Source organism: Paenibacillus sp. OK076, from assembly GCF_900110055.1.
Lineage (GTDB): Bacteria > Bacillota > Bacilli > Paenibacillales > Paenibacillaceae > Paenibacillus.
In genome coordinates this window covers 1-230,686 of the sequence record NZ_FOCH01000003.1, presented here as the reverse complement: position 1 = coordinate 230,686, position 230,686 = coordinate 1, and the positions used below count along the sequence as shown (strand labels likewise).

The 230,686-nt window shown below is 46.8% G+C and carries 195 protein-coding genes and 2 pseudogenes; 148 read left to right on the top strand and 49 right to left on the bottom strand.

The window, feature by feature from the left end; genetic code table 11:
* The first annotated feature begins 251 nt into the window (after positions 1–251).
* The 6 genes from BMY78_RS23545 to BMY78_RS23520 all read left to right on the top strand — a co-directional run bounded on the left by BMY78_RS23545 (position 252) and on the right by BMY78_RS23520 (position 7,072).
* Positions 252–695 (top strand): GNAT family N-acetyltransferase, encoded by a 444-nt coding sequence (locus tag BMY78_RS23545; protein ID WP_090903806.1) that lies wholly within the window; start codon positions 252–254, stop codon positions 693–695.
* Between the two features lie 111 nt (positions 696–806).
* Entirely contained in the window at positions 807–1,685 is an 879-nt protein-coding gene (gene rarD / locus BMY78_RS23540) for an EamA family transporter RarD (RefSeq protein WP_090903805.1), read from the top strand.
* 420 nt (positions 1,686–2,105) lie between these two features.
* Entirely contained in the window at positions 2,106–2,408 is a 303-nt protein-coding gene (locus tag BMY78_RS23535) for an AbrB/MazE/SpoVT family DNA-binding domain-containing protein (RefSeq protein ID WP_017687001.1), read from the top strand.
* The gene (locus tag BMY78_RS23530) at positions 2,405–2,740 is read left to right on the top strand and encodes a type II toxin-antitoxin system PemK/MazF family toxin (protein ID WP_090903804.1); all 336 of its coding nucleotides are present in this window, start codon (positions 2,405–2,407) and stop codon (positions 2,738–2,740) included. Before BMY78_RS23535 ends, BMY78_RS23530 begins: the two co-directional genes overlap by 4 nt.
* Before the next feature lie 299 nt (positions 2,741–3,039).
* A complete protein-coding gene (locus tag BMY78_RS23525) occupies positions 3,040–6,192 on the top strand; it encodes a GNAT family N-acetyltransferase (RefSeq protein WP_090903803.1) in 3,153 nt (1,050 codons plus the stop codon).
* 1 nt (position 6,193) lies between these two features.
* Complete coding sequence (locus tag BMY78_RS23520) at positions 6,194–7,072, top strand: amidohydrolase family protein (RefSeq protein WP_090903802.1); 879 nt, start codon at positions 6,194–6,196, stop codon at positions 7,070–7,072.
* Between the two features lie 177 nt (positions 7,073–7,249).
* On the opposite strand, the gene BMY78_RS23515 is transcribed toward BMY78_RS23520, so the two are convergent.
* Together BMY78_RS23515 and BMY78_RS33505 are read right to left on the bottom strand one after the other, a co-directional pair.
* Complete coding sequence (locus tag BMY78_RS23515; RefSeq protein WP_090903801.1) at positions 7,250–8,206, bottom strand: phosphotransferase family protein; 957 nt, start codon at positions 8,204–8,206, stop codon at positions 7,250–7,252.
* Between the two features lie 175 nt (positions 8,207–8,381).
* Positions 8,382–9,398: a hypothetical protein gene (locus tag BMY78_RS33505; protein ID WP_256222342.1), complete on the bottom strand. Its 1,017-nt coding sequence runs from the start codon at positions 9,396–9,398 to the stop codon at positions 8,382–8,384.
* 245 nt (positions 9,399–9,643) lie between these two features.
* Here BMY78_RS33505 and BMY78_RS23505 point away from each other — a divergent pair, with 245 nt between their 5' ends.
* Both BMY78_RS23505 and BMY78_RS23500 read left to right on the top strand, forming a co-directional pair.
* Positions 9,644–11,701 carry a methyl-accepting chemotaxis protein gene (locus tag BMY78_RS23505; protein WP_090903800.1) on the top strand — a complete coding sequence of 686 codons (2,058 nt, stop codon included), beginning with the start codon at positions 9,644–9,646 and terminating at the stop codon, positions 11,699–11,701.
* A 263-nt stretch (positions 11,702–11,964) separates the two neighbouring features.
* Positions 11,965–12,438, top strand: a complete 474-nt coding sequence (locus tag BMY78_RS23500) for a hypothetical protein (protein ID WP_090903799.1) — start codon at positions 11,965–11,967, stop codon at positions 12,436–12,438.
* 61 nt (positions 12,439–12,499) lie between these two features.
* On the opposite strand, the gene BMY78_RS33805 is transcribed toward BMY78_RS23500, so the two are convergent.
* On the bottom strand, positions 12,500–12,766 hold the full coding sequence (locus BMY78_RS33805; protein ID WP_371129190.1) for a winged helix-turn-helix domain-containing protein: 267 nt from the start codon (positions 12,764–12,766) through the stop codon (positions 12,500–12,502).
* Between the two features lie 384 nt (positions 12,767–13,150).
* Between BMY78_RS33805 and BMY78_RS23490 the strand changes: the two genes are divergently transcribed.
* Positions 13,151–14,971 carry a S8 family serine peptidase gene (locus BMY78_RS23490; protein ID WP_090903797.1) on the top strand — a complete coding sequence of 607 codons (1,821 nt, stop codon included), beginning with the start codon at positions 13,151–13,153 and terminating at the stop codon, positions 14,969–14,971.
* Between the two features lie 91 nt (positions 14,972–15,062).
* On the opposite strand, the gene BMY78_RS23485 is transcribed toward BMY78_RS23490, so the two are convergent.
* Positions 15,063–15,437 (bottom strand): iron-sulfur cluster biosynthesis family protein, encoded by a 375-nt coding sequence (locus BMY78_RS23485; RefSeq protein WP_244192784.1) that lies wholly within the window; start codon positions 15,435–15,437, stop codon positions 15,063–15,065.
* A 247-nt stretch (positions 15,438–15,684) separates the two neighbouring features.
* On the opposite strand from BMY78_RS23485, the gene BMY78_RS23480 reads away from it, so the two are divergent.
* The 8 genes from BMY78_RS23480 to BMY78_RS23445 all read left to right on the top strand — a co-directional run bounded on the left by BMY78_RS23480 (position 15,685) and on the right by BMY78_RS23445 (position 28,402).
* Complete coding sequence (locus tag BMY78_RS23480; protein WP_090903795.1) at positions 15,685–16,713, top strand: LacI family DNA-binding transcriptional regulator; 1,029 nt, start codon at positions 15,685–15,687, stop codon at positions 16,711–16,713.
* A 182-nt stretch (positions 16,714–16,895) separates the two neighbouring features.
* Complete coding sequence (locus BMY78_RS23475; RefSeq protein ID WP_090903794.1) at positions 16,896–18,155, top strand: ABC transporter substrate-binding protein; 1,260 nt, start codon at positions 16,896–16,898, stop codon at positions 18,153–18,155.
* A 101-nt stretch (positions 18,156–18,256) separates the two neighbouring features.
* The gene (locus tag BMY78_RS23470; RefSeq protein ID WP_063565348.1) at positions 18,257–19,144 is read left to right on the top strand and encodes a carbohydrate ABC transporter permease; all 888 of its coding nucleotides are present in this window, start codon (positions 18,257–18,259) and stop codon (positions 19,142–19,144) included.
* Positions 19,137–19,982 (top strand): carbohydrate ABC transporter permease, encoded by an 846-nt coding sequence (locus tag BMY78_RS23465; protein WP_072734634.1) that lies wholly within the window; start codon positions 19,137–19,139, stop codon positions 19,980–19,982. Before BMY78_RS23470 ends, BMY78_RS23465 begins: the two co-directional genes overlap by 8 nt.
* 82 nt (positions 19,983–20,064) lie before the next feature.
* Positions 20,065–21,603: a glycoside hydrolase family 30 protein gene (locus tag BMY78_RS23460; protein WP_256222338.1), complete on the top strand. Its 1,539-nt coding sequence runs from the start codon at positions 20,065–20,067 to the stop codon at positions 21,601–21,603.
* A gap of 105 nt (positions 21,604–21,708) precedes the next feature.
* Positions 21,709–24,699 carry a beta-galactosidase gene (locus tag BMY78_RS23455; protein ID WP_090903793.1) on the top strand — a complete coding sequence of 997 codons (2,991 nt, stop codon included), beginning with the start codon at positions 21,709–21,711 and terminating at the stop codon, positions 24,697–24,699.
* Positions 24,700–24,988: 289 nt separating this feature from the next.
* The gene (locus BMY78_RS23450; RefSeq protein ID WP_090903792.1) at positions 24,989–26,323 is read left to right on the top strand and encodes a glycoside hydrolase family 43 protein; all 1,335 of its coding nucleotides are present in this window, start codon (positions 24,989–24,991) and stop codon (positions 26,321–26,323) included.
* A gap of 234 nt (positions 26,324–26,557) precedes the next feature.
* Positions 26,558–28,402, top strand: a complete 1,845-nt coding sequence (locus tag BMY78_RS23445) for an RICIN domain-containing protein (RefSeq protein ID WP_090903791.1) — start codon at positions 26,558–26,560, stop codon at positions 28,400–28,402.
* Between the two features lie 89 nt (positions 28,403–28,491).
* Here the strand turns inward: BMY78_RS23445 and solA are convergent, their stop codons facing one another.
* Entirely contained in the window at positions 28,492–29,658 is a 1,167-nt protein-coding gene (solA, locus tag BMY78_RS23440) for an N-methyl-L-tryptophan oxidase (RefSeq protein ID WP_090903790.1), read from the bottom strand.
* 231 nt (positions 29,659–29,889) lie between these two features.
* Between solA and argH the strand changes: the two genes are divergently transcribed.
* From argH to BMY78_RS23365, 15 genes and pseudogenes are all read left to right on the top strand, one after another.
* Positions 29,890–31,398, top strand: a complete 1,509-nt coding sequence (gene argH, locus BMY78_RS23435; protein ID WP_256222337.1) for an argininosuccinate lyase — start codon at positions 29,890–29,892, stop codon at positions 31,396–31,398.
* A gap of 17 nt (positions 31,399–31,415) precedes the next feature.
* Positions 31,416–32,360, top strand: a complete 945-nt coding sequence (locus BMY78_RS23430; RefSeq protein ID WP_090903789.1) for an amidohydrolase family protein — start codon at positions 31,416–31,418, stop codon at positions 32,358–32,360.
* A gap of 63 nt (positions 32,361–32,423) precedes the next feature.
* A complete protein-coding gene (locus BMY78_RS23425) occupies positions 32,424–33,779 on the top strand; it encodes an extracellular solute-binding protein (protein ID WP_090903788.1) in 1,356 nt (451 codons plus the stop codon).
* A 27-nt stretch (positions 33,780–33,806) separates the two neighbouring features.
* Positions 33,807–34,751: a carbohydrate ABC transporter permease gene (locus tag BMY78_RS23420; RefSeq protein ID WP_090903787.1), complete on the top strand. Its 945-nt coding sequence runs from the start codon at positions 33,807–33,809 to the stop codon at positions 34,749–34,751.
* Positions 34,752–34,776: 25 nt separating this feature from the next.
* Complete coding sequence (locus BMY78_RS23415; RefSeq protein WP_090903786.1) at positions 34,777–35,637, top strand: carbohydrate ABC transporter permease; 861 nt, start codon at positions 34,777–34,779, stop codon at positions 35,635–35,637.
* Positions 35,638–35,935: 298 nt separating this feature from the next.
* Positions 35,936–36,760 carry an alpha/beta hydrolase gene (locus BMY78_RS23410; protein WP_090904008.1) on the top strand — a complete coding sequence of 275 codons (825 nt, stop codon included), beginning with the start codon at positions 35,936–35,938 and terminating at the stop codon, positions 36,758–36,760.
* A gap of 109 nt (positions 36,761–36,869) precedes the next feature.
* The gene (locus BMY78_RS23405; protein WP_090903785.1) at positions 36,870–38,513 is read left to right on the top strand and encodes an AraC family transcriptional regulator; all 1,644 of its coding nucleotides are present in this window, start codon (positions 36,870–36,872) and stop codon (positions 38,511–38,513) included.
* Between the two features lie 117 nt (positions 38,514–38,630).
* The gene (locus tag BMY78_RS23400; protein ID WP_090903784.1) at positions 38,631–39,632 is read left to right on the top strand and encodes an ABC transporter substrate-binding protein; all 1,002 of its coding nucleotides are present in this window, start codon (positions 38,631–38,633) and stop codon (positions 39,630–39,632) included.
* 24 nt (positions 39,633–39,656) lie between these two features.
* A pseudogene (locus BMY78_RS23395) lies at positions 39,657–40,663 on the top strand (FecCD family ABC transporter permease).
* A gap of 28 nt (positions 40,664–40,691) precedes the next feature.
* On the top strand, positions 40,692–41,678 hold the full coding sequence (locus BMY78_RS23390; RefSeq protein WP_371129189.1) for a FecCD family ABC transporter permease: 987 nt from the start codon (positions 40,692–40,694) through the stop codon (positions 41,676–41,678).
* Between the two features lie 38 nt (positions 41,679–41,716).
* Positions 41,717–42,451, top strand: coding sequence for an alpha/beta hydrolase (locus tag BMY78_RS23385; protein ID WP_256222335.1), 735 nt, complete (start codon positions 41,717–41,719; stop codon positions 42,449–42,451).
* A 105-nt stretch (positions 42,452–42,556) separates the two neighbouring features.
* Positions 42,557–43,312: an exodeoxyribonuclease III gene (locus BMY78_RS23380; protein ID WP_090903781.1), complete on the top strand. Its 756-nt coding sequence runs from the start codon at positions 42,557–42,559 to the stop codon at positions 43,310–43,312.
* A 269-nt stretch (positions 43,313–43,581) separates the two neighbouring features.
* Complete coding sequence (locus tag BMY78_RS23375) at positions 43,582–44,565, top strand: alpha/beta fold hydrolase (protein ID WP_090903780.1); 984 nt, start codon at positions 43,582–43,584, stop codon at positions 44,563–44,565.
* A gap of 50 nt (positions 44,566–44,615) precedes the next feature.
* A complete protein-coding gene (locus BMY78_RS32945) occupies positions 44,616–44,762 on the top strand; it encodes a hypothetical protein (protein ID WP_177185850.1) in 147 nt (48 codons plus the stop codon).
* 144 nt (positions 44,763–44,906) lie between these two features.
* Complete coding sequence (locus BMY78_RS23365) at positions 44,907–45,884, top strand: diaminopimelate dehydrogenase (protein WP_371129188.1); 978 nt, start codon at positions 44,907–44,909, stop codon at positions 45,882–45,884.
* A gap of 181 nt (positions 45,885–46,065) precedes the next feature.
* On the opposite strand, the gene BMY78_RS23360 is transcribed toward BMY78_RS23365, so the two are convergent.
* Positions 46,066–46,920, bottom strand: coding sequence for a pentapeptide repeat-containing protein (locus BMY78_RS23360; RefSeq protein WP_090903777.1), 855 nt, complete (start codon positions 46,918–46,920; stop codon positions 46,066–46,068).
* Between the two features lie 305 nt (positions 46,921–47,225).
* Between BMY78_RS23360 and BMY78_RS23355 the strand changes: the two genes are divergently transcribed.
* Entirely contained in the window at positions 47,226–47,765 is a 540-nt protein-coding gene (locus BMY78_RS23355) for an NADPH-dependent FMN reductase (RefSeq protein ID WP_090904007.1), read from the top strand.
* Positions 47,766–47,947: 182 nt separating this feature from the next.
* Here BMY78_RS23355 and gdhA read toward each other — a convergent pair whose 3' ends face one another.
* Positions 47,948–49,324, bottom strand: coding sequence for an NADP-specific glutamate dehydrogenase (gdhA, locus tag BMY78_RS23350; protein WP_024628646.1), 1,377 nt, complete (start codon positions 49,322–49,324; stop codon positions 47,948–47,950).
* 389 nt (positions 49,325–49,713) lie between these two features.
* Here gdhA and BMY78_RS23345 point away from each other — a divergent pair, with 389 nt between their 5' ends.
* From BMY78_RS23345 to BMY78_RS23325, 5 genes are all read left to right on the top strand, one after another.
* Entirely contained in the window at positions 49,714–50,187 is a 474-nt protein-coding gene (locus BMY78_RS23345) for a GreA/GreB family elongation factor (RefSeq protein ID WP_090903776.1), read from the top strand.
* Positions 50,177–50,683, top strand: coding sequence for a cation:proton antiporter regulatory subunit (locus BMY78_RS23340; protein ID WP_090903775.1), 507 nt, complete (start codon positions 50,177–50,179; stop codon positions 50,681–50,683). The genes BMY78_RS23345 and BMY78_RS23340 overlap by 11 nt, the downstream gene beginning before the upstream one ends.
* A gap of 3 nt (positions 50,684–50,686) precedes the next feature.
* Positions 50,687–51,892 (top strand): cation:proton antiporter, encoded by a 1,206-nt coding sequence (locus BMY78_RS23335; RefSeq protein ID WP_090903774.1) that lies wholly within the window; start codon positions 50,687–50,689, stop codon positions 51,890–51,892.
* A gap of 365 nt (positions 51,893–52,257) precedes the next feature.
* The gene (locus BMY78_RS23330; protein WP_090903773.1) at positions 52,258–52,974 is read left to right on the top strand and encodes an expansin ExlX; all 717 of its coding nucleotides are present in this window, start codon (positions 52,258–52,260) and stop codon (positions 52,972–52,974) included.
* 147 nt (positions 52,975–53,121) lie between these two features.
* Positions 53,122–54,078 carry an alpha/beta hydrolase gene (locus BMY78_RS23325; protein ID WP_090903772.1) on the top strand — a complete coding sequence of 319 codons (957 nt, stop codon included), beginning with the start codon at positions 53,122–53,124 and terminating at the stop codon, positions 54,076–54,078.
* Here BMY78_RS23325 and BMY78_RS23320 read toward each other — a convergent pair.
* Positions 54,073–54,951: a PhzF family phenazine biosynthesis protein gene (locus BMY78_RS23320; protein ID WP_090903771.1), complete on the bottom strand. Its 879-nt coding sequence runs from the start codon at positions 54,949–54,951 to the stop codon at positions 54,073–54,075. The two genes, BMY78_RS23325 and BMY78_RS23320, sit on opposite strands and share 6 nt — an antisense overlap.
* Before the next feature lie 181 nt (positions 54,952–55,132).
* Here BMY78_RS23320 and BMY78_RS23315 point away from each other — a divergent pair, with 181 nt between their 5' ends.
* From BMY78_RS23315 to BMY78_RS23275, 9 genes are all read left to right on the top strand, one after another.
* Positions 55,133–56,059 (top strand): NADP-dependent oxidoreductase, encoded by a 927-nt coding sequence (locus BMY78_RS23315; RefSeq protein ID WP_177185849.1) that lies wholly within the window; start codon positions 55,133–55,135, stop codon positions 56,057–56,059.
* Between the two features lie 301 nt (positions 56,060–56,360).
* Positions 56,361–56,912 (top strand): GNAT family N-acetyltransferase, encoded by a 552-nt coding sequence (locus tag BMY78_RS23310; protein WP_090903769.1) that lies wholly within the window; start codon positions 56,361–56,363, stop codon positions 56,910–56,912.
* Between the two features lie 260 nt (positions 56,913–57,172).
* Entirely contained in the window at positions 57,173–58,288 is a 1,116-nt protein-coding gene (locus BMY78_RS23305) for a nucleotidyltransferase domain-containing protein (protein WP_090903768.1), read from the top strand.
* Positions 58,289–58,553: 265 nt separating this feature from the next.
* Entirely contained in the window at positions 58,554–59,183 is a 630-nt protein-coding gene (locus BMY78_RS23300) for a type 1 glutamine amidotransferase family protein (RefSeq protein ID WP_090903767.1), read from the top strand.
* An 81-nt stretch (positions 59,184–59,264) separates the two neighbouring features.
* On the top strand, positions 59,265–60,002 hold the full coding sequence (locus BMY78_RS23295) for a cyclase family protein (RefSeq protein WP_090903766.1): 738 nt from the start codon (positions 59,265–59,267) through the stop codon (positions 60,000–60,002).
* Positions 60,003–60,253: 251 nt separating this feature from the next.
* Positions 60,254–61,735: a sensor histidine kinase gene (locus tag BMY78_RS23290; RefSeq protein WP_090903765.1), complete on the top strand. Its 1,482-nt coding sequence runs from the start codon at positions 60,254–60,256 to the stop codon at positions 61,733–61,735.
* The gene (locus BMY78_RS23285; protein WP_090903764.1) at positions 61,732–62,424 is read left to right on the top strand and encodes a response regulator transcription factor; all 693 of its coding nucleotides are present in this window, start codon (positions 61,732–61,734) and stop codon (positions 62,422–62,424) included. Before BMY78_RS23290 ends, BMY78_RS23285 begins: the two co-directional genes overlap by 4 nt.
* Positions 62,425–62,543: 119 nt before the next feature.
* On the top strand, positions 62,544–64,049 hold the full coding sequence (locus BMY78_RS23280) for an S-layer homology domain-containing protein (protein WP_090903763.1): 1,506 nt from the start codon (positions 62,544–62,546) through the stop codon (positions 64,047–64,049).
* Positions 64,050–64,062: 13 nt separating this feature from the next.
* A complete protein-coding gene (locus BMY78_RS23275; protein ID WP_090903762.1) occupies positions 64,063–64,767 on the top strand; it encodes an ankyrin repeat domain-containing protein in 705 nt (234 codons plus the stop codon).
* An 84-nt stretch (positions 64,768–64,851) separates the two neighbouring features.
* On the opposite strand, the gene BMY78_RS23270 is transcribed toward BMY78_RS23275, so the two are convergent.
* Entirely contained in the window at positions 64,852–65,052 is a 201-nt protein-coding gene (locus BMY78_RS23270; protein WP_090904006.1) for a hypothetical protein, read from the bottom strand.
* 189 nt (positions 65,053–65,241) lie between these two features.
* Here BMY78_RS23270 and BMY78_RS23265 point away from each other — a divergent pair, with 189 nt between their 5' ends.
* Complete coding sequence (locus BMY78_RS23265) at positions 65,242–65,736, top strand: hypothetical protein (RefSeq protein ID WP_256222333.1); 495 nt, start codon at positions 65,242–65,244, stop codon at positions 65,734–65,736.
* A gap of 92 nt (positions 65,737–65,828) precedes the next feature.
* Here BMY78_RS23265 and BMY78_RS23260 read toward each other — a convergent pair whose 3' ends face one another.
* The 3 genes from BMY78_RS23260 to BMY78_RS23250 form a co-directional block, all read right to left on the bottom strand.
* The gene (locus tag BMY78_RS23260) at positions 65,829–67,655 is read right to left on the bottom strand and encodes an ABC transporter substrate-binding protein (protein ID WP_090903761.1); all 1,827 of its coding nucleotides are present in this window, start codon (positions 67,653–67,655) and stop codon (positions 65,829–65,831) included.
* A 65-nt stretch (positions 67,656–67,720) separates the two neighbouring features.
* Entirely contained in the window at positions 67,721–69,235 is a 1,515-nt protein-coding gene (locus tag BMY78_RS23255) for an ABC transporter permease (RefSeq protein ID WP_090903760.1), read from the bottom strand.
* Positions 69,236–69,247: 12 nt separating this feature from the next.
* Positions 69,248–70,690, bottom strand: coding sequence for an ABC transporter permease (locus tag BMY78_RS23250; RefSeq protein WP_090903759.1), 1,443 nt, complete (start codon positions 70,688–70,690; stop codon positions 69,248–69,250).
* Positions 70,691–70,836: 146 nt separating this feature from the next.
* On the opposite strand from BMY78_RS23250, the gene BMY78_RS23245 reads away from it, so the two are divergent.
* Positions 70,837–72,588 (top strand): ABC transporter ATP-binding protein, encoded by a 1,752-nt coding sequence (locus BMY78_RS23245; protein WP_090903758.1) that lies wholly within the window; start codon positions 70,837–70,839, stop codon positions 72,586–72,588.
* Between the two features lie 107 nt (positions 72,589–72,695).
* Here BMY78_RS23245 and BMY78_RS23240 read toward each other — a convergent pair whose 3' ends face one another.
* The 3 genes from BMY78_RS23240 to BMY78_RS23230 all read right to left on the bottom strand — a co-directional run bounded on the left by BMY78_RS23240 (position 72,696) and on the right by BMY78_RS23230 (position 75,443).
* A complete protein-coding gene (locus BMY78_RS23240; RefSeq protein ID WP_090903757.1) occupies positions 72,696–73,484 on the bottom strand; it encodes a hypothetical protein in 789 nt (262 codons plus the stop codon).
* Between the two features lie 114 nt (positions 73,485–73,598).
* A complete protein-coding gene (locus BMY78_RS23235; protein ID WP_090903756.1) occupies positions 73,599–74,360 on the bottom strand; it encodes a LuxR C-terminal-related transcriptional regulator in 762 nt (253 codons plus the stop codon).
* Between the two features lie 18 nt (positions 74,361–74,378).
* A complete protein-coding gene (locus tag BMY78_RS23230; protein WP_090903755.1) occupies positions 74,379–75,443 on the bottom strand; it encodes a suppressor of fused domain protein in 1,065 nt (354 codons plus the stop codon).
* A 148-nt stretch (positions 75,444–75,591) separates the two neighbouring features.
* On the opposite strand from BMY78_RS23230, the gene BMY78_RS23225 reads away from it, so the two are divergent.
* The 5 genes from BMY78_RS23225 (at position 75,592) to BMY78_RS23205 (ending at position 82,402) form a co-directional block, all read left to right on the top strand.
* A complete protein-coding gene (locus BMY78_RS23225) occupies positions 75,592–75,882 on the top strand; it encodes a hypothetical protein (RefSeq protein WP_090903754.1) in 291 nt (96 codons plus the stop codon).
* A gap of 278 nt (positions 75,883–76,160) precedes the next feature.
* Positions 76,161–77,618, top strand: coding sequence for a glycoside hydrolase family 1 protein (locus tag BMY78_RS23220; protein ID WP_090903753.1), 1,458 nt, complete (start codon positions 76,161–76,163; stop codon positions 77,616–77,618).
* Between the two features lie 247 nt (positions 77,619–77,865).
* Complete coding sequence (locus BMY78_RS23215; RefSeq protein WP_090903752.1) at positions 77,866–79,290, top strand: glycoside hydrolase family 1 protein; 1,425 nt, start codon at positions 77,866–77,868, stop codon at positions 79,288–79,290.
* A 234-nt stretch (positions 79,291–79,524) separates the two neighbouring features.
* Positions 79,525–80,376: a BglG family transcription antiterminator LicT gene (licT, locus tag BMY78_RS23210; protein WP_090903751.1), complete on the top strand. Its 852-nt coding sequence runs from the start codon at positions 79,525–79,527 to the stop codon at positions 80,374–80,376.
* 127 nt (positions 80,377–80,503) lie between these two features.
* Positions 80,504–82,402 carry a beta-glucoside-specific PTS transporter subunit IIABC gene (locus tag BMY78_RS23205; protein ID WP_090903750.1) on the top strand — a complete coding sequence of 633 codons (1,899 nt, stop codon included), beginning with the start codon at positions 80,504–80,506 and terminating at the stop codon, positions 82,400–82,402.
* 103 nt (positions 82,403–82,505) lie between these two features.
* On the opposite strand, the gene BMY78_RS23200 is transcribed toward BMY78_RS23205, so the two are convergent.
* Positions 82,506–83,399, bottom strand: coding sequence for a LysR family transcriptional regulator (locus tag BMY78_RS23200; protein ID WP_090903749.1), 894 nt, complete (start codon positions 83,397–83,399; stop codon positions 82,506–82,508).
* 184 nt (positions 83,400–83,583) lie between these two features.
* Here BMY78_RS23200 and BMY78_RS23195 point away from each other — a divergent pair, with 184 nt between their 5' ends.
* The gene (locus BMY78_RS23195; RefSeq protein WP_090904004.1) at positions 83,584–84,168 is read left to right on the top strand and encodes an ankyrin repeat domain-containing protein; all 585 of its coding nucleotides are present in this window, start codon (positions 83,584–83,586) and stop codon (positions 84,166–84,168) included.
* On the top strand, positions 84,165–85,520 hold the full coding sequence (locus tag BMY78_RS23190; RefSeq protein ID WP_090903748.1) for a uracil/xanthine transporter: 1,356 nt from the start codon (positions 84,165–84,167) through the stop codon (positions 85,518–85,520). Before BMY78_RS23195 ends, BMY78_RS23190 begins: the two co-directional genes overlap by 4 nt.
* Before the next feature lie 67 nt (positions 85,521–85,587).
* Here the strand turns inward: BMY78_RS23190 and BMY78_RS23185 are convergent, their stop codons facing one another.
* Positions 85,588–85,965 carry a PilZ domain-containing protein gene (locus BMY78_RS23185; RefSeq protein ID WP_090903747.1) on the bottom strand — a complete coding sequence of 126 codons (378 nt, stop codon included), beginning with the start codon at positions 85,963–85,965 and terminating at the stop codon, positions 85,588–85,590.
* Between the two features lie 222 nt (positions 85,966–86,187).
* On the opposite strand from BMY78_RS23185, the gene BMY78_RS23180 reads away from it, so the two are divergent.
* Positions 86,188–87,771, top strand: a complete 1,584-nt coding sequence (locus BMY78_RS23180; protein ID WP_090903746.1) for a HEAT repeat domain-containing protein — start codon at positions 86,188–86,190, stop codon at positions 87,769–87,771.
* Between the two features lie 12 nt (positions 87,772–87,783).
* On the opposite strand, the gene BMY78_RS23175 is transcribed toward BMY78_RS23180, so the two are convergent.
* The 3 genes from BMY78_RS23175 to BMY78_RS23165 are packed head-to-tail and all read right to left on the bottom strand — an operon-like array spanning position 87,784 to position 90,304.
* On the bottom strand, positions 87,784–88,833 hold the full coding sequence (locus BMY78_RS23175; RefSeq protein ID WP_256222331.1) for an alpha/beta hydrolase family protein: 1,050 nt from the start codon (positions 88,831–88,833) through the stop codon (positions 87,784–87,786).
* Positions 88,806–89,495, bottom strand: a complete 690-nt coding sequence (locus BMY78_RS23170; protein WP_090903744.1) for a GNAT family N-acetyltransferase — start codon at positions 89,493–89,495, stop codon at positions 88,806–88,808. The genes BMY78_RS23175 and BMY78_RS23170 overlap by 28 nt, the downstream gene beginning before the upstream one ends.
* On the bottom strand, positions 89,492–90,304 hold the full coding sequence (locus tag BMY78_RS23165; RefSeq protein ID WP_090903743.1) for a MerR family transcriptional regulator: 813 nt from the start codon (positions 90,302–90,304) through the stop codon (positions 89,492–89,494). The genes BMY78_RS23170 and BMY78_RS23165 overlap by 4 nt, the downstream gene beginning before the upstream one ends.
* Before the next feature lie 101 nt (positions 90,305–90,405).
* Here BMY78_RS23165 and BMY78_RS23160 point away from each other — a divergent pair, with 101 nt between their 5' ends.
* The 8 genes from BMY78_RS23160 to BMY78_RS23125 all read left to right on the top strand — a co-directional run bounded on the left by BMY78_RS23160 (position 90,406) and on the right by BMY78_RS23125 (position 98,338).
* Positions 90,406–90,855 carry a DUF6386 family protein gene (locus BMY78_RS23160; RefSeq protein ID WP_090903742.1) on the top strand — a complete coding sequence of 150 codons (450 nt, stop codon included), beginning with the start codon at positions 90,406–90,408 and terminating at the stop codon, positions 90,853–90,855.
* 35 nt (positions 90,856–90,890) lie between these two features.
* Entirely contained in the window at positions 90,891–91,520 is a 630-nt protein-coding gene (locus BMY78_RS23155) for an SMI1/KNR4 family protein (protein WP_256222330.1), read from the top strand.
* 39 nt (positions 91,521–91,559) lie between these two features.
* A complete protein-coding gene (locus tag BMY78_RS23150) occupies positions 91,560–91,886 on the top strand; it encodes a hypothetical protein (RefSeq protein WP_090903741.1) in 327 nt (108 codons plus the stop codon).
* A 138-nt stretch (positions 91,887–92,024) separates the two neighbouring features.
* The gene (locus BMY78_RS23145) at positions 92,025–92,573 is read left to right on the top strand and encodes an RNA polymerase sigma factor (protein ID WP_244192776.1); all 549 of its coding nucleotides are present in this window, start codon (positions 92,025–92,027) and stop codon (positions 92,571–92,573) included.
* Positions 92,563–93,705, top strand: coding sequence for a DUF4179 domain-containing protein (locus BMY78_RS23140; RefSeq protein ID WP_090903740.1), 1,143 nt, complete (start codon positions 92,563–92,565; stop codon positions 93,703–93,705). The genes BMY78_RS23145 and BMY78_RS23140 overlap by 11 nt, the downstream gene beginning before the upstream one ends.
* 198 nt (positions 93,706–93,903) lie before the next feature.
* Positions 93,904–94,956 (top strand): pectate lyase family protein, encoded by a 1,053-nt coding sequence (locus BMY78_RS23135; RefSeq protein ID WP_090903739.1) that lies wholly within the window; start codon positions 93,904–93,906, stop codon positions 94,954–94,956.
* Between the two features lie 367 nt (positions 94,957–95,323).
* Complete coding sequence (locus BMY78_RS23130) at positions 95,324–96,805, top strand: methyl-accepting chemotaxis protein (protein ID WP_177185848.1); 1,482 nt, start codon at positions 95,324–95,326, stop codon at positions 96,803–96,805.
* A 309-nt stretch (positions 96,806–97,114) separates the two neighbouring features.
* The gene (locus BMY78_RS23125) at positions 97,115–98,338 is read left to right on the top strand and encodes a GNAT family N-acetyltransferase (RefSeq protein ID WP_306459237.1); all 1,224 of its coding nucleotides are present in this window, start codon (positions 97,115–97,117) and stop codon (positions 98,336–98,338) included.
* A 129-nt stretch (positions 98,339–98,467) separates the two neighbouring features.
* Here BMY78_RS23125 and BMY78_RS23120 read toward each other — a convergent pair whose 3' ends face one another.
* A complete protein-coding gene (locus BMY78_RS23120) occupies positions 98,468–98,833 on the bottom strand; it encodes a VOC family protein (RefSeq protein ID WP_090903737.1) in 366 nt (121 codons plus the stop codon).
* A 192-nt stretch (positions 98,834–99,025) separates the two neighbouring features.
* Complete coding sequence (locus BMY78_RS23115; protein ID WP_256222329.1) at positions 99,026–100,678, bottom strand: alkaline phosphatase; 1,653 nt, start codon at positions 100,676–100,678, stop codon at positions 99,026–99,028.
* A gap of 284 nt (positions 100,679–100,962) precedes the next feature.
* Between BMY78_RS23115 and BMY78_RS23110 the strand changes: the two genes are divergently transcribed.
* The 3 genes from BMY78_RS23110 to BMY78_RS23105 all read left to right on the top strand — a co-directional run bounded on the left by BMY78_RS23110 (position 100,963) and on the right by BMY78_RS23105 (position 104,466).
* Positions 100,963–101,520 (top strand): hypothetical protein, encoded by a 558-nt coding sequence (locus tag BMY78_RS23110; RefSeq protein ID WP_090903736.1) that lies wholly within the window; start codon positions 100,963–100,965, stop codon positions 101,518–101,520.
* 20 nt (positions 101,521–101,540) lie between these two features.
* Positions 101,541–101,693, top strand: coding sequence for a hypothetical protein (locus BMY78_RS32940; RefSeq protein WP_177185847.1), 153 nt, complete (start codon positions 101,541–101,543; stop codon positions 101,691–101,693).
* Between the two features lie 529 nt (positions 101,694–102,222).
* Positions 102,223–104,466, top strand: coding sequence for a carboxylesterase/lipase family protein (locus BMY78_RS23105; RefSeq protein WP_090903735.1), 2,244 nt, complete (start codon positions 102,223–102,225; stop codon positions 104,464–104,466).
* Positions 104,467–104,574: 108 nt separating this feature from the next.
* Here the strand turns inward: BMY78_RS23105 and BMY78_RS23100 are convergent, their stop codons facing one another.
* On the bottom strand, positions 104,575–106,161 hold the full coding sequence (locus BMY78_RS23100) for a choice-of-anchor I domain-containing protein (RefSeq protein ID WP_090903734.1): 1,587 nt from the start codon (positions 106,159–106,161) through the stop codon (positions 104,575–104,577).
* A 258-nt stretch (positions 106,162–106,419) separates the two neighbouring features.
* On the opposite strand from BMY78_RS23100, the gene BMY78_RS23095 reads away from it, so the two are divergent.
* The 5 genes from BMY78_RS23095 (at position 106,420) to BMY78_RS23075 (ending at position 110,141) form a co-directional block, all read left to right on the top strand.
* Positions 106,420–106,638 (top strand): helix-turn-helix transcriptional regulator, encoded by a 219-nt coding sequence (locus tag BMY78_RS23095; RefSeq protein WP_062325685.1) that lies wholly within the window; start codon positions 106,420–106,422, stop codon positions 106,636–106,638.
* Positions 106,619–107,062 (top strand): hypothetical protein, encoded by a 444-nt coding sequence (locus tag BMY78_RS23090; RefSeq protein WP_143067075.1) that lies wholly within the window; start codon positions 106,619–106,621, stop codon positions 107,060–107,062. Before BMY78_RS23095 ends, BMY78_RS23090 begins: the two co-directional genes overlap by 20 nt.
* A 164-nt stretch (positions 107,063–107,226) precedes the next feature.
* Entirely contained in the window at positions 107,227–108,189 is a 963-nt protein-coding gene (locus BMY78_RS23085; RefSeq protein ID WP_090903732.1) for a helix-turn-helix transcriptional regulator, read from the top strand.
* A 107-nt stretch (positions 108,190–108,296) separates the two neighbouring features.
* On the top strand, positions 108,297–109,508 hold the full coding sequence (locus BMY78_RS23080) for an MFS transporter (protein WP_090903731.1): 1,212 nt from the start codon (positions 108,297–108,299) through the stop codon (positions 109,506–109,508).
* A 189-nt stretch (positions 109,509–109,697) separates the two neighbouring features.
* On the top strand, positions 109,698–110,141 hold the full coding sequence (locus BMY78_RS23075; RefSeq protein ID WP_090903730.1) for an Hsp20/alpha crystallin family protein: 444 nt from the start codon (positions 109,698–109,700) through the stop codon (positions 110,139–110,141).
* Between the two features lie 215 nt (positions 110,142–110,356).
* Here BMY78_RS23075 and BMY78_RS23070 read toward each other — a convergent pair whose 3' ends face one another.
* Together BMY78_RS23070 and BMY78_RS23065 are read right to left on the bottom strand one after the other, a co-directional pair.
* Positions 110,357–110,914, bottom strand: a complete 558-nt coding sequence (locus BMY78_RS23070; RefSeq protein ID WP_090903729.1) for a DUF1697 domain-containing protein — start codon at positions 110,912–110,914, stop codon at positions 110,357–110,359.
* 34 nt (positions 110,915–110,948) lie between these two features.
* Positions 110,949–111,599, bottom strand: coding sequence for a hypothetical protein (locus tag BMY78_RS23065; protein ID WP_090903728.1), 651 nt, complete (start codon positions 111,597–111,599; stop codon positions 110,949–110,951).
* A 572-nt stretch (positions 111,600–112,171) separates the two neighbouring features.
* Here BMY78_RS23065 and BMY78_RS23060 point away from each other — a divergent pair.
* From BMY78_RS23060 to BMY78_RS23050, 3 genes are all read left to right on the top strand, one after another.
* A complete protein-coding gene (locus tag BMY78_RS23060) occupies positions 112,172–113,806 on the top strand; it encodes a nucleoside hydrolase-like domain-containing protein (RefSeq protein ID WP_090903727.1) in 1,635 nt (544 codons plus the stop codon).
* 188 nt (positions 113,807–113,994) lie between these two features.
* Positions 113,995–114,801, top strand: a complete 807-nt coding sequence (locus BMY78_RS23055; protein ID WP_090903999.1) for an alpha/beta fold hydrolase — start codon at positions 113,995–113,997, stop codon at positions 114,799–114,801.
* A 25-nt stretch (positions 114,802–114,826) separates the two neighbouring features.
* Positions 114,827–115,810 carry a sensor domain-containing diguanylate cyclase gene (locus tag BMY78_RS23050; RefSeq protein ID WP_090903726.1) on the top strand — a complete coding sequence of 328 codons (984 nt, stop codon included), beginning with the start codon at positions 114,827–114,829 and terminating at the stop codon, positions 115,808–115,810.
* 128 nt (positions 115,811–115,938) lie between these two features.
* Here the strand turns inward: BMY78_RS23050 and BMY78_RS23045 are convergent, their stop codons facing one another.
* Both BMY78_RS23045 and BMY78_RS23040 read right to left on the bottom strand, forming a co-directional pair.
* Positions 115,939–117,429 (bottom strand): right-handed parallel beta-helix repeat-containing protein, encoded by a 1,491-nt coding sequence (locus BMY78_RS23045; RefSeq protein ID WP_090903725.1) that lies wholly within the window; start codon positions 117,427–117,429, stop codon positions 115,939–115,941.
* A gap of 174 nt (positions 117,430–117,603) precedes the next feature.
* Entirely contained in the window at positions 117,604–118,845 is a 1,242-nt protein-coding gene (locus BMY78_RS23040; RefSeq protein ID WP_090903724.1) for an MFS transporter, read from the bottom strand.
* A 111-nt stretch (positions 118,846–118,956) separates the two neighbouring features.
* Here BMY78_RS23040 and BMY78_RS23035 point away from each other — a divergent pair, with 111 nt between their 5' ends.
* The 3 genes from BMY78_RS23035 (at position 118,957) to BMY78_RS23025 (ending at position 121,977) form a co-directional block, all read left to right on the top strand.
* Positions 118,957–120,750 carry an SgrR family transcriptional regulator gene (locus BMY78_RS23035; RefSeq protein ID WP_090903723.1) on the top strand — a complete coding sequence of 598 codons (1,794 nt, stop codon included), beginning with the start codon at positions 118,957–118,959 and terminating at the stop codon, positions 120,748–120,750.
* Between the two features lie 72 nt (positions 120,751–120,822).
* Entirely contained in the window at positions 120,823–121,479 is a 657-nt protein-coding gene (locus BMY78_RS23030) for a DUF2625 family protein (RefSeq protein ID WP_090903722.1), read from the top strand.
* 42 nt (positions 121,480–121,521) lie between these two features.
* Complete coding sequence (locus BMY78_RS23025) at positions 121,522–121,977, top strand: SMI1/KNR4 family protein (protein WP_090903998.1); 456 nt, start codon at positions 121,522–121,524, stop codon at positions 121,975–121,977.
* A 120-nt stretch (positions 121,978–122,097) separates the two neighbouring features.
* Here the strand turns inward: BMY78_RS23025 and BMY78_RS23020 are convergent, their stop codons facing one another.
* The gene (locus tag BMY78_RS23020) at positions 122,098–123,441 is read right to left on the bottom strand and encodes an MFS transporter (RefSeq protein WP_090903721.1); all 1,344 of its coding nucleotides are present in this window, start codon (positions 123,439–123,441) and stop codon (positions 122,098–122,100) included.
* Between the two features lie 153 nt (positions 123,442–123,594).
* Complete coding sequence (locus BMY78_RS23015) at positions 123,595–126,246, bottom strand: cation-translocating P-type ATPase (protein WP_090903720.1); 2,652 nt, start codon at positions 126,244–126,246, stop codon at positions 123,595–123,597.
* A gap of 298 nt (positions 126,247–126,544) precedes the next feature.
* Between BMY78_RS23015 and BMY78_RS23010 the strand changes: the two genes are divergently transcribed.
* The 4 genes from BMY78_RS23010 to BMY78_RS22995 all read left to right on the top strand — a co-directional run bounded on the left by BMY78_RS23010 (position 126,545) and on the right by BMY78_RS22995 (position 131,744).
* Entirely contained in the window at positions 126,545–127,921 is a 1,377-nt protein-coding gene (locus BMY78_RS23010; protein ID WP_090903719.1) for a PTS sugar transporter subunit IIC, read from the top strand.
* Between the two features lie 84 nt (positions 127,922–128,005).
* The gene (locus BMY78_RS23005) at positions 128,006–129,616 is read left to right on the top strand and encodes a helix-turn-helix domain-containing protein (RefSeq protein WP_256222325.1); all 1,611 of its coding nucleotides are present in this window, start codon (positions 128,006–128,008) and stop codon (positions 129,614–129,616) included.
* A gap of 115 nt (positions 129,617–129,731) precedes the next feature.
* Positions 129,732–130,706, top strand: a complete 975-nt coding sequence (locus tag BMY78_RS23000; protein ID WP_090903718.1) for an ABC transporter substrate-binding protein — start codon at positions 129,732–129,734, stop codon at positions 130,704–130,706.
* A complete protein-coding gene (locus BMY78_RS22995) occupies positions 130,707–131,744 on the top strand; it encodes an NAD(P)/FAD-dependent oxidoreductase (RefSeq protein WP_090903717.1) in 1,038 nt (345 codons plus the stop codon).
* A 113-nt stretch (positions 131,745–131,857) separates the two neighbouring features.
* Here BMY78_RS22995 and BMY78_RS22990 read toward each other — a convergent pair whose 3' ends face one another.
* Entirely contained in the window at positions 131,858–132,571 is a 714-nt protein-coding gene (locus BMY78_RS22990) for a MerR family transcriptional regulator (protein WP_090903716.1), read from the bottom strand.
* A 111-nt stretch (positions 132,572–132,682) separates the two neighbouring features.
* On the opposite strand from BMY78_RS22990, the gene BMY78_RS22985 reads away from it, so the two are divergent.
* Positions 132,683–133,615, top strand: coding sequence for an alpha/beta fold hydrolase (locus BMY78_RS22985; protein WP_256222324.1), 933 nt, complete (start codon positions 132,683–132,685; stop codon positions 133,613–133,615).
* 23 nt (positions 133,616–133,638) lie between these two features.
* Here the strand turns inward: BMY78_RS22985 and BMY78_RS22980 are convergent, their stop codons facing one another.
* A complete protein-coding gene (locus BMY78_RS22980) occupies positions 133,639–134,409 on the bottom strand; it encodes an isoprenyl transferase (RefSeq protein ID WP_256222323.1) in 771 nt (256 codons plus the stop codon).
* Between the two features lie 361 nt (positions 134,410–134,770).
* On the opposite strand from BMY78_RS22980, the gene BMY78_RS22975 reads away from it, so the two are divergent.
* Positions 134,771–135,541, top strand: coding sequence for an SDR family NAD(P)-dependent oxidoreductase (locus BMY78_RS22975; RefSeq protein WP_090903715.1), 771 nt, complete (start codon positions 134,771–134,773; stop codon positions 135,539–135,541).
* A gap of 39 nt (positions 135,542–135,580) precedes the next feature.
* Here BMY78_RS22975 and BMY78_RS22970 read toward each other — a convergent pair whose 3' ends face one another.
* Positions 135,581–136,237, bottom strand: a complete 657-nt coding sequence (locus tag BMY78_RS22970) for a TetR/AcrR family transcriptional regulator (RefSeq protein ID WP_177185846.1) — start codon at positions 136,235–136,237, stop codon at positions 135,581–135,583.
* A gap of 156 nt (positions 136,238–136,393) precedes the next feature.
* Here BMY78_RS22970 and BMY78_RS22965 point away from each other — a divergent pair, with 156 nt between their 5' ends.
* The 3 genes from BMY78_RS22965 to BMY78_RS22955 all read left to right on the top strand — a co-directional run bounded on the left by BMY78_RS22965 (position 136,394) and on the right by BMY78_RS22955 (position 140,215).
* Positions 136,394–136,936, top strand: coding sequence for a CueP family metal-binding protein (locus tag BMY78_RS22965; RefSeq protein WP_090903713.1), 543 nt, complete (start codon positions 136,394–136,396; stop codon positions 136,934–136,936).
* Positions 136,937–137,168: 232 nt separating this feature from the next.
* On the top strand, positions 137,169–138,170 hold the full coding sequence (locus BMY78_RS22960; protein WP_090903712.1) for an ABC transporter substrate-binding protein: 1,002 nt from the start codon (positions 137,169–137,171) through the stop codon (positions 138,168–138,170).
* Positions 138,167–140,215, top strand: a complete 2,049-nt coding sequence (locus tag BMY78_RS22955) for an iron ABC transporter permease (protein WP_090903711.1) — start codon at positions 138,167–138,169, stop codon at positions 140,213–140,215. Before BMY78_RS22960 ends, BMY78_RS22955 begins: the two co-directional genes overlap by 4 nt.
* Positions 140,216–140,380: 165 nt before the next feature.
* On the opposite strand, the gene BMY78_RS22950 is transcribed toward BMY78_RS22955, so the two are convergent.
* Complete coding sequence (locus BMY78_RS22950; protein ID WP_090903710.1) at positions 140,381–141,568, bottom strand: aminotransferase class I/II-fold pyridoxal phosphate-dependent enzyme; 1,188 nt, start codon at positions 141,566–141,568, stop codon at positions 140,381–140,383.
* 514 nt (positions 141,569–142,082) lie between these two features.
* Here BMY78_RS22950 and BMY78_RS22945 point away from each other — a divergent pair.
* From BMY78_RS22945 to BMY78_RS22930, 4 genes are all read left to right on the top strand, one after another.
* On the top strand, positions 142,083–143,990 hold the full coding sequence (locus tag BMY78_RS22945; protein ID WP_090903709.1) for a carbohydrate-binding protein: 1,908 nt from the start codon (positions 142,083–142,085) through the stop codon (positions 143,988–143,990).
* 78 nt (positions 143,991–144,068) lie between these two features.
* Positions 144,069–146,138, top strand: a complete 2,070-nt coding sequence (locus BMY78_RS22940; protein WP_090903708.1) for a beta-xylosidase family glycoside hydrolase — start codon at positions 144,069–144,071, stop codon at positions 146,136–146,138.
* Between the two features lie 251 nt (positions 146,139–146,389).
* Entirely contained in the window at positions 146,390–147,064 is a 675-nt protein-coding gene (locus BMY78_RS22935) for a hypothetical protein (RefSeq protein WP_090903707.1), read from the top strand.
* Positions 147,065–147,082: 18 nt separating this feature from the next.
* Entirely contained in the window at positions 147,083–148,108 is a 1,026-nt protein-coding gene (locus BMY78_RS22930; RefSeq protein WP_090903706.1) for a leucine-rich repeat domain-containing protein, read from the top strand.
* Between the two features lie 79 nt (positions 148,109–148,187).
* Here the strand turns inward: BMY78_RS22930 and BMY78_RS22925 are convergent, their stop codons facing one another.
* Complete coding sequence (locus tag BMY78_RS22925) at positions 148,188–150,473, bottom strand: helix-turn-helix domain-containing protein (protein WP_090903705.1); 2,286 nt, start codon at positions 150,471–150,473, stop codon at positions 148,188–148,190.
* 265 nt (positions 150,474–150,738) lie between these two features.
* Between BMY78_RS22925 and BMY78_RS22920 the strand changes: the two genes are divergently transcribed.
* Genes BMY78_RS22920 through BMY78_RS32635 form a run of 7 tightly spaced genes read left to right on the top strand, consistent with a single transcriptional unit; the run spans position 150,739 to position 162,053 of the window.
* Positions 150,739–151,707, top strand: a complete 969-nt coding sequence (locus BMY78_RS22920) for an ABC transporter permease (RefSeq protein ID WP_090903704.1) — start codon at positions 150,739–150,741, stop codon at positions 151,705–151,707.
* A gap of 13 nt (positions 151,708–151,720) precedes the next feature.
* On the top strand, positions 151,721–152,590 hold the full coding sequence (locus tag BMY78_RS22915) for a carbohydrate ABC transporter permease (RefSeq protein WP_072734581.1): 870 nt from the start codon (positions 151,721–151,723) through the stop codon (positions 152,588–152,590).
* Positions 152,591–152,637: 47 nt separating this feature from the next.
* The gene (locus BMY78_RS22910) at positions 152,638–154,191 is read left to right on the top strand and encodes an extracellular solute-binding protein (RefSeq protein ID WP_090903703.1); all 1,554 of its coding nucleotides are present in this window, start codon (positions 152,638–152,640) and stop codon (positions 154,189–154,191) included.
* Between the two features lie 59 nt (positions 154,192–154,250).
* Positions 154,251–156,527 carry an Ig-like domain-containing protein gene (locus tag BMY78_RS22905; protein ID WP_090903702.1) on the top strand — a complete coding sequence of 759 codons (2,277 nt, stop codon included), beginning with the start codon at positions 154,251–154,253 and terminating at the stop codon, positions 156,525–156,527.
* A gap of 39 nt (positions 156,528–156,566) precedes the next feature.
* Positions 156,567–157,349 (top strand): glucosamine-6-phosphate deaminase, encoded by a 783-nt coding sequence (locus BMY78_RS22900; RefSeq protein WP_090903701.1) that lies wholly within the window; start codon positions 156,567–156,569, stop codon positions 157,347–157,349.
* Positions 157,346–158,503: an N-acetylglucosamine-6-phosphate deacetylase gene (locus BMY78_RS22895; RefSeq protein WP_256222319.1), complete on the top strand. Its 1,158-nt coding sequence runs from the start codon at positions 157,346–157,348 to the stop codon at positions 158,501–158,503. The genes BMY78_RS22900 and BMY78_RS22895 overlap by 4 nt, the downstream gene beginning before the upstream one ends.
* Positions 158,504–158,519: 16 nt before the next feature.
* Positions 158,520–162,053, top strand: a complete 3,534-nt coding sequence (locus tag BMY78_RS32635; protein ID WP_177185845.1) for a DUF4838 domain-containing protein — start codon at positions 158,520–158,522, stop codon at positions 162,051–162,053.
* 289 nt (positions 162,054–162,342) lie between these two features.
* Here BMY78_RS32635 and BMY78_RS22880 read toward each other — a convergent pair whose 3' ends face one another.
* The 3 genes from BMY78_RS22880 to BMY78_RS22870 form a co-directional block, all read right to left on the bottom strand.
* A complete protein-coding gene (locus BMY78_RS22880; protein ID WP_090903700.1) occupies positions 162,343–163,206 on the bottom strand; it encodes a type II CAAX endopeptidase family protein in 864 nt (287 codons plus the stop codon).
* 292 nt (positions 163,207–163,498) lie between these two features.
* Positions 163,499–164,218 (bottom strand): SDR family NAD(P)-dependent oxidoreductase, encoded by a 720-nt coding sequence (locus BMY78_RS22875; RefSeq protein WP_090903699.1) that lies wholly within the window; start codon positions 164,216–164,218, stop codon positions 163,499–163,501.
* 61 nt (positions 164,219–164,279) lie between these two features.
* Positions 164,280–164,627, bottom strand: a complete 348-nt coding sequence (locus BMY78_RS22870) for a winged helix-turn-helix transcriptional regulator (RefSeq protein ID WP_090903698.1) — start codon at positions 164,625–164,627, stop codon at positions 164,280–164,282.
* A 196-nt stretch (positions 164,628–164,823) separates the two neighbouring features.
* Here BMY78_RS22870 and BMY78_RS22865 point away from each other — a divergent pair, with 196 nt between their 5' ends.
* The 3 genes from BMY78_RS22865 (at position 164,824) to BMY78_RS22850 (ending at position 167,755) form a co-directional block, all read left to right on the top strand.
* A complete protein-coding gene (locus BMY78_RS22865) occupies positions 164,824–165,375 on the top strand; it encodes an NAD(P)H-dependent oxidoreductase (protein WP_090903697.1) in 552 nt (183 codons plus the stop codon).
* 483 nt (positions 165,376–165,858) lie between these two features.
* Positions 165,859–166,218 (top strand): hypothetical protein, encoded by a 360-nt coding sequence (locus BMY78_RS22855; RefSeq protein ID WP_090903695.1) that lies wholly within the window; start codon positions 165,859–165,861, stop codon positions 166,216–166,218.
* A 40-nt stretch (positions 166,219–166,258) separates the two neighbouring features.
* Positions 166,259–167,755, top strand: coding sequence for an exosporium glycoprotein BclB-related protein (locus BMY78_RS22850; protein WP_090903694.1), 1,497 nt, complete (start codon positions 166,259–166,261; stop codon positions 167,753–167,755).
* 230 nt (positions 167,756–167,985) lie between these two features.
* Here the strand turns inward: BMY78_RS22850 and BMY78_RS22845 are convergent, their stop codons facing one another.
* Positions 167,986–168,441 carry a DoxX family protein gene (locus BMY78_RS22845; protein ID WP_256222317.1) on the bottom strand — a complete coding sequence of 152 codons (456 nt, stop codon included), beginning with the start codon at positions 168,439–168,441 and terminating at the stop codon, positions 167,986–167,988.
* 38 nt (positions 168,442–168,479) lie between these two features.
* Here BMY78_RS22845 and BMY78_RS22840 point away from each other — a divergent pair, with 38 nt between their 5' ends.
* Positions 168,480–168,854 (top strand): winged helix-turn-helix transcriptional regulator, encoded by a 375-nt coding sequence (locus tag BMY78_RS22840; RefSeq protein ID WP_090903692.1) that lies wholly within the window; start codon positions 168,480–168,482, stop codon positions 168,852–168,854.
* Positions 168,855–169,065: 211 nt separating this feature from the next.
* Here BMY78_RS22840 and BMY78_RS22835 read toward each other — a convergent pair whose 3' ends face one another.
* Positions 169,066–169,872: an ankyrin repeat domain-containing protein gene (locus BMY78_RS22835; RefSeq protein WP_090903691.1), complete on the bottom strand. Its 807-nt coding sequence runs from the start codon at positions 169,870–169,872 to the stop codon at positions 169,066–169,068.
* A 38-nt stretch (positions 169,873–169,910) separates the two neighbouring features.
* Positions 169,911–170,885, bottom strand: coding sequence for a phosphotransferase (locus BMY78_RS22830; RefSeq protein ID WP_090903690.1), 975 nt, complete (start codon positions 170,883–170,885; stop codon positions 169,911–169,913).
* Between the two features lie 312 nt (positions 170,886–171,197).
* Between BMY78_RS22830 and BMY78_RS22825 the strand changes: the two genes are divergently transcribed.
* Entirely contained in the window at positions 171,198–171,770 is a 573-nt protein-coding gene (locus tag BMY78_RS22825; RefSeq protein WP_090903689.1) for an imm11 family protein, read from the top strand.
* Between the two features lie 203 nt (positions 171,771–171,973).
* Here BMY78_RS22825 and BMY78_RS22820 read toward each other — a convergent pair whose 3' ends face one another.
* A complete protein-coding gene (locus BMY78_RS22820) occupies positions 171,974–172,552 on the bottom strand; it encodes a TetR/AcrR family transcriptional regulator (RefSeq protein ID WP_090903688.1) in 579 nt (192 codons plus the stop codon).
* A gap of 394 nt (positions 172,553–172,946) precedes the next feature.
* Here BMY78_RS22820 and BMY78_RS22815 point away from each other — a divergent pair, with 394 nt between their 5' ends.
* A complete protein-coding gene (locus BMY78_RS22815; protein WP_256222315.1) occupies positions 172,947–173,594 on the top strand; it encodes a CPBP family intramembrane glutamic endopeptidase in 648 nt (215 codons plus the stop codon).
* A gap of 608 nt (positions 173,595–174,202) precedes the next feature.
* Positions 174,203–175,762, top strand: coding sequence for an acetamidase/formamidase family protein (locus BMY78_RS22810; RefSeq protein WP_090903686.1), 1,560 nt, complete (start codon positions 174,203–174,205; stop codon positions 175,760–175,762).
* A 209-nt stretch (positions 175,763–175,971) separates the two neighbouring features.
* Here the strand turns inward: BMY78_RS22810 and BMY78_RS22805 are convergent.
* Positions 175,972–176,820, bottom strand: a pseudogene (locus tag BMY78_RS22805) (sulfurtransferase).
* A gap of 321 nt (positions 176,821–177,141) precedes the next feature.
* Here BMY78_RS22805 and BMY78_RS33500 point away from each other — a divergent pair.
* Positions 177,142–177,273: a hypothetical protein gene (locus tag BMY78_RS33500; protein WP_256222314.1), complete on the top strand. Its 132-nt coding sequence runs from the start codon at positions 177,142–177,144 to the stop codon at positions 177,271–177,273.
* 1,086 nt (positions 177,274–178,359) lie between these two features.
* Here BMY78_RS33500 and BMY78_RS22800 read toward each other — a convergent pair.
* Both BMY78_RS22800 and BMY78_RS22795 read right to left on the bottom strand, forming a co-directional pair.
* The gene (locus tag BMY78_RS22800; protein ID WP_090903685.1) at positions 178,360–179,199 is read right to left on the bottom strand and encodes a sulfurtransferase; all 840 of its coding nucleotides are present in this window, start codon (positions 179,197–179,199) and stop codon (positions 178,360–178,362) included.
* 108 nt (positions 179,200–179,307) lie between these two features.
* Entirely contained in the window at positions 179,308–180,252 is a 945-nt protein-coding gene (locus tag BMY78_RS22795) for a DMT family transporter (RefSeq protein WP_090903684.1), read from the bottom strand.
* Positions 180,253–180,480: 228 nt separating this feature from the next.
* Here BMY78_RS22795 and BMY78_RS22790 point away from each other — a divergent pair, with 228 nt between their 5' ends.
* The 9 genes from BMY78_RS22790 to sigK all read left to right on the top strand — a co-directional run bounded on the left by BMY78_RS22790 (position 180,481) and on the right by sigK (position 188,883).
* The gene (locus tag BMY78_RS22790) at positions 180,481–181,383 is read left to right on the top strand and encodes a polysaccharide deacetylase family protein (protein ID WP_244192768.1); all 903 of its coding nucleotides are present in this window, start codon (positions 180,481–180,483) and stop codon (positions 181,381–181,383) included.
* A 41-nt stretch (positions 181,384–181,424) separates the two neighbouring features.
* Complete coding sequence (locus tag BMY78_RS22785; protein WP_177185844.1) at positions 181,425–182,078, top strand: YkyA family protein; 654 nt, start codon at positions 181,425–181,427, stop codon at positions 182,076–182,078.
* Positions 182,079–182,220: 142 nt separating this feature from the next.
* Positions 182,221–183,108: a hypothetical protein gene (locus tag BMY78_RS22780; RefSeq protein WP_090903682.1), complete on the top strand. Its 888-nt coding sequence runs from the start codon at positions 182,221–182,223 to the stop codon at positions 183,106–183,108.
* A gap of 89 nt (positions 183,109–183,197) precedes the next feature.
* Positions 183,198–183,644 (top strand): GNAT family N-acetyltransferase, encoded by a 447-nt coding sequence (locus BMY78_RS22775; protein ID WP_090903681.1) that lies wholly within the window; start codon positions 183,198–183,200, stop codon positions 183,642–183,644.
* Between the two features lie 193 nt (positions 183,645–183,837).
* On the top strand, positions 183,838–184,761 hold the full coding sequence (locus tag BMY78_RS22770; RefSeq protein WP_090903680.1) for an ADP-ribosylglycohydrolase family protein: 924 nt from the start codon (positions 183,838–183,840) through the stop codon (positions 184,759–184,761).
* Positions 184,762–184,786: 25 nt separating this feature from the next.
* Entirely contained in the window at positions 184,787–186,037 is a 1,251-nt protein-coding gene (locus BMY78_RS22765) for an MFS transporter (RefSeq protein ID WP_090903679.1), read from the top strand.
* Positions 186,038–186,448: 411 nt separating this feature from the next.
* On the top strand, positions 186,449–187,396 hold the full coding sequence (locus BMY78_RS22760) for an alpha/beta hydrolase (protein WP_090903678.1): 948 nt from the start codon (positions 186,449–186,451) through the stop codon (positions 187,394–187,396).
* A 476-nt stretch (positions 187,397–187,872) separates the two neighbouring features.
* A complete protein-coding gene (locus BMY78_RS22755; RefSeq protein ID WP_090903677.1) occupies positions 187,873–188,052 on the top strand; it encodes a hypothetical protein in 180 nt (59 codons plus the stop codon).
* Positions 188,053–188,181: 129 nt separating this feature from the next.
* Positions 188,182–188,883 (top strand): RNA polymerase sporulation sigma factor SigK, encoded by a 702-nt coding sequence (gene sigK / locus BMY78_RS22750; protein WP_064636235.1) that lies wholly within the window; start codon positions 188,182–188,184, stop codon positions 188,881–188,883.
* Between the two features lie 333 nt (positions 188,884–189,216).
* Here sigK and BMY78_RS22740 read toward each other — a convergent pair whose 3' ends face one another.
* The 3 genes from BMY78_RS22740 to BMY78_RS22730 all read right to left on the bottom strand — a co-directional run bounded on the left by BMY78_RS22740 (position 189,217) and on the right by BMY78_RS22730 (position 191,737).
* Positions 189,217–190,050 carry an alpha/beta hydrolase gene (locus BMY78_RS22740; protein WP_090903676.1) on the bottom strand — a complete coding sequence of 278 codons (834 nt, stop codon included), beginning with the start codon at positions 190,048–190,050 and terminating at the stop codon, positions 189,217–189,219.
* 53 nt (positions 190,051–190,103) lie between these two features.
* Positions 190,104–190,550: a MarR family winged helix-turn-helix transcriptional regulator gene (locus BMY78_RS22735; protein ID WP_256222311.1), complete on the bottom strand. Its 447-nt coding sequence runs from the start codon at positions 190,548–190,550 to the stop codon at positions 190,104–190,106.
* 122 nt (positions 190,551–190,672) lie between these two features.
* Positions 190,673–191,737 carry an ABC transporter substrate-binding protein gene (locus tag BMY78_RS22730; protein WP_090903675.1) on the bottom strand — a complete coding sequence of 355 codons (1,065 nt, stop codon included), beginning with the start codon at positions 191,735–191,737 and terminating at the stop codon, positions 190,673–190,675.
* 166 nt (positions 191,738–191,903) lie between these two features.
* On the opposite strand from BMY78_RS22730, the gene BMY78_RS22725 reads away from it, so the two are divergent.
* Positions 191,904–192,980: a FecCD family ABC transporter permease gene (locus tag BMY78_RS22725; protein WP_177031237.1), complete on the top strand. Its 1,077-nt coding sequence runs from the start codon at positions 191,904–191,906 to the stop codon at positions 192,978–192,980.
* A 2-nt stretch (positions 192,981–192,982) separates the two neighbouring features.
* A complete protein-coding gene (locus tag BMY78_RS22720; protein ID WP_090903674.1) occupies positions 192,983–193,750 on the top strand; it encodes an ABC transporter ATP-binding protein in 768 nt (255 codons plus the stop codon).
* Positions 193,751–193,972: 222 nt separating this feature from the next.
* Here the strand turns inward: BMY78_RS22720 and BMY78_RS22715 are convergent, their stop codons facing one another.
* Positions 193,973–194,575, bottom strand: coding sequence for a TetR/AcrR family transcriptional regulator (locus tag BMY78_RS22715; protein ID WP_090903673.1), 603 nt, complete (start codon positions 194,573–194,575; stop codon positions 193,973–193,975).
* 231 nt (positions 194,576–194,806) lie between these two features.
* Between BMY78_RS22715 and ssuD the strand changes: the two genes are divergently transcribed.
* From ssuD to BMY78_RS22650, 13 genes are all read left to right on the top strand, one after another.
* A complete protein-coding gene (gene ssuD / locus BMY78_RS22710) occupies positions 194,807–195,967 on the top strand; it encodes an FMNH2-dependent alkanesulfonate monooxygenase (RefSeq protein ID WP_090903672.1) in 1,161 nt (386 codons plus the stop codon).
* A 309-nt stretch (positions 195,968–196,276) separates the two neighbouring features.
* The gene (locus BMY78_RS22705) at positions 196,277–196,774 is read left to right on the top strand and encodes a HEAT repeat domain-containing protein (RefSeq protein WP_090903671.1); all 498 of its coding nucleotides are present in this window, start codon (positions 196,277–196,279) and stop codon (positions 196,772–196,774) included.
* A gap of 87 nt (positions 196,775–196,861) precedes the next feature.
* Positions 196,862–197,524 carry a ribonuclease H gene (rnhA, locus tag BMY78_RS22700; RefSeq protein ID WP_090903670.1) on the top strand — a complete coding sequence of 221 codons (663 nt, stop codon included), beginning with the start codon at positions 196,862–196,864 and terminating at the stop codon, positions 197,522–197,524.
* A 195-nt stretch (positions 197,525–197,719) separates the two neighbouring features.
* Positions 197,720–198,589, top strand: coding sequence for an alpha/beta fold hydrolase (locus tag BMY78_RS22695; protein WP_090903669.1), 870 nt, complete (start codon positions 197,720–197,722; stop codon positions 198,587–198,589).
* A gap of 154 nt (positions 198,590–198,743) precedes the next feature.
* Positions 198,744–199,733 (top strand): serine/threonine protein kinase, encoded by a 990-nt coding sequence (locus BMY78_RS22690; RefSeq protein ID WP_090903668.1) that lies wholly within the window; start codon positions 198,744–198,746, stop codon positions 199,731–199,733.
* 252 nt (positions 199,734–199,985) lie between these two features.
* On the top strand, positions 199,986–201,299 hold the full coding sequence (locus tag BMY78_RS22685; protein WP_256222310.1) for an ABC transporter substrate-binding protein: 1,314 nt from the start codon (positions 199,986–199,988) through the stop codon (positions 201,297–201,299).
* 68 nt (positions 201,300–201,367) lie between these two features.
* Complete coding sequence (locus BMY78_RS22680) at positions 201,368–202,249, top strand: carbohydrate ABC transporter permease (protein WP_090903667.1); 882 nt, start codon at positions 201,368–201,370, stop codon at positions 202,247–202,249.
* Positions 202,250–202,275: 26 nt separating this feature from the next.
* Positions 202,276–203,094 (top strand): carbohydrate ABC transporter permease, encoded by an 819-nt coding sequence (locus BMY78_RS22675; RefSeq protein WP_090903988.1) that lies wholly within the window; start codon positions 202,276–202,278, stop codon positions 203,092–203,094.
* A 26-nt stretch (positions 203,095–203,120) separates the two neighbouring features.
* Complete coding sequence (locus tag BMY78_RS22670; RefSeq protein WP_090903666.1) at positions 203,121–204,674, top strand: DUF4127 family protein; 1,554 nt, start codon at positions 203,121–203,123, stop codon at positions 204,672–204,674.
* A 17-nt stretch (positions 204,675–204,691) separates the two neighbouring features.
* Positions 204,692–205,399: an N-acetylmannosamine-6-phosphate 2-epimerase gene (locus BMY78_RS22665; RefSeq protein WP_256222385.1), complete on the top strand. Its 708-nt coding sequence runs from the start codon at positions 204,692–204,694 to the stop codon at positions 205,397–205,399.
* Complete coding sequence (locus BMY78_RS22660) at positions 205,386–206,213, top strand: MurR/RpiR family transcriptional regulator (RefSeq protein ID WP_090903665.1); 828 nt, start codon at positions 205,386–205,388, stop codon at positions 206,211–206,213. Before BMY78_RS22665 ends, BMY78_RS22660 begins: the two co-directional genes overlap by 14 nt.
* 28 nt (positions 206,214–206,241) lie before the next feature.
* Positions 206,242–207,198: an ROK family protein gene (locus BMY78_RS22655; RefSeq protein WP_090903664.1), complete on the top strand. Its 957-nt coding sequence runs from the start codon at positions 206,242–206,244 to the stop codon at positions 207,196–207,198.
* Positions 207,188–208,780 (top strand): FAD-dependent oxidoreductase, encoded by a 1,593-nt coding sequence (locus BMY78_RS22650; RefSeq protein WP_090903663.1) that lies wholly within the window; start codon positions 207,188–207,190, stop codon positions 208,778–208,780. The genes BMY78_RS22655 and BMY78_RS22650 overlap by 11 nt, the downstream gene beginning before the upstream one ends.
* Positions 208,781–208,962: 182 nt before the next feature.
* Here BMY78_RS22650 and BMY78_RS22645 read toward each other — a convergent pair whose 3' ends face one another.
* Positions 208,963–211,029, bottom strand: a complete 2,067-nt coding sequence (locus tag BMY78_RS22645) for a vWA domain-containing protein (RefSeq protein ID WP_256222309.1) — start codon at positions 211,027–211,029, stop codon at positions 208,963–208,965.
* Positions 211,030–211,608: 579 nt separating this feature from the next.
* Between BMY78_RS22645 and BMY78_RS22640 the strand changes: the two genes are divergently transcribed.
* The 17 genes from BMY78_RS22640 to BMY78_RS22560 form a co-directional block, all read left to right on the top strand.
* On the top strand, positions 211,609–213,777 hold the full coding sequence (locus BMY78_RS22640; RefSeq protein ID WP_090903662.1) for a transcriptional regulator: 2,169 nt from the start codon (positions 211,609–211,611) through the stop codon (positions 213,775–213,777).
* Positions 213,778–213,959: 182 nt separating this feature from the next.
* Positions 213,960–214,385: a hypothetical protein gene (locus BMY78_RS22635; RefSeq protein ID WP_053781361.1), complete on the top strand. Its 426-nt coding sequence runs from the start codon at positions 213,960–213,962 to the stop codon at positions 214,383–214,385.
* 126 nt (positions 214,386–214,511) lie between these two features.
* Complete coding sequence (locus BMY78_RS22630; RefSeq protein ID WP_090903661.1) at positions 214,512–214,973, top strand: J domain-containing protein; 462 nt, start codon at positions 214,512–214,514, stop codon at positions 214,971–214,973.
* A gap of 42 nt (positions 214,974–215,015) precedes the next feature.
* Positions 215,016–215,567 (top strand): FHA domain-containing protein, encoded by a 552-nt coding sequence (locus BMY78_RS22625; RefSeq protein WP_090903985.1) that lies wholly within the window; start codon positions 215,016–215,018, stop codon positions 215,565–215,567.
* A 42-nt stretch (positions 215,568–215,609) separates the two neighbouring features.
* Positions 215,610–216,143, top strand: coding sequence for an FHA domain-containing protein (locus tag BMY78_RS22620; protein WP_072734549.1), 534 nt, complete (start codon positions 215,610–215,612; stop codon positions 216,141–216,143).
* A complete protein-coding gene (locus BMY78_RS22615; protein WP_244192764.1) occupies positions 216,128–217,009 on the top strand; it encodes a PP2C family protein-serine/threonine phosphatase in 882 nt (293 codons plus the stop codon). The genes BMY78_RS22620 and BMY78_RS22615 overlap by 16 nt, the downstream gene beginning before the upstream one ends.
* Complete coding sequence (locus tag BMY78_RS22610) at positions 216,975–218,894, top strand: SpoIIE family protein phosphatase (RefSeq protein WP_256222308.1); 1,920 nt, start codon at positions 216,975–216,977, stop codon at positions 218,892–218,894. Before BMY78_RS22615 ends, BMY78_RS22610 begins: the two co-directional genes overlap by 35 nt.
* Positions 218,894–220,186 (top strand): normocyte-binding protein, encoded by a 1,293-nt coding sequence (locus BMY78_RS22605; protein WP_090903659.1) that lies wholly within the window; start codon positions 218,894–218,896, stop codon positions 220,184–220,186. Before BMY78_RS22610 ends, BMY78_RS22605 begins: the two co-directional genes overlap by 1 nt.
* 7 nt (positions 220,187–220,193) lie before the next feature.
* Complete coding sequence (locus BMY78_RS22600; protein ID WP_090903658.1) at positions 220,194–220,883, top strand: iron-dependent peroxidase; 690 nt, start codon at positions 220,194–220,196, stop codon at positions 220,881–220,883.
* Positions 220,884–220,915: 32 nt separating this feature from the next.
* On the top strand, positions 220,916–223,567 hold the full coding sequence (locus BMY78_RS22595) for an Hsp70 family protein (RefSeq protein WP_090903657.1): 2,652 nt from the start codon (positions 220,916–220,918) through the stop codon (positions 223,565–223,567).
* A 31-nt stretch (positions 223,568–223,598) separates the two neighbouring features.
* Positions 223,599–224,369 (top strand): DNA and RNA helicase, encoded by a 771-nt coding sequence (locus tag BMY78_RS22590; protein WP_090903656.1) that lies wholly within the window; start codon positions 223,599–223,601, stop codon positions 224,367–224,369.
* A 34-nt stretch (positions 224,370–224,403) separates the two neighbouring features.
* Positions 224,404–225,042 carry a hypothetical protein gene (locus BMY78_RS22585; RefSeq protein ID WP_090903655.1) on the top strand — a complete coding sequence of 213 codons (639 nt, stop codon included), beginning with the start codon at positions 224,404–224,406 and terminating at the stop codon, positions 225,040–225,042.
* Positions 225,043–225,057: 15 nt separating this feature from the next.
* Positions 225,058–226,473 carry a hypothetical protein gene (locus BMY78_RS22580; RefSeq protein WP_090903654.1) on the top strand — a complete coding sequence of 472 codons (1,416 nt, stop codon included), beginning with the start codon at positions 225,058–225,060 and terminating at the stop codon, positions 226,471–226,473.
* Positions 226,474–226,494: 21 nt separating this feature from the next.
* Entirely contained in the window at positions 226,495–227,601 is a 1,107-nt protein-coding gene (locus BMY78_RS22575; protein WP_090903653.1) for a pentapeptide repeat-containing protein, read from the top strand.
* Positions 227,583–228,113, top strand: coding sequence for a hypothetical protein (locus BMY78_RS22570; protein WP_090903652.1), 531 nt, complete (start codon positions 227,583–227,585; stop codon positions 228,111–228,113). Before BMY78_RS22575 ends, BMY78_RS22570 begins: the two co-directional genes overlap by 19 nt.
* Before the next feature lie 16 nt (positions 228,114–228,129).
* Positions 228,130–228,567, top strand: coding sequence for a DUF4280 domain-containing protein (locus BMY78_RS22565; protein ID WP_133385614.1), 438 nt, complete (start codon positions 228,130–228,132; stop codon positions 228,565–228,567).
* Positions 228,542–230,686 (top strand): contractile injection system protein, VgrG/Pvc8 family (locus BMY78_RS22560; protein WP_090903651.1); only part of this gene is annotated, 2,145 nt, incomplete at its 3' end. The genes BMY78_RS22565 and BMY78_RS22560, both read left to right, overlap by 26 nt.

Below are 230,686 nucleotides of genomic sequence, written 5' to 3'. Positions count from 1 at the left end.
GCCGGATTTCGATCTACCCAACGGAACGCAAATCAGATAATAAAGGCAAAACCTACCGTGCAAGGCGAAAGCCTTACGGTGGGTTTTAGTTTCTTAAATAACCCTGTATGATTTGTTATTACCACCCTTTCTTGGAATTGTTCTCGTACTTATATGGACGTTTTAGAAATTTTCATATTTGAGGTCGTTAAGCTAACGGGAAACGATAGTTCGATAAAAAAGTCGACTAATATTATTAAGGGAGATTAGGCATGGAAATTAAAATACGAGAAATTGTAGCGAATGATTATACTGAAGTTGTTTTTTTATGGAACGATGTCCTTGAGATTCGCAATGTTAATGATGAAAACTTTCGAGTTACTACAGAAAAAATGATTGAGGACGGGAATTACAAAACATTTGTTGCATTATTTGAAAATGATGTGGTTGGTTTTGTAACGATAGTTCAGGCATTATCTGTAGGGGTAACGATTGGTTATTTACATATACAAGCTCTGGCCGTAAAAAAGGAATTTCAGCATCATGGCGTAGGCACAAAACTATTAAGACATACTGAAAATTATGCTAAAGAACTCGGAATATCTAGTATTATTTTGTGCAGCGGATTCAAGCGAACCGACGCTCATGCTTTCTATGAGCATAATGGGTATGACAAAGATTCATACTGCTTTGATAAGATTATTAATCTTGACTAATAAGTATAAGTAATAATTAAATCAAACTAATCAATATTCCCTTTACTTGAGAGGGATCAAGACGTATAATCCGAGTTCAGACATCAGAGCAAGAAGAGGGGAAATTAGGTTATGAATAGTGGGTTGGTCAACGCTATTATTGCGTATATCATGTGGGGGGTTCTCCCGCTCTATTGGAAGTTGTTTAGCGAAGTGCCGGCAGGCGAGATTCTGTCGCATCGGGTTGTGTGGTCGTTCGTTTTCATGGGTATTCTGGTCGCCGCCCAGCGACGCTGGGGTGATATAAAGAAGATTGCGACTAGCCGTTCACTTTTGCTGTCGCTCGCTGCGAGCGGACTGCTAATCGCTTCCAATTGGCTCATCTTCATCTGGGCGGTCAACAACGGCCATGTCGTCGAGACAAGTCTCGGCTATTATTTGAATCCGTTGCTGAACGTCTTGTTAGCGGTCGTCTTCCTTCGGGAGAAGCCAAACCGCGGTCAATGGCTCGCGATTGCCATTGCTGGCGTAGCGGTGCTTATCATCGCGATTGACTATGGACGGTTTCCGTGGGTCGCAATCTCGCTGGCTGCGTCATTTGGCTTATACGGCCTGGCGAAGAAGAAGATCAAGCAGGACGCTTCTATAGGCTTATTCTCGGAGACGGCTGTAGTCCTGCCTGTCGCGCTCGGCTACTGGATCTATTTGGCAGTTGCGGGGAAAACGACGGCATGGACGCTGCCTGCGCCGACCTTCATCGAACTGCTTCTTTCCGGTGTAGTCACGGCGCTGCCGCTGCTCTTTTTTGCGCGAGCAGCCGCCCGGATGTCGCTTTCAACGCTCGGCTTCGTTCAATACATCGGGCCGACGATCATGCTGTTACTGAGCATATTCGTATTCAAGGAATCGGTCTCGCCGGTTCTGCTCGTTGGCTTTGCGCTCATCTGGACAGCGCTCGTCGTATACGCTACGGCATCGATTCGCGGCACGAAACTCGCGAAGGCGAGCTGATGGCAAAGTACCCCGGTATTATCAAAATGGCTCTTTCCGTCCGATATGGCGGAAAGAGCCGTTTTTGGTGTTTCTGACGTACCTGAGCACACTACATTGACTGTGACTAACCCTATATTGAATTCACATTATACAAGGGTAAGCTACCGAGGGACATAGCTCCATAAAACAGGGGCAGTCTGGACTTCATTTTTTTCGTCTAAGGCTTACAGCTGTTTTTCATTGTTGGGGATGATCTGACTGGGAACCCTCGTTTCGACCAAACGAGGGTTTGTATATGCTCATTTTGCTTTATAGCAATGGTATATCTATTCGTAATCATAGGCTGTACAATCATTATTTTATGGTTGAATACAATGTATCCTTTTATTGTTTTATGTATATCATATAGATATACAACTGTAGGGAGGTGAGGTATAATTGGAGCATCAATCAAACGAAAGGCGTGGGATTGCCATGACTACAGCCACACTTAGCAAATGGGGAAATAGCAGTGCAATTCGCATTCCTAACCAATTGCTTAAACGTCTTAATCTGGAAGAAGGCTCGGAAATTGAGATTTTGGTGACAGAAGATAATGAATTGTTGTTGCGTCCAAAAACCAAGCCTGTAGAGTCCAATGAGGAACTACGTAACCATCTAAAGACTTTGCTCTCTAAAGTGAAACAGGATACAAGACATGAAGAAATAGACTTTGGCACTGAAGGGAACGAGTTACTTTGATTATTCCCAAGCGAGGCGATCTGATATGGCTTGACTTTGATCCTCAAGCGGGTCATGAGCAAGCCGGGAGACGACCGGCTATTGTTCTATCAGAACTTGAATTCAATGAAATAACGGGTTTTGCCGTTGTATGTCCCATAACGAGCCAAGCCAAGGATTATCCTTTTGAAGTTACACTACCAGAAGACCTGCCATTTTCAGGTGTTGTTTTGACGGATCAGTTGAAGAGTCTTGATGTGCGGCAACGACGTATCCAAATTGCGGGGCATGCCGAATCAACCTCTGAATTTATGAAATCAGTTCTACGCAATGTCCGTTCTATATTGGCATAATTGAAAATTAGTAGCTGATCATATTCCTAAATCCACGTCTAACTAAAAGACGTGGATTTTTTCTTTCATACCTAAATAGATTCGTCCATTCTTGACGCTTCGAACAAGAGCTTCCAAAAGGCACTGATAAGTTGGAAAGAAAGATTTTTAATCCTCTGAAAATCTTTCCATTTATAGTATGATAAGACTATCGCCAGCTTCTTCAAACATGGCCTGTATTATCTCTGCGGCTATCGGGCAAAGGCCATATCGAATGACCACGAAGACCATCCTATAGATAAAGATAAGGAGATCCAAATATGACTATAACTTCGATTATCGAACAAATCCGCATTATCGAATACGATCCCTCCTACGCTGCCGCACTTGCTGATATGTGGAACCGCAGCAATGAAAGTTGGGGAGGTGGCACCAACCAGAGAACGGAGGATACCGTTCGCCGGGAGATGGAGACTTCGTCCAATCTTCATGTATTTCTGGCCGTTCATGAGAAAGAGGTTGTTGGCTTCTGCAGTTTTGCCCACTACCGCTATGACGAGAATGCCCTGTATGTACCGCTATTGAATGTGCGCCCCGATTATCACGGCTACAAGGTCGGACGCAATCTGATCCTTAACGCCGTTCGCAAGACCGTGGAAGCGGGATGGCCTCGCCTGGATCTGTTCACTTGGGCAGGTAACACCAAGGCTGTACCGATGTACAAGAAATGCGGGTTCTTCTGGGAGAAAAAAGATGATAATGTGCATTTGATGAACTTCATCCCGACCATTTTGCAGACGGAAGCGCTTGCTCCTTATTTGGAGGAGCTGGATTGGTACGCAGACAGCACCCGCGAACTCCTCATCGAGCCGGATGGCCGACGGGAGCGTGGTTTCGATTTCTTTGATTATTCCTGGCAAAAGGGAGATATCTCCTTGCGAGCCGAATTCGAAAAATCGGGTCGCGGGCTGACAGCTCTCGAAACACCGGATTACGAGATTTCCACAGAGATCGACGATCATGATCTCGTATTTGGTTCCGCATACAAGGTTCGCTACCGGATCACGAACCGTTCAGCATCCGAGCTGAAGTTCGAGATCAAGGGTCAGGACAACAAAAATATTCGTTTTGCGCTGGACGCTGCAAGAGCGGTTGCTCCGGGAGAAACGGTAATCGTGGAGGGCGAATTCCATCTTGATCCTGTTCAAGAGGAGCAAAGTCAGAATAAGACCCATCCCGTTGTCACAAGCACATGGCTGATCGGTGGCAGAAAAGCCGAGTTTCGTATGGGGGTTGCCCCGAAATTCCCGGCCAAGATCAACACGGTGTTGCCCGTAAGAGAGCTCTATACAGGCACTCCTGCTGAGTTATACCTGAACGTGGAGAATAATTTTGATGCCGAAGCAGAGTTCACTTTTGACCTGCCAGAAGAAGAATTCCTGGAGTGGGCAGAACGTTCGGTGCGCTTCACGGTTCCTGCAAAAGGGAAAGCCTCTGTACCGGTAGCCTTTACCTTGCGTTCGTATGGTCTCTATTCGCGAGAAGTAGAGGTAACGGCTGTTCCGACGGATAGACAAGCGGTATCTTTTACAACCAAGCTGTCTGTTCTAATGAAGGGAACACAAGGACGTTATGGTGGGGAAAACGGGGAACAGTGGGTGGCCGTGAACGGTGCATTCTCCCTCCATATGAGCAAGCAAGAGAACAACATGTGGATTGAATACCCTGGCTCGGTTCACACGTTCTGGTGGACCTATCCGAAGCTGGGTAAGCCATTTGCAGAAGAGTTTTCCAAGAAACAAGCCAAGGAAGTCAACATCTATCCGGAGGGAGAAAACCAGGTTCTCGAAGCACTGTATGAATCGGAAGACTTCCCTGGTATAGAGATCAAGACCGTCGTCAAGCTGTTTGCCAACGGAATTGCGGAATTCCACCATGAAATTGGGAATAAGCGCAGTGCGGAACTGGAAGAGAATATGTTCTTGATGACGAACTTTGGTTTCTTCGGCAATCGGCTTATTCTCCCTTACCAAGGCCGTTATGTAGATATGGGCGATGCGTACTCTGGCGATCCGAGCCACTGGGACAGCGCCCAAATTACAGAGAACTGGTTGTTCTGTAAGGAAGAGTACGGTGCTTGCGGTATCTATTGGGACCCTTCCCTGAAGCTGCTTCGTCCGGAACACACGCTGGGGTTACAGCATGAGCTAGGCCGTATTCCAGCAGGAGCCGTTGTGCAAACGAAGGCGACCGTATTTGCTCTGAATACCTTTGCCAAATGGCAGGATTTCCGATCTTTCGCCCAAAAACGGCATAGCCCGATTGTACCGAAGCTGGACAACCATCTTGAGCTGGCATTGGGTGGTGGCAATCCGTTCGCCCAGGATGTGCTGACAGCAGAACTGATTGAACGGAAAATGGTTCCGCTCGCTGGAAACCTGGAACTGTACGTGCAGAATGGTGGCACACCAGAGCACGTAGCTGCTGATATGGAATTAAATCGAGAGCAGGACCTGCGCTCCGCTAAATTGGAATTCTCCCCTGAGGAAAAGGATTCGACAGAAGAACGTGAATTTGGCTGGAAGGTTCGGGCCGTATATCGAGGAGAGGATCGGATTCATGAACGTACCGCCCTCTGGTATCCTCAGACAGGAACAGCCGTTGATTGCGTGATTGAAGAAGGTCCAGCAGGCCCTGTGTACACGGTGAGCAACGGAGTTCTTTCGATGGCAGCTGCCCCCGGCTTCGGAAGTGTCGTGCATTCCTTGAAGTACCAGGGTCAAGAATGGCTGGACAGCACGTATCCGGAAGCAGCCCCGCGTTCCTGGTGGAATCCGTGGTACGGCGGACTTGGTGTAGGTATCCCAGGTATGAACGGTTTCAGCCGTCAGTTGGAACAAAGAAGCGCGGTATGGACGGAGCGAAAGGATGAATTCGGTAACGTCTGGAAAGGAATTCAGCTCACGACCCGTATCGAGAAGCATGAAGCGAATCGGGGAATCACCTTACAGCAGCATTACCTTATGCTGCCCGGCGTTCCTGTTCTTTGTGAGCTGCACTCGGTTACGAACGAAAGTGGATTGGCGCTGGATTACTCGCTAGCCGAGGAACATTTCTTCAAACCCTCGCCTGTCTTTGCTGATGGTTGGCTGGAACACCCCGAGCAAGGGCGGTACCCTCTCGGAAAGGTAGACGGATATTTTCAGGCCAAGGGTTTCTTGCGAATGGGTGCAGTTTCGCGTAAAGACATGCTGCATGCAGTGAATCGTTACCCTAATCAGAACGCTGGGGGGTTTGTGAACAATGTGGTGCTTGGTCACAATGTGTATCACAATCTGCCACTGCTGAACGGGGAAACAGTCTGGACAGAGCCGACCTATCTAATCTTGGGGCAAATGCCTCTGAATCCAGAGGATGTACGCGGCCTTCTGCAGCTAGACTTTGCAACTTCAAAAGGTAAAAAGGAGGCTTAACATGTCGATTATTGATATTCACATTCATCTGTCGGATATCGACAGCTTTCATCGAACGGCAATAGATTTATCGAAAGTGGATTACTCTGCTGCTGGCCTCAAGGCGGAGTTTGATAAGAACGACGTGATTCTTGGCATTGGTATGGGGGTTACGGAGCAGACGAAGGGAGCATTCCCGGATTCCAGTTCTCCCAACCCGATGGGACTTGATTTGGAAGAAAAGGTTCCTTCATTCCTCATGGAATGCGTCGGCATTAATCCAAACCACCTTGGCGGTGAACACGCTCAGGACGAACTGGACCGGATTGAAGCACGATTACAAGCTCCTGAGGTAGCCGGAATTAAACTATATGCGGGGTACTATCATCACTACGTGTATGACAAAATCTACACACCAGTCTATGAACTCGCAGCCAAGTATAACGTGCCGGTGGTCATTCATACAGGGGATACGTATTCGATGAATGGATTGCTCAAGTATGCACATCCGCTGACCGTGGACGAATTAGCCTTTCAACAGCGCGGTGTGAATTTTATGATCTGTCATTTGGGTGATCCTTGGGTGATGGATGCCGCTGAAGTCGTAGCGAAGAATCCTAACGTTTACGCAGATTTGTCAGGCCTTGTTGTTGGTGATCGGCCCCATTTTGAACGATTTATGAACGAGCCCTTGTTCATGGATCATTTCCGCCGGGCGCTGGTGTATTCGGATCATTACGAGAAAATGCTGTTCGGAACCGACTGGCCGCTTGCGCCGATCGATCTGTATGCAGAATTCGTCCGCCGACTTGTGCCGGAACAGCATCATGAGAAGGTATTCTACGAGAATGCTTTTGGTTTATTTCCGCGCATTAAACAGCGAATTGCAAATCTGGGTTAAGCATCAGTTCATTATTATCTGTGAAAAATGTATGCCATGTAGGTCATGGAAACATAGATGTTCAATGTTAATGCTGAATCCCTATCCTGTAAGCTCCTGTCACTTCTGGTGGCAGGAGCTTTTTTGTCCAGCAAAACAGTGAATTCATCTTATGCTTAACCTGGAATGAGGAGGGGATCAGGAAAACAAAGGTTGAGTTACCATCTTCATATACTTTTTTAAGTCATCTTTTGCATATGAGTGTTGTTCCCATACCCCAAGGTTCCAACTCATATAGCGGATGCCGAGGTATCGGGATGCCAGGGAGAAATAGTTTTCGAATTTATATTGTGGAATATCGTATCCGTGGGAACTTAGGGCCTCCCGATAGATGTCTACTTGTCTCATATGGCTACAGCGTAGAGGAATATCGAAGAACAAGGAACCGTACCTTGCTTCCTCCCAATCAATAAAATAGACATCCTCATTGTTATGTACCAGTACGTTTCCTGGATTCAGATCATTATGGATCATCGTATGCATATGTTCATCTCTGATTAGAACTTCAAGATCATCTAAGATGCTACTGGCTACAGCTTCAATTTCCGATATGATCGGTAATCCAAATTCCTCGATGAACGCTGGGCTTTCTATGGCGGCGTTCCACGAAGGTCTCCAACGGTTTTCCATCATGTCGATGATATGATTCAGATCCACAGTGGGTATCCAGGGCATTTCTTTTTTTAACCCCATATTCGTTCCATGTATGTAAGCCAGCGCTCGTAATTCTTTATTCTGAAGCAGATCCATATCCAGATGGCTATAATCGGTTTGGTAATCCACATCCTGAATGCAGATCAAGCTGCGATCTTCAGTAGGAGGTTCGTTTGATAGGCTAAAGGGCACATTGGCGCCCTGTGAAAATAATCTGGACAATGCAGAGCGTTCAATGAACGTAGCCTTCTTCGTAATGAGAGAAATGTCCTTTTGTACTCCATTTACTAGGAATTCGATATGATGTCGAAGCAATTCCACGGCCTGGAGTCCCAATTGGATAGGGTTACTTTCCATGTTTAGGATGTGAGCATCCGAGGATACATACTGATTAATGGTCTGTTCTATTAATTGTTGTACTGTGATAGATTCCTTACTCATCTGTTATCTCCTTCACGCCTATTAGTTGATTAGTTTACCGAGCTTCGCTGCAATTACAATTGGAACATTCACTTTATTGGTGAATCTATTCAACGAGGGGGGCTTGTATTTTTCAGGAACGCCCCACGTCCCTATTTTGCTAGTGTTTTCTGGTAAAAACCTAATTACAGAATGGTTATGGCTTCGATAGAAGCATAAAATTATTAATGAATCCCTCTTTTTGAAGAAATATAGCTTCGACTTCTTGCGTTTTCAAATCATAGTAATAGATTCCTCGTTCATGTTTGACGTTTGCATCTACATATTGCCCAAGGAAATAAAAACCTCGCCCATCTTTGGACAAGTACAATTCACTGCTGACCTTGATAGGAAGGGGAATATTCGTTCTTTCCCCTGTTCTGATATTCACCATACTGTATTCAATGGGATATTTATTGATATGTTTTGCCGTGGCAATCATGATCTGATCTGCACGCGCGGACAGAGTTAAGATTTGTTCCTCATCCAGTTCAATGACCTTACGCGTCTGCATGGAAATAGGATCTATTTCAATGATGGTATGGTTTGGAGGAACCATCGGTGTTTGGGCCTTATTGGACTGCTCCATATGAATATATTGCTCTTCTTCGGAATATTGGATGGCATAGGTTTTATTCGTATCTGGGTTATAAGATATGTCCCATGTAGTTGTATCCGAATCATCATCGTTCAAGATGTTCATTTCTTGCGTTTTCTGATCAAAGAAAATGACTTTGACGGGACGTTCCCCCTTTTTAACAGCAGCCATAACCAAAGTATGATCGACGGTATTCGGAATCATTGAATTAATTGCAAATAAGCTTGAGCTTAATTGTTGAGTTGCTTGTGCCTGAATATCATAGGAAAACAACTCGTCACCCTTATCTTTTCCTGCTCCTGAATAATAGATGATGTCATCTGCTAAGGAAGCTACAGTTAAGGGATATTGAGAGTTATAAGGCAAATCAGTCATTTTAGCTAGAGCCTTCGTTTGGATGTCATATGTGTATGCACGCATGATCATACCCTCTTCGGGATCTGTTCCATTAACATATTCCGTGTTCGTTATTGAAAGATATTCATGGGCTTCTTTTCCTGAACTACATCCCGTAATGAAGAGAAGCAGAGTAATGAAGACTGGAATACATTTTTGAATCGGAAAACGTTCCTTCATAACTCATCATCCTTTTCACATGTTCACGATAAAGCTACGATAAGATGCTCTTTTTTTAAAATTTCACTTTGCCTAAATTGGGAGAGAATCAATATATAAACATAACATATACACCTTACCATTTACATGAATAATATTTTTTTGAAATCGCTTTCCTTGCTGATGGAATATTTGATATCTACCGATATAAAGTTAACCCAAACAATATTGGACATAATCAAGGATGAAATGGAAGGTGGATTCATTTGGTATTCGCGAAGGCGAGAGAACGCATGATCAACATGTCGTTCAGAGTCAAATTGCCGCTAATGATCAGTTTACTGGTAACCCTCGTATTGGCGGTAACTGCGGTATTATCTTACACTGTAGCAGCAGTGATTACCCTCGACAAAAGCAAGGATGAGATTAAAGCAACTTCTGACCGGATTGGTGCGGGCTTGTTCACCTCATTGACGTTAGAAGAACAGTCCACATTCCTAATTACAAAACATCGCACATTCCAGGACCTGCTGGAGATTCGAAATAGCGAAGGACAGAATGATGATGTTTTTTTCTCGGAAAATAGTGAACTCGCGGATAAAGCCAATGGGATATTGGCAGACAGCCTCGCAGGGATGGAAGGCAACAGCGTTCTAATTCTCTTGGACCGGAACGGCGTTGTTGTTGCAGCGAATAATCCCGAAGTGGTCGGTGGAGAACGCGCCGGCCGTGCGTATTTTCAACAGGCAATGCAAGGACAGAATGTCATCAGTGAGGGTATAGTCTCTGAATCTTTGGGGACGCTGGGAACGGTCTTTGCAATGCCAATCTACAATGATAACAAGGAAGTGGAAGGCGTGCTCGCGTCTACTGCCTCGACTTCATTTTTCGTTGACCAGCTTCAGAATATCAACATTAATGAAGAAGGGAAAGTCATTATTCTGGACCGCGTAGGTACAGTGATGTTCAATTCGGCGGATGAGAAGATGGCGGGGCAGAAGCTTGAGTCTAATGAATATCAGTCCCTGATTGATCTGCCCTCTAACAAGCAGTTGCAGCAAGGCGATGTTAGCACAGAGGACAAAGTCGTCTTTTATTCCAAAATTCCAAGATCGGATTGGACCATCATTGTTGAAGATAAACTAAGTGATGTGCAGAAGCCGTTAGGGGCAATGGCGAAACAGATGTATATCGTCCTGTTCAGCGCGATAGCGGTGTCTGTCATTGCAGGAATACTGATCTCTTTGCTAGTTACCAAACCCATTACAAGACTGACAGCATTGTTCAGACAACTTGCAGACGGGGATTTGACGGTGCAGGCTAAGGGCAAATATAGCGGAGAATTCAAACAACTGGTGGACAGCTTTAATACGATGGCGGCGGGCAACCAACAACTGATTTCCAGCATGAACCATTCCATCAGTGTGCTGAAAACAAGTACAACCGAACTGGATCACTCCACCCAGCAGACCTCGACTTCTATTGCCGAAACCACGACAACGGCGTTTGAAATTTCACGAGCCATGGAGTCGCAGGCCAATGATACGGAAGCGATCGTGGATAAGTTCATGAATGTGGGCAATAAAATTGAGAACGTCAATGAGATGTCACAGTCGGTGAAGGTCAAGGCAGATGAAATCACGGATGCATTCAGGAGCAACCATGAGGTCATTGATGCGTTGATTGCGGTAAACGGACAGAATGAGACCGAAGTAGCCAACATTTCCAAAATCACAGTACAGCTCGCTGAAAGTTCCTCCGGCATTCACCAAATTACAGGTACGATAACCGAGATTGCGAATCAGACGAAACTGCTTGCACTCAATGCCTCCATTGAAGCCGCTAGGGCGGGTGAGCATGGACGTGGCTTCGCCGTCGTTGCATCGGAGATCCGCAAACTGGCGGAGCAGACTACAGCCCAATCGGAGGATATCAAGCGGATTGTGATGCAGACGATTGATCATGTCGAGCAGAATAACCGGAGTGTACAAGCCATTGAGGCGATTGCTGAACAGCATAAGAGCAGTGTAGGCCAGACCAAGGAAACGTTCAATTTTGTTACCCAAAATATGAATGAAATGATGGACCAGGTTCAGGCCATTGCCTCCGAGATTGAATCCATTGAACGCGATAAGGATGACGTCATTGGAGCTGCGCAGAACTTGTCTGCTTCGGGTGAAGAAGTGTCCGCATCCGTGGAGGAAGTAACCGCGACGATGGAGGAACAGTCAGGCATGACCGAGCATCTGGCAGAGATGGTACAGACCATCGATGGGTTGACCAAACAGCTTGCTGAAGCATCCTCCCGGTTCAAAACAAAGTAAATAAGCGCATGATGTCATTTGACATGAAGGCATAATAAAAGCGTAACGATTTTGGTTCAGTTTGAACCAGAATACAACTCAACCTCCAAGCCTGTTTAGTTAAGGGCGAGGAGGTTTTATTTTTTTTATAAAATAGAGACCCAATGACATCAATTAGGAAAAATTATTATGGGAAAAGTGAGGTTAACAACGAAACATTTACTGTTATATCTACGTCTAAATAGGAAAGTATTGTAAATTTAGAGCGAAAAGGTGGGAACTTGATGCAAACACGAAGAAAAGTATTCATTGGCTTCATCGCTTGTCTCTTATTCATTCCTTCAGTAGCTTCAGCTCAAGAAGATCAACTGAGGGCACCCGTGGTCAAAGCGGTGAAAGTGAAAAAAAACTGCCCTTCAAATAAGGTGAAAAGTGAGAAACAAAAAGAAGATGGAGATAGAACCGTGAAAGACATAGTGATCCTTGAACCACTTCAAACGCTCATAGACGAATATAAACTGAATAAAACAGAAGAAAAGATTGAAGTGAGTATTATGCTTAGATATGATCTGAACATCTCCAAACAAAAATTTTTGAAAACGAAGTTCTCTGCGTTCAAGGACGCTGTCACTGACAGGGAGGGATTCGGAGGATACAGTTTTTTTGCCAAGTTGACGATCACCGAAATAGAGGAAGTGAGTAAATGGGATGCGATCTCTACCATTTCACTCCCATCAGACACGGTGTCCATCTATTAATTAGGTTGAGAAGCCCTTATTACGCTGATTCTAGGGGATTTGGCGGAGTTAAGGGCTTCTTTTATGATTTTTCAGAACTATAGGAGCGCAGCATATATCCAGTTCCTCTGACAGAGATAATAAATCGAGGTTTTCTTGGATGGTCCTCAATTTTTTTACGAACTCGGTTTATGTATACATAGAGCAGATGAAGATCTATATTTTCCTCTGAGAGCCACATGAACTTATAAATCGAAAGCAAGGGGACTGTTTCATCAAGGTTATAAGCGAGACGTTGGAGAAGACGGAGTTCTAGTCTGGAAAGGGAGAAAGGAAGACCGTTTTTCATGAGAATAGATTGATCGATATCAATATAACAGTGATTATCAAGGATTATGGGCTTGGTCGATAAAATATCCATTGTTCACCTCGTTATAATCTATAAACATTATTTTCCATAAGTGTATTATAGATGATAGAATTTAGATTGGAAAGACCTTGTTTGACGAATTTTAGGAAGGATATGTAGAATTGTTGATAACCTAAACAAATTGTGAGATTTAAAAGTAAAAATCTAATGTATGCTTGTTTTGTAAAAAATTAATTACACATCTAATCGAACGGAAATCATTACTGAACTCATTTACAAGAAAGGAGGGAACCCTGGTTTTCTAGTTTTTATTTCGAAATAGTACTTGAATTCCAAAATGTTTAGTAAGGAGGAGTCCAGTCCATGAATTCAAAGAAATTTGTTAAGCGTATTAGTCTTTGCGTCTTATCCTGTCTTCTTGTTTTGCCTGCAACTGTTAGTGCGAATGGGGTTCAAATTACTCCAGATCATTTTCCCTTTATCAAATCTCTGCCCACTCCTGAAGTACAAGTCAATCTAATGGATTCTGAATCCGATCTGACGGAGACTAGTCTGTCTATCAACCTTAATAGGATGGAATATAACACCTTGGCAGTTCCTTCAAAAATTCTGGACAAATTGAAAGAAAGACTTCAGTCTAAAGCATTATATGCACAAGAAAAAATTGAAGTAAGTATCATGCTCAAATATGATGCAGTTGTAACGAAGGAAGAATTCATAGAAAGAGAATGGGAAATATTCAATGGTAATATCACAGATTTGAATGGTTTTGGTGGTTATAGTTTTTTTGCCGCATTAACAACAGACGAAATTGAACAACTGGTTCACTTAGAGGAAATAGCATCCCTTTCAACCCCGGACGATGTAGTTTCTGTATATGGTGAGCCGGATGAACATCAATCAGAGGTCTATTTGAATGGTGCGACCGAGATGACTGGAATCAAAAAGGGAAGAAGTGACTATGGCGTAACAGGTAATCGTGATGGAAAGGCGTCATATTCCAAAAATGATTCAGTTATTGCAGTAATTGATACGGGTATTGATGGTGGTCATATTGATTTGAGTGGAGGAAAAATTTTAGGTTGGAAGGACTTTGTAAATACATCCTCAACTACAGCTTATGATGATCTGGGTCACGGAACACACGTTGCCAGTATCGCAGCTGGAACGGGAGCAGGAGATCCCGGAGTAGAAACCGGAGTGGCCCCAGGAGCAGCTCTAGTAGGAATCAAGGTATGCTCTAGTAATACGAATTGTTCTACCCAGAACATACTGAATGCGATGGATTGGGTTATTGCTAATAAGGACACATATGGAATTGATATCATTAATATGAGTATAGGCAGTTCAGGCTCGGCTAATGCAAGTTTCTGCAATAAGGTGTCTAGTGCAGCAAATAATGGAATACTTACAGTAGTTGCTGCCGGGAATACATCAGGAGGATCTGACTATGGCTCACTTAATCTTTTTGCCAAATGTTCAGACGTGTTGTCCGTTGCAAATGTGGCTGACCCTTACGAAGGAGGCTGGTATCTAAATCCTTCCTCCAACCGGGGAACAGGATCGGTAGGTCCTACACTTGCAGCACCTGGAACTTCTATCCGTGCGGCTAAGGCGAACTCTACTAGCGAATATATTACCTACTCTGGAACTTCAATGGCGTCTCCTATGATTGCCGGATTAGCAGCACTTATGCTTCAAGCTAGTAATGGGAGTCTTAATTATGATTTTAAGATAGAAGATTATGGGATGTCAGGATATGATAAAGTATATGGCAATGGACTCATCCTAGGACATCAAACTATTAAAGCTGCTTCTGGTTCTTCAACAGGTTCCTTTGATAACTATCGTAATCATATTAGAGCACAGACCAATATAGCAGCGAGCAACATTAATTTATATAATATTAAGGTTAACAGCACAGACGCTTATTTCGCCAACACGTTGATTATTAATAATGAAAATGGTGCAGATTTGGATTTGTTTATATGGAAACCGGGAGTTGAGCCTATTCAGAATGGTCAACTAAGACTAGATTTGGCTATCCAAAGTAGTGCAGGAGATCTTCCTCAGGAAACGATCAGTTTTAAGCCAACTGCAACGGGTAACTACACCATAGGAGTCTTAGCTTACGATTCTGCTACCTATGCCTTGGATTGGGCGGGGCAAATATCAATTCCATGAAAGATATTATAATGAGAAATCCACAACAAAAGCCGGTCAACCCTTATGGGTGCCGGCTTTTGTCCTATGTGTAGTTTCAAGATCAGTGAGGTTATCGTACGAACCAACTGAGCGGCTGCGGCGAAGTGTCTGCGGTATCCCGAAGATCATGGACCTTGACATGATTGCCGTAGATCATGGAATCACTGCTCAATCGGTAGGAAGGGAAACTGTTCTCTGATTGCAGGCGAAGGCAAGGCTCGAAATAGATCTGCTGCTGTTTGTTGATAAGGAAAGGAAGCGAATCGGATTCAATCCGAATGTCATCACTGTCCGGCTCGTTAACGATCAGAAGCACAGCAGTACCATCACATCCGCATCCATCGGTGTCATAAAACAGCTTGAAATAGCCCGGCCGATCTCCCAGCATCGCGTTAAGTCTTGATTCTGCCAGCGGACTGACCTGAATGATCATAACGTCGTTCACACTCCTCTAATCACCTTAAGAATTCGCTTACAATCTAATATATGGAACAAAGGTGTGAAATAGAAGGGAAAGCAGGCTGAATCCGATGAAAATTATAACTTTGGTGGACCATCCGACCGAACGGTTCAATTACCTGAATATCATCGCGGAGACGCTGTGATGGTGCCTCGGAATGAAACCCATTTCATCCCGATTCCTTATCTGGTATGATAAGCAGGAATATTAGAGAAAAAGGATGGTTCCACATATGACACCGATTACCATATATGACATCGCCAAAGAAGCGAACGTATCCGTATCCACGGTCTCCCGAGTGCTGAATGATACGGCACCTGTGCGTGCAAGCACAAGAGAGAAGATCATGTCCATCATTGAAAAACACCAGTTCCAACCCAACGCGCAGGCGCGCAGTCTGATCAAGAAAGAGACGGGAACCATTGCGATCATCCTGCCAGACATTACGAATCCGTTCTTCCCGGAAGTGTTCTGGGGGGCTGAGAACGAGGCACGTGGATTGGGATATACGTTCTTCCTGTGCAATACGGCCGGGGATTACAGCCGGGAGTCCGAGTATTTGTCCATTTTGCGCGAGAAGCGGGTAGATGGCATTATTTTTCTCGGTGGACGAATCAACATGCAGGTCTGTCCGGATGATATGGCTCAGGAATTGATTGATATGGGCAAACGTATGCCAATCGTGCTGGTCAATGGCAACATTGCCAAAGGCGGATTCCATCGGGTGTACACGGATGAAGGAGCAGGAGCCGTTTTGGCTGCTGAACATTTGCTCGAACTGGGACATCGGGATATTGCTTTTGTGGGCGGTTTGAAGGAGTTGTCCACCACGATGGTTAAGGTCAAGGCCATTCAGAAAAAACTGCGTGAGCATGGACTCGAAATTCCGAAAGAGCGTCAACTGCTTGGCAGCTTCTCCATTGAAGACGGCAAACGGGAGATGTCTAAGCTGCTGGACCGTGGAAATCCTCCAACTGCGGTGATCTGTGTGAACGACTACACGGCGATTGGTGCGATTAAGGCGACCATTGAGCATGGCTTATCGATTCCGAAGGACATTTCCATTGTCGGTTTTGATGATACGCCGCTCGCCAGTGCCGTTATACCGGAACTGACGACTGTGTCCCAGAATACGTATCAGCTGGGTAAGCTGGCTGTGGACAAGCTGCATGAATTGATTAATCAAGGTAACCCGAAGAAACAGACCATTTTGCAACCAGAGCTTGTTATCCGCCAGAGTACTGGACCCGCACCAAGATAAATGGGGAATGTTTGAAAAAGAAAGCGTTGACATTCCTTCGGAGGGTGAAATATAATGAGGTCGTAAATGAAACCCCTTTCATAAACTGGAGCGGGTTTTAATTTTAAACTTTATGAAACCCATTTCATGAAACGGGTTTCAGTTGTCTGATCTTCCATTCATATTTCAAGGGGGCGCACGGTATGAGAAAAAGTTTAAAGGTCATTTCGTTAATGATGCTGGTCATGGTAATGGGTCTGACAGCCTGCAGCAAGGGTGACAGCGGTGCAGCTGGCGGCAAGGTTGATCTGAGCATGACGATCTGGGGCTCGGAGGACGAGAAGAAGATTTATCAGGAGAGACTCGACATTGTGAAGCAGACTTATCCTGATATTAATGTGAAACTGAACGTCGTTGCCGGAGACTATGACCAAAAGGTTCAGACGATGATCGCCGGAGGAACCGCACCGGACATCATGATGATTGCCGAGAACTATCAGGCGTACGCCTCCAAAAACCAAATTGTTCCGCTGGATGATATGATCCAGGCCAACAATGTGAACATGTCAGAGCGTTATTCTGACGACATCGCCAACCTGATGAAATTCGATGGTAAACAGTTCGGAATGCCTGACCGCGCAGGCGCAATGGTGCTCTTCTATAACAAGGATCTGTTCGACAAGGCTGGGGTGGAATATCCGACCAAGGAATGGACTCAGGAAGACCTGCTCGCTGCAGCTCAGAAGCTGACGGTGAAGGAGAACGGCAAAACGGTTCAATGGGGGTACTACCCAGGCAGCTGGTGGCCGCAATGGATGCAGTTGATCTACCAAAACGGTGGTTCCCTGTTCGATGAGAGCGGCAAACCTACTTTTAATACCGAGCCAGTACGTAAAGCATTGCAATTCATGAATGATTTGACCTTCACCCATGGTGTGGGACCAACACCAACCGAGATTGCCGACATGGGAAATATCGGTGCTGACCCATTGTTTGCCCAAGGCAAGATTGCCATGGAGACGACGGGATTCTGGAATATCGGTTCACTTGCCAAGGTGGAAGGTATCAATTGGGACATTTCTCCGATATGGGGAGAGACCAACGCTTTCTTCAATGGCTTCACAATTACGAACGCGTCCAAACATAAGGAAGAGGCATTCAAAATCATAGAAGCGCTGACTACACCAGAAGCACAATTACCGATGATCAAGGCTGGTCAGGATGCTCCGGCAACGAAGGCAGGTCTGTCCAGTGATGAGTTCCTGAATGCGGAATATGGCGGTAAGAAAATCAACATGGCTGCTTTCAGCGAGTCCACCATCTACGCCGAGCCGTTCAATCCGCAATGGAATGAAATGATGAAGCTCATTAACGACAAGCTGGGTGTCTACTTCAACAATAAAGCCTCACTGGATGATACCGTGACTGAAATTCAGAGCGGACTGGAAAGAATCTACAAATAGAGGTTGTTCACATGCATAAATAGCATCGACAGGGGACAGACGGAATTCGGCATGAATGAATCCGGGTTTCGTCTGCTCGCTTCGTTATGGGAGGGCTTAACGTGAGAAAAAAGGACGGGAAATGGTTTTATATCTTCATCTCGCCTTGGCTGATTGGATTCCTTGGACTTACCCTGGGTCCGATCCTGTTTTCCATCTACATGAGCTTCACCAATTGGGATCTGTTCCAGTCTCCTGAATTCATCGGTATAGACAATTACAAAAACCTGTTGACCGATGACCCGATCTTCTGGAAATCCGTAGGCAATACCTTCTTCTACGCATTAATATCGATTCCGCTGGGCATGTCCATCTCGCTCTGGATTGCGTATTACCTCAACAAAAAAATCAAAGGTATCACCTTCTTCCGCATCCTGTTCTATCTGCCATCTGTGGTTCCGGTAGTTGCAAGCTCACTGCTCTTTATCCATCTGCTAGCTCCAACGGAAGGCTTGATCAACCAGGCACTTGCCATCTTCGGCATTCAAGGTCCTGCCTGGCTGCTTGATCCGAACTGGGTTAAACCAGCCTTGATCCTCATGTCGCTATGGGGCGTCGGGGGTGGCGTGGTACTACTGCTGGCGGGTATGAAAGGTATTCCTCAGGAGCTGTACGAGGCCGCCGCCATTGATGGGGCGAAGAGCTCGCAATCGTTCTTCCACATTACATTTCCAATGCTGACTCCCGTCATCTTCTTCAATCTCGTCACCGGGATGATCGGGGCGCTCCAGACGTTCGCACAGGTATTCATCGTTACAGCGGGTGGACCGGATAATGCCAGCCAGATGGTTGTTCCTTACCTGTTCCAAAATGCGTTCCAGTTCTACAAAATGGGATATGCATCGGCCATTGCCTGGGTTCTGTTCATCATCATCATGGCGTTGACCCTGGTTGTGTTCCGTTCGTCGGCGCTATGGGTGCATTACGAGGAGGGAAAAGCAAATGAGTAATCCATCCACTGTGGAGAAAACGATATCTTACATTTTTCTGATTCTGGTCGGGGTGCTGCTTGCTTCCCCTTTCCTGTACATGATCTCCATCGCACTGGCGAGTGACGCTACAACCGTAAAATCAGCCTTTACCTTCATACCGCTCGAATTCCAATGGTCCAATTTCTACACGATCTTCACGAATAATAATCTGGGTACTTATCTGAAAAATTCAGTCATTATTACTGTCATTACCATTATCGGATCGGTGTTGTCAGCATCGGTCGTATCTTACGGCTTCGCTCGGATCAAGGCGAGAGGCAGTCGGTTCCTGTTCATTGTACTGCTTAGTACGATGATGATTCCGGGTGAGGTGACAATGGTGCCGCAGTTTATCATCTTCCGTCATCTGGACTGGATCAATACATTCTATCCACTGATTGTGCCAAGTTTTTTCGCGGGAGCCTTCAACGTATTTCTCATTCGGCAGTTCGTCATGAGTATTCCGAAGTCGCTTGATGAAGCTGCCATGATCGACGGCATGGGACATCCGGGAATCTACTGGAAGATCATTATGCCGCTCACCTATCCGATACTTGCCGCCATCGCCATTTTCTCGTTTTCCTATAACTGGGGGAACTTCATGGGGCCGCTCATTTACATCAATGATCCGGAGAAAATGCCACTGGCGCTCGGTGTTCAGCTTCTGACTACGGTCGGTGGCGGACAGATGCCGCCATGGAACCTCGTTATGATTGCTTCCCTGTTCCTGACCATTCCGATGGTGTTGGTATATCTGTTCGGACAGCGTTATGTCTATGAAGCGAATATCAGTGGTGGCAGCAGCGGGATCAAGTAACGGGAGGTGAACGCAGTGTTGAAGCCAGTTGTGAAGACCAAGAACCGTCTACATCGCACATCGGTAAAGGGCTGCATGAATTATGAATAACAACAAGGATCATTTCAACCATGACAACAATGACAACAATCATCACAAGCAGCGCAGGTGGCGCAGCCGGAGCTACATCCTGATGGGTGTGGCCCTGGCCGCGCTGCTCGTGGGAGGAGGAATTATCATCAATCATTTTGCCAATGAATCATCCAAAACACTTGCATTCCAAGGTGAGCCGGTACATCTGAAGCTGGAGCAATCCTATGATCATTTTGAAGGCTGGGGCACGTCGCTCGCGTGGTGGGCCAACGATCTTGGAGGGTGGAAGGATCAAGCAAAGGTCAGTGAAGTCATGGATCTGGTGTTTGATGCTCAGAAAGGACTAGGCCTGAACATTGTTCGCTACAATATTGGTGGTGAGGAGAACCCCGACATGAAGGCGCTTCGGCCCGGAGGAGATGTTCCCGGCTTCCAGCCTGAACCCGGCGTGTGGGACTGGGAGGCAGATGCAGGACAGCGAGCTGTATTACAGGGCTCTCTGGAACGTGGGGTCAACATTGCTGAAGCGTTCTCCAATTCACCCCCTTACTGGATGACGATCAGCGGCTCGGTCACGGGTGCTGTAGATGGCAGCAACAATCTGCGAGAGGATCATTACGACGCGTTTGCCGATTATCTGACCGAAGTAGTGAAGCATTATCGCGATGAGTGGGGCATTACGTTCCGTACACTTGACCCACTTAATGAACCTTCCTCTGATTGGTGGAAGAAAGGCAACATGCAGGAAGGCAGTCATTTTACCAATGAGAAACAGGCCGAGATTATCAAGAAGGTTGCGGCATCGCTCAAAAGTAAAGGGCTGGATGGTACGGTCATCAGTGCTGCGGACGATAATAGCATTGACGAGACGGTGCACAATTTCAGCCTCTATGATCAGGATACGCTCGATGTGATCGACCAGATTAACACCCACTCCTATAATGGTAGCAAAATGGAAGAGCTTCGCACGTTAGCCGAGCGATATGGCAAGAAACTGTGGATGTCCGAGTATGGGACAGGTGGCAGTGAACCGCATAATCATGAAGATATGACTTCCGTGCAGGAGCTCGCGGAGCGCATCATGTTCGATCTGAAAATCATGCAGCCTTCTGCCTGGGTGTATTGGCAGGCCGTTGAAGATGAAGGTGCCAACAATAACTGGGGCTTCATTCATGCGAATTTTAATGGAGAAGAGCAGTACGAGATGACCAAACAGTATTATGGCATGGCCCAGTTTACGAAGTTCATCCGTCCAGGCGCAACGATTATTCCAACAGATGATGGGCGAACACTGGCTGCCTATGATGCAGCTAATCAAAGACTGGTACTGGTTATTCGCAATGAGTTATCTGCCGGAACTACAGCATTTGAACTGGAGGCGTTTGACCACAGCAGTACTTTTACAGCACAGGTTTATCAGACGTCGCCGGATCGCAATATGGAGCAGCTTGAAGATGTTCCGGTGTATGCCAATGGATTGGAAGTATCGACTGCGGACAATTCCATCACCACCATAGTATTGGAAGGTGTAACGTTGCAGGCGAACTGAGGGCCTGTTGAAATCGGAATCAAAAAAATCTGGGGATAACAGCGATTGGAAGGTTGTTCTGTCATCGCAGCGATGAACTCAAACACAGAGAAGGAGGGCTTATCTTTGACAGAGAAAACATCCCTTTTGCTTCAGGAGCAGGAGAAGAATACACAGACGAGGGCTGAGCACGGCGTTCGTTCTGAACTGACTTACGATCAGCGCAGCTTCATCATGAATGGAGAGCGAGTATTTCTGAACAGTGCCACCATTCATTATTTCCGTATGCCAAGGGAGGAATGGCGGGAGGTTCTAATGAAGGCAAAGCTGGCTGGCATGAATTGCATTGATACCTATTTTGCCTGGAACGTGCATGAGCCGGAGGAAGGGCAATGGTCGTTTGAAGGAGACAATGATTGTGGAGCCTTTCTGGACCTGTGTGCAGAGTTGGGTATGTACGTTATCGCGAGGCCAGGTCCGTTTATTTGCGCAGAATGGGATTTCGGCGGCTTCCCGTATTGGCTGGAAACGAAGCAGGGAATCAAGTTCCGACAAAATAATGAAGCTTATCTGCATTTTGTAGAGCTGTATTTTGACCGGATCATTCCAATCATTCGTGAGCGCCAGCTATCTGCCGGAGGCACTGTTATTCTTGTACAGGTCGAGAACGAATACGGGTATCTGATGGATGATGCAGCAGCAAGTGCCCATATGAACCATCTTCGGGACAGCCTGCTTCAGCGAGGGATCGACGTTCCGCTTATCACCTGTGTAGGTGGTGCGGAGGGCACGATTGAAGGGGCCAACTTCTGGTCAGGGGCTGACGGGCATTATGCGAAGCTTCGGGAGAAGCAGCCGGATACACCGAAGCTCGTTACGGAATTTTGGACGGGATGGTTTGAGAATTGGGGTGGCCCTTCTGCCATTCAGAAGACGGCGTCACTGTTTGAGAAACGTATGATGGAAATTCTTCGCACCGGTTATACCGGAATCAGTCATTACATGTTCTACGGCGGAACCAACTTTGGCGGATACGGTGGCAGAACCGTGGGCAGCAGCGATATTTTCATGATTACCTCCTACGATTATGATGCGCCGCTTAACGAGTACGGGCGGGCAACGGCCAAGTATGCTGTATCGAAGACGTTATCCTATTTTGTCCATGCATTTGGCGCATTGCTGATGGAGACGGAGGAAGTACCATCAGAGCAGATCAAGGTACGTCATCCACAAGGCATCTCTGTACGAGGCAGATCTAAAGGCAGCGAGAAGATATGGTTCTTGGAGAGTCACAAGGATGAGCGGGAGACGTTTCACGTCACGCTGGAGGAAGGCCGGACACTTCCCGTTGCCCTGAACCCGGGACAGATTATTCCGGTACTGGACAGGGTAGAGATTGCCGAGAATGTATACCTGACAGGTAGCGCGATGATTACGGGCAATGAAGTGGTAAATGGAGAATTGACCCTGTTCATTGTTGCGGAGTCGGGACAGCGTTCGGTTGTTGAACTGGAGACGAACGTCTTGAATGTACAAGGCAGCAGCATGCAAGTACGGGTTGAACGTGATCCGTTAAATGGAGCCTATCGCTTCGAACTGGTACATTTCCGTGAACCAGGCATCATTCATCTGGAGGCGAGTGGTGTCCCTATTCGGTTCGTGGTTCTGGACAAAGAAACGATGGATCGCACATGGAGAATCGATGGAAAGGGAGGGCCGTATCAGCTGCGTTACGCAATCGGATTCGATGATCTAGATGTCTCCCTATCCGGGCAGGTCACAGGTATGATCTCTGATCCGAATCGGAATATGTTGCTTCTCGGCAGCTGGGCGGATGGTGAGCGGTCGTTGACTGGACGTGAGTTCGTATACGGAGAAGCAAACGATTCACAGGGCGGTATAGAGAATGAACATGTTCAGAAGTCATCCGCAGCAATTCAGCATGATCTGTTCACCACGCTGCCTATGCCACCGAAACTGTCGGATTCCCCAGAGTTGTCTCGTGTGACATTAACAGCGGAACAGCGTACTTCGAGTGGTCAACCAGAGCATTTTTCCCAGTACGGACAGGATTTCGGGTATCTGTTATACGAGTGCGATTTCGACCGTTCGGTGGATGGAATCACCACCCTTATTCTGCCGGATCTCCAGGACACGGCCAGAATATATGTCAATCGTGTGGAACAGGCATTGGTTCGTCAAGTTGGTGCAGCGGGTGTTCAGGTGCAGACGACGAAAGGAAAGAATACACTTCAGGTGCTGGTACAGCATATGGGCAGGCTGAATTTTTCTCCATATTTGGGTGAAAGCAAAGGTCTGACAGGATCTGTGTACATCGGTGGTTCCGCTCAGGACATACGCCGGAATTGGCATGCGGAGCATGGGGTGGTGCATCTCGATGAAGTGAATCATCTTGAGGAGGCCCCGCTTCTGAGCAGAAGCTTTACGCTGGATGGCATGAACCGTGCGATTCTCGTTGGAGCGGTGAGCCAGGGATTGCGCATGAATGGCATGGATGTGCCAATGGAAGGGTATCAGGACTGGTTTTCGTTCAACACGTTGGATCTTTCCCTTTACTTGCGGCCTGGAGAGATCAATACACTGGAGATGCCTTATAGCAGAACGCCGCTGAACCGGCTGGAACTGATCCTGTACCGGAGTGAAGATGAGCTGCAGGATTGGCGCATGGCAGGTACGGATGCTTTGCTTCCACGACAATGGGGATTATATGAGCCACCGAACAATTCAGGTCATCTCCATACCTATCGGCAGGATGCGGATTATAGTGGCAATTGGAATGCCATCTCTGTGGGAAATGATTCGTACGGTCAACCCGTCTGGTACCGGTGGCGCTTCTCCAAGTCAGCTGTGCCGGAACACTTCCGAGTGAACCTGATGCTTCGTCTTACCGGGATGAGCAAGGGAACACTTCATCTGAACGGGCACCATCTGGGCCGTTATTGGCAGATCGGTCCGCAAGAGGATTACAAAATTCCGGTATCCTGGCTGCAGGATGAGAATGAATTGCTGTTATTTGATGAGGAAGGCCGAACGCCAGAACGGGTGCGTTTCTTGTATGATAACCTGTCCCAGTATCCATGGGTTGTGGTCGAATAGTTCGCCTTTAATTGTACCTGTATAATGGAAAATAGTTTGTTCTGATCAGTCGTGTCCTGTTCTAGCTCGTCGTATTTGTTCTCCTTGTGGAGGCTGCTCGGTTGATTGAATCTATAGCTTCTGAACCTCCGGGCAGCTCTTGCACGGGGAATGGACGACGAGGATAGCTTGTATCGTTTGTTGAAACCGTTTACATAACGAAGGTGTTATATGGCTACGTGATCTGTGAGAGGGGTGATGTTTGGCAAAAAGGTATGCCTGTCACACATTTTGGATAAGGAGATGACCCATGTACACAAGGAAAAGATGGAGCACAAGATTATTCAAAACTTGTAAGTCTGGCATGATCATGCTGCTTGGAGCATTGCTTCTCTTCATCACGTTGTTCCCGAATACAGCCAGAGCAGCAACAAGTGTTTACACGATTTCGGCTTTTACCAATACGAGCGAATCCAATTTGTATATCTACGAATCCTACAATGCGACTAATTACGGTTTGCTTAAAGGGCCTGCCTATACACCCCCGGCCAATCTGATCCGTGATCCCAGCATCATGAAGCATACGGATGGGCTGTATTATGTCGTTTATACCACGAACTGGTCAGGCAATACGATCGGCATCGCATCCAGTACAGATAAGGTGAATTGGACGTTTGTCCGCAATATTACCCTATCTGCACCCACCACGATTGCACATACCTGGGCACCGGAATGGTTCAAAGACAGCAACGGCAGTCTGAACATCATCGTGTCCATCTCCCCAGGCAACTATGAAAACTTCAAACCTTATGTCATCACGGCGACCAATTCAACCCTGTCTTCCACAACATGGTCTGCTGCCACAGAGCTTGCAGGCATTGCACCCAACTACATCGATACCTTCATCGTCAAGACCGGCTCAACCTATCACGCTTTCACCAAGAATGAGACCACCAAGTATATCGAATATGCTACAGCTGCTTCCCTCACCGGACCTTACACGTTCAAAGGGACAGGGGATTGGGCAGGCTGGGGCTCCTGGGTAGAGGGACCTGCGCTTGTCCAGCTGGATAACGGTTCCTGGCGAATCTATTTTGATGGTTACTCTGCACAAAAATATTATTACAGCGACTCTGCCGACGGGTTTCAGACCTGGAGTGCAAAGCAGGAGCTTGCCGGTCTGACTGGACTCGTCCGGCATATGACCGTCCTGAAAGAAACCGGACAGCCTGGCGATATCCGCAAGCTGGAGTCCTATAATGTGCCAGGCAGCTTCATTCGCCATTACAACTATGTGGCCCGAATCGATGCCAGTGTCAGTCCCGCAGAGGACGCACAGTTCCGAATCGTGCCCGGTCTGTCGAATAACGCAGGAATTTCGTTTGAGGCCATGAATTATCCGGGTTATTATCTGCGCAACAATAACGGTGCAATCGTGCTGGTGAAAAATGACGGCAGCGCAGCCTTCCGCAATGATGCCACGTTCAAACGAGTGAGTGGACTCGCAAACGCCAGCTGGACATCTTTCGCTTCTTTCAGCAACCCGAATTTGTATCTTAGACATTACAATAATGTGCTGAAATTGGAAGCTGTCGTTACCGCACTCGATAAGTCAGACGCGACCTTCCGAGAGGTTGCACCATAATTGGTGTTCGTGTTTAAGGAGATATAAATAAGTTAAACTTTTTACACTATTTACACGATAACGGAGAGGTCAGAAATAACTTGAAGAAGCGAAGCGTGCGCCTAAAAGCTTTCTAAAAGAAAGCTGCATCGGAAGCGTAGGCCCCAGATTTTTTAATATTATTTAAAAGGGAAAATCCGGGGAAAGTTGTTCTGACATCGGAGTGCAAGTGTAAATTCATAAGGAGTGAATCGAATGAACTGGTTGAAACGATTGGGCACCCTGCTGCTGGCAGGAGGGTTGCTGACAGGCAGTCTGGGTCTTGGCTCAGAAGTTTCCGCTGCGGGTTCTTATACAGCCACCGCTGATCCCTCGAAGCAATATCAGACCATCGAAGGTTGGGGAACGTCCCTTGCCTGGTGGGGGAAAGTGGTCGGAGAGTACTCCAACCGGGATGAATATGTGGAAAAGATGTTTAGCCCAACAACCGGACTAGGTCTAAACGTCCTGCGTTACAACATTGGAGGCGGCGATAATCCTTCATCGAATATTCTGGAATATCGCAAAGCCGTGCCGGGATATCAGCCTTCCCCGGGTGTGTATGACTGGAATGCAGATGCCAATCAGCGTTATATGCTCCAAGCCGCCAAATCATATGGAGTCAACGTCTTTGAAGCCTTTGCGAACTCGGCACCTTACTGGATGACCATTAGTGGAAATGTGTCCGGTGCCGCGAATGGTGGCAACAATCTCAAGCCTGATTACTATGATGATTTTGCTGATTATCTCACAGAGGTCGTGAAGCATTTCAGAGATAACTGGGGCATCACGTTCGACACCGTAACGCCGCTCAATGAACCCATCTCCACTTGGTGGAAGCAGGGCAACGATCAGGAGGGCATGCACTTTGATCGGGCAGACCAGAACACGATTCTGAGTCAGCTGCAAGCCTCGCTCAATGCAAAGGGATTATCCACAAAGCTGAGCGCGCCAGAAGAATACAGTCTGGATGACACAACCACTTCCTTCAACAGTTACAGCAGTGCAGTGAAGTCTGCGATCAGTCAGATTAACACACATACCTATGGCGGAAGCAACCGTGCATCGTTGCGGAATACAGCGACTTCTGCGGGGAAACATCTCTGGACCTCAGAATATGGAGACGGAGATGCCAGCGGACTAACGATGTCACGCACGATCCTTAAGGATATACGCAACATGGGGGCGAGTGCATGGGTGTACTGGCAGGCCGTAGATAGTGCGGATGGCTGGGGATTTTTCAAAAACGTACTGAATAACACGCAAACGACCAGCTACACCGTGAATCAGAAATATTATGTCATGGGCAACTACAGCAAGTTTATTCGTCCTGGATTCAAGATCATTGGTATGAGTGATGCCAATACACTTGCCGCCTATGATGCTGCTTCAGGTAAAGTGGTGCTGGTGACTACCAATTCGGATTCGAGTGATACAACGGTGACGTATGATTTGAGTCAGTTTACAAGTGTTGGATCGTCGGCTCAAGTGCACCGGACATCCTCTACGGAGAAGTTGCAGCAATTGACCAACATCAACCTTCAGAATAAAAAGTTTACAGCGACCGCCAAAGCGGGCTCGGTTACGACCTATGTCATATCCGGCGCGACGTATAATGGCAGCACAGGATATGAATCCGGGGCGATCTATAAGCTGATCAATCGGAACAGTGGTCTCGCTCTGGATGTGAATGGGGCTTCCACTGCCGGGGGTGCAACGATCATCCAGTGGAACGACAATGGCGCGGCCAACCAACAATGGAAGCTGGAGTCTGCGGGCAACGGTTATTATAAAATCCGTAACGTAGGCAGTGGTCTGCTGCTGGACGTGAATCAGAGCTCTACTCAAGGAGGCGCAGCCTTGATTCAGTGGCAGGATAACGGGGGCAACAATCAACAGTGGTTACCGGTGGATGTCGGAGGATATCTTGTGCTCGTGAATCGCAATAGCGGCTTAACCGTTGATATCAACCAGAGCTCCACAACCGCCGGTGCCTCGACCATTCAATGGGAAGACAATGGCGGGGCTAATCAGCAATGGAGCCTGGTCAAAGTGAATTAGAAATGACTGTGCGGCCTGTTTATTTGGATTAGACTTGGTTCATGGTACTCCTTTCTTGAAACATGGCGCGCTATACCACATGGCACGGTTCAAGAAAGGAGATCACCCTGAAATATGCTACCAAATCGGGAAAGGGCAAATCGGCCGATATCCTGATCCGTATGTCCTGTTTGCACCAAGTCAGACAATAGTTTGCCCACTGCACTTGCAAATTTGAAGCCATGACCGGAAAATCCGCCTGCCAGCCATACATGGTTATGGGCAGGGTGACGGTCGATAATAAAATCTTCATCCGGTGTGAACTCGTATTTGCATACCGCACCACGCTTCAGCCTTCCGGCTGCCAGTGGCATCCGAAGTTCAAGCAATCTTCGCAGATCACCCTCATCCGTCTCATCAGAGCCAAATGGAGCCAGTGTACTCCCTGGTGTCCACTCCCGCCCCGTATCGTGACGTCCAATCTTCAGACCCGACCCGTCAATGCTCGGAAATCCATAATATCCGCCTTCTTTTCCAGCCAGCGTGAAACCGGGAAAGTGATCCTCGGCGAACAATGCCTCCGGTGCATCGAACCATCCCACGGTTTTGCGTACAGCTCGAATGGGAAGGTTCACGAACGGTTTCAGCGTCTGAAACCATGCTCCGGCACTGAGAATGACCTGGTTCGCATAATACGTTTCGCCAGCAGATGTGATGACTCCAACAGAATCTGCGCTGCACTCGATATGTTCCACACGTGTATGCGTTAAGAGAGTGGCACCCGATGCTTCGGCTGCCTGACGGAAGGCAAGCACGCAGCGTTCACTGAACAAATATCCTGCATCAGGCTCATACATTCCCTCGTAATGTTCAGGGACTTCAATGCCTGGCCACCGTTTCATAATCTCGGTTGCGCGCAAGGTTTCATACCGAATCCCCGCATCGTCAGCATGGGTTAAACGATTGTGAAAAGAATGAATGTCCGGGTCAACTACATTCAAGACACCCGAACGTACAAGCAATTTGGCCCCGGTAGTATCCTCCAGTTCTTCCCACAGTTCCTGCGCCAGAAGTGCCATCGCTATATAGTCAGGTCCCCCGCTGTACACATGGCGAATAAGCCGTGGTTCTCCGTGATGGCTGCCTTCCGAATGGGGAGGATCAAAGGCATCAATCAGCAACGTTTTTAATCCACTGCGCGCAAGATAATAACCTGCACTCATGCCCATCGATCCGGCTCCAACGATAATGACATCATAGGAATGTGATATAACCATCCCTCCCTCCGCTTATTTTTCACAGACCAATCTTATACAGGATAATCTAGTCTTCAAATCTACAGCAGTCAATAGAACAGGTTATAGAGAAAGCCGATACGACAATAGAAAATTTTGATTAAGGATAAAGTTGTATGTGTATCAAAATAGTGGTAGAGTTTTGAACTAAACATTCCGACCTGATTAGTCGGTATTCCAGATCTCTGTATATTCAGATGAAGAGCAAGGAAGGTGAAGTCAACGTCAACGAATCCAACACAAACGTCTGGTTTTCCCAGTCAAACCTATGCCGAAATTGTACTTGAACCCGCCTATAATCAGGCCACACAGCATCTGCTGAACCCCATGATGGCCGTAAACAAAGCACATCTGATTATGCTCCGTGAACAACACATCATTTCGGAGCAAGAGGCGTGCCACATCGCTTCCGCTATACAAAGTCTGGATGTAGATGGGCTCCGAACGAGTCAGTATTCCTCCCACGTTGAAGATTTGTTCTACCAAGTCGAAGCTGAACTAGAGAAGCTTGGCGGACCCTCTGTCGGAAATCTGCATTTAGCTAGAAGCAGAAATGATATGGGAATCGCCATGTATCGTATGGTGCTGAGGGAGAATCTGAACTTAACGATTTCCTCAGGGCTGTCATTACACCGAAGCCTAAGAGAGTTTGCATTACGTCATATCGATACCCTCATGATTGCTCACACGCACACCCAACAAGCCCAGCCGACAACACTTGCCCACTACATCTGTGCCGTTAGCGATTCCCTTGAACGGGATCTTAATCGGTTGAGATCAGCCTATACAGGCTGCAATCGCAGCAGTCTTGGTGCGGCTGCTCTCACCACTTCTGGATTTCCAGTCTGTCGAGACCGGACCGCAGAACTGCTCGGCTTTGATGGCATGATTGAGAATGCCTATGATGCCGTCAGCGGTGTGGATTATGCAGGTGAAGCCGCCTCTGTAGCCCAACTGGCAGCTATCAATCTGGGACGTTTTGTTCAGGATCTGCTGTTATGGTGCACACAGGAATATGGTGCATTAATTGTAGCTGCCCCTTACGTTCAGATTAGTTCCATCATGCCGCAAAAACGGAATCCGGTATCGATTGAACACGCCCGTTCACTCCTTTCAAGTGCCAAAGGGGATGCAGCAACTGCGCTTAACATGATGCATAACACGCCCTTTGGCGACATTGTAGATACCGAAGATGATATGCAGCCCTATGTATGGAGAAGTCTGAATACACTTGAATCCGTATATCGCTTGCTGTCCGAAGTGATGGATACCCTTAAGGTCAATGTGTCATTGCTGCGGGAACGGGCAGAGCATAGCTTCGCTACGGTTACCGAACTTGCAGATACGCTGGTCCGCACAGAAGGATTATCGTTTAGACAAGCTCATTCCATCGTGAGCCGCATTGTAACACAGCTGACGGAATCCGGTATTTCCATTTCGGGATTGAACTGGGAGGTTGTGAACACAGCGGTGCAGGAAATTGCCGCCAAGCCGCTTGCCCTAACCTTTGAGCAATTAGAGGAAGCAATATCCCCTGAGCATTTTGTACACATTCGGCATGTGCGTGGTGGACCGAATCCGGAAGAAGTGGCAAGAGCATTGGAGGCTCAAGCGCTCCGTCTTGACACACAGGAACAATGGAATCTTGGCACCACCAATAAACTCCGTTCCGTAGATGCGAATCTGGATTTAATTCTAAACGGCTGGCTTAACCAAACCTAAACGGAAGGAGCAAAACAATGTTCTCCAATCCCGACTTTCGAGTTTTTGATATCCATGCCCACCTGCCCTATAAACTTTTGCTTTCCTCATATAAAAACCATGAATTGGTGACGCGATATGGCAAGGAACGAAGTGAGCGAATGCGACTAACCTGGGACTTCCCGGCGGTGGAGGAGCAGGGAGAGGAAGCAGCACGGCCGTTAATCGAACGGTGGGTAGATGAATTGGACAAATACAATATTGCTGGACTTAACTTTCTGACGGCTCTGGATAATGACAATCTGGCTGAACAAATATCCATATACCCGGATCGGTTTACCGGCTTCGCTTATCATTCCATTGAAAATGAAGATGCATCCACCGAGTTGCGTCGGGCGGTTGATGAGCTCGGGTTGCGAGGATACAAGCTATTTGGTCCTCTCACCCAGATTCCCTTTGACTCCCCTTCGCTCGATCCGGTGTGGACATTTCTTGCAGAGCGGCGTCTGCCTGTGCTGATTCATTTTGGCATGCTTGGTCATGCCGGAGGCATCGTTCATCATCCCAACATCAATCCGCTTGCCATCTTTAACACGGCCCGTGCCTATCCGGATATTCCGTTCATCATCCCTCATTTTGGCGCAGGGTACTTCCAGGAACTGCTCCATCTAAGCTGGAGCTGCCCTAACGTCTACATCGACACATCGGGTTCCAATCAGTGGGTACGCTGGATGCCCTATGAGCTGAACCTGGAGACGTTATTCCGCAAAACCTACGAACTGTTGGGTCCGGAGCGAATCATCTTTGGAACGGATGCGAGCGGATTTCCGCGTGGTTATCCTTATCGTTATTTGCAGGATCAGGTGCGTGTATGCCGTGAACTTCGCTTCCCTGAAGCGGACATTGAACTCATCTTCGGAAATAACGCAAGACATCTGTTGAAGCTGCCTGTTGATAAAGCCGTTGGTTCCACCAACGCGTAAGTCAAGGAGATAGAGAACGGGTTATAACACTTTTGTTGGAAAAAGAGGGGAGAGTGGCTTCACTTGACGGAATCCGGTTATTTTTCATTCAGGCCAAGCAAGACCCTGCAATTTTTGATTGCAGGTTTACTCTTATTGAGCATAACAGCTTGTTCAGCCAAGCCATCCGAAGAGTCTGGTTCAGCAGCTGTAACAGCTTCGAGTGTTCAGACGGAGAAGGAGCCCATCACGATTGAGTACTGGCAGTACGAATTTCCAGCCAAGGTTGAACTGATCAATACCTTAATCCAGGAATTTGAGACTGAACATCCTAACATCAAAGTCAAACAAACCAATTTTCCATACGACCAGTACAATCAAAAGGTTGCTACACTTGTTCCCGCCGGAAAAGGACCGGATGTCATCAATCTGTATTACGGCTGGCTGCCAAAATATGTGCAATCCGGTTATTTACAGCCGCTGCCTGAAAGCAGCTTTCCGGGCATCGCCGAGGCATTTTTCCCTTTTGTGGATACAGCCAAATTAAATGGAAGCTATTATGCTCTGCCTACAGGCGTGAGAACGCTGGGGTTGTTTTATAACAAGGACTTGTTCACCAAGGCTGGACTTGATCCCGAGAAACCGCCGACGACTTGGGAAGAGCTTGTCTCGGATGCCAAGGCATTAACGGAAACGGACAAAAACGGCCAGTTGGTGACAGAGGGTTTCGCGTGGGAACCGGGTTCCCAACTTCATCACTGGTTCCGAGATGGATTGTTATATCAAGCGGGAGGCAAGGATACAAGCGAGGATCGTCGGAAAATCCTGTGGAATGATACCCCCGCAGGGCTTGAAGCATTCAAGTATCTGGTTGATTTTGCAACCGTGCATAAGGTAGGAATTAACGGCTTTTACACCGATGATGCCAATGCATTCAAAACCGGCCATGCCGCAATTAACGTGGATGGTTCATATCGATTGGGATCTATCAAAAAAGACGCTCCCGATTTGAATTTTGCTGTCGCCCCGCTGCCAGGTTATAAAGGAAAATCCACACAGGCTTCATTCTGGGCTAATGCGATTCCAGCCAATGTTACCGGAGAGAAGTTGGAAGCAGCTACGGCCTTTTTACAGTTTTTGATCAGCAAGGGTGTTCAGGAACAATGGGTGGAGAAGGTCGGTGAACTTCCCGCACAGAAAGAAGTGGCTCTTCAGGATAAGTATGTGAATGACCCGCTGCTTGGCCCTTTTATCTCTCAACTGAACGATGCTAACGCCCACTTTTTCATTGATGAGACGCAGGAGCGTACGTTGTTTGTGAACGCTGTGGATGAGGTGCTTCTTAATCATGTGCCGGAAGAACAGGCCTTCAATGATCTGGTGGCCAAAACCCAGAAGCTCTATGACGACTACTGGGCGAAACAGGATAAGAAAAAATAAGTTCTCATTCAAGGAGGCTGTGCAGCTATGAGGACTACCGGGGTGATTCCTTCGCGGCCGAAACGGCGTTTATGGTTCGGATCGGGAATAGGAAGACTCAATTACAGACATAAACAGCGGTTATTCATTTATGGCGGTTTGTTGATTCCGCTGCTCTATTTTGTAGTCATCCGTATCTTACCGATTCTGTATTCCTTTAACGTAAGCTTTCGCGAATGGGGCATGCTGTCACCGGATAAACCCTTTGTGGGCTTTGATAATTATGCGACGTTGCTAAGTGACTCTCTATTTCTCAAGTCGCTGGTGAACACAGGAATCTACGTCGTTGTTGGTGTACCTGCACAGTTGATTGCCGGATTAATCGTGGCTCTTCTTCTCCAGCAAGTGGTGAAGCTGCGCGGATTGTTCAGGACGGCCTACTTTATCCCGTATGTTACCAGTGTAGTGGCGGTAAGTTGGATATTCCGGTGGCTGCTGATGAAGAACGGGATTGTAAATACTCTATTTATAGAGTTGGGTCTTGGGCCGCAATCATTCCTGTATTCGCCCTCACAGGCCATCTTCTGGATTATTGCGGTGATGGTATGGCAAAATATCGGATTTCAGATGCTCATTTTCCTGGCGGGTCTGCAAAACATCCCCAAATTGTATTATGAAGCGGCTGCCATAGACGGAGCCACGGGTTGGCAGCGCTTTGTGCATATTACAATCCCTCTGTTGAACCCGGTTATGCTCCTCTCCGTCGTCATGGCAAGCATTGGGTTCCTGCAATCCTTTACCCAGGTGCTGAATATGACAGGAGGCGGGCCGTTGGACTCCACCATATCTGTTGTGCTTCATATATACAATTTGGCTTTTAAGAGTTTTGATATGGGTCTGGCCTCGGCAGCCACCGTCATTCTGTTTGTCATCATATTCATGCTGACTCTGGTTCAGCTTAAAGTGCTGGGCAGCCGTTTTCAACAGGAGTAAAAGGAAAGGAGGGTGCTTTTCAAGCATGAGCAGATCTGCCGCATGGGCCGATACCCGAACAACACTCCGCTGGAAACGTTCCGGGTCACTGATCAGTTATGGTTTACTTACCCTCGGACTTGGGTTGATGGTGTTTCCGTTTCTATGGATGATATCGACGTCGTTCAAGACGCTGGATGAAATCTACTCTCTAAGCCTCATCCCTTCCAGAGTCACATGGGATAATTATGCGGCCATTTTTCAGGGAACCCCATTTCCCCGCTGGATGTTGAACAGCTTATATGTAGCCGTCATTGCCACGGTGAGTGTCTGCGTGTTTGATTCCATTACGGGATACATTTTGGCTAAATTTACGTTCTGGGGGAAACAGGTTATCTTTGTACTCATTCTGAGTACATTAATGGTGCCGACTGAAATGCTGATTATTCCATGGTATCTTGTATCCAGTAGTTTCAACGGCATGGACACATACTGGGGGATTTTGTTTCCAGGTTTAATATCCGGGTTTGGCATTTTTCTAATGAAGCAATTCATGGAATCCCTTCCTTCGGAATTACTGGACGCGGCACGAATTGATGGCATGGGAGAATGGGGCATTTTCCTTCGGATCGCTGTTCCGCTGGTAAGGCCAGCGTTTGCCACCCTCTGCATTCTGACATTCCTGGGCAGTTGGAATTCATTCATCTGGCCGCTCATTATTACGCAGAGTGAGGAGATGTTCACGATTCCTGTCGGAATGGCTTTCTTCTCCAGCGAGGCCAAGGACAGCAGCAACTGGGTACAGATTATGACTGGAGCAACACTTTCGGTTCTGCCATTGATCGTTCTCTTTCTGTGCTTTCAGAAGCAGATCATTCGTGGCATTGCTACAACGGGTCTCAAATAGCTCAAATAGCAAAAGCATCAGACATTTCTTTTAAACAATACAAAACACTACAGACCAAAACAAAGCCGGTTACCCGTCAGTGAACTGCACCCCATTTGTTAGACACGACTAACAATGGAGGTGCAGTTTTTTTGCCTAAATTCAGTTTTGATGAGAAATTGAAAGCCATGCATGCAATGAAGCGGTGCATTTTCCATATGGAAATGGGTGATTCGTCCATGGAAGGCCGGACCGACCTTGGATATAATCGGAGACTAAAGCCGCAGCAACCAGGAGGAATACTTCATTGAAACAAGTGATGAGACATGACGGAACAGAACCGGAGGTAACGTTGCCGGGAACTGCCTATTACCACATGCGTGCAGAACAGACCAAAAGAGATTACGAGATCAAAGTTTGGGTGCCGGAGAGCGCCCCGCCAGCTTCCGGATATCCCGTGATCTATCTGCTGGATGCCAATGCGGTGTTTGGTACGATGGTTGAGGCCATGCGTGTACAATCTTTACGCCCGGAGAAGACCGGGGTTGTGCCAGCAGTTATTGTTGGTGTGGGGTATACTGCCAGAGAACCCTTTCCGCCGGACAGACACTATGATTTTATGATGCCGGTTCCCAAAGAAGAATTACACCGGAGACCGGATGGAGCAACTTGGCCGGAGCATGGCGGCGCTGAAGCATTCACCCTGTTTATCGAGGAACAATTGAAGCCAGATATTGAACGACGCTATGCCATTGACCGGAGCAGACAATCCGTTGTGGGGCACTCGCTGGGCGGATTATTTGTTTTGCAGTTGTTACTGGAACGTCCGGGAACATACCGAAATTACATTGCAGGTAGTCCGTCTCTTCATTGGAACTCAGCCTGGATCGCCCGGCAGCAAGAGACGTTTGCTTCTCGCATGCAAGATAACCGTACGGAAATTCATGTTTTACTTGCAGCAGGAGAACTGGAGGGGAGTCATCCCAGCGGGGTGATTGAACGCTCCCGAGCGTTTACTCAATGGTTGAACCATAGCGATGCAAGTGGAGTGCGCGCTGACTTTATCTGTTTTGAAGATGAAGGTCACATCTCGGTATTGCCTGTGTTGATCAACAGGGCACTGCGATTTGCATCCAGAGATTGAACGGGTTGAGTACCATCATGAAAGAACTAGTAGATGCGGGGGTCTCCGAAAATTTGATATACTGATGATAGTTATTGAGAATGGTTATCAAATGGAGGCCTATAAATAGATGATTTCCCCTAACTTATACCCTAATCAAGAGGTGGATTCCACGTATCTGCTCGACAGATTGACTATAAAATTGCGTGACATGGAGAAAATGAAATCCACTTCGGACTGGAACATTCCCCAGCAGCATACCTCGTCTTATGTGCTTGTCTTGGTCACAGGTGGTGAAGCCTTACTGACACTGGATCGGGGGTCTATCCATATCCATGCACAAGGCGTATATTCCTGTGTACCCGAATCCACTTTTGGACTGACCTCTTTCGGAGATGAAGGAGCCGAAGTAACGATCATGCGGTTTGACCTTTATCAAGAGCTGCATGATGATCCTGACACCTTGCATGTGGTTAAAGATACCCCGATGTTCAGATCTGGAAAGGAGCTGGCGGTGTCACCAACCGTTCAGCTCTCATTTATGTGCGAAGAAATACACAACCTGTGGCATAGTGGCAGGGCCATGGGGCATTTTCAGGCACATGTGCAGTTTCTCCAATTGCTCGCAAGCCTTACAGAAGCATCACCTCCGCTCAAGGAAGATTCCCAGATGATGATCCAGCGTACCAAAGATTATATCGATGAGCATTCCAATGAGAATCTAACCGTGGAATATCTGGCAGGCATGGCCGGGCTGAGTCCGAAATATTATGTGGACCTGTTCAAGCGAAGATATGGAATGAGTACAACTGATTATATTTCTTCACTCCGCATTAACCGGGCAAAACAACTGATGGCCGGTACTGAAATGCGTCTGCGGGATATTGCTCATCAGGTTGGATATCAGGATGAATTTTACTTCAGTCGCAAATTTAAAAAAGCCATGGGAATATCCCCTTCGATATATATGAACAGCCGCCGCCGTAAAATTGCCGCCTATCACATTGCGATTACAGGACATTTGCTGGCCCTGAACATGATTCCCTATGCGGCACCGCTGCACCCGAAATGGACATCGTATTATTATCGAATGTATGGCAAGGACATCCCTGTACATCTGAGTGCCTATCGGATTGACATGGAATGGCAATCCAAAATTCAGGCTCTGCAGGAGCATCAGCCCGACCTGATTATCAGTTACGACCACTTGCGACCTGAGGAGAAAGCACAGCTTGAAGGTATTGCACCGGTTCATTACCTTACGGTCTCAGATCACAACTGGCGATCACAGCTTCAGATTCTGGCTGAACATCTGGGGACACAGCAGGATGCCAAGAGCTGGCTGGAAACTTATGATTATAAGGTTGATCAGGTCAAAACGATGATGCAGCAAAAGCTTGGCAACGAGAAGGTAGTTGTTGTCCGTTTGTTAAAACATCAGTTCACACGTTATTGTTCACCTTCCATGTTGGAAGTGTTATATGGAGATTTGGCAGTCAAACCAGCCCATGTCATTGAAGAAGGGGAGATATATAACGAGCCGATTATGCTGGAACAGCTGGATGAAATGCAGACCGATTGGATATTTCTGATGGTATGTCAGGAGAGTGAGACGTTATCCTTCTGGGAGGATGTGCAGAAAACCTCCTTGTGGCAAAATATAAAATCCGTTCAGAATAACCGGTTATTTATCATCCCAGCTGATCCCTGGCTTGAGAACTCGCCCCTCGCCAATGAACGCATCCTGGACGATCTGATGGATCGCTATCGGTGAAAAATCCATAGAGATTCAGGACAGAGTCCATGGTTCTGTCCGTCATTCTTGTTTATCATTCAATAATGATTATTATTCTCAATTAGAATAATCGAAATTGAAGGGGGATCACCAGAGATGAAAAAGAAATTGGGGTTATGGTTGGTAATGATATGTATGCTCGCAGTATTGGGAGCGTGCGGCAATAAAGAGGACGCGTCAGGGAATGCGGAGAATTCAGCTTCGACCGGAACCGAGGCGTCGACCAATGAAACGGACACAGCTGAGGCAGCTGAAGGCACACGAACCATTAAATACTTAGATAAAGAGTACACAGTCCCAACAGAAGTTAACCGTATTGTTATTACTGGTTCCATGGAAGCGATGGAGGATGCGCTGGTTCTTGATGTACATCCGGTAGGGGCAATTACTTTTGGCGGCGAATTCCCGGAGATGTATGCTTCTATCACGGATCAAGCTGAGTCCATTGGGCAGAAGATTGAGCCTAACTTTGAGACCATTTTGTCCCTGAAACCTGATATTATCTTGGGTTCCACCAAGTTTAAACCTGAAGTGGCCGAGCAGTTAAGTAAAATTGCGCCATTTATTCAGGTGTCCCATATTGCTACGGATTGGGAGTCGAACCTGAATCTGCTGGCTGAGCTGACAGGCAAGCAGGAACAGGCCAAACAGGAAATTGAACAGTATAGGGCTGCTCTGACTACTGCCCAGGCTGAATTAGGCGACAAACTTGAAAACAAAAAAGTGCTGGCAGTGCGTATTCGTAACGGACAAATGTATGTGTATCCTGAGTCTGTCTTTGTGAATCCGATTCTGTATGGAGACCTTGGATTCCAGGTTCCGGCCGAGATTCAGGCAGCCAAAGCACAGGAAGCACTTTCGGTAGAGAAGTTTGCAGAGATGAACCCGGATTATGTGTTTGTACAATTTGAGACATCCGAGAACTCAGATACCCCGAATGCCCTGACAGATCTGCAGAATAACCCGATTATCCAGAAGACAACTGCGCTGAAGGAAAATCATGCTTTTGTGAATGTCATTGATCCATTGGCTGAAGGCGGTCCGGCATGGAGTCGTATTGAATTCCTGAAAGCAGCAGTTGAGCAGTTATCCAAATAATTAGAGCAAGGCGTGTATACTCCTATGCAAAAAAGAAGATTGAATCCGGTGGTGCTGTTCGTAGCAGCACCTCTGTTCATTGCATTTACCATTTTGGCGTCCGTGATGTACGGAGCCAAGAGCATTGACGTTTCGACCTTAACGGCAGCCATTTTCCATTTTGATACAGACAGCATTGATCACCAGATCATCGTGTCATCACGGCTCCCGCGTGTTATTGGTGCTTTATTGATCGGGGCTTTTCTGGCGGTGTCAGGTGCGCTCATGCAGGGGATGACAAGAAACTATCTTGCATCCCCTTCCATTATGGGGGTATCCGATGGATCGGTAGTGGTCATCACCATATGTATGGTATTTATGCCGAACACGTCATCTCTTGGTCTAATATTTTACTCTTTGGTGGGATCGGACTTGGAGCAGGACTGGTATTTCTCATAGCCTGGTTACTGCCGGGCGGCATGTCGCCTGTTCGGCTTGCCATTCTGGGCACGATTATTGGTACATTCCTCGGTGGTGTATCTCAGGCCGCGGCTACCTATTATCAGGTGTCTCAAACGATCAGTTTCTGGTATAACGCCAGATTGCATCAGATGGACCCTGGCATGATCAAGCTGATTATTCCATTTGCTGTGGTGGGACTGGCGTTAGCCATCATTCTTTCCAAGTCTATTACCATTCTCTCGATGGGCGATGATGTGGCAACAAGCCTGGGGCAGCGTACCGGATGGGTTAAGGCTTTATCGATACTGAGTGTGGTTATCCTGACTGGAATATCTGTGGCTTTGGCGGGCAAAATCGCTTTTGTCGGTTTGTTGGTTCCGCATATTACCCGATTTCTCTTCGGGGTAGATTACCGCTGGATTATTCCGTGTTCCGCTCTGCTGGGCGGATTCTTTTTGGCCTGGTGTGACATCTTGAGTCGTTTCATTAACTCTCCGTTTGAAACACCAATTGGAGTAGTCACCGCATTATTTGGCGTTCCCTTCTTCCTTTATCTGATCAAAACCAAAGGAGGGGGAAAACTTGCCTGAACCGCAGCGGGGAAGATTATGGGCCGTCATTTTCATAAGTTCAATAATCATTGCAGCAGCCGTTTATATCAGTTTGACTAACGGTGCGTTTGACATATCGGTGATGGATGTGGTCAAAACGTTATTACGGCTGGACCCTGTCCATGAGCATGATCTGGTCATTTTTGATTTCAGGCTGCCGCGTATTGTCATTGCATTACTGCTTGGCCTGGGACTCGGGATTGCCGGAGCTGTTATTCAGGGCATCGCCCGCAATCCACTGGCTGACCCCGGCATGCTTGGGATTAACGCAGGTGCCGGAACAGCAATGGTGCTCTTTATGCTTCTGTTTCATGGGTCCATAACAGGTACAGGATGGTTGTCCATTATGGCGATGCCACTGTTTGGCCTGGTGGGTGGATTAACGGCAGTTATTCTCATCTTGTGGTTTGCACAGGAGCGCGGTCAGTTGGATTCCCAAAGGCTTATTCTGGTCGGGATTGCCATCGGTTCAGGTTTTAGTGCAATTACGCTTTATCTTTCCCTAAAGATGAACCCGTCCGATTTTGAGATGGCTACCGTCTGGCTGACAGGCAGCATTTATAATGCCAACTGGCGATACATATCGGCGATGATTCCATGGCTGGTTCTGCTGATTCCTTTGCTTTGGGCTAAATCCCGTGTGATGGATGTCATGCAGCTGCAGGAGGCCAGCAGCATGGGACTCGGCGTGGATGTCCATCGGGAGAGAAAAATATTGTTGCTGGGCAGTGTTGGGCTCGTCAGTGCCTGTGTTGCCGTATCCGGGAGTATCGGATTTGTTGGGTTAATCGCTCCTCATATTGCACGGCGGCTGGTGGGGCTTCACCATAAACGGGTCATTCCGATATCCGGGTTGGTCGGCATGGCGATGGTTGTTGTAGGGGATTTGATTGGCAAAACGGTGTTTGCCCCGGCAGAACTGCCTGTGGGCATCGTTATCTCCATTATTGGCGTTCCTTATTTCATCTTTTTACTGCTCAAGAACCGGATGTAACAAGCCAGATTTGAAACAGGAGGGAAGGGTTCCATATCATGAGTAAATGGGTACAGGAGTCGGTTAATGGTTGGACGCTCCATCTGCTGCTTCCGCCATCTTACACAGAGGGAGATCGTCATTACCCGGTCGTTTATATTCAGGATGGAGGTGCGGTAGCCAAAGCCTGCAGCAATCTGCTGGATCATTCCTTTCGCTCCGGAAAACTGCCTGAATTGATTTTGGTCGGTATTGAACCTCACCATCGCAACGATGACTACACGCCATGGCCTGTACCAGCGCTGCATGCATCCTTTTCGGCCTTTGGCGGTCAGGGAATCATATATCTGAAGGCGATCACTGAGCAGCTAAAACCGTATGTGGACTCGTCTTACCGTACTCTTACAGATTCAGAGAATACAGGTATACTTGGCTGTTCGCTCGGTGGGCTGATCTCTCTGTTTGCGGCGATGGAATTCCCTCATATCTTTGGAAAGGTTGGGGCGTTATCAGCCTCAATGTGGTATGAAGGTTTCCTCGATTATATGAGTGACTATTGCTGGGCTGAACGCCGCGGGTTGAAGTTGTATATGTACGTTGGGAGTCTGGAAGGTGTGTACAAGGCTAATGCCCAAGCACAAATGCTGGAAAATACACGTTCTGCGTGTCGCATGATTTTGGCCCAGGGCTATCCTGCCGAGCGGCTGAATTACGTGGAGGAAGAGGGCGGGACGCATGATCTTTTATTTTTTGCCAAGCATCTGCCTGAAGCATTAACCTGGTTGTTTCAGTGAGCATAGGGCTTAGTAAGCGCTCATTCTGTTTGGATATCGTCACACCTCAGCTTGTCCTTCCGAATTCGCCCATGCTATATTGGGGAGATGTGAGGAGATGAGGATATGAAGCTGGTGTCCTGGAATGTAAATGGATTGCGGGCATGTGTTACCAAAGGATTCATGGATTATTATAACGAGAGTCAAGCCGATATTTTCTGTGTGCAGGAGACCAAGCTGCAGGCAGGACAGATCGAAATGGATCTGGGTGAAGACGTATATCAATACTGGAATTATGCTGTCAAAAAAGGATACTCCGGCACAGCCGTATTTACCCGGATCAAACCGCTATCTGTCTGGTATGGAATCGAGGAAGATAGCGAACCGGAAGGCCGAATGATCACGCTGGAGTTTGATCATTTTTATCTAATCAACGTATATACCCCCAATGCGAAGCGGGATCTGACCAGACTTCCTTACCGTTTGGAATGGGAGGATCGATTCAGAGGGTACGTGCTGCAATTGGAGCAGACCAAGCCGGTTATCGTATGTGGTGACCTGAATGTAGCCCATCAGGAGATCGACCTGAAGAATCCGAAGCCGAATCTGGGCAACTCGGGATTCACGCTGGAAGAGCGAGGCAAGATGACCGATCTGCTGGCTGCCGGATATGTGGATAGCTTCCGCCATATGTACCCGGATCGCACGGATGTGTTCAGCTGGTGGTCGTACATGCCCAAGGTAAGAGAGCGTAATGTTGGATGGCGGATCGATTATTTTCTTGTGTCCAATCAACTGGCTCCGAAGGTGTCAGATGCGCATATTGATTGCCATGTCATGGGCAGTGATCATTGCCCGGTCGGTCTCACGTTGCAATTGTAGATTGCAGAGGGTGTATTTCCCCTTTTACAAAATGAATATCATCCAAACCGCAGGTTTCCGTTATCGGGAATTTGCGGTTATTTACGTTGTTTATATGATTATCTTTCCTTAGGTACAGGTCTCAGTGGTATTTTTCATCCTGCGGGTAGGGGATGGAACTAGACTTAGGTTGGGGAAAGAACTGGACCCGGGATCGTTCCGTTTCCACCCGTACTTGGGTAAGATTGAAGAATACATATAGAAGATGATCCGGGTAAGGGGTAGAGACGATGAAGAAGGGGTTACGGCGAGGATTGAAGGGGCTGGGTGGCCTGATGCTGGCAACAGGACTTCTGCTGCTGGCAGGAACCGCGTACGAGGCGTATCAGTCGACACAGGACATGAAATCTTACACTGCACCGGGCAAAATGTATGAGGTGAGCGGACGTAACATGCATCTCTATACAACGGGAAGAGGAAATGCGACGGTTGTTCTCGCTTCAGGCTGGGGTACGCCTAATCCGTATGTTGATTTCAGCCCGCTATATAACAAGTTGAAATCCCAGGTGAACATTGCGGTGTATGACCGGTTCGGTTACGGGTATAGCGATTATACGGATCGGCCACGTGATATCGATACCATTACGGAGGAAATTCATCAACTGCTGCGAGTATCCGGCCAACGTCCGCCATATATCATGGTAGGTCATTCTCTTGGATCGCTGGAGACCGTGCGATTCGCGCAAATGTATCCCGATGAGGTAGCAGGTATGGTCATGATTGATGGAGGAAGTCCCGAATATTACAGCACTGTGGCCATGGAGCCATCGGATTGGTATTTCGATTCAGCACGTTTTCTGGTGAAAACAGGCATTGCGCGTACATTGCTGCATTCGGATCGGATAACGGAATCCTTGGTCGTTAACCCGGATCTCGTTACGGAGTCAATGAGAAAGGCAGCCACCATTTCCACGCTCAAGCATGCTTACAATGACAACTTGATTGGAGAGATGCGCAATTCCAAGACGAACGCAGCCCGTATCCTGGAGCATAAAAAGGAATTCTCTTTCCCGTTAACCATTCTGACGGCCGGTTCAGAGAAATCAAGCGAAGGCAGCCGGGCATGGCAGGCAGATCAAGCCGATTTTGCTTCATGGTCCAGTCAAGGAACACAGGTCACTGTGGCACACGCCAAACACGATATTCATAATAGTCAGCCGGATATTGTCGCTAGTGAAATTTTGGAGTTGGTGAAGCGGTCCGGTGAACTATGAAGAACATGATCCAGCCAAAATATAGCAAACAGGATGAGGAGGTAGAATGGATGAAAAAGATCAGAATTGCATCAAGATTCCTTTCCTTACTCCTGGCAAGCTGTCTGTTGTCTCTAACGGTGTTGTCCGTCTCCGTCTTGTTTGCTACCTCTTCCGTGGATGACATACCTTTTATCCATTCGGTTGGACGTGATTAGAATAAAAGGAATATATCAGGCCTTGCTGCTCTGCATGCAAGGTATTTCTATTTCACACTGGAAACCTGACAGTTTACATGGTATGTTATATAATTATACTGAACAGAGTATGCAACATTAGATGAAGACAGGAGAGGATTGAACATGGTCAAAGTTGGTATCGTCGGTTACGGAAATCTGGGCAAAGGTGTAGAGAAAGCGATTACTCAAAACCCGGATATGGAGCTCGTTGCTGTATTTACACGTCGTAACCCGGAGCAGATGGTTGCAGAAGGTATGGAGGTTCGTTTCGAGCACATCTCTGCTGCTGAGCAATACATAGGCAAAATTGATGTGATGATTCTGTGTGGAGGTTCGGCAACCGATCTTCCGGAGCAGACACCTGCAATTGCAAAATGGTTCAATACGGTGGATAGCTTCGATACACATGCCAAAATCCCTGAATTCTATAAAGAAGTTAACGCTGCGGCAGAGCAAGGTGGCCACGTGAGCGTCATTTCCACAGGTTGGGACCCGGGCTTGTTCTCCATGAACCGACTGCTTGCCCAATCGATCCTGCCAGAAGGTAAAGAGTACACGTTCTGGGGTAAAGGAGTAAGCCAAGGTCACTCCGATGCGATCCGTCGTGTTCCTGGCGTTAAGGCTGGTGTGCAATACACTGTACCTGTTGAAGAAGTAATCAACAGCATTCGTGCTGGGGAGACCCCAGAATTGACCACACGTGAGAAGCATCTGCGTCAATGTTATGTAGTTGCAGAAGCTGGTGCAAATCAGGACGAAATTCGTGAAACGATTGTATCCATGCCGAACTATTTCTCGGATTACGATACAACGGTGACGTTCATTACTGAAGAGCAATTAAAGGCTGAGCATGAAGGTATGCCACACGGTGGGTTTGTCATTCGCAGTGGAGTTACAGGCGCAGGCCAGAAACAAATTATTGAATTTGGTCTGAAGCTCGACAGCAATCCTGAATTTACAGCAAGTGTACTGGTGGCTTATGCAAGAGCCGCACAACGTTTGAGTCTGGAAGGATACAAAGGGGCTAAGACGGTATTTGATATTCCACTCGGTCACCTGTCTCCTAAATCGGCTGAGGACCTTCGCCGCGACTTGCTGTAGTCCGTTAATTCATTACCGCAGTTGTAAGTACTGATTATTTATATCTAAAATGTAATACAACACAAATAGCTCGTCCTTCTAAACAGAGGGACGAGCTATTTGTTGCACAAACGAATGAGTACCTATTCATGGTTTATTCATATTCATTCCTGATTCATACTTCATCTTGGGTTAGTCTTCCCTACAGCCAGTGTGAGGGAAGGTTTAAATGATAAGGCAACTTGGTATCTGCACTGCCTTTTGCCGAGTTGAGCTGGGATTGTGTCAGAAAGATACTGCCTCTCAGATCTGCTCCGCCCAGATTCGCATCCCGCAAGTCGGTCCCGATCAGATCGGTGTTTCTCATATCTGCATTTCGTAAATCAGCCGCTATCATTAAGGCACCTCTAAAGCTTGCACCCCGAAGGTCAGCGCCTTTAAGATTGGCACCCAGAAAGTCTCTTCCCGTACGCTTTTTGGTCTTCGATTGGGATGGTCCCTTACCCGAAGCTGGAACCTTTGCCCGCACCATCTCGCTGGCCTGTACAAGCAGTTCGTTCACCACCGCCCGATGTGCGGGAATATCGAGACGTAATATGGCAGATGGCTCCAGATCGGTTAGTCGTTCCGTTTCCCGATATACGTCCTTCAACGCGGCATGGATGGATGATGTTTCCGGCAGCTGAAGCATTTCATTGATATAGCTCATCATCTCATGAAGCTGCTTCATGACAGGCAAGCAATCGAACATCTCGGCAGCAGATTCGGGATGATTACGCCAATCCCTGCCCGCATATGTAATTTGTGATAGTTTCTGACCAGCCCCGAAACAATCGTAGACTGTGCAGCCCTTGAACCCCTTCTGTCGCAGCTGTGTATGGATACCACAGCGGTTATCGGTACGGAGATTGGGACAGGGGGTACCGCTGGATTTATCAAAAGCAAAGTCTGAGGATTTGCCATACGGCAAGGCAACACAGCATAGACCAAAACATTGCTCGCAGTCTGCACTTAAATGCAGAGTAGCCTGATTGCTACTGAATGCTTGATTAGTCATTTGTACACTTCCTTTAATTAAAAGACTTGCTATTTTAAGGTCATTACAACTTTACCATCAGGCTGAATTTCGATCAATATGCTGCTATGTAGAATAAATTCATAACAATATTTGTATGATAAAGATAAAGTTAAAAAAATAAATACAAACTTTACGTAAGTTACTTGACTAAATGAATTTAATTACTTATTATCAATATCAACAGAAGAAATTAAACCAAACGGATACAGGATGGTGTCAATATGGGCTTTATGGATAAATTATTCGGAAAAACAAACAACAACACACAAGAGGAGGAACAAACGATGTCGAAACTTAACATTGGAATTATTCTTGGGAGCACACGTGAGGGGCGTTTGAGTCCACAGGTTGGAGAATGGGTAAAACAGATTGCGGATGCACGTGGAGATGCCAACTATGAGATCGTGGATATTGCTGATTACAAGCTGCCTCTCTTGGGAGAAGCGGATGCAACGGAGCAGGCTACTGCCTGGAATGCGAAGCTGGCAAGTCTGGACGGGTTCGTATTCATTGTACAGGAGTATAACCACAGCATCTCCGCATCACTGAAAAATGCTTTGGATTATGCCCGTGAGGCATGGAATGACAAAGCTGCCGGGATTGTCAGTTACGGTTCAGTAGGTGGTGCACGTGCTGCAGAACATCTGCGGGGCATTCTAGGTGAGTTGTCGGTTGCTGATGTTCGTGTTCATCCCGCACTTTCGCTATTTACCGATTTTGATAACGGAACCTTCAAACCGGCTGATCTGCATTTGACGAACCTAAACGGTATGCTTGACCAAGTGCTGTCCTGGAGCGGAGCCCTGAAAACCATTCGTTCTTAAGCCATATCGTCGTTAGGAGCCGCCATTTTGGCGGCTTTTTGGGTTAGTCCGTATGCCGAGGTTCTGCATGTGTAAAAGTAGCAAAAGGGCAGCTCTCCCTGGGGAGAACTGCCCTTTATTATCTTAGGAAAAATGCCATTACACTGGCTGGAAAATTCCTGTGGTGAATGGGTTTACCTAAGTTAGACGATACCTTGTGCGAGCATGGCGTCTGCCACCTTCAGGAAGCCTGCGATGTTCGCTCCGGCAAGCAGGTTACCTGCACAGCCGTACTCATCCGCTGCCTGAACACAGCTGGTGTAGATGTTCGACATAATGTCATGCAGCTTAGCGTCCACTTCTTCAAATGACCAGGACAACCGCATGCTGTTCTGCGACATTTCAAGTGCGGACACGGCGACTCCACCAGCATTAGCCGCTTTGGCTGGTCCAAACAGAACGCCTTCTTTATGAAAAACGTCAATCGCAGCCAGAGTAGAAGGCATATTCGCCCCTTCACCGATCGCTTTAACTCCGCCTTGCACGAGCAATGCAGCAGCCTGTTCGTCGATTTCGTTTTGCGTTGCACAAGGCAGCGCGATATCACAAGGGATAGACCAGATGCCTTCACAGCCTTCGGTGTAGACGGCATGCGGATGTTCTTTGACATATTCGCTGATCCGCAGACGATCAACCTCTTTTAATCTTTTTACGGTATCCAGATTGATTCCTTGAGCGTCATAGATGTAACCCCCAGAGTCACTACACGCCACAACATTAGCTCCAAGCTCCTGAGCCTTCTGAATGGCATAAATGGATACATTACCCGAACCGGAGACGACCACTGTGCTGTCCTTGAAGCTCAGTCCTTTGGATGCCAGCATCTCCTTCACAAAGTACACGCATCCGAATCCTGTAGCTTCCTTACGGGCAAGACTTCCCCCGTACAGCAAGCCTTTACCTGTGAGTACGCCAGCTTCGTGTCCACCGCTGATACGTTTGTACTGTCCGAACATATAACCGATTTCCCGTGCACCTACACCAATGTCGCCGGCAGGTACGTCCGCATCGGAACCGATATATTTGTACAGCTCAGTCATGAAGCTTTGCGTGAAACGCATAACTTCCAGATCTGATTTTCCTTTTGGATCGAAGTCGGAACCACCTTTACCACCGCCGATTGGCAGGCCAGTCAGTGCATTTTTGAAAATTTGTTCGAACCCAAGGAATTTAACGATTCCCGAGTAAACGGAAGGGTGGAAACGAAGTCCGCCTTTGTAAGGTCCAATTGCGCTGTTGAACTGAACACGGAATCCACGGTTTACTTGCACCTTGCCTTGATCATCTACCCAAGGCACACGGAACGTAATGACACGTTCTGGTTCAACAAGCTGTTCAAGCAAGCCATTCTCCCGATATTTCGGATGAGCTGCAATGACCGGAATTAGCGAGTCCAGGATCTCTTTGACAGCCTGATGGAATTCACTTTCCTGTGGATTTCTGGCGATAACCGATTCGTAAACGGAATGAACATACTCTGCTGCAGATACTTGAGTTGAATCCTTAGTTATAGTCGACACTTTTTCAATGCACTCCTTTATTGTGTTAAAGTCTTGGGATGGATATTTGTATAAATTGCATAAAAGTTTGTAGTTAAATATACATGAAACCCAATAAAAATACGAGATAAAAAGCCATAAAATGTTTTTTAAGGCTTATTAAAATCTTCTATGGATCTGTCATACGATGTGAAGGTTAGATATTGAAGACAGGCTGAACATTCCTTTAAGCGTTATATAACGTGAAGTTAACCGAATATACTGGATTAAAAAATTAGTTTTGGTAAGATGGTAGTAAGACCGCGGTATCCGTGGTTTTTTTATCTATATGAAGGAGGAGAGCAACATGATGAAGAAAAACATGCGAATCAACATGGAGAACAAGGCTTGTATAGGAGGTGAGATTTATTATGAACCATAGGTCCTCCTTTCAAAATTGCAGAGAAATGCTGGTGAACCAGCTCATTATATTCGGTGAAGAGAAAAGAACATTTCTCGACGCCTATTTTGACGTGCGTGATCCGGAACGTTCGCAGATGGAACGGCTGCTTGCCACCTATACAACGTGTGTGGAGAAGCTGCTCCTCGGTTCGGATGAAGCTCTGGACTCGGTGGTACTTATCGGTAGCTTGATCCGTTTTGAGTACGTTGACTTTCATACAGCTGATTCGTTCACCATTGTGATGCCGGATGACGCGGACCCGGATGCGGGGCATATTTCCTTTCTCTCCCCTGTGGGACGGCAGTTATTGCTTGGGCTCAAGGGAGAAGTGAGGTCGATTAATATACCGGCTGGCTCGATGCGAGTACGCATTATGGATATTGCGTTAAACAATGACTCTTTGAATCGGATGTCCACTGGGGGTGCAGATCATGCACTTTAAAGAGACGGATTTGCCGGGAATTGGACGCAAATATTGGCTGCATACACGCAGCGGTGAGCATTTGGTCATCGTCATCCATAATGATGAGCGGCGTGACCTGTTTCACATGGAATCAGGTGATTCGCCAGAAGAAATTGGAGACATGGTGTCACTGATCACATTAGATGATGATGAGGCCCGTGCGGTAGCGGCTATTGTCGGCGGCATGACGTACAAACCAACCTTTCAGGATGAACGTGAAGTTATGTTGGAGGGGCTGTTAATTGAGTGGCTCCGCATTGAGCCGAATTCTGAGAGTATAGGGAGAACGATCGGAGAACTGAATATTCGCCAGGCAACAGGAGCAGTTATTCTGGCTGTGGTGGAGAAGAACAGGACGAAGCAGTTTAATCCGGGTCCGGATTTTATCTTTACCGCGGGGTCTACGGTTGTTGTCGCTGGTGAACGGGATCAGATCAAACTGTTAAAACAGTTGTTATCCAATGGACGGCTCTAGCCTATGGATATGCTCATATTCGAAGTGGGAATTGCCGTTGCGCTGATTACACTTACGGGGCTAATATCTGCACGATTACGATTCTCGGTCATTCCTTTCTATATTCTGATTGGTATGGCTGTTGGACCGCATGCACCACAGATTGGCATTGTGGATTTACGTTTTATCGAAAGCTCATCCTTTATTGAATTTATGGGCAGGCTGGGCATTCTGTTTTTACTCTTTTATCTGGGACTTGAATTTTCGGTATCCCGTCTATTGAAGTCAGGTAAAGCCATTCTGACCGGAGGTATGTTCTACGTTGGCCTAAATTTTGCTTCCGGTCTGCTGCTGGGATGGTTCATGGAGCTGCCACTTAAGGAAACGTTGGTTGTCTGTGGTATCATGACGAGTTCTTCCACAGCTATTGTGGCTAAAGTACTCGTGGATCTGAAGCGAACGGCGAACCCGGAGACGGAGATTATTATGGGCATGATCATGTTTGATGATCTGTTCATCGCCATTCATATCTCCATCCTGACGGGACTTGTGCTTAGTGGGGCTACCTCATTCCTCAGCGTCCTGCTTGTATCCCTGTCCGCACTGCTATTTATTGTGCTATTTCTGATCATAGGCAGGAAATGCATCAAGTATATCGATAAGGCACTCAACATCAAGTCATCGGAGTTATTTCTGCTTACGGTTATGACGCTGCTCTTTCTGGTGGCGGGTTTCTCGGAAACATTGCATGTAGCCGAGGCGATTGGAGCTCTGATGATGGGGCTGGTTCTGGGAGAATCGAGACATGCCAGCCGAATTGAGCATCAGATCATGCCGTTCAAAGATTTCTTTGGAGCCATCTTCTTTTTCAGCTTTGGCCTGACCATTGAACCTTCCTCTCTCGGCGGAGCCGTTGGCATGACGCTCATTGCGGTGGTTCTGACGATTGCCAGCAACTACGGAGCAGGAATGATCGCTGGAAGACTGGCGGGGATGACTCCCAAGGCTTCTCTCAATGTGGGGTTCACGCTCGTATCCCGTGGAGAGTTCTCCATCATTATGGCGAACATCGGCAAGGCAGGAGGCCTGATGGCTTCCATACAGTCTTTTGCCGTGTTATATGTGTTAATTCTGGCGGTGCTCGGCCCGATTCTGACAAAAGAATCACCCTGGATCTACAGTCAATATGCCCGCTTGAGGAAAAGAATGAAACGAAGGCAGACAGAGTGAATCTATGCGAACTGTTCCTGCCTTTGTGAAGAGGATAGGATAGCCAAAAAAACAAATGTGACTCTGTATTGAGTTTCTGGGCTCGGGTCCATAAGCGTCACACCGCATGGAGAAGTGAATTTCTCCCCGGTGTGGCGCTTTTCTTTTTATGGAATAGATGAGTACCTTAGCGGGTCTAAACACCTAATTCAAGTGAGGTAAACATGTTGTTTTCATGCTCGGGGAAGGGGTGAGACTAGGGCGGGACTTTGGAAGCAATTTAGCTGATTAGATTGAAAATAATAATAATTTATGTAAAATAATGTTATATTCGAATCTAACAACCTAGCAATCTAGCATGTATCTGACGACAGGAGGATTTTGACATGAATCAAAAAAGCAGATTTCAACGGTTAAAATGGGTAGGTACCACGTTATTGTTAGGCTTAGTGCTGTTTGCATTGCCGGCATCTGCTGCATGGAATGATACATACAAAGGTTACGCTACTTACACAGGTTCAGGATACTCGGGAGGAGCTCTACTATTAGACCCTATTCCTGCGGACATGAAAATTACGGCACTTAATCCATATCAGCTTAATTATAATGGCATCAAGGCTGCGCTGGCGGGAGCGTATCTGGAGGTGCAAGGTCCCAAAGGCAAAACGACCGTATATGTAACGGATCTGTATCCTGAGGGAGCCAGTGGTGCGCTGGATCTTTCACCAAATGCCTTTAACCTGATCGGGGACCCGAAGGCAGGCAAAATCGATATCAGTTGGAAAGTCGTAAAAGCTCCGGTCAAAGGTAACGTTTCCTATCGGATCAAAGAAGGCAGCAGTCAGTGGTGGGCAGCGATCCAGGTTCGGAATCATAAATATCCGGTGCTGAAGCTCGAAGTGAAGCAAAAGGACGGCACATGGCTCAATCTGGAGAAACAGGACTATAATCATTTCCTGGGAACTGGACTGGGTAAAGAAAAATTGAACATTCGCATCACCGATATTCGCGGGCAGGTAGTGAGTGATACCCTTCCGGCTTTGCCTGAAAGTGGATCGGGTGGAGCCTATATTGTACCGGGTAATGTACAGTTTCCGGATTGACAGAGGTAGGAAGATTTCTTGGAAAGAATCATGCTCAAAAGTATGCTTAATGAAAAGTCGTGCAATGCACGGCTTTTTTTGGTTATATAAGATGATGCTCACGCAACTGAATTAAATGGGTTTTACGACAAGAGGAGAATGTACAGCATGGATAATCTGCCTTCATATCATTCATCACATCATTATTGGAAACAGTATCAAGCCTTCTTCCCGGAACAATTCAGGCTAGGGGACCATGCGAATCCTGAAGAGGAGTGGTGGGAATTGAACGGGGTTCATCTGCACATCGATCGTCTGCCCGCGCCCGATTCGCCGATCAAAATTCTGTTCATTCATGGAGCCGGAGGCAATGGCAGGTTGCTCGCTCCTTATGCTCGAATGTTGCAGCTCCGAGGCTATGAGGTCATATCGCCAGATCTTCCACCGTATGGACTGAGCTATCCGTTGCCTGGGACACGCCTCAATTATGAACTATGGATCAAGCTGCTTGTTTCACTCGCTGATCGGGAATTTAGGAAAGACGGCAAGCCGATCGTGGCGTTGGGAAGCAGCATCGGAGGCATGCTGGCTTATCACACGAGTGCACGCAGTGAGCACGTACAAGGCTTGATCGTAACCACTTTTGTGGACACGAGTGATGCGGATATGCGTGACCAGCTTGCACCAAACCGTCTGGTGAGCCGATGGGGCAAACGTATGATGGATCAGTTTCCTGCTTTACTGGATCATATACGGATCTCTGTGAAGCAAGTATCACGTATGCAGCTGATTACCAATAATTCGGATTTGACCCGACTTATTATGAATGATCCACAGGCGGCAGCGACGCGTGTACCGTTGGAACTGTTAAGAACATTCCTGAATAAGAATCCGGAGGTAGACCCGGAACAGTTTGACCAATGTCCTGTACTGCTGGTTCACCCCGAACTGGACCCGATGACACCATTACGGTTCAGCCAATCTTTTTTTGATCGATTGAAGGTGGAAAAGGAATGCGTAGTATTGGAAGGAGCGGGCCACTTTCCTATAGAACAGCCAGGGCTGAATCAATTGGAGCAAGCCGTGTTACGATTTTTACATCAGATTCAAGCGCAGCATTTATGAAAGTTGGATTCGAATGTTCTCTATATGAACCGCGACCCCACCCACTTGAATCTTTGTAATTTCATTGGAAATGCCCAGTGTTAATCTCGCTCGAATCTCCGAGGGGCGGTCCATGGTGTATCCTTGTCTAATCGTATAGGTTGTATCGTGGGGATCTGAAAGTTGATTGTATTTATGTAAATAACAGAGTAAAGCACCGTTAGATGTACCTGTTGCGCTCTCTTCCGGGATATCGTAGAGGGGAGCAAAATTCCGGCATTCTGCCAGAGTGCTCTCTTCATCTGGTTCAAGTGCAAATACGTGATAACCTACGACATGGTTAGCTTTGCTCATTTTAGCGATAAGCTGAAGATCAGGAATGATTTTTGACAGAACATCAACATGGTTAACCGCAATCAAGATATCGCGCAATCCGGTAGATACGATCTGTACAGGTAGTTCGGCATGTAAATCATGTGTAGAAATACCCAGAGAATCTGCAATGTCTTGTCGGTCAATGAGCTCTCCGAACTCCGGAAGTGTCTGAGACAGATAGACTTCACCATTGTTCTGGACAACGACTTCAAGTATTCCGGCTAACGTCTCCAACGTGTATACACCTACATCAACGATATGCTGTGCTTTCATTAAATAAAATAAGGCAATCGTTGCATGTCCACATAGATCAACTTCATCACTAGGGGTGAAGTAACGAACTTTGAAATCAGCCTGATCCGATGGCATAACAAACGCGGTCTCTGAAAATCCGACTTGTCTGGCAATCTTCTGCATCTGAGAGTCTGATAAATGTTCTGCTTGTAAAACAACGCCTGCGGGGTTTCCACCGAGAGGCTTGTCCGAAAATGCATGTAATGTACTTACTTCAATTTCCACATCGCTACCTCGCTTGTTCAGTTATTTAGGTTCAACCGTTCTCCATTATATCACGGTTCCTGATCTGGATTGTGAACCCAAACCTGCTGCGAATTCATGAATATAGGTCAACTGAACGTCCGGGAAGGGTAATGAAGAAGGAGAGCATAACGATAATTCTATGGAAAGGCTGGGATCTCTAATGAAAGCAATTGTGATTGAAAAGTTCGGTGGAGCGGAACAATTGAAGGAAAAGGAAATGCCCAAGCCGGCATGTGGAGTGAATCAGGTGCTGATCCGCATTCATGCTACTTCTGTGAACCCGGTGGATTTCAAAGTCAGACAAGGGCATATGAAAGAGGCAGCGGATTCTTTCCCACTAATATTGGGCGGGGATGTTGCCGGTACGGTGACTGAAGCGGGTTCAAATGTGGCAAGGTTCAGAGCGGGAGATCGTGTATTTGCCCGTCCTCGTCATTTCGGGACCTATGCAGAATATGTGGCCGTGGATGCGGACATCATTGCCCGTATCCCAGAAAATCTGAGCTTCGAGGAAGCAGCTGCCATACCGCTAGCAGCCATGACGGCCTGGCAGGCACTTGTCGACCATGGACGACTTGCCAAAGGGCAGAAGGTTCTCATTCATGCGGGAGCAGGTGGTGTAGGAACCTATGCCATCCAGATTGCCAAATATTTTGGCGCTGAAGTGGCCTCCACCGCAAGTGAAGCGAATGAGGAATTGCTTCATTCGCTGGGAGTGGACCATTTTATCAACTATAAAAAAGAAGACTTCTCGGAGATTCTCTCCGGGTACGATGTCGTGCTGGACACGATGGGTGGTGACATTCAGCGTGATAGCTTCAAGGTATTGAAGGCCGGTGGACATCTGGTATCGCTTGTGGAACAGCCGGATGAAACGCTGGCTAAGGAAGTTGGTGTAACCGCCAACGTCTTCATGATGGAACCCAAAGGGGATCAACTCGATCAGTTGGCCGAGCTCGCTGCTGAGGGCAAGCTGAGACCCATCATTGATGAGATATACCCCTTGAGTGAACAAGGACTGCGTGAAGCGCACGAAAAAAGCGAAACCCATCACACACGCGGGAAACTGGTCATTCGAGTAGAATAAACGAGGATTGACGTTAAATGTTTCAAGTTAGATTTTTGTTTCTGATGTACACCTCCTAAAATTCACACGAAAATACCCATATGGGGAACCAGTGATATTTTAGGAGTTGTATCTTGTATGCGGAAAAAGAGCACTGAATAATATAATTTGAAAGAATGGAATATTACGGTATATACTTGAAGTAAGTGTTGAAAGGAATGAGAACGATGTAGTATATGAAGACTTAGATCCCAAGGCCAGATCTCCGCCTTAATTCATATATGAGTGAGGTAGGAGTAAATAAACCTTAGGAGGATCTATAATGGAAAATAATATTTGGACAGGTCATAAAGTTAGATTACGTGCAATTCTCCCAACTGATTGGGATAAGTTCCACAATAATGATTCTGATTCTGACTGTGCTAGACTTTGCGATGTAATAAATTTCCCAAGATCGGAAGAGGGTACAAAAGCTTGGGCTGAACACCAGGCATCCCGTGGTCCTGATGGGGATAAAATTATGCTCGCGGTCGAGACTTTAGATGGAGTATTAGTGGGAAGCATAAGTTCGAATAACTGTGATACCCGAAATGGAACTTTTACGTACGGTGTTGCTATCTTCAGAGAATTCTGGCGCAATGGTTATGCATCAGAAGCTGTAAAAATATTGTTGCGATATTACTTTGAAGAGTTACGCTATCAGAAAGTTACTGCACATGTTTATGCTTTTAATCAAGGTTCACTAGAACTTCATGAGCGTCTTGGATTTGTCCAAGAAGGGAAACTCAGAAATATGGTATTCACTAATGGACAGCATTACGATGAATATCTATATGGTTTGACTAAAAGTGAGTACTCGAGAATGAAGATATGAGAGTAGGCTACCCTAGCGGTAGCCTTTTTTCGAATAACGGGAAACGAAAATTTAACTCTGAGGCGGGATGTAGGCGATTTGTTGATGTTCATTTTCAAATGTAAATCTCAGAACATGATCCTCTAAAAGGGGTCTTGGTACTAGGTCTCGAATAAAATAGATGTCCCAAAATTTGTAGAATGGGATTAAGCTAACCCTTACTTTAATAAAGGTGTATAGGTAGCCAATCTGAAATTGAAATACAATGAGGAGGTTATCTGATGATTGATGTTTTTGCTGTATCAGACATTATTGTAAAACATATTAAGACTCATTATCCTCAAGATGTTGCAATTGTCGGATATTACGGATCATATTTGCAGGGGCGAGCGACTGAACGTTCGGATTTGGATTTCTTCTTCATTCCGGCGACGGCCAGGGGTAGAGAAGTGGAGTGCCAGTTTATGATCGAAGGCATAAGTTTTGATTTCTGGCCCATCGGATGGGGTCGTGCTGAAAGAATGGCAACATCTGAAGAATGGAATACGACGATTATAGCAGATTGTGAATTGTTATATGTCCGATCAGATGATGATCTGGCCAGGTTCATGGAACTTCGCGAAACAATATCCAAGATGGGGAGTAAATCCAACGCATCGGATATGATCAGCAAAGCTGAGTCCGTATTAAAGGAATGCTTTATCAGCATAGCTAAAATGCGTCTTTCCAAAAACACCAAGGACCTGTCCTATTGTCGAACCCACGCTCAAAAGATTGCGGGAAACATTTTCATGTCGCTTGGCTTTTTGAACCAAATTTACTATAAACGCAGTTGGGGTCACTATCGTGAGCAAGTTAGAAATCTTCCCATTAAACCGGATCAACTGGACCCATACCTTGATACAATGATGTTCAGCCTTTCTCCAGATGAAATAGTATCAGCGTGCGAGAATCTGACAGCGGATACACTTGGTCTCATATCGGAGCGACAAAACAGCCAAGAAGAGACTCGCTCTTATAAAGAGCAACTGCGAGGGTACTACGAAGAGGAAAAAGGGATGGTGAATAAACTGTTAACTGCGTGCGAAAAAGGCCATTACGAAACAGCCTTCTTCGTTGCTATTGGGCTGCAAGACGGGTTATCCCGAATATTGTATGCGGCGGAAAAGGGGCGTTGGCCTGGTATGATGGACTTGGGTGAGCATCGCGAATTTTACGTTAATTATGGGTATCCAGATCTGGTTGCACTGTTAAATCCAAACGATTTTGAACCATTACGATTAGCCGTCCTGCAGCTTATAGATCAGTTGGAGAATCATCTCAAAAGAGAAGGCGTATCTATCAACCAGTTCGACTCTGTTGCTGAGTTCGAATCATTTTACATAAACCGAGTTTGAGGATATAGCCATGAAACAGTGAATTTTATAAAGCTAAGATGTTTCGTAATTAAGAATTACAGTACCTTTTTTCGAAGAGAAGGCCGCCCGCAAAAGGGGAGTTCTAAAAATAATGGGGACTATACTCTGGAGTATTCAAACCAAAAAGGGATTGAACCCACTATATGAGCTAATTGATTATGATCAATTTTAAAAAACTTTACTGACGGAAGATGTCAGTAAAGTTTTTTTATAATAGGGGTATCGACTAGAAGGGAAGTGCACTATGCATACCAAAAAAGCATATCTTTATGTATTTGATACGATGTCAGACTGGGAGGTTGGTTATTTAATTGCTGAACTAAACTCGGGAAGGTATTTTAAAAAGGGGCTGGCGCCGATAGAGGTGGTTGCTGTTGGTGTTGATAAAAGTCCAGTGACTACCATGGGAGGATTGGAAATATTACCTCACATTTCAGTTGCTGAGTGTATGGTGGAAAGTACGGATGTGTTGATTCTTCCAGGCGGGAATACTTGGATGGAATCCATTCACGAGCCTATATTGAAAAAAGCTTCGACATCTTTGGAAAAAGGTCATGTTGTTGCGGCAATATGTGGTGCAACCGTTGGTCTTGCGAGGACAGGATTGCTAGACTCCAGAAGGCATACAAGCAATGATCTGGAATATTTGAAAATGATTTGTCCTCATTATATTGGAGAAAAATACTATGAAATGGTACCTTCCGTAACGGATGATAATTTAGTTACAGCATCAGGCATAGCTCCGTTGGAATTTGCGATGCATGTATTAAAGGTGCTAGATGTATTTACACCGGAGACTTTAGATTCTTGGTTCAATCTATATCAGACTCATGAACCGAAATACTTCTTCGAGTTAATGAATTCGATCAAATAGCTGACATTCGATATTTTCGCATGGAATGGAATACGATATAATAGTAACAATTTATTCCATTCTATGTATGAGGTGATTCGGATGTCCAATGAACTCATTCAAGCGATTCAATTATTAAAAGAAAAGAAGTGGGTGGATCTGACCCATACGTTTGGACCGGAATCTCCACATTTCTCAGCTTTTGATGCGGCACAATTCGATACGTTGTTTAATCACGATCAAGGCTTCTTCGCCCAGAGTTTCAGGTTTCCCGGTCAATATGGTACACATCTGGATGCGCCAATTCACTTTGTGCGGGATACCCGGTATCTCGATGAACTGGGCTTAAAGGAGCTTGTGCTACCGCTGGTGGTCATTGATCAATCTGAGGCTGTAGAGAGCAATCCGGATTTCACGCTAGATGTCGAGCATATTCTTGAGTTTGAAAAAGAGCATGGCGTTATTGAAGCTGGTAGCTTTGTAGCACTGCGTACCGATTGGAGCAAACGCTGGCCCAGTCATGAAGCATTCGACAACAAGGATGCTGAGGGCAACAGTCATGCACCCGGATGGTCAGTCAGTGCGCTAATGTTTTTATTCGAGGAAAGAAAAATACAGGCGATCGGCCATGAGACCTTCGACACTGATTCAGCTGTAGACTATCAAAAGAACGGGGCACTTCTGGCAGAATATTATGTACTTGCCCGGGATACATATCAGGTAGAGCTGTTAACGAATCTGGATCAGGTACCAGCTAAAGGTGCGGTGATCTTCAATATCGTACCTAAGGCAGAAAAGGCGTCCGGCTTTCCAGTGCGCTCGTTTGCCATTTTACCGTAAAACAAAGTTGAACATAGATATATTGCAAAGGACTCACACACAGTTCTTTCCGAATGATTCGCATAAGTAAATAACTAGGGAGGTGTATTTCTCCTCTGATTGTTGAGAAACCCAGGTCATTTTTACGACCTTGGGTTTTTCTTCTGTTCAGGCAGCACTGCTGATATGGAATACTCCTATGGGCATTTGGATCAATCTTGTGTTAACATGTGCACTAACTAACCCAATAGCATGATTAAGAAGGGGATACCATGTCCATTCGAATAAAAATGTTGCTGTCCTTTACGGGTATGCTCGTCATAAGTTTGCTGTTCATCCTGCTTACGGCTAGTCTGTATACGATTGCTGCAACAGGCGATCTGCAGGGGTTTCGCGATATTTACAAAGTACATTATCAGGTGAATCCACTCACGGAACAGGGAGAATCGATCTTTCAAGAGATGAAGTTTCTGGCCAAAAATGATCCGGACGAGCTGCAGAACAAGGTTTTGCTGCGCGAGTACGACATGAAGCTTCGAGCCGAGAAGTCGGGGCTCTACGTCAGACGGGAGAATAACCAGATCTTCGAATCGTTGACCTTCAACCAGCCAGAACTGAAGCAAGCACTGCCTGCCTATGATCTTAACAATTATCAGATTCGGAGTACCTTTAACATCAGTGAACGATTCTATGCGTATGCGAAATTTGATTTTAAATATTCAGATGGAGAACGGGGAAGTATCTTCGTCATTCGGGAGAGAAGCCCATTTGCTGAACTTACTCGCAAGCTGCTGCCTGTGATGTCAGTTTTGCTCATCGGGGTCCTCATCATTGCGAACCTGCTCTTGTTCCGCTGGATCACCCGCAGCTTCATTAAACCATTGAATCAACTACGGAGTTCAGCCGAACATATCAAGGACGGAAATCTGACCTTCAAGCTTCAGCTTAACTCCAATGATGAGGTTGGACAGCTCAGCGAAGCGTTTGAGAGCATGCGGAATCAATTGCAACGCTCCAATGAGTTGCGCCAGCAGGACGAGGCGAACCGCCGAGAACTCATCTCCAACATTTCGCATGACCTTCGTACCCCGATCACCAATATTAAAGGTTATATTGAGGGAATTCGTGATGGAGTGGCCAACACTCCGGAAAAAATGGAATCATACGTCAATATCATTCACTCCAAAGCAGTCAGCATGGATAAGCTGGTGGATGAACTGTTTCTGTACTCAAAGCTCGACTTGAATCAGGAACCCTTCCTGTTTAAAGTGGTAGATCTTGTCGATTTCCTGGAAGACAGCATTGAAGAGCTGAGATACGATCTGGAGGACAAAGGAGTGGCTTTGGATTGGGATAATCGGGCCTCTGGTTCGGTCATGGCTTCTGTGGATCTGGATAAATTAAAACGCACCGTTGTCAATGTAGTGGATAATGCACTTAAATATATGGAGAATGAACAAAAACGATTTGGCATTACACTTGAAGCAGATGCAGAGTGGATTACGATGGCCTTTAAAGATAATGGTAGCGGAATACCGGAAGAGGCGCTGCCTTATATATTTGAACGCTTTTATCGGGCAGAACAATCTCGCAACTCCTCAACAGGCGGAAGTGGATTGGGACTGGCGATTGCCCGCCAAATCATCGATGGACACGGAGGTTTCATCTGGGCCGAAAGCAAACCCAATGACGGCACAATCATTTATATCAAACTAAAACGGCTAAATGAAGAGGAGGGGCTGATGGGAAAATGACAAACATTTTGATTATTGAGGACGAAACAACGATTGCGGAACTGGAACGGGACTATTTCGAACTCAACGGGTTTTCTGTAGAGCTCTGCCACAACGGAGATGAAGGGCTGAAGCTGGCTCTGGAGGGGAGTTACAATCTGATTATAGTTGATCTGATGCTGCCGGGACTGGACGGCTTCGAATGTTGCAGGCGCATTCGTGAAGTGAAAGAGGTGCCGATCCTTGTGGTCTCCGCGAAAAAGGAGGAGATCGATAAGATTAGAACGTTCAATTTGGGTGTTGATGATTTTATTACGAAGCCGTTCAGCCCAAGCGAGTTGGTTGCAAGAGCGAAGGCTCATTTGACCCGATACGAGAGATTGCTTGGCAAAAGCAAACCAGCCGAACAGGATGAAATTCACATTCGCGGGCTTCATATCGACAAGGGAGCGCGCCGCGTTTTTGCTAATGGCGAAGAGGTAGCAATTACAACCAAAGAATTCGATCTACTCGTATTTCTTGCGAGTCATCCCAACCGTGTATTCAGCAAATCGGATCTGTTCGAGCGGATCTGGAGCATGGATTCCAGCGGGGATATTGCGACGGTTACCGTTCATATTCGCAAATTGCGTGGGAAGCTGGAGGCAGACCCCAAAAATCCGGAGTACATTGAAACCGTTTGGGGCGCGGGTTACCGATTCACCGTATAAGTTTCGAGAAAAATCAGATTCAGTTTATAATTTGTTAATATTTTTGTCCTTGGGAGTTTCTTTTTGTCCTCTATTCTATAGATACAGGCAACTTCAACCTATAGAGGAGGAATTCATACATGAATCCTACAACCCGAAAAATAGCTACATTTTTAACCATAACTGCATTAGGCTCAGCAGTATTCCCGCTAACTGCGAATCAAGCATATGCAGCTACATACGTTACTAACGTTGCAGCTACAACGACACAGCTTACTAACCCGCAGATTGAGGCTGCCATCAAGGAACTGAACAGCCTGGGGATCATGAACGGTTATGCCGATCAATCCATGGGTGAGAATAGAGCCATTACCCGCGCAGAATTAGCATCACTGGTATTCAAAACGTTTAATCTGGAGGGCAAGACGGGAGAAAGCGTAGAATTAACGGACGTTAATCCTGACGCGTGGTATGCACCGTATGCATCAAAGCTCGTTGAACTTGGCATCATGCAGGCGAATAACGGACAATTCAATCCACACAGTCAAGTGACGGATGCAGAACTCGAACAAGTCGTATCCAAAGCGATGCAGCGTGATGTGAAATCTGTTCACCATTGGATGAGCACGTTCTACTCCGAGAACGATTCGACCACACGCGGCGAAACAGCGGTGCTGTTGCAAACGGCCCACCAGGCTATTCCTTCGGAGAAGGCTCAAATTCAGAGCGTTAGATCGCTGAATGCCATTACGTTAATTGTCACATTCGACAAACCGCTGACAGCAGCAGATGAAGTGTTTGCCAAGGCACAAACCGATTTTGCCCTCAGTGGTGGGTTGACATTGACTAACATGCCTCGTCTGAAAACAGGGTCCGTTGCGACGTACATCGTTCCAACGTCCGTTCAACGTGCAGGTGAAGTATACAGCCTCACTTATAAAGGCCAAGATGCTGGTTCCTTTGAAGGCAGCGGCACGAAATTAAACATGACGACGGTTAGTCAAATAACAAATGATACGTTCGAGATTGAAGCGCTGCAAGCGAAGGGTGTAGTGGATTACGGCTATATCATTTCAGCATACAGCGGTGGTCGAGGGGCTAGTGCGTTTGTGTTGAATGACCAAGAACAAGCAGAAGGCAAAACGTATCAAATTATCTCCTCCATGCAGGCAAGACAAGTCGTGATTACGCCAGAAGGTGGCGAGCCAATCGTTGCCAAATATGTTCCGTTCACGCAATCGACAGATGGCAAACAAGAACCGAAATTCCGTTTGCCCGAAGGACAAACATTGCAATCCGGTGTGACATATACGGTTTCTTCTGACTGGGCGAACATCAATAACGCTTCTTTCACCGCAAGGTCGTTTGATTCGTTGGAGGTTGTGAGTGCCCAAGGTGTGAGTGAAACTTCAGTTGAAGTTACGCTGGCCCAAGATCCTGGAGATGAGCTGTTCTCTGGTCGAAGTGTAACATTAACATCACCTAACGGTGACGTTCTGACAGCGACATATAAATATTCAAGTCGGAAAGGCGCCACGGGCGTATTCGATCTTGTTAATGATGGCAAGTTAATCCCAGGCACGACCTATACAATAAATCCAGTTGGGAATTGGAGTGTCGCTTCTTCGGTAACGGTGACACTGTAGTAAGGGAGGCAGTATGAATAAGTCGCTGATGATCATTATCCTAATAAGCAGTATGTTCGTCGTTCAGGGCTGCGTGCCTGAGGTGAGAAACGACTCGAAGGTGGAGGAGAAGTTATCAACTTCTCCGGATGTGCTGTTGTTGAAGGCTGCAGAGGGAAGAGACACCGAGAGTATTAAAAAATGGATTCAAGAGGGCGCCAATATCAATGCTCAGGATCAGAGCGGAAGAACAGCTGTTATGATTGCAACGTACAACAATGATCTGGCATCAGCCACAATGTTGATTGAAGCGGGTGCAGATGTTAATGTACAGGATGATATGAAAAATAACCCGTTTTTGTACGCTGGCGCTGAAGGGTACTTGGATATTCTGAAGCTGACGATTGAGGCGGGAGCCGATCCAGCGATAACGAATCGATATGGAGGAACTGCACTGATTCCAGCTTCGGAGCATGGATACGTGGATGTGGTACGAGAACTGCTGACCCAAACTTCAGTGAATGTGGACCATATTAATCAATTGGGATGGACAGCACTGCTTGAAGCGATCATTTTGAACGATGGAAATAAAAATCAGCAGCAGACAATTCAATTACTCATTGATCATGGAGCAGACGTAAACCTTTCGGATCGTGATGGTGTATCACCGCTTATTCATGCTAAGAATAAAGGCTTCAAGGAAATCGAAGCGATGTTGGTCCGGGCGGGTGCGAAATAAGTATTGTTTTTATTTTGCATATCTAGACGAATAGGCATTCATATAAATAATAAAGGAGGCGTATTCCGCCTCCTTTTTATGTGGTTACTTTTGATCCGAAGAGGGATCCTGATTGAATCGTTGTGAAATTTTCTTCTCTGTTTTCTTACGCCGAATCCAGCGCTTGAATCTACTTTCTTCTTTTCTTCCCTGCAGTGTTTCCTTCATGCCTTGGATCATAAATTCGGACCTTCTTCTGTCATCCCGACTAATTTCGCGTAGTTCCTTAATAAATTTGTCGTCCATATCTGCCTCTCGCTCATTAAGTATATTTCCATTATACCGAACGTACGTTCTTTTATCAAGTTTTACCATAATCGAATTTTTTGGAACGATTTTAGTGAGAAAGAGCACAGGATTCAACCCTCTCCGTATGTGAAAATGGAAAAATAGATCGTTCAGTAAAATCGGTATAACATGTCTGGAGGGCGAGGGATGAGGATTAGTGATGAGGGAATAATGCGCGAAGTTGGACCTGAAAGATCGTGGGTGATCATTGTGATGCAGGGGTTACTGGGCATTGGTGCGATGGTTGGAGGGGGAGCACTCATTATCGATCCATCGGGAAACCTTATCCAAATGCCGGATTCATTGTTGGAACATTCCCCGTTTGGCAGTTTTCTGATCCCGGGAATTATACTATTGTTGGTTCTAGGTGTTATGCCAATGATCATTGCCATTTCACTCCTTCGTCGCATTCACTGGAAAATAGGTGAAAAACTGAATCTCTACCCGAATCAATACTGGGGATGGACATTCTCCTTATATACGGGATTTGCTCTGATTATCTGGATTATGGTGCAGGTATACTGGATCCAGCATGTATCTGTGATCCATCTGGTCTATTTTTCCTGGGGAGTGGGGATTCAGATCGTCACTCTGTTGCCTGGTGTACAGCGCAGATATTCTAGGAAGATTGTACAATGTTGATTGTTCAATTTATAGAATATATTGTTCAGCATATAAAACGGCTGTCATCCGGATCTTGGAGTGATCCGGATGACAGCCGTTTATCTTTATTGCTACTTGGAAGCCTGGTAGGCGCTCAAGAATTCTTTTACTTTTGCCGGATCGGACTTCAATTCATTCCCAGTCTGAACGAGTGGACTTACTGTAGAGTACGCCTTAAGTTTGTTGTTTTTGTAGAACTGCAAAATGTCATCCTGGTTGATGGCGTACAGTACGGCTTTTCTCAGGTCACTGCTCTTGGCAACTTCCCGATTGGCTGTGTTGAACAGCAGATAGGAAACCGCATTGCTCGGAATGCTCTGCAATTGCAATTTGCTGTCATTTTTAATGATATCGTACTTCGTTTCAGGTACCCCGTAGTACAGGTGGATTTCACTGCTGCGAAGAGCAGACAACGCACTGTCGGCATCGGAGATGAATCGAACATTCACCTGAGAAATTTTAGGTGCATACTCAGAGCCTTTACGGTAGCCGGGATTCTGATAGAATACACCTTCATAATCATTTTTATATGCCAAGATATAGGGGCCGCTGGCATACAGGGTGTTGTTGTACGCAGCACCTTCAGTCACCGTATTCTGATCGCCGTAAGGAATGTCTTTATTCACGTCAAACGAAGCTACATCATACGTATTGATGCTCTCGACCTGCTTTTTGGACACAATACCAGCAGATTGGTGAGCCAGATAATTCAATACTTGCGGGAAAGGTTCCGTGGTTGTGAGTTTCACAACCTGATACTTCCCGGCAGCGTTATCGGCTTTGTTTTTGTCCGTGACCAGTTCCGTAATTTTGGTGCCCAGCCCTTGTTCTAATGCGTCTTTAACCGTACCGCTGCCACTAGATTGCTGAACGGATTCCAAGGCGCCCAGGTCTGTTACCAACTCGGCTTCCTTGATATGTTCGTGCAGGCTGTATGTCCGGTGATCCGGTACGGAATCTTTGTTTTTGGCGCGATCGAGAGAGAAGATGACGTCATCTGCACCGACACGTTCTCCCGTATCTACCGCTTTTTTGTTATCAATCTTGGCAAAGTTGATATCGTCTCTGAGAATGAAGTAATACTCCGAGTTACCCTCAGCAATGCTGAAATTGTGGGAGAGGGAACCCTCTGGTGTAAGTTGATCGTCATCTGTCAGGTTAACGAGACGTACATACATGTTGGTGTTCAGTTGGTTGATGGAACCGTCATTTCCTTTGATCGGGTCAAGGGAAGTCAGGACGGAGGCACTTTGTGTCAGAATTAATGGTTCTTTGGTATTTTTGGAGCTGTCTTTGAATTCAATTGGTTCCCAAGCCATGGCGCGGGATTTGGACAAGCGAACGGTGTCTGCATTCAGAATGTCTTTGTTCAAAGCCTGACTTTTCAAGGAAATGTACAACGGAGCGATATAGGCCTGATCGGTCACCAAGCGGTCCTCCAATTGTTTATACGTATCCTTGTATTCGTCCGGAGTCTGGGTAGCAGCCTGGTCAATAAGTTTATCGATTTCTTCATCAGCCAGAATGCTGTAGTCTCCGCCTGTTTTGAAAAGTGAACGAACTGCATAGTCCGGATTCCCGGTTACCGTTGTCCAGCTGGACAGTGCAATGTCATAATTGCCTGCATCCTGCTGGGATTTGTAGCTGCCGTAATCCGGCTGCAGGTTCAGCTTAACATTGAAGCCATTCTTGGTGAGCTGGTCGCGGATAATGTTCACGTCGTTTTCGGAAGAGCTCTGAGCCAGTAATTCGATGTCTACCGGTTTTTGGTTTTGCGTGTTTTTTGTTGTATCGGACGGTGCGGTTTCTGACTGGGATTCCGTCTTGGTCTTCACACTGCAACCGGAGACCACAAGGACAAAAGTTAATAGTAGTGCTATCAGCATACGTTTTTTCATGAAAATACCTCCAGATAAGTTCATAATCAATGGAATTCAATTTGAGTTGAATATTGTAGAAGTGGTTAAGCCTTTTCGAGCTTCGGATCAAGCGCGTCGCGCAGTCCGTCACCCAGAAAGTTGAACGAGAGCACGAGCAGAATGATCGCAAGACCTGGATAGATGGCCAGATACGAATGGGTTTCCAGATACGTGCTGCCCAGCTTGAGAATGTTGCCCCATTCGGGAATATGCGGCTCCACGCCGAGTCCCAGATAACTCAGACTGCTGGTGGCAATGACCGCTCCGCCAATCGTAAGTGTAGACTTGATAATCATGGGTGCGAGCGAGTTCGGAATAATATGTTTGAAAATAATGGAGCGATTGTTGTAACCCAGTGCACGTGCAGCTTCAACAAATTCAAATGTAGATACATAGAGTACACTGGCTCTCATAGTTCGTGCGTAAGTTGGGATCGAACCCAGGCTGAGTGCCAGAATAAGATTGACCGTATTGGCCCCGAAAGCCGCAATGATGGCGATAGCGAGCAGAATACCCGGAATGGCATAGAGAATATCCAGCAGTCGCATGATGATATTGTCCGTGTGTCTTCCATAGAATCCCGAGAAGGCTCCGAGAATACCGCCTATCAGTACCGGAATCAGAGTTGACATGAAGCCTACGATCAACGATATACGGGCACCGAATACAATCCGGGAAAATAAACATCGTCCAAAGTCATCCGTTCCCAAGGGATAAGCGAGCGATGGAGACTGAAGCAAGGCCGAGTAGTTATTTTCTACAGCCATGCTGTAATCAAAAGTAAAGAAGCTGCAAATCGATATCGAGAACAGGAAAATGATAAAAAACAAACCGGACATTGCTGTGACATTCGGAGCAAGACGCTCCCACAGATCATTCCAGAAGTTGGATTTTTGTTTACCCTGTCTGCGGATTCGTCCAATGATGGAGATACCCAGCAGCAGTGCGAATACATTTCCTGTGACCGAAGTCAGAATCAGGATCACGCTCATTCCCAGCATCCAGCGTGGGATGATCGAGGCTGACGTATACCGGGATACGATAAACAGCACCACCAGATCAATCACAAGCACAAGTACGAGCGCAGCCATGGCTGGCAAAAACGTATCCGCAACATATGGTTTAAACATATTGAGTGCCGAGACCCCAATAACGAACAGCTGGGTCAGCAGCATATACACCGCAAATGTATACTCAATGCTCTTTGTTTTCTTGATCAGATGAAAAGCGGCCGTCACGATAAAGATATTGCCTGAAATGATACCCAACAGCTGGACCCAGGCAAGTCTGCGAGTCAGCACAGAGATTGTCCCCTTCTGAATCAGGTCTCTCCGAATCCGGAGCGTCAGCATACTCTGGACCAGCGTGAAAAATAGGTAGATTCCAAGCGCGGTCAGCAGAAATGGTCTGAACTCCTGAAGGCTCCAGTCATAACTGTTGAACAACAGTAACGCCGACAAGAGAAGGGAAGTGACCCAGGCGAAGCTTGCCTGACTGTACTCCTGTGAAGATTTAAGCCGAAAACGCATTTCTTGTGTAAGTGAACCCGATTTTGTCATAGTGCACCTGCTTTAATATTGTTTCATCTTGGAACGAACCCTGGGGTCGACAAAAGCGTACAACAGATCTACCACAACATTGATGATGGAGATTGTAATCGCTGTGTATATGACCCCGCCCATAATGCTCGGAATATCAGGGATAAACTGTTTATCCACAATGTAGCTGCCAAGTCCGCTGATATTAAATACTTTCTCCGTTACAGCCGCCCCGCCAAGCATGCCTCCGAACTGAAGACCTACAACGGTTACGATTGGAATTAGCGCATTGCGCACAGCATGTTTCAGCAGAACCTGTCGTTCACTTAATCCTTTGGCACGAGCAGTCATCACGTAATCCTCATGAATAACTTCCAGTGTGGAAGACCGGGTCATACGGGCCACCGCAGCGGTTAATCCCGTTCCCAGAACAATCGTTGGCATAATAATAGACAGCCAGTTCTGTGGATTGAAGGTAGCCGGAAGCCACTGCAGCTTGATCGAAAAATTCAGGATGAAGATCAGTCCTTGCCAGAAATTCGGAATCGATAATCCAATCAATGCAATAAACATGAATGTGTAATCAAACAGTGAATTGGGCTTGATCGCCGAGATGATGCCGATTGGCAATGCAATGACAAGGGCAAGCAGCAAGGAGATAACGGCCAGTGTTAACGTAATTGGAAACTTTCTGGCGATCGTAGCCGTGACATCTTCATTCCCTGAAAAAGACTTGCCGAGATCAAATAGAGCTATGCCCTTGATATTGTTCCAGAGCTGGACAAGATAGGGCTGATCCAGGCCATAGACATGGTTAAAAGCTGCGATCTGTTCCTGTGTCGCTGTCTCTCCGAGAATGTTGGCCGCCGGATTGAATGGAGACAGGTACAAGATGGTGAATACAAGTGTAGCTACGCCCAAAATGACGAATACCGTCATCAGAATTCTTTCGAATATGTACTTTAGATAAGGATTGCCGTACAAAAACATCATGGCGTACATCAGACAGCCCGGAATAACTGATATCGCAAGGAACCACGGTATATTAATCAATGATTGGAATGTATCGGCCATCGTCAGGCGCAGTTTTCCCTCTGCCTGAAGCCTGCTGAACGTTCGTTCCTTTAACTCCTTCTGAACGGATTCCTCCAGCCACTCTTCCGTCTGACGCTTGAATTCTGCCTCACTAACTTGCTGCCGAAAGAAACGGTGTTTACGCCTCAACTGTTCTTCAACGTCCATCCGAAGTTTATCCCGGTAAGAGGTGGAGAGCATATCGCGCTCAACAGCTTGTTGAACCAAGGCCCAGCCATCCCTTTTTCGTCTAGATTGCCAGATCAGAAGCACAACCAAATTCACAGGAAGTCCGAGAATAAATAGAACATATCGATAGGAGGGATGAAGCAGCATTTTGCCATAATTAAATCCCAGGGTGTAAACAAGCTGTGACATTTTACTGCCTTTTGCAAGATTCAAACCATGCGAGCCTCCTTTCATCTTATTTTAAATTGCATTATTCCGATTGATATAGTATATATTATTTAGTGTCTATTTAATTGTCAAGGTATGGAAGAGTATACATATGAGTACATGTGAAAATATGGATGAGGGCTGGTGATCACATGCAACCTTTGTTGAAAGTAAATGAGTTGTCCGTTTCTTTTCATTCCGGAGAGAGTGAATTTCAGGCGGTGAAAGAAGTCAGTTTTGAAGTGCGGAAAGGGGAAACACTTGGCATTGTAGGGGAATCCGGCAGTGGGAAGAGTGTGACGGCACGTTCCATTATGCGGCTGCTTGCCTCTCCTCCTTCGCAGATGAAAAAAGGTGAGATCCTGTTTAAAGGGGTAGACCTGGTCCATAAAACGCAAAAAGAGATGGAGAGCATCCGCGGCCGTGACATCGGCATGATCTTTCAGGACCCTATGAGCTCTCTTAATCCGACCGTGAAAATCGGAAAACAGATCACCGAAAGTCTGATTAAACATCAGAAGCTTTCCAGAGGGGAAGCGAAGAAGCAGGCGATAGCCATGTTGGAGCTCGTTGGCATCACCCGGGGTGAAATACGTTTCAACCAGTATCCACATGAATTCTCCGGAGGTATGCGCCAGCGGGTGATGATCGCTATTGCTCTTGCTTGCCGTCCTGAATTGCTGATTGCGGATGAACCAACAACTGCACTTGATGTTACTATTCAGGCCCAAATCCTTAATTTGATGAAAGATATGCAGGCACAGCTGGGCACTTCCATTATTCTGATTACCCATGATCTCGGAGTCGTGGCGGGGATGTGTGATCGGGTCGTGGTCATGAAAGACGGGCAGATTGTGGAATCCGGGACAACCACAGAGATTTTTGCGAATCCGAAGCATCCATACACGTCCAGACTGCTAAATGCATTGCCTCGATTAGACGAGAAGAAGAAACCGAAACTCGTGTCGTTGGTGCCACGCGATCTGGGTGATGATCAGCCTTTGCTGGAAGTGAAGTCCCTCAAACAGCATTTTAATCTGGGTAAAGGCAACACCTTAAAAGCGGTGAACGATATCAGTTTCGAGATCCGCCAGGGGGAGACGCTTGGGGTCGTAGGCGAATCGGGCAGCGGGAAATCGACTACTGGTCGAGCCATTCTGCGACTGCATGAACCAACAGGTGGGGATGTGCTGTTCAAGGGAGTGCCGCTCAACCGCCTCTCTGCCTCAGAGATGAAAACGATGAGGAGACATATGCAAATTATTTTCCAGGATCCGTATGCCTCGCTTAATCCGAAATTTAGAATTATGGACATTATTGGGGAAGCCTTGGATATTCACCATCTTGCCGGCAGCCCCGCTGAGCGGGAAAAACGTGTGGAGGAATTGCTGGAGATGGTGGGTCTCGATCCGGCTCATGCCCAGCGATACCCTCATGAATTTTCGGGTGGTCAACGGCAGCGGATCGGAATCGCTCGTGCGCTGGCCGTGGAACCTGAATTTATTGTATGTGACGAGCCTTTGTCTGCGTTGGATGTGTCCATTCAGGCTCAGATCGTACAGCTGCTTGAAGAATTGCAGCAGCGACTCGGTCTGACATACCTGTTCATTGCACATGATTTGTCCATGGTTAAACATATCAGTGATCGTGTAGCTGTCATGTATAATGGGAAGATTGTGGAGTTAGCAGAAAGTGAAGAACTATATTCGAACCCTCAGCATGCGTACACAAAGGCCTTGTTATCGGCTATTCCGGTTCCGGACCCGGCTGTGGAAGCGAAGAAAAAACGTCATGCTGTAAACGAAGCCCCAAGAGAGACGGTAGAAGTGGAAGATCGCTATAATCTGGAACAGTCCCGATGGGTGGAAGTAAAAGAGGGACATTGGGTGGCCATTTCCGGATAAATTGAACCATCTACTTTTATTCAAAAAAGAACCCCGGCAGTGATCTGTGAAAGATCATTGCGCGGGGTCCTATTTCATGCACAGCAGACACTGTGACAGTGAGTGTATTATTTAAACTGAACGGATTTCTTGATGTTGTCGATCTCGGCCTTTGTAGTATCATCCAAATAGGTGAAGATGAAGTTGAATGCATAACCTTCAATAATGGTGCTGTAGTAATCTTGCGTAATGGTTGAACCATCGCCCGCATCCATCGTAATTTGCATCAGATCCATCTCTTTGCCACCGATGGTTTCGGTTGTGAATTCCTTGTATTCATAAGGGAACTGGCTGTCCATCATGAATTTCTTCGTTGCTTTCAGATAATCTTTACCTGTACGAATGCCTTGCAGCAGGCTTACTTTTTCAGCAATCGCCATAGCGGAAGGGCCGACTTGACCTCCGTCCAATGGATATTGTGAAGCCATCAACAGGTTCAGTGTTTTGGCCTGAGATAGTTCAATTTGTTTTTTCTTCGTTTCATCGTCTCCAGCAATCACTTCGGAGGAAGCGTTAGTCAGTTCGTTCATGCCCTCGGCATCCTGGAACTCCCAAGCTTCGGGGAATTTCAGTGAAACACCAAAATAATCATTGTTATAAGAGCCTTTTTCCGTAGTTCCCAATTCAACGTCTTTGGAGTTATCTGTTTCCTTGGACTCGGAAGTGGATGCTTCGGAGTTTTCCGTGTTGTCCGTGTCTTCTGTCTTGGCTGTGTCTGTATCTCTGCCGGCAGTGGTTTCTGTTGCGGTTGAGTTATTCGTTTTGGCGTTGTTATCCGCCTTGTCGCCGCAGGCTGCAGCAACCAACAGAATCATAATTAACATGGCAAACAATGAAGCTTTTTTTGAAATAGACATAATACCCTCCTGAAAATGTGTGTGTTTGTTCTTTCTCTCTCTAATTCATGTGTACCTAAAAATCTTAGCACAGATGTTCGTGTTGACCACCTATAGGAATCTATAGGGGTACCTTTATAGATAAGACAGACGGCTGGCAATTGAAACAGCTTCCGCGCTGGATTGTACACCTAATTTGTTAAAAATCACTTTTTTATGATGATTTACGGTGCATTCCTTTATTTTCAATTTCACAGCAATGGCTTTAACCGTCAGTCCGCTAGAGATCATTTTCAGAATGGTTAACTGTCGCTTGGTGAATTCAATCGATGGCTGCTCCGTTACCGATGAGGCAAGGTTAGATTGATACCGATTTTGCATATGGGCCGGGATCAGCTTGGCGATTGCAATCAGTTCACTCTGGATGTCTGCATTAATGGTGGAGACGTCCAGGTAGCCAACGTGTTGAAGACCAACAGACAGAGGTGCAGCATAGCAATGCCAGCTCTGAAAAAGTGGATTCTCATGCTGCTCAGGGGACAGCTGAACAGGCCCCTGTTTATCCATTGATTCGGATATAGCATTGACGCCACAACTTCTAGCTGTAAAGATCATACCCGGACGGATGGGTGATTGTTTCACCACTTGTTCCAGATCAGGGCTGTAATCCATGGCAAGCAGGACTCCATGCGCGTCGGTGAGCAGAAAGAGATACGTGCTTGACAGGTTTTCTTTGATATCCGAGAGACTCTGCTGGAAGGCATTAATCAGAAAATGATTGATTTTGCGTATCCTGTCCAGATTGGTTTTCGTTAAATACTGGATATGTGCCATACCGTGGGGATATATTTCGTTCTCCAACGAGAATTCTCGTAAGGTAGATGTTCGTGCAGACATATGATGTCCTCCTCGTGATTAACCGATGGTTTCGATCACATGACCATCCTGATCGGTAATTTCAGTGCGGGCAATTCGAAATAGAATGCCGGGCAATGAAGCAATCTCAAATGTTTGTTCGACAGGGCGAAGGTTTGCGGCCAACTCCAATACGGCTTGTTCATGCACAATCACCTTAATCTGGTTGCCATCCTCCGAAAATGAGGGTGTTCCTCCGGCTTCAAACGTAATGTTCAATCCTGATCCGATTAGGGACAGTGGAGCGCCTTTTGAAAAGCGGCTGCGTAGTATTTTTCCGATAATTTGGGCCTGTTTTGCTCCGATCTGGAGTTCAGCCGGTACATTTTTTTGCAGTATTCTCTTGCGGGGAGATGTCCAGGCTAGTTGTTGTATGAATAAAAATGCTGTACTGGAACCTTCCTCTTCAATTCCGCGCTCAACAGCCTGAATCACTGAGGGGATATCCAAATATGAATTTCTCATGAGATCCGTAACGTATTTTGGCATGAATTCAACCAAGGCTGCTAACAAGCCACGTGTATTCCATGTCTGCATCGTTTCGAGTTCCGGACCGGTAATTCCCACCATCTGAATGAATTTCACCGTTCCATTGGGTGTGGATATCGTTGTCAGATCAGGATCTTCAATAAAAGAAAGTGCGGTTAGTAACGTATCTGAGCCGAGACAAATGGGGCCATTTGCATCCATGTAATCTCCTGCATGAAATACGTTCCCACTAGTAAAAACGTATCGTCCAACGTTCTGTAATAGATTCAGAGCCCAAGACGGGGGAGCAGTCTCTTCTTCACTCCGGGTAAGCCGAAAAGTCATTTCAAATCCATAACCGCTATGCTCCAGATCTTCCGATTCCTTCTCATACAGTTCCGAAAAACCATAGGTAATGAAATGCCAGTGAGGGATCGGGGTATCCACTTTGTATACGCTAATTCCATTTAGCGGATCAGGTCCACCGAGCATATAGGGAATAGCTGTACCATAGTGAAGTGGTTCCTGATCTCCATATAATTCACCAACTGCTGCATCAATGGCATCCCAACCGGATGTGTTTGCTTCTTCAGTCATTGTTGTGTTCCTCCTTGGCTATCCATTTTCCCGAAAAACATTTAAAATTAAGTCTACCTTTTTCAAAATCGGTTTCAAGCGGCTTAAGGATGAATTGCTTATCGTAGGACTTGGGGGTTACGATGTCTATTTCAGGGAGGGAATTTACATGAGTATGAAAGATTTATATCTGGCGGAGTTCAATCAAAGCAGTTGGGACTCATTTGTGCGACTCTTCGAAAAATCATATTTGGATGTGGAACCAAAATGGGCTGAATGTGCAGAGCAGCGGGGGATTCCGATAGATATTAGCAAGGTTATATTATGTGAAATGGGTGAATATGAGCTGCGTTGGATAGACATGAAAGTTCCTGCATTGGGCGACGAAAGTCCTGCCAGCTACCTCAAAAGCGGGGATACGAATGCCCTAAGAGCAGCAATTATGCAAATGCCTCGATAACTTAAAGGTGGTCAGCGAGTGCATTAAGCGGAAAGTTGATTTTGCAAAATAGATATGTTACGCTTACATTACAAGAGAAAAACAACCGAATACACAATAACATCTTTTGATGGATTGTAACTGTGCAGACAGGCAAAACCTAAACTGATGGTGAAATGAAGGCTCTTTTTTTGCGAGCTATTTTACCTTGAGTTTAGGTTTTTCTTGTTTTTTGGCCTGAAATACAGCCGTTGTATTCGGGAAAAACCCAAATAAAATTCGAAAAGAGGTAGTTCGTTATGACCACGGCAAAAAAAGGATTCCCCGAAAACTTCCTGTGGGGAGGCGCTACAGCTGCCAACCAATTGGAAGGTGCATTCGATAAGGACGGCAAAGGTCTCTCTACTGCGGATATGATTGCGCATGTTCCCAAAGAGAAGCGTACAGGCGGACATGCCATGGAAATCTCCTCTACACGAATTGAAGAGATCCTTTCCGGCAAAATTGAAGAACGTTTCCCTAAACGTTTTGGTATTGATTTCTATCATCACTATAAAGAAGATATCGCTTTGTTTGCTGAGATGGGCTTTAAAGTGTTCCGTTTGTCCATTCACTGGGCACGTATTTTCCCGAACGGTTACGATCAAGAGCCGAACGAAGCTGGCTTGAAATTCTATGATGACGTCTTCGACGAACTGTTGAAATACGGCATTGAACCGTTGGTAACCTTGTCTCACTACGAAACACCGCTGGGTCTGACACAGAAATACAATGGTTGGGCAGGTCGTGAAGTGATTGGGCACTATGTGAGATATGCAGAAACTGTGTTCAACCGTTATAAAAATAAAGTGAAATACTGGTTGACGTTTAATGAAATCAACGTGATGCTGTTTAGCCCATACACAGGTGGCGGTATCCTGATCGATAAAGTGGACAACCAACTGCAAACGACATATCAAGCGCTGCATCACCAATTTGTAGCTAGTGCACTGGTAACCAAGCTTGCCCATGAGATTATTCCTGGTTCCCAAGTGGGCTGTATGCTCGCTCGGATGGAAACGTACCCGGCGACTTGTAATCCGGTAGATGTTCGTCTGGCGCAACATGAGAATCAGATTAACCTCTTCTTCACGGATATGCATGCTCGGGGTCAATACCCGAACTACATGGCTCGTTACTTTGAAGAAAACAACATCGTGATTCAGAAAGAAGCAGGCGATGATGAGATCTTGCTGAACAATACGGTTGATTTCATTTCCTTCAGTTACTACATGTCTGTAACCAAATCTGCATCCGCAGACAAGGAAGAAACAGCAGGTAACCTGACTGGCGGCGTGAAAAACCCTTATCTGGAAGCTTCCGACTGGGGCTGGGAGATCGACCCGATCGGTCTGCGCGTAACGTTGAATAACTTCTGGGATCGCTACCAGAAACCATTGTTCATCGTAGAAAATGGTCTGGGTGCATATGACCGTGTTGAAGAAGACGGTTCAATCCATGACTCCTATCGTGTGGACTATCTGAAGAAACACATCGAACAAATGAAAGAAGCGATCAAAGACGGTGTGGATCTGATTGGATTTACAGCATGGGGGCCGATTGACCTCGTGAGTATGTCCACATCTGAAATGTCCAAACGTTATGGTTTCATCTACGTGGATTTGGACGATGAAGGTAATGGAACACTCAAACGTTCGAAGAAAGATTCGTTTGACTGGTACAAAAACGTAATTGCCAGCAATGGTGAGCAACTATAATTTGGTCTGACTCCTTTATCTTAAACCCGGATCGCTGTAGTAATTAGGCTATTCGAGGATTGTTACCGCATAAAGCGGGCAAAACCCAGCATAAAGCAGGCCATCGGTGATTATCTGATCTGAAGCCCTTTAGTTGGCGTGTTGTCCGCTTTTTGATGTGGGACTGATCGAAACAAGTGCTTACGGGCATAGGGTCAACCGTTTTAACAAAGAATGAAGATAACGTAACCAGAGAGGAATGACAGATATGACAACACCATTTCCGAAGGATTTTCTATGGGGCGGCGCAGTCGCAGCCAATCAGCTCGAAGGAGCCTACAATACAGATGGCAAAGGCCTGTCTGTTCAGGATGTAATGCCGCATGGGATTACGACGCCAAGAACGGAAGGACCAACAGAAGATAACTTGAAACTGATCGGAATTGACTTTTATAACCGCTACAAAGAGGATGTTAAATTGTTTGCTGAAATGGGCTTCAAAGTATTCCGTACATCCATCGCGTGGTCCCGTATTTTCCCTAAAGGTGATGAATTGGAGCCAAACGAAAAAGGTCTGCAATTCTATGATAATCTGTTTGACGAGTGCCACAAATATGGGATTGAACCCCTCGTAACGATCTCTCATTATGAGACACCGCTGCATTTGTCCAAAACGTATGACGGCTGGGTTAACCGTAAAATGATTGAGTTCTACGAGCGTTATGTAACCGTCCTGTTCAACCGATTCAAAGGCAAAGTGAAATACTGGCTGACGTTTAATGAAATTAACTCCATTTTGGAAGAACCATTCATGAGTGGCGGCATCTTTACACCGAAAGCGGAACTGTCCAAACAGGATCTGTACCAAGCAATCCACCATGAGCTGGTGGCAAGTGCGCTGGCGGTTAAACTGGGTCATGAGATTATGCCTGAAGCGAAAATTGGCTGTATGGTACTCAGTATGCCAACCTATCCATTGACTCCAAATCCGGATGATGTGGTAGCTGCAATGCATGCAGAACAGCGGAATGACATCTTTGCCGATATTCATGCACGTGGCTATTATCCGAAATACATCAATCGTTACTTCAAAGCGAATAATATCAATATCAAGTTTGAAGATGGCGATGCTGAAATTCTGAAACATACGGTGGACTTCATTTCATTCAGTTACTATGTAAGTATTTGTGAAACAGGTGACCCACAGAAGCGTGTTGAAGGCAAAGGAAATCTGTTTGCAGGTGTACAGAACCCTTACCTCAAAGCAAGTGAATGGGGCTGGCAGATTGACCCGCAAGGCCTGCGCGTAACGCTGAATAAATACTGGGACCGTTATCAAAAACCGCTGTTTATTGTCGAAAATGGTTTGGGTGCAGTCGATGAGCTGATCACAGACGAAAATGGCAATAAAACGGTCAATGATGATTACCGGATTCAATACCTGAATGATCACTTGGTACAAGTAGGCGAAGCGATTGAAGACGGCGTTGAAGTTATGGGTTATACCTCATGGGGCTGCATCGATCTGGTGAGTGCATCCACAGCAGAGATGAAAAAACGATATGGCTTCATCTACGTCGATCGCAACAACGATGGATCGGGTACCCTGGACCGTTACAAGAAAAAATCATTCCACTGGTACAAAGAAGTTATTGGTACAAACGGCGCAAGTCTGAAATCCGACAACCATTAATTTCTGGTTCCAAAGACATATGTGTGCAGCATCTTCTTGTGTCATATTCAAGCACATTAACCGCTTTCACAAAAACATTGTCAGATGGATAATTATATGGTAAGATGGGCCTAAGGCTAATGAATACTGGATTGTTACTGTTCAATCAGGCAAAACCAGAAGCGGGGCATATGTTTTATGACCTGCTTTGGTTTTGCCTTTTACTACTTTGACGGTGCAAGGTGATGTGAAGAAATGAAAATTGAGAAGGTGCTGAACAACAACGTAGTTACTGTGATTGATCCAGGAGGAAACGAACTGGTCGTCATGGGGCGGGGCATAGCCTTCAAAAAGCATACTGGTGAAACGATAGACGACAGTCTGGTCGAAAAAATATTCTCATTGGAAAGCAAGGAAGTATCGCAGAAACTGAAAACGCTTCTGTCTGATATTCCAGTTGAATATGTTGAATGCTCGGATGAGATTATCCGTTATGCCGAGACCGTGTTGGGTGAGAAGCTTCATGAGAGCATCTACATTTCACTTACGGATCATATTCATTTTGCCATTGACCGGCATCGTCAAGGCTTGCAGATTCGTAACGCATTGTTCTGGGAGATCAAGCGCATGTACCGCAAGGAATATGCCATTGGGCTCAAGGCACTTCAGATTATTGAAGAAACATTGGGCGTCCTGCTTCCTGAAGACGAATGCGCATTCATCGCTATGCATCTGGTCAACGCCCAGATGAACGGTGAGATGAGGGAAACCATCAGTATTACGAATATCGTAAAAGATGTACTTAACATCGTACGACGCAGCTTTGTCATTGAGCTGGATGAGGATTCGCTGAGTTATTATCGATTCCTGACACATTTGAAGTTCTTTGCTCAGCGCGTATTACACGGTACAGCGATTGAAGATAAGGAAGCAGATAATCCGCTTCATGACCTGGTGAGCAAACAATATCCTGAGGCACATGCTTGTGCTTGTAAGATTAACGACTATACTCGCAAGATCTATAGCCGGGTCTTATCCAAGGAAGAAATCCTATATCTGACCATTCATATTGAACGAGTTGTCAGAACTGAACAAACAATTGAATAATTGGGATTGTTACTGCACAAAAGGCAAAACCTAAACGTTGAATAATGATAAGCTGAAACTGCTTTGTCATTATTCAGTGTTTAGGTTTTTTTTTAACCTTCATTACACATAAAAGGAGCAAAACACAATGGATAAACAACAATTGTCCAAGGATATTCTGAAGCTTGTTGGTGGCGAAGAGAACATCGATCAAGTCACACACTGTATGACAAGACTCCGGTTTAACCTGAATGACAACAAAAAAGCGGACAAAGCGACGCTGAAAAATACACCTGGCGTTATGGGCGTTATGGAGAATGGCGGTCAGTTCCAGGTCATTATCGGGAACGATGTGCCTGTTGTGTATAATGCACTGGTAGGCAACATGTCCAAATCCCCAAATGCAGACGCTGGATCAACCAGTGCTTCGACTGGGGAGAAGAAAAAGAGAAATCCAGTAAGTGCATTGTTCGACTTTATTTCCGGAATATTCACGCCGATTCTGCCAGCGATTACGGGTGCCGGTATGATCAAAGGGATCGTGGCAATCCTGGTAGCTGTAGGTTGGTTGTCTGAAACCAGTTCAACTTATATCATTTTGTCTGCTATCGGTGATGGTGCATTCTACTTCCTGCCGATCATTCTGGCGATCAGTGCCGCACGTAAGCTCGGTAGCAATATGTATATTGCCGCAGCTCTGGCAGCGGGGATTATGCATCCGACGATTACAGCCTTGCTTGCCAATGGCGATACCACATTTGTGGGCATTAAGGTTATAGCAGCAACCTATTCTTCTACGGTTATTCCGATTATTCTCGCAATCTGGATTGCTTCCTATGTAGAGAAAGCGGTTGATCGTATTACACATGCTTCGCTTAAGCTTCTGATTGTTCCAACGGTTACCCTGTTAATTATGGTTCCTCTGACCTTGATGACGGTTGGACCATTGGGTACAGTACTCGGTAATGGTTTGTCTGGTGGTATTTCATGGTTGTTCGACAACATGTCCATCTTCGCAAGTATCTTGATTGGTGGTACGATGTCACTTCTGATCATTACAGGTATGCACTATGCACTGCTGCCGATCATTGTTGGTTCGATGACATCACTTGGTTACGATTTTATTATTCCACTAATGTTTGCAGCTAACTTGGCACAAGGTGGTGCAGCATTTGGTGTGGGTCTTAGATCGAAAAATGGTAAAACGAAATCGCTTGCTTATTCCACAGGTCTTACGGCTATCATGGGGATTACGGAACCGGCAATGTACGGGATTAATATGAAGTTCAAAAAACCATTTATAGCAGCCCTGATCGGTGGAGCTGTTGCAGGTGGATTCATGGGAATCGTCAATGTTAAAGCTTATGTACTTACAGGTCTAGTGGGTCTGCCAAGTATTGCAGCATTTATCAGTCCGGCAATTAGCACACTGCTCTACGCTCTGGCTGGTGGTTTGATTGCCATTGTAGCAGCAGCAGTACTGACGTACATTCTTGGTTTCCAAGAAGACAATGCTCCACAATCGGCTGAAGCTACACCAGTAGCAACGACTTCTGCTTCCGCAGTAACTGCTGTTGAAGAAACTAAAGCATTGGATCAAGACGTATTCAGCCCAATTACTGGTGAAGTTAAACCATTGAGCGAAGTTCCAGACCCTGCATTCTCCGAAGAGATTATGGGTAAAGGGTTTGCGATTCAGCCGTCGGAAGGCCGTGTGGTTTCTCCAATTAACGGTACAGTATTCTCGCTGTCGAAGAGTGGACACGCTATCGGTTTGGTAAGTGACAATGGCGCTGAGATGCTCATTCACATCGGGATTGATACCGTGAAACTGAAAGGTCAATTCTTCTCGCCTAAAGTTCAAGCAGGAGCGAAGGTTGCCGTTGGTGATGTGCTGATGGAATTCGACCGGGAAGAAATCGAAAAAGCCGGTTACACAACGATTACACCGGTCATCATTACGAACATGCATCAATATCATTCAATTGAGTCTGCCGGACGTACAACGATTAAGGAAAAAGAATTGTTGTTTACGGCAAAAGCTTAACGAACGTCAAAAAGCAGCAGTCTTTCCGGATGGAATTATTCCGGCAAGGCTGCTGCTTTTTAGTATATGGGCGATATTCTTCATGGTCGATGTCTGCTGGACACTAAAGCGAGCGAGAAGGCAGCAGCTCCTGAACCAATTGCACAAAGTGCTGCGCGGGCTTGGACAGGTGACGATTGCGATGCCACACAAGCGCAGAATCTACGGTGGATTGCGCATCTTGAATACGATAGACATGAAAAGGATGCTCATGATAAAGCTGAAGAACCGTATGAGGCACGATGGAGCTTGCAAAACCGAGTCGTACAAGTTCCAGCAACATGTTAATATCCGAGCATTCGCCAGCAATGGAAGGATTCACGTGATGCTCACGGAATTTCTGTAATATCAGTTCGAACATCCCGAGTCCTTCAGTGCTAGGAAGCAAGAGAGGGATATCGGTCAGCTTTTGAAAATAAATCCCGCGCTCATCCGCTGACTTCAGCGGTGTGGAGGAAATATAGAAGAGAGCTTCCTGCGGTAGATGCAGCACTTCATATTGCTCTGTTTTGACAGGCATCCGTACACAGGCAAGCTCGATTTTGCCTTCACCCAAGAGCTGGCAGAGCTGTGCAGATTCATTTTGTTGAATTTTATACGTCACCTGAGGGTGTGTTGTCCGAAACTGCTGGAGCGCCTGCGGGATCAAACGATCTGAAATCGTATTAATGCCAAGAGACAGCTTGCCCCGAATGCCATACCTGAAGCTCTGCATTTCCATGACAGCTTCCTCCATGTACTTGGTCATTGTGACCGCATAATCATAGAAGCTTCGACCCGCCTGTGTCAGCTCCATGCTGCGTCCTTTGCGTTCAAACAAAGCTACGCCGAGCTCGTCTTCCATCAGCTTGAGCTGTTGGCTTAGAGGAGGCTGAGCCATGTGTAATCTGCGCGCTGCTGCCGTGATCTGTCTCTCCTCGGCAATCGCGATGAAATAGCGACATTGTTTGATATCCACGTGTGTTCTCCTTATTCGCAGCGATATGTTTTTCATATGGAAAACCAACAAAACATGTATTTTCAATATACTATTATCCTATGTTAACATACATAAGGTTTAAACACTTCAAATCACACATGTAGATTATGATGTATCGAATATATGCCGTGAGGATGACGAAGAATTGGAGGGTGAAGGTGCGATGCTGAAAACAATACATGCAGCTGCTGAAGCTGGACATACGGATGATGTGCTGCGGTTTATCGCACAAGGAACCAGAGTGAATGACCGGGATGCGCGAGGACGGACACCTCTGATGGCCGCGGTATATGGCAACAAGCCAGAGACGGCAAGTACACTTATTGAAGCGGGAGCGGATGTGAACATCCAGGATCAACGACTGGACAACATGCTGCTGTATGCCAGTGCGGAAGGTTTGCGTGAAATGGTTGAACTGGCTATAAAAGCAGGTGCTGATACCCGGATTACGAATCGCTTTGGTGGCACAGCTCTGATTCCTGCTTCAGATCGAGGTCATGTCGATATTGTGGAGATCCTTCTGAAAGACACGGATGTGGATGTGAACCATATCAACAATCTGGGCTGGACAGCTTTGCTGGAAGCGGTCATTCTGGGGGATGGCGGCACTCGCCATCAGCAGATCGTAGCATTGCTTTTGCAATATGGTGCCGATCCTTCTATTGCGGACCGGGACGGAGTTACAGCACTTGCGCATGCCCGGAGGCATCATTATATAGAAATGGAGCGAATGTTAACCCAATCATGAACAGACATCAAGAGCAATCTTTGCAAAATAATATAAAGGGTGCGTCATCGCTTGCATTGGCAGGCATTCAGTGGTTCTTCTTCCTGTTTACCAACACTGTGGTAGTGCCGTTATCCATCGGACATAATTTTCAGCTTTCACCGGAGGCCATTGCTGCGTCGATGCAGCATGCCTTTTTGCTTACTGGGGCTGTGTGTATATTACAGGCGTTCTTTGGACATCGTTATGCCGTGATGGATGGTCCCTCAGGATTATGGTGGGGACTGACACTAAGCTTAACGGCCTCGGCTTCATCAGCAGGCATGAGTTTGGAACGTATCGGGGGAGGATTGGCTGCAGGTTTTCTGTTAGCGGGTCTGACAATGATGATCCTTGGCGGACTTGGAGCTGCGCATGTGCTTCAGAAGCTGTTCACACCAATGGTCAAGAGTGCGATGTTATTCCTGATGACGATTCAATTGACCATGAATTTCTTCAAAGGCATGATTGGATACACCGAGTTTGGCACATTCAACCTGCCTGTAGCGGCGTTGTCCGTTGCTATAGCGTTTCTTGTAGCCTTAATCCAGCTTAAGGGAAAAGGCAAGCTCGGCAACTACTCCATCCTGATTGGCATCGTGACGGGGTGGATTGCCTATAGTTTTGTGTTTCCTGGACAACATGCAGGAGCATCCGGTCAACAGGATTTAAACCTGTTTTCCTGGTTTCCGTGGGGGACGCCGAAGTGGGAGCCGGGTATTGTTATCACAGCTTTTTTTGTCGGGCTGGTGAATATGACGAACTCCATCACCACGTTAAGCTCCGTCGAAAAAATATATGAAGTACAAACGACCAGCCAACAATATAAACGATCGTACATGCTCACAGGATTGTTCACCATGTTATCTGCATGTGTAGGTGTGCTGCCGTTCGGATTATTTGCTTCTTCAATCGGATTCCTGGAGAGCACCCGTATTCTGAAACGGGCTGCGTTTGTTGTTGGAGCAGGCATGTTATGTATGTTGGGACTTACACCTTCCGTGACAGCCTTTTTCGCACAAATCCCTCCAAGTGTAGGGAGTGCCGTGCTATTTGTAGCCTATTTGCAAATGTTTGGTACAGCCCTAAGAACACTCGAAGGCACCACCTTTAATTCCAAAACCATCTATCGTGTGGCACTTCCGGTTCTTACAGGTGTTGCTGTAATGAACATCCCTGCTGAAGCGTTTCATGCTCTGCCCATGTATCTCATTCCGATCATTAGCAATGGACTCGTCATTGGAGTTGTGGTGTCACTTTTGCTCGAAATCACAGTGGATTGGTCCAAAATGGACAATACAACTAATACAACTACTGCTACCAAAGCAGCCTGAATATCTAAAATATTGGAACAGTCCGGTACATCGGGCTGTTTTTTTGTTGGGTTGGTAGCTCTCCCGGTTACTTCACCATAATTTTGCCTTGCCCCGCAAGCATTCTCATTTCTCTGGATAAACGCTCATGATTGCCTTGCTGGATCTCCAGCTGTACCCCGTAGTGCCATTGGTTATTCTCTTCTTTGCCCCAACGCAGCGTTCCTTCCAAATACAAGGGGTCTTCAAAAAGCAGCAAGTTCATGCCGATTCGGATGTTATTGGACTCCACATGCAGATTTAACGGGAAAGAAAGCTGACAGCCGGATCGGCTGATATCGCATAATTCCGCTTGAATGGGTTTGGGTGGTGCAGAGGCGCCGTTAATGCTGAGTATAAAAATTTCAAACGTTATTGGTTCTTTTAAAGTATAGCGAAAAGGTTCTCTTCTAAGGTTGATAGCCATGGTTTCCTCCACAAAATCAAAAAAAGTCAGTTATGATTATATCGTCATTTTTGCTAAAAAAATGAAGAGATTAAGCTGTTTTCTAACACCTTCAGTTTTCACATATATAACATGAACCTAGTTAGCTCTTGAATGCCTTTAACCAGTGTGCCGGGCTTGATATAATGGTTGGATATGGTTCTGATTTTTCACCTGGATCAGAATGGGAAGGAGCGGATTAGGTTGCGTCAATTTTCTTCGGAATTTCAGGAAAAAATTAATCGATTGGGAACCGGAAATGTTCAACAAACAGTTGAACAACTGCGTGAAGTGGGCATGTCCAGGGTCTATGCAGCAATTCCGGCCATAATACGGATGATGGATAATCGTCATTCAGCCATTATTCAAGCAGCGGAGCAGGCGGTCGCCACTTTGCTTGCAGTGTGTCCTCTTACGGAACTGGTTTGGTTGAATGAACATGTAAGGGAATGGCGTCCTTCTCCACTGGAATGGAAGAAGTCTGTCGAACGAGAAATGCGTACCATGGATCTAGCGAGTGCTACCCGACTTTCTGTGTTGACGATGCATTGGAGTGGATACATTAGAGAGGCAGCGGTTCGAAAAATGATCGAGAACGATCAACCGTATACCTTTCCTTATTTGCTGCTTCGTTTAAATGATTGGGTGCCCGAAATCCGTGATTTGGCCAAATTGGCACTCGAGCGCAAGCGCAAGCCCGAATATGCTAAGCTATGGATGGAAAATATCATATTGGTGGAACGACTTCGAATCTGTGGCCGGGATTTGTTCGAGGAGTGGATTGAATCTATTCATAACTTGCTGCGTCAAAAGGAATGCAGGTATGTCATTCATTCGGCAAGGGTATCACCGGATGCCTATATTCGTCGCCTGGCGTTTCGCATCTCGATTGAAGAAAATGGAACAGATAACGGCATGATTATAGAGCAGGCACTGCGTGACGACGATCCATCCATCCGTAGGTGGGCGGCGTGGCAGGTGGATGGTATATTGTCAGGACAGAATCTGAAAGAAGCGCTTCTTCGCATGCAACAGGACAGTATACCTTCAATCCGCCGGGAAAGTCTGGCGTCTTTGGCTACCATGTTTCCTGAGGATGCGAAAGAGATTATAGCTGATCGGCTGTTGGACCCGGACCTCTCGGTAAGGGATACAGCTCGAAGGCACGGGAAGCAATGGATGAAGGGGAGTTATGCGGAGTGGTACCTTGATATGATCTGGAGTGAGGAGCGAGGCCACCTCGCTGCTGCTATTGCCGGTCTTGGAGAGACAGGGGAAAAGGCAGACGCTGAGGTTGTGTTTGATTATGCGCAGCACTCAGTAGTTGCGGTAAGGAAGGCTGTCATAAGAGGACTGACGCGGCTAAACCCTTCTTCCTACGGTCCTTATTTTATAAATATGCTGCAAGATCCTCAACCAGGTATTTCGCGTGAAGCCTGCCGAGCATTGAGGCGTCATCCTCATCTCATTCCTCCAGATGAAGTCGCAGAGCTGTTGGGGGATAAAGCTGCCAAGCCTCATGTAATCCGAAATGTGCTACGTATCATTTCTGTTATGGATAGATGGACTCAACTCGGTCTCCTACTTCGACTGCTACCAACAGCCCAACCTGAATGGGTGAAGCACACGCTTCTTCGTCAATTACACAACTGGGTTGAATTCCCAAATCGCAGTTATGGCATTAGATTGACCATTGTACAGCTGGAGCGCCTTCATCAATATTTGGAATGGTGTCGACCTGAACTGGACAACGACCTGATCCGTCGGCTGGAGTGGCTTATACAATGAATGTAATCAATCTTAAGATTTATCCCTAATAGAGTTCAAAAATTGAACGATATCGTCCAAATAGTGTGCGTCCATAAGCTTTCGTGGAGAGAACAAGGCGGTTGCATAGGTTTTGAACGTAGAATGCACCAGTGAAGAGGGCAGCATCGAATGATCTGCATCCGGTAGTTTGGTTACACTGAGCAGTGACTGTGGAATCATCTGACGATACACACGTTCTGTCTCTTGAACATCGACATTTATATCTCTACCTCCAAGCACAAGATGAACAGGGCTATGAAACGAAGCTAGCCCATCTGTGGCATCCGATTCCACATTGTTGACGATAAACGTCCAGCGCTCCTTGGAAATGAGCTGCTCCTTATTAGCCATGTGCAGGTATTCATCATAGGTGGCCTTGTTTCGAATCAGCTGCAGAACCTGGTCATTATAGAGCTGTCTTGCAGTGATCTCTTCCCTGGTATATCCTTCCTGGAGCATTTCTTGCCGGGTGTTGTATCTGCCCTGTGTAATCCAGTTGATGGCGGGGGAAACCAAAATGCTAAATGCAATACCCGCATCTTGTTTCACGACGTATGGAATGACCCATCCAGCCTGGCTGGCACCCCACAAACCAATTCGATCTTGATCAATAGAGGCTTCTTTTCTGGCCCATTCAAGGGCGGTTAAGACATCCTGTGCACGATCCTCCATGGTTTGGTCAAGCCAGTTCCCCGAGGAACCACCAATACCAGGTTTATCCAACGAGAGGGAGGCATATCCCGCCATGGCAAGCTTTTCCCACAAAGGTCGGTATCCACCGTCATAACTGGCATTAATTGGACCATCTCCATGTACAAAAACGACAAGGCCAACCTTATCTGAATGATGTTTGGGCAGTGCGAGTATACCCGTTAATTGTCCATGTGCGGTTGGAATGGAGATGCGTGTTTCTTTCATGTTGAATGTGTTCTGAACGAGCACCCAAGACACAATGAACAGAATGATGATCAGCGCAGTGATCAGCCATCTGAAAAGTGGGAGTGTGAATAATCTTAATCTAGGGGATAAATGTTTGAACAATGGAATACCTCCTCGATGTCTGAGATAGGGCTGATCATGAAAATCCATTCGGGTTCACGGAACAGGAATTTTCTGAAAGGGCTGGTATGTGATGATTTCCCTCTGAAGTTCATTTGATTATAAAGATGAATGGCTGGCGTGTTTTTGCTGGATACATGCAAAGATGTATATTCACAATGAAGACGTTGTTTTGCGAATTTTTGAGCTGTAATCAGCAGCTGTCTGGCAATTCCACGCTTTCGGTGACTTGTGGCTACAGCCAGATGCTCAATGTAACATTCCTGTGGACCCGGCTTATAGTCCAAGGCAATCATCCCGACCATAAATGTGAAGACATTGCGTAGTCCGTATTGCTTGCAAAGCTTACGGAATGGAATTTGGTGGATCTCTTTTTTTATATGTAGTTTTTTTTTGAGGTACCATTTCAGGTATAGAACCCCCACAACCTGATTTCCATCCATAGCAATGAACTGCCTACTGGATAGTGAGTTTCCCTGCTCAACCCATATAGCGCCAAGCAAGTCAACTATCTCTGTTGGGGCGAGCGGCACAAGAGCCTCAAACTTGGCTGCAAAAGAATGGACTATTAACGTTCGGACAGCCAGTTGATGTTGATTGTGATCATCATAGTCAACAATTTGAATCGGAGTCGTGAGGTTCATGATTGGTTCCTTTCTTTCACTTCAGGGTGAGTGACCTCAATTCTGGCCTGGATCTCATAGTGTAATTGATCAGTTCCTAACATGGAGAGATAGGACTTTTCAATTAAAATTATTGGGTCTACCAGCACATAAGCAGCTTGAAATGCGTGTTCGTTAAGGTGATGAATTTCCTGGGCAATATTTTCTTCGGATGTCACTGTGAAGGATCTGGTTAGATACAAACCTTTTTCCACAAAAGAATCGCTGATAGCATTAGAAGACGGTACACAGACAGCAACCTGATCTGAGCTATACAGGTAGTGAAAATCAGTTTCAAATAATGCAGGTTGTTCCGTACGATGCTGATACAATGCACGGGCATGCAAAGATTCGTTTGGTTGGATGGTGATCCAAGTGGTGAAGTGCCGAACGGGAATTTCCTTCATCACATATATGGGTATACGCTGATCCTGCTGTGATTGGCTGATCCATTCCTGCTGCTCCTGCAATATGCTCTGAATAAATTGCTTCATATGGATCAACGAATCAATCTGTGATTGTACATCTTGAAGCGAATCGGTTAATAATCCGTAATAGTCATCTGCGGAATAGGAGAGCAGGCACTCTTTGATTTGCTGAACAGGGACATTCAGCTTACGCAATAAAAGGATGTGAGAAAGCTGGTAGATCTCATCCATTCCATACATACGGTAGTGGTTGGTATCCACATAAGCTGGGAAAAGTATCTTTTTTTCCTCGAAATATCGAATTTGATGGACTGAAACATGCATTAATTTGGATAGTTCGCGAATTGTGATGTAGTTGTTCATCGTGCTCACTCCTGTCTGATTTGATGGAATAGGTTCACTATAAACCTTAGGTCTGACCTAAGGTCAAGCTGTTTATTTTGAATAAGGAAGTGAGATATAGAATGAACGGGAAATTTCAGTTCTTCACGGATACGGCAGCATTGTGCCTGTATGATCTGGCGGCGCTAAAACATCGTGTTGAAGATACACCGGACTGGTGGTCTATTGCAGAGGATGAACTGACTGAGGTAAATGCAGGCAACTGTTTGTTTCTGAACCTGGGTGAAGATGGACAGTATGAGGTGACATGGAGTCTGGATGATGCGGGGAAGGAACTGGAGACTGCACAGGTATACCATTTACGTGTCCCTTCCGGTAACGTGTATCTGGGAGCTGCCGATGATGTAACTGGGGGTGAGTTGGAGCCGGATGAGTCATGTGGCGGTGTATTGCTCCAGTTGAAACCTGGAAATTATGCATGTACGGTAACGAAGGAAGACAACCAAATTTCGATTAACATCACACCCAGTCTGCAAAGCGAAAATAGTTTGAATGACTTGATCCGGATCTAATATTATGGGTACGCAATGGAAGGAGGCATATGGAAATGGAAATGTACAAGGCCCAGTTGGAACGCATACAGGGAAAGTTGAACAAACTCCAGACTCTGGACCCGGAGCGGAATCTGTTTGGGGCAGAGAATCATCAATATGATATGGCTCCGGTATGGACATTGGATGAGATTAAGGCATTTGAACAGAAATGGAAGATAGAGCTGCCTGAAGAGTATCAAGCTTTTCTGCTTGGGGTTGGCAGTGGTGGAACAGGTCCCTATTATGGGCTGGAAAAGCCTGAAAACGGCATATATTTGGTGATGGATTATGAGGATGAGTTGAATGCGATTTCCGAGCCGTTCCCACATGTGGAATCCTGGAATTGGGATGTTGACTGGTACGACGACAGCAAGGAAGAGGACGAGTGGGCAGCGCTTGAACATGAGTATTATGATCCGAAATGGTCGGCAGGGATGCTGCGAATCAGCGATTTTGGATGTGGCGTGTCACTTAATCTGATTGTGAAGGGATTGTCCTACGGAGAGATCTGGACCGATGATCGAGCGAACAGTAATGGGATTTATCCGGATCATTATATGGGCAACACGGAGCGGCTGGGTTTTCTGGACTGGTATGAATTGTGGCTGGACCGCTCGATCAATGACTTGAATGAGGAAGATTAGTGGTTTTTAGCTAACTTTTAGATGGAAGGAGGTACCCTGATGGGCCGGGAATATGGCATCAGAACAACAAATCCTGTCATTTTACCTCGGATTGTGAAGCGACTGGCGGACTCCTTAACCTTCTCCGACTTGTATAAGCTGGAGCATTATGAAGATGGGTTTGCGTTGCTACAGGAGGATTCGTCCTGGCCTGAAGCTCTACAAGTCTCGATTGAAGTGGCATCGGGAATGGATGAGATTGTGGAGGGAGAGTTGTACATCTATTGTCTGTTCCATACTTGGGGTGACATCGCAGCAAACTGGCTAAGGCAGATGGAAGCAGCTGCGAATCAGGAAGACACTGAGCTGGAATGGTTTGAACTTTAAATAATGATGCGGAAATCCATACAAGAGCTTCCTCCTCAGGATTAGGCGGGGCTTTTTTGTGATGGAAAATAAATAAAAAACGGTTTGGCTTGTTCATCCGTCTTAAACCACAGAAAGAGAGAAGGAGGGGATTGCGGGGTGGAAACCAAAGCCGAGATGAAAAAGATGCTGTTTGTACAGAGCGAAGACGAGACGGCATTTGTCCAATCCATCATGGAGCATCAGGACACGCTGATCTCCATTGCCTACAGTTACTTGCGTAATCGTCATGATGCGCTCGAAGCCGTACAGGAGATGACATGCCGGGCCTGGATCAAGCGTCGCTCTCTGAAAAATGAGAAGGCGTTCAAATCGTGGATTATTCGTATTCTGATCTACGTGTGCATTGATGAACAAAGACGTCGCAAACGGGCCACACCACTGCCAAGCGAAGGGTTGGAAGAGGCGATATCCGAGTCTGGCAGTGCAGAATGCAGCGACAACAGACTTGCGATGTGGACCATGCTTGAGAAAATCAAACCTAAATACCGCCATGTATTACTGCTGAAATACTATAATGACATGACGTCGATTGAGATTGCCTCCATTCTTGGCAAACCGGAGGGCACCATCAAGACCTGGCAGCATAAAGGGTTGGAACTGTTACGGAAACAGATGAAGAACAGGGGGGATTGGCATGACAACTAGTCCGGAGGAACAGGCACTTTTCGCAGATGCTTCCCAGGCTAAGCTGGAGAGACAGCAATTGAATCCGGCGGACACGGCCTTTGCCATTCAGCGAGGTCTGGCAAAGGCAAGAACTCGGCGAATGACAGGTCATGTGCAATTAAAGTGGATTACGGCGGTGCTCGTAACAGCTCTGGCAGCCGGTTGGCTGCTGATGGGTCCACTTGGCGCTTCTACACCACAACAGGCAATGTACAGCCAGCCCGCACAGAATTGGGGAGTTCTTGAACCTTTTCGGGAGTTGGCTGGAAAAGAGGTAGACGGAAACACGATTTCATCCGCAATTAACAATGGTTATGTACAGCTCGTGAATCGTTCTGTGAAATCAGGAATATATCAGTTAACCGTCAATGCAGTGATGGCGGATGAAAACAAGATGATCGTATTGTACACAGCCCAGACGGATGCTTCCCAGGAGATATATTCAGTTCCCAAAACGAATGTGGTCAATGGCATGACGAACCAATCGCTTGGCTATAGCGGTATAAGCAGCCTGTACACCCCAAATGGAAAGTATACACTTTACGGACGCAGCACCGTTGAAATGGATGGGAATACACCGCTTCCTGATCAAGTGAAGTTCGATTTTCGCATTTCATCTGTAGTTCCTGATCTGTTGGCTGACACGAATAAGGTTAAAAAAGATCCCAAATACCAATTCTCGAAACCGATGGAAGTGAGCTTCGATCTGGACCCTAAATTTTCGGTACCCAAGACAGAAAAGATCAAACTTAATCAGTTATTTACGATTGGGGGTCATGAGGTATTGTTATCTGAAGCAGAGGTATCACCACTTATGACACGGGTAAGATTTATCTATGAACCTAATCAAAAAATTGATTATAAAACTAAACTCTCCGTCAGTGATGTGGTTAACCCTATCGAGATTGTATCCACGACCAAGGACGGGCAGAAGACCAAATTGTCCGGTGTATCAGGTAATGGGACGGAAGATGGGATGATCTATTCCTTTAGTAGTAATCTGCTGGATGGCCCACAATCTCTGGTATTAAAACTTCGCGGTGAACCCGGCAAAGTTTACGATGATTGGCAGGAAGCCGAGAAACATATGCTGGAACTGAGAATCAAATAGGATTCAGAAGAAGGGCGATACAAATTCATGGTTTTTGCAGATGACTTTGTGTCGTCCTTTCATTTTTCTTATACGGGGACTGCTGTTGCAAAAAAATAAAAATAATGGTTAAATTGCAATTTTTGTATTGTCACATCCGATGTTACACGATATAATCTACTTGTCTTGCAGGATAAAATTATAAAGGATGGTGAAATTTTGAAGAAATTTTCGATTCTTTTACTTGCTGTAACACTGTTATTGTTGACAGTCTCCACGGTCTCTACGGCACCCGCTACATATGGTGCGGCCAGTTATCCCAACACAGGCACGAATGGTTTAACGGGTTTTGCCGGTAACGCCAAAAATGAGAGTGGTGTATCTAAATCAGCCACGACAGGTGGCAAGAACGGTCAGGTTGTCTACGTCAGCAATCTGAATGATTTGCGAACGCATATGGCAGGCTCAACTGCCAAGATTGTAGTTATTGAACAAAATATTTCTTCTTCTACGTTGCAAAAAGTCGAATTTGGATCGAACAAATCGTTGGTCGGTTCCTTTGATAAACACACGCTGACAAACATTCATTTCAGATCGACGTCCAGCTCAAGCAATGTTATTTTTCAGAACCTGACTTTTGAACACGCTTCCAATATTAATGCTAACGACGATATCCAGATGTATATTACTTCAGGCTCCAACTACTGGATCGATCACGTGACGTTCTCCGGCCATAGCTACAGCTCGAGCGGCAGTGATCTGGACAAGCTGCTGTACATTGGGGATCGCGCAGATTATATTACGATCAGCAATTCCAAATTTGCAAACCACAAATACGGAATTATTCTCGGATATCCGAATGATGGAAACAGCAGCTATAATGGTGTACCTCATGTAACTATGGCTAATAATTATTTTGAAAATCTGTATGTACGTGGTCCTGGTCTCATGAGATACGGTTATTTCCATATCAAAAACAATTACGCCAACAACTTTAACCAGGCGATCACCATTGGAGAGAAAGCTCGTATTTATTCCGAAAACAATTATTTCGGTGCTGGTGCTGAAAAAGGCGGTATTCTGGATGATAAAGGAAACGGGGAATTTACGGATACAGGCAGTACACCTGCGTTAAGCAGTCCGTCTTCTCCAAAAACGAACTGGAGACCAAGCTCCAACTACAGCTATGAAGTGCAGACAGCCAGTTATGCCCGCGAGTTTGTCACCAAGTATGCAGGTTCGTCTAACAACACACTTGTGTTCGGGAAATGAAAGGTAGCTGATCTCCTTCTGGAATAACAGATTAGAAGTCATGGCCCCCAATGATGATGTGGATTGAATAGATTAGCATGTAAAAGCCCGTATCCCTGATGCGGGTTTTTACTATGTTTTTACTATGGAGAAAACCAAATAAAATCCCTGAAATACTAGTACATATTATATTCCTTCATATATTAAAAATTTACAATAAAAATCCGATATACATTAAGTGTGTTTTCATGTTTATGAAGACCTAATGTACTATAACAAAGCCCTAGGATTTTGCGATTCGTTCATAAGCAAGGACCATAGACTGATAAAAGATAGTACAGAAAATGTTTCGCCATGGTATTTAATTGATAAAAAGGACGGGAAATTCATGAATCGTTATGATGAAATCATCTGGAAAAGGAACAAGCTGATCTGTATCATCCTGTGGGTTATTGTTGCCATCGGTTTTGGTATGGCCTTTCTGGAACCCAAGCTGCTCGTTTCGAATGGGGTAGCTATTTTATTCGCGGGTTGGGTAACCTACGCAAACATCAAAAAGAAATATATCCATGTGATCCCGTGGCTTTGTACGCTCCTGATTACGGTCTGTGGAGTTTATGCAGGCTGGGGAAGTGTTAACATCACTTTAAGTCTGGTTATCACTTCAGTGTTATTGCTCTATCCTGACAAGAAACTGTTCACAACCGGATTTCTCGTTCTGCTTGCCATTAGTATTCTTCAGGTTGTTCTGGTGGAGACAAAGAGCTCCGAGGAATTTATTGGCCATATTGTTGATGTAGGATTGTTTGCACTTACCGGAGCTATTCTGATGATGGTTTCCCAGTTAAATCAAAGACTCTTTTGGGATAGCGAAGCCCGTTGGCAAGAGGTGGAGCATTCCAAAATGAGAGTGGAAACCATGCTTGTAAGGGTCAAAGAATCTGTAGAGGGGCTATCTCGTTATACGGACCAACTGAAGCAAAAAGTAACCGACACCGGCTCCATTACCCATGAAGTGACGCTTGGATTCAGCGAGGTGGCCAAAGGGGTCGAATTCCAGGCCACCAGTGTGGCTGAAATTTCAGAGTCCTTGTCCTTGTCGGATCAGCATATACGCGATGTAGCTTCCTACTCGCATCAGATGAAAGAACTGTCTGCGAGCATGGCAACGAGCACGGAAACAGGCAGTACACAGATGGAGCAACTGAATGTCCAGATGCAGGAGCTGTATGAAACGATTGATACCACAGCCAGCGATATGAGCAAGTTTAACGAGGAAAGTGAGTCCATGTCTCTAATGCTGAACAGCATCTCGGATATTGCAAATCAGACGAATCTGCTTGCGCTTAATGCAGCGATTGAAGCAGCCCGTGCAGGAGAGCATGGACGTGGGTTTGCAGTCGTATCGGAAGAAGTTCGCAAGCTGGCGGAACACTCCGGTCAATCGGCTAATGATATTGCAGTCATTTTGTTCCGTTTGAGAGGACAGACTCAGGCGTTGACGGATCGATTCGAACGCATTCGCCTCGCTTTGCAAGCAGGGAAAGACAGTGTTGAAACGGCAGAAGAGGTTTTCCGTATGATCAACAGCAATTCGCAGCAAGTATTGAATCAGGCCGCAGATATCGAGAGCAGTTCAGTCACCATGAGAGAATCTTCTACAAAAGTGGTTAATGAGGTTTCGGAAATTTCAAGTGTGACCCAGCAATCGAGTGCTGCAACGGAAGAAATTCTTGCCAGTATGGAAGAACAGCGCAATCTGACCCAGAAGATGGTGGACAGCTTCGGAGAATTAGAGCAACTGATTGTGGACCTGAGCGATTTGGTATCGGACAAGAACGAGATACGTTCTACAACTGATACGTTGTAAAATAAAGCAGGGCCGAAGCTGGATTACTGCATCGGAGTCATCTGATTACACCAATTTATATTCGAAGTTCAGTTACTGAGCCTGTCTCCAACCATGATGTGGGGCAGGCTTGGTTGTTTTTTTTGGATGGGATGATCTATCTCTGGCTGTTAACAACGAAATCATTGTGGATGTTCATCCAGGCCCACTATAATGGGAGGAATAGGAATACATAAAAACGTTGGAGAGAACGAGATTCTTTACTTACATAAGGAGGCAGAACGATATTTATCAATGAAGCGCTAATATTATCTCGTGGGGGAGCAGAACGTGAAGATTGGAATAACGGAACAAAAGCAGGCGAGATGCGACCAGACAGATGAATCGATGAATGAAAATTACGGTAGTCGCGTTCGCTTCTATGATCGGAACTCGCTTGAAGATATGGACTGGCCTAACACCGGGGACGGCAGATATGCAAGAGCATATTTGGAACCCCTGATGCTGCAAGGGACGCGGGGCTTCATGATAAATGTAAGCACAAACCTGCTTATCGCACGGATCGACGATCTTGTGCTTCCGTTGACGGTAAATGAGGCAGAGTATGAAAATTCTTACGTTTGTTCGCCTTATACGCATTATGTACGGTATGCCAAGCAGGAGTTGATACTGCTTCAGAAACCATTACTGGAAAAAGGGCTCTCCGCGCTGCTGAGTGTAGTGGGGTGGGGAATGCGGCATTCACAAATAAACAAGGTTGTACATGTCAACAACTGGCTGTTCTCAACAAACCTGTATCCAGCCATGTCAGGAGAGCAGGCGGTTTGTCTGCTTGCAGCAGTAAAGGAGCGTTATCCTGAGCATGCCGTCGTATTTCGCTCCTTGTGCCCCGGGCTTCACTCTGATCTGACGGAAGAGCTGAAGCAAGCAGGTTGTCAACTGATTCCGAGCCGTCAAATCTATTTGTACCAGCCGAATGATCCGAATTTTGGTAATGCGAAGTCGCGCTGGCTGCTGAAGCGGGATTACGAATTATTGGCCAAGCACGGATATGAATTCGTTTCCGAAGCGAATCTGACGGAGGAAGATATTCCACGAATTGCGGAGCTGTACAAGCTGCTATACCTTGAAAAATACTCTTATGATAATCCGCAATTCAGTGAACAGTTCATCGCCACAGCAAAAGCTTCTGGAGCGCTGGCCCTGTATGGTCTGCGGAAGGAAGGACGCTTAGATGCGGTTATGGGATACTTCTGTCGAAATGGGGTGATGACAACGCCGTTGTTCGGTTACGATACGGCGCTACCCCAATCCATCGGGCTGTACCGCATGCTGTCAGCTTGCCTGATTAGACAGGCCCGTGAGAACGGCCATCTGTTGCATGAGAGTGCTGGTGCTGCGCAGTTCAAGCGCAACCGTGGGGCTGTGCCCAATTTCGAGTATTCCGCTGTGTATGAGCGCCATCTGCCAATGAGCAGACGTTGGTGCTGGCTGCTGCTTGAACGGCTTTTGAATCGCATGGGTGTACCGCTAATGCGTCGGATGAAGCTGTAAACTTGTACAACAGCACGCTGACGCCGTACTATGTGGGGTGTACGTGTAGGTTTGACTCCACACACAACAGGTCAGTCATCCTGAAACGTACACTTATTTGGAACCGCTCCCCACATGCTCGAGCCTTAATCATGCATGTTCGGCCAACTGCACTTCGAAGCCATCTGGGTCGGTAATGTAAATAAACCGCAGATGCGGATTGGGCTGGACGGGGCCTCGTGCAATCGGGATGCCTAATGTAGCGAGCTGCTCCATGGCTTCGTCCAGTGACCTTACCTCATAGCCAATTGAAACGCCGGCCTCTGGCTTGAGAGTGGTTTCGCTGCCCTCAATCAGTTCCAGCTTCGTTTCATTTTCTGGGCCCAGCATGGCAATCTGCCGTCCACGGCTTTCGAATCTGCGCTGAATCGGCAGCCCGAGCATGTCGTGGTAGAAGCAGAGCGATGCTTCCAGATCGCGTACCCGCAGTGTGATCCAGTTTAGTCTGATCAACATAGGTGAACCTCTCCTTTATGGCGTCAATATTCATAAACGTTATACTTATTATACGATAAGCCTGTGCATGGGCCTACCATACACGTTACCTTTGTATATAGAAGTTGGACTTAAAAGTGAAATCGAAAAACTGCCCAAGAATATTCTTGGGCAGTTTAGTTAAGAGTGCCGTTCAATGAGCAGGCACTTTTTTTATTGAATCAGCTCAATCGCATCCTGTGACACAAAGGCTTCTACGCCATTGTAGACAATAACGCCATCCAGGGTTGTTTTTTTACCATTCACGAGCGCGATATTTGTGTAGATTTGCAGTTCAAGCTTGGTGCTGCCTTTTGTTACGAGGATCTTTGGATTTTTGGCATCTGTCAGATCCAGCTTGTACGTTGCTCCTTTGGCAGTAAAAGCCTGTTTCGCAGGCACAAACAATTGTTTGCTAACGCTATCGAGGTCAAGGTCCAGCACACGTGCCATGTATTTGGCTACATCCGTGTTGTCGATAACACCGAAAGGACGATCATTATTCGGAGCGTACGTATATAGCACAACATCTCCGCCCGTGTGACCGCCAGTGGTCCAGCCGATGCCGGAACGTTTGCTGATCATCGGTCCAACCGTATAATTGAGGCTGCCAGGACTGGCCGCTTTAATGGCAGCGATTTCCTCGGAAGTCAGGTCGGTAATGCCATAGTATTGCTTCATCACAGCTTTGATATTAGTTCGTTTGGCATTCAGCTTGGTTTCCAAACCTTCGCCTGTCAGCTTGGCCTTTTTCAGAGGTCCGATAAATGTGGACAACGGTTCTTTATCATAAGTGCCTGTAGTTGAGGCATTGCCGATAGTCAATCCACCGTTCTGGTGGTCCGTAACAGCGACAACAACGGTTTCTTGATCTTTTTTGGCAAAATCCGTGGCTACTTTGACGGCATCGTCGAACGCCAGCACGTCACTGATAATGCCGATTGGATCGTTGGCATGTGCTGCCCAGTCGACCTTGCTGCCCTCAACCATCAGGAAGAAACCATCTTCATCTTTGGAAAGAACCTCGATCGCTTTAGTTGTCATCTCGGCGAGGCTTGGCTGTTTAGCTGGATCACGATCCATATTGTAAGCCATGCCTGCCGGGGCAAACATGCCCCATAGCTTGCCTGAAGCGGAAGCTTTCATCGCCGCCGGAGTAGTCACATAGTCGTAGCCCAGTGCCTTGATGGATGAGACCAGATTTTCGCCATCTTTGCGTCCCGCAGGCTCCAAATAGCTGCTTCCTCCACCGAGAACAACGTCCATACCGTTATAGACCTGCTGTTTGCTCAGTGCATCATAGTTTTTGCGATCTGGATAGTGGGCCGAGAAGTCAGCCGGCGTGGCGTGCATAATTTCAGATGTCGCAATGATGCCAGTTGCTTTGCCTGCAAGTCTGGATGCTTCCAGGATAGAAGCGACCGGTTTTTTGGCATCTCCCGGTGCGATGGCTTTTTGTCCAGGCATCGTTGCTTTATCAGGCAGTACTCCGACATACCCTGTATGTGATTTATGACCTGTAGCAAAGGCTGTTCCCGCAGGGGCCGAGTCCGCAATCGGCGCATCCGCAGAGTGTGTACGAACCATGCCACTAGCCATGGAGTCCAATGTAAGAGAGGAACCCTTGTACCAACGGGCCAGAGCGGTGGCATCGTTAGCCATACCGTCAGGAATGAGTATGATGACATTTTTGATTGGTGAACTAGAAGTTGTTGAGATGGTGTCTTCCACAGCCCAAGCTGCACTACTGACTCCCAGCGTAGCCGTAACAATCGTCGTTACCGCGAGCATCATTTTGGCCGCACGGGTATTGAATCGGTTTAACATGAACACATCCTCCTAATAATATGTATAGTTTGGTATCCAAAACCCAGTGTATACAATGAATGATAAGTGAGCGTATGCACTGGATTAACTAAATGTAAAGTTTACGATTAGGGAGAAGGAATCGAATCAAAAAATGAAGATGAGTAAGGTTGGAACCGTTCTGTATATATTAAGGTTTACACTGGTTGTTTATGGAGAGGTTTACAGCGGAACTTCAGTTCGGTATGATTTTTGTATTGAAATATGTGTCTGAAGAAGCGGTGTGTGGACAAGGAGGTGTGCGAATGTATTTCCGTATCGGAATTGTTGGGCCGAAGCCGTCCATCGAGCGCACCATGCGTGCTTTGCACGAGCAGAATCTGGGGGCGAGCTTTGAGCTATACCCGTATGAACACGCCAGGGAAACGGGGGACATTATTACCAGGAACCGAGAGAATGTACACGGGTGGGTGTTTACGGGTCCGATTCCCTATCTGACAGTCCAAGCCGTGTTGCATGAAAAAGAAGATGCCATCTACTGTCCGCCTACAGGGGCCAGTTTCTATAAAGCTATGCTCCAAGCCGTTTATACATTGGACAGCCCCGTGAAAGACATCTCTATTGATATGACTGACAATGAGAGCTGGGGGCTGATGGACAGCCTGGAAGAGCTGAATTTCTCGGAGGAGCAGTTACGCAAATACGTGTTTTCCATAGACTATGATGTACAGGAAATGATCGAATTCCACGTTCGTCACTGGCAGAAGGGCACACCAAGGCAGCGATTACATGCCTGTATGCAGTATATGAAGGACTTTTCGAGAGAGGGGTTCCAGTCTTCAAAATCGACTCGACCAAGTTAGAGACGGTGCAGGCCGTTCGCATGCTGATTGAACAGATTCGCAGCTCCGCATTCAAGGACAGTCAGATCGGTGTGCTTATGATCGAGATCGATCGGCTGCATGAGGCAGGAGAACAATCCACTGAGCGTTACCCGCTGCAACATTTGGAGTTGAAGATCAAGCTACGTATATGATCGTTGGCAGCGAACTACCTGCCCCACATCACCACCCGGAATTCGATATCGATGAAGCGGTATTGGCTTCGGCCGTGGAACTGCTGGAAAGATTGGCACGAACGTTGGATTAATTGAGCTTCATTCAAAAGAGCCATACATGTAGGGATCACTTCCTAGTCATGGGTGGCTCTTTACTTTGGGTCCCTAGGGGAGTTCATAATGAGTATGATTAAAAAAAATATTGCTAGCGCTTTCATTTCGTGCTAACATCTCCATAACAACAGGGTTGTAACCGATCTCTCGGGCAATACCTGTACCGGTTCATTCGTTTATGATTTCATTATCAAACTATTGATTGCGTTTACAACTGAAAAATGGATCTAACCTCATTAATCCTCAGGGTTGTTACTGATTGCAGGCAAAACCTGGATTGAGGGCAGAAGACCGCGTTAAGCGACGTCTGTTTGCCTTTGATTCAGGTTTTTTTATATAAAAAACGCCTGACTCATTCCATCACACACTATTAGACAGCGAGGAGATTTAAGACATGAAAACTATCAAACGTACGATCGCCGTAGCAACCATTCTGGGTTTATGTGTATCAGGTCTGCCTGCGTATGCGGCCGGAATGTCAGGTTCCGCTTCTTCCACAGCCATGGACAAACTGATTCAATCCCAGCTGATTCGTGGCAATGGTCAGGGCGTTAATGAAGCCTATCTGAACAAAAAGGCAACCCGTATACAGGCTGCTATGCTCTACTTGCGTCTGTCAGGTTTGGAACAGGAGGCACTCGCCTACAACGGTACGGATACGTATGAAGATGCTGCACAAGCAGGCAAGCTGCTGCAACCGGTGGTTGGGTATTTGAAGTTGCATCCGTATCTGTCTGGAATTGCAGCAGGAAGCGAACGTTTTGAACCCAATGCACCGTTGACAACGGAAGGATATGCCGAAATGCTGCTGAAGGTACTTGGATATGAGGCAGGTACAGACTACAATCAAGGAGAAGCTTCCACTTATGCATCCGTTAAGGGGGTGAAGGCGCTTCAAGGTAAGGGTACGAGCGAACTTACCAATCGCCAGATGGCGGAGGCAACCGCACAGGCATTGCAGGCACAGCTCAAGAATGGCAGCGAGACCTTGGAGAAGCACTGGATGAAACATAAACAGGTTCAGGCATTCAAACCTCAAACGTTGCAGCAGACGAAATATGGCGCCATTGATGGCATAACCTATGAACAATACGGTACGCTCGGCTGGCTTGGTGTTCCTTATGCCGCACCTCCGGTAGGTGAACTGCGCTGGAAAGCTCCGCGTGAAGCGGAGGCATGGACGGAAACCAGACCAGCGAAACAATTTGCTGCGAACAGCTTGCAGTTATCCGGTAAAAATACAGCAGGAAGCGAGGATTCGCTGTACCTCAACATCTGGCGTCCCGATACAACCAGCTCGAAACTTCCGGTGATGGTGTTTCTGCACGGCGGCGGGAATATGACCGGATCAGGCAAGGATTTTCAGGGTGAACAGCTTGCGCGTAAAACGAACAGCATCATCATTTCCGTGAACTACAGACTTGGAGCACTTGGATTCTTTCAAAACGCGGCGCTGAAAACCGGCAATGCCCTGGATGATTCCGGCAACTACGGTTTGCTGGATGCATTCCGTGCATTGCAGTGGGTACAGGATAATATCGAAGGTTTCGGCGGAGACAGGGGCAATGTGACTTTGGCCGGACAATCTGCAGGAGCCCGTGATGTTCTCGCAACCCTCATATCTCCACTCAGCAAAGGGCTATACCAGAAAGCCGTCGCCTTCAGTGGAGGCTTGACCACAGCGGCACCGGAAGATGGAGAGAAGAGGTCCGAGAATGCGCTCGTAAAATTGCTCGTGGCAGAGGGCAAAGCGACTACGGATGAAGAAGCCAAAACATGGATTGCTGAACAATCTCAGGTACAGCTGGAGACCTATCTGCGCGAGTTGCCTGCGGACAAGCTGGTCACTGCATTCGGTGCCACGGCGATCCGTATGGAGCCGTTCCCTCACCTGTTCCGTGATGGTACAGTCATTCCAAAAGAAGGATTTGACGCCATCAACAGCGGTAATTATGCACAAGTGCCTGTACTGCTGGGCAGTCTGGAAACCGAATTCTCCGGATTTGCCTTTGGTGATCCGAACTTTGTTCCATCGATTGACGATGGAACCCTGTTAACCGATAAGACCAAGGCGGAGCAGTATGCTGCAGCCCTGAAATACGGCAGCGAGGCTTATGCAGGTTTTAATGCAGAGCGTGTAGCTGAACGTTTGACCAGTGAGGAGGGACAACCTCCGGTATATGCTTACCGTTTTGCATGGGGCACACAGCCTGGCGTCATCTCCGAACGGTTGCAAACGTTGCTTGGCGCACCACATGGAGCGGACATGGACTTTTATACAGGGCATGCGGACGGTATAGCAGCCTATTTCCCGGAAGGTTATTTCAGTGAAACGAACAAACCTGGTCGTGAGCAATTGTCTGAAGCCATGGCAGCTTATCTGAAACAGTTTCTGTACACGGGCAACCCGGGTAATGGTGGCTCGACTGAACTGGCGGCATGGACACCTTGGACGAAAGATGCCAAGACTCCGATCATGCGTCTGGATGCGAACAATACCACAGCAGAGATTGGCATGTCCTCACAGTATAACGAAGGCAAGGAAGCGGTAATGGCGAAGATGAAGAAAGAATTGTCTGAAGAAACGTACAAGCTGTTGACGGAAAAAGTATTTGCAGGCCGATTCTTCTGGGAATAAGTCCGGCATATAGGAGTCAGTAAAATAAAAAGGACAAGAAAGCATACTCTCTTGTCCTTTTTATTTATGGTTGTGAAGCTAATTCCTTCTACATAAAGGTTGCTCGACCTATTTTTTTGCGAAAAAACTAAGTGTTCCTGTGCTCTCGTCCGCGCTTACAAACAGGCTGCGCCCATTAACCCGATGGATGCCTTCCGGCGATTCACCAGCAGTGGGGATAAGCCCGAGGTAAGCTGGATTTACCGGATCAGCAAGATCGAAGAACAAAATGGCATCTGCCCTTTCGGAAGCCACTGCCGCGTAAGTCTTGCCTTCGATCATTGCTACCGTCAAATTCTCAACTTCACTGCCTTTGTTGGGACTGCGGTCATCCGGGTACAAGCCAGTCTTGGCCGTTGCTTCGTCAATGAGGTTCTGGCTATCGTACATCCGCTTTCCCTGCAGATCCCAGACCGCAATATTGCGTCCGCCTGCTTTTACCCCATCGTCAAATTCATCCTTGCCCAAATCACCTTCATTGGCAGTCAACAGGTATTTGCCATCAGCAGAGAAAGCAATACCATCCGGCTCATAACGAGCGGTTAAACTCTCAGTAAATTGGACAATGCCGTCATCTTTCAGATCGGCTTGATGTGAAGTGGTGCCTAGCGAAAAGATCGAGCTGATCTTCTTCGTCTCCAGATCAACAACAGCAATGGCATTGTTCTCCTGCAACGTTACGGCTGCTGTTTTGCTGTCAGGACTAATGGCAACATACTCTGGTTGTGGATCATGCAGATAGCTTGCTCCAGCTACATTTTCCAGGGCTACCGGCAAGTTGGTGATCTCACCTTCAAGTACGTTTCCGCCAGCAAAAGATACAATCATGATGCTGCCTGGACGCTTCGCATTGGCATAATCAATCTCATCGGCGGCTTTGTTAAGTTCTTCATCCTCAATGGCAATAACTGCATGCAGGCCGTCAGGTGACAACGCGATGGAGTCTGGACCGATGCCAAGTTCATACGTCTTCACGGTTTTGTAGGTTGTGAGGTCAACAATCGCCAGCAATCCCTTATTGGCTTCAGTGTCCGTATCGCCTGTACGAATCACGGCAAGCCCGTATTTGCCATCCTTGGATACCGTTACGCTCGTTACTTCCGCTTTGGCGGAGAGGTCATGGAAGCTGACGGTCTTCAAAACGTTGATGTTATTCAGGTCTGCAATATCCAGCACGGAAATGCTGCCATTGTCCGCTTCGGTTACCAACAGACGTTGACCATCAGGAGTAGAGGCTGATATTTCAGCTTTGCCTCCGGGCATCTGAAAGGCCGCAGTCTGTTCAAATCCGGTTTTATTTTGGTTCAGGATCAATTGATTCGTGATTAGCTTTAGCGTTTTGGGAGATACATACGTTATTCCATTGGCGATATAGCTTTTGCTGTCCAGTGGAGTTTTTACACCGTTAATGGTGGCTGTGGCCGTCCCGACCGGGAGCTGTGCCTGTATGTCTCCTAGCTGAATATCGACCCTTTGCTTGCTTCCGTCCCAAGTGACTTTTCCCTGCATATTTTGTATCGCTGTTCGTAGTACGACATGATCGTTAGCAGGTTCAAGTGTGTTAGCCGCATAGGCCATCGGCGTGTAGCTTGTTGCTCCTGTAGTGAGTATGGCTGTCATGGACATAACGGCGAGCCATTGATTTCTCTTTTTCAATGTTCTAGATCCCCTTTACCGTTTCGTGTGTGATGGTATGTACAATTGTTTTAGTATAGGGATGAAATGTTACGGAAGGGTAAAAACACAAAGTGAGTTGTGTAAAATCGTAAACAGGAACGATTTTCATCTGAATAACAGCTGAGATAGCGGGAAATCAACAACAAATCCCTGGAATGGAAAGCTCGCTTTACATGTTGAAGAAATTTTGATATATTTACGGAAAGTTAACTTTCCATTTTTGAAGGAGCTATTATATTGAAAAACAGACTGGAAGAAATTCGAAAGAAAAATGGAATCAAGCAGGAGGAACTTGCCGACAGATTGGAGGTGTCCAGACAGACGATCGGATCATTGGAGAACGGTCGTTACAATCCTTCCATTATTCTTGCATTCAAAATTGCCCGTTATTTTGACATGAGCATCGAAGAAATTTTCATTTACGAGGAGGAGCAGGATGATGAAAGCAACCAATAAGTGGGTGCATGTACTACTGGCAATAGCAGGTCTGGTTATGACATGTATTGGTGGGTTTGCTCTGAGAGGTGAAGCATTAAGCGGAGTCTCGGGTTTGTTGATCGGTTCAGGTTCGGTGCTTCTGGTTCTGGGGCTTGGCAATACGGTGCATTCCATATGGATGAACAAGTCTTCTAATCAGGCAATGTATGCTGAGCGATTGAGACAGAAGGAGATCGATGTTCAAGATGAACGCACTATTCGGTTGAAGGAAAAAGCAGGCTGGAAAACAAATATTACTATTTTTTATATTCTGATGGCCGTAACCGTGCTATTTAGTCTGATCGGTGTAGAACCGATTGTCGTGACTGTACTGGCGAGTGTTTTCATTTTTCAAATTGGGCTGGGCATCTTCCTATTCAATTATTACGCGAAAAAAATGTGAATATGCCCCTTGGGACGACCGCTTCAATATGAAGGGTAACGATCTCGTCATGGGACTGGTCGAAAATGTGAAATTGCGGTAAAATTAATTGAGAATAGTTCTCAATAAGGTTGAATCCATTTCCTTTTCGAGGATCATGATCAATACAGGCGAGGTGAAAACTCATGGGTTTCGATTCGTTAGCCGTTGTATACCAACATTATTTAACGCAGGAACCATTCCGTCAGCAGGATGAACATACGTACCTGCTCTCTGCTAAAGCGGGCTGTGGCAATATCAAAAGAGTTACCACGTATAGTGGTATCGAAATTGTGTATTCTCAGATTAATTATAGTGAGCCGTGTCCTACATTCTTTGCGTCGAATATTCCCATCATTGAGCTGCAGTTTGCCTTGTCAGGTGCGCGTTATGTAGACATATCCGGTCAGGAATATACGCTGTCTACTGGACAGGGAGCACTCCTTATGATGCGTGATTTTGAAGCCTGGTTCCACCCGCCTGCGCAGGAGAATTATACTTCTTTTGCCATCGGCATTCCGATCTCATTGTTCAATTATGCGGGTGCACAATTGGCAACCAGCAAGTCCATTCGTTTTCAGGACATTTTGGGGCATTGTGTATTCAAGCCTATCATATTTCAGCTGGATCACAGAATTCGAACGATGATTGACAGTCTGATTGGCGAATTGAATAACCCCTTCCGATCTTCCTTAATGATGGAAGCGACTGCATTGGAGATATTGAATCGGTTTATGATTCAGCTGTTTGATCTGGCACCTATCCCTTTAGGATTCTCCAGAGAGGATATACGGAAGCTGCATACCGCCCGGGAGATTATGGAAGCATGTATGGTGGACCCTCCATCCCTGCTGGCGTTGTCCAAACAGGTGGGTCTTAATGATTTCAAATTGAAAAAAGGCTTCAAAGCGCTGTTCGGCACTACCGTTTTTGAATATTTGCGTCAGATTCGTCTGGATAACGCCATGAAATTGCTGCGCAGCCAAGAGAACAACGTCACTGAGGCAGCGATCGCAGTTGGTTACAGCAATATCAGTGCCTTTTCCCAGCAATTCTATCGCAAATTCGGTGTGAAGCCATCGGAAATGAAAAAAAATATTAATAATTAATCCGTCTAACCGTTAATTATTCCGTATGGAGGCAGTCGAGATTCTTTCAACCTTATATACTCCAGGTACAGTGGTTACTGTACTGAAAAATAAAGGAGTGTATGAGCGTGAACAGAATCAGAGGAAGTATTTTTTTTAGCGTATTTGCAGCCATGTTGGGTCTTATGCTTATTGCTCCCATTATGCCGCCGCTTATTCGTGAGCTGGGGATGAAAGAAAGTCATTCCGGGCTCATTATTTCACTCGGGTCCATCGCCATGGCTGTAATGGGTCCGGTATGGGGCAGATTCAGTGATCTGAAAGGCAGAAAACCCATCATATTGATTGGATTCATAGGCATGTCCATAAGCTGTGCGTTGTTTGCATTGGCGATGTATAGTGGATTAAATGCGTGGATCGGAGGAGGCCTGCTGTTAACCCTTCTCATTGTAACGCGGAGCTTGATCGGTATGTTCATTCCGGCAGTGTTATCCTCTTCTCAGGCATATATGGGAGATGTGACGGAAGGGGAAGAGCGGGGAAGCGGGATGGCGATTATTAGTGCCGCCAATGGGCTGGGACTTGTATTAGGCCCTGCGATTGCAGGTGCTTTTACCATAATCGGCCTGCTGTGGCCGCTTTATTTTGGTATTTTTATTGCGTTAGCGGCGTTTATTATCGCTTTGTTGCTCATTCCTGCTGCCAAGCCGGTCATTCAGGAGAAAGCGCCCAAGGTTAACCCGCTTCAACGCGGTTTGCGGATGTATCTTGCTGCTGGTTTGGTTACAATGATGGGCATTATGACGTTACAGGTTGTCGGTGGATTTTATTTTCAGGATCAGCTCGCATTATCTCCAGGAGCTACAGCCAGAATGGTCTCCTTCGGACTCATGTTCTCCGGAGCTGCGATGCTGATCATGCAGGTGATCCAGATGAAGTGGTTGAAATGGCAGCCGCGGCCGATGATTTTGCTCGGGTCCCTTTTTCTGCTCGCAAGCATGGTATTGTTTCTGATCTCCAGTCAATTGGTTGTCTATTATCTATCCTTCTTCCTGTTCGGCATGGGCTCGGGTCTGATGATGCCTGGTTTTATGGCAGGAGCTTCTCTTTCGGTCAGCAAAGAACAGCAGGGTGGCGCAGCCGGATTGGTTGCAGCGATTCAAGGCATATCAGCCGTGATTACCCCTTTACTGACAACAACACTGTATCAGGTGGATCAACATATTCCGTTCATGCTGATAGCTCTGTTGGTTCTAATCATGGGTATTATTATGCTGGGCATTAGAAAAGATCAATCTGGTCCAGCGAAGGCAAAGGAAGCCATACGTTCTGTATCATAGTCAGATAAAGCCAGAAGGTCAAAAAAGGTCAAAATAAAAGAAAGCAGAATCTATTTTAAGGGAATGAATCGTGGCGTGGAAAAATCGTTCTTTTTGAGCTTTAACGAATTTTGAGCAATGTTGGGGTCGCTCTTATAATAAGACATGTAAGCAACAACTAAACCAACCACACATAAGGAGCTGATTTTGATGTTTGATCTGATTCCGTTTCGCAAACGAAATGAAGACCTGTTCGGACACATGCTGAAATCCTTCAATGACATGGTTGAGTCTCCATTCCTCTCTCCATTCGGAACTGGCTTACAGCCATTTCGGACCGATATTCGCGAGGAACAAAACAAATACTTGGTAGAAGCCGAGCTTCCCGGCATCGCTAAAGAGGATATAGACATTCACGTTGAAGGTAATGAACTGATCATCCGAGCCAAACGGAATGAAATGACTGAGCAGAAGGATGATACGAATCGAATCATTCGGCAAGAGAGACGTTCAGGTGAATTTATCCGACGTTTCTATGTGGAGCATATTGATGAGGAAAACATCAAGGCCAGATTGGAAAATGGCGTGTTGAAGCTCGACATTCCGAAGCGTCCGGGCGAAGATCACAGCCGCAAAAGCATCCAGATTGACTGACACATGTAACATGTAAATACGGGAGCGTTCTTCCTCCCTCATGGCAGTCAGCAAGCAGTAGACGTATCTGATGTTATTCCCCGGGGCGCTTAGCCCGGGGATTTTTTTACATCATCATTTAACGGGTCTGATTGGACATGTACAGTCCATTTCTTGTTCGCTGGATGACCTCAGTTTCATCACAAAGCGCACAGCATGATCCCGGCTGATTCACATTACTTCTCTGCTGCTGCCTGCATCAGCTTGTAAATCTGGCGGGTGGTGTTCACGTTCCGAACCGTCATATATTTGTAGACCTTGGAGCCTATGAGTTTGTTCATGCCACTTTGGGTGACAAGTTCTTTACTGACGGAGTATAAAATGGCTCCGGGAACATATAGCAATGTGCCGATTTCCGGTTTGATGGGCAGTTTGTCCAGAACTGAAACGTCATTTACCTCATCCCAGAGGAACATGACATCACTTTTGGCCGCGGCATCATTCGTCCATTGCTCCGGCAGTGCCTGAATAACCGTCCGTACTTCATCCAGATTACGTACCATCACCTTGATCTGTAAGCCAAAATCAACAGCTATGGCTTGTTCAAGAATTTGGGCTATTTCAGCGTTTGCATCCAAGCGTTCCTGATGGTCGGCAAAGATAATATTGCCGGAGTTGATATACGTCACCACATCCAACATGCCCGCTTGCTCAAACGTTTCTTTCAATTGCTTCATATTGATTTTATTATTACCGCCCACATTAATACCCCGAAGCAGAGCAACATAGATCATGATTCAACCCTCCGTATTCTGTGATCCTTTACTTCTAACGAAATGACAAATACTCAAATAAATGTGCAGTATGCTCTTCTCCCAGTACATCATTCAATATAGGTTCAACATGCTCCAGATATTCGGGTTTGGTTTCATACGTTTCCTCGTCCTTCAATTCGCCGTCATAGTCCCGTGCAGCTTCAATCAGGATGGCCAGTGCATTAAAAAAGTCTGTTAATGAATCGGCAACAAGCTGAGGTTCTTCACCCGCAAAGGCCGCATATACAGGCGAGTTCGGTGCTGCTGTATCCACGATTAAGGGATCATCGTTAAAATTCGCAATGACGACATGATTTTTTGGCCACGAGGCTGACTCCTCATAGGGTTCGTTCATGCCGATCCAGCGGTGACCTAGTTGCTGACGATGGAGATGTTCAGGTGCAACAAAGAAGAGCAGAGCCGCATCACCGATCTCGACGGCTGCACTTTTCATTTTGAGTGTGCCTTTGGCCAGTTCATCCATCATCTCGAAGTGGCTGTACAGATATTGAAGCTCTGGAGAGAGCGGGATTCGTTCATCCACTTCCGGCAGGCGGTGTTGTTCACGAGGACGCAGATCATTATTTTTGAAAAGTCCATATGCTTCATTATATAAATCTTGCTGCTCTACCAAACGGATGAGGGCGGCATTTAGCTGTTCCATCGGTGGCTGATTCCTCCTTGTATTAGGCTTGTTTTCAAGCAGTTACATTCCCTTATAGTCATAAGCATAATCATATATCAAAATGGGAAAAGCTTACACCCTGGTTATATAAATTGAACTAAAGAATATTTACACTTGCCACTCCGATGAAGAACAACCTTCCGATCGCTGTTATCCCCAGATTTTTTTGATTTCCTCTTTTAAAGGTGAAAATCCGGGAATAAAGGCGAAGCGTATGCTCCCGATGTAGCTTTCTTTCAGAAAGCTTTTATCTCCGCTTCTTCAGGTTATTTCTGTCCTCTCCGGTTCTCGTGTAAATGTGTAGATCAATTGATATACTTAATGTTGAATGCGTTTACATTAAACGGCGAACATGTTATACTTTTTCTCAAATGAGGATTGTTACTGCTTTGGCAGGCAAAACCTGAATGTTGATATGTGTGGACTCCGTCCAGCTCATATTGATGTTTGGGTTTTTTTGCATTTTACGGTCCATATTAAGTAGCAGGCCGACATCGCAGACATTCCCAAAACACATCGCGTGGAACACAAGAAAGGGGAGCATCACGAACATGAGTACAGGAAAATGGTTAAACGTTTTGGCGGCTGGCTGCCTCAGTATGGTTCTGATTGTCAGTGGGTGCGCATCCAAAACACCGCAAACGGCCACTGAAACGCCGAACAAGACGGCAGAACAGGAACAAAATGAACCTGTAGAAACGGCAGATCATTCTGCAACCAAAGCCAGAACGGTAATTACAACCGATGGTGAAGTGGATGATATGAACTCGGTTATTCGTTTTCTCTTATATTCCAATGAAATGGATCTGGCGGGCATTGTGCTGACCAGTTCAGTGTATCATTATGCAGGCGACGAGGAAGCAGGAATCCAACCTTTCCGCTGGACAGGAACACAGTGGGTGTACGATATGATTGATGCCTATGGTGAGATCTATCCCAACTTGTCCAGACATGCAGAGGGATATCCGGAGCCGGAGCAGCTTCGCAAGATGACCAAAATCGGTAATATCTCTGACAAAGGGGAGATGGCGAAAGAAACGGAAGGTTCCAAATTTCTCGAAACGCTTTTCCTCGACGATGATTCCAGAGATCTGATTGTGCAGACCTGGGGCGGTACGAATACAACAGCCAGAGCACTGAAATCGATTGAAGAACAGTACAAGGACACCGCAGAGTGGGAAACGATTCGCAAAAAGGTCAGTGATAAACTGGTGCTATACATTATCCTCGATCAGGATGACAGCTATAACGACTATATTGCAAAAAATTGGCCGGACATTCGCATTCTGAACGACCAATCGAACTTCTGGCATTTTGCCTATGCGTGGAAATTCCATACAGAGGAAGTCAATAGCAAGCTGCATGGCGACTGGATGGTCAAAAACATTCTGGATGGTCATGGCAAGTTGTTGGATATGTATGCAACCATGGGTGATGGTAAAATGATTGAAGGCGAGCTGGACGAAGAGCAGCGCGGTAGTGCTGAATATTTGAAGAAAAATCCGCAGTATGACAAATACGATTTTATCTCCGAAGGTGATTCGCCATCCTTCTTCTATCTGATCGATAATGGCCTGCGCAGTATGGAAGACCCTTCCTATGGTGGATGGGGTGGTCGCTTCGGTGTGGTAAATGACAAGCTGTTTAGGGACAACGTTCTTGATTACGATCCGTATACCAAACGATATGAGGCTGAATACTCTCTGATGAGATGGTTTGACGATATTCAGAATGATTTTGCGGCTCGTGCCGATTGGGCCGTCGCGGATACCTTTGAAGGAGCCAACCATAATCCGACACTCACCATTAAGGAAGGATTAGACCTTTCCGTCAGCCCGGGCGAGAAAGTAACCCTTCATGCAGAAGGTCAGGACCCGGATGGGGATCAACTGACGTACAGATGGTGGAGATATTTTGAAGCAGATACGTACAAAGATTCCAATGTCCAGGAGGAGAAGGTCCAGCCTGAGATGGCGGGTGACCTGCAGCTTGGATTGCATCGTGAACTGGCCAAGGGTGAGAAGCTGGATACGATTCAATTAGCGGACAGCGACACCAATGCTGTAACGTTCACCGTGCCTGATGATGCCAAATCCGGTGATACAATTCATATTGTAGCCGAAGTACAGGATGATGGAGAGCATCAGTTGAAGCATTATCAACGTGTGATTCTCACTGTAAAATAGCCAAGGATCAAAAAAATAAGAACAAAGAGCCCTTTCGTGATGAGAGGGCCTTTTGGCATACAGTGTGCATGATGATTTATGTATCCAAAGTAATGAAAATTAATATTTCTATCCATAACCCAAATATTTCCGATATAATAACCAGATGGATCAAAGCAAAAGAATACGACCTCAGAGAGGTGATTTGGATGACGATTGACGTCCTCGTGCGTAACAATGTGAATGTGCTGGGAACAGGCAGCCAAACGATTATGTTTGCACATGGGTTTGGGTGTGATCAGGATATGTGGCGCTATATTGTACCGAGTTTTACGGAGAACTACCGGGTTGTTTTATTTGATTATGTAGGCTCGGGTGAATCTCAAATTAACTATTATGATGCAGACAAATACAGCAATCTTCAAGGATATGCCCAGGATGTACTGGAAATTATGGAAGCGCTCAACTTGAGAGATGTTATATTTGTTGGACACTCGGTCAGCAGCATGATTGGTATGCTCGCTTCCATTCATGAACCCACCTATTTCAGGCAAATCGTCATGCTGGGGCCTTCGCCTCGTTATGTAAATGATTTACCGAGTTATTATGGGGGTTTCGATCGACGTGACATTGATGAGTTGCTGGATATGATGCAGATGAACTTTATTGGTTGGGCGAGTTATCTTGCTCCAATCGTGATGCAGAACCCGGAACGGAAAGATCTGGCGGAAGAGTTGGAAAAGAGCTTCTGTTCGAGAGATCCGCACATTGCGAGACAATTTGCAGAAGTAACGTTTTTATCCGACTGTCGTGTCGATCTGGATCAGGCGTCGGTACCGACATTGATTCTCCAGTGCTCCGATGATAGCATTGCTCCGGTTGAAGTAGGAAATTACCTGCATGCTCATCTGAAAAACAGCAGGCTTCAGCAGATGACTGCGAAAGGGCATTACCCGCATCTCAGTCAACCGGAAGAAACGATCCGATTAATCAAGAATTATTTAACGATTGCATAAAACTCGGAAGAAAGGCAGTTCATCCATGGATATACAATTAGATATGGCACCCTGTGGATACTTCTCCATTTCTGACGCTGGCATCATAAAAACGGCTAATCAAACCCTGCTGACCATGCTGGGGTATGAACGCAATGAGATGTTGGGCCGGCATATCGAGTCCACCATGTCGGTGACTAACAAGCTGTTTTTTCATACGTACTTCTACCCCTATATTCAGTTATATGGACATGTGGACGAGATGTACTTCTCATTCCGCACCAGTGATCAGCAGGATGTTCCGGTTCTTCTGAACGGGGTTCGCCAGACTCGCAATGGAGAAAGTGTCATCGACTGTGTCGTAGTTGTAATGCGCAAACGAATTGAGCATGAAAAGGATATTATGAATACCAAAACCAAACTTCAGGAACTGTATCAAGCTACAAATGAGGCGAACAAAGAGCTTGAACGACTGCACGAAGAATATAAGGTGAAGCAGCAGGCGCTAATCAAGGTAAATGATCAGTTGGAGACGCTGGCTTCGACGGATCTGCTTACCGGACTCAAGAACCGCAGGTTTTTTCAGGATAAAATGCTTGAAAGCCTCGGACTCTTCCGGGAAACTCAGTATGTTTTCTCCCTTCTCGTCGTTGATATTGATCATTTCAAAAATATTAATGATACGTATGGACATCCAATTGGAGATCTGGTGCTGGGCAATCTGGCAGGCCTGCTGCAATCGGTGTCACGGAGCACGGACGTGGTGGCGCGTTATGGCGGCGAGGAATTTGTCATTATTCTTGCGGATTGTGATCGAGAGCAAGCTGCGGCTACAGCGGAGAGATATCGTTCACAGGTCGCCTCTGCCGATTGGGGCGAGTATAACATTACAGTGAGTATTGGCGCGGCTACGGTTTCGCAGGAGGATACAGATCAGTCTTTGTTTCAAAAAGCGGACAAGGCGCTCTATGCCTCCAAAACGGGCGGGAGAAATCGGGTGACCCATGCTGCAGAGCTTGTAAGAAATTAAAGGCTGGGTTATATAGTTAAACAGGAAAACATTAAGGAGCCTGCATCATAAGGGAAATGCCCTTAGACGCAAGCTCTTTTATTTTGTGTGAAACGGGTTGAATTGGTTTTTTTCTTCCTCCGTATTCATTATCGCGGTGCAAGGTAGCCATATCCTTCGGCGAAAGAACCAGCTTGGAGAGTGAAGTCTTCGTTGGCCTCATTCACAAATTGGGGGTTCACATACAATGAATGTTCGTCATTTCCTGATTCCTCCATGTAGGAGGTGAAGCCGGAATACTCTGTGTTTTTCCAGACCCACAGCGCCTCTTCTTGTAGTGCAGGGGAGTAGTACACGTTATAATCAAACACATTCCCCGAATTACTGGTGTATTCATTGTAAATGAGCACTTCAGCGCTGCCCGATACGAGAATGTTCCGCTTGAATGTATTGTTCTTCGTTCGAGCTTGCAGGAATAGCTGCCCATTACCTGCATCCAGCAGGTCGTTCTCCACTAACGTATTGTACATAACCGTACTGTCTTCGGTAGCGCCGCGTTCCTCATCATAGCCGCCCATGGCGATGCCTGTAAGCCTGTTATGAAAAATCAGATTATCCTGCAACGTAATGTGACTGGTTGAACGCCCGGCATGCTCCGAAGCAATCTCGATGCCGATATCGTTACGGTATACCCGATTGTGGTCGATGATATGATTTTTGCCTCCATCGACATAGATTCCCCCGGCAGAATTGCTGTCATTGGGGAGGTTTGTTCCATAAGACGGATTAAGATTGGAAGAGATATTATAGACCTCGTTTCCCCGTACAATCCCGTTTCGCGCCTGATCGTAAGTGTCGTCCTCCGAAGTTCCTTCATATCCGATCAGATCAATGCCGATGTTGTCGGTATCATGGATCGTATTGTCCAGTATGGCAAACGTATCCACATTCCCGTTGACTGCGAGTGATTCACTTGAACCGAGCACGAGATCATACAGCTCATTATCCTTGATGATAATATCCCGCAATGCTTGGGGATGCTCCGTACCATAAATCGCAATTCCATGGGCGTCCCTGCCCTGTAAATCCGGTCCTGAAGGTTTAGCATCATTGGCAATGGAATGAACCGTGTTGCCCAGGAGTTGAATGTGCTCTCCTGCCCCGTGAACATATATTCCAGTAGGCACTTGTCCCCGAAATGAGGTTGTAAAGTTGCGGATCTCGAGATTTTGAATCGTAATATAGCTGGCATTGTCAACTTCAATCAAACCCTCTATGCCGCGTACCGACAGACCTTCACCATCAATGATGACCTTCTCCTGTGGATAGCTGGAAAAGAGGGTTGGATTGCCCGATGAATTGCCGCTACGAGTGATTTTTACCTTTTGGTGATAGACACCTTCACGCAAATAAACGGTGCTTCCCGGGGTAGCATGGTCGGCAGCATGCTGCAACGTTTTCCAGGGAGATTGAAGGGTTCCTTTGTTCGAATCGTTTCCTTGTGGTGATATGTAATATATCTTCTGGGTATCCGGTACCTGCACAGACTCGGGAGAAGGGACAGATGAAGCGTCATCCTTCTGACAACCCGTTGCGAACAGGATCAGGGCCAGGAGTGCAATTGTAGTTATACGATACAAGATGATTCCTCCTTCATAAATAGCTACGAAGTTTGATTATAACAGATTTGAATGGTTAAATAGGGTGTAAAATGCTCATAGAATTTCAGTAGAGGTAGAGAACGCAGAAAAAACAGAGTAACAGAGAAACAGGTGGTGAGTGTGATCTCGCCACCTGTTTGTAGATACTGCTAGTTATGTTCCTTTTCGATCCCAGAGTACACTATAGCGGCAGCAGATAAAAATGATGACATTCGCTGCTGCGGCTATGCCAAACACCAACGCTGGATTGGACAGCTCGGAGATCCAGCCGCTCCCCCATATAGCCAAGGGCATGCCGAGCTTGAACAGAGATCCGGTAATCCCGCTGATCCGGCCAATCATGTGATGTGGTGTGGACTCCTGGCGGAATGTCCAGATGCAGATCGTGCTGATAGTTTGAAAAATACCAGACAGAAACAGACCCACTGCAAGTCCGTAGGTGGAGTGGAACAAACCAAGGATCAGAAAGGCGAAACCTTGAAGCAGTGTGGTCACCACAATCAGCACACCAGCCGAATATTTGCGGCGCAGGGAGCTTACCACCAGACTGCCGATTAAACCGCCTACTCCGGCAGCAGATAATACAAGTCCAAGCTCTAGATTACGCAGTTGCAAAGTGTCTTTGGCATAAAAGATGACGGTTGCATCCACCATACCTGAGGTCGCATTAAGAAAAATGACCGTAATGCTGATAACCAGTAACATATGGTTACGACGCAGCTCGATCCAGCCTTCTTTAAAGTCCACCCAGAAGCCCTGAGGAGATGTTCCTCTGGACACAGGTGCGGAGTGCAGTGGTAATAGAATGATACAGGATATCGCAAGCAGAATGGCGGTAATTAACAGTCCCGTATACAAGTTGGATAACATCAACAGCATTCCTGATAGGGCGGCGCCCATAATGGTAATTAACGTTGTGGTGAAACCCAAAGCCGCGTTGGCTGACGTTAGCAGTGGCGTGGGCACCGATTGTTTGACCATGCCTGCTGATGCATTGCGAAAAGCATAACTCAGTGTCATCAGAATAAAGCCGCAACCGTAGAGTACATAAATGGAAGGTTGACCATATTGAAAAGACAGAAACAGCGCGAGCAGAAGAATAACCTGTAACACGATGGAGCCAATAGACCACCATTTCTTATGCACCCGGTCCATCAGTACACCGATAAACATGGCGAGAAACAGGTTCGGCAGAAATTCAATGCCACGCATGGTGGACATCGCTACAGGAGACTTTGTGAGTTCATATAAAATAAGAGGCAGGGCCAATTCATAGATTTGATTCCCTAGAGCAATGATGCCACTGGCAGCAAACAGAATGATAAAGCTTGGATTTCTCCATACGGATGGGGCGGACGTAGTGACAGGTGTAGTGTGTACGTTGATTTCAGACATGAATAGCAATCTCCTCTTTACGTGTGGTAATGAGGTCCATTATACTTTTGGAAAAGAGGAAGAAAAAGCGAAGCATTCACCAATTCGATTTCGCCTTTTAGGAGAGTGAAGATGGACGCAGAAGAGCATTATCTAATCTTGCGCACCCACTTTGAGGCTGTGGCTGAGCAGGAAATGATTGAAGTCACGATGGAGCAGGTTACTGAACTACTGGATTGCTCGAGGCGTAATGCACAGTTTGTGTTGAACAAATTGACGGAATCCGGTTATTTGTCATGGATACCCGGTCGTGGACGAGGCAATGTATCCCGAATGTCTTTTCACGTATCGGTGTCCGATCTGCTTGCAGCCAAAGCGAAGCAGCTTGTGGAGAATGAGCAGTTGAATGAAGCATGGCGTCTGATTGATTCTTCAGGGACGCAGCGAATGAAGGATGACTTTACCGATTGGCTGGAACGACAGCTGGGCATCTTGCGCACCGAGGGGGAGGAACAAGAGGTACTGCGTTTTCCCTTTTATAGGCCAGTCCATCATCTGGACCCCGCGTGGGTTCAGCGGCGTACTGAATCGCATTGGGTAAGACAGATCTTTGATACACTCCTCATATTCGATCCGGAGGAAAAACGAATTCTTCCCGGACTAGCCCATCATTGGGAATGGGACGAATCATCATGCCGCTGGCGATTTTACTTACGTAAGGGAGTACGGTTTCACCATGGTCAGGAAATGACTGCACAGGATGTGAGATTTACATTTGCCCGCATGTCAGGAAGGACATCCTCGGAGTGGATGTTTTCTTTAATCACAGGTATAGAGACTCACGGGAGTTATTGTATTGATTTTTATTTTGCCCAGCCCAATGCGGTATTTCCAGCTTTTCTTTGTACGGATCGCTGTTCGATCGTGCCTGAAGATTTGGGGGGGGCCGACAAAGCTCCATATTTCTCAGCACTGCCGATTGGCACGGGTCCTTTCCGCATAATCAAAAATAATGAATCCCTGCTTGTGCTGGAGGCGAATGATCATTACTTTGAAGGGCGTCCTCATCTGGATCGGATTGAGATGTGGGTGTGGCCGGACTATGAAGGACAGCCTGGATCACACAGGACAAGCAGGGATATGCAGCTGTTATATTCGGGTGCGAGCGGTGGATCTGCGAGTGAACCATCTCTCAGCCAGTTGGAGAATGGCAGCACCTATATGACCTTTAACCTGAACAAAGCAGGGATTCAGCAGAATAATCTATTTCGTCAGGCCATTCATCTGGGATTGGATCGAGAACGAATGATTAAGGAACTGGGTGGTATCAGGCAGTGTGCATCGGAGGGGTTTGTGCTCAGTGGAGCCGAGCAGGATTATATACCGGGTTCTGATCTGGATGAAGCAAAAAAACGGATTCAGGCATCCGGTTATAGCGGGGAGTCTCTGAACCTGTACACGTATGAATGGTTGGAGAATGAAAAAACGGCCGCGTGGATTAGCAGGCGATGCAAGGAGATGGGGGTTCAACTGAATGTGGTGAAGCTCCCGATTGAGCATTTGGCTGACCCGAAAGTGCTGGCACGGGCCGATCTGGTCATGGCTGGAGAAGTACTTGGTGAGCAGGCAGACCTGACCCTGCTCGAGCTGTATCAATCCCGTTTCAGTTTCCTGCGTAATCACCTCAGCCCGGAATTGATCGCATATGTGGATGACAAGTTAACAGTGTGCATGGGAGAACCAAGCTCGGACGAGCGAATGAAGCTGCTTTTGGACATTCAGGAAAAGCTCAAAAGTTCTTTGAATGTCATCTTTCTGTACCACAGTCTTCAGAGAGCCCAGCATCACCCCATGCTTGAAGGCATTGCCTTAAATGCATGGGGGAAAATCGATTACAAGCATATCTGGGTGAAGCTTGAAACCTAAAAGGAATAGTGTGAACGTATGGAGCAACTACGGCCTTATTGGATTTAAAGTAGATCGAAGGGAGAAATGATCATGCATAAATTATCCGTAAGCGAATTAGTGGATCGGGAACATCACGCTTGGGAGGAGCTCAAGGAGCTGTTGGACCATGGACAAAATAAATACACTTATGTTCCTGCACAGCGGGAGGCCGGAGAGGATGCGCTCTATCACCTCCAAGTAAGCACCAAATCCTATTTGGGAGCCGTTGCCTATGAGACAGAGGGAATTGTGTTGGATGATGGCTGGATTACGTTACTTGGATCGGGTGGTGACCGTATCTTTGGGAGTCTGACCTGTTGGAATGGTGTGGGTGACCAGCCGTGTGTACCTGCATTGGAAGGCATGATGATCGTCGCCTACGATGCTGCGGGTGGATTTTTCGGAATGGATATGGGCAAGTATGGCCGTACGGGACATGTATATTATTTTGCACCTGACACGCTGGAATGGGAATCGACAGAACTGGCGTATTCTGGCTTCATCAACTGGTTAGCCAATGGTGATCTGGAGCAGTACTATCAGACCTTTCGTTGGAAGGGGTGGCAGAACGACGTGGGACAGCTTCAGACAGGACAAGTATTTGCGTATTATCCACCGCTTTGGACGGAGGAGGGCGGCGGCGAGAGCAGCAGCAAATCTCCTGTAGCGGTGGAGGAAGCCTGGAAAGCAGCATTGGGTGGAAAATGATGTGCGATGACAGAGCTGTACAGGAGGGAGCGTGTGAATAATATGCAGATCGATAACATTCAGAAGCATTACGGCATTGTGTTTCCGCACGAATATCTGGAGTTTCAACAGCAGGCCGAAGGTCAAGCATTTGATATGATTGAAAATGGAGAGGTCGTCGATTGGGAAATTCGCTTCTCTGCTCTCGATGATCAGTTCATTGCGAATAACATCAATCTGGTTGACGATGTGAATCCCGATCCACGCCGGATTATTCCATTTGCTTGGAGTGTCAGCAGCGGCAACAACTATTTATTGGATTACCGAACGAATTCAGAATCTCCTGCCGTACTGGTTATGGATCATGAAGAGGCGATGGTGCGCGAAGATGCTGAGAGTGAATCAGAAACGCCGGAGGAAGCCCAGCAACTGCTGGAGGAAAATGTACGAGAGATCGCTGCCAATTTCAATGCATTTATAACTTGTTTAAAAGCCAGACCGAGTGATCCAGTGGAGTGATTCACCGTTTGAATATCCTCGTGAACGACAAAAGGCTCGCGCTATACGCGGGCCTTTTACTCAATCGAATACATGAATGTTTTGATTAAATGATATATAGAATACATCCTAGTTTGCAACCTATACAGTCTCAGTCATTGTAGCCGTAGAAGTTGATCGTGCAGCTTTGTTATGCCAGACCACGATGACAAGCGAAATCAGACAGACTATGAGCAGACATCCATATACAACATGATAGGATTCTTCTACTCGAACACCCGGAATGCTGTGCAGCAATAGCCCGCAGACAGCCACGGATACCGAACCGCCAAAAAACTGGATCAACTGTAACAAGCCCATACCGGAACCGATCTGCGCTTTGGGCAGCACCCGAGACGCTTCATTATTCAGTGAAGCTATCGAGGCAGAGAGTGCCGGGGAGAAGAAGAGATATCCACCGGTGATAATCAAGGCAGACTGATTCAGACCCAGCATGAACAGAGCAAGGACTGCGGCTAGCAAAATGTGCCCGATCATCAGAAAACGCATATTGCCGTACCGGTCGATCCAGCGACCTACGAAACGGGTACAGAATGCCGAGACGATAGCTCCAGGAGCAATCAGCAGACCAATAGCCAGCGACGAACGGCCAAACAGATCAGCGAGCACTAGTGGCATCAGGAACAGATTGCCCAGATTTACGACCAGAACACAGAAGCCGATGATCAGCAGCCGGGTAAACCCGGGTGTTCGGAATACATGTGGATTCACAAAAGGAAGACTCGCCCTGCGAATATACACAATGTGCACAACAAGTGAAATGACACCGATGGCCAGCCATAACCAAGACTGCTGAGTGATGGCAACCAGAAGGGTGGTTGCATTAATCACGGTTAATGCTGCACCAATCATATCAAAAGGATTCTCTGGTTTGGCCGTCTCGCGCGGGAGAAAATAGAGCAGTACGGGCAGTGCAAGCAGGACAAGCACCGTAATGGCGAAAAGTCCATTCCAGCCCCAGTATTCACTAATGAGTCCACCTACAATGGGGCCAAGCCCAAACGCCATGGCACTGCCTGATGAGATCAGTGCGATGGCAGCTCCGCGCCGCTCCACTGGAATATAGCGGCTCGCGATGACAAGCCCAAGTCCGGCCATGACCCCTGCACCCGCAGATTGCAAAATGCGTGTCAGCAAAAGGATTGCAAAGCTGTGCGCAAATAGTCCGAGTAATGAAGACAAGCCTAAGATCAGCAAGCCCACCGTCAGCAGTTTGCGTATCGGAATACGGTCAGACAATCGACTGTAAATCACCGTGGACAAGGCATAACCAATCGAGTAGCTTGAAATGACCCAGGATCCCAGGTCCGATGTAATCTGAAGATCATGAATAATAACGGGTAAAGAGACGTTAAACATGGTGGTGTTCATCACAACGATGAACAGGCAGCAAGTCCAGAGAGGCATTACAATTTTATCTTTCACGTAACCATTCCTGTCTATGAATTCAATAAACCATTTTACGCTCAATCTATGTATATGGCAATAATGTCATACGGATTCATTGAGTGGCTATACAAAAACGACGTCCTGACCAGTACGCCGTTTTTTGCATATGACCATTTGCATGTATTCATTTTAGGACGCGGTAGCTTGTGTGCCACGATTGCGAATCCATTTGATCATATCCATCAGAATGACCGCGGCAAGAGCGAGTCCTCCTGCGATGAAGAACTCATTCCAGCCAAAGGCTGCCGGGATGGCGAAGATGCTGCGAACCCCTGGAATCAGCGTGATTCCATACAGGCAGAGACAAACCAGGATGGAGCCGAGGACATATTTGTTAGTGGTGAAGCCGACCTGGAAAATCGTCTGTGTGTTGGAGCGCGCTGCAAAAGTTTGCAGACTCCGTGCCAGAATTAGGGTTGTAAAGGCCATTGCCACACTCATTTCCTCCGAGATCCCAAGTCCAATATATTGGGACACGATGACAGCCACCCCGATCAGAACACCACGTGTGATAACAGCCTGCAACGTTCCGCCGGCAAAAATGCCTTCGTTGATATCCCGCGGTTTGCGCCGCATGACATCCGGTTCAGCTTTTTCCGTACCCAGTGCAATGGCAGGCAGGGAGTCATTCACCAGATTGATGAAGAGCAGCTGGAGAGCCGTGAAGGGGTTGACCCAACCGACCACTAGTGCAAACAAAATGGCGATAATTGCCCCGAGGTTTCCTGCAAACAGATACGCAATGGCTTTTTTGATATTATCAAATACCATCCGCCCGACACTGACTGCATTCACGATGGAGACAAAGTTATCATCTGTCAAAATCATGGCTGCCGCGTCTTTCGCGACATCCGTCCCGCTGCCCATCGCTACGCCGATGTCAGCCTGCTTTAATGCGGGTGCATCGTTGACACCGTCTCCGGTCATCGCTGCAATCTTGCCTTTGCGCTGCCACGCACGTACGATGCGGATTTTATTTTCAGGAGATACACGTGCATACACCGAGATATGTTCGAGCTGCTGATCGAGTTCTTCATCGGAAAGTTTGTCCAGCTCTGCTCCGGTAAGGGCCAGATCGTCAGGGCCTGCAAGTCCGATATCCACACCGATCGCTTGGGCTGTTGTTTTGTGGTCGCCTGTAATCATGATGGTGCGAATGCCCGCCTTTTTGGACTCTTCGATGGAACCATATACCGCTTCACGCGGTGGATCAATCATGGCTGTCAGACCAACAAGCGTTAGATCATGTTCATCCTCGATCGTGAGCTGATCTTTGTCATCAAACTTTTTGTAGGCGTAGGCCAGCACACGAAAGGCGCGTTTGGAGAACGCTTCATTCTTTTCTTCAAACTGCGTGCGAATCTCAGGTGTCAATGGCTGAACTTCTCCGTTCATAAACACATGACTGCAGCGACTGAACAGGACATCCGGGCCACCTTTGGTCAGCAAAGCCGTCTGTCCTTCAAATGTATGCACGGTACTCATCAATTTCCGATCCGAGTCAAAAGGAAGCTCGGCTTCACGCGGAAACTGGTCACGAATTTCATTGTAATCCTTGTTCACCCGGTTACTGAAGGCAATGAGCGCCACCTCGGTTGGGTCACCAAGTTCCTTGCCTTCCTCATTAATATTCGAATCATTGCAGAGTACTGCAATATGTAACAAACGGCGTTCCTCTGCAGACCACTGTTTGGGATCAGCGGGGAATTGGTCTTTGGTGCCATGGGGAATGTAATAGTCCACCACAGTCATCTTGTTTTGAGTGAGTGTTCCTGTTTTGTCGGTACAGATGATGCTGGCAGAACCCAAAGCTTCCACGGCAGGAAGACGTCTGATGATGGCGTGCTGCTTGGCCATTTTATTCGTTCCCAGAGACAATACAATCGTTACAATGGAGGAAAGGGCTTCCGGGATGGCGGCGACAGCGACGGCAACTGCGAACATTAGAGCATTCACAATAGATGGCCCGATATTTTCCGTCCCTTCGGTTAACCAGACACGTCCTGCTTCGATGGCAAAAATCAAGATCGACAAGCCCAGGATAAAGAAGCCCAGCTTCTTACTAAACGATTCCAATTTGCGTTGCAGCGGGGTTTCCTTCGCTTCTGCATTTTCAATCAATTCGGCAATCTTACCGATTTCCGTTTTCAGCGCTGTACCCGTAATGACGAGCGTACCCCGACCATACACCACTAGTGATCCACTGAATGCCGTATTGCGACGGTCACCGATCGGAGCTTCTTCCGGGATGGCATCTGCGTGTTTCTCCGCTGCTTCGGATTCTCCTGTCAGCATGCCTTCGTTGATTCGCAAGCTGCCTGATTCCAAAATGCGGCCGTCTGCCGGGACATAGTCCCCTGCATCCAGCAAGACAATATCGCCGGGAACGAGTTCCCGCGCGGGAATCGTTTTTTTCTGCCCGTCACGAATGACTTTGGCTTCGGGAGCAGACATTTGCCGGAGTGCATCCAGAGAACTTTCGGCTTTTTTGGTCTGTACAACACTGATTACCGCATTTAACAGAATGACGAGAAAAATAATTAGCGATTCGATCAGGTGTCCAAGGACGATCTGAACAGCGGCTGCGATCAGCAGCACGATCACCATGGGATCTTTAAAATTTTCAATAAACAGTCTCCAGACGGGTGTTGCAGCTTTTCCTTTTATCTCATTATAGCCTTCCGTCCCCAGTCTCTTCGCAGCTTCAGCAGTTGTGAGCCCATCCGTGGAACTCTGAACGTCCTGAAGCGTCTCCTCTGCACTGTGTCTGTAATATTGCAAATGACCAGCTCCTTGGATCATAGATTTCGGATATTAGATTTCTTTGTCTATATAACCTTGCAGGCGGCTAAGAATCAGTGAAACTTTATCAAATTGATGAACTCCATAGGTAGAATCTCCGCGTCTGGTGAATCTCATTCGTTTGCTATTAATTAGGTCATTATACCTTGCGCAAAAACCATGAAATAAAAGGGGAATTAGTTTTTTTATCCTATTGAAGTTTTTTCGTGGAAATGTGTATATAGATAAGGGCGCATCATAAAACTCGGGTTTACCGCAGCATAAGGAGAAGGTACATATGAATGACAAGCAAATCGAAGCACTGTTGAAACTCGCAGGGGGAAAGGAAAATATTCGTCAAGTCCAGCGTGACATGGATACCACTACGTTGATATTGCGTGACCGCAATCGAATGGATATATCAGTATCTGATGTATTGGATCTTGGCGTCGATATTCGTATAACAGGAGAGTATTGCTCTATATCACATGAGGACGAATCCTCCCAACTATATAATACGCTACAGGGCATGGGAGTGGGGAAAGCAGAAGGGGGCGCACTGCCAGAAATAAGGCGTACCCGTAAAAAATCATTGTTATATTTTATTTCCGATGTGTTCAGGCCTCTGATGCCCGCCATCCTGGGCGCTGCAGTGCTCAAGATTGTGCTAGCCATCATTACGTTATTTAACGTTTACAGTTCTACAGATTCCTCTTCGTTGATGGACAGTCAGACATTCCTGATATTTAAATCCATTGGAGATAGTGTGTATTATCTGTTGCCCATCCTGGTAGCCATCAGTACAGCCTATCGGTTAAAAAGCAATGTTTATGTTGCCGCAGCGATTGGTGGACTAATGTTCTACCCGCAAATGACCGCTTTATTGTCAGGTGAAGAGGATGTTCACTTTATGGGAGTACCCATCGTGTCACAAGCGTTCTTTTTTTCAGCTTCCATTTGGGTGATTTTGACGATATGTGCGTTGTCCTATCTGGAAAGAGTCGTTGAGCGAATAAGCCCAAGAGTCTTTAAAGGAATTCTTGCTCCATTGTTGACGTTTCTGATTCTCGTTCCACTGGTTCTAATCATACTTGGTCCAATCGGTACTTGGATTGATCAGCAGTTACCGGATGTTGTCGATTCATTACTGAATGATGCCCCGGTTGTTGCCATTATGCTACTGGGAGCGGTTTATTCCCTAATGATGATCGCTGGATTACATTACTGGCTTTTACCTATGATAATCAATGAATTGATGGTGAATGGTTACTCCCTCATTCTCCCTGTCATGTTAGTTGCCTTCGTTGCACAAGCAGGAGCTTCACTGGCTACTGGGCTGAGAAGCAAACGGCGGGAATTCAGGAAGCTGGCTTTCTGGGCAACAGGAACAGCTCTATTAGGTGTTCCAGAGCCTGCGATGTATGCGGTCAATATGAGAAAGAGGGCTTCATTTTATTCGGCATTGCTGGGCGGTGCTGCAGGAGGACTGTATTTCGGGCTGTTGTACGTCAAAGCAGTTGCATTGGGTGGGTCCGGAAGTCTACTGGAACTTCCGCTATTTATGGAAGTAGGGAGTCTGAATCTGCTGCATGTCTGTGTGGGTATAATTGTTTCCTTCTGTGTGTCAGGTGTATTCACCTACTGGATGTTAGGAAAGGAACGGAAACACGTATAAATTAAGAAAAGCCCGTACCTGATGGTGCGGGTTTTCGTGTATTGTAGAGTTAATAACACGACGGCCGCAGAAAGGATAACAAAAATGCCCAACAACATAGAGTGGATGGCTCAATGGAAGTCAACCCAGCCACTGACAGACCAATGGATGACTGGGGGCAAGCTGCATCACTTTTCAAGTCATGCCTTGCTACTTATCCTCGACGGGAAAGCGATCTGGAATATTAATGGTCATAGGGTCCAGGTATCTTATGGGGAGTTAATTGCTGTGCAAGAAAACTCTGTGATTGAAGTGATTGAGGGTGGCAATCTGGATCTGGCCGGATGGCATGTTCAGTTTGATACATACACGATGTTCCCAGATCGAGGTGAAGTGGAAAAATATGAATGGCATGTACCGTCAGGAGACACGTATCAAAAAGTGAAATTAACCGGTGGCACACTGGCGAGTCTCAGCCTACATTGGAGTGAAGCGGGTTCTCCTGATCCCAATGCCATCCGGGTTAGAAATCAGCTTTTGGTGTATGAACTGCTGCAACATGTATACCGGGAGTTGATGGAAGAGGAGCCGACTGTTGAACAAGGCATTCTTCGTTCTGTGGATTACATGCAGCAGCATTATGAACAGGTCATCACACGAAAGCAATTGGCTGAGATCGCAGGCATCAGTCCCTGGCATTATTCCCGCAAATTCAGTGAGCGTTATGGAAAGCCGCCTCTGGATTACCTCGCTTATTATCGAATCTATCGTGCTCAAGAGGAGCTGTTGTTAACAACGGCGACATCTCAGGACATTGCGAAGAAGACTGGATTCGAGGATGCACATTATTTCAGTCGTCGTTTCAAACAGTTAACGGGTGTGTCCCCGAGAAATTATGCACAAACGCTGCCCCAGCGTAAAATCGTATGTCTTTCCCCGCTTTGTGCGGAAATGATGATTCACTTGGGGATTATTCCACATGCCGTTGTGGTAACTCCTTTGCTTTTGCCTGAACATCAACATGAACTATTTGACATGCATCAGGTGAAGATGATGGAAGTGTCGCAATATGAGCTGGATGTGGAACAGATTCGGCAAGTTCAGCCCGAATGGATTGTGGGAAACTTTTGGACAGAAGAGATCAAGCAAAGACTGCGCACAATTTCGCCTATTATAACCGGTTTAAATAACGATGTGGAGGCTCTGCTCCATCAACTGGCAAGCGTGTTTCATCGAGAAGATACTGCCCATAAACTTCATACGCAGATGAAATTGGAAGTAAACAAAGCACAGCAGCAACTACAGCATCTTGTCCAATCTTCCACTACCGTGATGGTACTGAGGGTAGAACCGTTTGGTTATCGTTATATGGGTGGTCATTCTAATGGGGTATCCCATTTACTGTACGAACAGCTCCGTTTAACTCTGCCGCAGCCATTGCAATCAGGGGAGGCGTGGTTTAATCCTTGCTCACTCGACTTGTTGGCCAAAGCCAATCCCGATTACCTCTTTGTGGAGAAACGAGTCATGCAGCACTTTAGTGCTGAAGAAAATATGAAGAAGTTGGTGGAGAGCTTCCAATGGAATGACTTGAAGGCTGTAAAAAACAACAGGGTATTTCTCGTGGATACTCGCCTGTGGGTGGATGGCCGTGGAATTATCGGACACCAAATGATTTTGAATGAAATTGTGAATAGTCTGGTCACCAATGTATGATAGAGCACAATAATCCAACGGAATACGCACCATCTCCTATGGAAGGAACGCTTCCTATTTGCTAGTATTTGATAATAATTATCATTATCAATATTACATAAGGGGCGAGTAGACCATGTCACGAAGGTTTAAGGGTTTTGGAATGGTGCTGTTGGCGCTAAGTTTGGTGCTTTCCGCCTGTTCCGGTACTTCTGATAAGGAAGTGGAAGCTTCAGCAAAAACGGCAGGGAAAAATGAAACGAAGGTTGTTCGGGATCAGTTTGGAGAGGTGACGATTCCTACGAATCCTCAAAATATGCTTGTACTGGATTCTATCTATGCCGAGTACTTAATTGAGATGGGCGTTACACCGCAGATGGTTATATTTGTTCCGGAGATTGAACCGGAATATCGTGCGTCTTATTTTGAGGAACATGGGGTCCAAATGATTGAAGCGGAACAATATCAATATAATTATGAACAATTGCTCACGTTGTCACCTGATATGATTGTTAGCGCGGGCGTAGGCATGGAACAAGGCGTATATGATGAACTATCCAAGATTGCTCCAACGGTCGCTCTGGATTCCAACAGTGAAATGCAGATGGCCATGCCGAAGCTGGCTGCGGTCTTTGACAAGACAGAGGAATCTGCCAAAGTGCTGGCTGAATTTGATGAGAAGGCGAAGCAGGCACAGGAGAAAATTTCTCAAGCCATCGGCGACAAAACCGTGCTGGTTCTTCGAGTGGAGCACAATCGTTACCGTTTCATGGGTCCCAAAGGAGGAAGCAGCAGTGTCTTTTTCTATGAAACCTTGGGTCTGAACAGCCCTGAAGTTATCAAAGACTCTACAGATTGGTTTAGCCAGTTTTCCCTGGAATTTTTGCCGGAAATGAACCCGGATTATATTTTTCTAGAAGACAGGACGCTGAAAGGCTATGATACGAAGGAATCCATGGATAATCTGAAAGAAAGCAAAGTGTGGGCAAGCTTGAACGCAGTGAAAGACAATCATGTCTTTCCGCTGAAAACGAGTGATTTTGTAACAGGTGTGGGTCCGATTGGGTCGGCCAATTTGTTGGATTATGTCGTTGAAAAGTTGGTGCCCTAAATGAATACTGGAGCGGAGCAGCAATTGGACATTTACGATATTACGATTGTTGGTGGTGGACCTGCAGGAATGTATGCTGCATTTTACAGCGGGATGAGAGCCATGCGTACCAAAATCATTGAAGCCAAACAGGAATTGGGCGGATTTATGCGTACGTACCCGGAGAAACTGGTCTGGGATGTAGGTGGAGTTGATCCGATTCGTTGTGAGAAATTGATCGATTCCCTGGAAAGACAGGCAAGAACCTTCGATCCAACCATTGTATTCGGCCAGGAAATTGCTCAGATGGAACGACGCGATGATCAAGTGTTTGTACTCACCTCAAAGACAGGAGAGCGTCATTACACGCGTACGATCTTGTTATGTGCAGGCAGAGGCATGACGCAGGTTCAGAAGCTGGACATTGAGGGCGCAAATCGGTATGAGCTGACGAACCTGCACTATACCATTACGGATCTGTCCAGATTCAAATATAAGCGTGTGCTGATCTCTGGAGGCGGGGATTCCGCAATAGATTGGGCGAATGAAATGGAGGGATTGGCACGAGAGGTCATCGTAGTGCACAGACGACAGGAGTTTACGGCACATGAGCTGCCTGTTGCCCAGATGAAAGCTTTTGCCCAAGTCTTGACCCCTTACAGCATATCGCGCCTATATGGTACAGGAGACAAAATAGGCCGTGTTGAACTGGTCCATGTAGACAATGAAGAAATCATGCCAATTGAAGTGGATGAAGTGGTTGTAAGCCATGGATACGATCGTGATTTCGGTAACTTGGTCCATTGGGGACTGGAACGTGAAGATTACGGTATCTCGGTTGATCCGCGAATGTGCACAAGTCAGCCGGGAATATTCGGAGCAGGTGATTTCATTACCTATGGAAGCAAAGTCCGTCTGATTGCTGGTGCATTTAATGATGCCGTACTGGCAGTAAACAGTGCCAAGCTCTATCTGGAGCCGACCGCTTCCGATATGGCAGGGGTATCGTCCCATAATGCAAGGTTCTTTGAGAAAAACAAAGCTATTTCTACCTTGTAAATCAGCATGTGTAGAACGTGAAGTAATAGTAAGAAGCCCGACCCGTGTTGAGAATTTCTCGGATATGGTCGGGCTTCTTTCATTAAAACTTCCAACCAGAACTAACCAATAGGTTATCCTTGTGATTCCTGAAGTAACTCAATATATGTCATAAGTTCCTTCACGCCTGCAAATTGCAGAGTCAGTTGGTTGTTAAGCTTTTGCAGGGCCAGCTGGAAGGCTTTATTGATCTGTGTATAATCCTGCGTGCCGACAGTGTTCAGAAGCTCTTTCATATGTTCAATGTAGTAGACGGATTTTCTTAAACTGCTAATGACCAATATCTTTCTTAACTCGGCTCGGGTATACATTCGATAACCGTTGTTAGGGTCTCTTTCGGAGCAAATTAAGCCTTCGGTTTCCCAATGCCTGATAGCAGAAGTGTTGACCCCGGCTGCTTCGGCAGCTTTTCCAATCGTCATCGCCTCCGTCGTTCCCCTCTTTTGATCGTTAGCAAAATCCACCTGTTGCACCATCTTCCATATGTCTTCCATTCGTTGCTTCTCCAGTTGGCTGTTGTACAGCTGCTGGTTCATAAGCCAGAGAGCATCCATCGTATCGCCCTGTTTTACTTTTCTCATAACCTCGTATACAACGGGAATCTCATATCCTTTCAATAATAAACGAATGGCAACAAAAGACTGAAGATGAACAGGGGTATAGTACCTGTGATTACTGACGGTCCGTGGAACGTCGGGAATGAGGTTCTCCTTTTCATACCGTCGCAGTGTAGTCGTACTTACATCCAGCCTTGTGGCAATCTGCCCAGGTGTATATGCTCGGTTCATGTTTCTTCTCCTCATGCTTCAAGTAAAACCTTCAAGTGCTACACTAACATACAACCCGCCAAAGTCCATATTTTATCCACATTTTATATTGAAAACCGGAAGATTGCATCCATGTTATACACTGAGGATATCAACAGTAAAGGACTGGTTCAATTGCAGAAAATGATTACTTTGTTAAATGGTTCGCAGCTTGAAGTGGGTCTGACGGGAGCGCAAGATCGTAGCGTCATTATGCTGCCCACAGCCAAAAAGCCCGTAACCGGACAAGAAGCCGAAACCCTAAAGTTATGGGGGGTTGATCCTGAATTGAGTGCAAAGTTTATCGACGGACTTTCCGGTGAATTTCAGATCCTGCATTTTGATTATGAAGGCCACTACATGGCACATCCCCATCCGGAACATTTTACGCCTGAATATATCGCTCAGGATTTGTTACGAATTGCGGATCAGATGAATGTGAATCGATTTAGTTATTATGGATACTCCTGGCTGGCTCTTGTCGGGCTTCAGTTAGCCCTACGGACTGACCGCATGGAAAGTCTCATTATGGGAGGATTCCCGCCATACGAAGGGCCGTATGATGAAATGCGAGTAGTGACCACAAAGACATATGAGGGAGCATTGAAGCAGCATGAAGAATCGGGAGAAATACACTCAGCAGAAGCTCTAATGAAAGTAGAAGAATTGAGTCTGGATCAATTGGATTGGGACAACGTGGAGTTAAAGATCGATCCGGCTCAAACGAAACAATTTGCGACCTTGTATCAAGGTTTAATTGATTTCGATGACCAACGTATTCAAACTCAGTTGAATATCCCCAGATTGGCTTTTGCAGGAGAGAGAGATACGATTGTGTATGGTGAGAAATTTGGCAGTGTGACGGTGGATATCGCTGGACGATTGCAAAAGCATAAACCCGTTCTTGAAAACCTCGGCTGGACCGTCGACATCATCAAGGGAGCGGATATGGATCACACCAAAGCGATGCAGCCCAGTACCGTTCTCCCTATTATCCTTCCCTGGTTAAAAGCTCATTTAAGCTGAGGATCAGCAGAAACAATGTTGGATTACTGCGTTACATCGTCTAATGCTCTTTGTTTGCGCTGCTGATAATCCAGAATGGATTCGTATAACAATTGCTCGTTGAAATCCGGCCACATCACGTCCGTAAACCAGAGCTCGGAATAAGCGGCTTGCCATAATAGGAAATTGCTTAACCGTTTCTCCCCACTGGTTCGGATTAGCAGATCGGGGGCAGGATTGAGTCCGGTATACAAAAACTTTTCGAATTCCGCCTCGGAGATTTCCGGGGTTTCTTTGTTTTCTTCATTGTTTTCAACGATGTACGTTTTGATCGCTTGCACAATATCGTTTTTACCCCCATAATTCATCGCAAAATACACAGCCATCCCACTGTTCGTTTGGGTTAGTTCCACCACTTTGCGCATCGCTTCCTGTGTTTCGTCTGGGAATTTTGAGATATCTCCAATAAAATTAACTTTGATATTATTCTGATTCAGTTCCTGAACAGTTGTATCCTGTACAAATTCGACCACCAGACTAATGATGTAGTCGACCTCATCCTTGGGCCTTTTCCAGTTTTCCGTAGAGAAGGCGTAAAGAGTGAGCGAAGCAATCCCGTTTTTGTGGCACATGCTTATCGTTTCCCGCATCGTCTGCATTCCTGCATAGTGCCCGGCACTTCGAGGCAGTCCTCTTCTCGTCGCCCATCTTCCATTTCCATCCATCATAATTGCGATATGCTTCGGGATGAATCCGTTCCAGTCGATGGAATGGATGGTATTAGGTTTTTCTTTATGTATACGGTTCCATTTCAATGGCAATTCCTCCTGATCCTCAAGCTAGAATGAGTTAGACTCGTAAAATGAATTCAAATATTCAAAATGATTCCCATAATTTACGTCTATTATATAGGATTGCACAGGGACAAGCCATGATAGGTTTACAATGTCACCAAGATGCAGAAGGATCACCTCGATGTTAAACAACAAATAACCCTTCATCTGTGGGATTACTTACAGGGAATGAACAGAGCCGCACACAACTATCGGTTATCCTACAAAAGCCTGCTCGTTTGCTGATTGAAAGAGCTTTCATTTCATCCGTATACTAAAGGTGTCAACAAGGTCGGATGTGTCTTATAGAGCATCCATCTTCATTTGGAAAGGATGATTGGACATGGGAAGATTAACTGGAAAAGTTGCAATTATAACCGGTGCCGCGAGTGGTATGGGATTGGCTGGGGCTCAATTGTTTGCCAGAGAAGGAGCGAAGGTAGTTGCTACCGATGTAGCGATTGACGCTTTGCAGGAGCAAGTGAAACAGATCGAAGCTGACGGCGGCGAAGCGATTGCAGTAAAGCTGGATGTATCCAGTCCGGAATCATGGAATGCAGTTGTGGAAGAAACCATCGCAAACTATGGAAAAATTGATATTCTGGTCAACAATGCCGGCATTCACATCGCCAAAGGCATTCTGGAAGCAGAATTGGAAGATTGGGACAAGGTCATGTCCATTAACGGTACAGGTGTATGGCTGGGAATGAAGGCGGTTATCCCTTATATGCAGCAAAATGGACAAGGCTCCATCGTAAATACGTCCTCCATCGCTGCCATCATTGGCGGAATCGCCGATGCCCAGGGCGCAGCATACAGTGCTTCCAAGGGATCTGTGCGTTCACTGACCAAACATGGTGCACAATGGTTCGCCAAAGATAACATTCGTGTGAACTCTGTACATCCAGGGGCTGTGTTTACCGGCATGGTGGAAAAAGCGGGCATCAAGTCCCAAGTGGAGATGGGAGAGCATTACAAAAATCTCGCCCCACTGCCTCCGCATGCCGGAGAGTCCATGGATATCGCCTATGCCTACTTGTTCTTAGCTTCTGATGAATCCAAATTTATCACGGGTGTTGAGCTGCCAGTAGATGGTGGCTGGATTAGCAACTAACAGCAAAGTGATCGAAGCATTCAAAGAGGTACTGGTTTCTCAGTTGTCATGAGAGGCGGTGCCTCTTTCCATTTCATCCAATGATGGATTCAAATTCGAACGGTAAACTTCATTGGAGCGATTCATGCGTGTAAATTCCAGCAGCTGCTCCGCCATATAGGAGGCACTGTATTTGAAGTTGCTTTGCACCCATCCTGTAATTAAACCAAGAACTGCATTGGCCTGGTAACAGGCAAGAAGCTCCTTGTTCACTCGGGGGTCTGGCGACATATCGGTTACATCCTCCAGATACAGAGTTTTGAGCGTTTCATAGAGTGTATCCCGAAAACCTGAAAGCATGTTTGTGTTAACCAGCAAGGCATAGAAGGTGCCATGGCCAAGAACATGGTCGAAAATTTTGATAGCTGAAGCGTTCAGGTCCATGATTCCGAAATCCCGGTAGTGCTGGTAAGGGGCACGGTAGGCGAAGATCAGATCTGCCATCACGTCTTTCAAAATTTCGTTGAGCAAGTCTTCTCTATATACATAATGTTTGTAAAAGGTACTGCGGTTCACATCGGCCAATTTCACGATATCGGTGATGGTAATACTCTCGAACGGCTTACGCGACATCCATTCTAACAATGAGGCTTTCAGGGCCTGTTTGGATCTGTGGACTCTGCGATCCATGTCGGGTATAGATAGGGATTTATGCATTATACACATCCTCCTTTGCTGATCAATGATACATCTAACATGATGCGAAAGAAGCATACAAATATGTGAATAAATGGTGAATTACATGCGCTTTCAGTCCATGATGGTTCGTTCTACATTATAATAAACCAAAACGGACGAGGAGATGAACTCCAGTTGAAAAAACAAATGTGGATCATTACCGGCTTTGTAGTTGTAATTGTGTTGGGGGCCTATCTGATAGCAAACCTTGTGGGGAAAGAAGAAGCAGATAAGGCGGAAGCGCCCAATATCAAGAAAATAGTAGAAGATATCAGTACAGGCAAGGAGACACCGGAATCGGCCTCCATTAATGCCACCCAGTTAATCGTCACGGATAAAGGTAACCAAACGACAACCTACGACTTGCCTCAAAATGAATTTTTCCTTTCCATTGCACCCTATGTGGAACAGACTCATCCTTGTGCAATTCATAGCCTAACCGGATGTCAGGGCGAAATGAAAAATAAGAAGTTCATTGTGACGATTCATGATTCCGAAGGGAATACGCTCATGAAGGATGCTGAGATGAAGGCCGGCTCCAACGGTTTTATGGATTTTTGGCTAGCCAGAGATAAATCATACCTCATTCGTGTGGTGCATGATGGAAAGGTTGCAGAGACACAGCTATCTACCTATGAAGAAGATAATACGTGCATCACAACGATGCAGTTGAGTTAAAACGTCGTACGGTGCATTCTATCATCTTTTCAAAACTTTCGATGTGATCCAGACCCGCCTTGAATTGCGGGTTCTTTCATTTTTTCCTGTTCATGCGATGACAGGGAAGGTTTTGAACATGAAAAATAATAACTCTTTTGAATTGACAAAATCGCAATTCTACTGGATAATCCATTAGTGATAATGATAATTGTTATCATATAAATACATATAAATAGGGGAGAAAAGAGATATGAAAAAAGGATTAAAAGGACTTTTGATCATGCTGACGTTTGTGCTAGTCCTGGCAGGATGCGGTAAAGCCAATACTACTACAGATGCAAGTAAGGATGCTGATTCCGGTAGTGCTCCGGCAGAAGAGACAGCAGGTCCTGTGACGGTGAAGCATAAACGCGGAGAGCTGACGCTGGACAAGCCTGCAGAGCGAGTGGTTACGTTGGAATGGACATACACCGAAGATGTGGTTGCATTGGGCGTTCAACCAGTTGGTAATGCAGATAACGCCAATTACAAAGTATATGTATCATCCGAAGCAGGGCTGGATGACAGTGTAACGGATATTGGAACTCGGAGTGAGCCGAATCTGGAAGCCATCGCTGCATTGAAGCCGGATCTCATTATTGCCAATGCAGACAATAATAATGCGGTTTACGATCAGCTTAATGCAATTGCACCAACGATCGAATACGACCCGTATGATGGCGATGGCTATAATTATGACAAAATGACAGAGATCTTTAATAACATCGCAACTGCCCTTGGTAAAGAGGACAAAGCGAAGCAAGTACTAGATGAACTGGATCAGCATTATGCAGAAGCCAAAGAAAAACTGGCTGCTGCAGGTAAAGATAATTTCCACTTTGCTCTGACACAGGCATTCACGTATCAAAATGCGGCCAGTCTGCGCATGTTTACCGATAACTCGGTCGTGATTGGAACGTTGAACAAGATTGGTTTGGTTAACGATTGGCAGCCGGAAAAATTAGAAGGTTATGGTTTCTCTACAGTGGGGATTGAATCCTTATCTGATGTACAGGATAGTAACTTCATTTATATTACACAGCCAGACGATGATGTTTTTGGCACAGCAATGAAAGATAATTCGGTGTGGAACGGACTCAACTTTGTCAAGGAAAAACGCACATATCAACTGGATAGCACGACATGGACATTTGGTGGACCCATTTCCTCCAAAGCGTTGGTTGATGGCGTTGTTGAGGCGATTACCAAATGAGTTCGGTTCAGGCAACTAGGCCAGCAATGAACTGGCGTACAATAAGCATATATGGGGGCGGTCTATCCGCTCTCATCGTGCTTTTTTTTGTAAGCCTTTGTTATGGTGAAGCAGCCATTTCATTACACACCGTTTGGGACGCACTTACTGGCAGACAGAATACTTTAGAGCACAATATGATTTGGGATTTGCGTATGCCACGTACGGTTATTGGTATTATTGCAGGAGGGGCTTTGGCTGTAGCGGGAGCGCTGTTACAGACGATTACTCGAAATCCGCTCGCTGCATCAGACACGCTGGGCATTAATGCAGGAGCGTACTTTATCGTGGTGCTGGGAACCATTCTTTTTCCGGGCTTGCTCGGTCAGTCACCTTTTCTATTTGCAGCTCTTGGTGGTCTGGTGGCAGCATTCGCAGCTTATTTCATGGGTGGCGGACGAAGATCCAGCCCGGTACGACTTGCATTGTCCGGTATGATTGTGTCTATGGTGCTTGGTTCATTTACAAGCGCACTGCATATTTTTTTCTCCATGGAAACGCAGGGGCTGTTTCTTTGGGGTTCAGGAACACTCGTCCAGAATGACTGGAGTGGCGTAGCTTATGCATGGCCATGGGTGATTGGTATTACTATTCTCGCGCTAATCTTGTCCAGACAGTGGGATATGCTGGAGCTGGATGAATCAACGGCGTCCTCATTGGGACAAAAGGTTGGACTCGCTCGTGCCGGTGGTTTGATTATCGCGGTATTGCTGGCTGCGGTGATTGTCAGTGTAATCGGGCCAATTGGCTTCGTGGGACTCGTGGCACCACATTTAGTCCGATTGAGTGGAGTACGCTCCAATCGGTTAGTGCTGCCCGGTGTTTTTATATGGGGAGCGGCTCTCCTGGTTGGTGCGGACGTACTCGCCAAGATGGTGCATAACTCCAGCATGGAGCTGCCGACAGGTGCTGTAATGGCGATTATTGGTGCACCGTGGCTGATCTGGCTTGTACTCACACGCATGAAGGCAGCGAACGGGTCGGGCATGTCCACTTCAATGAGCACAGGAACACCTTCACGTCGCTTTGCATTCGGCCCAGTGGCTGTCATATTTTCGGTCATCACTGTAGTGCTGATCTTGCTAAGTACCATGTTTGGCGGTATGCGAATTCCGCTGGCTGATCTGTTACCAAGTCTATTCCAATCAGATGGACTATTCTCTGCGTTGGTTCAACTTCGAATTCCGCGTACGCTAGTTGCCGCAGGTGCAGGGGCTGCACTGGCGATCAGCGGTGTGCTCATTCAGATGGCGGTACGTAATCCGCTGGCGGATGCCTCAATTGTTGGGGTATCCTCTGGTGCAGGGCTTGGAGCAATGATGGTCATCATTTTGTTCCCGGGTCTTCCTATGTATTTGCTGCCGATCGCGGCAATCATCGGTGCAGCCATCGCCGCAGTAGTTGTTTTCTCCCTCTCTTGGAAAAAAGGGCTGAACCCATCTGCGGTTGTGCTGCTGGGAATTGCGATGTCTGCCATTGCAGGAGCAGGAATTCAGATTCTGATTGTCCGTGGTGCGGTATACGGTAGTAGTGGATACATCTGGCTAACAGGGAGTACCTATGCCCGGACCTGGGATCAGGTTAAAATTATCGGCCTGTTTTTAATTATTCTGGTTCCGGTAGCCTGGTGGTTGGCTCGCAGATTTGAATTGTTGGTATTCGACGACAATAGCGCATCAGGACTTGGACTGAGCGTGCGGCGAACACGATTACTAGCAATGACGACAGGGGTGTTACTAGCAGCAGGGGCTGTTGCCTGTGTAGGGACTGTCGGCTTTATCGGTCTTATTGCACCCCATATGGTTCGCTTGCTCACGGGACACAAATTAAGACGATCGATGTTTTTATCCGCATTGGCGGGGGCTGTCATGCTGGTGCTGGCCGATACGATCGGGAGAACTGTCATGGCGCCAACAGAGATTCCATCCGGAATACTCATTGCGATCATTGGCACACCGTATTTCCTGTATCTGATGTATCGTTCCAACTTGCGCAAGTCAATATAATTTTTAAATTCAGGAAGCCTGCCATTGAGCAGGCTTTTCATTGTTTACCTGTTTGTTCCGCATGTCTGATCAAGTCAGGTATCCCCTTTTGTTACCCGGCCTAAAAATAATAAAAATCCCCCTGATCTACAGTGGGGGATATCTCTGACAAGTAACGCAGAACTCTTATTGTGGTATAACGGAGTTGTTTTTCAGCATTCCACTGTTATCTACCGATAGGATCGCTTGCTGCAACGTTTCTTTATCCTGAACCAAAGCGAATCTCACATATCCTTCACCGGAAGGGCCGAAGGCACTTCCTGGCGTTACGATTACACCCGCTTGTGTAACCAAATCCATGGCAAACTGTTCTGAGGTATCGTAGTGGTCTGGAATCCGACTCCAGATGAACATGGTGGCTTCGGATTTGGCGATATGCCAACCGAGGTTGGTGAATCCTTCGCACAGGACATCTCTGCGCTCCTCGTAGATATCTCTAACCCGCTCAACTTCACTCTGATCCCCTGTGATTGCAGCAATGGCTGCCTTTTGAATCGGAAGAAACATGCCGTAATCCATGTTGGATTTCAGCTTTTTAAGCACAGATACCACATCCGGGTTCCCCACACAAAAGCCGATCCGTGCCCCGGCCAATCCATAGGTTTTGGATAACGAGTTGAATTCAATACCAACATCCATCGCGCCGGGATAAGCTAGGAAACTTCCGCACGTTTTCCCATCGAACACCAGCTCGCTGTAGGCATTGTCATGGAGAACGATAATGTCATATTTCTTGGCAAACTCAATCAGATCCAGATAGAACTGATCGGGTGCCATCGCTGTCGTCGGATTGTTCGGATAGGATACAAGCATGAATTTTGCTTTGCGCGCAACCGCTTCAGGAATGTCCTGGAGTTGAATAACATACCCGTGTTCTTCTTTTTGGGGCATATAATACAGCTCGGCTCCTGCCAGTAGAGGTCCATCAGCAAAGACCGGATAACAAGGATCGGGTACAAGGACCAGATCTCCTTCATCAACAATCGCCAACGAAATGTGGGCAAGGCCTTCCTGTGATCCAAGCAAGGAGCAAATTTGGGTTTTCGGGTTCAGTTCAACATGGTAACGCCGCTTGTACCATTCACTGACTGCCTGCAGCAATTCGCTCTGATCATTTACAGCATATGTATAGTTTGAAGCATCTGCTGCTGCCTCGCATAAAGCCGTCATGATATGTTGGGCCGGGGGAATATTGGGTGTACCTACACTTAGATCAATGACAGGTTCTCCATTCTCCAGTCGTTGCCTCTTGATCTCCAGCAGACGGGTGAATATCCCTTCACTGAAATGTTCCATACGTTTAGCAAACTTCATGATTACACAGCTCCCATAACTGATTCTGTCTTTCTATTCTCACTATTTCTATCATAAATGGAGAAAGGTCAAATGAGAAGAGAGGCAGATGATCTTCATGCACCGCACTTCCAAACGTTGAAGATAAAGCTTAGAAAATAGTTGTATTTTGAATATAGTATGTTATGATATCTCTAATTAAAGAATTATTTTCTATATATAGAAAATAATTACATTAAAACAACACTCTGTATCAAATCCGCTAAAAGCGTTTTTTTATTCCATCATATTGAAAGCGTTTGCATTGAACAACCGGAGTAATTATATAACTTGCTGTGATTTCATTCTCCGGTCTTCAGATTTATTCAAGGGTTATTGTCTGAGCCATGATGAACCTTGCAGAACCGGTTGAGAGAGGCTCGACTTAAACCATATATGCTAACGTTTTTCCAGGAGGCACTCTGCGAGAAGGGAGGTGAGCGATCAAGGATTCACGTCTTTAAAACAAATTCAATTCAAATTGGAGGGGAAATGAATGATTCGAAAACGGTTGATATTTTTAATGGCATTTGTTCTGATATTTAGTGGTTTGCCTATGGGAATCACCCATGCTGCCAATCAGCCTCTAGCAAAGCTTCCTGGAAACGCGAACCCGCTCATGGATCATAAATTGGGAGCCGATCCTTATGTGCTGGTACACAACGGCCGAGTCTACGTCTATATGTCAAGTGATTCTTATGTGTACAACAGTAATGGTACGGTAAAAGAAAATGACTTCAGCATGCTGAATAAAGTTCATGTCATATCCTCTGCCGACATGGTGAACTGGACAGACCACGGGGCCATTCCGGTGGCAGGCAGCAATAATGCCAATAACGGGCAAGGTATTGCCAAGTGGGCCTGGGGCTCCTGGGCTCCGGCCGTTGCCAAAAAAAGCATAGCAGGAAAGGACAAGTTCTTTCTTTACTTTGCGAACAGTGCATCAGGCATTGGTGTGCTTACGGCGGATTCACCCATTGGACCGTGGAGCGACCCGCTTGGCAAGGCGCTGGTAACACACGGTACGCCAGGCATGTCAGGTGTGACATGGCTTTTTGACCCGGCAGTGCTGGTTGATGATGATGGTACAGGATACCTGTATGTCGGTGGGGGCATACCGAATACTTCCGATCCAGCCTCGATTGCGAATCCCAAAACGGCCCGTGTGCTCAGGCTGGGAGACAATATGACCAGTGTCGTTGGCAGTGCGGTCACCATTGATGCGCCTTATTTGTTCGAGGATTCGGGCATTCATAAGTACAACGGTAAATATTATTACTCGTACTGCATTAACTTTTCGGGCACACACCCGGCTGCCTATCCGGCAGGAGAGATTGGTTACATGGTAAGTGACAGTCCTATGGGTCCGTTTACGTACAAAGGTCATTTTTTGAAAAATCCGTATGCCTTCTTCGGTGTTGGCGGGAACAATCACCATGCTGTATTTAATTTCAATAACCAGTGGTACACCGTGTACCATGCCCAAACGGTGAGTAAAGCTCAGCATGGTGATGGCAAGGGATACCGTTCGCCGAATATCAACAGGGTGGTGCATAATGCGGATGGCACGATCCAGGAGGTGCAGGGCAACCTAGCGGGCATTTCGCAGATCGCCAATCTGAACCCATATAACCGGGTGGAGGCTGAGACGATTGGATGGCAAGCGGGAATCACAACCGAGGCATCTCAGGCTAGTGGTGGACCGTTCAGCAACCAGAATGTCACGAATATTCATAATGGCGACTGGATTGCCGTGGGTAACGTGGACTTTGGTTCTGCTGGCGCTAATACCTTCAAAGCCAATGTCGCTTCAACCGTAGGCGGCAAAATCGAAGTTCGTCTCGACAGCGCGACAGGCCCACTTGTAGGCACGCTTAATGTAGCTTCAACGGGTGGTGCACAGACCTGGAAGGAAGTTCAAACCACCGTAAATAATGCCACAGGTGTACACCGATTGTATCTGGTGTTCACGGGTACAGGCGGTGCTAATCTGTTCAATCTGGATTACTGGCAGTTTGGCAACAACACATCCAGCAATCCGGTCACCAAGGTTGAAGCCGAGAGTATGACCATTAGTGGTCCATATGCGGGAACGATCAGTTCCCCCTTCAACGGGGTAGCTTTATATGCTAATCAGGATGCTGTGGCGTATAACCAATACTTTGGCAATCCAACTCATCAATTCTCGGTTCGTGGGGCTTCCAATAACAGCAGTACAGCAAGAGTGGATCTGGTCATTGGCGGTGTAACACATGGTTCCTTTTATTTCACTGGAACGGCGCCAACCGTTCAAACCCTGTCCAACATTACACATGCAACGGGTAACCAGGAGGTCAAGCTGATCGTGACCACGGACAACGGGACATGGGATGCGTATGTGGATTATATCGAATATTCCTTGTGATCACTTATTATAAGATCTGAAATTCCTTTGATTGTGGCATTGGTTCAATGATTCTGAGAACGATCAGGAGGCATGCGAATGTGGAAGAGGATAGGCCTTTTATTACTGGTTCTACCGCTGTTTGTCATGTCGTTTCCCGTGGCTCCCACTTCGGCGGCTACGACGTTTAGCAATCCCGTAATTCATGCCGATGTGCCGGATAGCGACGTGATTCGGGTAGGCAATGCGTATTATATGACCAGTACCACGATGCATATGAACCCGGGAGTACCAATCATGAAATCATACGATCTCGTGAATTGGGAAATTGTGAATTATGTCTATGATACGTATGCAAACACCGACTCCCATAATTTGAACAATAGTCTGAATGAATATGGAAGAGGCTCCTGGGCGAGCAGTCTGAGATATAACAACGGTGTCTATTATGTAGCCTTTAGCTCGCTCTCTACGGGCAAAACCTATATCTATAAGACCAGCAATATTGAGACAGGCCCATGGACAATAGCTACTTTGGGCAGCTATTATCACGATGCTTCCCTGCTTTTTGACAACGGGCGGGTATTTCTGGTCCATGGTACTGACAATATCAGCATCGTTGAGCTTAATGCGGAGGCAACGGCAGTCAAAGCGGGCGGCCTGAATCAAGTTCTTATTGCTAATGCCAGCAATGTGGCTGGCTCGAATTTCATTGTGAAGGCTGAGGGTGCCCACATTCAGAAGATTAACGGGAAGTATTATGTGTTTCTGATCGCTTGGCCTACAGGGGATGGTCGCGTTCAAATTGTCTATCGTGCGGACAGCTTGACCGGGCCGTATACAGGCCGTGTTGTACTAAGGGATTCAGGCATTGCCCAGGGAGGAATTGTCGATACAGCCGCAGGTTCCTGGTATGGTCTGCTCTTCAGAGATAGCGGCGCAGTCGGACGTATTCCTTACCTTGTTCCGGTAACATGGTCTGACAACTGGCCTGTCTTTGGCGTGAATGGCAAGGTTCCGCTGACGATGAATGTTCCAGTGGAGGGGTATCCGGCGAAAAAGATTTATGGCTCTGACGAATTTAACGCCGGATCGGGCACAGATACGGGTTCGGTGCAGCCGTTATTAGTCAACGGTGGTTTCGAAGAGGCCAGCCTGAGTCCGTGGACCAGCAACAATACGGCATCCATTGCGGCTACCTCCTCAGAGTTTTTTGGCGGCTCCAAAAGCTTGCTGGTCAGTGGCCGACAACAGACGGCTGGCGGGGTGAAACAGGTGATTACGGGCAAGGTGACGCAGGGCGGCATGTATACCTTTTCGGCAAAAGTAAAATACACGACCGGTCCCGCAACCAAAACGTTCAACTTGAGCATTCAGAATGGGCCGAGCTATATGGGCATTTCCATTATGGGCAGTGCGACGCTGACCCGGGGGCAATGGGGTACGATTCAGGGAACGTACACGGTTCCGGCTAATGCGGACCTGTCACAGACCTTCGTATTTCTTGAGACGCCGTACAGCTCGAATCCAGACCCTGCCAATGATCTGATGGATTTCTATGTAGACGATGTTTCATTCAATACAACTGCTGCGACTGGAGGAACAAGCACAGGTCTTGCGAAATTCTGGCAGTGGAATCACAATCCTGATCCGGTCAACTGGTCGCTGACACAGCGCTCCGGCTTCATGAGACTGACAACGGGTAAAGTAAGTCCCGGCATTCTGGAGGCCAGAAATACATTGACCCAAAGAACGTTCGGACCGAAAAGCACAGGTATGGTGGCGATGGAAACAGCAGGCATGAAGGACGGCGATTATGCCGGGCTTGCCGCTTTTCAAGCGAGGTACGGCTTCGTCGGCGTGAAGGTGTCGGGGAATGCCAAATCCATCGTCATGGTCAATGCTGGCTCGGGAACGACGACCGAGGTGGCCAGTGTGCCGTTGAACCAGAACAGGGTGTACTTCCGGGTGATGTGCGATTTCACCAATCAAACGGACAAAGCCTACTTTGCGTATAGTCTGGAAGGTACTAACTGGACAACCATCGGAAACACGCTGCAGATGTCTTATACGCTGCCGCACTTTATGGGCTACCGTTTTGCTTTGTTCAATTATGCAACCAAGTCCACGGGAGGGTTTGTTGATTTCGACTACTTCCGTGTAGAGTAACTGAAGCATGAGGCACCATTCTTTTTAAAATGTTGAACCCTCGCATGAAGCTATGCGGGGGTTTAATTCATTTTCTACGGAGCTGGGCCAAGGCTCGCCTCAACTTATTTAGTATAAATGATATGATTTTTCGTGCAATTACCCTTAAAATAGAAGAGTATGAAACTTATGGCGTGAGCTTGTTCATTATATTCGTCAAATTCTGCTTCAACGATTAGTGGTAATTATCTATGTTTACTGGAGGAGAAGGAATGAAACGTGTTTACCTGTTACTGTTAATATTATTAACCCTTAGCGCATGCGAGCAGACTAATACTAGTACCGACCAAGATGACACTGCTGTTGCTGTGAGAGATATCGATGTGAAGGATGCTAAAAACATACAAATTCCGAAGAGTACAAAAGGTGGTTCAACAAAAAATGCCTCCGATTTTGTAGCTGAAGACAAAAGTGTGCTATCTGCTGAGGACTTTGAAACGGCTTATCAAATGTGTGCGCAAGCTCTATCTGAGTATTATAAGGCGATTTGGAACGGCACGGACATTGATTTGGATACCTACATCGACAATGAGAACCTTAAGCAATATACGCAAAATAAAATTACATCTCAATATGGTTTGTTTCGCAAAAACAAGCTTACTTATAACCAAGTGACAGACGTTGATATTGATGCTGAAAAAGCAGACTTTTATGAAAGGGATCAACGTTTTTTCTATTTTAAATTGAATGCACATGTCAAAAAAGACCTTGGTAACTTTGCTGAACCTACTGAATTTCTTGTACAAAATTTGAATGGAAAGTTAGTTATTGTCGATTGGTATACTGGTGCAAAGGATAGCTATGATTCCACTGTGAGAGGAGAAAATCAGATTATTGATAATCCCGATATATGGGACGAATTGGGAATAGGTAAATCAATTTATTGAAATGGAGGGTGACCAATAATGAACGAACCCTGGGCCGCTTCGATGAGGGGAGTTCCCTGGAACGAGGACAAAATGAACAAGGCTATCATTCAACTGCGGAATCGGGCAACGATTAGTTTTGTTGTCGGGCTGGACGAGGTGCGTGATCTGAGGAAACTGGATGAACTTGTGTTTGCCACACGACCCGATTTGATTTTAAATGTATCCAACATAGATGTGAAGGGGCGGTATTCAGAAGAGTTTCTGGAGACACTTGCTGGTTTAAAACATGTCACCGCTTTGCAGCTGGATATCAAACAGCCACAGGATTTGAAAGTACTGAGTGCGCTGCAAAAGATGGAGTTTCTGAACATTCGCTCACCTAAAAAGCAAAATTTGGACTTTATCCAGAATTATAAATACTTAAATTACCTTGCACTTAGCGGGAAATTTTCCGATCTGTCTCCCATCGAAGACTGTATTCGACTGAGTACCCTCGTCTTGAACTGTGCTATTGATCAGCTTGATTTTGTTATGAACCTGCCGTTGATCGATTACTTGGCAATGGATCATTGTACATTGAATGGTTCACTCGAAGTACTGGCTGAATCGAATATCCGCATGCTAAGGTTGTCGTCCGTGAAGAATCTGACCAAGATTGATGCATTGGGGGCACTACATCATCTAGTCTTTCTGCATCTGTCATTGCCCAAAATTGAGCAGTTGTGTGACTTCTCCCACATGAAAAATCTGAGGCAGCTTGAACTGGATTTCATGAAGTCCCTGCAAGAGATTGAGAACCTGTGGACTGCGGACGGGTTGGAGGTGCTGGAACTTAAAGAAATACATAAGGGGATAAAGACAGAAACTTTTGAGCGTATGACCGAAATGCAAAATTTGAGACAGGTGGATTTTCGTTTTATTGATCACAGTAAAGGCCGTATTGCTGCCATGCGTGAACGAATGGTTAAAGCAGGGAAAGGACATCTTCTCTATGAGAATATTCCTCAAGAACAGCGAATCCCTTCGATGGCTCATGTGCACCTGTCCAAAATTCTAATGTAGACAGACAGTACACCAGCGCCTGCTTCCGAGCGGACGCTGGTGTATTTACAATCTTCGGTTCTTGCCCGCTCACATCTAGTTAGCCATGGCTGGAGGAGATGAATGGCTCATTACCCGCATGACGCTTGCGGTATTCTCCGGGGGTCAGCCCGTACCGACGCTTGAACATGCGGATGAACGAATTCACATTTTGATAGCCGACCTGTGTCGCAATGTCCTGAATTCGCAGATCTACATTCACAAGCAGTTCCTTGGCCCGCTCAACCCGCAGATTGTTCAGATATTCGCTGAAGTTGATGTTTGTCTTTTCCTTGAAAATACTGGAGAGGTACCCCGATGTTAAATTCAACTTGTCGGCGACAATATTCAAATTAATATCTTCTCCATAATGATGATCCAGGTAGTCCAGCACAAAGGTGATGACCGGATCACGCGTTTCCAGCTGGCTTCGTACTGCCTCAAGTACCGGTTGAGCCAGAGCCTGAAGCCATTCCCTGTACTGCTGCATGGAGTGGAAACCAGCAAATGCCTCTCCCGGAGGAGAAGAGCGGAGCTCGGATTCGATATGCGTCAAATTCAGCTTCATCACAGTCTTGCCCATTTGTTCGACTGCACCGATTGCAAATGTGCGGAAGTCTTCTGCGGCTGCATCCTTATGCTGCAGTTGTTCCAGCTGGCGGTCCAGCCAAGCGAATACGGCCTCCTCATTGCCAGATTGCAGCAGGTTGTGCAGTTCCTCCCCATAGGTGACCTTCACATGAAAAGCATTTGACGAAGAAGCCCGCGGCTCCACAATAACCTGCGTCTCCCCATTTAGCCTGCGCTCTTTCAACAGCATGGACAGGTTGCTGTACGCATCGGTAAACGGAATTTCACCGGAATATACGGGACTTACCGCGATGGTGAGATAGAGGGTTTCTTCGACAGCCAGCAGCTCCTTCAGTGTATCGAGCGCCTGCAAAATACCGCTCTGCGGACCCGGATCGAACAGCAGCAGGAGCAGTTGATCCTGCTCAGGCTGAATGGCAACGCTATTAGTTTTGTGGCTGGTGAACAGGCTCTGAATCAGCTTCCATAATAGCAGGGTATGCTGCCCGAATTCATCCGGCTGGGATTTGAAGCCCACCTTGAACAGAATGGAGACATAGGGTTGTTCGGATTGCTGGGTATCCTCAAGCTCCGCCAGATAGGAGCTGAGCGGGATATTCTTCACTTTATGAATATAAGCGTACTGGCGTACGAGAGAGTTCTTCTGCGCAAGGTCGCTTTGAATGTAACGGTTATTCTCCAGAATGGAGCTTAGGCGGTCGCCAATCATGGCGAATTCTTTTACACTGCTCCATTTGTCTGGTCCGCTGTCCGGATTTCGGTCCAGAGCGGCAATAAGGCGCTGGAGCGGCTGGTTTAATCTTATGCTGAAAAACAGGGAGGAGATCACGCTAATCAGCACAGCAGCGCCAAGCAGGAAAGCCAGCAGCAGCTGCATGCCCCGCATTTCCGCGGCGATTACTGCGGCCTGGGTGACCCGGACATAGGTGAATCCGGTTTGCTTACCTTTTTCATAGAAGTAATACTGATCCCCAATGCGTTCATGTTTGCTTCCGTCTGCAGGTAGCTGCGGATTCTGCAGTTCCCCCTCCATTGTGGAGAACAGCAGGCGTCCCTCGTTGTCCAGAATGTAGAATGGATTATGACCGGCATCGCCATATGTTTCCTGCATACGCTGTGGGTCCAGCATGACAATGCCGTACACATCTTCGTAAGGAATGGCTTTCATCATCACCGGCATCAGTTGACCGAGAGAGCGGGATGAGTGAACGGTATTTTCCGTAAAAGCTGCGGCAGGCATGACTTTCAGGAACTGGTTGTTCATCGTTTGCGTTTTCCAGTAAGCCGGAGGGTATTCTTTACTATAATAATATTTACCGAACATATCGCTGGCACTGCTAAGACCTTCCTTCTCCAGCACATAGTCTTCTTGCTTGAAATAAAGAATGAAATTGTCGATATGCAGAAAAGGATTGGAATACAGCGTGGAGAGGTCAGACTTCACCTCTGCGGGAATATCGTAACGGCGGTTCTCCTTGATGTGGCTCAAAATGCCCAGATTGGCGGTCCAGGTATCCGATTGAGTGAGAGCCAGAATCATGTTCTGGGTCAGTCGGAAGTGATTTTCGTACCCTTCAACGGTCTGTGCAAGGCCCAGTTCATTTTGTCTGACCATCTCCTGATAGACCTTGTTGCTTAAGTACAGATGGGAGAACAGATTAAATGAAGCCAAAATCAGGATGACACTGAGGAAGCTCAGCATTAGCTTGACAAACAGTCCATTCAGCGCAAATTTGCTTGTAAGCATTCCCTTCATTATGACATTCCCCCTTGAGTACAGCCCCGGATCGAGTGGTTTAATCCTATCATAGCGGCATAAAGCTGACACAAACAATATACACTTTTACTGAATTATACGCGGATATCTGGAAAAAAGGAGTAAAGGCGAAAAGTTATATAACATGTAGATAGCGCTTTCTAAAGGTTTATAGCTATAATTCGAATACGAACCCCGGAATTTCAGGGTAAGTTAGCTGACATAACAGACAATTTAACTCATCTAAGCAAGAGGGGGCATGTCGATGGCTGATGCTAGCGTAACGCAGCGCACACTGCATAAGGAAGCGCACCGGCCGCCTCGGCGGAAGTCGCGTTTGATCAGAATCTGGAACAGGAACAAGGCGCTATGGCTGCTATTCCTGCCATGCCTCCTGTATTATTTGATCTTCCGCTATGCGCCGATGTTTGGTCTGGTCATCACGTTCAAGGATTACAATCTGTTTAAAGGAATCTGGGCCAGCGATTGGGTGGGATTCAAATATTACCGGATGTTTCTGGAAAATCCCGATTTTTGGCCGCTGATGAAGAATACGTTTCTGCTTGGATTGTATAAGCTGGTGTTTGGCTTCCCGGCCCCAATCCTGCTGGCCATTCTGCTGAATGAGGTACGGAAGGCAGCATTCAAGCGTTTTGTACAGACGGTCAGCTATCTGCCACATTTCATCTCGAATGTAATTGTGGCGAGTATGGTGATTATGTTCCTGTCCCCAACCGGAGGGCTCATTAACAATTTGCTCGCAGGTATCGGCATTGGACCGATCAATTTCATGAATGAACCCGGGCTGTTCCGGGGCATCTACGTCCTGTCGGAAATCTGGCAGCATATCGGCTGGGAGACCATTATTTATCTGGCCGCGTTGACGGCCATCGATCCGCAGTTGTATGAAGCCGCGGATATGGACGGAGCAAGTCGATTGCGCAAAATCTGGCATGTTACACTGCCCGGTATATCTCCTGCGATCGTCATTACGTTGATACTGAATATCGGCAAAGTGCTGGAGATCGGCTTCGAGAAAGTTTTCCTGATGCAGAATCCGGCGATCTACGATACAGCGGATATCATCAGCACGTATGTCTACAGGGTAGGCATGGTACAGGGGAATTTCAGCTATGGTGCGTCCATTGATTTGTTCATGGGAGTCATCAGCCTGATTTTCATCTATACGGCCAACTGGCTCAGCCGTCGATTAAGTGAGACCAGTCTATGGTAGAAAGAGGTGTGGCGTGAACTCACTCCGATTTTCCTGGTTCAACGTTGTGGCATCCCTGATTCTGCTGTTCGTTGTGGTGGTCACACTTTATCCGTTCCTTCATATGCTCGCGGTTTCCCTCAGCAGCAACGTAAACGTCATCCAAAACAATATTTCCTTCTGGCCCAAGGGCTTTAATCTGAGCATGTACAAATTGGTGCTGGGCGATCCGCAAATCTGGACGGCTTACCGAAACACAATCATTTATACCGTGCTTGGCACACTGATCTCGCTGGTGGTTACATCCACCGGAGCCTATGCACTGTCCAGAAAAGACATGGCACTGCGCAATAGCTTCACCGTCCTGATTGTCATTACGATGTTTTTCAGCGGTGGGATGATTCCAACCTTCCTGGTGGTCCGTTCCTTGAATCTGGTGGACACCGTATGGGGTATGGTTCTTCCGGGGGCAGTCAGCACCTGGAACCTCATTCTGATGCGCACGTTTTTCTCAGGCATCCCCAAAGAGCTGGAGGAATCGGGCCGAATGGATGGCCTGAACGATATTGGCATCTTCATTCGTATCATTGTGCCGCTGTCCAAGGCATCCTTTGCCACGATTGCCCTGTTCTATGCCGTGGGCATGTGGAACAACTTTATCTTTCCGCTGCTCTATCTAAGGTCTCCCGATTTATTTCCGCTCCAGGTGCTGCTGCGTAATCTCGTGCTGGCCGGCAGCGCAAGCTCAGGCGACGTAACATCCATTGGGGGAGATAACCTGGTAGTGGAGGAATCGCTCAAGTATGCGACCATTATGGTCTCAACCCTGCCGATTCTGGTCATCTATCCGTTTGTACAGAAGTATTTCGTCAAGGGAGCCATGGTTGGTGCGGTCAAAGGTTAAGTGAGGCATGAAATGCACCGCGAATTCAGATTAAGGGAGAGAAGCTTATGGGCAAATGGAAATCGGTAATACTTCCCCTGCTGATTGCAGTAACGATGGTAGCAGGGTGCAGCGGCGGCAACGGTGCCGACCCGCAAACAGATACCAAGGGGAACAGCACTGGAAATAACTCCACCGGGGCAGCAAAGACCTTCACGGCCCTGCTGGACAACAATGCCACATTCCCCTATTCCAAGAGCTGGCCCATCTGGAGCTGGCTGAAGGAAAAGACGGGTGTCACGCTGGAAGTGCAGACACCTTCGGGCAAGCTGGATGAGAGCCTGAATCTGGCGATTGCCTCCAAAGCGCTGCCTGATCTGATGTATATGCCCAATCGCAAGGATTCGAACAAGTTTGGTCAGCAGGGCGCACTGGTGGATCTGATGGAGTACATGGACAGTATGCCAAATCTGAAGGCATGGATGAAGCAGTATCCCGAGGAGGCAAAGGCTGCCTTGTCCGCCGACGGCAAAATGTATATGTTCCCGAATCAGGGCTTCGGCGAGACGAATCGCATGATCTGGATGTACCGCAAGGATGTTTTTGACAAGGAAGGCATTCAGGTTCCAACAACCTATGAAGAGTTGCATGCGGCGCTGAAGAAGCTGAAGGAGAAATACCCGGACAGTTACCCGCTCTCGATTCGCTACGGTCAGATCCCGGATGAGATGAATGCCAATATGACGGTAAACTACGGAACGGGTGAAGGGGCCTACTATGATTTTGACCAGAAGCAATGGCGGTATGGACCAACTGAAGACAACTACAAGGCTATGGTAGGGATGTGGAAAAGTTTTTACGATGAAGGGTTGGTCCCGCCCGATTTCTTATCATTACAAACCAAGCAGTGGCAGGATATGGTCTCGACTGGAAAATCATTTGTGACCATTGATTATATCAGCCGGATTGATTTTTTCAATAATGCCATGCAGCAGGAGAATCCGGAGTTCAACATGCAGTTTATGGCCCCTCCGGCAGGCGTTTCAGGTGGCAAACAATTAAATCCGTATTTTCATTATATGGAAGGCGGATTGACGGTGGCCTCGACCTCCAAGAACATTGATGATGTGATGAAGTACATGGACTTTTTCTATTCGGAGGAAGGACGTACGCTGAGCAGCTGGGGTGTAGAGGGCGAGACCTTTATAAAGGAAGGCGATACGATCAAGTTCAAGCCGGAGTATAACGATGTCATTGAAATGCGCAAGCAGACAGGGCTTCAGACCAGCGGGACCTATACCTGGATTGATTTCAATGCGCACTTATCGCTGTTCTCGGACGATCTGAAGCATGCCTATGAAGAAGCGGTCAAATATGATCCCCCCGCAATGCAGCCAAGACCTGCTTTTACAGAAGTGGAAAATGAGGTCATATCCATTACCGGTCAGGCGATCAAGAAGCACCGTGACGAGAGCTTTGCCAAATTTGTTACGGGTTCCCGGAGTCTGGCAGATTGGGAGAAGTATGTGGAGGAGATTAACAATCTCGGAGTAGATAAGCTGCTGAGCACCTATAAGGAAGCGTATGATCGTGTTCAGAATGTTCAGCTGAGCGCGAAATGAGCGACTGTACGGCACAGGAATCCTAGACCATTACAGAATGGCAAAAGGAGGCTTCGCTTATGAAAAAGCAGCATCTGCGTGTGTACTCCGGATTCAGACTGGGATTGTTTCTGTTGTTCTGTATGGTGACGATTGGAATAGCTGTCCCTGGCAAGGCAGAAGCGGCGGGTTCAATTTCACTGGACGCGCCGGCGGGCGGGTATGTGTCGGATGGAGGGCTGGTGGAAATTGGGGGCAGTTATACCGACTTGTATGACATTCGATTGTTTGTGGACGGAACGGCTCAATTCGAAGTGGTATTACATGATCCGGATGGGGATGACAGCGGCACCTGGTCTTATATGCTGGATACCTCAGCCTATAACGGGACTGTGGAACTGGTGGTTCGTGGACTGGATACGTCCACCCGTTACGGGGTATGGGGAGCGCCTGCTACCCTTACCGTTAATAACCCGGCAGCTGCTGTTCCCGAAGTAACGATCACGGGGCCATCTGAGGGCGTGTCTCTTAGCGGTCAGGTGGAGATCTCTGTCGAAACCAGCTCGCCTCTGCCGATCTTACAGGTAGAGGTTCGGGTGAATCGCGGGCCATGGGAAGAGGCCGTTCAGCAAGGCTCTGCGTATGTATACACCTGGGACACGGCGGGACTTGGCGATCGCACGGTCAGTCTGGAGGCCAGGGCGACCAGTGCACCGGAGCGTTATGGTTATAGCCCGACGGTGTATGCTCAGGTGGGGACCGGGACGCATGAGACTGCCGTTCCTCTTCCTGTACAGGAGCGGGCCATGTGGATCTGGGAACCGGAGAGCTATAAGCTGCTGCTGAACCCTGGATCGCGCCAGGTGCTGGAATCATTCATTGCCGATACGCAGACATTCGGCCAAACACCGGTCCAGACGCTTTATTTTGCAGTGGGCGGTTATGCCGGATACGATGCACTGGAGGCGCAGGAAGTGGAGTTGCGTTCTTTCGTGAGCTGGGCGCACAGCAAAAATCTGCAGGTTCATGCGTTGATTGCAGGCGGCACTACGCCGGCCTATATGGGCGCTTACGAGAAATATCACCATCATGCCGTGCAGGAAATGGAGCAGGTAATCAATTACAATCTTGCAGCGGGGGATACGGAGAAGTTTGACGGCATCAATGTGGATATTGAGCCTTATATCTCTCCCGACTTTAAAGACCCAAGTCATTTCTTGCAGAAGGAATATCTGGATGGCCTGCAAAAGATGATTAGTCGCCGGGATACCGCAGGTATTCGGCTTCCGTTCGGCCCTGCTGTGCCCAAGTGGTATGACACATCGGATCAAGCAGCAAATATTTCATGGAATGGCTCCAGCAAATGGCTGTCCGAGCATGTTCAGGATCTCTCCGACTATATCTCCATTATGGATTACCGGGATACGGCGGATGGCTCCGCTGGCATTATTGCCGGGGCTGCTGGAGAGCTGGCTTATGCAGATCAGATCGGCAAGCCGAATTCCGTTGTGATTGGTGTGGAAACCCTGGATATCGCCAATAGCGGAGACCCGGAGACCATTACCTTCTGGGAGGAGGGGCGCATCCACATGGAAGCCGAGCTGGATAAGGTATATGCAGCTTACGGGCAGAGCAGCGCCTTTGGCGGCATTGCCGTCCATCACTATGATTCCTACCGGGCACTTCCTTCGTATTGGGGGCCAGGTGGCGTAGTTTGGACAGCGCCGGATGACCAGGAAGCTCCTTCCGCCCTTTCAGGGGTTCCTTCCATTAAGGCCACTGATTATCAGACTGTACATCTGAATTATGGAATGGCTTCGGATAACATGGAAGTGGAACGCTATGTGATCTATCGGAGCACCGTGCAGGGCTTCACGCCTGCTCCTGCGGATATCGTCGGATTCGCCCGCGCCCTGAATTACCAGGACAAGGGACTGCTGCCGGATACGACATATTACTACCGTATTGCAGCCCGCGATTTGCGTGGCAATATCGGGCCTCTCACCGATGAAGTATCGGCGACCACCGGTAGTACCCCATTGAAGCCACTGATTGTAACAGACATGAATCTGGTCTCTGGCGGATCAGGGGTATCTGTCACTCTGAAGGTCAGAGATTATGATACAGGCGCAATAATTTCGGGGGCGAAAGTCGAAGGGAGATTTACTTATGCGGCGGGGCGTTACACCAGCGGGACAACCGGAGTGGATGGGAGCGTGACACTTGTCTCGGAAGCGGTGGGACCGGGCAGACAGGTTGGTTTTGAACCTCGCATAATCCGTTACAACGGCTATTACTACGCAGCAGGCCATGATTCGCCGCATACAACGCTGCTGATGTTGAATGCCAGCAATTGAACAAGCAGGCGCGCAATGGCTTGAAGGAGGAGGAAGCACATGAATGCGAATGACTTGGTGGAACCGCTAAGGAATCATATCGTTGAGCATATGTCTGTACAGGTTTATGCCGATCGGAATCAGATGGGGGCAGCCGCTGCGGCTGCGGTTGGGGCCAGATTAAGACAGCTGCTTCAGGATCCGGAGCGTCAGGTACGCATGGTGTTCGCTGCGGCTCCTTCGCAAAACGAATTGTATGAAGGTCTGGTACGGGAGCAAGGTATCGATTGGTCAAGGGTCTGCGCCTTTCATATGGATGAATATATGGATCTGGCGGATACGGCTCCCCAGCGCTTTGGTCAATATTTAACGGATCGGCTGTTCAGTCGGGTGCAGCCTGGGCGGGTGGAGCTGTTGGGTGGGCTACAAGATGCGGAGCAGGAGTGTCAGAGATATGGAGACCTGCTGCGTACGGCTCCTATTGATATCGTTTGCCTTGGGATCGGAGAAAATGGGCACATCGCCTTCAATGATCCGCCTGTTGCCGATTTTGAAGATTCGAGGATCGTCAAAGCGGTAAAACTGGACGAAGCTTGTCGCCGTCAGCAGGTGAATGATGGGTGCTTTGCCCATCTGGATGATGTGCCTGCGAAGGCGTTGACCCTGACTGTGCCAACGTTGATGGCTGGAAGGGAGCTGTTCGCAATTGTACCGGGAGCATCCAAGCGACGTGCACTTGCGGCAGCTTTACATGATCCGATCAGCACAGCATGTCCTGCCACCATCCTGCGTACACATCCTCGAATCACGATGTTCACAGACCGGGAGGCCTACGGCCTGTGAGCGTGCCAATGATCGGGAAGCACTACAGAACAGGGTTGCCCATTGAGGTGGAGGTCAGAAAGGGACGTATCACTGCTGTTACTGAACTTGAAATGTCGCCTCCCATAGATCGCCTGCCCTGGCTTGGGCCCGGACTGGTAGATTTACAAGTGAACGGCGGATGGGGGCTAGATCTGAACACAGCACCACTGTATCCAGATACGGTAATACAGCTGACCCGGAAGCTGCAAAGCCAAGGTGTTACAAGTTATTGCCCGACGTTGATTACGAACAGCTCGGAACGGATGACTGAGGCGGCTTCCGCCATTGCAAAAGCCGTTCGGCTGAACCGGGATGCTGCCGAGGGAATTGCGGGCATTCATCTGGAAGGCCCATTCATTTCGCCGGAGGATGGCCCACGCGGCGCCCACCCAAGGCAGCATATTGTTCCGCCTGATTGGGAGGCCTTCAGCCGTTGGCAGGATGCCGCCGATGGGTTGATTCGCATCATTACTCTTTCCCCGGAGTGGCCTGGTTCAGCTTCATTTATTGCCCGGTGCTGCGAATCCGGCATTCTTGTCTCGATTGGACATACGGCAGCTACGCCAGAGCAGATCAGGGAAGCGGTCTCCGCAGGAGCGGTAATGTCTACACATCTTGGCAACGGCGCACACCTGATGCTTCCGCGTCATCCGAACTACCTGTGGGAACAGCTGGCGGCCGATGAGGTGTATGGGTGCATGATCGCGGATGGTCATCATCTTCCACGGTCCGTGCTGGCCGTAATTCTCCGGATGAAACGGAACCGCGCCATTCTGGTCAGTGATGCCGTCTCGCTGAGCGGTATGCCACCAGGTTCCTACCACCTGCATATCGGCGGAGATGTGGTATTGACGACGGACGGTCGGCTGCACCTCGCCCGCCAGCCTGACCTGTTGGCTGGCTCGGCGATGATGCTGCCGGATCAGGTGGGGTATCTTGTGGAAGCGGGGTTGTCCGGGCTTCCCGATGCCTGGGACTGTGCATCGGTGCATCCGGCCCGGCTGCTTGGGCTTGAACAGGCCGCAGGATTTGAGGTCGGCGCGCCTGCCGATATCGTTAGCTTCAACATGGATGGTGGAAAGTTAAGTGTCTTGCAGTGCTGGAAGAATGGCCGGATCTGTCCACAGAGCTGAGAATAGGAGGAGAGCGATGCAGAGCTTGATACCACTACCGAAGCAGATTGCAGCGAGCGAAGGAGAACCCTTGCGGCTGAATGGTGAGGAAAGATGGAGTCTTTTGATGGAACAGGATGATCCCAGATTGGAAATTCATTGCCGCCGTGCATTTCCTGGGATGGAATATACTTGCTCCAGAATAGAAAAAGGTTATTTATTAGTAATCGAACGTCCCTCAGAGCAGGAAACGAAGCAGGTAGTCGATGGGGTGCAACAAGCCCTTGCGGTTTATGACGCGAAAGAAATCCATGAAACCCAAGAAGCGAAAGAAACCCAAGAAGCGCAAGAAACCGAAGAAATCCAAGAAATACAGATAGTTTATGGAGCTCTTGAAGTTATGGGCGTACAACAGAAGGGCCTGGTCATCTCTGATGTTAGCTCCATCCCCGGAGAAGATGAGACAGAACCCGTGGGGCTTGCCGGACGTCCACAAGGGTATAAGCTGGAGGTGTCCGCCGGAAGGGCTGAAGTCTACGCACTGGATGCGGCGGGTCTATTTTATGGATTGCAGACTTTGGTACAGCTGCTTGGACCGGATGATGTCATCCCGGCGGTGTCCATCACCGACTGGCCGGATACATCTTTGCGGGCAATGAACTTTGACTTGCGTCAGACGTTCTCGAAGCCGCAACTGTTGACAGCGTATTTGGCTGAATTTGCCCGTTATAAGACGAACGCGATTTTGATTGAATACGAGGATAAGTTCCCGTTTCAGTCACATCCCGAGTTCGCACATCCACAGCATGCGTTAAGTCGTTCACAGCTGGAAGAACTGAAGCGGAGCGCCCACGAGAACTTTATAGAGATCATTCCCCTCCAGCAGAGCTTCGGACATCTGGAATATGTATTACGCCACGAAGGTTGGCGGCATCTACGCGAGACAGAGCAGTCCACCGGAGAGATCTGCCCTTCGCATCCGGAAACCTTTGGGCTGATAACCACTTTACTCGAGGAGATGATCGACGCCCACCCGGATTCGCGTTATATTCACCTTGGGTGTGACGAGGTCTACAGCCTATGCGAGTGCGAACGCTGCAAAACTGAGTTTGGAGGCGTGCGGGAACGAGCTTTTATCGCCTTTTTGAACCGTCTGATTGCATTTACGGCAGACCGGGGGAAACAGCCGATTTTCTGGCATGACATGCTGGATAAATGCCCGCCAGAGGAACTGGCTAAGCTGGATCAGCGAAGTGTCGCCATGATCTGGATCTACAACGGGCGCAATATCGAAGCGGAGGTTACTTCGCATGCCAATAAATTCAGGGCGCTCGGCATTGAAGTGATGGGAGCGCCAGCAGTCCGCAGCTTTGATTGGGCTGAGCATCAGAATTATCCAGTACTGCCGAACCGGACGGACAACTTGCTCCAGTGGGCAGAGACAGCCGACAAGTTGAAGCTTGGCTGCGTGGTTGCTACCAACTGGACGGGGCCTTTCAGCCTCGGTGTTCCGTATGGTATTTTTGAAACCACTTGGTATCCCATGCTGCTGCACGCGGATTTGGCCTGGAACCGCAAAGCGAATACCTCCACCTTCATCGACCGGTTTCTGGAACGGTTTCATGGCATCAATCCTGTTACCGGACACAACCTTCTCGGCAATTACAGGGTAGAGGATTATTATGATGTGATCTGGAAGCTGATGGACGAAGTGCGCGAGCATAAGGAAGAAGCGGAACTGATCGCGATTATGCATGATTTTGAGGTGGCGACAGATCGTTCGAGGGCGATCCATAAGTACGCTTACCGCTGGGAGCTGTATCCCGGAGACGATGCGGAGTGGCGCTCACTCCAAAACAACTATACGAGAAACCGCCGCGGGCGTGAGGGTGTCCTGCCTCGGATGAAGGCTGCGCTGGAGCGTTACCAGCCCTCTGATATGGCGGAGCATTTTGTGAAATCCAGGTTCTATCTGCATGATTATCTCGAGCGTACGCTTTATCAAGAGCTGGGTCTGAACGCAATCCATCCACCAGTTGATCTGACGGCAATGAGCCTGAAAGACAAAATTGCCCTGATGTGCGTAGTAGGCACACCATCGACTCGAGCCGAGCCGGAGTTTCGCGGCAGAATGGCACAGCACCGATTCGGGGGCATCGGCATCTTTCCCCATAATATTGAGAGCGAGCAGCAGACACATGCGCTGCTTGCAGAAGTGAAGAACATAGCCGAAGGCAACGGAAGCCTTATGCCTTATTATGTTTCGGTAGATGAAGAGGGCGGCACCTTGTCCAAGTTTAAGTCCTTTTTTCCCTATATTCCTGGCAACCGGGCAGCGGGGTTAAGTGAAGATCCGGAAGCCGCTCGTTTGCTCGGTAAAATCATTGGCAGTGAGCTGCACTCCCTTGGCCTTCCCATGAACTGGGCACCTGTGCTGGATGTGAACACGAATATAGACAATCCGGTTGTGGGTGTTCGCTCCTTTGGAGAGGACTCGCAGCTGGTGGCCCAATTCGGCGTAGCCTATATCCAGGGGATGCATGAAGCGGGTGTGGCCGTGACAGCAAAGCATTTTCCCGGGCATGGGCAAGTGAGCGGAGATTCGCATATTGTTCTGCCTGAATGTGAGCTGACGATTGAACAGTTGATGGGGGGGCCGTTGCTTCCCTTTGTTGAGGCAATTCAAGCTGGTGCGGATTCAATCATGATGGGGCATCTGGTGTTTCCCAACATTCCGGAATCCGGCGGACTTCCAGCCTCACTCAGTCCTTTTTTTGCCACGGAACTGCTGCGGAAACGGTTGGGCTATACGGGGGTGATCTGCACCGATGATATTGAAATGGGGGCCATTCGCAAAAACTTCAGCCCGGAAGACGTGGGTGTGCTGGCTGTTCAGGCGGGGAACGATATGATCCTGATGTGCCATACGCCGGAGTTTCAGAGCCGGGTCATCGCGGGTATTCTGGCCGCTGTAAGGGATGGGCGAATCAATGAGGAGCAAATCGACGAATCGGTTCTTCGTATTCGGCAGCTGTATGACCAATTCCGGCAGTACCAAGCGGCTGCAGAGCCGATTCCCAGAGAGCAGTGGGGAGAGGCGGCCCTGATGCTGGCTCGTATGACCGTGAAAGTTAGCCGAGACCCGCAGGGCCTGATGCCACTCAAGGCTTCCATGAAATATTTGCTGATACTGCCGTTGCAGGAGCAGTTGACTCAGGCAGATAATAGTGGTTCTGCGGAGATCCGGTTAGCTTCCCTATTGAAGGATGAAGGCTTGGCTGTGGAAACATGCTACTGTGCAATGAAGCCGGATGCCGAGCAGATAAAATCTCTGGTATTGCAAGCTTCTGATGCGGATGTCGTTATCCAGGGCACCCTTAATGCACACCTGTTCACTGGTCAGCTGGCACTGGCTGAGGCTGTGTCAGCGGTTAAGCCACTGCTGAATCTGGTGCTGCGCAATCCTTACGATGATGCCGCACTGCCGCAGACAGCCGGATGCATTCTGTTATGTTCAACCTCCGATTATTCACTGCGGGCACTGGTGGAGTGCATGATAGCATCAAAGTAACTTGTCAGTGATGAGCTGTTCAATAGGGCAATGAAATTATCCAAAAGCTCAAAAGCTCAAAAGCTCAAAAGCTCGTATGCATTGGCCAACCTTCATTCTTACAAGTAATCTAGCTTGAAAGTCAAAGATAAAAGATAGAGCATGAAAAACCGAAAAGCCCGCTACTTTGCGGGCTTTTGTCAATCTTAAGTTTGATGCTCTTCCCTATGAATAGATTTTCATCATTTCTCCGAATTCTAGCGTCTTCTTTTCAAAAAAAGTTTTATACATCCTCACCTATAGCAATCGTTTATAGCTGTCTTATGACAAGAGGCTTTCTCGACATCATCCATGCTGCAATCAGCAAGGCGAGCGCCACCAATATTCCGGATTCTCCAGTCCATAGCAGAACGTTCTTGCCACTGGAAGAGATATCGAAGGCATCCTGGATCACGGCATTCCAACAGGCATGGAGGAGAATCGCAGGCCATATGCTGCCCGTTGTTAAGCGCAAGCGGCTGATCAGATAACTGAAAGAGGTCACTGAAATCATAAACAGGATAACCGATAAGGCCGGATACGGACCGGAATAATAATTTGCAAAAAGCATTACGGGAAGGTGCCAGACCCCCCAAATAATTCCGCTCGTCAGCACGGGTCTGGGTATACGGGCGTCGATTAGTCGAGTGAGCATATAGCCCCTCCAGCCGAGCTCCTCTCCTGAACTGCTGATTATACCGATTGCAGTACCCGCAATCATTTGAAAAAGTATCGTTCCTGCAAGGATAACACCAGATGGACCCTCAATGAATGAGTCTGGTGTAACATACTGAACAAGTCCCGTAACCCATGCGATTCCATAAGCAAATAAACCAATGACGACTGGAAAAAGCAAGATGAAAGGCAACGACTTCAGTGTCTGCTTCCCACCAATCCGCAGGGAAATATCCGAGATGCCTTCACGCAGCACGATACGGGCGAAGATGGAGGACAAGCCAGGTGTCCACATGAGAAGCAGGCCGAAAATAGGTGCTTTCGTAATCAGTACATAACTGAGGATGGAGAGCGGGATGAGCATGGCAAAGAAAACGAGCAGTCCTCGCCTGGCTTTTTGAATAAGAACCTTTTCCTCCTCTGAATTCAAGCTGGGCATGGTGCTAAAATTTGTGCTCATTGTGATAGCTCCTTTAATCAAAATATGTATGTCGCTTTGCAGTATAACAGTGGATCTATCCTGATCAGAACAAACTCAAGCCCAGTCTTTGTCCAAGACCCTAGCCCAGGGAGGATAGGACTAAAGTATAGTGACGTTTTTTTAAAATGAAGTGAATTTAAGCCTTTTTAAAGCCCTTTTTATAAAATGTTAACTTCCTTAGCAGCACAAAGAGCACGTTTCAAACGCGCTCTTTATGTTTGTTCTTCTCTGGTTGTCACGGAAATTCTTTTTAATTCTGTTGGAATTTCGATTAAGCGTTTATATCCGTAATTGCCGGCATATTAATTTCTTTTACACAGGCTGCATTGGACAGGCTGACGATGCATTTTACGATGGAAACCATATCCTGAAGAGGGATGCGTGTACCATTATATTCGGAAAGAGCGCGGTCAATGCCATCTTTATATGGAACTTCGGCTGCGAGTTCTCCCGGGTTGATACACGTAACCGCAATCCGGTCTTTTCTTGTATGTTCTCTCAAGGCTTCTGTAACTCCACGAATGGCAAATTTGGAGGCGACAAAAGAAACTTGAGTACTGTTCGCATTGTTCAGACCTGCAGTCGAGCCAATAAGAATGATTTTTCCAGCTGTTGATTGCCTGAGGTGGGGTAATAATGCCTGAATACAAACAATAGCGGATGTTACATTCACATGAATCAGATTACTGATCTCGGCGGGGGTGTCCTTATCGAACGTATAGTGGTCCTCGAACCCCTCTTTTTCCCAAATGCCCACATTGTAAATGAGAACATCTAAAGTCTCGTTCTGAAGCGCATCGCAGATCTGTTCGGATGCATGGAGATCAGACAGATCTGCCTGTATCCATATGCGTTCCACGCCATCCTCCAGCTTCAAGTTATCAGGTTTTGTGCGAGATACAATCCAGACTTTATCACCTTGCTCAGGTACACCCCTGACAAATGCATCTCCTAACCCTTTGCTGGCACCAAATACAAGATAGTTTTTCAATTTAATTGCTCCTTCTTCTCAAAGTGTCAGCCTATAGGTACGAGCTCAAAAAGTAGGCTCTTTATTTTTCCAATAATATAATGTCTTGTCCTTGTTGTTGCCTTAATGCTATATTTTCCCGCCCCCATGTGCACATCACATCCACGATCTTGTTGGCGGTAACTCCATACTCCGTAAGGCTGTATTCGACTTTGGGCGGCATTTGTTGATAAACATGTCTTCTGACAAGGCCATCGCTCTCAAGCTCGCGTAATTGCTGGATCAGGACCTTTTGCGAGATACCGTCTATACTGCGCTGCAACTCCCCTGTCCTTTTCACACCGGACATTAATAAACATATGATTAGCGCTTTCCATTTGCCGCCAATAATTTCGAGTGTCGCTTCGATTCCCAGGTTATATTGCTTCATGACATATCACCTCGTTTATGTTACATCTTGCGGATGTGGTATAACTAGTTATTTTCTCACAATAGAGTTGATGAGTCCATACAGACTTTGAAGTAACCATCTTACTTTCGAGTGTGTATTTTCTTTATTTCAAGCTTATATGATAATGGCCATATTCAAAAAAACCTATAGCTGAACTGAGAAAGGAATGTTAATCATGAAAACACTCGTCATTCTGGCTCATCCCCATATAGAGGTCTCAAGAGTAAATCAACGCTGGAAAAAGGAGCTGTTGCAACACTCTGATATTACAATTCATGAGATTTATAAAACCTATCCTGATTGGAACATCGATGTGTCCAGAGAACAAAAGTTACTCGAAGCATATGATCATATTATTTTGCAGTTTCCGTTATATTGGTACAGCTATCCACCTTTGTTGAAAAAGTGGTTAGATGATGTGTTTACTTACGGATGGGCGTATGGATCAACAGGGGACAAACTGCATGGGAAAAAGATGGGTTTGGCCATGTCGATTGGCGATAAGAAGGAAAATTACACGCGGGGTGGCTCAGTGTCCTTTACTGTAGATGAGGTTGTTACGCCTTTCAAAGCGAGCATAAATCATGTTGGTGCCGTAGCATTACCGTATTTTGCAGTCTTTGGTGCCTCATTTCAAGCTACCAATGAAGAAATTAACCAAAGTGCACAAGATTATATCCGTTATATCCATAAGTATCAGAATGAGGTTAGGAATCTATCGATTTAAACAGAGCGATGCAGTCGTTAAAATAAGTTATAATTCAGAACGGTGCAAACGGGAGCAAAAAAACGTGTGTCAGATGGATTAAACCTAAATAACTATGAAAAGGGCTGTCTCAAAAGTCATGAGCATGACTTTTGGGACAGCCCTTTTGACACGAAAACACCAGACTACACAAGGCTGGTTTGTTGTATAAAGCTATGTTAAATCATCTTTTTGTTCCCGATTGTTGGAAAAGGTTCTTTTGAGTTCTTGTAATAAATAAATGAAATGGTCTGCCACTCATCCCTCATCATATTCATATTACCCCTTTGTTTAAACGCAAGATTACGAAATTCATATATTGTTCTTGCCTTAATCTTATATGTCTTATGAATATTGGTGAATTGACGCCTGTCTTTTGTCCACACCGTTGCTTTCATGTATGAATATTACTATTCATGTGAGCTTAAGAGACTAAGAGGTTCATGAAAAGGTGGGATGGGGAAGATGGCTATTTTATCAACTGGGCCGATCGAAAACAATCCGTTTTCTGGTGTTAGACCGACACAACAGGTAACGATTAGATTGGTAAGTCGAACTGCTGTAGACTCTGTAACAGTATCCGTTCAGGGGTATGTGCTAAGCACAACAAGAACGCTGTATGTGAGTGAAATGATCAGTATTGCACCTAACGAAGCAGTGACCAGAAATTATTTTGCAGACTTAGATGCTTTTGAATTTGTTTTTGAAACCAGTACAGAAGGTTCGGAAGAAGTAGGGATCTCAGTATGGGGCAAACAAGCGTCGGGACAATTGGTAGATGCACACCGGGTGGTGGATCACGAAAAAACAGTTCAAAACACTTAGGAAATAAGATATCCCAATCCCATGAAGAGGAGATGTAGCGATGAGCTTTTTATCGACAGGGCCGATAGAAAATAATGCTGTTAGTGGTGTAAGACCGACTCAGTCAGTTACAATCAAGATCGATAACCGCAGTGATGTGGCTACCTCAACCATACAAATACAAGGGTATTACATGAATGGTGGAGTGAGAGTTCTGTATATCAGTGAGACTTTTGACCTTGCACCCAATCAGGTAATAACCAACAACTACTTTGCCAATCTGGATGCCTTCGAGTTTACTTTTACAACAACAGCGACGATTAATGACCCTGTTCAAGTATCCGTATGGGGTAAGAGCAGCACAGGCTCTTTGGTAACAGCCCATCGTTTGGTTTCTTCCGAATTGCTAGGCGAAATCCCAAGCATTACTGGGGCCACAGGAGCAACGGGAGCAACGGGCACAGCAGGTACAACCGGAGTAACGGGAGCAACGGGCACAGCAGGTACAACCGGAGTAACGGGAGCAACGGGCACAGCAGGTGTAACCGGGGTAACGGGAGCAACAGGTACAGCAGGTGTAACCGGGGTAACGGGAGCAACAGGTACATCAGGTGTAACCGGGGCTACGGGAGCAACAGGCACAGCAGGTATAACTGGGGTAACGGGAGCAACAGGCACAGCAGGTACAACCGGAGTAACGGGAGCAACAGGCACCGCAGGTACGACCGGAGCAACGGGAGCGACAGGTACAGCAGGTGTAACCGGGGTAACGGGAGCAACAGGCACCGCAGGTACGACCGGGGTAACAGGAGCAACGGGTACAGCAGGTACAACTGGTGTAACGGGAGCGACAGGTACAGCAGGTGTAACCGGGGTAACGGGAGCAACAGGCACCGCAGGTACGACCGGGGTAACAGGAGCAACGGGTACAGCAGGTACAACCGGAGTAACGGGAACAACAGGCACCGCAGGTACGACCGGAGCAACGGGAGCGACAGGCACCGCAGGTGTAACCGGGGCTACTGGTGCGACAGGTTCTGGAGCAATTATTCCTTATGCATCAGGACTTCCGGTTGCGTTGACTACGGTATTGGGCGGCCTTCTGAATACCTCCAGTTTAGTTGGTTTTGGCAACAGTGCTACAGGGGTAAGTGTTAATGGAGGAATTATTGATCTCACAGGCGCTGCTGGAACGTTGCTTAACTTTGCTTTCTCCGCATCGCGTACAGGAACGATTACTTCACTGGCTGCATATTTCAGCACGACAGCCGGACTGAGCTTGGTTGGATCTACAGTAACCATAACTGCACAATTATTCCGCTCCACTACACCGAATAACTCCTTTACAGCTGTACCTGGTGCATTGGTCACTTTGGCTCCCCCACTCACCGGAATTCTGGCACTGGGCACAATATCCAGCGGATTGACTACAGGACTGAGCATTCCGGTAGCCGCAGGTGACCGCCTGCTTATGGTCTTCTCGGCATCTGTAACAGCCGGAGTTGATGTGGCTACAACCATAGCCGGATATGCAAGCGGCGGTCTGACCATCACTTAACGGAAAATTATATATCAAGTTGTTAAACAGGGACCTTTATCATGTTGATGAGAGGTCCCTGTTTATATGTGATTACACCGGTAAAAGGATAGCTACACATGTTACCATAGATTAGTATGACCGCTTTTAGGACAGGTTGGTAACAGTCTGGCACTCTTAACCTATCCAAAAGGAGACGTATATAAAATTGGGTTGGGTGGGAGAACGAATAAGTCTGATGAGCGCCGTGTTCATAGTCTTCCAAAGGTTACGATCAATGCCAGAACCATAAAAAAGAGATTCACGCCAAGCTCCCGATACTCACTGCGCCGAATATGAAACAGCATCCCAAGAAACGTGACCGCTGCCAGAGCCATTGCGGCGATCGGCGTAAGCAGCGGAGCTATGTTCAGCGCCCACGGCAAAACGAGGCCCAACGCTCCGAGCAGCTCCGCAATTCCGATCAGAACAACCAGACTTTTTGGCACATCATCGACCCAGGCCCACATCTTTTTTGATGACTCGATACGAATGGTTTTCATCCATCCCGAATATACAAAGCCTGCCGCCAATATGATTTGTATGATCCATAACGTTATATCCATCGTTTCTTTTCCCCTCACTTGTTCAATTTTGATGTCTGCCTCTATACTAAAGTGAGAAAGTCCAATCAGGAAGTAGGCACTTAAACCTAACCAGGTAACCAAAAGTAAACCCTCGTATGACTAGAAAGTGAGGAATGCAAATGACGGTGTATTGCAAATTTGGAACGGCGCTGGATATCCTTACGGGCAAATGGAAATCTTTAATTCTTCTTCGCCTGCTAAGCAATAGCACAATGCGGTTCAGCGAATTACAAAAAGCCATTCCCGATATTTCGAAAAAGATGTTAGCCCAGCAGTTGAAAGAACTGGAGTATCATGATATTGTGCATCGCGAAGTGTATGCGCAGGTTCCTCCAAAGGTTGAATACTCGATTACGGAGTACGGACAGCTTATGAAACCTGTGCTTCAGACAATGAGCGACTGGGGAGCAGGGCATGTGCAGCATATGGAGAAGCTGCACGGCGAAGCAGGGCCAAACCCTTCCGAACTTCGGAAAATCGATTCCTTGGGGTAAACATTCGGGTATGAAGCGCATGGCAAAAAAAAGCCCGTAAAGATCACGGGCTTTTCCTTTTATACATATGCAAATAAACAAAAACAAACGCTTAATCTTCTCGTCCCTTCTGTTAGCTACCGGATTGTTGACTTGCTGATCCAGTTATTTCAGCTTTTTTGCACCTCTGCATGTTTGCAGTCATCAGCAGTTGGCACTTCCAGACTAACCATTAATCATTCATATACCTGTGAATCTCGCTAGCAGATTTGGCACCTTGATTCTCAAGCCACGGGATCAGTTCAACCCATCTATGTCGTTTGGCTGTGTCCAGTGGAGTCATTCCATCCCAGGTGGCTATCCAGTTCAGTTCGGCGCCTCGGTCAAGCAGGTATTCGGCTGTTTCTCTATGACCACCATGGCAAGCACACCAGAAGGCAACGTTTACTGCATCGGGAGGAGAAGGGGAGGTGCTTGTTCCCCAAGGATAACGTTCTGGGAGTTGGACGCCTTTAAAATGTTCTTGCAGGGCGTGAATATTTCCAAGGGCGGCTGCATGCCAAAGGGCAAAGGTCGCACCGCGCTTAACCAAGCGCCGAGCTGCATCCCATTGTGCGAAAGCAATAGCATCGTCCAGCGGTGTGCCTCCGGCGATGACTGCGCCAGGGGCTTCAATGTCTGCGCCAGCATCAAGAAGGGCATCGAGTACTTGGACGTCATTGGAGCTTGCAGCCCAGTGCAAAGGTGTCTCGATGTTTGGACCGACAAAAGGAGCGTTCACTTCCGCACCGAACCTGGTCAGTACTCGCACGGTATCCGCTCCATTAGGGAAGTGCCCCGGCCAATCCGTTACCACGTGCAGCAGCGTTCGAGAGATTCTGGAATCTGAATCTACGTTGTCAGGCTTTCTCTCCAATATTTTTACTTTTGCCAATCCCGGATTCTGTGTCAACAGTTGCTTTAATGATGGAATATCTCCAGTGTGAATGGCTTGAATAACGCTCATTGCAAGTCTTTCCTCTTCGTAAATAAATTCCATGCTCCAATCTCCTTCCAGGCTTATATCCGTATTCATGTTTATTGGTCAAGCATCTGAACTGCGCATCTGGCATGATACTCCGCGAGACCTCTAGCAAATTGCTGATCGGGGAATTGTCTGTGAAGCAGTTTCAATCCTCCTGATATCAGGGACAAATGATGGCAAAATCGATAAAATGTCATCCGCTCAGGGTCGAGATCGTTACTTTTCAAGTGATGATAAAATTTTCCAAATCGAAACTCCAGAAAGCTATGCTCATGTTCGAGATCGAAAAATCCTGCGCCATCAATATCGATAAGGCATGGTTGCATCGCAGAATCTATCCATATATGATCCGGACCTAGCTCCCCATGGATGAAACTATAGAGATCTCTGGGTTGAATGGCTGCTTCCAATTCGTTAAGTTTCTCAAGTAGCCTTTCGTTATTTTTCCTGATATCTGACATGTGCCTGGATGCATAGGATAAGGCTGTTTCGGCATCCAACCGCTGAATTTTGTAGCAAGGGCCAGCCTTTTTGTTGTTATCGTTGGCGTTTCCATAAACGTTTCGTTGGATGTTATGCATATGAGACAACATATCCCTGATCCGTTGAAACAACGCATCCCGATCTGTGTGATTTTTATGCTGGAAATAGGCTTCGGCTTTCTGTCCATCCACATACTCAACAAGAGCAAAATCATAATCGTACTGGTCTCTATCGTTATTCAGATCATATAAGGTTGGTGTTCGAATTCCATGTTGAGCGAGAAAGCGAGTATTTAAAGAGAAAAGTTCGCTGCCATAGGCACTGTGGAACGTGGGCTCATTCAAGATCTCTTCCTGAAAATAGTTGCTGGAAATATCCCAAACGTACAGCATACAAGTAAAACCATTCTTGCAGTCAAGTTTGTAAATGACTTTTTGTGCGCCGCCATGAATTCTTGCGCTCTGCGTTATGTGGTAACCGGAGCCAAATACATTGTACACATAACCCTGTAATTCTTCACGAGTAAGATGGTTGTTGGACATCATTGAGTTATACTCCGTTTCACCTGTAGTTTGCCGGCCAGCAACTTAAATATATAGAACATTTTTCCAAAAATATAGACTGTTTCTTTTCGATCTGTTAAAGTGTTGATTAAGGTCTGTATATTCGCATGTATATTAAAGCAAGGGACCGGGTACTCATGTTAGTGAGTGACCCGGCCCCTATTTTGCATGCAAGCTAACTCTCAATCTACATCGATTAAGAAACTTCGATTATGTTGTATTCCCTACTAATCGAACTTAAACCTCTTAAACAATGGATGAAAAGCACTTCATTTGGAAAGGAGACATCATTCTTTGAACTATTATTTTCTGGAATCTCAATATCCACGTAGAGGGTTTATTAGTGGTGGAACGACCTTCACTCCCCAATTAGATATGAATTATGTGGCGATAGAGAATCCGTTACCAGAGGGGACAACCGCAGAGGTTGAGTTACTGTCTTCGGTGCGCAACCTGAATGTAGATTATTTCGAGACGATCACAGGAACAAGACACGTATCAGATCGTTTTAAAGAGCTATTGGAGGGAGCCAATACAAACGCACAGTTTATTAAGACAACGGTGTGTTACCACGACGGTCGTTCGGTTGAAAAAACCTATTGGACTGCACATCAGCTTAACCGTTTGGATGTTTTTGATTATGAACGTTCGGAATATGGGCGCAAAGCAGTCATTGCTGCATCTGTACAACAGCCTCCACGTAAGATCGTCAAAGTTGTATCTCGAATCTGCCTTCATGAAGAGCGAATTGGCGAGCATGAATTTTTTATGCTGGATTATATCAATATCTTCAAACCCATTGTTTCAAAAGATTTTTACGAAGTATGTTGTAAACATAAGCTGAATCTGAACGTTACAGAAGTCTGAGATGTAAGCCCCTAAAATGCATGGATATGGATACAAAGAAAGCACAAAGAAGCCCGCATCAGACGCGGGTTCTTAATCTTTATTTTTCCCCGGTAGCCACCGGATTCTCCTCATAACTTATTCAGTCGCTCCTGCTGCAGATTGGATTCTGCTACGCTTTGGCAAGCTAACTTAACTCCCCGATCTGTGTGTCATGCTTTCCTTCAACGTATAATCCAATGAATATAGTCTTGTATCATTTCTTTGCTTCTTGTTCGATTTATCTTATGCGGCTCGAGATACAAATTGAGAGCCATCCCATTCATAAAGGCATACAGTTTTTCTTGTTCCTTCTCTTCATCGGTTGTGCGCAGAAGACCTTCATTTTTTAAGTACATAATGCAGTTCTTGATTGCGTTTTGCAGGTCCTCATAATTGGCGTCGAACCCTTTTTGCGTTTTTCCATAGCTTACAAATGCAAACCAAACCTCCATTTCCAATAATGTTTGTTCATCAGTCGGGACTAGTTCGAGCAAGTATTCAACAATTCTTTCTTGAGGCGCCAGTTCTCTTGCATTTAGATTTTTTAGTCGAGTAAGTACCTTTTCCTTAACTAACTCCATTGCAAACGCTAATAGGCTCTCTTGTTTTGAAAAGTAATGTCTTAAAGCGCCTTGTGATAATCCGGCCTCCTTTGCAATCGTTCTTGACGTTGCATGATGAATGCCTTTCTCACTAATGATTTTCCAAGTAGCTTCAGCGATAATATTCTTCATTTTCTCATGATCCACGATTTTTGGCATACACACAGAATATCATATTATTTAACTCAACTGAAATAAATAGACGTTGAAGATGGGATGTGCTAGAGTTTATTTAACTCAATTGAATTAAAAAAAGCAAAGGCGACATACCACTCAAAGGAGGGGAATTGGAATTAATCACCAATTAAAAGTAATGTTTCCAGGATGGGGAAAAGCAATCGGCCTATTGTGCATGATCATTATATTTGCTGCTGTATTATGGTTGGTATGGACCGGAAACTTGAATATAAGGTACACAGCCGATCGTGAGGAAGTGATTCCAATATGGCATAGTATATTGCCGGCATTCCTTGGCATTTTTCTAATTCGTATGATTCCTTATGAAAGTCAAAGTCAAGATCCCTCGTCTTACCAACAAATGGAGAAAAAGCACTTGGTCGTTCAATCGATTGTATTATTGCTGTCAGGCGTTTTATTTACGGCTCCTCTTATAATGTTGGACCAGCATGGGTTACATTTCGAGCTATATTATTTGACGTTCAAGTTGACGACACTATTGTTCATCCCGTTGATTTTATTGCTGGTTTATCGCAAAATGACTGGCGGGCAACAAGACATGATCTCGAAAAATCCTCGCTCTCGCGGACACGTCATTACACCACTGATCGTTATTGTGGTCTGGTGTTATCTAAAGTTCTATTCCCCAATTGCACACCCAGAAGGAGCAATCGAAGCAACCAATATGACAGAATTACTTCTCTTGGTGTTGATAGGTTTTATGATCAATAGCGTATTGGAGGAAATTTTTTATCGGGTGTGGCTGCAAACCCGGTTGGAGGCATTGCTTGGAAGATGGCCTGCCATACTACTAGTTTCAATATTATGGTCCATTTGGCATGTCGCCATTCAAGGAAATGGTCAGTGGGATGTTGATGTGGCAACAGTGATTGCAAATCATGGGGTTACGGGTCTGTTTCTTGGTTATCTATGGGCCCGCTATCGTAGAGTATGGGTGATTATCCTGATTCATGGACTCCTAAATGCATCCCCTTATTTTCTGTTGCAGGTCTTGTTTCATTGAGGGGAAAGGATCGGGTTGGATCTGTCTTCCCGTGCAACGATGCCTATATCTCTCCCGTATTCCCGGGTGACGCTCAGGCACTGCAAATACACTGCCCCCAAGCATCAGCTTGCATGGCGGTGTATTGTCTTTGAGATATTGTAGAAGAAATTGTAGACTTGTGCTCCGAACTTACCCTTTCCCGTAGCCACCGGATTTTCCTCATAACTACTCCAGTCGGCTCCAACTTCCGAATACAACTTCACATTCATATATCCCGCTTCTTCCAGCGTAATCACGTGCGGACAAGTGTTTAAGCCTTAACCGGAGTGCAGTAGTATTCCTGCGGCGGGATCAGATACATGAAAGAAATACATCATTTTTCTGCAACTTAATTTCGTTTATTCAAGTCTCTGAAGGAGGATCCTCGCGTTTACTAAAATGTATCTAAGTATTATATAACTGATATATGATAGGTATATTAACATTTCATATGTATTTATAAGCTTATTATTGAAATAAAGCTTTATTGTGTTATTTTTGTTTACAAAAAATATTGTTTTAAATGTATTTATATGTTAGTGTGTATCTATGTCAGGTAATATTACATAGTATAGAGGGGGAACGTTATGTTTATTAACCGAACCATTAGAAAATTTGGGGTTTCACTAGGGATTATCGGTATGTTTACATTTGCTCTACCTTCAGTGGGCTTTAGTATGCCGCTGCAACCAACAACCCTTGATAAGGTAGAAGGTGATTATTATGTAACGTCTGCGATTGAGAACATTCGCTGGGGATTCCTGCCTAATCGAGATAGCTCCCCAATTCTTACTGTACCCTCAGGAAGTGCGGTAACATTTGATACGGTATCGCATGAGGGACTGATCGAGGATCAAGGGAGAAATCCAGTGGAGTACTTCGGCAAGTTCGGTATCTCATCCGATGGAGTGTTGGAGGATGCGAAGGCCATTGCGGCTTCTGAGATGAAGCATGATTATGTAAAAGACGGACCTCATATTATCACTGGGCCAGTAGCAGTTGAGGGAGCGGAGCCAGGAGATGTTCTTAAAGTGGAAGTCCTTTCGTTACAAACTCGAGTTCCATATGGTGTCATTTCTAATCGCCATGGTAAAGGTGCCCTTCCTAACGAATTTCCGGAAAATACAGGCCCGCAAGAGGGAGCCAGCGCAACAAAACCGGAATTATATAATAATGTATCTATATTTACACCTATTGAAGAAATCAACGGTAATTGGTATGGTTTGTTACCAACAAAAGCTGGCAAGAAGGTACGTTTCCCAATTAACCCGTTTCTAGGTGTTATGGGGGTTGCACCAAATACCAGCGAAGTTGTGAGTTCTATCCCACCTATTGAAACAGGAGGGAATATGGATATTAATGAGTTGGGTGTTGGTGCAACTATTTATTATCCGATTCAAGTTAAAGGCGGGCTATTCTATACTGGAGATCCGCACTTTGCTCAAGGGGATGGAGAAGTAGCGTTAACTGCATTGGAAGCTTCCTTGAGGGGAACAGTTCGGTTAACGGTGTTGAAGAAAGGTGATCCATCACTGCCACACAGCGGAGAATTCACGCAACCCTTTGCTGAAACAGAGGATTATTGGATTCCAATTGGACTGGACCCGGATTTGGATGAAGCGATGAAAGAATCAGTACGTGAATCGATTCAATTCTTATCCGATAAGCTCGATATGGATAGAAGTGTAGCTTATGCGTACCTATCGGCCGCAACGGATTATGAAGTATCTCAGGTCGTAGACCGAACGAAAGGGGTTCATGGGCTCATTCGAAAGACCGATTTCCTTGAGTATGTCGACGTTGCCATGAATGTAGGTGGTACGTCAATCAAACCGGTTGTTCATAACAATGAGTTTTACGTACCGATTCGAACCATTTCGGAGCTATTGGGCGGTACGGTGGTGTGGGATAATAAGACGCGTACAACGCAAATCAAATTAGGCACGAAAACTATAAGTGCTCAAATTGGTTCAGATGTGTATTCAATTAACGATAAACTGGTGTTTAATAGTAACGTACCAAAGCTTTTAAATGGCGAAACTGTCGTTCCGGTTTCTGTTATTAATGAAATACTAGGTGCATATGTAAACTGGACGACGATCGACAAGATGTTAACAGCAAATGTATCTTTAAGTAAAAAGCAATAATAGATTTCATGATTCATCCGTGGTGGACAGATGTCCATCACTTTTTTTATTATCATGAATCAAAAAAAGCTGCCACTTGATGTCTACTTGTGTATGCTTGTAAATTCTTGCAGGGTTGTGTTGTTGACTCGATGTTGTCTCCGAACATAGAAAAATACATCGCCAGGTGGCTTATCTGCCCCGGCGATGTACTCAACCTCGATACACTTCTATATGTCTTTGTGCATTTCCGCATTACCTATAGCCACCGGATTCCCCTCATAACTAATCCAGTCGCTCCAGCTTCCGGAATACAGCTTCACATTCGTATATCCCGCTTCCTCCAGTGCAATCACATTCGGGCAAGCAGACACGCCTGATCCGCAGTACACGATAATTTCCCCATCCTTATCGAGCTTCGCGAACCGCTCCTCCAATGCCTCAACACCAGACCAGCGACCATCTGCACCAAGCACATCTTTCAAAAGTAGTTCATTGCACCAGGAATATGTCCGGCTTTGGCATCGATCGGTTCCTCCAGCCCCGCATAACGGCGGGCATCGCGGGAGTCGATGAGCACGGCACTGCCATTGGCAGAGGCTTGCTGCACATCCTGCACACTAGCCAGCATCAGCAGCTGGATGTTCACCTCAAACGAAGCTGGAATCTGAACCGGCACATCCGTCGTCACTGGAAACTTGGCATTCTGCCAAGCAGAGAACCCTTCGTCCATGACATACATCTGTTCATGTCCCAGATAACGAAGTAACCACCATAGACGTGAGGCGTTCATGCCGCCTTGATCATCATAGGCGATGATCAAGGCTGCCCGAGCCGATGCCCGCTTTGGCGAGACGGCTTGCGAGCGCAGCCGGATCAGGGAGTGGGTGGCGTCCTCCATGATTGGTGACGGGAGCTGAAAGGTCTTTTTCGAGATCAAGGTAGATTGCACCTGGGATATGTCCGGCTTCGTATGCTTCACGCCCGGCATCAGACTGACCAAGCAGGAAGCGACAGTCTGCGATGACAACGTCCGGCTCGTACATTCTGGCGAGCAGCCAGCACATGGATATTTTCATAACAATACATCACCTTTATATGTATTGAGTTCAAGTCATATAGTCGGAGTCTGCTGCTGGCAGGTCCCAGTTCATTTTGATCTGTGCAAGCTTCATGAAAACAGTTTTAAGCCACGAAATGAGATGAGAAGCATCTGACCCGATTGAGAATAATTCGTGTTTAATTGTTCGTGTGTAAGGATATGGTGCTTAATAATGATGAGATGTTGAAGTGTTTTAAATTAAAATATTTTCCAAAGTGTTAGAAAAATGTATCCATCAAAAACTATCAGTTTATAAATTACGTGTAATGATGTAACATGCATATGAGGGAGTGAAAAAATGGATATTCAAAAAGCCACGGAAGAAAAGCTTGAACGTAAAATGCAAATGGGAGTTCCGATTGATGAAACTCTTCTTGAAGGTCTAATACAAAAAAATTACTTACCGAAGAGGCAGCTCAGCGTTTATTAGCTCAAAAAAATGATCTAAATAAAGAAATTAGAAAAAATGTCGTTTCCGTTCGTATTACAGATGATGTTATGAATATTATTGATGATTTAATTACAAGTGGACATGTAAACAGCCGATCTGAAGGAGCTTCATACTTAATAATGGTGGGAGTCAAAAGTCATTATTCTTTTTTCAATGAACTTTCAAAAGAGGTCATAGTAATTGAAGAACAGCGAAAAAAAATTAAAAATCTCATTGAAAGCTCATTAATTTCTTCAGAGACGTCTCAACATAGCCAACCTATCGAATAAAGCAATTCTGAATTTAAATTGATTTCTCCAAAGCTGCGAAGTATTAAGAGTTATCATTAGAAATGAGAAATAATCAGCTTCAAATACTGTGAAATTGAATTGAAACTGCAGGTATACTTTTTGAATAGACACATTGATTTGCGAATCAGTTCAACGATTTCCATATAAGTTACGAACATATTAGCATTGAAAACAAGAAACTTGCAATTAAAGAATAAGGTTAGTCCAAATGACAAAAATATTTTAAAATGAAAAACAATATTGAAAAGATAAAAATAGGAGAATTGAATTTGATTCCTCTTCTTATCAAATCATGTATAAAATAATAAACTTTTGATATCTTAAAATGAATACATTACTTTTTTATGCGCAACTCATTGTTGTGGTTCTCATTAAAGATTATATATGCCTGCATTTAAAATGAGCCAGCTCTTTGAAGCTTCACGTCTTAATTTTGCACATTGTATAACTTTTGATTTAGTTAAGTTTAATTTTCCTCTTGATAAACATTAAAAAGAGGAGTTGTTACGAGGAATCAAACACTAGCTATTGAATTACAGCTTTAATTTCGTATATTTGGCTTCTCCAGCCCGTTATGAAAATGAGCTGGAAAAGCCGCCCCCAATTTAGTCTGCTCGCGGAATCTTGGTACATTTCGCTGAGTATGAAACAGCATTCCGAGCAGCTGAGAGTGCAGTAAGAACATCTGAGGCGATATTGAGGTACTAAATCGCCATTCCTTAGCAAGACGAACAAGGCTCAACGATCCAAATAGCTCAGTGATTCTGGATAACGATTAGTTCTCTTCCCCCGTAGCCACCGGATTCCCCTCATAACTAATCCAGTCGCTCCAGCTTCCGGAATACAACTTCACATTCGTATATCCCGCTTCCTCCAGTGCAATCACGTTCGGGCAGGCGGATACGCCGGAACCGCAGTACACGATAATCGCACCATCCTTGTCCAGCTTACTGAAACGCTCTTCTAACACCTCAGTACCTGTCCAACGTCCATCCCAATCCAACACATCTTTCCAAAAATAATTCACCGCACCAGGAATATGTCCGGCCTTGGCATCGATCGGTTCCTCCAGCCCCGCATAACGGCGGGCATCGCGGGAGTCGATGAGCACGGCACTGCCATTGGCAGAGGCTTGCTGCACATCCTGCACACTAGCCAGCATCAGCGGCTGGATGTTCACCTCAAACGAAGCCGGAATCTGAACCGGCACATCCGTAGTCACTGGAAACTTGGCATTCTGCCAAGCAGAGAACCCTTCGTCCATGACATACACCTGTTCATGTCCCAGATAACGAAGTAACCACCACAATCTCGATGCGTTCATGCCGCCTTGGTCATCGTAGGCAATAATACGTGCATTTGAGCCGATGCCGGCTTTGGAGAGGCGACTTGCCAGTGCAGCCGGATCTGGAAGCGGATGACGTCCTCCGTGCGCAGATACGGGAGCGGATAGATCTTTTTCGAGATCGAGATAGACAGCACCTGGAATATGTCCAGCCTCGTAAGCTTGTCGTCCGGCATCCGGTTGACCGAGTAAGAATCGGCAATCGGCAATGACCATATCCGGTTCATACATTCTGGCGAGCAGCCAGCGCATGGATATAATATTTTTCATGAAAACACACCGCCTTATATGTAGTGGGATGGATTCAACCGGAATCTGCGTAATGCAGGTGCACAGGTTCCGGTTGTTTTTTCACAAATATTCGAATACAAACACAAGTTACACCACTGTAGGTTCGATTGGCCCTTTTCCAGCTGCAGGAGCATCTGAGGGAATGGGCTGTGGTTTGGTTTTGCCATACCGAATGAAGATCCATACCCCGAAAATAATGACAACCCCGGCAGACATCTGAAGCCCGTTGAGAGATTCCCCGAGTAGCATCCAGGCCAATAGAGAGGAAAATACAGGCTCCCCCAGAACCCCCATCGATACGGTCGTAGCATTCATATATTGAAGCAGCCAGTTGAAGAGATAATGCCCAAAGATGGTTGGCACGATTGCGAGCAACAGGAAAATTCCCCACTCGGAAGCCGCATAACCGCCAAACGGGAGACCATTAACCAGATTATATACCGCAAGCGTACAGGCAGCTACGAAAAATACCCAGAAGTTATAGGAGAAGGCACTTAGTCCGGTACGTAAAAACTGTCCAAGCAGCATGTGTACCGCCACAGCGATCGTCCCGAGCAAAGAAAGAATATCCCCCCGCAGCGCTGTGCCTGCCAACTGGAAATCTCCAGCTCCAATAGCGATCGATCCAAGCAGGGCAACGCCCATACCGATGATCATCATGCGGTTAATTTTGGCTTTGAACAGCCAGACGGAACCGGCAAGAATCAATATCGGCTCCAACGCGAGAATCACCGTTGAACTGGCTACACTCGTGAGCCGAAGCGATCCCATCCAGAGCAGGAAGTGCAGTGCCAGCATGACGCCGGATGCGAGCAGTAAAGCCCACTGTCTGAAGTTTAAACGCATCATCTCATGCCGATATTTCCACACAAAAGGCAGCATTAACAGATTGGTGAAGAACAGTCGGTACATCGCGATGACGGCGACATCGGCTGTGGACCAACGTACAAAGATGGAAGAAAACGAAATGGCAATAATGCCGACAAAGAATAGCAGAAAGACCGATCTGCCGGCACGGTTCAAGCTAGTCATGGGTGTAGCTCCTTCTTGAAGTCAAATGGCGTAAATCAATTTATTATACAGGAGAATGCATCCGCAGGAAAAGCGTTGCAAGAAAATAGATAAGTAGATTGTAACCGGGCTTGTAACTATTCTGTCATTCTCCAAGGCCATTTTTCTATTAGTCTTCTATATAGAGACATGAAACGATATAATGTACCAATAATCGGGAAAAAATGAAAGTAAGGAAGTGGCCTGGAAGTGAGAGTTCAACAACAGAGAGCGGGAGAGAGTGGCGGCATTCCGCATAGAACAAGCCGAACCAAGACGCATGGAAGAAGAAAAATCCGGTATGGGAGACTGAGTGCTGCGCTGGTGCTTCTGGCACTGCTCATTATCGGTTTAACATATGCATTCATTGGCATGACGCACTGGATCAAGGGTTATGTAGCACCTCCGCCAGTCGCTGCAATTGAACAGCCAACCAAGCTTGGCATGATTGAAATGACACCGGAGTCCAAAGAGGAGCCTGCACGGTTCCAGGGTCAGGTGCGCAAGCTGGCATACATAACGTTTGATGATGGACCAAGTGTATATACCGATCAACTGCTGGATATTTTGAAACAGCATGAGGCAAAGGCAACCTTTTTCATGATTGGACGTCAGTTGAATCAACACAAGGAAGCGGTGGAGCGGCTTGTCAAAGAGGGCAGCTATCCGGGGCTTCACAGCATGACACATAACTATAACAAATTGTATAAGAGCGGAAGCTCCTCTAACTTTGTGAAGGAGTTCAAAAAGGAGCAGAAGATGGTCCAGGATCTGATCGGTTTTACACCGCATCTGATTCGTGCTCCGTACGGCAGCAGTCCCCAGATCGGAGAAGAATTCAGGGGGGATATTGCCGCGGCCGGGTTCAAAATGTGGGATTGGACTACCGATTCCCTCGACTGGAATCTTCCAGGTCAGCCGGACAAAATCGTAGAACGGATTAGCAGAAGTGTGCATCGGGATAAGGAAGTGATTCTGATGCATGAGCGCGAGCAAACGGTACAGGCGCTGCCACGCATTTTGAAACTGCTTGAAGATCGGGGTTATGAGTTTGAGGTCTACGATCCCAATGCACATTGGGTATCCAATTTTAGCGCAGACACCCGCCTGTAAGAATAACAACATAGCAGTTGCAAGAGAGGAGGCACCCCGAGGTGCTTAGAAGAAAAAAGATAGCTCTGGCCGGGGTCAGCATATTGCTGGCTCTGCTTGTCAGTGCTTGCGGTCAGCCACAGGAACCTGCGGCAAATCAAGTCAATCAATTAATTCTTACCGATCAGGAGATGAATCAAAGCCTGAAGGAGCTTGTACGCCATGAACGGGAAGACATGGAATTATACGGATCGATACTGAGTAAAGGAAAGAACAAAAACAGTAATCTGGAGGCCTTGCTCGATCAGGCAGACGGACATATTGCCGAGCGAAGAACACTGCTGGAACAAGCTGAAGCGGTGATGAGCCGGACTAAAGAACAGATGGAAGAGCTGCGAACTTCGTTGGATCAGTTATCTTTTGAAAAGGAAGAGAACCTGGCTCAAGCCCACACGGTATTGGATCAGTATGAGCAAAGAGCTGCGTCATTTGAAGCGTTTGTTGCCTCCTACAGGCAGAGCCTTGATGCGGACGAGCAGTTATATGCATTGATGAGAGGCAGTGTGGAGCCCAATTTGGTTAAAATCAAACGTGCGATTCGGGAACGGAACAGCCAATATGCCAAAGTTGCCGAGTTAAGACAGCAGTTTAACAAGCAGACAAAAGCTTTTAACGGAGCCAACGCGAAGCTTGTGCAAATGGAGCAAGCCAGCTGAGTATTCATGGTGTCAAAGAAGCATTGAACACTTTCTATGATTGAGCGACGGGTCAGCCGTGTAAGTAATACTAAGCTGTCAAGTTAACAAGTCAGGCAACATGGACAAGCATCATTGCGTATAAGCTAACGGAGGTGTTCATATGCGGAATACGATGAATATTAGTGCATCATTACTTGTTTTGGTTATGGGATTCTCGCTTGTGGCCTGCGGCAATAGTAGCCCTACTGCTCAACCACCCGCGAATAATACAGAAAAACAGACACCGGCACCAGGGAAGCAGCCTGAGGAAAGTGCTGTGATTGAAGCGGAAGGCATTTTGACCGGATGGGCAGATCCGCACACGGTTGAAATTCGTGTGAAAGAGGAACCGATGTCTTTCCAGGTGGGTGAAAATCTGCAGAAATCTTTGGATGACATTGACGACGAAGATTCCGTTCAATTCAAATATGTAGAGAAAGCCATTGAAGGCGACACAACGACCAAACAGCTGGTGCTTACGGAAATCGCCAAGGTCGAGTCCAATGACGGTAACGGTAACAATGCAGGCGGTAATGTTACATCTAATCGTGCCAAAACATCCGAGCTGGAAGTGACCGTGGAAGGCATGACCGAAAAGCGCGCAGTTACACTGGCTCAAGGCAAAGGATACTCATTATATGTGTTTGAACCGATGGTTTACGATGCGGATGATCAAGAATTGACCATGAAGATTGATCCGGATTACGAGGTCGAGATTGAAAAACTGCCTTCGGATTATAACCTGAATGAACTGAAGTCAGATGCGAAGAAAGAACTGTCAGAAACTGGAATTGTCAAACAATTGAGCGAGGAAAAGCTTAGCAATGGACCGATGAAAGAGGCAAAATTGTTCATGATGTCTCAAAACAATAAGAAAACGGAGTATTTCATCGTAAAAGAGCTGGATGGCAATGGATTCGCTTTCCATATCCATGTACCGGTTGGCGAACCTTCAGAGGGCTTCCTGCCTATGGTTTATGCCTCCATCAATTCCATCATGAACGAGTAAGCGTGCTTTGATAAGGGATGCAAAAATAAATGAGTTACCATTTAGTTCAGTTGTAACATGATCCTGTAGCGAATTGAGAGGTTTATCAAATGCCAGGAAAAAAGATAAGACATATCAGGGTGTCGGATGCTCATGATATTTATCTGCTGAATCAGGAATTTAACCCGAGTCTGCGTGGATTTTCCGAGCAGCAGGTTAAGGCAAAGATTGAGGTCATTCTAACGAAAACGAATGATATGATTTTGGTATGTGAGCAGGATAACGAAGTCATTGGTTATATTCATGGAAGTCGATATGAGTTGCTTTTTGCCGACTCTCTACTCAACATTTTAGGATTTGTTGTGAAGGAAAAGGCTAGAAATCAGGGCACAGGCAGCCTGTTGATAGAGTCTCTGGAGCAATGGGGAAAGAATAATGGCTACTCCGGAATTAAGCTGCTGTCTCATCCGAGTCGTACCCATGCTCACCACTTTTATGAACGACGTGGATATGTATTTACAAAGGATCAGAAAAATTTCATTAAAACATTTGAATAAAATCATTTGAAAAGAGCCGGAAGGAACGATGCGATAAGCATAGGTTCCTCCCGGCTTTTTGGCCGTATGTCTGTTCAGTTTGCTGAATTCAACCCGTTGACCTATTGTTAATAAAATTCTTTACGGCATATCAAGCCATGTGGGAGAATGGAAGAAGTTATTTGAGAATTAAATCGCGGAGGAGGGATGGACGATGCTGCATAAGGATCGTTTCCAAGGTTGTTTCATTGGGCTTGCCGCGGGAGATGCATTGGGAACCACAGTGGAATTCAGCAGTCCTGGCACATTTGAGCCTGTTACCGATATTGTGGGCGGCGGGGTGTTCAATCTGGCGCCTGGACAGTGGACGGATGATACGTCGATGGCCCTGTGTCTGGCAGAAAGCTTGGTGAGAAAAGAGAACTTTGATCCCGGGGACCAGATGCGCAGATATACGAATTGGTATCAGGTGGGTTACATGAGCAGTACGGGAACCTGCTTTGATATTGGCGGCGCTACTCGGAGTGCTCTTGAACGGTTTGCAGCAACCGGTGAAGCGTATAGTGGTTCAACCAATCCGATGACTGCGGGGAATGGTTCAATCATGCGGCTCGCACCTGTAGCCATGGCATATGCCAACCAGCCGGATCAAGCAGTGCGGTATGCTGGGTTGAGTTCCAGAACGACCCATGCCGCTGTTGAAAGTGTGGAAGCATGTGAAGTGCTGGCGGCAATATTGGTTGCAGGGATGCGCGGAGCGGACAAGGACGTGATGTTACGGCCTGATACCTGCCGCCAGTGGAGGGAAGAGAAATCTTTTTCACCAGCGATTGAAGAAATTGTTCAAGGATCATACCGAGATAAAGTACCGCCTGATATTCAGGGGAGCGGCTATGTTGTTCGTTCACTTGAAGCAGCGTTATGGGCATTCCATCAATCATCGACCTTCGAAGAGGGTGCGCTGCTGGCAGTGAATCTGGGGGATGATGCGGACACAACGGGAGCGGTATATGGGCAAATTGCCGGGGCGTATTATGGATTGAGTGGCATTCCGGCACACTGGCGAGAGAAGCTGGCCATGCAGGATACGCTGGTTGAATTGTCGGAGGCATTGTGGTTAAAGGCGGAAGCTAGATAGAAGAGACAGGAGAATAAAACATCATATGCGTAAGACAGAATCAACTAAAGCGGAATCCGAAGTTCCGACATCCGCTAAACGAGGGGCGTTTCCCTTATCCCTGTTATGCCTGACGGTAGGGGCTTTTGCCATTGGCATGACAGAGTTTATTATTATGGGCCTTCTGCCCAATGTGGCTGCGGATTTGAATGTGAGTATCCCTCAAGCAGGGCAGTTAATTACGGGTTACGCGCTTGGTGTGGCGGTGGGTGCGCCTGTACTAACCGTGTTCACGCACAAGATTCCGCAGAAAAAACTGCTGGTACTGCTGATGTGTATTTTTATCATTGGTAATGCATTGTCTGTTATTGCACCAACTTACGGGCTGCTCATCTCGGCACGTATTCTAACGGCGTTTGCCCACGGTACGTTTCTGGGTGTAGGTTCGCTGATGGCAACACGATTGGTTGCACCGGAGAGAAGGGCGGGGGCGGTATCCGTAGTCCTGGCTGGATTAACGATTGCCAACATTATCGGTGTGCCGTTTGGTACCTTCATCGGGCAGCAACTCGGATGGCGGTCATCATTTGGAGCCATTACCATTCTGGGCATCATCTCATTGCTTGGTATCATTCGTTTCATCCCGGTGATTCAGCAGGGACCGCCAGCAAACCTGGGACAGCAATTCCGGAATTTGGTTCGCCCCCAAGTGTTATTAATATTGCTGATTGGTGCGTTAGGTTGTGGAAGTCTGTTCGCTGTGTTCACCTATATAACACCAATGCTTGTTGATATTAGTGGTTTTGCCGAGCAGAGCGTGACCTGGATTCTGGTGCTGTTCGGTGTCGGCGTTACGTTGGGGAATATGCTTGGTGGTCGTCTGGCAGACTGGAAGCTGATGCCTTCGTTAATGGTTAACTTCGGTATATTGGCAGTTCTGTTGGCGGCCTTAACGTTGACGCTGGACAATTCGTATCTCGCGGTAATCACCATCTTCTGTTGGGGCGTTGCGGCTTTTGGTATTATGCCAGGCCTGCAAATTCGAATTATGAATATGACCCGCGAAGCACCGTTGCTGGCGACAACGTCGAGTCACTCGGCCTTTAATCTGGGCAACGCAGGTGGTGCCTATTTGGGCGGGTTTGCAATCACGCATACGGGGCTCATCTCGGTACCGTTGTATGCAGCAGTTATTGCAGCACTTGGGTTGCTTGGACTGTGTATCAGTCAGGTGATGGAACGTAAACAGACCTTGGCCGAAAATCCTGAAGTGGTTAAGCCAGTATCGTTACACTAAAAAGATCGTCAAGAAAGCCTCAGCCCTCCTGTTTAAAACAGGGAAGCTGAGGCTTTTTTGTACTCTACTTTTTTTAATCGATTCCAATCTCATTAAGTCGCACATAGCCCTGTTTACATATTCAAATGTTCAGAGTAACAGATAAAGAGATATACTTTTTAAAGAAAAAACAATGGATATTTAAGTATTATGAGTTATTTTATACGTTATAATGGAATCAATTGTAAATAAATGCGAAATTCCTTTTCTTTTTTTGCCCGAGAAATCGTAAGGATTCAGGCAATATATGCTGAAAGGGGGTGAACTTCACGTTTTGTTGTAAGTGCTTTCAATTCGTATGTTCTATGTAAGACCCGCTTCGAACTATGCTTGCATGCTCCACAATAAAATGGGTAAAGGAGAAGTAATCATATGAAAAAACGTTTGTCTTCCATTTTGAGTCTTTCAATAACCGCTGCATTACTTGTGCCAACGATGGCTTTTGCCACTGAGTCGAATGAAGGGGTCACCGCAACCTCTCTCCAGGAAATTGGAAATCATGGATCTGTGAATGCCTCAAGCTTTGAAAGTCAAAATGCCCTGACTCCAAGTGCGGTTGTGCCTGCACCACCTGGCTATGATTCATATCGGAACAATATTCCGCATGGAAATACCAATCTGATCTCCTATTATTCCACAACGGTTGGCAATGCACGCAAAGCAATGGTGTATACACCGCCAGGATATTCTCCGAATAAAAAGTATAACGTCCTGTATCTCCTGCATGGCATTGGCGGGGATGAGTATGAGTGGGTTAACGCTATGAAACCGAAGAACATTCTGGACAACCTGTATTCCGAAGGTAAGCTGTCAGACATGATCGTAGTTTTCCCAAATGGCCGCGCTATGAAGGATGATCGTCCGATCGGTGACATTTATGCGCCGGATAAGGTGGCTGCATTTGAGCGATTTGAACAAGACTTGCTCAAGGATCTGATCCCTCATATTGAAGCGAATTATCCGGTATATAAAGACCGCAATAGTCGTGCGCTGGCGGGTCTGTCCATGGGTGGTGGACAATCTCTCAACTTCGGGTTGAAGAATCTGGATACCTTCGCCTGGGTCGGCGCTTTCTCCGCAGCACCGAATACAAAGTCGGTGTCGGAATTGGTCACGAATCCGGGACAAGTCGCAAGTAAACTTAAATTGCTGTGGTTATCTTGTGGATCGAGTGACGGTCTGTTATGGGTCAGCCAGAATTTTAAAAACGGCTTGAGCAGCATGAACATTCCGCATACCTGGTATCAGGATGTAGGAGGGCATGAGCCGTCTGTCTGGAACAGCGGACTGTACCAGTTCTCTCAACGTATTTTCAAGTAATCAGTAAGCCTTCATAAAAGGTAGTAATGAGCAGCAGCCTCAGTTCTGTATGGTACAGAGCTGAGGTTTTTGGTATGTGCGTTAAGCCGTCGGCTTGTTTCTCCCAGTCTTGAATGGCGGGTTCTAATGTTGCTTAGCGCATGTTGAATAGAGCCTTCTTTTTTCGAATATACGTACAACTTCTAGGCTTCTGCCTACGACTCAGTAGATCGTCCCTGTTCATCTATGTGTTGAGAGGTAAGGGTACATATCTTTCAGACATACGTAGAAGATAAAAGGTGGAAATTTCCTTTGTTTTCTGTTTAAATGGAAGGCAACATTTTGAGATTTTTAAGAGTCTGGTAATTTCACAGAGGGTGCGGGTTTGGTGTTCCTTACGTTTGAAAAGGAAGGCTAGGTGTCCAAATAAGATGTACTGGGTTCTTTAGATATTACTGCCTCGCATCAAGGGGTGGAGCTACGAGGGAGTCGATGACATGTACTACTATAAGGGTGCGTTCAGAGAAACGGACAATTTTATTTATTTCAAAAGCGATGTTCAATTAGCCGAGAATGATGTCGTGATATTTGGCGAGAAGAAGTATTTTATCGAAAGTGTTGAGAAAGAATTCCTCATCCTTCAGAAGGTGGGGTCTATCGTTTCAGTGAGTGTATGAAATCCTGCGGAAACATTTCCTTTTTCAAGTGTACGTGCACTTCTGGGCACACGCCTACATACAATAAATCGACCCTGTTCCCACATGTGCTCAGGCCAGATCGTTGTAAAACTGCAGGAGGTGTCATCTGTGCCCGGATTGTTTACCGCAATTGCTCTTTTCATTAAAGAGTTAACGTTACTTGTCTCGTATGTCAAAAACAACGCCTTCCCTCAGCCCCTCGCTGAGGATGACGAAGCCAAACATTTACGCCTCATGGCCGAAGGCAATGCTCATTCGCGTAATTTGCTTATCGAACACAATCTGCGCCTCGTCGCGCATATCGTCAAGAAATTTGACAATACTGGCGAAGATCAGGAAGACCTGATTTCGATTGGAACGATTGGTTTAATTAAGGCGATCGAAAGTTTTCAACAAGGCAAAGGGACCAAACTCGCTACGTTTGCTGCCCGTTGTATCGAAAACGAAATACTTATGCATCTTCGCTCCCTGAAGAAAACACGTAAAGACGTATCCTTACACGATCCAATCGGAACGGACAAAGAGGGCAATGAAATTACATTAATCGATATTCTCGGAACAGAAGCCGACGATGTTGTAGATAAGGTGCAGCTCAAGATTGAAAAAAGCAAGATCTACCGCAACCTCGACATCTTGGATGATCGGGAGAAGGAAGTTGTTATTGGCCGATTCGGCTTGGAGGCAGGCGGGGAAGAGCGCACCCAGCGCGAGATAGCCAAGGAACTTGGCATCTCACGCTCCTATGTTTCACGGATTGAAAAGAGGGCGCTGATGAAACTGTATCACGAGTTTTATAAGGCGAAGCAGTGAGATTCAAGCTACAAGGTAGTACGGATAACAATAGACTGTATAGAAAGCGACTTGTCTGCGGATGAGTTGCTTTTTTTGTTTTAGTCGCTGAGCATATCAACGAGTACTGCTTTCCACTGGAGATGAGATGTAACTCAAGATTGGAAAAAAAGCAAAAATTGATCGCAATCTAGACATCTTAGAAGATCGGGAGAAGGAAGTTGTTATTGACCGATTCGGCCTGGAATCAGGCGGGGAAGAGAGCCACCCAACGTGAGAGTGCCAAGGGAACTTGGATCTCACGCTCCCATATATCACGCATTGAGTAGCGGTGTTTTTTTGCTCGCTTTAATTTTATTTTCCCCGATTTAACCATTTCAGGATGATCTCCACAGCTTCCATATACCGCTGGCCGACGAGCAATCCGGTATGGGTTGTATCCCATAGCCCTGCATATTCAGCGTCAAGCTGTTCTGCAGTCAATTGACCTCTTCGCTCCTCATCATCGGATTCTACGGCTTTGATGACCAGACTCGGACATGTAATGAAATCGCCGTTGATGGATACACCTCCGCTTGACCCAAATGCCGCCGAGAACGTGAGAAATGCCTTTGATGATTCCATCTGCAAATATTTACGCTGAAATGCAATATCCTCTGCTGATTCGTCAATACTGCTGTGCTCTTCGCGGGCCGGGGGAGGGATGACAATGTCAGGTATCATTCGATCACTCTCAGGATAGGGAATCAATTGATGAACTTCCTGACTCAGACTGGAATCAATCACGACCAATCCAGCTAAAGCAGTCGCCTCGGCAATCTTCTGACTGAGTATTCCGCCCATGCTGAAACCGATGAGAACAGGGGGCTCGTCACACTCCGCCAGAACTTCCCGGATATCCTCCAAATAGTCCTCAAACGTAATTTTCGTCATATCCATTACCCGGCTTTTGTAATGACTTCTCAGGTTCATGACGTAGCAGGTCCAGCCTTGTTCAACGAAGTGGGGGATATATTTGCTCCACATCCAGCTGCCTGTATATGCGCCATGAACAAACAAGAGGGGAGGCCTTTTTGCTGAATTTACCGAGGGGGGAGCCGTATGACCTTCATATATTTCAAGGTGTAAATCATGTTTTCCTATCGTTTTGACTTCATGTTTAGGTAGCAATTGAGTAAAATCGATCATTAGGACAAACCTCCAAAATTAGTTTTATATCAAACTATTTATCCGAAAAAAATTTAGAAGTTGCTGTGAATTTTCATTAAAATTCGAAGCAGTTCCTTTTTCTCCGCTTCAGTAACATCCGCATAAAACGCGTCCAGCAAGCGCTGCGAGATATCCTCAAAGGCCGGTTTAAGTTGTTCTCCTTTTGCAGTCAATGCCACGTGGACAATCCGTGAATCTGTTGCATCGCGCTCTTTGACGACATAACCGTTGCGAACCAATTTGTCGACAAGTGCAGTGACTGTGGATTTATCCTTGCCAATTTTTTTGGAAATTTCAGCCATGGTCATTCTGGAGTTGTTGTACAGGGCGTAGATAATATCCCCATGCGACGTAGCCAGATCCTGAATTCCCTGCCCAGCCATCTCGGATAAAATGAAGCGGTTGACCTTCTCTTTAATTTTGGATATGAGTGATATAGCGTCTGTCGTTTTCATACGAGTAATATAGTTTGTTATCAAACTAATGTCAAGCTCGGATCTCAAATACTGACACATAAGCGGAGAACAAAAAGAGCAGCGAGAAACATTTTCTCCTGCTCTTCCGATTTTTTCATTCAAATTTGGAAGCAGATGTCCTGCAATTACTTGATCGGATTTGCTTTCATTTCCTGTTCCATCTTCTCAATGCCGTCCAGAATTTGATATCCATAACCCCAGAACTGACTGAAATCCGTCACGTAAATTTGTTTGTTTTTGATGGCATTCATGCTTTGCAGTGCAGGGTTGGCATACAGATTCTGAATCAGCTTGTCGATATCCGGGGAACCGGCATAGGCGGATAAGAGCAGGTAGTCTGGGTTTGCCGTGATTAGCTGTTCCACACTGACTTCGCCTTGCACGCCATCAAACGTATTTTTCAGTTTCAACAGGCTCAGTGCATCCAACTGATACGTATCATTTTGCATGCTGCTCACAGTAATCGTGTCTTCCGTAGCAGGGACGATATAGGCAAAACTATGCTCAGATTGATCCGCCACACTTGTCTTGATGGCTTCAACCCGAGCATTCAGGCTTTCTGTGAATTTTGCGGCGTTGTCCTGTACATCGAAGATTTGGCCCAACTGTGCAATATCCTTATAGAGGCTGTCCAATGTCCCTTGATGATTCGTCGTTTGCAGGAAGGTGCGGATGTTCATGTCATTCAAGCCATCCACGGTACCTACACCCCAGTCTGCGTCTGCGAAGAGGTCGCCACGTCCCAGTACCAGATCTGGACTTGCGCCTACAACGAGCTCTTTGCCCACATAATCTTTGGACAAGACAGGAATTTTCGCAAAATCATCTGCGACATCCGGAGTAACCGTGCCATACAATGCGGCGACTCCAACTATTTTATCGGTCAGCCCAAGCTTGATCAGCATTTCTGCCGCAGATTGGGTATTCGCCACGACACGTTCGGGGGCTTTCTCGAATGTTTGTGATTTTGGTTTCCACTCACCACCTTCCCCTGAGATGGTGAAGTTCTCAATCGTGAGCGGATAGGATGTTTTGCTTGTATTTTCTACTTGAGTTGTTGTTTCGGATGAATGGCTTCCCTCCGCAGCGGGGGTGGTAGTGGTGGAAGAGGATGCATCGGAACATGCTGCAAGCAAGAGCAACAGGAGACTTAAAGAAGCGAACCAAGTGGGTCTGTATTTGAATTTCATCTAGCGACGAGCCCCTTTTCTTTATGATTTTAAATTGACAAAGATAATCATTCTCAATTATAATCCGAGAAAATGCTTTGTAAATAGCTAAATTTTTATTATTCAAATTCAAGTGGAATTGATGGGGGAAGAGATGGCACAGACGGCTCAGATTCAGAAGCAGCTTATGGGAAAAAGGGAGTCCCTGATTCACAGCAAATCCGGTTTTGCAGTATTGATTGCCGCTTTAATCATCGTCATGGTTATTTCGGTTGGGATTGCTGTATCCATTGGGCAGGTGAGCATTCCGCTCGCCGAGTCTTATCGCATTCTGTTGTACAAATTAACCGGATTTCAATTCGGCTCTACGCCGATTGAGGCGGGGTCCTTTACGGATATTATCTGGCAGATTCGCTTTCCGCGTGTATTGATGGCCATGTTTATCGGTGCAGGGTTAGCTTTGTGTGGTGCAGTTATGCAGGCTGCAGTGCAGAATCCACTTGCAGATCCCTATATACTGGGGATCTCCTCTGGAGCTTCGCTCGGGGCTACGTTTGCCATTCTGATCGGATTCGGCGCGATTGGCTGGCTTGGTCAGACCGGGGTGGCCTTCTGGGCATTTGCCGGAGCGATGGGTGCATCCTTGCTGGTCCTGGCTCTTGCAGGTATTCGGGGGAAAATGACATCGGTCAAGCTGGTGCTTGCAGGGATGGTCATTAATGCGCTGTGCAGTGCCTTTTCGAACTTTATCATTTATTTTGCCAACAATGCCGAAGGCATCAAGACGGTAACATTCTGGACTATGGGCAGTCTCGCCTCATCCGGATGGAACAAGCTTCCGCTGATTAGCATCGTTGTGCTCGTAGCCATTTTGTTCTTCCTGTTGCAGTCCCGGGTCCTTAATACGATGCTGCTGGGTGACGAAGCCGCGGTTACACTCGGAATTAATCTCAGTGTATATCGTAGATTGTATATGCTGTTAACGGCTCTCGTCACCGGTGTAATGGTAGCAAGCTGCGGTATGATCGGTTTTGTCGGATTGATTATTCCACATATCGTGAGAGGGCTGGTCGGATCGGATCATCGTAAAGTCATGCCTGTATCCGTTCTGTTCGGTGCCATCTTCCTGATCTGGACGGATGTTATTGCACGATCACTGATTTCCAGCGTTGAATTGCCGATCGGGATCATTACAGCGATGATTGGTGCGCCGATGTTTATGTATATGTTAGTCAAAAAAGGCTACGGTTTTGGAGGAAAATAAACATGAAACTGAATGTAGAAAATGTATCCATATCGGTGCTGAACACGGATATTATCCGGGACATTTCTTTACAGGTAAAAGGCAAGCAATTCGTCGGCCTGATTGGCCCAAACGGTTGTGGCAAATCAACGCTGCTCAAGAGCATCTATAAAGTGATCAAGCCGCAGCAAGGCAAAGTATTTCTTGATGATACGGACATTCTGAAATCTAGTCCCAAGGTCGTGTCCCGGCATATGGGCGTTGTGGGTCAGTTTAACGAATTAAGCTTTGATTTTACGGTGCGTGAAATGGTCATGATGGGTCGCACCCCGCACAAGAAGCTGCTGGAGACAGATAATGAACGGGATTATGAAATCGTGGAACAGGCGTTGGAAAAGGTACATCTGACCGGACATGCGGACCGCAATTACGTGTCCCTGTCCGGCGGGGAGAAGCAGCGTGTGGTCCTCGCCCGAGTGCTGGCGCAGCAGCCCGAATTTCTGATATTGGACGAGCCTACCAATCATCTGGATATCAAATATCAGCTTCAGATCCTCAACATTGTGCGGAGTCTGGATATCGGCATATTGGCTGCGCTTCATGATCTCGAACTCGCCGCAGCGTATTGCGATTACCTCTATGTTGTGAAGCAGGGGCAGATTGTGGTTCATGGCAAACCCGCCGATATCCTAACCCGTGAAATGATCGGTGAAGTATTCGACGTGGAATGTGAAATCTATGAAAATCCGGTTACCGGTGGCTTGGGTATTGCCTATTTGAGTACACGGTGAGACAGGGAACTGTCTTAACTGAAACTCACACATGTTCTCTCGTTATCTCTTCCACTATAACTCCGGTTGCGCAGACAATTACGGAGTAAGCAGCAAAAGAAGAACTGTCTTTAAGCGGAATATATGCTTAAGGACAGTTCTTTTTATTCTAGAGTCAAGTGTCACATGTCACGTGTATTCAGATGCCCTACATCACCTTCTTTGGAGGCTCTGCCACTCCCGCTAAATCGATGCTCCCATCGCTTTATATGTTCCTAACAGGGCAATGCGGGTTAATTGAAGAGCCATATGATGAGGTGAATTTACCTTACTATCAGCAAGCCATTTGTGAATAATTCCAAGGGTGGAGAAGCTGATATGATCCAGTAAAAAATCCAGAGGCACTTCTTTTTGCTCCAGGCCTAACTGGGATATCCGATCCCAAAACATCTCTCTAATCACTTCATTCAACCGGCTGTTGAAATTCCCGGCAGGATTAATGAGTACCATCACCCGATAGAATTCATCATGCTCCAATATATGCTCGAACAATACGATGAAAATGGGATCAGGCTCATTAAATGAAGGTAGGCTCCCAAGGTGAGCATTCCGTTCCGCCAGTAACTGCTCAAGCAGTTGAAATTTCTCATTCACCATGCTATCCAATAAATCATCCTTGTCCAGAAAGTGGGCGTAAAAGGTAGAGCGATTGATATTCGCTTGTTCGGCGATGTCCACGACACTAATTTCGGTGTAGGCTTTCTGTGGCAAAATTTTCAGGAGAGCTTTGGAAATCATCACACGGGTCCGTAAAATTCTTCGATCCACTCCACGGGAGTCATTCACTTCTCATCACCTCGAAAACAACGGATTGATCAACTTTGTTGACCCTTCAAATGGTTTGGGAATGTAGATTATTAAGACATCTCGCAACACATCGGTCAAATGCGTTGTTTAACCGTCAGATTCTGCGTAATTGATCGTTGATATGCAACGGATAATAGCTATCATAATAAATAAAACACACCAAATCAATCGGAAAAATAAAATATAAAAAATAGGAATGAGGTCATACCTATGGAACTGTTTTGGTTTATTCCCACACACGGGGATGGCAGGTATCTTGGAACAAAAGAAGGAGCCCGGGCAGTCAGTTACCATTACTGCAAGCAGGTGGCGCAAGCCGCGGATGAACTTGGATATGCCGGTGTTTTGTTACCTACGGGAAAGTCGTGTGAAGATGCCTGGATTGTGGCTTCATCGCTGATTTCTTCCACGGACAGGCTCAAGTTTCTTGTCGCGGCGCGTCCAGGTCTGATGATGCCAACCACTGCTGCACGCATGGCCGCAACCCTGGATCGTTTCTCCAAAGGAAGACTGCTGATCAATGTGGTGGCTGGTGGAGATCCAATTGAGCTTGAAGGAGAAGGGCTGTTCCTGGACCACGATGAGCGCTATGCGTTAGCCGATGAATTTCTGACCATCTGGCGCAAGGAATTGGAGGGAGAGGCGGTTGACTATGAAGGCCAATATCTGAAGGTTAAGGGTGGCTCCGTCCTGTACCCGGCCATCCAAAAGCCACATCCCCCACTCTATTTTGGAGGTTCCTCGGAAGCAGCAATGGAAGTGGCAGCAGACCATGTCGATGTGTATTTAACGTGGGGTGAGCCTCCGAGTCAGGTGCAAGCCAAAATTCATCAAATGCGGGAGCTGGCTGCGAAAAAAGGAAGAAGCATTCGTTTTGGCATACGTATGCATGTGATTGTGCGTCCCACAGCAGATGAAGCATGGAAGGCCGCTAATGAACTGATCTCCCACCTGGATGAGGAGACGATAGCCGCTGCCCAGAAGATCTATGCCCGCATGGATTCCGTGGGTCAGCAGAGAATGGCCAAGCTGCATAATGGTGATCGTTCCAACCTGGAGATTAGCCCCAATCTGTGGGCGGGCATCGGCTTGGTTAGAGGTGGTGCCGGAACCGCACTTGTTGGTGATCCCGATCAGGTCGCAGCCAGAATCAGAGAGTATGAAGAACTGGGGATTGAGACCTTCATCTTATCCGGTTATCCGCATCTGGAAGAATGTTATCGTACTGCTGAACTGCTGTTTCCAAAGCTTCAGTACTCGCAACATGGAGGAAACGGCGATCATTCCTTTGTTGGTCCATTTGGAGAAATCATTGCCAATAACAACATCCCGGACCACATGGTCAAAACCGAAGTTACCTCCAAGTCCTAATTTCATAACCGATTAAGACAACTAAAGACACCTGAATGAATCCTTCGGGTGTCTTTTTACATGCTGTAGAAAGGGGCCACCTGCGGCCAGCCTCACGTAAACGAGTTGCCCGTTTGGTTCCATCGTGGCCGTTTCTTAGCCTGTTCCTGATCTGGTTAAAAATTTACAATTGTTTAGGACAAGAGATGTGGATGAGGAAAATAGTCCCGACATTATAAGGACCATTATACTACATCCTAAAATAAGGAAATGACCGATATTATTATGGAGAGCTTTCTTCTAACAAAATGAGGAGTGATACAACGTACAATGTATACAAACATGATCCAAAAGCATCTATCCCAAGGAGATATGGAAGGCGTTGTTAAACAAATTGCATATATTGGCGAAAAAAAGGATACCACCCAATTCCCTTTCTTGATTGAACTCCTGAAATCTACGGACAACAAAATACTACGAAACGAAATTGCTATTGCTTTATCTGACATTGGAGATGATCGAGCAGTTGAACCGTTAATTGAAGTCATCACAGACCCCAAGACATCAGGAAGCAGAGGCACATTGCTATACGCTCTTGAAAACCTGAATTACATAGTACATATAGAGAACATTATTCCATTTATCGGTGATTCCAGTCTGGAAGTGAGCGCGCAGTCATTCATGTTGCTGGAGCAAATGATGGATAAGTTATCGGATTTACAAAACCTTAGGTGTCAACAACTTATTGAAATGCAAATCTCACATAACCAAAGCAAGCTTCTGGAAGTAGCATTAGACATGTTGAAGAAATGGAGGTATCAAGTGTAGAAAATAGATGAACACGTTTCTTTCAATCTGACCTCGCTATCGTTTACAATAAGGAATTGAATGCAGCAAACGAAGGAGCGGGTCATATTGGCAAAGCAGAAATACTATGTCGTCTGGGCAGGAAAGCAGCCTGGCATATATAGCACATGGGCGGAATGCAAAGCACAGACGGATCATTTTACCGGAGCAAAATATAAATCGTATGAATCGAAAGCTGCAGCCGAAGAGGCATATCGTGCGGGATGGAAAGGAAACTGGGGTACTGGGGCCAGTGGTTCAGGCGCTTCTTCGAAGACGAAGTCAGGCACTAGCGGAAGAAGCGCGGGCATGGAGACCTCTGCAGAAATTGACTATGACAGCATCTCAGTTGATGTTGGTACGCGTGGGAATCCAGGGCCAGTGGAATATAAAGGTGTGGATACCCGCACGGGTGAGATTATTTTCTCCGTTGGGCCAATTTCCAAAGGTACGAATAATCTGGGTGAATTTCTGGCAATCGTACATGCCTTGGCGTATCTCAAAAAAGAGGGCAGTAACAAGACGGTTTATACGGACTCCGTCAATGCAATGAAATGGTTAAAGCAAAAAGCGGTATCCACCACACTCGCAAGGGATGCTTCCACCGAAGAGATCTGGCTGATGATTGACCGTGCAGAGCAGTGGCTCCGGACGAATACGTACAGCAATAAAGTGCTAAAATGGCAGACCAAGCAGTGGGGCGAAATCAAGGCGGATTATGGCCGAAAATAGCCCTATTTCTCTACAATTTCTGTATTATTAATTTTCTATGAGAAACGATGTTTACAATTTCCAGTTTCCATTCTATAATCAGTTCATTATGATAAGTTACACATATGAAGGAGCCTGTCATCAGCGGGCTCTTTTATATTTATGGACCTTAAAATCCATAACATGTTGAAAGAGTATACTTTGCAGGAGGCAGACATGAGTTCCATTTATAGAAGTGAAGAAGGCAAGAACAGCATACTTGAGGAATACGAAGCGTATGTTGAGCAATTGGGCGAAGGTTTTACACGAGAGTACGTCGAGACACGTTTTGGACAAACGCATGTTTTATTAACAGGTCCAGAAGACGGTAAGCCGCTATTTATTCTCCAGGGCGGAAATTGTGTGAATCCGATGACGTTGTCATGGTTTTCTTCCCTATTCAAAGATTACCGGATTATCGCGCCGGATACGATCGGTCATCCAGGCTACAGTGAAGAAACACGAATTTCGGCAAGGTTTGATAGTTTGGCTTTGTGGATTTCTGATTTGCTGGACCACTACAAGATCGAAAAAAGTGCGTTTATCGGTCCTTCCTTTGGAGGCGGAATTATCCTAAGACTGGCAACTTACATTCCGGACCGAATTGCATGTTCTGTTCTGGTAGCACCCGCTGGACTGGCCGTAGGATCCAAAATTAAAATGGCTCAGGATATCGTGTTGCCACTCGTAACGTACAAAATGACTTCTTCTCCAACTTCTTTGCAAAAGATCGCGGATATCATGTCATGCAGTTGTATGAAAGAAATAGATAAAAATATAATCGGGAAAATCTTCAAATACGTCAGTCTGGAGCAGGATATGCCCAAGCTTACGGAGCAGGAGGAATTGGTAAATTATACATCGCCAACACTGCTCTTGGTGGGAGAGAAGGATGTCTTTTTCCCGGCAGATAAGGTCATTGAAAGAGCTCAGAAGATTATTCCGAATGTCAAAGCAATCAAATACGACACAGGTCATTTCCCATCTCAAGACGTGTTGATGCAGATGAACCAAGAAATTCAGCAATTTTTACAGAAGAATTATTAAATTTAGAAAATTTTAATTTTTCCGCATGGTTGTGATTCAAATTGCATCATTTGGTTTATATAGATGGTTGGCGATGAAACGCCTGTCTGGTTGGACTGAATGATGCAACATGCGGCAAGTCTTCCGATCGACAAGGTTGAAAAGAGGGTCTGTTATGAAAAAGGACAATTGCAAAATGGCATTGCAGCGCAATGTAATTTTAAACGATACATATCAGGTAAGACATCTCATGGCCAGCAGTGAGCTGGCTATTGTATATGCAGGAAGAGATCGGAATACAGGTGCTAAGGTAGCGATCAAGGAATTTTTCCCGCAAAGGTTGGCAGCACGTCAGGCTGACAAACGGGGAGTGTTCTGTTCTTCACGAGGGTTTAGTGGTCAGTATCAGGAACTTCTTGCTGCATTTTTGGTAGAAGGAGAGCTGTTATCCACGTTGAATCATCCTCATATTGTTACGTACGTGGATCATTTCGAAGAAAATGATACAGGGTATCTTGTTATGGAATACTGCACAGGCGTAACCTTGACCGAATATCTGATTGAGCGAAATCATGCGCTGGACGCGGCGTTTATTACGGAGACATTACTTCCGCTGGTAGATACACTGGACTATATTCATAAGCAGGGAATTCTTCATCGTGATGTGAAGCCATCCAATATTATGGTGATGGAAGACGGTACGCCCAAACTACTGGACTTCGGTTCAGCAGCTCGCTGGCCTGTACAATCCGGGGAAAAACAGGCGATCTTTACATCGGCAGGGTATTCGCCGCTTGAGTTCTACTCCGAGAAATCCAGTCAGGGACCGATGTCAGACATATATAGCCTGGCAGCGTTGCTTCATTATTGGACATGCGGGCAGCCACCTATGGATGTAAAACAGCGACTGTTTCGCGATGAATTGCCATCTGTGCGTTCTCATAATGAGTATGTGAATCGTTGGCTCGCACGCGTTATTCACTGGGGATTATCGGTTCGTTCCGAGCAACGCTGTGCTTCTCTCGCTTGGGTTAAGAGATCACTTCAAGTACAAGCCTGGATGTGGAAAATACGCAAACCTGGCACGGTTGAATGGGCTTTGGCTGAGAATGAACATACCCAAATCTATGAAGCAGAGCCGAAGAAACAGCATGAGACGGCTTGATTGCAGCCTGGTCTTATACATATAGTCGTAACAAACAAGTCAGTTTGGTCCTTACACGGATCGAACTGGCTTTTTTTTGTGTTTTATTAGCCTAAAAGAAAAATTATTTCTTTTTTTAATTTATTTCTGGAAGAATACTTCATTCTAACTCCAGGGTCTGCATATACTCCATTGGAAAGATGGAGTAATTAGCCAGGAAATCTGACGTAAGCGCCGGCTCCCGTCTTACACCAAACTGAGGGGGAATGTTGTGTGACCACCAACAGAAAGGGCTTCACAGTATCTTTGCTGCTAGTCGTTATGATGTCTATGTTACTTGCCGCCTGCGGAGGAAATGACAATACGGCTGGTAGACCGAGTCCGGGAAGCACTGGGGAGACGGGTACGGAAGCTGGAAAGCCGGTGACGCTGGAGTTTTGGACGATTGCTTTACAGCCAACGTTCAACGATTACTTCAATGAATTGATTGCCAAGTATGAGAGCAGTCATCCTGGCGTGAAAGTTGAGTGGAAGGACTATCCATATGATGCCATTTCACAGCGTTTATTGACCAGCACGGCCAGTGGCAAAAGCCCTGATGTTGTGAACCTTAATACCGAATTCGCCAGTCAATTGGGAAGTAAGGGAGCGCTGCTGAATCTGAATGAATACCTGACAGATGAGGAAGCGAAGAGTTACTTTGAAGGCATTTATAATTCTACTGTTTTCGATGGCAAAGCTTACGCGCTCCCTTGGTACACAGGTACCGAAGTGCTGTTCATGAATACCAAGCTGGTGAAAGAGGCAGGCCTTGATCCGGCAAATCCGCCGCAGACCCGAGAGGAACTTGTGGAGTGGGCCCGTCAGGTCCATGAAAAGACAGGAGTGGCCGGTTATGCGCAGCAGCTTGTCTCCAAGCTGTTTCCAATCGACGGCATCCCGATTCTAAATGAGGACAAAACGGCCGCCGCTTTCAATACGCCGGAAGCAGAGGCGATGATCGCTCAAATGCGTGATCTGATGGCCGAAGGCGTGGTGCTGAAGGAGGATGCGGAATTCAGCAAGCAGATCCAGTATTTTTCCGGGGAGCAGGTCGCTTTCCAGTTGTCGGGTCCAACCTTTATCAACTTCATCAAGAAGTCTGCACCGGATGTTTACAAGAATACGATTGCGGTAACCCTCCCAACAGGCAAAGCGAACCTGCGGCTCTCCAATTCCATGGATCTCGTTGTACCACAGAAATCCAAAAACCCTGAGCAAGCGGTGGAATTTGCCGCCTTTATTACCAATGCAGAGAACCAGACTGCCTTCTCCAAGGTAGCCAACACGCTACCATCGAGCAAAGCCTCCATTGAAGATCCGTTCTTTACGCAATCCGACGGGTCGCTGGAAGCCGAAGCCAAGGTAGCTTCCTCCCAAAGTCTCGATAAGGCCACTGATTACATGGTCGGCGTACCGAATGCAGGAGATATCAACTCCGCATTGGCACGGGGCTTGCAGGAAATTTTGATGAACGGAGCAGATATTAAAGAAACGTTGAACGCAGTGGAGAAGGAAGTTAACCAAATTCTTAACCAGGATTCCTGAACTTATGCGGTACAGTCTGATGAGGGGGAGTACTCCCCCTCGATCCTAGAAGAGAGGGAGGCGTAGCTGTGTACAAGGCGATTCGATCCGAATCTTTTGCTGCATGGGCGTTTATGGCACCGGGATTGTTGTTTCTGGCGATTTTCACCTTTTGGCCGATTATTTACGGGATACCCCTCTCATTAACCGATTATTCTGTCATTACAGAGACACATTTCGTTGGTCTGGATAACTTTACCCGGGCCTTTCAAGATCACAATTTCCTGATTTCGCTGTGGAATTCGCTGGTGTATGTGCTGGTTGTGCCGGTGATTCAAATCATCTCGATCCTCATGGCCATTCTGGTTAACAGCCGGATTCCGGGTGTCAAAATGTTCAGAGCTGCCTACTACATACCGGTTGTAACTTCCATGGTCGCAGTGGCGCTGATCTGGAGCTGGCTGTTGGGCAATAACGGTGTAGTCAATTACCTGCTGCTGAAGGTTGGCATTCTCAGTGAGCAGGTCTCCTGGCTTTCCACAAGCAGTACGGCGCTGTATGTGCTGATGTTCATCACCATGTGGAAGGGTCTCGGCTATTATATGATGCTCTATCTGGCTGGGCTTCAGGGAATTCCGGCAGATCTATACGAAGCCGCCAGAGTGGATGGAGCAGGACCGCTGAGACTGATTATTCATGTAACGCTTCCGCTGCTGCGGCCGCATATTCTCTTTTGCACCGTAATTTCGGTGATGGGTGCCGTTCGTGTATTCGATGAGGTCTATATTCTTACCAAGGGCGGGCCGGGAACGTCCACGTTGACCTCGAGCGTATATATTTTTCAAAAAGGGCTGGAGCAATTCAATTTCGGGTATGCCTCGGCACTTGGCTTGATCGTCAGTGTGATGGTAGCAGCGCTCAGTGTGTTGGTGTTCCGGCTGAACCGGAGAGGCGGGGTGAATACCTATTGATTCGGCGTACGCTTTTGTCTAAAAAAATGAAAAAAGGCCTTCGTCATTTGATCATTTATGTACTGTTGATTTTGCTTGCCCTGTTTATGATGGGTCCTTTTCTGTGGTTGCTCAGCGTATCGCTGATGCCTGGTCGTAATGTGTTCGCGAATCCACCAGCAATTCTACCTACCTTCATCGCTTTCGATAACTACGTGCAGGTGTGGGAGTTCATGGATTTTCCACGCTACATCATAAATACGGTGGTGATTACGCTTCTTGGGGTGGTATTTAACATCTTCTTGTCCTGCCTCACGGCGTATCCACTCGCGACCTTTCGGTTCAGGGGACGTAATCTGGTGTTCACGCTGCTAATCTCGACCATGATTATTCCGTCGGCAACGGCGATGATTGTGCATTATTTAACCATTCAGGCGTTTCACTTGGGCAATACGTTTCTTGGTGTTGTGCTTCCGGCCGCGGTGTCGGTATTTAACATCTTTCTGATGCGACAAACGTTTCTGGGCATACCGACGGATATTCGGGATTCTGGCAAAATGGATGGAGCCTCCGAATTCCGTATCTTCGTGCAGCTTGTCATGCCATTGGTCAAACCAGGGGTTGCTGTCATTGGTTTGCTTGAGGTTATGGCATTCTGGAACAATTTCCTGTGGCCGATTGTGGTGCTGGATGATCCGCAGAAATATCCGCTGGCTGCGGCCCTGACGTATCTGAACGGCCAGTTCTCGTATAATTTTGGCTGGATTGCCGCCGGCACCATGATCTCGGTGCTGCCGATTATCATCGTGTTCCTTTTCACCCAAAAATACTATATGGAAGGCATCGCCGGAGCGATTAAAGGATAAAAAACACAGAAAGGGTGATGGTATTCATGCAGAAGCAGTATAAGCTAAGCTTTGTTCCGTTAGATGAACGTCCTTGCAATTATGAGTTTCCTTATTTGTTGGCACAGGGAACGGAATTCACAGTAGAGCGTCCGCCACTTGAAATCATGGGCCTGAAAAAGCGCCCGGGCGATGTGGAACAGTTATGGACCTGGTTTGAGGAGAGCTGTGCAGGGGCAGATGGAGCAGTCGTCGCTTTGGATACGTTGCTCTACGGCGGGATTATACCTTCCCGGCTGCATCAGTTGGAGCCGGATGAACTGACGGCCCGGCTGGAGCGCCTTCGGGGGATCAAGCAGCGGTACCCGCAGCTAACTCTGTATGCGTTTCAACTAATTATGCGATGCCCGCAATATTCCTTGTCAGATGAGGAGCCGGATTATTACGCCGACTGGGGACGGGAGATTTTTCGCAAAGGTTTCATCAGCCATCGGCTGGAGCTGGGGATTGCGACGGATGAGGAGATCCGCGAGCTGGCCGATATCGATAACCGTCTACCAATAGAAGTACTGGAAGATTACCTGGGACGCAGGGCGGTAAACATTGAAGCAAACAAGCAGGTACTAGCTCTGGTTCAGGAAGGAATTATCGACTTCATGATTGTGCCGCAGGATGATTCGGCGCCTTATGGACATACAGCCAAGGATCAGGAGAAAGTGCGAGCCCGTATTACCGCCCTTGATCTGGAACTTAAAGTCTACATGTACCCTGGTGCGGACGAAGTTGGTTGCGTACTGCTCTCCAGAATGATAAACAAGGCTCGCGGCCGTATGCCGCTGGTGTACCCGCGATTATCATCTGTTCAGGGGGCGTTCGTTACCCCGCTATTCGAGGATCGATTTTTCTATGAGACGCTCAAATATCAGATTTTGGCTGCAGGTGGGTTGATTGTATCCAGTGAGACTGAAGCAGATCTGGTGCTGTTGATTAGCACACCCGGAGAGACGATGGCGGAAGCGGTGTCGCAGCAGCATTCTTTTTACAGCTATGATGTATACCGAAACCTGATGGAACTGGTGGAATATGGACACTTTCTGCTCAGGAGCAAGAAGAAGCCGGTGGCTGTAGCGGATGTGGGATATGCCAATGGTGGGGATCAGAAGCTGGTCAAGATGCTGCGGCAAAAAGACATGTTATTTGATCTGGCTGGATACGCGGCCTGGAATACCAGCTCCAACTCACTTGGTACCGTCATTTCGCAGGCTATGATCTATCTGCTCTATGGTCGTACACCGTCGCATCTTGATTTCCTCGCCCTCCGCTATGCTGAGGATGTCTGCTATTGTTCAGTCGTTCGGGGAGAACTTAGCAATGGCCCGGTGCAGGAGATGGGCTATGGAAAATACTTGCTGGATGGGTCTCGTGGTTCAGTGGCCGCCCGCGTAGAGGAAAGGCTGCGTCAAGAGCTTGCTGTGCGGATCGATAATGCAGCGGGGAGTATCCAAATTACCGACTGTTATATGCCATGGAACCGGATGTTTGAAGTGGGATTATCTGTAAGATTCATACCATCCAACCCTGGTAAGGAAAACAGAATATAAGAGAGAGGGTGAGAACCCTGACAAAGGTAGTGCTGGAGAAACTGCATTTGGGGCTGATTGTTTCCTGCCAGGCGCTGGCTGACGAACCGCTGCATGGTGCGGCGATGATGGCCCGCATGGCGGCTGCTGCAGAGGAAGGAGGGGCCGCGGGTATTCGGGCGAATGGGGCAGCAGATGTACGTGCCATCAAGCAGACCGTCTCATTGCCGGTTATTGGCATCGTGAAGCGCAATTACCCGGATTCTGCTGTATATATCACCCCAACCCTCAGAGAAATTGACGAGCTGCTGGAGGCCGGAGCCGATATCATTGCATTTGATGCGACCCGCCAGAGCAGGCCGGAAAATTATACATTGGAGCAAATCACCGCCTATCTGAACGCAAATAAGGCGGTTTCCATGGCAGACATCTCCATTCTGGAGGAAGCTTTATATGCTGAGTCACTTGGAGTTAGCTGTGTTTCGACTACTCTATCGGGTTATACAACGTATTCCAGGCAGCAGGAAGGGCCGAATTTGGAGCTGCTGGAAATGTCCGCACAGCAGTTGAAGATTCCGGTCATCGCCGAAGGACGGATTAGTAAGCCCTCACAGGTGGAAGAGGCGCTGGATCTGGGCGCATACGCTGTTGTGGTGGGCTCCGCGATAACTCGGCCACAGCTAATTACCCGACAGTTCGCAGCAGTGACCAGAAAAGCGAGGATGAAAAGAAATGGAGATGAATGACCGAATTAATACGTATTATCCTTCCATGACCAAGTCGGAGCAGAAGGTGGCCAGGTGCGTACGGGACAATCCGGATAATATAATCTATTTTTCTGTGACTGAGCTGGCTGATTTTGCTGGTACCGGAGAGACCACGGTGATGAGATTCTGCCGTAAAATCGGGTTTAAAGGCTATCAGGATTTCAAGCTGATGCTGGCCCAGGGGCTGCCGAAACGGCAGAACCAGCCAGACGGCGATCAGGGAGAGGACGATTATGCCGACCATTTATATGCCTCGATGGTGGGGGTGCTGCAATCCAGCTTGGGTATGCTGGATCGCAGCCAGTTGGAGCAGGCGGTGAAGTGTCTGGACAGCGCACGACATGTGCAATTCTTCGGCGTGGGCTCGTCAGGCATTACCGCTATGGATGCCAAGAACCGTTTTCTGCGTATCGGGCGGCGTGCGGAAGCGAATTCCGACAGCCATATCCAGTCCATGATGGCGGTAACGATGGGAGAAGGTGACGTGGCTTTTGGCATCAGCGTGTCCGGCAGTACGCTGGATACCAATGATATGCTGATGAAGGCCAAACAAAACGGAGCTAAGGTGATTGCCATGACGAACTATGCCAAATCCCCCATTGCTTCTATTGCAGATATCTTGCTCTTGACCGCGGGGAAGGAGTCTCCCCTTGAAGGCGGTTCTGTAGGAGCTAAAATCTCTCAGCTGTTTATTATCGACTTGCTCTGCCAGGGACTGGAGCGCGAGCATGGCGAAGAGACTAAAAAGATGAAGGAATTAACGGCCAGGGCGGTTATCGACCGTATTTATTGAAGGGTTTGTGTGAATAGGGGGAAAGCGAATGCCGCAGGTCATTGGCGTGGATGTAGGTGGCACAGGCATTAAAGGGCTTGTAGTCAATGAAGCCGGAGTCGTTCGGGTGGAGGCTAGGTGTGCAACAGAGGCCCGGTTGGGTCGGAAGGGCATACTTGAACAACTGCGTAGGTTAGTAAGTGAACTGTTATCTAGCTGTGGAGATGTGAAGGCACTGGGCATTGCTTCGGCAGGAAGAGTGAATGTGGAAACGGGTGAAGTGATCCATGCAACGAACAATTTACCTGGCTGGCAGGGAATGCCGCTGACAGAGTGGGCAACAGCGGAATTTGGACTGCCTTCGACTGCCGATAACGACGCCAATGCTGCACTCATTGGTGAGGCAGGGCTTGGTACCGGCCGCGGTAAGCAGAACCTGGTTATGCTGACACTCGGAACTGGGGTCGGTGGGGCCAATATGGCATTTGGCAGGATGTTACGGGGAGTAGACTGGCGCGGTGGGGACTGGGGGCACAGTGTGCTGGTGCCTGACGGTCGGCCTTGCAATTGTGGCAAACGCGGCTGCGTGGAGCAATACATTTCCGGTAGTGCACTGAAGCGGCTGGCGCGGGAACAAAAGGGCAACACGTATACTCACGGCCGAGAGATTATGACCGCTGCAAGCCAGGGAGAAGCAATAGCGTTGTACATTCTAGAGCGTTACATATCTGATTTGGCCTTGGTTATTGCGAATATATCTGCCTCGATAGATCCGGAATTGATTATTCTTGGTGGCGGTGTGACCCAGGATCAGGCTATATGGTGGCCGATGCTTACCGCTAAGTTATCCAGTGTCGGGTTAGAAGACCGGGTTGCAGTAGCTGAACTCGGTAACAGGGCAGGCTGTTTCGGAGCGGCGCAGCTGGCCTTGGAATGTTTGCGCCAGGACGACGGCGTTGGCTGGTCTAAAGGCAGTGACAGGGAGGAGACAAAGCATGAGGATTGAACAGGAGAAACACAGTGATATCGTCATTATAGGCGGTGGTCTTGGCGGGACTGCAGCTGCGCTGGCTGCAGCCAAGGCAGGTCTACGGGTACTTGTGACGGAAGAGACGGACTGGCTTGGCGGTCAATTGACCTCACAGGCAGTACCGCCAGATGAGCACCGCTGGATTGAACAATCTGGCAGTACAGCATCGTACCGTGAGTTCCGCAGCCGGGTCAGAGATTACTACAGACGGAACTACCCGCTTACGGATGTCGCCAAGAGGGATCCTGTTCTTAACCCCGGGAATGGCTGGGTGAGCCGCTTGGCGCATGAGCCGAAGGTCGCGCTTGCCGTTTTGCATGAGATGCTTGCGCCTTACGTGAACACCGGTCGAATCGAGGTGCTCTATCATACCGTGCCAGTTCAGGTAGATACAGCAGGTGACCGGGTTACTGGCGTGACTGTGCGTGAAGAGCCAAGTGGGGGATTAATTAAACTCCGGGGTGCCTATTATCTAGATGCCACAGAATGCAGCGATCTGCTTCCCCTCGCCGGAGTAGAGCATGTAAGTGGAGCGGAATCTCGGCGGGAAACGGGTGAACCACATGCCCTGGACGAAGCGGACCCACTAGACATGCAGTCGATTACCCATGTGGCGGCAGTAGATTATGTGCCGGGTGGAGACTTCACGATCCCCCTCCCGAGGGATTATGATTACTGGCGACAGTATGTTCCCTCGTTCTCGCTGTATCCGATCCTGAGCTGGTACGCTTCGGATGCCAATGATACCTCCAAGCTGAAAGAGTTCACGATGTTCCCGAATGATCAGGGCATAACCTCCCTGTGGGATTATCGGCGGATCGTTGACCCGGCTATATGGACAGAGTCACTGAATGATGGTGAAGTCACGCTGCTCAACTGGGCACTGAACGATTATTACGCTGGGCCGATCATTGGCGTATCGCCGGAGGAACGTGAGCGGCATCTGGAAGGGGCGAGGCAACTAACCCTTTCTTTGGTCTACTGGCTTCAGACGGCAGCTCCCCGCCTGGACGGCGGACAGGGTTATCCGGGTGTAAGGCTGCGTGGAGATGTGCTCGGCACGGAAGACGGTCTCGCGAAAGCACCGTATATTCGGGAATCACGGCGAATCCGAGGGGTATATACCATTACCGAGCAGGATGTGAGCAAGGAATTGCGCGGAGCAGAGGGAGCCAAACGTTACGAGGACAGTGTGGGTGTCGGCAGTTATCATCTGGATCTCCATCCAACAACCGTGAGCCAGCGGACTTTTTATATACCGAACCATCCCTATGAGATTCCGCTGGGTGCACTCATCCCGGTGCGAGTCAAGAACTTGCTCCCAGCTTGCAAAAATATCTCCATGACCCAGATTGCGAACGGTTGTTACCGTCTGCATCCCACCGAATGGAATATTGGCGAGGCTGCTGGCACCCTTGCCGCTTATGCCATTGCACAGCAAGTAGAGCCCTCAGAGGTGAGGGCTTCGGCGAAGCATCTTCACGCCTATCAGGCACAGCTGATTTGGCAGGGTGTTCAGCTTCATTGGACAGAAGCGGAACTGGCAGGGGAGTGTTAGATAGACTTTTAAGAGAACGTTGCTATCTTCACAACACATAAGCGCTCGAGATACCAAGGGGATAAAAAAATGATTCCTGTTCTGAACAGGAATCATTTTCTGTAAGTCGAATAACTCTCTTTGTGCATCTGTTTTTACAATAGTGCCATTGCAGATGATCGTTCTCATCAACTCTGCGATGATTATCCCATGGCCTGCTGTGGGTCTTTTTTTTGTCCTACATAGATATTAGTACTTGGTTTGATGGCTTTATATCGAATTTCAATCTCCGTGACTCCATCCTCAAACGTAATATACAACTTTTCATTATACTCCAGAGCTTCTGTATGTCTGGGCTTCACTGGTGTTCGTCCCCGAACGACTGTGCAGTTCGTATCATGCCGTACCAATAACGTTTCCTTTTTACCAGCCTCCAGCCAGATTCGTCCTGACTCCGGTACCTTAACCCCAATGTCCATACGATCAAATAGTTCACTGAGACTTACTTTCCGTCGCTCCAATGAAGTCAGTGGCCAATTCGTCACGGGAATATCTTCTCCGTTTGCAGTGGCCAAGAAGTATCCTTCCAGCCTTCCACGGAATACAGGTTTTGGTTTCAGTACAAACCAATACAGGGCGAAGATTCCCCCGGCTGCGAGGAGACCGAGACCCGTATATAGCAGTATCTTTTCGCGTAAAGAATGAATTTTCAACTGGATGTCTGTGGTTATACTCGCGCCTTCGGAATCCGTTGCGGTCACCTTGATAGATGAACTACCGGTGTGAAGCGAAGACCAACGCAGTATATTGCCTTCAATAACAGCATCTCCGAGTTTGCGCTCACTCCCACCTTCTGCGAGGGCATACGTTAATGGATCATTATTGGCATCCTTAAAATAGTTGCTTAGGTCAACCTCTGTATTGCTATCGTCTTTGGATAACACCATGGACTCCCCGGTTGCTACGGGGGCCTGATTCGTAATATCTACATCAACGGGAGTGATTTCCCGATAAAAGTCAGGACCATCAATTCGAAGACCCCATGTGTATAGATCCGATTTTGGAAAAGTGTATTTTCCCGTAAATCCGCTGCCTGTATTGGTCAAAGGGATGCGCTCTGTTTTTCCATCAGATGGGGTCACAATGAGTTCTGCTTCAAGTCCCTTGTAAACATTCAAATCCTGAATGGGTTTAGGGTCCACAGCCTGATCGTAGAGAGAGGCTTCAAATGTGATGCTTTTCCCCTTTACGGGCTGTTCCGTTGCCATATGTGCAACCGCAGACACGTTATAGTTTCCAAGTAGGTTGATCTTCACCAAATCTCCGCTGCGCCCCTTGAATTTCAGCTTGAACTGTCCTTTGACCGGACGAATGATCTTCATTAGAGCATATTTATCAGATCGGATGAAGCTGACATTGCTGGACTGATAATAGAGCTGAGCTTCAGAGACAGCATGATCAGAGAGCATGATAATGTTGGCATCCGCCATGCTTGAATTGGGAATGTCCACAGTTACCTCCTGCATTGCCCCTGTTGCTGTTACTGCCGCCACAGACACAAGAACAGATTGAATCTGATCTGCAAAAATCCGGTTGAAAATTTCAGGCAAGTCGTCTGCACTTCCCGTGATAAAGGAAGATCCACCCGTCTCCTGAGCTATCCTCTCCAGTTCAGCGGGGTTAACCGTACCATCGCGGTTTAGTCCGACGGTATAGATTGGATAATTAGCTTTTTGAGCCATCTCAATCACCTTGTCTACATCTTTGGATGAATCAGCTGGTGTTCTGCTCGACGATCCACGCAAATCCGTTTCCCCATCAGAGAGCAAAATCATAAAAGGCTTTCGTTTGTCCGTCTGGGACTGTTCAAGCAAACTCGCACCTCGGCGCAAGCCAAGTCCAAGATCTGTATACCCTGAGCGTTTTAAGCCATCAACACGACTACGAAGGTTATTTCGTGCCCCAGAGGATGAGATGTCCATTAGAGGTACGGATGAAGTGATTTGATCATTATAAGCTACGAATCCCAATCGGGTCTTAGGTCCACTACTCATATCCATAAACATATGTATAACTTCTTCGGCGATGCGATCTTTGTCGGTCTCATTCATAGAGTAGCTAACATCCAGGACAAACATGGCATCGAGCCCTTCATACGCGTGGGTCTTGACAGATGATTCCGCGTACATGCTGCGAATGTTCCCTGCTGGAATTAAAATGCTAATCATCAATAGGGAAAGCAGTATTTTTTTGCATTTAATTAATATCATGTGAGGCTTCGAATCTCCTTTCTGGTTTGAAAAACTTCGGTTCACTTGTTAGGGAATATTAAATTTCTTTGAAAAACTTTTGATTATTCACGGTATAACGCCGTTATGCGTAGTTTTCATTAATTAAGAATAATGCAACACCGCATGCTTTCAGTATTTTTACTCTTGATTAGGGGGAAAACCCCACTAGTCTTAAATCATTGAACATCATCCAAATTATAGGATATTCTATATCATCGGCATGATTCGTAAGGAAGTGAAGCGAATTCCAAAAATTAGTTCTATAGGTATATCGAAGGTTGCAAAATGAGCTTTTAGACCTATAGTGGGTAATATTGACAAAACATATCGCTGATGATTAAGATGAATTCCATAAATCTCCAAAGCAAACGGCATAATCTGGTGCATAAGTTCCAGTCGTATGTTGACAGCTCGTTCTATTGGTCTTGTGTTTGCTGGGAGTAGTGATTCTCCTGGATCATGACCGAAGGCTGATAGAGACGTGCGGAGTGTCAAAAATTGATGGAGGGGGGGAAGCATTCGCCCGAATGAATCATCATCTTGGCGGATGTTGCCTGAATGGACATTATTAATCAAACGAACCGAACGATGCTTTTTGAAGAAATCAATCCCGAGAAGTTGGACTTGATCACCATTGTTGGTGATGTGAAGGGCATCGACAGTCTGAGTGACGATAAGATCAAGGAGATTAACGAACATTTGCTTGTTCGCAGCTTCGATGAGTTCCTGGACAAGTTCTCACCTAGCGTGTACTCCTTTTTCAATGCGGTAAACCAGAAAGTCATGTATACGCTTAAAAAGCCGGAAGGTATCCCGGACGAAGCGATTTCGGAGATCAAGATCGACCATAGTAACGACTTTCTGAGAATGCTGTTCACCCTGATTGATACCAAGCGCAGTCAAGGTATTACGAACGTTGATTTCAAGTTTGAAAATCTGCTCGATATGATCTCACCGAAAAAAGTTATGGATGACATTCGTCAGGTACGGAAGGAAATCCATTACATGTATGGTCAGCATGAGAAGCTGGATGACGGCGATCCGAAGAAGCTGGATATCGGAGATAAGCTGAACGTCATGTTTGAAGATGCAAGCCGGAACTATAACAATGTCATGGCCATGCTTCCACTCGCCATTGAAGATATTAAGACCCGTTTGTTGCTGGGCCGTGCACAAGAAGAAACTTCTTCAGAAGCGATTCAGGTAGGGCAACTTACGATTGGTGAGAGCGGAGAATTGAAAATTATCGAAGCTCCGAAGAGTGATAACAACGAGCTGATGCTTCTTGATGAAGCAACAAGCACTGATTTGACGCAAGTATTTGCCGAAGATTACGATTCACTTTCCGAGACACCTTCGCCGTATGTACAGGATCTGGTGGTCCGCACATTCTGCCCGCTTCCTGCGGTACAGTCTGAAGTGGATACTGCTGTTGAAGTGCAGAATTACAATACATACCTGGAGTTTTACAAAAACGCCAAGGATGATTTTGTGAAAACGGTAAAACCGTTGGTTGAGAAAATATTGGGTGTCAAAATGTTCTTTGACCAATATGCGATTAAGAATAAAGGCATGCTTCCTTCCATGCTGATCTCAAATGCCAAACTGGATATGCTCGTCAAGAGCAGTAATATTCCGCGGCTTGAGACATATCTCAACACTGTCAACGCGAAGAATGATTTTACCGACACCATCTGGTTTGGTATCGTTCCTTCCGTAGAATTGGAAAATACAGGCCAAGTTAAAGTCAGCCGTACCCGTTTCCGTGGTAACGAGAAAGTGGTTAAACAAGACGGAAACAGCATGGAATCTCTGGCAATGCTCTTGCAAGTCGTTAAGGATTACAAGGTGCAGGTGTTCTTCAGCTTTGAATCCGGGGAAGAAACCACCTTCAGCAGCATGGCTACCGCAGGTATTGATAAGTATATCGATAAATGTTCAGTGTTGACCCGTAAGGAATACAGCGAATTTGCCATTCCGAGTGCTCCAAACTTCACGATTATTCCCAAGGAGAAGTCGGGAGTTGTTATCGACAGTCGCATGCTTCAGACAGAGAATGGTGTGGAACTTTCCAAGGAAAAGGAAGACATTCTGAAACTGTGGATTGAAGGCGTGTATGTTGGAGCGTCCTATGTATCTGCAGGGATTGTTGCTGCATATCAGTGTCCGGAATACCTGAAAGGGGCTTTCAAGAACGTCAACCGTGATTATCCAGGTGTGCGTTTTGACATTGAGGCAGGGGACAACAGCTTGCGTGTTGTAACAACGATGACCAAAGAAATTTCCGGATTTACAAATACCATCAAGGATTTGATTAACCGAAAAAACTTTGGATTTATTTTCTCATCGGAAAATGCCCAAATCCAGGATAGCGACATCAAACGGATCACGGTCTATAAAGCGAGAAGCATGGCGATGTCCGAAGATGGTTTCGATTCCTTGTACAAAACACTTGTAAGTACTTACATTGAGCGTTTGCTCCGTTTCCAAACCGGTGATTTCAAGCATGAAAATATCGTCAAATTCTTCAGCAACAATCCGAGCAGTCAGAAGAGCCGGTGGCTGGGAACTCGAGGGTCGATCAATTCGATCATTCAGGAAGGCGACGACATGAGCTTTATCATCGATGAAAAGAGCAATATGTGCCATATTGACCTGGTATTTAACGGCAACGTGAAGAACCTGGAGGTCATGATTACCAAAGGCACCAGTGCGATGAAAGTGTAAGAATACCATTTGAACAAGTCTGATTATTAAATATGATTCATCAAACAACGTATTATAGACATTTATTTTGGTGTTAGAGGCAGACTTCATCGTCTTGCCTTTATACATATATTCCGGTACCTCTCCCGAGATGGGGAGCATACCGGGCACATTTTTTCCTAATCTTAAGGAGGTTTTTATTAATGGGTTTTGTATTGAAAGTAGAAGGCGCAGAAACAATCGAATTGGGAATGGATAATATCCGTACAGTTGTGTATGACACGGATACACCAGATGATTCTAACGCTAGATCCACAGATGTAGGCGCAACACTTCGCATCAGCGGCAAAATTATCACTGCAACCGACGGTGACAATGCAGATGACACGATGAAACTTGCTTTGTGGTCCCTCGTGCCTGCTGAAAAAGCGGATTGCTACCGCAAAGTAACCCTGGAAGTGGTTGCAGCGGATCAAGTGGTACGCAAAATTTACTTGCCTAACGCATTCGTTGTGGATTACACAGAGCGTTTCGGTGATACCGAAGGCGTAGGTGAATTCAGCCTGTTCATCAAACAGAAAAAAGACAAAACTGAATTCACTAAAATTGAGGGCGGCTTCCCTGTATAAAAGGGAACAACTGTTGTCTTGGGCCAGTTCGTTCTGGTCCGGAACAACGCTGTCATGTTAAGGGGCCCTGGTGCCCCTTAATCTTTATTTACGCCCGAATACGGCAGGGAGGCAGGAAAGAATACCATGAAAGATTATTATGCCGTGCTTGGTGTGGAACATGAAGCTTCTTCGGAGCAGATCAAGAAGGCTTATCGTCAATTGGCGAAGAAATTTCACCCGGATGTTAATGGGGGAGATGTACAGGCAGAAGCACGTTTCAAGCAAGTACATGAGGCATACAGTACACTCGGAAATTCCGAGCTTAGAGCAGCTTATGATCAGCAGCTTCGCACTGGACGTAATACAGGTCAAGCGAAGGGATCAGCATTCAATACTGCCAGATCCAGTAAAGGCAATGCGAAGTCTGGGAGTGCAAATGCCGAGAAGGTATGGTCGGATCCGTCGCGGATGCAGGAACAGTTCGAACAATTTTTTGGCTATCACCCCAAAGGCAAGGAAAGTCCAAACGGTGGCAAAGCCGGTCCCAATAAAGGAATGGATATGTCCGCCATGTTTGACCGATATTTCGGAGTTCGAAAAAAGTAGACCGGTAGCTCGTTATGGATCATGCCGGTTCAGGCGGAGGTTATGGAAGTGAAACGAGGAAGGTCGGTATTGACGATGGGGCTTGACGCTTGCGTCGCCGTGATTTCGTTAGCCGTGCTGTATTACATATTTATCATCAACCGGGATATGAGTGCCCAGTGGGTAACTGGAATTATCGTGGTCCTCTCTGGAGGAGCATACCTGTATTTTAAATACATGCCAGCCACCAAGAAGGAAAAGAAGAAATTGTCTTCGCGTGTCGTGAAGCTTGTCCTTCTGGACGACGACGGTACAAGTGTGAAGGAATGGTATATTCAGGGCGAAACGAGTGTTTTGATCGGGAAAAGTTCGAAGAACAGCGAGGCTGACATTGATCTGTCCGATACGCCCTATGCGTCTCTCATTAGCTCGCAACATGCCGTATTAAACAAAGCCTCGGGTCAATGGTTTATCGAGGATATCGACTCCGCCAGTGGGGTAGGTGTACGTAAAGGAAATCAAAGCAGAGCATCCAAATTGGAAATCGAAGAACCCAGCCTGATTGAGGCAGGGGACTTAATTTATATTGCCAATACCCGCATTTTGGTGAAATAACGTTGGCGTACATCATACAAGCTTACGGGGGAATGAAACGAAATGAGTCTGACTAGATGTGGAAACGGACATATGTTCAGCACGAGACGGCACGGCAATACGTGTCCATATTGCAATCTGGCCGTTGAATCGCCAGCTACCAGTAATGGTGAGGCAGCGGGTGCAGTCCCGCGCGCACCTCGTACGGCAGAGGATGACAGAACGATGCCATACCTGGGCGAAACGACAGGAATCGAACCGGTAACGGGATGGATGGTGTGCATCGAGGGTCCGCAGATGGGCCAGGATTATCGAATAATGGCTGAAAAGAACTTTATTGGACGTTCAGAAGAGATGCATGTTCGCATCCTCGGGGATAACACCATTTCTCGACGTAATCACGCGGTGATTGTGTACGATCCCAAAAAGCGGAATTTCTATTTGCTGCCCGGCGATGCTTCTGGCCTCGCATATCACAATAATGAAGCAGTCTATTCTCCGGTGGAACTGGCTGCCTACGATGTTATTCAATTGGGACGCAGCAAATTCATTTTCATTCCATTGTGCGGTGTGCACTTTGAATGGGAGCAACAGTGAACACCTTCATGATTTTGTGGAACGACAAGGAGCTAACGCCCTACTGGGTTCTTGCGGGTGGCTGTTTGTTGATTTGGTTGCTGTTATTCGCACGAAGCCGGATTCCGGTAAGGCAGCGTGACGATAGACCGGTTGGAGTTCAGATTGGCAATGGACAGACCATTGGTGCTCGCAATGAACAGGACGATTATTTTGCCTGTGCCGTGCAGTCGCATGGTGTACTTGCTGTACTTGCCGATGGGATCAGTGGATTGTCCGGTGGAAAAGTGGCGAGTACGACTGCCGTGGAAACATTTATCCGGGAGTTTGAAGAGTTGGAGCGGTTTCCTGATCCGGAAGAGTTCTGGGATGCTTCTTCCCATGCGGCAAATCAGGCCATCCTTCGGAATTTGCTGGGCGTTCCCGGAGGGACAACATTGGTGTCTGCCATGATCAAGGGCAGGGATCTGTATTGGGGTGCGGTAGGAGACAGCATATTGGCCGTGTTTCGCAATGGAGAGCTGCTTGCCATCAATCACAAGCACACACTGGAAAGCCAACTTGAAGAACAGTATATGTCTGGAGAGATCTCGGAGCAGGAGGCACTTGACAATCCGCAGCGCAAAAGGCTGGTCAACTATTTGGGGTACGACCATTTTAAACAAATGGAAATCGCGGACGAGCCGTTTGCACTGCAGCCGGCGGACAAGATTGTGTTATGCAGTGACGGGGTATACAACTCCCTCACGGAGATGGAACTGGAGACCATTCTGGCGCAAGATATTCCGCCATTTGATGCAGCCCAGGCCATCATTGATTTGATTGAAGAAAAACAGCTCGTGCATCAGGATAATGCCACGATTATCATTTTGGAGCAAGGATGGTAACGGATCGGGCAGCGCACAGGGACGGGAAATGGGGAGACGGATGAGGAAGGAGAACAGTGAATTCAAGACGGCTTTTGTCTCAGAGGCGGGGTCTTTCCTGAAAAATCGGGATTTCTACGGCTGCGTTGAACTGGAAGACTGGGCTTGTTATGTCATTGCAGATGGTCTGGACACCGATACGGAAGTGAATAGTGCACAGATCACAGTACAGACCATTCTGGAATCCTTTTTGGAAAAGCCAACCATGTCCAAACGCAGATTGACGGAATATATCAAGATTGCACATGAATGGTTGCAGTATGAAAGCCGCCGAGTCAGGCTCAAAGCGGGATTCGTCATTGTTGTGACGGATTATACACGCATGGTGTGGGCATCTGCCGGACATAGCCGCTTGTATCATTTCCGGGGAAATAGGCTTGCATTAAAAAGCAAGGATCACAGTGTAGCCGCCCAACTGGCAGCGGAAGGCCAGATTGCAGAGGATCGTGTGGATCAGCATGATGAACGCGGCAATCTGAATGAATACGCGGGCAAACCTGGCATGATCAAACCGTATGTATCCGATAAGATCAAGCTTGCCGATGGCGATGTGCTTGTTCTATGCACTCCTGGATTATGGGAAGGCGTACAGGATGCCGAGATGATTGATGCGGTGGAAGGTGCCAATGACCCGCAAGCGCTGGCGGATACGCTTGAAGAAGTGATGCTTAGCAAGCAACGTTCGCGAATTGAAAATTATAGTGCGGCAGCCATTTATGTGAACAAGATTTTTCATGAAGAGCCCAAGAACCGTAAGAAATGGATTAAGCGGATTGCTATCATGCTGGTTATGCTCCTGATTTTTGGTGGAGCCGGCATCTTCTACGCGGTGAAAAGTGCAGCCAAAAAAGCCGAACTGGTAGTAGATATGCTGCAATACGAACAGAACGCTGACCAGTACGTGAAGGAACAGGAGTATGCCAAGGCCGTCTCGGATTACAGCCTTGCTCGCAACAATTCGATCAAAATAAAGGACCCTGTGCACAAAAAGTTGCTGACTTCGAAGATGACTGCGGCTCAGACATTGGTTGACGGCGAAGCTCATTTGAAAGAAGGCGATATTCCCAAGGCAACCGCGAGTTACACCAAAGCACTGGAATTGTCTGAGTCTTACAGTATGTTCAACCGGGAAGCCATTCAGGAACGTTTGGAACAGATGACCACCTTCCAGCAAGTACAAGACTGGATCACCGAGGGGGATCTGAAACTCCAGAACGGAGACTACAGTGGAGCGATCATTTTGTATAAAAGGGCCAGAACGGCTGCCACGGAAACCGCATACAAGGAAGCACTGAAGGAAGTTGTCACCAAATTGGAGACGGCCGAAACCAAACGGGCGGATATCAAGCGGCAAGCCCGTCAGCTTCAGGCTGATACGCTGGAACAGAAGGGTGACCGCTTCAATGAAGCCGGAGACTACAGTGGAGCGATGGATGCCTACGCTTCAGCGCAGGAAATTTACCAGGAGATCGATATGTTGGAACGCGTGCTGGCCATGGAGCGAAAGATTAACAAACTGGATGAGAAATTGAATCCCCCTGTACCGGCAGTTGATCTTACTCAGGATGCGGCAGGGTTAGGAACAACAGATACGTCTGGTTTGAACTCGGATTGGACCGGGGATGCGGGAGGAATGAGCGTAGGCAATTCAGTGGGAAGCACTTCTTCCACGGGTATTTCCTCTTCGGCCGGAAGTGGGACTGCGGATGCTTCTGGCTCCGGTTCTTCTTCAGGGAAAACGACAAGCAATACGAGCAAAAAATCCACCTCGAAGGCTGACGGAAGCACCGACACCACCGAGACTGAAGCGAATGAACAGGAAGCAACGGAAGGAGGAGATTCGTGATGAAAGATATTATTCGTGACCGTCTAAACAAGATGGAGGATCTGGAACAACGTCGCATACTCAAAGATCTCATGACAGGCGTTTTTCTTAATCTGGTCGAGTATCAGGAGACGCTAAACAAGCAGATCGAGCAACGGGTGTTTGACGAGGTGGTACCGCTGGAGGAACGCCACGATGTATATGTCACATTATGTCCGCGGGAAGATTTGGACCCCATTCATGAATTTCTGTATCCGATGCTGCCGGAGGATGCTGCACCACAGACTGTTTATTTGAGCGAGGCTTCAGAAGCGCTGGCACGTAAGGAAGAGATGAAATTGTTCACGTTCTACATGGAATGTGGGCAACAGGAGCTCCAATCCCTGCTGAAAAGTAATCGGACATTCCACGGGGAGATTGTAACGAGTGAAGGCAGACATGCCATAACGGTTCGGTTGAAATCAAGTACAGCGTATATCTCCAAAATTGAAGAACTGTACCGGGTCTTTCGTAAAAACAGCCTACCATGGAAATCGATTAATGCTCCCTATGTGTTCAAATTCGTTGATTGTGTTCTAGTGGGTTCGGACGATGGAGATGCATGGGACAAACAGCATGTGGTCAAAGAACTTTCAATCCATCTGGAGGAGTTTGAGTCATATAAAAGAACGAACATGATCCCCCTTTGGAATATTCAGAAGCTTGATATGAAAACAGGTGGATTCCCTGTCCCGGCTTCGGACCGCATCAATTATGAACATGTGTTACCGCTCCGCAAAACAGGGACTGAGCACGGATATTTAGTGGATGGAGACGAATCGCATATTCGATATATCAAAAGATCGGAAGAAGATATCACCATCGTATCTCCGCTGGAGAAATCCGATTCATGGACGGTACTGAAAATAGCCGGGCCCGTTGCAACCCGAATCGGTAGAATGGACTTTCCGCTGTTTTCCAACAACAAACGGGAAGGGTTTGCCGGTAAATATGCGCGTCAGGAAGGACGCTCTGTGCGATCCAAAGGGGAGATTGCCCGCATGATTCATGCTTTCCAGGCAGCAGAGGGATTGGAACTGGAAGATGTGAAAGTGGTTGCACCTGGGCCCACCTTGGGGATCACGTACCCGCTTAATGGATTTGTTAGCGATCATGTCCGTGTTGAGGCAGATAAACATCGAATGATTTTAAGGTTCAGCAAACACGGAATTCAGCCAGGACAGGCTATTTTTCTGGATGATTTGCTGAGCTTTCTGGTATCCGAGATCCAGTTGGCTTTCCCTGAATATCGCTGCGAAGGGGAATGGATGTGAACTCAATATGAATTATATATGGGATCTGATTATTCGCGCCAAGCGTAATGGAACTGATCTGAGAGACGTAACTTTTGTTCCTGCACGTGTATATTCGCCATACATGGAATTAAGTCATACGAACCTGAATGCTTCAGACGTGGAGCGTACGATTGAAGTCAATCCGTATTATCGTTTTTTTGATATTTTCAGGGATTTGTTTGATATCAATAACGAAGAGCAGGTGGAATTGCGGGAGACGCTCTTTGATTTGGTCATTCATTTTCTGGCGGATATGGATTTGATGCAGGGGATGAATAAAAGGGAGTATTACATTCGCTTCATTTTGAATGATATGCATTCGGGTGTATACGGAAAGCGGATACGGCGGCGACTGGAGTTGTTCGGACGGGAGGAACAGGAAGTGATCGCCTGCAATATGCTCCGTCTGTACGATACGGGAGAGGCCGTTCATCTGCTGAGGGATACCCTTGTCCGGATGTTCCCACGTTCAACCATTTATGCCAATTGTGAGGAGAAGGATGAATTGCTCTTATATATTGGTCAGGCAGAACGGACGGAAGCAAAGGAAAAGTTGGAATTGATTCTTGAACTCTTCCTGCCGGTTCGTTTTGACACAGAAATATACTGGGGGCATCATTTTGGCATTCTGGATGTGGACTATACGATGATACAGGACGGGATTGCCCTATATTAAGCAGCACCAGCAGTTGTAAGGAGGAAGTATAGATGAACGGCTATTCATACCGATTGTATCCTGACGCCACCAGCAGGGAACGTTCCAGAGGGACCATGCGTTATACGCGCGAAGAATTGATGGACATGACCACATTTCAATTACGGAACATCTGTTACAAGGAACGGTTGATTGAGGGATTGGGGCCTCGGACGGAGCGGGAAGAACTAATTCGGATTATTTTAAAATTTTTGGGAGCGGACGATGTATTGTGGATTGATCAGTCTGTTGAAGGCGGATTCGAGCGTATACAGAAGGCCATTTCTCGTCATATGACGGCTCCCATGAGCAGTGATGGAGGCATTAGTGTGCCTGCGCGACTGATTCTATACGAAGGATTGAACGTGGACAAGCTGGATCGTTATGTGGTCACCGCACCGGGTGGATTAACCGAATCCAACGTACTTTTAGTCAATGAGAGCATGGAGCTGTGTGGTATCTTCAACCTGGTTAAGGACGAATCCGTAACGGGAACCTTTTATTTGACAGCAGGAAGTGGGTCGACCTGGAAGAGATCGGGAAACAGACAGTACAGTCTTCTCTTTTTCCGTAAACGCGACTCGGAATATTTATATCAGACCTATTATGCCAGCGGACCGCTTCCACCGGTTCATATTCAATATACTCAAATCCCACTGGCCGATCTGGACATCCGGGAACTTGAACCGACAGAAGCAGTGCTTGCGATTGATTTTGGCACCTCCAATACGACGGCAGGCGCCTATTTGCATAACGGTTATATTCAGGCTCCGAGCAGCCAGGATTTGCTGAATGGACGAGTGCGTATGGATGCCATCAACTACGTTTCTTTTCCCGATCCTTCATACAAAGATACGGACTGGATTGAAGTCCTGCCTACGGCCATCGGTGTGGCTGAGTGCTCGGATCCAGCGAACATTCGTTACGAGTTCGGCTATGAAGCGCTGCGAAGCATGCGTCGGGGAGGATACAGCAGCCGGGCGAGTGTCTTCCGCAGCATGAAGCGTTGGGTAAACAATTACAACAAAATGGAAGAAATCGTCGATGTTCATGGGAATGCAGCTATGGTTTCTCGTATGGATCTGCTGCGTGCGTACATGAATTACATCATCCGAACGGCAGAACATCAGTTCAAGTGCAAATTTCGCCATGTGCATTTTACCAGTCCCGTGAAGATGAAAACACAGTTTTTGCAGATGTTTGGAGAGATGCTTCCCGATTATCGGATTGAGCAGACGTATGCGCTGGATGAAGGAATGGCTGTGCTCTATAACACCCTTGCAGACGGGATGGAACGCGGTGCTTTTATGGAAGGGCAGACGTATCATGCACTCGTGATTGATTGTGGCGGTGGAACGACGGATTTGTCATCCTGTGCGTTTACGATCGAGGACGGTCATATGGCGTATAAACTGGACATCCATACCACTTACGAAAATGGGGATACCAACTTCGGAGGTCACAATATTACCTACCGTATCATGCAATTCATGAAAATCGTGTTTGCCGACTACTACAGCGGACGTCGTCAGGTGACGGATATTGATAGCCTGATCGAGGCACCCGGTGCGGATGTGTTCCGTCAGGTGGACGAAGAGGGTGTGAAGTCCGTTTATCAGAAGCTGGAGCAGCGATATGAGGAGGCAGAACACATCATCCCTACTGCGTTTGCGCGTAGAGAGAATCGTTCACGGGATGAGTATTTGCGGGTAAGAGGCAACTTCTACTTTCTGTGGGAAATCGCAGAAGAGATGAAGCAGCAATTTTTCCGCAAAACCGGCATCCTACGAAACCGATTCCACTCGGAGATGGAGGGCGACGGGGATAGTGATTTGCAGATCACCACCATGGAGCGTTGGTTCCTCTCGGTAGAACGGAATGGTGAGCTGAAGGATGAGTATGAGTTTCCCGATGTGGTGTTCAATATCAAGGAAATTACCCAGCTGATTAAAGCTGATATCTATGAGGTGGTCCGTAAGTTTTTGGATGATTTCTATCGGCAGGGGCGGATGAGCCAGTACTCAATTATCAAGTTGACAGGTCAGTCCTGCCGCATTGATGTATTTCGGGAAGCGCTGAAAGAGTTTGTTCCAGGCAGAAGCATTGAGTTCCGGCAAAAACCTGCGGAAGGGCGTGTGCCTGATCTCAAACTTGCCTGCCTTCGAGGGGCAATCCGTTATCTGAGTGCACGCAAAACAGGAAGCGTTCAAGCCGACATCACGCATGATGCCGCTGTAATTCCGTATACCGTAAGTGCCTACACGCATAATGGACATGAAAAAATGCTGATCAACAGTCTGGACCGGAGTAATGGCATTCCTGGCAGCATTTCTCGTCCATTCGAGACGGCAGAAGTGGAGTTATATTTGAGTGGAAGCGATGGTCAATTAAGACAGAAATTTGTATATGCCAACCGTCCGGATTTCTATAAAGAGGTGCTCTACGAAAATATCCGGGATCAGTACGGAGATAAGATTCCACAGGATGATACGGATTCCATCGTGAATGGAGAGACGAAGTTTTTTGTTTTTCCGGATGACCGCCATTGGGGTTTTCATGTATTACCGGTTGCCCGCAGGAATGAACGATTGTATCTGGGGCCGCAGAAGCTGCTTCCGTTTGAAACGGACTTGTCGGAACTGGACTTCTTTGACGGAATGAAGTAAGGACGACGAGCAGAAGGGAGGGACAGTGCTCATGTTCACATATTCATATCCGCATTTTAACAAGGGAAGAATTCTGAAAACATCCATGTTGGAGGGACTACGTGATTTCCCCAGAGACTACATCGAGCTGTATTATCGTGGTTATGCAGACGGCATCCTTGCAGGTGCAGAGGTGGAAGTGTTCCCGGACAAGTTGGTCGTCTCCCCTGGAATGGTGCTGCATAAAGGAAGGCTTTATATGCTGACAGAGCCTATGGAACTGGTATATCAAGCTACCGGCCGAGTCAATGTGCTCAAACTTCGATTTGCAGCGGATGAAACGGGGAGTGACATGACTACAAGTCATTCGGAACTGGTGTTGGATGAAGAGACAACATGTGCATCGGGTGAATTGGAACTAGCTCGATTCAAGCTGAAGGAAGGGGCCCGGCTGCGCCGAGACTACCAGACCTTTGCCGATTTGGCGACGGAGTTCAACACGCTGCATGTCATTCATACCCCTTATGCAGCCGAGGAAGCAAGCACCTTATCCCCTGTTGTCATGAAGGATTATGCCGAGAGATTGCTTCGAACGGGGACCTCTGATCCCCAGGATCTGGTCTTCGCCATGATGTGTCTCAATGAAGGAACGGTTGCGCGTAGCGTCATTTTGCATCACATTGCCAGTCGATTGGGGCTGGAGTACAGAAAATACGATAATGCGCAGATTCATCGATATCTGGATCGCATCTTGGCGAATGCAGGCCGGGGGACGGGGCGCTCACACCCGGTAGGTGGACCACATCGAATGATTGTGGATTGAAATTTTCAAGAGAATGGGAGGATGGAATTCGTTTATGGAACATATGGATCGCAAAATCATCCCGATGTTATATGGCAAAACATTGAATAGCGAGCCTGATCAGGGAACAGAGGCTAGAGATGTTGAAGCGTCTCCTGAATCAAGGGAAGTTAAACCATTCGAGCCATTAACAATGATACACCTTGAACAGGAAACGATACATCTGAGAAGAACGGAGCTATACGAAGGCAAGGTTACCGTATCTCTTCCCCGCTTATTTCGTTTGGTAACAGAGAGAGAGGCTCAGTTAAAGTATCCGTCATCCCATCGTCCTGAATGGATCTATACCAACGATTCGGGAACGATCAACTTTACGTTCAAGACGCTGGATCATCGTCTCACTCCAGAAGAGTTGAATTCCTTTACGGAATCCATGGCTGATGTAATTCGTGCAACCCAACCTGTACGAGAATGGAAAAAACACGGCGTTCGAGTAACGGATGCAGGTGTTTCCACGGGATACTGTCAGTTCGCTGTTCAGGGATTGAATGATCAAATTTATAACCATATGGTGTTCACCATTTTGAATCAGAAAGTCCTTGTTTATGGCTTTAACTGTACGGACGATGAGAGGAAAAACTGGTTGGAACCCGGTGGTGCACTCCTGGATACACTCATTATTGAACCGAATTAGAGAGGAGCTGAACCCATGAGTCTGACGTATGAAAATCTGATCATTGAACCTTATGAGCTTGTACATCTGCAGGAATTGACGATACGCAAGAGGATGAACGAGCACACCCGCCTTGTTTTCAAAGGCATGGTATCCGAGGAATGGAAGGATCGATATGTGGATGTTACCGATCAGAGTACTGCGATTGAAGTGTGGCAAAAGGATGAGGATGGGAATAAAAGTCCGCTATTCAAAGGCATTCCCTTATCTGTAGAAGTGCAGGTTGTGAGGGGCGTATATACGCTCCAGGTTGAAGCGATCTCACATACTTACCTGATGGATATTAAGAAGCGAACGCGTACGTTTCAGAACATCCAGATGACGCTCCCTGAATTGTTAAAGGAGCTGGATCAGGATTATCCGGGATTGGACGTGATCGATGAGGGGACCGGGGGTGCCAAGATCGGCAAGGTTGCCGTGCAATATCAGGAAACAGACTGGGCCTTTCTCAGAAGACTGGCTTCCCGATTTCATACGAGTCTGATGCCTGCGTCTCAATTCGACAGTCCCAAATTTTATTTCGGCGTATATGAGCATGGTAACTCGATTGATCTGGATAACACACGATATACGATCCGCAAACATATGACTCCTTTTATGTATTTCACGGAGAATGAGACTGTAAATGTGAATGAAAGTGACTTCATCATGTACGAAGTAGAGACGGATCAAATCATGGAACTGGGACACCATGTTACATTTCGCGGCAGAAGCCTGTATGTTACGGAAGCATATACGGAGCTCGCCGGAGGTATTTTAAAGCATCAATATGTGCTTAGTCTTCACAAAGGATTGCGACAGAAGACATACTACAATCCGCTGATTGCTGGAAGTTCATTATTAGGGCGTGTTATCGGTGTTCATGGTGGACAGGTTCAGGTGCATCTTGATTGTGATGATAAACAAGGGACGGAAGATGCGCTGTGGCTGTTGTATCAATCCCCGTATATTGCGGAGGGAGAGACGGGCTGGTATGTCATGCCCGAAATTGGTGACCCAATAGCTGTATATTTTCCAACGATGTATGAAGAAGACGCTTACGCTACGGGGGCTCCACGACTGGATAACAAGTCGACCGCCACCAACAAGCTGAACAATCCGGATCATAAAATATTTCGCACTCCTCATGGGAAAGAGATACGCCTTACTCCAGACGCTGTAATCATTAGTGGCAAAGAAGGTGAGGTATATATTCGGCTTAGTGGAAATGAAGGTATCCACATTGCAGGTAGTCAGCAGGTAAGCATGTCAGCAGGAGGGAGCATTTCGTTAAAAGCAGGAAAGAAAATTACATTATCAGCTGGATCAGAGCTTCTTCTTGAAGGCGGTGGAGGGAAAATCAGACTTGATGGCCAGGCTCAAATGAGCGGGACAGAAGTGAAATCTAATTAATGGTAGGAAGGAGGAAAGTCAGTGAGCCGGAAGGAATCACTACTGCACTTTTATACGAATCAAGTGGAGCCTGAACGGATCAGGCTGATGGGTGACCTTCAACATACATTAAATAGCCAATCCCCAATGTTGACTATGGAGTTCCTAGGATATTTCGAGGAATTAACTAGTAAAGTAAGGCACAGTCAACAGGTCGGTGCCAAAGGGAATGTGGCTTACATCCAATATTCAATGTTGCGGACAGAAGTCGCCACGGGAGCGATGCATTATCTTGCCGAAGCAAGTGATATCTCATGGCTTCTCGACAGAGACCCTATACAGGCAATATATGATGCCAAGTGGGCCTTTGATTGTTTGGAACGGATGCTTAATCGTTTGAAGAAGACTCTTCCTGATTATCAGGGGATGATTTCGATGGTTGAACTGGATCGAATACGACTTCGAGAGGTAACTTTGGTTCACCGCTATGTTGTTTATTTTATTCGTCAATGTTTCCATCAGCTCTTAGATTCCCAACTGATATCGGATATGCAGGTGGAGCCCGAATTTGAGATTCGTGTAGGGGAGTATTTGGATACCAGTGAATGTGTGTATCGTCTTGACCAACGAGAACGAACCCTGGAAGACATCGGCAGGGAGCTTGAGGAGGGTGATGGTTTGGGTGGGATGTATGCGGACTATCACGACCTGGACATGGAAGAGATGATATGTAGCGATCTAGACTTCAGGTATAGCGGGTTTAGTGACATCAGATTAAAATCAACAGATTTTGAACGTTGTGTCTTGGTAGGCACACGTTGGCATAACTGTGATATGAGAGATACCAATTTTGCTGACAGTCTACTATACGGTGCTGACTTCAATGGATGTTCACTGGAGAGGGCTATCTTCAGGGGCATTTCTGGGGAAGAAGGGCATCCTGATGGACGAATACAGGGTCCTGGGTACTCAGGTATCAACTTCGAGAATGCCAACTTAACCGGAGCAGATTTCAGGGGAGCGCGACTCCGTGGAGCTGTATTTCGTAGAGCAAACCTAACCAACGTGTTATGGGATGGGGCAGATCTGGAAGATGCGATATTTGATGAGTCGGTGAAGGAGGAATCGCCATGCGATACTTTAGGCTGATGCCGGATACCAGATGGACAAATCGTGTAGAGACAGAAGCGGTTGGTGAGGTACAGCGGCGAGAGTGGAATACTTCTTTTCAGGAGGGGAGTAGTAATCACACCGCAATTAACCTTTCAGTCAAAAGCAGACCTAATGTAGACTACACCGATTATTTGGAGCGTCCTGTACCTCTGGTATCGGACCGAATGCTGGAAGTATTTACGTTGTACCATCCCGGGTTAATTCGCAGGGCAGCAGTGTTGACGGATAAAGCACGTATGTCCCAAGAGACGTATTGGGCTATTTATCCAACGGTAATGGATGTGCTCTCTCCCCAAACGGAACGTCATCTGGATGGGAGTCTGAAACAGATTGTTCTGGGTCGAGGTAAGGCTGAACTTCCTTTGTTTCAATTAAAGGAACCTCGTGAATCTGTCATCATCGTTAATCTAGCTTTGGCAGAGAGTCTGCTGCGTCGGGATTTTTCCGGTATTCAGCTGGTCCGTCTGGAGCAGGAACAGACAATATAGAGAGGAGAGAGGCGAATTGGCACAAGGTAATCAAGAGAGTGAGATCAGTCTTCAACCTGCTACAGGAGATTCCAAGAGTTATGTGGTTGCCGGAGCGATTCTGCATTGCAGTTGTGGTACACAGCGTACCCGATTGAAGATCCCATTTAGTCATGGCGTTTATATCAAAGGCAAGGCTCAGTTGACGATTGAAGATTATGTACCTGGAGTCCATATTGGATCATTTGGAAATTGCTCCAATATGGAGAATCCGGCTGTATCCAACAGTATGATGGTGGATATCTATGGGGTGAAGAAAGCACCGTGTGTACCCGTATTGACTATGCCTTGGCTACATGGCAAAGGAGATGCCAAGGTGGAAGGGAAAGCTGCTCTACTTGGTCACTGTACGCATAAGTGTCTGTATGGTGGAGATATCGTCATCGAGGATGACGGACAGCAGCTGGATTTTTGAGATGAACGAATCCAAGAAAAAGGTACAGGAACGCATCGGGTACGAACAACTCCGTTTATATTGGCCGTATAAAGTGCAGTGGCTGGAAGAAGTCCGAATTACCCGCCAGATCAATGAGCATGCGAAGTTATATATTAGCGGAGTTATACCGGAGGAAGAAGGACCAGGTATCCTTCATGTTCAGGCTGAAGGGGAACCGATTGTACTAAGACAGCTAGATGAAATGGGGAAATCGGTAAGGCGCCTGTTTCATGGCGTGATGACTTCATTAACTGTACATTTGGTTGGTGGCATATACCGGTTCGAGCTAGAGGCCATATCGAATACATATCAGATGGACATTGAAATATCCGAGCGAGCATTCCAGAACAGGGCGATGTCCTATGGCGAATTAGTTAAATACGTGATGAAGGCGTATACCTACTCGGATGTAATTGATAATGTCACAGAGAATACCCGATTGGGAGAACTTGTTTTACAATATAGAGAAACCGACTGGATGTTTCTGAGACGTTTGGCTTCCCGGTTTGGTACCGTACTGGTGCCTGAGGTGACCGCAGCTTCACCGAAATTGTTCTTCGGGTTGCCCATGGGCAAGTTGTGGAAATGGCCTCTGGATCGTCCATATCATGTCAAGAAAGAAATGGGCCATCTGAATTGGCATGGGGATGAGCAGCATCGGTATATGATGCAGGATCCCAAAGGTACACAGGGGACGCTCATCTATACGATGGAGTGTTATGAAACCTATGCTTTGGGTGATAAAGTCGAACTGCCTGACGGGAAAGAATTAACGGTAACTCAAGCGGAATCCCGATTGGAATCCGGGTTGCTCATGACTACATATCGTATGATGTTGGAAGATCATATTCGGGTTCCACGATCTGATCTTCTGGATATCATTGGCCTCTCCTTATACGGTGAAGTAATCCGCATTATTGGTGATCGTGTACAGATGGAACTGTATATCGAAGATGGTCCGATTAGAGCAGAATCTTCCTGTCTATATCCTTTATCGACATCTTACGTCGCCGAAGGTCACAGCGGACTCTACCTGATGCCAGAGATTGGTGACACGGTGGAACTGTACATTCCTGGAAGTCGCGAGTCCAAGGCTTATATTCGTCATGCAGTACCCGAAAGCAAGCGTTCGGTTTCCGGTGGAACGCAACACAAAATGTGGGGCCACCCTGACGGACCATCCATTGGTATGTCATCGGATGAGGTGACCATACAGGCTGGAACTGGACTTGTCATTACACTGAATGATCAGGGTGTAGTGATGCAGAGTGCAGGTAACATCTCGATTCAGGGTGGCAGTCTATCACTTAAGGCAGGTCAGATTAAAGCTACCGCCCCTGAAGCAATTTGGCTCCTTGGCGGGGGGAGCAGCTTTATTCTGGATGGACAAGCTGATGTTCGTGCTGGACTGCTCCAACAGGAAGGTAGTCATAAGGCACCGGTCGTAGTAGCCGATTTGCCGCCGGAGCCGGAGCCGCCCCTGATTCCGCTTGAACAATATGAGGCAGCTCAAGCAGCAGCTGCAGCCGAAGCAGCTGCTATGAAGCCTTCCGTGGTTAACATGAAGGAGGCCTCGCTGTTTGGTGCAGCGGTCGCCATGGCGGGCATGATCCCCGTCTTAGGTATGTTGGGAGGTGCACCAGCCGTTGCGGCACAGGCCGTTGCTGTTGGCGCAGCAGCCATAGGCTTGATTGGGAACATCCCAACTGCAGGGTCCTTTAAGCCTTCGGCCCAACAACTTCTGAATCGTTTAAAAGATGGTTTTGTAGGTATGCTGGAGGAAGAGGAAGCATATAAGCGCCAGTTATTCGGCAAAGTTGTCTCAGCTGCACGAGAGTTAACCACGGCTACTTCCTTTCTTGATTTTGTAAAGAAACTGCATCAGCAGGAAAAAGAAATTAGCAAGATGTATTATCAGATTCCCAGCTATACGAGAGAGCATTGGGCTCATCAACAGGTTGACCAAGAGTTGAAGGAAGCGCTGGTGCATTATGGGAAGGTGCAGCAGAATGATATTGAATATGAACTGTTTTTCAACCCTTATCATAACGGCATTGCTCGAGATATCGGAAGAATAGACATCACCGCCGAGGAAATG

Bases quoted from the DNA above. Each gene is read 5' to 3' on its own strand.
- BMY78_RS23545 (WP_090903806.1), top strand. From the start codon at position 252: ATGGAAATTAAAATACGAGAAATTGTAGCGAATGATTATACTGAAGTT.
- rarD (WP_090903805.1), top strand. From the start codon at position 807: ATGAATAGTGGGTTGGTCAACGCTATTATTGCGTATATCATGTGGGGG.
- BMY78_RS23525 (WP_090903803.1), top strand. From the start codon at position 3,040: ATGACTATAACTTCGATTATCGAACAAATCCGCATTATCGAATACGAT.
- BMY78_RS23520 (WP_090903802.1), top strand. From the start codon at position 6,194: ATGTCGATTATTGATATTCACATTCATCTGTCGGATATCGACAGCTTT.
- BMY78_RS23515 (WP_090903801.1), bottom strand. From the start codon at position 8,206: ATGAGTAAGGAATCTATCACAGTACAACAATTAATAGAACAGACCATT.
- BMY78_RS33505 (WP_256222342.1), bottom strand. From the start codon at position 9,398: ATGAAGGAACGTTTTCCGATTCAAAAATGTATTCCAGTCTTCATTACT.
- BMY78_RS23500 (WP_090903799.1), top strand. From the start codon at position 11,965: ATGCAAACACGAAGAAAAGTATTCATTGGCTTCATCGCTTGTCTCTTA.
- BMY78_RS33805 (WP_371129190.1), bottom strand. From the start codon at position 12,766: ATGAAAAACGGTCTTCCTTTCTCCCTTTCCAGACTAGAACTCCGTCTT.
- BMY78_RS23490 (WP_090903797.1), top strand. From the start codon at position 13,151: ATGAATTCAAAGAAATTTGTTAAGCGTATTAGTCTTTGCGTCTTATCC.
- BMY78_RS23480 (WP_090903795.1), top strand. From the start codon at position 15,685: ATGACACCGATTACCATATATGACATCGCCAAAGAAGCGAACGTATCC.
- BMY78_RS23475 (WP_090903794.1), top strand. From the start codon at position 16,896: ATGAGAAAAAGTTTAAAGGTCATTTCGTTAATGATGCTGGTCATGGTA.
- BMY78_RS23465 (WP_072734634.1), top strand. From the start codon at position 19,137: ATGAGTAATCCATCCACTGTGGAGAAAACGATATCTTACATTTTTCTG.
- BMY78_RS23460 (WP_256222338.1), top strand. From the start codon at position 20,065: ATGAATAACAACAAGGATCATTTCAACCATGACAACAATGACAACAAT.
- BMY78_RS23450 (WP_090903792.1), top strand. From the start codon at position 24,989: ATGTACACAAGGAAAAGATGGAGCACAAGATTATTCAAAACTTGTAAG.
- BMY78_RS23445 (WP_090903791.1), top strand. From the start codon at position 26,558: ATGAACTGGTTGAAACGATTGGGCACCCTGCTGCTGGCAGGAGGGTTG.
- solA (WP_090903790.1), bottom strand. From the start codon at position 29,658: ATGGTTATATCACATTCCTATGATGTCATTATCGTTGGAGCCGGATCG.
- BMY78_RS23430 (WP_090903789.1), top strand. From the start codon at position 31,416: ATGTTCTCCAATCCCGACTTTCGAGTTTTTGATATCCATGCCCACCTG.
- BMY78_RS23420 (WP_090903787.1), top strand. From the start codon at position 33,807: ATGAGGACTACCGGGGTGATTCCTTCGCGGCCGAAACGGCGTTTATGG.
- BMY78_RS23415 (WP_090903786.1), top strand. From the start codon at position 34,777: ATGAGCAGATCTGCCGCATGGGCCGATACCCGAACAACACTCCGCTGG.
- BMY78_RS23410 (WP_090904008.1), top strand. From the start codon at position 35,936: ATGAGACATGACGGAACAGAACCGGAGGTAACGTTGCCGGGAACTGCC.
- BMY78_RS23405 (WP_090903785.1), top strand. From the start codon at position 36,870: ATGATTTCCCCTAACTTATACCCTAATCAAGAGGTGGATTCCACGTAT.
- BMY78_RS23400 (WP_090903784.1), top strand. From the start codon at position 38,631: ATGAAAAAGAAATTGGGGTTATGGTTGGTAATGATATGTATGCTCGCA.
- BMY78_RS23385 (WP_256222335.1), top strand. From the start codon at position 41,717: ATGAGTAAATGGGTACAGGAGTCGGTTAATGGTTGGACGCTCCATCTG.
- BMY78_RS23380 (WP_090903781.1), top strand. From the start codon at position 42,557: ATGAAGCTGGTGTCCTGGAATGTAAATGGATTGCGGGCATGTGTTACC.
- BMY78_RS23375 (WP_090903780.1), top strand. From the start codon at position 43,582: ATGAAGAAGGGGTTACGGCGAGGATTGAAGGGGCTGGGTGGCCTGATG.
- BMY78_RS32945 (WP_177185850.1), top strand. From the start codon at position 44,616: ATGAAAAAGATCAGAATTGCATCAAGATTCCTTTCCTTACTCCTGGCA.
- BMY78_RS23365 (WP_371129188.1), top strand. From the start codon at position 44,907: ATGGTCAAAGTTGGTATCGTCGGTTACGGAAATCTGGGCAAAGGTGTA.
- BMY78_RS23360 (WP_090903777.1), bottom strand. From the start codon at position 46,920: ATGACTAATCAAGCATTCAGTAGCAATCAGGCTACTCTGCATTTAAGT.
- BMY78_RS23355 (WP_090904007.1), top strand. From the start codon at position 47,226: ATGTCGAAACTTAACATTGGAATTATTCTTGGGAGCACACGTGAGGGG.
- BMY78_RS23345 (WP_090903776.1), top strand. From the start codon at position 49,714: ATGAACCATAGGTCCTCCTTTCAAAATTGCAGAGAAATGCTGGTGAAC.
- BMY78_RS23340 (WP_090903775.1), top strand. From the start codon at position 50,177: ATGCACTTTAAAGAGACGGATTTGCCGGGAATTGGACGCAAATATTGG.
- BMY78_RS23335 (WP_090903774.1), top strand. From the start codon at position 50,687: ATGGATATGCTCATATTCGAAGTGGGAATTGCCGTTGCGCTGATTACA.
- BMY78_RS23330 (WP_090903773.1), top strand. From the start codon at position 52,258: ATGAATCAAAAAAGCAGATTTCAACGGTTAAAATGGGTAGGTACCACG.
- BMY78_RS23325 (WP_090903772.1), top strand. From the start codon at position 53,122: ATGGATAATCTGCCTTCATATCATTCATCACATCATTATTGGAAACAG.
- BMY78_RS23315 (WP_177185849.1), top strand. From the start codon at position 55,133: ATGAAAGCAATTGTGATTGAAAAGTTCGGTGGAGCGGAACAATTGAAG.
- BMY78_RS23310 (WP_090903769.1), top strand. From the start codon at position 56,361: ATGGAAAATAATATTTGGACAGGTCATAAAGTTAGATTACGTGCAATT.
- BMY78_RS23305 (WP_090903768.1), top strand. From the start codon at position 57,173: ATGATTGATGTTTTTGCTGTATCAGACATTATTGTAAAACATATTAAG.
- BMY78_RS23300 (WP_090903767.1), top strand. From the start codon at position 58,554: ATGCATACCAAAAAAGCATATCTTTATGTATTTGATACGATGTCAGAC.
- BMY78_RS23295 (WP_090903766.1), top strand. From the start codon at position 59,265: ATGTCCAATGAACTCATTCAAGCGATTCAATTATTAAAAGAAAAGAAG.
- BMY78_RS23290 (WP_090903765.1), top strand. From the start codon at position 60,254: ATGTCCATTCGAATAAAAATGTTGCTGTCCTTTACGGGTATGCTCGTC.
- BMY78_RS23285 (WP_090903764.1), top strand. From the start codon at position 61,732: ATGACAAACATTTTGATTATTGAGGACGAAACAACGATTGCGGAACTG.
- BMY78_RS23280 (WP_090903763.1), top strand. From the start codon at position 62,544: ATGAATCCTACAACCCGAAAAATAGCTACATTTTTAACCATAACTGCA.
- BMY78_RS23275 (WP_090903762.1), top strand. From the start codon at position 64,063: ATGAATAAGTCGCTGATGATCATTATCCTAATAAGCAGTATGTTCGTC.
- BMY78_RS23270 (WP_090904006.1), bottom strand. From the start codon at position 65,052: ATGGACGACAAATTTATTAAGGAACTACGCGAAATTAGTCGGGATGAC.
- BMY78_RS23265 (WP_256222333.1), top strand. From the start codon at position 65,242: ATGAGGATTAGTGATGAGGGAATAATGCGCGAAGTTGGACCTGAAAGA.
- BMY78_RS23260 (WP_090903761.1), bottom strand. From the start codon at position 67,655: ATGAAAAAACGTATGCTGATAGCACTACTATTAACTTTTGTCCTTGTG.
- BMY78_RS23255 (WP_090903760.1), bottom strand. From the start codon at position 69,235: ATGACAAAATCGGGTTCACTTACACAAGAAATGCGTTTTCGGCTTAAA.
- BMY78_RS23245 (WP_090903758.1), top strand. From the start codon at position 70,837: ATGCAACCTTTGTTGAAAGTAAATGAGTTGTCCGTTTCTTTTCATTCC.
- BMY78_RS23240 (WP_090903757.1), bottom strand. From the start codon at position 73,484: ATGTCTATTTCAAAAAAAGCTTCATTGTTTGCCATGTTAATTATGATT.
- BMY78_RS23235 (WP_090903756.1), bottom strand. From the start codon at position 74,360: ATGTCTGCACGAACATCTACCTTACGAGAATTCTCGTTGGAGAACGAA.
- BMY78_RS23230 (WP_090903755.1), bottom strand. From the start codon at position 75,443: ATGACTGAAGAAGCAAACACATCCGGTTGGGATGCCATTGATGCAGCA.
- BMY78_RS23225 (WP_090903754.1), top strand. From the start codon at position 75,592: ATGAGTATGAAAGATTTATATCTGGCGGAGTTCAATCAAAGCAGTTGG.
- BMY78_RS23220 (WP_090903753.1), top strand. From the start codon at position 76,161: ATGACCACGGCAAAAAAAGGATTCCCCGAAAACTTCCTGTGGGGAGGC.
- BMY78_RS23215 (WP_090903752.1), top strand. From the start codon at position 77,866: ATGACAACACCATTTCCGAAGGATTTTCTATGGGGCGGCGCAGTCGCA.
- licT (WP_090903751.1), top strand. From the start codon at position 79,525: ATGAAAATTGAGAAGGTGCTGAACAACAACGTAGTTACTGTGATTGAT.
- BMY78_RS23205 (WP_090903750.1), top strand. From the start codon at position 80,504: ATGGATAAACAACAATTGTCCAAGGATATTCTGAAGCTTGTTGGTGGC.
- BMY78_RS23195 (WP_090904004.1), top strand. From the start codon at position 83,584: ATGCTGAAAACAATACATGCAGCTGCTGAAGCTGGACATACGGATGAT.
- BMY78_RS23190 (WP_090903748.1), top strand. From the start codon at position 84,165: ATGAACAGACATCAAGAGCAATCTTTGCAAAATAATATAAAGGGTGCG.
- BMY78_RS23185 (WP_090903747.1), bottom strand. From the start codon at position 85,965: ATGGCTATCAACCTTAGAAGAGAACCTTTTCGCTATACTTTAAAAGAA.
- BMY78_RS23170 (WP_090903744.1), bottom strand. From the start codon at position 89,495: ATGAACCTCACGACTCCGATTCAAATTGTTGACTATGATGATCACAAT.
- BMY78_RS23165 (WP_090903743.1), bottom strand. From the start codon at position 90,304: ATGAACAACTACATCACAATTCGCGAACTATCCAAATTAATGCATGTT.
- BMY78_RS23160 (WP_090903742.1), top strand. From the start codon at position 90,406: ATGAACGGGAAATTTCAGTTCTTCACGGATACGGCAGCATTGTGCCTG.
- BMY78_RS23155 (WP_256222330.1), top strand. From the start codon at position 90,891: ATGGAAATGTACAAGGCCCAGTTGGAACGCATACAGGGAAAGTTGAAC.
- BMY78_RS23150 (WP_090903741.1), top strand. From the start codon at position 91,560: ATGGGCCGGGAATATGGCATCAGAACAACAAATCCTGTCATTTTACCT.
- BMY78_RS23140 (WP_090903740.1), top strand. From the start codon at position 92,563: ATGACAACTAGTCCGGAGGAACAGGCACTTTTCGCAGATGCTTCCCAG.
- BMY78_RS23130 (WP_177185848.1), top strand. From the start codon at position 95,324: ATGAATCGTTATGATGAAATCATCTGGAAAAGGAACAAGCTGATCTGT.
- BMY78_RS23120 (WP_090903737.1), bottom strand. From the start codon at position 98,833: ATGTTGATCAGACTAAACTGGATCACACTGCGGGTACGCGATCTGGAA.
- BMY78_RS23115 (WP_256222329.1), bottom strand. From the start codon at position 100,678: ATGTTAAACCGATTCAATACCCGTGCGGCCAAAATGATGCTCGCGGTA.
- BMY78_RS23110 (WP_090903736.1), top strand. From the start codon at position 100,963: ATGTATTTCCGTATCGGAATTGTTGGGCCGAAGCCGTCCATCGAGCGC.
- BMY78_RS32940 (WP_177185847.1), top strand. From the start codon at position 101,541: ATGCTGATTGAACAGATTCGCAGCTCCGCATTCAAGGACAGTCAGATC.
- BMY78_RS23105 (WP_090903735.1), top strand. From the start codon at position 102,223: ATGAAAACTATCAAACGTACGATCGCCGTAGCAACCATTCTGGGTTTA.
- BMY78_RS23090 (WP_143067075.1), top strand. From the start codon at position 106,619: ATGATGAAAGCAACCAATAAGTGGGTGCATGTACTACTGGCAATAGCA.
- BMY78_RS23085 (WP_090903732.1), top strand. From the start codon at position 107,227: ATGGGTTTCGATTCGTTAGCCGTTGTATACCAACATTATTTAACGCAG.
- BMY78_RS23075 (WP_090903730.1), top strand. From the start codon at position 109,698: ATGTTTGATCTGATTCCGTTTCGCAAACGAAATGAAGACCTGTTCGGA.
- BMY78_RS23070 (WP_090903729.1), bottom strand. From the start codon at position 110,914: ATGATCTATGTTGCTCTGCTTCGGGGTATTAATGTGGGCGGTAATAAT.
- BMY78_RS23065 (WP_090903728.1), bottom strand. From the start codon at position 111,599: ATGGAACAGCTAAATGCCGCCCTCATCCGTTTGGTAGAGCAGCAAGAT.
- BMY78_RS23060 (WP_090903727.1), top strand. From the start codon at position 112,172: ATGAGTACAGGAAAATGGTTAAACGTTTTGGCGGCTGGCTGCCTCAGT.
- BMY78_RS23055 (WP_090903999.1), top strand. From the start codon at position 113,995: ATGACGATTGACGTCCTCGTGCGTAACAATGTGAATGTGCTGGGAACA.
- BMY78_RS23050 (WP_090903726.1), top strand. From the start codon at position 114,827: ATGGATATACAATTAGATATGGCACCCTGTGGATACTTCTCCATTTCT.
- BMY78_RS23040 (WP_090903724.1), bottom strand. From the start codon at position 118,845: ATGTCTGAAATCAACGTACACACTACACCTGTCACTACGTCCGCCCCA.
- BMY78_RS23035 (WP_090903723.1), top strand. From the start codon at position 118,957: ATGGACGCAGAAGAGCATTATCTAATCTTGCGCACCCACTTTGAGGCT.
- BMY78_RS23030 (WP_090903722.1), top strand. From the start codon at position 120,823: ATGCATAAATTATCCGTAAGCGAATTAGTGGATCGGGAACATCACGCT.
- BMY78_RS23025 (WP_090903998.1), top strand. From the start codon at position 121,522: ATGCAGATCGATAACATTCAGAAGCATTACGGCATTGTGTTTCCGCAC.
- BMY78_RS23010 (WP_090903719.1), top strand. From the start codon at position 126,545: ATGAATGACAAGCAAATCGAAGCACTGTTGAAACTCGCAGGGGGAAAG.
- BMY78_RS23005 (WP_256222325.1), top strand. From the start codon at position 128,006: ATGCCCAACAACATAGAGTGGATGGCTCAATGGAAGTCAACCCAGCCA.
- BMY78_RS23000 (WP_090903718.1), top strand. From the start codon at position 129,732: ATGTCACGAAGGTTTAAGGGTTTTGGAATGGTGCTGTTGGCGCTAAGT.
- BMY78_RS22995 (WP_090903717.1), top strand. From the start codon at position 130,707: ATGAATACTGGAGCGGAGCAGCAATTGGACATTTACGATATTACGATT.
- BMY78_RS22990 (WP_090903716.1), bottom strand. From the start codon at position 132,571: ATGAACCGAGCATATACACCTGGGCAGATTGCCACAAGGCTGGATGTA.
- BMY78_RS22985 (WP_256222324.1), top strand. From the start codon at position 132,683: ATGTTATACACTGAGGATATCAACAGTAAAGGACTGGTTCAATTGCAG.
- BMY78_RS22975 (WP_090903715.1), top strand. From the start codon at position 134,771: ATGGGAAGATTAACTGGAAAAGTTGCAATTATAACCGGTGCCGCGAGT.
- BMY78_RS22970 (WP_177185846.1), bottom strand. From the start codon at position 136,237: ATGCATAAATCCCTATCTATACCCGACATGGATCGCAGAGTCCACAGA.
- BMY78_RS22960 (WP_090903712.1), top strand. From the start codon at position 137,169: ATGAAAAAAGGATTAAAAGGACTTTTGATCATGCTGACGTTTGTGCTA.
- BMY78_RS22955 (WP_090903711.1), top strand. From the start codon at position 138,167: ATGAGTTCGGTTCAGGCAACTAGGCCAGCAATGAACTGGCGTACAATA.
- BMY78_RS22950 (WP_090903710.1), bottom strand. From the start codon at position 141,568: ATGAAGTTTGCTAAACGTATGGAACATTTCAGTGAAGGGATATTCACC.
- BMY78_RS22945 (WP_090903709.1), top strand. From the start codon at position 142,083: ATGATTCGAAAACGGTTGATATTTTTAATGGCATTTGTTCTGATATTT.
- BMY78_RS22940 (WP_090903708.1), top strand. From the start codon at position 144,069: ATGTGGAAGAGGATAGGCCTTTTATTACTGGTTCTACCGCTGTTTGTC.
- BMY78_RS22935 (WP_090903707.1), top strand. From the start codon at position 146,390: ATGAAACGTGTTTACCTGTTACTGTTAATATTATTAACCCTTAGCGCA.
- BMY78_RS22930 (WP_090903706.1), top strand. From the start codon at position 147,083: ATGAACGAACCCTGGGCCGCTTCGATGAGGGGAGTTCCCTGGAACGAG.
- BMY78_RS22925 (WP_090903705.1), bottom strand. From the start codon at position 150,473: ATGAAGGGAATGCTTACAAGCAAATTTGCGCTGAATGGACTGTTTGTC.
- BMY78_RS22920 (WP_090903704.1), top strand. From the start codon at position 150,739: ATGGCTGATGCTAGCGTAACGCAGCGCACACTGCATAAGGAAGCGCAC.
- BMY78_RS22910 (WP_090903703.1), top strand. From the start codon at position 152,638: ATGGGCAAATGGAAATCGGTAATACTTCCCCTGCTGATTGCAGTAACG.
- BMY78_RS22905 (WP_090903702.1), top strand. From the start codon at position 154,251: ATGAAAAAGCAGCATCTGCGTGTGTACTCCGGATTCAGACTGGGATTG.
- BMY78_RS22900 (WP_090903701.1), top strand. From the start codon at position 156,567: ATGAATGCGAATGACTTGGTGGAACCGCTAAGGAATCATATCGTTGAG.
- BMY78_RS32635 (WP_177185845.1), top strand. From the start codon at position 158,520: ATGCAGAGCTTGATACCACTACCGAAGCAGATTGCAGCGAGCGAAGGA.
- BMY78_RS22880 (WP_090903700.1), bottom strand. From the start codon at position 163,206: ATGAGCACAAATTTTAGCACCATGCCCAGCTTGAATTCAGAGGAGGAA.
- BMY78_RS22870 (WP_090903698.1), bottom strand. From the start codon at position 164,627: ATGAAGCAATATAACCTGGGAATCGAAGCGACACTCGAAATTATTGGC.
- BMY78_RS22865 (WP_090903697.1), top strand. From the start codon at position 164,824: ATGAAAACACTCGTCATTCTGGCTCATCCCCATATAGAGGTCTCAAGA.
- BMY78_RS22855 (WP_090903695.1), top strand. From the start codon at position 165,859: ATGGCTATTTTATCAACTGGGCCGATCGAAAACAATCCGTTTTCTGGT.
- BMY78_RS22850 (WP_090903694.1), top strand. From the start codon at position 166,259: ATGAGCTTTTTATCGACAGGGCCGATAGAAAATAATGCTGTTAGTGGT.
- BMY78_RS22840 (WP_090903692.1), top strand. From the start codon at position 168,480: ATGACGGTGTATTGCAAATTTGGAACGGCGCTGGATATCCTTACGGGC.
- BMY78_RS22835 (WP_090903691.1), bottom strand. From the start codon at position 169,872: ATGGAATTTATTTACGAAGAGGAAAGACTTGCAATGAGCGTTATTCAA.
- BMY78_RS22830 (WP_090903690.1), bottom strand. From the start codon at position 170,885: ATGATGTCCAACAACCATCTTACTCGTGAAGAATTACAGGGTTATGTG.
- BMY78_RS22820 (WP_090903688.1), bottom strand. From the start codon at position 172,552: ATGCCAAAAATCGTGGATCATGAGAAAATGAAGAATATTATCGCTGAA.
- BMY78_RS22810 (WP_090903686.1), top strand. From the start codon at position 174,203: ATGTTTATTAACCGAACCATTAGAAAATTTGGGGTTTCACTAGGGATT.
- BMY78_RS33500 (WP_256222314.1), top strand. From the start codon at position 177,142: ATGGATATTCAAAAAGCCACGGAAGAAAAGCTTGAACGTAAAATGCAA.
- BMY78_RS22800 (WP_090903685.1), bottom strand. From the start codon at position 179,199: ATGAAAAATATTATATCCATGCGCTGGCTGCTCGCCAGAATGTATGAA.
- BMY78_RS22795 (WP_090903684.1), bottom strand. From the start codon at position 180,252: ATGACTAGCTTGAACCGTGCCGGCAGATCGGTCTTTCTGCTATTCTTT.
- BMY78_RS22780 (WP_090903682.1), top strand. From the start codon at position 182,221: ATGCGGAATACGATGAATATTAGTGCATCATTACTTGTTTTGGTTATG.
- BMY78_RS22775 (WP_090903681.1), top strand. From the start codon at position 183,198: ATGCCAGGAAAAAAGATAAGACATATCAGGGTGTCGGATGCTCATGAT.
- BMY78_RS22770 (WP_090903680.1), top strand. From the start codon at position 183,838: ATGCTGCATAAGGATCGTTTCCAAGGTTGTTTCATTGGGCTTGCCGCG.
- BMY78_RS22765 (WP_090903679.1), top strand. From the start codon at position 184,787: ATGCGTAAGACAGAATCAACTAAAGCGGAATCCGAAGTTCCGACATCC.
- BMY78_RS22760 (WP_090903678.1), top strand. From the start codon at position 186,449: ATGAAAAAACGTTTGTCTTCCATTTTGAGTCTTTCAATAACCGCTGCA.
- BMY78_RS22755 (WP_090903677.1), top strand. From the start codon at position 187,873: ATGTACTACTATAAGGGTGCGTTCAGAGAAACGGACAATTTTATTTAT.
- BMY78_RS22740 (WP_090903676.1), bottom strand. From the start codon at position 190,050: ATGATCGATTTTACTCAATTGCTACCTAAACATGAAGTCAAAACGATA.
- BMY78_RS22730 (WP_090903675.1), bottom strand. From the start codon at position 191,737: ATGAAATTCAAATACAGACCCACTTGGTTCGCTTCTTTAAGTCTCCTG.
- BMY78_RS22725 (WP_177031237.1), top strand. From the start codon at position 191,904: ATGGGAAAAAGGGAGTCCCTGATTCACAGCAAATCCGGTTTTGCAGTA.
- BMY78_RS22720 (WP_090903674.1), top strand. From the start codon at position 192,983: ATGAAACTGAATGTAGAAAATGTATCCATATCGGTGCTGAACACGGAT.
- ssuD (WP_090903672.1), top strand. From the start codon at position 194,807: ATGGAACTGTTTTGGTTTATTCCCACACACGGGGATGGCAGGTATCTT.
- BMY78_RS22705 (WP_090903671.1), top strand. From the start codon at position 196,277: ATGTATACAAACATGATCCAAAAGCATCTATCCCAAGGAGATATGGAA.
- BMY78_RS22695 (WP_090903669.1), top strand. From the start codon at position 197,720: ATGAGTTCCATTTATAGAAGTGAAGAAGGCAAGAACAGCATACTTGAG.
- BMY78_RS22690 (WP_090903668.1), top strand. From the start codon at position 198,744: ATGAAAAAGGACAATTGCAAAATGGCATTGCAGCGCAATGTAATTTTA.
- BMY78_RS22675 (WP_090903988.1), top strand. From the start codon at position 202,276: ATGAAAAAAGGCCTTCGTCATTTGATCATTTATGTACTGTTGATTTTG.
- BMY78_RS22670 (WP_090903666.1), top strand. From the start codon at position 203,121: ATGCAGAAGCAGTATAAGCTAAGCTTTGTTCCGTTAGATGAACGTCCT.
- BMY78_RS22660 (WP_090903665.1), top strand. From the start codon at position 205,386: ATGGAGATGAATGACCGAATTAATACGTATTATCCTTCCATGACCAAG.
- BMY78_RS22655 (WP_090903664.1), top strand. From the start codon at position 206,242: ATGCCGCAGGTCATTGGCGTGGATGTAGGTGGCACAGGCATTAAAGGG.
- BMY78_RS22650 (WP_090903663.1), top strand. From the start codon at position 207,188: ATGAGGATTGAACAGGAGAAACACAGTGATATCGTCATTATAGGCGGT.
- BMY78_RS22645 (WP_256222309.1), bottom strand. From the start codon at position 211,029: ATGATATTAATTAAATGCAAAAAAATACTGCTTTCCCTATTGATGATT.
- BMY78_RS22640 (WP_090903662.1), top strand. From the start codon at position 211,609: ATGGACATTATTAATCAAACGAACCGAACGATGCTTTTTGAAGAAATC.
- BMY78_RS22635 (WP_053781361.1), top strand. From the start codon at position 213,960: ATGGGTTTTGTATTGAAAGTAGAAGGCGCAGAAACAATCGAATTGGGA.
- BMY78_RS22630 (WP_090903661.1), top strand. From the start codon at position 214,512: ATGAAAGATTATTATGCCGTGCTTGGTGTGGAACATGAAGCTTCTTCG.
- BMY78_RS22625 (WP_090903985.1), top strand. From the start codon at position 215,016: ATGGAAGTGAAACGAGGAAGGTCGGTATTGACGATGGGGCTTGACGCT.
- BMY78_RS22620 (WP_072734549.1), top strand. From the start codon at position 215,610: ATGAGTCTGACTAGATGTGGAAACGGACATATGTTCAGCACGAGACGG.
- BMY78_RS22615 (WP_244192764.1), top strand. From the start codon at position 216,128: ATGGGAGCAACAGTGAACACCTTCATGATTTTGTGGAACGACAAGGAG.
- BMY78_RS22610 (WP_256222308.1), top strand. From the start codon at position 216,975: ATGCCACGATTATCATTTTGGAGCAAGGATGGTAACGGATCGGGCAGC.
- BMY78_RS22605 (WP_090903659.1), top strand. From the start codon at position 218,894: ATGAAAGATATTATTCGTGACCGTCTAAACAAGATGGAGGATCTGGAA.
- BMY78_RS22600 (WP_090903658.1), top strand. From the start codon at position 220,194: ATGAATTATATATGGGATCTGATTATTCGCGCCAAGCGTAATGGAACT.
- BMY78_RS22595 (WP_090903657.1), top strand. From the start codon at position 220,916: ATGAACGGCTATTCATACCGATTGTATCCTGACGCCACCAGCAGGGAA.
- BMY78_RS22590 (WP_090903656.1), top strand. From the start codon at position 223,599: ATGTTCACATATTCATATCCGCATTTTAACAAGGGAAGAATTCTGAAA.
- BMY78_RS22585 (WP_090903655.1), top strand. From the start codon at position 224,404: ATGGAACATATGGATCGCAAAATCATCCCGATGTTATATGGCAAAACA.
- BMY78_RS22580 (WP_090903654.1), top strand. From the start codon at position 225,058: ATGAGTCTGACGTATGAAAATCTGATCATTGAACCTTATGAGCTTGTA.
- BMY78_RS22570 (WP_090903652.1), top strand. From the start codon at position 227,583: ATGCGATACTTTAGGCTGATGCCGGATACCAGATGGACAAATCGTGTA.